The sequence below is a fragment of the Paenibacillus sp. BAC0078 genome (assembly GCF_054483875.1).
In genome coordinates, this window is the sequence record NZ_JBTLRW010000012.1 from 1 (window position 1) to 188,358 (window position 188,358).

The 188,358-nt window shown below is 52.4% G+C and carries 148 protein-coding genes, 1 pseudogene, 3 riboswitches and 1 other annotated feature; of the genes and pseudogenes, 44 read left to right on the forward strand and 105 right to left on the reverse strand.

The window, feature by feature from the left end; all coding sequences use genetic code 11:
* Positions 1-411: 411 nt before the first annotated feature.
* The 7 genes from groL to ACX1DY_RS20795 form a co-directional block, all read right to left on the reverse strand.
* Complete coding sequence (groL, locus tag ACX1DY_RS20765) at positions 412-2,043, reverse strand: chaperonin GroEL (RefSeq protein ID WP_458966108.1); 1,632 nt, start codon at positions 2,041-2,043, stop codon at positions 412-414.
* A gap of 125 nt (positions 2,044-2,168) precedes the next feature.
* Entirely contained in the window at positions 2,169-2,450 is a 282-nt protein-coding gene (gene groES, locus ACX1DY_RS20770) for a co-chaperone GroES (RefSeq protein ID WP_019913211.1), read from the reverse strand.
* Between the two features lie 286 nt (positions 2,451-2,736).
* Complete coding sequence (gene tatC, locus ACX1DY_RS20775; RefSeq protein ID WP_458966109.1) at positions 2,737-3,510, reverse strand: twin-arginine translocase subunit TatC; 774 nt, start codon at positions 3,508-3,510, stop codon at positions 2,737-2,739.
* 122 nt (positions 3,511-3,632) lie between these two features.
* Entirely contained in the window at positions 3,633-3,875 is a 243-nt protein-coding gene (tatA, locus tag ACX1DY_RS20780; protein ID WP_458966110.1) for a twin-arginine translocase TatA/TatE family subunit, read from the reverse strand.
* Positions 3,876-4,009: 134 nt separating this feature from the next.
* Positions 4,010-4,495: a MogA/MoaB family molybdenum cofactor biosynthesis protein gene (locus ACX1DY_RS20785; RefSeq protein ID WP_458966111.1), complete on the reverse strand. Its 486-nt coding sequence runs from the start codon at positions 4,493-4,495 to the stop codon at positions 4,010-4,012.
* An 87-nt stretch (positions 4,496-4,582) separates the two neighbouring features.
* On the reverse strand, positions 4,583-5,056 hold the full coding sequence (gene moaC / locus ACX1DY_RS20790; RefSeq protein WP_458966112.1) for a cyclic pyranopterin monophosphate synthase MoaC: 474 nt from the start codon (positions 5,054-5,056) through the stop codon (positions 4,583-4,585).
* Entirely contained in the window at positions 5,056-5,694 is a 639-nt protein-coding gene (locus ACX1DY_RS20795; protein ID WP_458966113.1) for a 5-formyltetrahydrofolate cyclo-ligase, read from the reverse strand. Before ACX1DY_RS20795 ends, moaC begins: the two co-directional genes overlap by 1 nt.
* 346 nt (positions 5,695-6,040) lie before the next feature.
* Between ACX1DY_RS20795 and ACX1DY_RS20800 the strand changes: the two genes are divergently transcribed.
* On the forward strand, positions 6,041-7,996 hold the full coding sequence (locus ACX1DY_RS20800) for an ABC transporter ATP-binding protein (protein ID WP_458966114.1): 1,956 nt from the start codon (positions 6,041-6,043) through the stop codon (positions 7,994-7,996).
* A gap of 545 nt (positions 7,997-8,541) precedes the next feature.
* Here ACX1DY_RS20800 and ACX1DY_RS20805 read toward each other — a convergent pair.
* The 8 genes from ACX1DY_RS20805 to ACX1DY_RS20840 all read right to left on the reverse strand — a co-directional run bounded on the left by ACX1DY_RS20805 (position 8,542) and on the right by ACX1DY_RS20840 (position 16,210).
* Positions 8,542-10,092 (reverse strand): 2-isopropylmalate synthase, encoded by a 1,551-nt coding sequence (locus tag ACX1DY_RS20805; RefSeq protein ID WP_458966115.1) that lies wholly within the window; start codon positions 10,090-10,092, stop codon positions 8,542-8,544.
* Positions 10,093-10,327: 235 nt separating this feature from the next.
* Positions 10,328-10,618: a binding site (T-box leader), on the reverse strand.
* A 435-nt stretch (positions 10,619-11,053) separates the two neighbouring features.
* Positions 11,054-12,103 (reverse strand): tRNA (adenosine(37)-N6)-threonylcarbamoyltransferase complex transferase subunit TsaD, encoded by a 1,050-nt coding sequence (gene tsaD / locus ACX1DY_RS20810; RefSeq protein WP_458966116.1) that lies wholly within the window; start codon positions 12,101-12,103, stop codon positions 11,054-11,056.
* Positions 12,100-12,624, reverse strand: coding sequence for a ribosomal protein S18-alanine N-acetyltransferase (gene rimI, locus ACX1DY_RS20815; protein WP_458966117.1), 525 nt, complete (start codon positions 12,622-12,624; stop codon positions 12,100-12,102). The genes tsaD and rimI overlap by 4 nt, the downstream gene beginning before the upstream one ends.
* Positions 12,621-13,454: a tRNA (adenosine(37)-N6)-threonylcarbamoyltransferase complex dimerization subunit type 1 TsaB gene (gene tsaB / locus ACX1DY_RS20820; protein WP_458966118.1), complete on the reverse strand. Its 834-nt coding sequence runs from the start codon at positions 13,452-13,454 to the stop codon at positions 12,621-12,623. The genes rimI and tsaB overlap by 4 nt, the downstream gene beginning before the upstream one ends.
* Entirely contained in the window at positions 13,438-13,941 is a 504-nt protein-coding gene (gene tsaE / locus ACX1DY_RS20825; protein WP_458966119.1) for a tRNA (adenosine(37)-N6)-threonylcarbamoyltransferase complex ATPase subunit type 1 TsaE, read from the reverse strand. The genes tsaB and tsaE overlap by 17 nt, the downstream gene beginning before the upstream one ends.
* Before the next feature lie 257 nt (positions 13,942-14,198).
* On the reverse strand, positions 14,199-15,194 hold the full coding sequence (locus ACX1DY_RS20830; RefSeq protein ID WP_458966243.1) for a DMT family transporter: 996 nt from the start codon (positions 15,192-15,194) through the stop codon (positions 14,199-14,201).
* Between the two features lie 462 nt (positions 15,195-15,656).
* Positions 15,657-15,842: an H-type small acid-soluble spore protein gene (locus ACX1DY_RS20835; RefSeq protein WP_019913235.1), complete on the reverse strand. Its 186-nt coding sequence runs from the start codon at positions 15,840-15,842 to the stop codon at positions 15,657-15,659.
* A gap of 194 nt (positions 15,843-16,036) precedes the next feature.
* Positions 16,037-16,210, reverse strand: coding sequence for a hypothetical protein (locus ACX1DY_RS20840; RefSeq protein WP_458966120.1), 174 nt, complete (start codon positions 16,208-16,210; stop codon positions 16,037-16,039).
* Positions 16,211-16,376: 166 nt separating this feature from the next.
* Here ACX1DY_RS20840 and ku point away from each other — a divergent pair, with 166 nt between their 5' ends.
* The 3 genes from ku (at position 16,377) to ligD (ending at position 19,523) form a co-directional block, all read left to right on the forward strand.
* Positions 16,377-17,351, forward strand: a complete 975-nt coding sequence (gene ku / locus ACX1DY_RS20845) for a non-homologous end joining protein Ku (protein ID WP_458966121.1) — start codon at positions 16,377-16,379, stop codon at positions 17,349-17,351.
* 316 nt (positions 17,352-17,667) lie between these two features.
* The gene (locus tag ACX1DY_RS20850; RefSeq protein WP_458966122.1) at positions 17,668-18,693 is read left to right on the forward strand and encodes an ATP-dependent DNA ligase; all 1,026 of its coding nucleotides are present in this window, start codon (positions 17,668-17,670) and stop codon (positions 18,691-18,693) included.
* Entirely contained in the window at positions 18,639-19,523 is an 885-nt protein-coding gene (gene ligD, locus ACX1DY_RS20855) for a non-homologous end-joining DNA ligase (RefSeq protein ID WP_458966123.1), read from the forward strand. Before ACX1DY_RS20850 ends, ligD begins: the two co-directional genes overlap by 55 nt.
* A 195-nt stretch (positions 19,524-19,718) precedes the next feature.
* Here ligD and ACX1DY_RS20860 read toward each other — a convergent pair whose 3' ends face one another.
* Positions 19,719-20,609: a YitT family protein gene (locus ACX1DY_RS20860; RefSeq protein WP_458966244.1), complete on the reverse strand. Its 891-nt coding sequence runs from the start codon at positions 20,607-20,609 to the stop codon at positions 19,719-19,721.
* A gap of 139 nt (positions 20,610-20,748) precedes the next feature.
* A complete protein-coding gene (cls, locus tag ACX1DY_RS20865) occupies positions 20,749-22,179 on the reverse strand; it encodes a cardiolipin synthase (protein WP_458966124.1) in 1,431 nt (476 codons plus the stop codon).
* A gap of 202 nt (positions 22,180-22,381) precedes the next feature.
* On the opposite strand from cls, the gene ACX1DY_RS20870 reads away from it, so the two are divergent.
* Positions 22,382-23,587 (forward strand): peptidoglycan DD-metalloendopeptidase family protein, encoded by a 1,206-nt coding sequence (locus tag ACX1DY_RS20870; RefSeq protein WP_458966125.1) that lies wholly within the window; start codon positions 22,382-22,384, stop codon positions 23,585-23,587.
* Positions 23,588-23,635: 48 nt separating this feature from the next.
* Positions 23,636-24,085 carry a bactofilin family protein gene (locus ACX1DY_RS20875; protein ID WP_458966126.1) on the forward strand — a complete coding sequence of 150 codons (450 nt, stop codon included), beginning with the start codon at positions 23,636-23,638 and terminating at the stop codon, positions 24,083-24,085.
* Between the two features lie 15 nt (positions 24,086-24,100).
* On the opposite strand, the gene ACX1DY_RS20880 is transcribed toward ACX1DY_RS20875, so the two are convergent.
* The 5 genes from ACX1DY_RS20880 to ACX1DY_RS20900 form a co-directional block, all read right to left on the reverse strand.
* Positions 24,101-24,886: an ABC transporter permease gene (locus tag ACX1DY_RS20880; RefSeq protein WP_458966127.1), complete on the reverse strand. Its 786-nt coding sequence runs from the start codon at positions 24,884-24,886 to the stop codon at positions 24,101-24,103.
* Positions 24,879-25,805, reverse strand: coding sequence for an ABC transporter ATP-binding protein (locus ACX1DY_RS20885; protein WP_458966128.1), 927 nt, complete (start codon positions 25,803-25,805; stop codon positions 24,879-24,881). The genes ACX1DY_RS20880 and ACX1DY_RS20885 overlap by 8 nt, the downstream gene beginning before the upstream one ends.
* A gap of 355 nt (positions 25,806-26,160) precedes the next feature.
* Complete coding sequence (gltB, locus tag ACX1DY_RS20890) at positions 26,161-30,756, reverse strand: glutamate synthase large subunit (protein ID WP_458966129.1); 4,596 nt, start codon at positions 30,754-30,756, stop codon at positions 26,161-26,163.
* A 382-nt stretch (positions 30,757-31,138) separates the two neighbouring features.
* Positions 31,139-33,493: a YhgE/Pip family protein gene (locus ACX1DY_RS20895; protein WP_458966130.1), complete on the reverse strand. Its 2,355-nt coding sequence runs from the start codon at positions 33,491-33,493 to the stop codon at positions 31,139-31,141.
* Between the two features lie 181 nt (positions 33,494-33,674).
* Positions 33,675-34,250 (reverse strand): TetR/AcrR family transcriptional regulator, encoded by a 576-nt coding sequence (locus ACX1DY_RS20900; protein ID WP_458966131.1) that lies wholly within the window; start codon positions 34,248-34,250, stop codon positions 33,675-33,677.
* Positions 34,251-34,508: 258 nt separating this feature from the next.
* Between ACX1DY_RS20900 and ACX1DY_RS20905 the strand changes: the two genes are divergently transcribed.
* On the forward strand, positions 34,509-35,705 hold the full coding sequence (locus ACX1DY_RS20905; RefSeq protein WP_458966132.1) for an MGDG synthase family glycosyltransferase: 1,197 nt from the start codon (positions 34,509-34,511) through the stop codon (positions 35,703-35,705).
* Between the two features lie 110 nt (positions 35,706-35,815).
* Here ACX1DY_RS20905 and ACX1DY_RS20910 read toward each other — a convergent pair whose 3' ends face one another.
* Both ACX1DY_RS20910 and thpR read right to left on the reverse strand, forming a co-directional pair.
* Complete coding sequence (locus tag ACX1DY_RS20910; protein WP_458966133.1) at positions 35,816-36,712, reverse strand: cell wall hydrolase; 897 nt, start codon at positions 36,710-36,712, stop codon at positions 35,816-35,818.
* 78 nt (positions 36,713-36,790) lie between these two features.
* Entirely contained in the window at positions 36,791-37,399 is a 609-nt protein-coding gene (gene thpR / locus ACX1DY_RS20915) for an RNA 2',3'-cyclic phosphodiesterase (RefSeq protein ID WP_458966134.1), read from the reverse strand.
* Between the two features lie 232 nt (positions 37,400-37,631).
* Between thpR and ACX1DY_RS20920 the strand changes: the two genes are divergently transcribed.
* Positions 37,632-38,591 (forward strand): D-2-hydroxyacid dehydrogenase, encoded by a 960-nt coding sequence (locus ACX1DY_RS20920; protein ID WP_458966135.1) that lies wholly within the window; start codon positions 37,632-37,634, stop codon positions 38,589-38,591.
* Positions 38,592-39,522: 931 nt separating this feature from the next.
* On the opposite strand, the gene ACX1DY_RS20925 is transcribed toward ACX1DY_RS20920, so the two are convergent.
* The 3 genes from ACX1DY_RS20925 to ACX1DY_RS20935 form a co-directional block, all read right to left on the reverse strand.
* Complete coding sequence (locus ACX1DY_RS20925) at positions 39,523-41,298, reverse strand: methyl-accepting chemotaxis protein (RefSeq protein WP_458966136.1); 1,776 nt, start codon at positions 41,296-41,298, stop codon at positions 39,523-39,525.
* 270 nt (positions 41,299-41,568) lie between these two features.
* On the reverse strand, positions 41,569-46,365 hold the full coding sequence (locus ACX1DY_RS20930; RefSeq protein ID WP_458966137.1) for a glycosyl hydrolase: 4,797 nt from the start codon (positions 46,363-46,365) through the stop codon (positions 41,569-41,571).
* A gap of 398 nt (positions 46,366-46,763) precedes the next feature.
* Positions 46,764-48,173: a deoxyguanosinetriphosphate triphosphohydrolase family protein gene (locus ACX1DY_RS20935; RefSeq protein ID WP_458966138.1), complete on the reverse strand. Its 1,410-nt coding sequence runs from the start codon at positions 48,171-48,173 to the stop codon at positions 46,764-46,766.
* Positions 48,174-48,347: 174 nt separating this feature from the next.
* On the opposite strand from ACX1DY_RS20935, the gene ACX1DY_RS20940 reads away from it, so the two are divergent.
* Positions 48,348-49,106 (forward strand): polysaccharide deacetylase family protein, encoded by a 759-nt coding sequence (locus ACX1DY_RS20940; protein WP_458966139.1) that lies wholly within the window; start codon positions 48,348-48,350, stop codon positions 49,104-49,106.
* A gap of 143 nt (positions 49,107-49,249) precedes the next feature.
* Positions 49,250-50,230: a substrate-binding domain-containing protein gene (locus tag ACX1DY_RS20945; RefSeq protein ID WP_458966140.1), complete on the forward strand. Its 981-nt coding sequence runs from the start codon at positions 49,250-49,252 to the stop codon at positions 50,228-50,230.
* Between the two features lie 104 nt (positions 50,231-50,334).
* Here the strand turns inward: ACX1DY_RS20945 and modB are convergent, their stop codons facing one another.
* The 10 genes from modB to ACX1DY_RS20995 form a co-directional block, all read right to left on the reverse strand.
* Positions 50,335-50,991: a molybdate ABC transporter permease subunit gene (modB, locus tag ACX1DY_RS20950; protein ID WP_458966245.1), complete on the reverse strand. Its 657-nt coding sequence runs from the start codon at positions 50,989-50,991 to the stop codon at positions 50,335-50,337.
* A 238-nt stretch (positions 50,992-51,229) separates the two neighbouring features.
* Positions 51,230-52,009, reverse strand: a complete 780-nt coding sequence (gene modA / locus ACX1DY_RS20955; protein ID WP_458966141.1) for a molybdate ABC transporter substrate-binding protein — start codon at positions 52,007-52,009, stop codon at positions 51,230-51,232.
* 212 nt (positions 52,010-52,221) lie between these two features.
* Positions 52,222-53,115, reverse strand: a complete 894-nt coding sequence (gene nikC, locus ACX1DY_RS20960) for a nickel transporter permease (protein WP_458966142.1) — start codon at positions 53,113-53,115, stop codon at positions 52,222-52,224.
* A gap of 11 nt (positions 53,116-53,126) precedes the next feature.
* Positions 53,127-54,131 carry an ABC transporter permease gene (locus ACX1DY_RS20965; protein ID WP_458966143.1) on the reverse strand — a complete coding sequence of 335 codons (1,005 nt, stop codon included), beginning with the start codon at positions 54,129-54,131 and terminating at the stop codon, positions 53,127-53,129.
* Between the two features lie 79 nt (positions 54,132-54,210).
* Positions 54,211-55,875: an ABC transporter substrate-binding protein gene (locus ACX1DY_RS20970; protein WP_458966144.1), complete on the reverse strand. Its 1,665-nt coding sequence runs from the start codon at positions 55,873-55,875 to the stop codon at positions 54,211-54,213.
* 121 nt (positions 55,876-55,996) lie between these two features.
* Positions 55,997-56,989, reverse strand: a complete 993-nt coding sequence (locus tag ACX1DY_RS20975) for an ABC transporter ATP-binding protein (protein WP_458966145.1) — start codon at positions 56,987-56,989, stop codon at positions 55,997-55,999.
* A complete protein-coding gene (locus ACX1DY_RS20980; protein WP_458966146.1) occupies positions 56,986-57,975 on the reverse strand; it encodes an ABC transporter ATP-binding protein in 990 nt (329 codons plus the stop codon). Before ACX1DY_RS20980 ends, ACX1DY_RS20975 begins: the two co-directional genes overlap by 4 nt.
* A gap of 251 nt (positions 57,976-58,226) precedes the next feature.
* Positions 58,227-59,192, reverse strand: coding sequence for a helix-turn-helix transcriptional regulator (locus tag ACX1DY_RS20985; protein WP_458966147.1), 966 nt, complete (start codon positions 59,190-59,192; stop codon positions 58,227-58,229).
* A gap of 228 nt (positions 59,193-59,420) precedes the next feature.
* On the reverse strand, positions 59,421-60,107 hold the full coding sequence (locus ACX1DY_RS20990; protein ID WP_458966148.1) for a hypothetical protein: 687 nt from the start codon (positions 60,105-60,107) through the stop codon (positions 59,421-59,423).
* Between the two features lie 181 nt (positions 60,108-60,288).
* Positions 60,289-60,978 carry a M50 family metallopeptidase gene (locus tag ACX1DY_RS20995; RefSeq protein WP_458966246.1) on the reverse strand — a complete coding sequence of 230 codons (690 nt, stop codon included), beginning with the start codon at positions 60,976-60,978 and terminating at the stop codon, positions 60,289-60,291.
* Positions 60,979-61,219: 241 nt separating this feature from the next.
* On the opposite strand from ACX1DY_RS20995, the gene ACX1DY_RS21000 reads away from it, so the two are divergent.
* Positions 61,220-61,705 (forward strand): hypothetical protein, encoded by a 486-nt coding sequence (locus ACX1DY_RS21000; protein ID WP_458966149.1) that lies wholly within the window; start codon positions 61,220-61,222, stop codon positions 61,703-61,705.
* 25 nt (positions 61,706-61,730) lie between these two features.
* Positions 61,731-62,435, forward strand: a complete 705-nt coding sequence (locus tag ACX1DY_RS21005) for an AIM24 family protein (protein ID WP_458966150.1) — start codon at positions 61,731-61,733, stop codon at positions 62,433-62,435.
* Positions 62,436-62,630: 195 nt separating this feature from the next.
* Here the strand turns inward: ACX1DY_RS21005 and ACX1DY_RS21010 are convergent, their stop codons facing one another.
* The 19 genes from ACX1DY_RS21010 to ACX1DY_RS21100 all read right to left on the reverse strand — a co-directional run bounded on the left by ACX1DY_RS21010 (position 62,631) and on the right by ACX1DY_RS21100 (position 87,023).
* Positions 62,631-63,086: a Dps family protein gene (locus tag ACX1DY_RS21010; RefSeq protein WP_458966151.1), complete on the reverse strand. Its 456-nt coding sequence runs from the start codon at positions 63,084-63,086 to the stop codon at positions 62,631-62,633.
* A 141-nt stretch (positions 63,087-63,227) separates the two neighbouring features.
* On the reverse strand, positions 63,228-65,801 hold the full coding sequence (locus ACX1DY_RS21015; RefSeq protein ID WP_458966152.1) for a discoidin domain-containing protein: 2,574 nt from the start codon (positions 65,799-65,801) through the stop codon (positions 63,228-63,230).
* A 183-nt stretch (positions 65,802-65,984) separates the two neighbouring features.
* A complete protein-coding gene (locus ACX1DY_RS21020) occupies positions 65,985-67,505 on the reverse strand; it encodes a glycosyl hydrolase (protein ID WP_458966153.1) in 1,521 nt (506 codons plus the stop codon).
* A gap of 194 nt (positions 67,506-67,699) precedes the next feature.
* On the reverse strand, positions 67,700-70,039 hold the full coding sequence (locus ACX1DY_RS21025) for a PA14 domain-containing protein (protein ID WP_458966154.1): 2,340 nt from the start codon (positions 70,037-70,039) through the stop codon (positions 67,700-67,702).
* 13 nt (positions 70,040-70,052) lie between these two features.
* A riboswitch (cyclic di-GMP riboswitch) is annotated at positions 70,053-70,132 on the reverse strand.
* 135 nt (positions 70,133-70,267) lie between these two features.
* Positions 70,268-71,641: a sugar phosphate nucleotidyltransferase gene (locus ACX1DY_RS21030; RefSeq protein ID WP_458966155.1), complete on the reverse strand. Its 1,374-nt coding sequence runs from the start codon at positions 71,639-71,641 to the stop codon at positions 70,268-70,270.
* A 461-nt stretch (positions 71,642-72,102) separates the two neighbouring features.
* Positions 72,103-73,443 (reverse strand): UDP-glucose dehydrogenase family protein, encoded by a 1,341-nt coding sequence (locus ACX1DY_RS21035; RefSeq protein WP_458966156.1) that lies wholly within the window; start codon positions 73,441-73,443, stop codon positions 72,103-72,105.
* 4 nt (positions 73,444-73,447) lie between these two features.
* Positions 73,448-74,548: a glycosyltransferase gene (locus ACX1DY_RS21040; RefSeq protein WP_458966157.1), complete on the reverse strand. Its 1,101-nt coding sequence runs from the start codon at positions 74,546-74,548 to the stop codon at positions 73,448-73,450.
* A gap of 48 nt (positions 74,549-74,596) precedes the next feature.
* Complete coding sequence (locus ACX1DY_RS21045; RefSeq protein WP_458966158.1) at positions 74,597-75,736, reverse strand: glycosyltransferase family 4 protein; 1,140 nt, start codon at positions 75,734-75,736, stop codon at positions 74,597-74,599.
* Complete coding sequence (locus ACX1DY_RS21050) at positions 75,730-76,923, reverse strand: glycosyltransferase family 4 protein (RefSeq protein ID WP_458966159.1); 1,194 nt, start codon at positions 76,921-76,923, stop codon at positions 75,730-75,732. Before ACX1DY_RS21050 ends, ACX1DY_RS21045 begins: the two co-directional genes overlap by 7 nt.
* A complete protein-coding gene (locus tag ACX1DY_RS21055; RefSeq protein WP_458966160.1) occupies positions 76,910-77,764 on the reverse strand; it encodes a glycosyltransferase family 2 protein in 855 nt (284 codons plus the stop codon). Before ACX1DY_RS21055 ends, ACX1DY_RS21050 begins: the two co-directional genes overlap by 14 nt.
* Before the next feature lie 248 nt (positions 77,765-78,012).
* Entirely contained in the window at positions 78,013-79,398 is a 1,386-nt protein-coding gene (locus ACX1DY_RS21060; RefSeq protein WP_458966161.1) for a lipopolysaccharide biosynthesis protein, read from the reverse strand.
* Entirely contained in the window at positions 79,364-80,830 is a 1,467-nt protein-coding gene (locus tag ACX1DY_RS21065; RefSeq protein ID WP_458966162.1) for an O-antigen ligase family protein, read from the reverse strand. Before ACX1DY_RS21065 ends, ACX1DY_RS21060 begins: the two co-directional genes overlap by 35 nt.
* A complete protein-coding gene (locus tag ACX1DY_RS21070) occupies positions 80,827-81,600 on the reverse strand; it encodes a WecB/TagA/CpsF family glycosyltransferase (protein WP_458966163.1) in 774 nt (257 codons plus the stop codon). The genes ACX1DY_RS21065 and ACX1DY_RS21070 overlap by 4 nt, the downstream gene beginning before the upstream one ends.
* Positions 81,597-82,937, reverse strand: a complete 1,341-nt coding sequence (locus ACX1DY_RS21075; protein ID WP_458966164.1) for an O-antigen ligase family protein — start codon at positions 82,935-82,937, stop codon at positions 81,597-81,599. The genes ACX1DY_RS21070 and ACX1DY_RS21075 overlap by 4 nt, the downstream gene beginning before the upstream one ends.
* An 8-nt stretch (positions 82,938-82,945) precedes the next feature.
* Positions 82,946-83,881 carry a glycosyltransferase gene (locus ACX1DY_RS21080; RefSeq protein WP_458966165.1) on the reverse strand — a complete coding sequence of 312 codons (936 nt, stop codon included), beginning with the start codon at positions 83,879-83,881 and terminating at the stop codon, positions 82,946-82,948.
* Between the two features lie 25 nt (positions 83,882-83,906).
* Positions 83,907-84,599 carry a sugar transferase gene (locus ACX1DY_RS21085; protein ID WP_458966166.1) on the reverse strand — a complete coding sequence of 231 codons (693 nt, stop codon included), beginning with the start codon at positions 84,597-84,599 and terminating at the stop codon, positions 83,907-83,909.
* A gap of 89 nt (positions 84,600-84,688) precedes the next feature.
* Positions 84,689-85,576, reverse strand: coding sequence for a UTP--glucose-1-phosphate uridylyltransferase GalU (gene galU, locus ACX1DY_RS21090; RefSeq protein ID WP_019913304.1), 888 nt, complete (start codon positions 85,574-85,576; stop codon positions 84,689-84,691).
* An 81-nt stretch (positions 85,577-85,657) separates the two neighbouring features.
* Positions 85,658-86,299 (reverse strand): CpsD/CapB family tyrosine-protein kinase, encoded by a 642-nt coding sequence (locus ACX1DY_RS21095; protein ID WP_458966167.1) that lies wholly within the window; start codon positions 86,297-86,299, stop codon positions 85,658-85,660.
* Positions 86,283-87,023, reverse strand: coding sequence for a YveK family protein (locus tag ACX1DY_RS21100; RefSeq protein WP_458966168.1), 741 nt, complete (start codon positions 87,021-87,023; stop codon positions 86,283-86,285). Before ACX1DY_RS21100 ends, ACX1DY_RS21095 begins: the two co-directional genes overlap by 17 nt.
* Positions 87,024-87,331: 308 nt before the next feature.
* Here ACX1DY_RS21100 and ACX1DY_RS21105 point away from each other — a divergent pair, with 308 nt between their 5' ends.
* A complete protein-coding gene (locus tag ACX1DY_RS21105) occupies positions 87,332-87,874 on the forward strand; it encodes a hypothetical protein (protein WP_458966169.1) in 543 nt (180 codons plus the stop codon).
* Here the strand turns inward: ACX1DY_RS21105 and ACX1DY_RS21110 are convergent.
* Complete coding sequence (locus ACX1DY_RS21110; protein WP_458966170.1) at positions 87,863-88,498, reverse strand: response regulator; 636 nt, start codon at positions 88,496-88,498, stop codon at positions 87,863-87,865. The two genes, ACX1DY_RS21105 and ACX1DY_RS21110, sit on opposite strands and share 12 nt — an antisense overlap.
* A gap of 24 nt (positions 88,499-88,522) precedes the next feature.
* Positions 88,523-90,169 carry a sensor histidine kinase gene (locus tag ACX1DY_RS21115; protein WP_458966171.1) on the reverse strand — a complete coding sequence of 549 codons (1,647 nt, stop codon included), beginning with the start codon at positions 90,167-90,169 and terminating at the stop codon, positions 88,523-88,525.
* 209 nt (positions 90,170-90,378) lie between these two features.
* On the opposite strand from ACX1DY_RS21115, the gene ACX1DY_RS21120 reads away from it, so the two are divergent.
* Complete coding sequence (locus tag ACX1DY_RS21120) at positions 90,379-90,702, forward strand: hypothetical protein (protein WP_458966172.1); 324 nt, start codon at positions 90,379-90,381, stop codon at positions 90,700-90,702.
* Positions 90,703-90,799: 97 nt separating this feature from the next.
* Here the strand turns inward: ACX1DY_RS21120 and ACX1DY_RS21125 are convergent, their stop codons facing one another.
* Entirely contained in the window at positions 90,800-91,660 is an 861-nt protein-coding gene (locus ACX1DY_RS21125) for an AraC family transcriptional regulator (RefSeq protein WP_458966173.1), read from the reverse strand.
* A gap of 85 nt (positions 91,661-91,745) precedes the next feature.
* Here ACX1DY_RS21125 and ACX1DY_RS21130 point away from each other — a divergent pair, with 85 nt between their 5' ends.
* Complete coding sequence (locus ACX1DY_RS21130; RefSeq protein WP_458966174.1) at positions 91,746-93,677, forward strand: beta-N-acetylhexosaminidase; 1,932 nt, start codon at positions 91,746-91,748, stop codon at positions 93,675-93,677.
* 110 nt (positions 93,678-93,787) lie between these two features.
* Here ACX1DY_RS21130 and ACX1DY_RS21135 read toward each other — a convergent pair whose 3' ends face one another.
* Complete coding sequence (locus ACX1DY_RS21135) at positions 93,788-94,861, reverse strand: Gfo/Idh/MocA family protein (RefSeq protein ID WP_458966175.1); 1,074 nt, start codon at positions 94,859-94,861, stop codon at positions 93,788-93,790.
* A 136-nt stretch (positions 94,862-94,997) separates the two neighbouring features.
* Between ACX1DY_RS21135 and ACX1DY_RS21140 the strand changes: the two genes are divergently transcribed.
* Positions 94,998-95,933, forward strand: a complete 936-nt coding sequence (locus tag ACX1DY_RS21140; protein ID WP_458966176.1) for a hypothetical protein — start codon at positions 94,998-95,000, stop codon at positions 95,931-95,933.
* Between the two features lie 83 nt (positions 95,934-96,016).
* Positions 96,017-96,259, forward strand: coding sequence for an NHLP leader peptide family RiPP precursor (locus tag ACX1DY_RS21145; RefSeq protein WP_458966247.1), 243 nt, complete (start codon positions 96,017-96,019; stop codon positions 96,257-96,259).
* A 20-nt stretch (positions 96,260-96,279) separates the two neighbouring features.
* On the opposite strand, the gene ACX1DY_RS21150 is transcribed toward ACX1DY_RS21145, so the two are convergent.
* Positions 96,280-98,196 carry an ATP-binding protein gene (locus ACX1DY_RS21150; RefSeq protein WP_458966177.1) on the reverse strand — a complete coding sequence of 639 codons (1,917 nt, stop codon included), beginning with the start codon at positions 98,194-98,196 and terminating at the stop codon, positions 96,280-96,282.
* A 106-nt stretch (positions 98,197-98,302) separates the two neighbouring features.
* Entirely contained in the window at positions 98,303-100,201 is a 1,899-nt protein-coding gene (locus ACX1DY_RS21155; RefSeq protein WP_458966178.1) for an ATP-binding protein, read from the reverse strand.
* Between the two features lie 236 nt (positions 100,202-100,437).
* Between ACX1DY_RS21155 and ACX1DY_RS21160 the strand changes: the two genes are divergently transcribed.
* The gene (locus tag ACX1DY_RS21160; RefSeq protein WP_458966179.1) at positions 100,438-100,917 is read left to right on the forward strand and encodes a hypothetical protein; all 480 of its coding nucleotides are present in this window, start codon (positions 100,438-100,440) and stop codon (positions 100,915-100,917) included.
* A gap of 54 nt (positions 100,918-100,971) precedes the next feature.
* A riboswitch (Fluoride riboswitch) is annotated at positions 100,972-101,034 on the forward strand.
* A gap of 73 nt (positions 101,035-101,107) precedes the next feature.
* The gene (locus tag ACX1DY_RS21165; protein ID WP_458966248.1) at positions 101,108-102,427 is read left to right on the forward strand and encodes a voltage-gated chloride channel family protein; all 1,320 of its coding nucleotides are present in this window, start codon (positions 101,108-101,110) and stop codon (positions 102,425-102,427) included.
* Positions 102,428-102,441: 14 nt separating this feature from the next.
* Here the strand turns inward: ACX1DY_RS21165 and ACX1DY_RS21170 are convergent, their stop codons facing one another.
* Positions 102,442-103,680: an MFS transporter gene (locus ACX1DY_RS21170; RefSeq protein ID WP_458966180.1), complete on the reverse strand. Its 1,239-nt coding sequence runs from the start codon at positions 103,678-103,680 to the stop codon at positions 102,442-102,444.
* Between the two features lie 122 nt (positions 103,681-103,802).
* Here ACX1DY_RS21170 and ACX1DY_RS21175 point away from each other — a divergent pair, with 122 nt between their 5' ends.
* Positions 103,803-104,594, forward strand: a complete 792-nt coding sequence (locus ACX1DY_RS21175) for a peptidylprolyl isomerase (protein WP_458966249.1) — start codon at positions 103,803-103,805, stop codon at positions 104,592-104,594.
* Between the two features lie 111 nt (positions 104,595-104,705).
* Here ACX1DY_RS21175 and ACX1DY_RS21180 read toward each other — a convergent pair whose 3' ends face one another.
* The 8 genes from ACX1DY_RS21180 to ACX1DY_RS21215 form a co-directional block, all read right to left on the reverse strand.
* The gene (locus ACX1DY_RS21180; protein WP_458966181.1) at positions 104,706-105,800 is read right to left on the reverse strand and encodes a Leu/Phe/Val dehydrogenase; all 1,095 of its coding nucleotides are present in this window, start codon (positions 105,798-105,800) and stop codon (positions 104,706-104,708) included.
* Positions 105,801-105,987: 187 nt separating this feature from the next.
* Positions 105,988-106,314 (reverse strand): hypothetical protein, encoded by a 327-nt coding sequence (locus ACX1DY_RS21185; protein WP_458966182.1) that lies wholly within the window; start codon positions 106,312-106,314, stop codon positions 105,988-105,990.
* A 33-nt stretch (positions 106,315-106,347) separates the two neighbouring features.
* Positions 106,348-107,049 (reverse strand): pirin family protein, encoded by a 702-nt coding sequence (locus ACX1DY_RS21190; protein ID WP_458966183.1) that lies wholly within the window; start codon positions 107,047-107,049, stop codon positions 106,348-106,350.
* 208 nt (positions 107,050-107,257) lie between these two features.
* A complete protein-coding gene (locus tag ACX1DY_RS21195; RefSeq protein ID WP_458966184.1) occupies positions 107,258-107,905 on the reverse strand; it encodes a nitroreductase family protein in 648 nt (215 codons plus the stop codon).
* A gap of 88 nt (positions 107,906-107,993) precedes the next feature.
* Positions 107,994-108,431: an RrF2 family transcriptional regulator gene (locus ACX1DY_RS21200; RefSeq protein WP_458966185.1), complete on the reverse strand. Its 438-nt coding sequence runs from the start codon at positions 108,429-108,431 to the stop codon at positions 107,994-107,996.
* Positions 108,432-108,501: 70 nt separating this feature from the next.
* Positions 108,502-109,074: a hypothetical protein gene (locus ACX1DY_RS21205; protein WP_458966186.1), complete on the reverse strand. Its 573-nt coding sequence runs from the start codon at positions 109,072-109,074 to the stop codon at positions 108,502-108,504.
* 176 nt (positions 109,075-109,250) lie between these two features.
* Positions 109,251-110,183, reverse strand: coding sequence for a manganese-dependent inorganic pyrophosphatase (locus ACX1DY_RS21210; RefSeq protein ID WP_458966187.1), 933 nt, complete (start codon positions 110,181-110,183; stop codon positions 109,251-109,253).
* Positions 110,184-110,301: 118 nt separating this feature from the next.
* Positions 110,302-111,108, reverse strand: a complete 807-nt coding sequence (locus tag ACX1DY_RS21215; protein ID WP_458966188.1) for an AAC(3) family N-acetyltransferase — start codon at positions 111,106-111,108, stop codon at positions 110,302-110,304.
* Between the two features lie 130 nt (positions 111,109-111,238).
* On the opposite strand from ACX1DY_RS21215, the gene ACX1DY_RS21220 reads away from it, so the two are divergent.
* Entirely contained in the window at positions 111,239-112,222 is a 984-nt protein-coding gene (locus tag ACX1DY_RS21220) for a ring-cleaving dioxygenase (RefSeq protein WP_458966189.1), read from the forward strand.
* A gap of 130 nt (positions 112,223-112,352) precedes the next feature.
* On the opposite strand, the gene ACX1DY_RS21225 is transcribed toward ACX1DY_RS21220, so the two are convergent.
* Together ACX1DY_RS21225 and ACX1DY_RS21230 are read right to left on the reverse strand one after the other, a co-directional pair.
* Positions 112,353-113,078 (reverse strand): 4'-phosphopantetheinyl transferase family protein, encoded by a 726-nt coding sequence (locus ACX1DY_RS21225; protein ID WP_458966190.1) that lies wholly within the window; start codon positions 113,076-113,078, stop codon positions 112,353-112,355.
* A 4-nt stretch (positions 113,079-113,082) separates the two neighbouring features.
* Positions 113,083-113,778 (reverse strand): YjjG family noncanonical pyrimidine nucleotidase, encoded by a 696-nt coding sequence (locus ACX1DY_RS21230; RefSeq protein WP_458966191.1) that lies wholly within the window; start codon positions 113,776-113,778, stop codon positions 113,083-113,085.
* Between the two features lie 103 nt (positions 113,779-113,881).
* On the opposite strand from ACX1DY_RS21230, the gene ACX1DY_RS21235 reads away from it, so the two are divergent.
* Positions 113,882-114,841, forward strand: a complete 960-nt coding sequence (locus ACX1DY_RS21235; protein ID WP_458966250.1) for an MraY family glycosyltransferase — start codon at positions 113,882-113,884, stop codon at positions 114,839-114,841.
* A gap of 365 nt (positions 114,842-115,206) precedes the next feature.
* Here the strand turns inward: ACX1DY_RS21235 and ACX1DY_RS21240 are convergent, their stop codons facing one another.
* The 7 genes from ACX1DY_RS21240 to ACX1DY_RS21270 form a co-directional block, all read right to left on the reverse strand.
* Positions 115,207-115,725 carry a mismatch-specific DNA-glycosylase gene (locus ACX1DY_RS21240; RefSeq protein ID WP_458966192.1) on the reverse strand — a complete coding sequence of 173 codons (519 nt, stop codon included), beginning with the start codon at positions 115,723-115,725 and terminating at the stop codon, positions 115,207-115,209.
* Positions 115,726-115,756: 31 nt separating this feature from the next.
* Positions 115,757-116,314, reverse strand: coding sequence for an RNA 2'-phosphotransferase (locus tag ACX1DY_RS21245; RefSeq protein WP_458966193.1), 558 nt, complete (start codon positions 116,312-116,314; stop codon positions 115,757-115,759).
* A gap of 73 nt (positions 116,315-116,387) precedes the next feature.
* The gene (locus ACX1DY_RS21250) at positions 116,388-117,191 is read right to left on the reverse strand and encodes a nucleotidyltransferase domain-containing protein (protein WP_458966194.1); all 804 of its coding nucleotides are present in this window, start codon (positions 117,189-117,191) and stop codon (positions 116,388-116,390) included.
* Between the two features lie 397 nt (positions 117,192-117,588).
* Complete coding sequence (locus tag ACX1DY_RS21255; RefSeq protein ID WP_458966195.1) at positions 117,589-119,613, reverse strand: hypothetical protein; 2,025 nt, start codon at positions 119,611-119,613, stop codon at positions 117,589-117,591.
* Complete coding sequence (locus ACX1DY_RS21260; protein ID WP_458966196.1) at positions 119,567-120,469, reverse strand: ABC transporter ATP-binding protein; 903 nt, start codon at positions 120,467-120,469, stop codon at positions 119,567-119,569. Before ACX1DY_RS21260 ends, ACX1DY_RS21255 begins: the two co-directional genes overlap by 47 nt.
* Positions 120,466-120,852, reverse strand: coding sequence for a GntR family transcriptional regulator (locus ACX1DY_RS21265; protein ID WP_458966197.1), 387 nt, complete (start codon positions 120,850-120,852; stop codon positions 120,466-120,468). The genes ACX1DY_RS21260 and ACX1DY_RS21265 overlap by 4 nt, the downstream gene beginning before the upstream one ends.
* A gap of 374 nt (positions 120,853-121,226) precedes the next feature.
* Complete coding sequence (locus ACX1DY_RS21270; RefSeq protein WP_458966198.1) at positions 121,227-122,924, reverse strand: MFS transporter; 1,698 nt, start codon at positions 122,922-122,924, stop codon at positions 121,227-121,229.
* A 157-nt stretch (positions 122,925-123,081) separates the two neighbouring features.
* Between ACX1DY_RS21270 and ACX1DY_RS21275 the strand changes: the two genes are divergently transcribed.
* Positions 123,082-123,699: a TetR/AcrR family transcriptional regulator gene (locus ACX1DY_RS21275; RefSeq protein WP_458966199.1), complete on the forward strand. Its 618-nt coding sequence runs from the start codon at positions 123,082-123,084 to the stop codon at positions 123,697-123,699.
* Between the two features lie 793 nt (positions 123,700-124,492).
* Here ACX1DY_RS21275 and ACX1DY_RS21280 read toward each other — a convergent pair.
* Positions 124,493-125,629 (reverse strand): polysaccharide deacetylase family protein, encoded by a 1,137-nt coding sequence (locus ACX1DY_RS21280; protein ID WP_458966200.1) that lies wholly within the window; start codon positions 125,627-125,629, stop codon positions 124,493-124,495.
* 501 nt (positions 125,630-126,130) lie between these two features.
* On the opposite strand from ACX1DY_RS21280, the gene qoxA reads away from it, so the two are divergent.
* The 5 genes from qoxA (at position 126,131) to ACX1DY_RS21305 (ending at position 131,904) form a co-directional block, all read left to right on the forward strand.
* Positions 126,131-127,141: a cytochrome aa3 quinol oxidase subunit II gene (gene qoxA / locus ACX1DY_RS21285; RefSeq protein WP_458966201.1), complete on the forward strand. Its 1,011-nt coding sequence runs from the start codon at positions 126,131-126,133 to the stop codon at positions 127,139-127,141.
* A 49-nt stretch (positions 127,142-127,190) separates the two neighbouring features.
* Entirely contained in the window at positions 127,191-129,140 is a 1,950-nt protein-coding gene (qoxB, locus tag ACX1DY_RS21290; protein ID WP_458966202.1) for a cytochrome aa3 quinol oxidase subunit I, read from the forward strand.
* Complete coding sequence (locus ACX1DY_RS21295; protein ID WP_458966203.1) at positions 129,137-129,733, forward strand: cytochrome (ubi)quinol oxidase subunit III; 597 nt, start codon at positions 129,137-129,139, stop codon at positions 129,731-129,733. The genes qoxB and ACX1DY_RS21295 overlap by 4 nt, the downstream gene beginning before the upstream one ends.
* Position 129,734: 1 nt before the next feature.
* Positions 129,735-130,028, forward strand: coding sequence for a cytochrome aa3 quinol oxidase subunit IV (gene qoxD / locus ACX1DY_RS21300; RefSeq protein WP_458966204.1), 294 nt, complete (start codon positions 129,735-129,737; stop codon positions 130,026-130,028).
* A gap of 241 nt (positions 130,029-130,269) precedes the next feature.
* Positions 130,270-131,904: a stalk domain-containing protein gene (locus ACX1DY_RS21305; protein ID WP_458966205.1), complete on the forward strand. Its 1,635-nt coding sequence runs from the start codon at positions 130,270-130,272 to the stop codon at positions 131,902-131,904.
* A gap of 678 nt (positions 131,905-132,582) precedes the next feature.
* Here ACX1DY_RS21305 and ACX1DY_RS21310 read toward each other — a convergent pair.
* The 13 genes from ACX1DY_RS21310 to ACX1DY_RS21370 all read right to left on the reverse strand — a co-directional run bounded on the left by ACX1DY_RS21310 (position 132,583) and on the right by ACX1DY_RS21370 (position 161,086).
* The gene (locus ACX1DY_RS21310) at positions 132,583-134,292 is read right to left on the reverse strand and encodes a methyl-accepting chemotaxis protein (RefSeq protein ID WP_458966206.1); all 1,710 of its coding nucleotides are present in this window, start codon (positions 134,290-134,292) and stop codon (positions 132,583-132,585) included.
* Positions 134,293-134,468: 176 nt separating this feature from the next.
* On the reverse strand, positions 134,469-135,155 hold the full coding sequence (locus ACX1DY_RS21315) for an ECF transporter S component (protein ID WP_458966207.1): 687 nt from the start codon (positions 135,153-135,155) through the stop codon (positions 134,469-134,471).
* Positions 135,128-137,020, reverse strand: a complete 1,893-nt coding sequence (locus tag ACX1DY_RS21320; protein ID WP_458966208.1) for an ABC transporter ATP-binding protein — start codon at positions 137,018-137,020, stop codon at positions 135,128-135,130. The genes ACX1DY_RS21315 and ACX1DY_RS21320 overlap by 28 nt, the downstream gene beginning before the upstream one ends.
* A complete protein-coding gene (locus tag ACX1DY_RS21325) occupies positions 136,936-137,880 on the reverse strand; it encodes an energy-coupling factor transporter transmembrane component T (RefSeq protein WP_458966209.1) in 945 nt (314 codons plus the stop codon). Before ACX1DY_RS21325 ends, ACX1DY_RS21320 begins: the two co-directional genes overlap by 85 nt.
* On the reverse strand, positions 137,877-138,776 hold the full coding sequence (locus ACX1DY_RS21330; protein WP_458966210.1) for a DUF4430 domain-containing protein: 900 nt from the start codon (positions 138,774-138,776) through the stop codon (positions 137,877-137,879). The genes ACX1DY_RS21325 and ACX1DY_RS21330 overlap by 4 nt, the downstream gene beginning before the upstream one ends.
* 102 nt (positions 138,777-138,878) lie before the next feature.
* Entirely contained in the window at positions 138,879-144,095 is a 5,217-nt protein-coding gene (locus tag ACX1DY_RS21335) for a DUF4430 domain-containing protein (protein WP_458966211.1), read from the reverse strand.
* A 177-nt stretch (positions 144,096-144,272) separates the two neighbouring features.
* Positions 144,273-144,479: riboswitch (cobalamin riboswitch) on the reverse strand.
* A 749-nt stretch (positions 144,480-145,228) separates the two neighbouring features.
* Positions 145,229-148,405, reverse strand: a complete 3,177-nt coding sequence (locus ACX1DY_RS21340) for a GAP1-N2 domain-containing protein (protein WP_458966212.1) — start codon at positions 148,403-148,405, stop codon at positions 145,229-145,231.
* On the reverse strand, positions 148,402-149,664 hold the full coding sequence (locus ACX1DY_RS21345; protein ID WP_458966213.1) for a TRAFAC clade GTPase domain-containing protein: 1,263 nt from the start codon (positions 149,662-149,664) through the stop codon (positions 148,402-148,404). Before ACX1DY_RS21345 ends, ACX1DY_RS21340 begins: the two co-directional genes overlap by 4 nt.
* 472 nt (positions 149,665-150,136) lie before the next feature.
* Positions 150,137-150,772: a beta-mannanase gene (locus ACX1DY_RS21350; RefSeq protein WP_458966214.1), complete on the reverse strand. Its 636-nt coding sequence runs from the start codon at positions 150,770-150,772 to the stop codon at positions 150,137-150,139.
* A gap of 298 nt (positions 150,773-151,070) precedes the next feature.
* Positions 151,071-152,345 carry a vWA domain-containing protein gene (locus tag ACX1DY_RS21355; RefSeq protein ID WP_458966215.1) on the reverse strand — a complete coding sequence of 425 codons (1,275 nt, stop codon included), beginning with the start codon at positions 152,343-152,345 and terminating at the stop codon, positions 151,071-151,073.
* Positions 152,346-153,468: 1,123 nt separating this feature from the next.
* On the reverse strand, positions 153,469-155,904 hold the full coding sequence (locus tag ACX1DY_RS21360) for a transcription initiation factor TFIID (RefSeq protein ID WP_458966216.1): 2,436 nt from the start codon (positions 155,902-155,904) through the stop codon (positions 153,469-153,471).
* Positions 155,905-155,908: 4 nt separating this feature from the next.
* Positions 155,909-159,298, reverse strand: a complete 3,390-nt coding sequence (locus ACX1DY_RS21365) for a tubulin-like doman-containing protein (RefSeq protein ID WP_458966217.1) — start codon at positions 159,296-159,298, stop codon at positions 155,909-155,911.
* 12 nt (positions 159,299-159,310) lie between these two features.
* Positions 159,311-161,086 carry a vWA domain-containing protein gene (locus ACX1DY_RS21370; RefSeq protein ID WP_458966251.1) on the reverse strand — a complete coding sequence of 592 codons (1,776 nt, stop codon included), beginning with the start codon at positions 161,084-161,086 and terminating at the stop codon, positions 159,311-159,313.
* Positions 161,087-161,423: 337 nt separating this feature from the next.
* Here ACX1DY_RS21370 and ACX1DY_RS21375 point away from each other — a divergent pair, with 337 nt between their 5' ends.
* The 6 genes from ACX1DY_RS21375 to ACX1DY_RS21400 all read left to right on the forward strand — a co-directional run bounded on the left by ACX1DY_RS21375 (position 161,424) and on the right by ACX1DY_RS21400 (position 166,975).
* Positions 161,424-161,576 (forward strand): hypothetical protein, encoded by a 153-nt coding sequence (locus tag ACX1DY_RS21375; RefSeq protein WP_458966218.1) that lies wholly within the window; start codon positions 161,424-161,426, stop codon positions 161,574-161,576.
* Positions 161,563-162,492 carry a hypothetical protein gene (locus tag ACX1DY_RS21380; protein ID WP_458966219.1) on the forward strand — a complete coding sequence of 310 codons (930 nt, stop codon included), beginning with the start codon at positions 161,563-161,565 and terminating at the stop codon, positions 162,490-162,492. Before ACX1DY_RS21375 ends, ACX1DY_RS21380 begins: the two co-directional genes overlap by 14 nt.
* Before the next feature lie 48 nt (positions 162,493-162,540).
* Positions 162,541-164,331, forward strand: a complete 1,791-nt coding sequence (locus ACX1DY_RS21385) for a hypothetical protein (protein ID WP_458966220.1) — start codon at positions 162,541-162,543, stop codon at positions 164,329-164,331.
* A 132-nt stretch (positions 164,332-164,463) separates the two neighbouring features.
* On the forward strand, positions 164,464-165,159 hold the full coding sequence (locus ACX1DY_RS21390) for a response regulator transcription factor (protein ID WP_458966221.1): 696 nt from the start codon (positions 164,464-164,466) through the stop codon (positions 165,157-165,159).
* Entirely contained in the window at positions 165,149-166,471 is a 1,323-nt protein-coding gene (locus ACX1DY_RS21395; protein ID WP_458966222.1) for a sensor histidine kinase, read from the forward strand. The genes ACX1DY_RS21390 and ACX1DY_RS21395 overlap by 11 nt, the downstream gene beginning before the upstream one ends.
* Positions 166,472-166,498: 27 nt before the next feature.
* Positions 166,499-166,975 (forward strand): DUF2231 domain-containing protein, encoded by a 477-nt coding sequence (locus ACX1DY_RS21400; RefSeq protein WP_458966223.1) that lies wholly within the window; start codon positions 166,499-166,501, stop codon positions 166,973-166,975.
* Here ACX1DY_RS21400 and ACX1DY_RS21405 read toward each other — a convergent pair.
* From ACX1DY_RS21405 to ACX1DY_RS21415, 3 genes are read right to left on the reverse strand one after another with little or no spacing between them, the layout of a single operon-like run.
* Positions 166,966-167,235 (reverse strand): hypothetical protein, encoded by a 270-nt coding sequence (locus ACX1DY_RS21405; RefSeq protein WP_458966224.1) that lies wholly within the window; start codon positions 167,233-167,235, stop codon positions 166,966-166,968. The genes ACX1DY_RS21400 and ACX1DY_RS21405 overlap by 10 nt on opposite strands.
* A gap of 13 nt (positions 167,236-167,248) precedes the next feature.
* Positions 167,249-168,121 carry a carbohydrate ABC transporter permease gene (locus ACX1DY_RS21410; protein WP_458966225.1) on the reverse strand — a complete coding sequence of 291 codons (873 nt, stop codon included), beginning with the start codon at positions 168,119-168,121 and terminating at the stop codon, positions 167,249-167,251.
* A 15-nt stretch (positions 168,122-168,136) separates the two neighbouring features.
* On the reverse strand, positions 168,137-169,087 hold the full coding sequence (locus tag ACX1DY_RS21415) for an ABC transporter permease (protein ID WP_458966226.1): 951 nt from the start codon (positions 169,085-169,087) through the stop codon (positions 168,137-168,139).
* Positions 169,088-169,230: 143 nt separating this feature from the next.
* Between ACX1DY_RS21415 and ACX1DY_RS21420 the strand changes: the two genes are divergently transcribed.
* From ACX1DY_RS21420 to ACX1DY_RS21430, 3 genes are all read left to right on the forward strand, one after another.
* Entirely contained in the window at positions 169,231-171,075 is a 1,845-nt protein-coding gene (locus ACX1DY_RS21420) for a sensor histidine kinase (protein WP_458966227.1), read from the forward strand.
* Positions 171,056-172,666, forward strand: coding sequence for a response regulator transcription factor (locus ACX1DY_RS21425; protein ID WP_458966228.1), 1,611 nt, complete (start codon positions 171,056-171,058; stop codon positions 172,664-172,666). Before ACX1DY_RS21420 ends, ACX1DY_RS21425 begins: the two co-directional genes overlap by 20 nt.
* Positions 172,667-172,771: 105 nt before the next feature.
* On the forward strand, positions 172,772-174,451 hold the full coding sequence (locus ACX1DY_RS21430) for an extracellular solute-binding protein (RefSeq protein WP_458966229.1): 1,680 nt from the start codon (positions 172,772-172,774) through the stop codon (positions 174,449-174,451).
* Between the two features lie 88 nt (positions 174,452-174,539).
* Here ACX1DY_RS21430 and ACX1DY_RS21435 read toward each other — a convergent pair whose 3' ends face one another.
* Positions 174,540-175,667 (reverse strand): serine hydrolase, encoded by a 1,128-nt coding sequence (locus ACX1DY_RS21435; protein WP_458966230.1) that lies wholly within the window; start codon positions 175,665-175,667, stop codon positions 174,540-174,542.
* A 229-nt stretch (positions 175,668-175,896) separates the two neighbouring features.
* Here ACX1DY_RS21435 and ACX1DY_RS21440 point away from each other — a divergent pair, with 229 nt between their 5' ends.
* The 5 genes from ACX1DY_RS21440 to ACX1DY_RS21460 all read left to right on the forward strand — a co-directional run bounded on the left by ACX1DY_RS21440 (position 175,897) and on the right by ACX1DY_RS21460 (position 180,182).
* Complete coding sequence (locus ACX1DY_RS21440) at positions 175,897-176,583, forward strand: response regulator transcription factor (protein ID WP_458966231.1); 687 nt, start codon at positions 175,897-175,899, stop codon at positions 176,581-176,583.
* Positions 176,573-177,835 (forward strand): sensor histidine kinase, encoded by a 1,263-nt coding sequence (locus ACX1DY_RS21445; protein ID WP_458966232.1) that lies wholly within the window; start codon positions 176,573-176,575, stop codon positions 177,833-177,835. Before ACX1DY_RS21440 ends, ACX1DY_RS21445 begins: the two co-directional genes overlap by 11 nt.
* A gap of 95 nt (positions 177,836-177,930) precedes the next feature.
* Positions 177,931-178,476: an FMN-binding protein gene (locus ACX1DY_RS21450; RefSeq protein ID WP_458966233.1), complete on the forward strand. Its 546-nt coding sequence runs from the start codon at positions 177,931-177,933 to the stop codon at positions 178,474-178,476.
* Between the two features lie 13 nt (positions 178,477-178,489).
* Entirely contained in the window at positions 178,490-179,386 is an 897-nt protein-coding gene (locus ACX1DY_RS21455) for an FAD:protein FMN transferase (RefSeq protein WP_458966234.1), read from the forward strand.
* Complete coding sequence (locus ACX1DY_RS21460; RefSeq protein ID WP_458966235.1) at positions 179,376-180,182, forward strand: RnfABCDGE type electron transport complex subunit D; 807 nt, start codon at positions 179,376-179,378, stop codon at positions 180,180-180,182. The genes ACX1DY_RS21455 and ACX1DY_RS21460 overlap by 11 nt, the downstream gene beginning before the upstream one ends.
* Before the next feature lie 210 nt (positions 180,183-180,392).
* Here ACX1DY_RS21460 and ACX1DY_RS21465 read toward each other — a convergent pair whose 3' ends face one another.
* The 7 genes and pseudogenes from ACX1DY_RS21465 to ACX1DY_RS21495 all read right to left on the reverse strand — a co-directional run bounded on the left by ACX1DY_RS21465 (position 180,393) and on the right by ACX1DY_RS21495 (position 185,797).
* Positions 180,393-181,565: an RNA-guided endonuclease InsQ/TnpB family protein gene (locus ACX1DY_RS21465; protein WP_458966236.1), complete on the reverse strand. Its 1,173-nt coding sequence runs from the start codon at positions 181,563-181,565 to the stop codon at positions 180,393-180,395.
* On the reverse strand, positions 181,562-181,972 hold the full coding sequence (gene tnpA, locus ACX1DY_RS21470; RefSeq protein WP_458966237.1) for an IS200/IS605 family transposase: 411 nt from the start codon (positions 181,970-181,972) through the stop codon (positions 181,562-181,564). The genes ACX1DY_RS21465 and tnpA overlap by 4 nt, the downstream gene beginning before the upstream one ends.
* A gap of 139 nt (positions 181,973-182,111) precedes the next feature.
* The gene (locus ACX1DY_RS21475; RefSeq protein ID WP_458966238.1) at positions 182,112-183,047 is read right to left on the reverse strand and encodes an ADP-ribosylglycohydrolase family protein; all 936 of its coding nucleotides are present in this window, start codon (positions 183,045-183,047) and stop codon (positions 182,112-182,114) included.
* A 70-nt stretch (positions 183,048-183,117) separates the two neighbouring features.
* Positions 183,118-184,116, reverse strand: coding sequence for a Gfo/Idh/MocA family protein (locus ACX1DY_RS21480; protein WP_458966239.1), 999 nt, complete (start codon positions 184,114-184,116; stop codon positions 183,118-183,120).
* 86 nt (positions 184,117-184,202) lie between these two features.
* Positions 184,203-184,553, reverse strand: coding sequence for a DUF1648 domain-containing protein (locus ACX1DY_RS21485; RefSeq protein WP_458966240.1), 351 nt, complete (start codon positions 184,551-184,553; stop codon positions 184,203-184,205).
* Positions 184,554-184,594: 41 nt separating this feature from the next.
* Positions 184,595-184,924: pseudogene (locus ACX1DY_RS21490) on the reverse strand (nucleoside triphosphate pyrophosphohydrolase).
* A 156-nt stretch (positions 184,925-185,080) separates the two neighbouring features.
* The gene (locus ACX1DY_RS21495; protein ID WP_458966241.1) at positions 185,081-185,797 is read right to left on the reverse strand and encodes a YceI family protein; all 717 of its coding nucleotides are present in this window, start codon (positions 185,795-185,797) and stop codon (positions 185,081-185,083) included.
* A gap of 199 nt (positions 185,798-185,996) precedes the next feature.
* Between ACX1DY_RS21495 and ACX1DY_RS21500 the strand changes: the two genes are divergently transcribed.
* The gene (locus ACX1DY_RS21500) at positions 185,997-186,677 is read left to right on the forward strand and encodes a response regulator transcription factor (RefSeq protein WP_458966252.1); all 681 of its coding nucleotides are present in this window, start codon (positions 185,997-185,999) and stop codon (positions 186,675-186,677) included.
* On the forward strand, positions 186,665-188,077 hold the full coding sequence (locus tag ACX1DY_RS21505) for a sensor histidine kinase (RefSeq protein WP_458966242.1): 1,413 nt from the start codon (positions 186,665-186,667) through the stop codon (positions 188,075-188,077). Before ACX1DY_RS21500 ends, ACX1DY_RS21505 begins: the two co-directional genes overlap by 13 nt.
* The last annotated feature ends 281 nt before the right edge of the window (positions 188,078-188,358 follow it).

Below are 188,358 nucleotides of genomic sequence, written 5' to 3' on the forward strand. Positions count from 1 at the left end.
CCTGAACATCTCAATTTTATCGGAATGGTCTTGTTGGTCAAACCCTTGATCCCTCCACCCGCATAGCGGGTGGTTTTTTGTTTCGCGCGTTTCACGCACTCAACTGGCTAAAGCCTAAATAAGAAAAAGGCTCACGTCGCTGACGTGAGCCTTTAATCAATAGAGCGAGCAGGCCTGTCTCCCTAATCTCCAGGGTCTTTCAGTTCGGCTTCCAGCTCCGCGAGCTTGTTCTTCGCTTCATCCAACGTATCCTGCAGCCCTGCAGCCTCGGCCCGCTTAATCTCTTGCTTGATAGCCTCAATCTGCTATTTCAGAAAGACTATAAGAAAAACCTCTCCAAAAGTTCATTGAACTCAGGAGAGGTTTCATTTTATTCATAAGAAGCGTTTAATGCAAAAGGCTTGCGCCTCCTTACATCATGCCGCCCATTCCACCCATACCGCCCATATCAGGCATGCCGCCTGCTTTTTCAGGCTCAGGCTTGTCAGCGATAACCGCTTCGGTGGTCAGGAACATTGCAGCTACGGAAGCTGCGTTCTGCAGCGCGTAACGGGTTACCTTGGCAGGGTCAACGATCCCTGCTTCGAACATGTTCACCCACTCATCAGTAGCAGCGTTGTAGCCGATGCCGATGGATTCTTTTTTCAGACGGTCCACGATAACGGAACCTTCTTGGCCTGCATTTGCTGCGATGGTGCGGATTGGCTCTTCCAGAGCACGCAATACGATGTTCACGCCTGTTTGCTCGTCACCGCTTACTTCTACAGCAGCAACAGCGTTATATACGTTCACAAGAGCTGTACCCCCACCGGATACGATACCTTCTTCAACCGCAGCGCGGGTTGCGTTCAGGGCGTCTTCGATGCGCAGCTTACGCTCTTTGAGTTCAGTTTCAGTTGCAGCGCCTACTTTGACAACGGCTACGCCGCCAGCAAGCTTAGCCAGACGCTCCTGCAGTTTTTCTTTGTCGAATTCGGAAGTGGTTTCTTCCAATTGGGAACGGATTTGGCTTACGCGTGCATTGATGTCCGCTTTGTCGCCGCTTCCGTCTACGATTGTAGTGTTTTCTTTAGTTACGCGCACTTGACGGGCGTTACCCAGTTGGTCGATGGAAGTGCTTTTCAGGTCCAGTCCAAGCTTCTCAGTGATCACTTGGCCGCCTGTCAGAGCAGCGATATCCTGCAGCATAGCTTCACGGCGGTCGCCGAAGCCAGGAGCTTTAACAGCAACAGCGTTGAAGGTTCCGCGCAGCTTGTTCACGATCAGCATCGCTTGAGCTTCGCCTTCGATATCTTCAGCGATGATAACGAGCGGACGCGCCTGTTGTACGATCTTCTCGAGCAGTGGCAGGATTTCCTGTGTGCTGCTGATCTTCTTGTCAGTGATCAGGATGTACGGGTTCTCCAGAACAGCTTCCATTTTGTCCGTATCGGTGATCATGTACGGGGAAATGTAGCCGCGGTCGAACTGCATGCCTTCTACCACTTCAAGCTCAGTCAGGAAGCCGCGGGATTCTTCAACGGTGATAACGCCGTCTTTGCCCACTTTTTCCATAGCTTCAGCAATCAGCTTGCCCACTTCTTCGTCAGCAGCGGAGATTGCAGCTACTTGAGCGATGGCTTGGGAATCTTCAATTGGTTTAGCGATGTTTTGCAGTTCAGTTACAGCAGCTCTAACTGCTTTGTCGATCCCTTTGCGGATAACCATTGGGTTAGCGCCTGCAGTTACGTTCTTCAGACCTTCGCGGATCATCGCTTGAGCCAGAACAGTTGCAGTTGTAGTACCGTCACCGGCTACATCGTTGGTTTTGGTTGCTACTTCTTTAACGAGCTGTGCGCCCATGTTCTCGAATGCATCTTCAAGCTCGATTTCTTTGGCGATGGTTACACCGTCGTTAGTGATCAGCGGGCTGCCGAATTTTTTCTCCAGCACCACGTTGCGGCCTTTTGGTCCAAGTGTAACTTTTACGGCGTTTGCCAAAGCATCAACCCCACGCAGCATTGCGCGGCGGGCATCTTCACTGAATTTAATTTCTTTTGCCATTGTGTAATTAACCTCCTAAAAGTTTTGTTAGCGTTGCTTCCTGAGTGACTTCGTTCAAAGCTCACTTCGAAAGCATCAGCCAATTGTGTAAGTATGTTCGTTATCACTTATGAACGGCTCTTCGATTAGTCGAGAATCGCGTGGATGTCGCTTTCTTTCATAATCAAATATTCCTTGCCTTCGTATTTGATTTCAGTTCCGGCATATTTCGAGAACAGCACACGGTCGCCTTCTTTAACTTCCAGCGGCACACGCACTCCGTCTTTCAGGGCACCGCTGCCAACAGCGATAATTTTGCCTTCTTGCGGCTTCTCTTTGGAGGAGTCCGGAAGCACAATCCCGAAAGCAGTCGTTTGCTCTTGCTCGCTTGGTTCTACCAATACGCGTTCACCTAATGGTTTGATCATGAAAAAATAGCCTCCTTTGAATATGTTGTTTACCTTGAAAACATAATTTGGATACCGCAAATTTTAACGGCTTAGCAGCGTTAGCACTCAACACTCTGTAGTGCTAACAACAATTTTTATGATACTCAACTTGAAGCCGGATTTCAAGTCCTTTTGCGTAAAATCATATTTGTTTTTGGGAAAAATCTGGTTTCCGCGCTTGTCCGCCCCATACTCTCTAACATTCTATCCACCAGAGGGCAAAATATGCCATCCTGCTGCGGCAGAAACTGCGGGAGTCTTCCCCCTACCGGGACTCCTCTGTCCTGATGTAACGCGCCTCCCGCTCATTGTCCATAGCGAGCTGCTTGCGGTAGACAAAAGCCGACAGGAACACGCTGAATTCATACAGAATCAACAGGGGAATCGTCACCAGAAAATCCGAGATGAAATCAGGCGGCGTAATAACCACGGCGATAAAGACGAGCGTGAAATAAGCATACCGGCGCATTTTACGCAAACGAAGCGGATTGAGAATTCTCAGCTTGGTCAGGAACATAACAATCAGCGGCAGCTCAAACAGCAGCGCCAGCGGAATGACGAGACTGAACATAAAGCCGAAATACTGGGCAATGCCATAGGTCTCCTCAAGTCCCATGCCCCGGGTGATCGAGATGGTGAACGACAGCGCCATAGGGAACACAATATAATAGGCAAACACAATGCCGAGTATAAAAAGGACGAACACATAAGGCACGTAACGCAGAGCGGCGCTCCGCTCAACCGGCCGCAGTCCGGGGCTGACGAATGCCCATAATTGATAGACGATAAACGGAACAGAGACCGTCAGCGATACCGCCATAGCGATTTTCATGTACATGCCGATGCCGTCCCAAAAGGAGAACGCATGCAGGACGAAGCCCTGCGCCGTATCAGCACTGATCAGATACAGATAAATGGGCTTGGCGACGAACAGTCCTCCTACCAGCCCGGCCACAAACACAATCAGCACATAGATGATCCTTCTGCGCAGCTCCGTAAGATGATCCACCACTGACATTTCTTCCGCTTCCTGAGACATGACTGACACCACCCGATGGCTTATGTAATGAGGCCCCTGAGTTAAGAGCCGTATTCTAAAAAAGAGGCGCCCCCCAGTCTGAAGCAGCACTGAGAGAACGCCCCCGCGTGAAAGGATGTAATTTATTCCGGCAGACGTCTGTCCTGCGGTGGTTCTGCTGCCACAGCCTGCGGAGCTGCCGTCACAGGCGCTTCGCTCTTCTTGGCAGTTTCCGGTTCGCTGATAATGTCACGCGCACCGTCCTTGAATTCACGGAAGGTCCGCCCGACGGCACGGCCCAGCTCAGGAAGCTTGTTCGGACCAAAGAGCAGCAGCGCCAGGATGACCAGCAAAATAATTCCGGGAGCACCGATCCCATTTAGCATATGTTATTCCTCCTTGTCACTCTGTCCGTTCATTCATGATATCGTTAACAGTAGATTAATAATACCATAACTTATGTCACACATCCATCAGAGATCGCTGACAATTCCTTGTGACATAGCGGAAAAGGAGATAACTATTGACGGTACTGGCCGGTTACCATCAGCAACGCTTCCGGCAACTGATCCATGATCGCCGCCAGATTCTCATGCACGCCCTTCGGCGTGCCGGGCAAATTCACAATCAGCGTTCTTCCGCGAATGCCGCAAATGCCGCGGAACAGCATGACCGCGCGGTTCTTCTGCATAACTGTACTCCGCATAGCCTCGGAGAGCCCGGGAACCTCCCGCTCAATCACACGCCGTGTTGCCTCTGGTGTAACATCACGGATCGCGAGCTCAGTGCCTCCGGTGGTCAGCACCAGATCCGCCTGGAAATAATCCGTCAATTCAATCAGTGCGGCAATAATCTCATCCTGCTCGTCGGGCACGATCCGGTATTCGACAATCTCGCCTCCAAGCTCCTCCTCCACCAGTTCCCGAATAACCTGGGCGCTCGTGTCTTCCCGTTCGCCCCTGGCCCCTTTGTCGCTGGCCGTCAGGATTGCTGTTCTCCACGCCATAGGTTGTCCCTCCCTCTATATGCTATGTATAGACGGCCGCACGATGCGGCCATTAAGCGCCTTCCCGCATAAAGCCTCTTGCTGCTCTCATTCCTCCAGCGCGTAATCTCCACTTTTGCCTCCGCTCTTATGCACAAGCAGCGTCGGGCCGATGATCATGTCCTTTTGCAGCGCCTTGCACATGTCATATACAGTCAGAGCAGCCGCCGAAACGGCGGTCAGCGCCTCCATCTCCACTCCGGTCTTTCCGGTCGTCTTGACGGTTGCTTCTATATATAGCTGATCTTCGCTGTTATCCCAGAAACGGATATCTATACCGGTAAGCGGCAGCGGATGGCACATCGGAATCCAGTCGGCGGTTTTTTTGGCAGCCATGATTCCGGCGACCTGAGCGACAGCAAGCACATCTCCTTTACGGATTCTTCCCGCCTTGATAGCCGCAAGTGTCCCCGGGTCCATCTCCACGCTGCTCCGCGCGGAGGCTGATCTATGGGTAACTTCCTTGTCGCTCACGTCTACCATGCGCGCCCGGCCTTGCTCATTGAAATGGCTCAACTCCATCAATTGTTCTCCTTCCGGCAGTGAAATATGCCGTCTTCCGTAATCAGCATATCCATATAAGCATCATGATCATCCATCGGCACTTCAGAAACGAGCTGCCGGCTGAACGCCAGTCCGATCCACACCGGTGACTTCTTAGACAGCGGAGTGTGCTGCTCCCATGAAGCCCGCAGACGGTCATAATAACCCCGTCCATAGCCAAGCCGGCCACCCTTGAGATCAAACGCCAGACCCGGCACAAAGACCACATCCGGCAACTGAAGATCATCCGCCGCGGATAAATCTTCTGTTAACGATGACGGTTCTAATATACCATAGGTACTCGGTGACAGCTCTTCCCAGGAACGGACCACATGAATGCTCAGCATTCCGGCTGCTGCGACCACACGGGGCAGCAGCACCTTGCGGCCTTGCGCCCAAGCCTCCGTAATCAGCGGACGGCAGTCCAGCTCGGAGCGGAAAGGCACATAGGCCTGCAGCGAAGCTGCTCCTTCCTGCTCAAGCCATTCCCTCGCATGTCTGCAGACCAGAGTAGACAAGGCAGCCCTCTCCTCTTCCGGGAGTCTGTCACGGACAGCGATTCGCTCCGCACGCAGCTCCCGCTTGAGTCCAGCTAACGGCGCAGTGTTCCCCGTCATTCGCAGCCGCCTCCTCTTCCGTTATATCCTAGCTTATCATAGTTTGTAAACTCAGTTTACCACTCTTCCCCCCGGTTCGCCAAGGTTGTATAACTAACGTTGTTATAGGAAACATATAGCTCTATTCTCCTTCTCGTAAGCGTTACAATGGCATGATAATGGCATTACAATGACGTTTTCCCGGCCTTCTATTCCGCGAAAAGTGTTCCGCTTGACTCAGACTTGGTCTCTGGCTCTTCCCCTCGCGCGGCAAACGCTTTTCATGTAAACTATAGAATAAGGTTTTTTTGTACAGCCGGGCGGTAACCGCCACGGTGAAATATGCAAGGGCGGAGGTTTCATCGGTATGCTTCTTCAAGCGACTGGAATTACAAAATCATATGGGATACAGAGTGTGCTGGACGGCATCAGCCTGCAGGTTAACGAGAAGGAACGGGTGGGCCTTGTCGGGGTCAACGGGGCTGGCAAATCCACCTTTCTGCAGATTCTCGCAGGCGAAATGTCCTATGACAGCGGACAAATTCATAAATCTAAGGAAACCACCATCGGCTACCTGGCCCAGAACAGCGGGCTGCAGTCGGACAAAACCATTCAAGAGGAGATGCTGGCCGTATTCGCGCCGCTGCTGGAAGCGGAAGCGGAGCTTCGCCAGCTTGAGGCAGATATTGCCGACCCTAAGCTGGCGGATGATGCGAAGCGTTACGAAGATCTGCTGGAGCGCTACGCCAAACGCTCGGATTGGTTCAAGGATCATGGAGGCTATGAAATGAATACCCGGATACGCAGCGTCCTGCACGGCATGGGCTTTGGCGAGTTCCCCCCGGATACGCCTATTTCCACACTGAGTGGGGGGCAGAAGACCCGGCTGGCTCTGGCCCGCATTTTGCTTCAGGCCCCCGATCTGCTCATGCTGGATGAGCCAACCAACCATCTCGACATCGAAACACTAACCTGGCTGGAGGATTATCTGCGCAGCTATGCCGGAGGCATCCTGGTGGTCTCCCATGACCGGTATTTTCTCGACCGTCTGGTCACTACAATAGTTGAAATCGAACGCCACCAGTCCCGGCGGTATACAGGCAATTACAGCCGTTATGTGGACCTGAAGGCTGCGGAATATGAAATCCGCCTGAAGCAATATGAGAAGCAGCAGGACGAGATTTCCCGGATGGAGGACTTCGTGCAGCGCAACATCGTACGGGCCTCCACGACCAAACGGGCACAGAGCCGGCGCAAGGCGCTGGACAAAATGGAGCGCATCGACAAGCCGCTGGGCGATTTGAAAAAAGCCAGCTTCTCCTTCGAGCCGGATTTCATGTCCGGCAAGGAGGTGCTGCAGGTACGGAACGTTGCGGTATCCTTCAGCGAGGACAGAGCACCGCTGTTCCAGAATGCCTCCTTTGAGCTTCGTCGGGGCGAAACGGCTGCTCTGATCGGTCCGAACGGTATCGGCAAATCGACGCTGCTGCAGTGCATGACCGGCACCCGTGAGCCTTCCGTCGGGACTGTAAACTGGGGAACGAAAGTGAAGATCGCCTACTACGATCAGGAGCAGACACGGCTCAATCCGCGCAATACGGTGCTGGAGGAGCTATGGAGCGAATATCCGATGCTGGAGGAAGCGCGAATCCGCACGATTCTGGGTAATTTCCTCTTCAGCGGCGAGGATGTTCAGAAGAAGGTTGCGGCATTAAGCGGCGGTGAAAAAGCGCGGGTTGCCCTTTCCAAGCTAATGCTGCGCGGCGCCAATATGCTTATTCTCGATGAACCTACCAACCACCTGGATCTGGTCAGCCGCGAGGTGCTGGAGTCGGCGCTGATTGATTTTGAAGGTACGCTGCTGTTCATCTCCCATGACCGTTACTTCCTGAACAAAATGGCGGAACGCGTGCTTGAGCTGCACCCCGCCGGGATTGATCAATACCTGGGCAATTACGACGACTATATCGAGAAAAAACAGGAGCTTGAGGCCATTGCTCTGGAGCAAGCCGAGCTTGCCTCTGCCAAAATCTCCAAAACTGCAGAGGTTGAGACCGCAGCGCCGGAAAAAGGCACAGCCCTCTCCTACGAAGCGGACAAACAGGCCAAACGCGAGGAGCGCAACCGCCAGCGGCGAATCTCTGAGCTTGAAGAGAGCATTGCGGGACTGGAAGAGGCCATCGCCAATATTGAGGATGAAATGACCAAACCCGAGGTTTTTCAGGATTATATCGCACTTCAAGCGCATGAAAACGATCTGAAGCTCAAAAAAGAAGAGCTTGGAAATTTATTTAGCGAATGGGAAAACCTTGCTGACGAATAATGTAAATATGTAAAATAAATATTTTTGAACTGTTCCCGATTTGTTCATATATAGTTATCCACAACTACATCCACAGTTTTCGTGTATAACTTACTGCTTAAAAAGGTCCTTGCGGCCTTTTTTTATGCGTAAAATCACGCTTTTCCATGTCAAGGACTTTTTATCCACGGAACTATCCACATTATCCACAATTCGCACAAGGAATCGTTTCTTAGTAACCCTGCGTTTCCAGGGTCTTAAAAAATGCCGTTATTGCTGATTTTACACGCTTTTTACACAACGCAGACAGAATATGTGGATAACGTTGTCCACAACTTGACAAAAGGTGCTGCTGCTAAAAATTTCTGCTTTTTTACGCAAGTGGAAACGGCTACGCCGTCCTTAAAAGGACGGTATCCGTTTCAGCGAGAAATATAAGGATAAGTTATAGCGTAAAACATATAAATTCTTATATTTTCAAAAAAACAGCACTTCTCCGAAGGCTGCAAAAAATGGCCGAGTCCTCTTCCCGTTCACCTCTGCCGGGTCGAGGACTCGCAAATTGTCTATTCTGAGACAGCCGCTGTCTCTTCAATAGAAAGCAATGCTGAATTGCAAGCCGCGATATAAGCGATGCCCGCCGCCATTACTATATCCTGATGAATGGCCGTTCCCCTGAATTTATTCCCTGCCCATTCAACCATAACCGCAGCCTCGGCCTGGGCGTTCTCGCCGCTGCCCAGCGAATGTAGCTCAAGCCCCGCAAAAGCTATCTCCTCGGCAATGCCCTGCCCAATCGCCGATATAATCGCCTCCAGCGGCCCGTCTCCGGTGCTGGTATGCGAGGTTTCTGTGCCGCTTCTCAGATGGCGCACCGTAACGGCGGCGACACGTCGCGGAGCGCTGCCCGCCAGCACCTGAACCTCGCCCAGCTCGTAGACCTGGGCTTCGCGGCCGGTCGTGCTGCTGACCATCCGCAGCAATTCATCATCGCTGACGGCCTTTTGGCGGTCGGCCAGCTCTTTGAATGATTCATACAGCGCATCCACCTCTGCGCCATTCAGGGCAATACCATACTTCGCCGCCCGGTCCCTCAGCGCATGTCTGCCGGAATGCTTGCCCAGAATGATCATGCTGCGCGGAATGCCCAGCCGCTCCGGGTCCATAATCTCATACGTGCTGCGGTCCTTCAGCAGTCCGTCCTGATGAATCCCCGATTCATGCTGGAACGCGTTCCGGCCGACAACCGGCTTGTTATAGGCAATCGGAAAATGCATCGCCCCGCTGATCATCCGCGAAGTGTCATACAGCTTATCCAGCACAATGCCCGTCTCCGCGCCCAGAGCATCCCCCCGGGTCTCCAGCGCCATCACCAGCTCTTCCAGCGCGCAGTTCCCGGTGCGCTCGCCCACGCCATTGACGGTTACTTCGATTTGGGTCGCGCCACCTTCAATAGCCGCCAGGCTGTTGGCCACGGCAAGACCCAAATCGTTGTGGCAATGAGCGCTGTAGCTCACGCTCTGGCCGCCTCTGGCTCCAAGCCGCACACGGCGGAACATCTCCCCATATTCCTGCGGGAGCGCATAGCCTACAGTATCCGGCAAATTAATGATGGATGCACCTTCCTCGATAACTGCCTCAACCATCTCGATCAGATCATCTATTCCTGTCCGTGCAGCATCCATCGCGGTGAATTCCACAACCTCGCAGAATTGCCGGGCATAGGCCGTCATCTCACGGGCAGCAGCCACCACTTCAGCCCGGCTCTTGCGCAGTTGATGGCGCAGATGGATATCAGAAGACGAGATGAACAGGTGAATGCGCCGCCGCTCCGCATCCCGGGTCGCCCGCACCGCAGCATCAATATCACCCTTGACCGCGCGGGCAAACCCGCAGATTTCCACGCCCTGCACCTTGCGGGAGATTGTCTCCACTGCGGCAAAATCCCCTGGACTGGATACCGGAAAACCCGGCTCCAGCACATCGACCCCCAGCTCGGCCAGCTTATAGGCCAGGATAATCTTTTGCTCAGGCGTCAGACTGGCACCGGGAGCCTGCTCGCCGTCACGCAGCGTCGTGTCGAAAATCTGAATACGTTTTTTCACCGGAATAATCATGTTTATACCCTCCTGAAAGATATTGTGTGTTTAGATTCTATTCACATCGTCACTTCAAGTTCCTTGCACAGCACCGCACGTCGACTTGCGGCCCTGCTGATTCCCCACCCACTGCTGCCGGCAGCAAGTAGAGAGTGAACGATCTGCAGGCTATGCAGACAGCCTTCACTCTCAACGTTTCTTCAGGTGATGCTCATGAGCATCACCTGAACAACGCAAAAACCCGCCATCTCATGAAAGAGACGGCGGGTTACCCCTCCGCGGTACCACTCTTTTTGACGCATGGCCTTCTGTAATAGCAAAGCTCCAAGCTGCGCCCAGCTCTTCCCCATGTTGCTGCACCGGTTCCAATTGAACCGCCGCGCTTCATGAGGGTCCGTTAACGGGGACATCCGTAGCAGCGTACACCTTGCATTTCCGCCGCTCCGCTCCCGGGCGAGATTCAATGCCTCCGGTGACTGCGTCGCACCACCCCGCAGCTCTCTGTTCACCTTCAGCATCTACTGCTCCCGTTCATTGCGTGTACTCTATACAAATCTACACAAAAAAGCCTGCCGTCTCATTCAAGAGACGACAGGCTGTTAACCTTCGCGGTACCACTCTTGTTGACATCACGGTTCAGCCAGCGCTTAGCTTATGCCTGGTGACATCCACTCTACAGCCATGCAAGGTATGGGAAGCAATCGCTTGTTCCTTCGCTTACGAGGCTACCCTCTTACGGAGGCAAACCGTAACGGTGTACGAAAGATCCATCCGGCTTATCCGCCGCTGGTTCACACTCCTTCAAAAGAGCATGCTGCTTCCACCGCTCCGCTCCCGGACGAGTTCAGGTCTCCTTCGACTGCGTTGCACCCACCCGCAGCTCTCTAATCCCGGAGGTTCCTTACTGCTTCCATTCATCGCGTTTGTTCAAATTATAAATAATGATTGAACTGATTATACCCGTCTTCTCCAAAAGCTGTCAATAGCCTGTTACCGACCATTTCTCCAGCGAGAACCCGGGGTCGGCAACCATATCCAGCGGTGTGCCGCCATTATACCGCCATTTCACATAAGCAGCGGCACCGATCATTGCCGCATTATCGGTGCAGTACACCGGTGGCGGAATAATCAGCTCGATGCCCTCCGCCTCGCAGCGGGCGACCAGCGCTTCGCGCAGCCCTTTGTTCGCGGCAACGCCGCCGCTGAGCAGAAGCTGCTTGGCCTTGCAGGCCTTGACCGCACGGACGGCCTTCTCGACGAGAACCTCAACAACGGATTCCTGGAAGCCGCGGGCAATTCCGGCCACATCCGGCGCGAGTCCCTTCATCTTGCTCTGGTTAACCACATTCAGCACGGCCGATTTCAGGCCGCTGAAGCTGAAATCATACGAATCCGGCTCCAGCCAAACGCGCGGAAGCGGCACAGCTTCAGCCTCTTCATGGGCCAGCCGGTCCACATGGGGACCGCCCGGATATGGAAAACCAAGCGCCCGGGCTACTTTGTCATAGGCTTCGCCCACGGCATCATCCCGGGTGCGGCCGATAATCCGGAACTCGCCTTCCCGTTCCATGTTGACCAATTCCGTGTGCCCTCCGGATACGACAAGGGTCATGCAGGGATATTGCAGCTCTTTAACCAGCCGGTTGGCATAGATATGTCCGGCAATATGATGTGTGCCGATCAGCGGCTTGCCCCAGGCCAGCGCGAGGCTTTTGGCTGCCACAACACCGACCAGCAGCGCCCCGACCAGGCCCGGCCCCTGTGTTACCGCAACCGCCGTCAGCTCCTCCGGCTGAACACCGGCCGCCTCCAGCGCCTCCTCAATCACTAGCGTAATGACCTCCACATGCTTGCGGGAAGCCACCTCCGGCACTACACCGCCGAACGCGCGATGTGTTTCGATCTGGCTGGAGATAATATTCGCGAGCACCTCACTGCCGTCTTTTACAACCGCAACCGAAGTCTCATCACAGCTCGTTTCGATAGCCAATATAAGCACAGGCTGATCTGCGCCCGTTTCTGTCTTCATTTCAAATCCACGCTTCCTTCCATCTTGCCTTGCTCCCCATACTCCGGCAGATCCGCCCACATAATAAGCGCATCCTCACGATTGTCCGAATAATAGCCCTTGCGGGTGCCTGCCGGCCGGAAGCCTTTTTTGCGGTATAAATTCTGGGCCACCTCGTTCGAGACCCGCACCTCCAGCGTAATGGACTTCATGCCCAAAAAAGCAGCCGTCCTCATCAGCTCCTCCAGCAGCCGGTCGCCCCATTTGCGTCCCCGGTACGCTGCAAGCAAAGCGATATTCGTCACATGCGCTTCGTCGACAATCGCCCACATTCCCGCATAGCCGATAATACGCCCATGCAGCTCCATCACCATATATTTGGCAAAATGATTATGCGTCAGCTCATTGCGGAAGGCTTCTTCCGTCCAAGGCATTGTGAAGGCTTCCCGCTCAATAATCAGAATTTCAGGAATATCCTCAAGCTTCATCAGGCGGAAGACAAGCTCCGCTCCCTGGTCTTTTGCAGGCTCCGATTCCATCATTTGGGGTTCAGGCTCCCTTCACTGCTGCGGCGCAGATTCGCTTCCGCTTCGGACAGCTGAGTATAGTTCGGGATCAAGGCATGCAGATCGTCGCTTCCCGCTTGCAGGCGCTCCTCACCCAGATAACCGGCCCAGCGGCCTTCCAGCTCGTAAGGCACGGACTGCACATTGCCTGCATTCATAAGCGGGCGAAGGGACTCCTCGCTGCCATGAAGCTGGGTCTCTCCGACAAACCAAATGACACGCGGCTTCATGCCCTCAGCCTCTGCCTGCTCCAGCCGTTTAGCCAGATCCGGCACCCAGTCGGCCATCAGCCGGATGGCATCGGGCGCAAGCCGCCGGGGCGCCCCTTCCCCGTCCGCAGCGAATAGCGCGGTGTAGGCTTGTCCCCGGCGCGCATCAAGCAGCGGAATAATCCAGTCCGGGCTAGGCCCGGACGTCCCAGCCACTGCCGGTAATCCGCCTGCCGCTTCCTGCGCCAGGGCGGCAGTATGACCGCCCCAGGCCAATGCGTGCAGGCTGGACACGCCGGCCACTGGCACCTTCCAGGCCCAGGCCAATGTCTTGGCCGCGGTAACGGCAATGCGTGTGCCCGTATACGATCCCGGGCCAACGCCAACGGCAATTCCGTCGATCATCGCGGGAGTAGTAGCGGTAGCCTGCAGCGCTTGCTCAATAATCGGCAGCAGGTGGACGGAATGATTCCGTTCGCCGGAAGCATTAATCTCGTGCAGCAGCTTGCCTTCTTCTGTGATGGCTACCCCAAGGACAGCCGTTGATGTATCCAGCGCCAAAAACCGCTTGCGCGGCTCTTTATTTTGATTCGTCATTATCTTTACCCCACTTCTGGATCAGAGCCCGGCATACCTCACCATAAGGCTCTCCTCTTCCGGTTACCGTAATCAGGCGTTCCTCCGGTCCGGCCGTTGCAAGCTCTATATGCAGATGCCGCTCAGGCATCAACTCCGTAATGATACTGCTCCACTCCACCAGGCAGACGCCCTGCCCGTAGAAATATTCGTCCAGCCCCAGCTCGTCCGCTTCATGAAGCGAGATGCGGTAGACATCCATATGATATAGCGGCAGACGCCCTTCATACTCCTTGATAATTGTGAATGTGGGGCTGCTGACGATCCCCTCCACCCCCAAATGACGGGCAAAGCTCTGCGAGAACGCTGTCTTCCCTGCGCCCAAATCGCCGTCCAGCCCGATAACCATGCCTGCCGCTGCGGCGGCGGCCAATTCAGCCGCGAGCAGCTCCGTATCCTGCAGGCTATATGAACGGTAAGTGAACACCGTTTCAATGTTATTGTTCAAGCTGCAACTACCACCCTTTTAGATTATTGCTTACCGGATAAACCTTACAAGGTAACAATACTTTCAATTATATCGGTATGGTACATCTACCGCAACAACTGCGCTCTACTCATCAGGGCAATCGTTTATAGATCTTCGTGGACCCATGCGTCCAATATTTCAGGAATAAATGATTTCATAAGCGATAGCCTTGTTCACCAGGAAAAAATCCACATAATTCCTCCTGAATTGACTGAATTGATATGACTTTTTCCACTTTATTCTGAAATCGACGAGACAGAGTTCGGTGTGCTTACCGGGACGGGAATTTCACCCTTGGAACGCTGTGAGAGCATGCTGTGCAGAACCATGCCAATAACAATCACAGCAATCCCAATCCATGAGAGCAGCGAAGGCACTGGTGAGGAGAGAATCAGCATTTCACCTGCCAACGCGAACAAAACCTCCAGAGATTGCGTAGCCTCCACAGCCGCAAGTCCGCCCATGCTGCTACGCACCATATCTGTAGCCCGAAAAAAAAGCACAGTAGCCACAATCCCCGAGGATAATGCAACGATAAGCGATTGCCCTACCTGAGAAGAGGACGGCAGGCCGCTGTCTGCGAGGCCGTACAGCCCCACGATCAGCCAGAATGGAAGACTTGCCAGTGTCATGCCGAGAATCCGCTGGAACACGTCCAGCCGGTCGCCGCACAGCTCCATCATTTTGCGGTTCCCAAGCGGATAAGCGAAGGATGCAAGCAGCACAGGAATAATGCCCAGCAGCACTTGACCCGGTTCAAGCTGCCGGGCATGCTCCGCCTGAAGCAGCGCCACACCGGCCAAGATGATCAGGGACAGGCCGAGGCCGTGCAGGGGGATTTTTCCACGTATGTACAGTCTTCCGTCTGGTCCGTCCATCCATTGTCCGAAGAAGGGGGCCAGCAGCGAACCGGAGATAATCGTAATCTGCCAGGTTCCTGCCGTCAGCCAGCCGGGAGCATAAGCAGCTGCAAAACACATCGGGGCATAGAACAGGCCAAAACCCACTGTTCCCCATAGCAGCCAGGAGGACGGACGCTCTTTCATAGCGGTCAATAACGGCCTCAGTCTGCCGCGTGCAGCCACTATGGCCAGCAGAAACGGCAGCGTAAACAAGTAGCGCAGCGAAGCGCTCCAGGCCCAGCTTCCACCCGCCAGCTCCATCTTCCGGTTAAGCACAAAGGTAATAGCAAAAAACAGCGCCGAACAAACGCCGAGTAATATAGGCCGCAGGAGGATCATCTCTTTTCATCATTTTCATAAGTTCAATATAGAAGGCGCACGCTGTGACCGTCAACCTCTGTGTCAGCTATGCTGGCGCCGCCGCAGGAGCGGACTCAAAAAAACCGATTGAACGGGTGCGACCCCTCAATCGGTTTTTGCATTCTGCTTCCCCGGCGCAGAGCGGTAACGCTAGTTGCACTCTGTACACTTAAATCGAGCGAATAAGGCGATAGAGTGGTTTTAATTGTAGATCATACAGTTAAAAAGTCTCGTATTCCCTCGCAGTACTTTATTACCTAAATTTAGCTGCAGCAAATACAATTAAAGTCTGATCTACGTAAAAATATCGCTTTTTAATTGCAGGAAGTGCAATTATCTACCGCTCTGTCTTCCATTGTCCGCACGGTTACACTATGTCCGTACATAATCAGCGTCAATACTCTGTTCCAGCGCCGTTCGGACAAAGACAGCTCAGCTATCCTGCTCTTCCAGCCGCTCGACTCCTACTGTGTGGGTATTGCCTGGCCGGGTGCCCACCTGTACCGTCGCCATCCCGTTGTCAGCATCCACATGCTCAATCCATACCGGCTTTCCGTCCAGATGCACGGAAATCATATCTTTGGAGGCGTAAATCGCCTTCGCACGCTGTACGTCCATTTTTTTGAGTCTCCTTAAAGTTTTGTATAGCATAAGCTTCCTTGAATAGCTTCGTACAAAACTCGCTTCGGAAGCATACGCTTAAAGTTTTGTATAGCATAAGCTTCCTTGAATAGCTTCGTACAAAACTCGCTTCGGAAGCATAGGCTTAAGTTTTGTATACATACGCTTAAGTTTTCTGGAAGCACGGTCCCCTATTCCTTTGCCGCAGGCGGCTCGCCGATGGTCGATTCGGCATCAAGCCGCCTGGAATCACCATCCAGCTCATCTTCTTCAGAGGACTTCACAATGTTCTCCCAATCCACAACCTCTGCCGGAATATCCTGTTCTGATAGGGCGTCGATCCAGTCATTCCATCCTTTTTCCATACTGCTCCTCCACTTCGCTTGTGTGCCGCTGCCGGGGATTTCGCGCAGTCTATCCTTAACACCCCGGACTTATTTTTTCCCAACCTGCGCAAAAAATGCATCAGGCTAGAATAAGCCGGGCCGTCCCATACTAAGCCAAAGCACTTAGATTCAGGAGGCGATAACCATGCATACTGTTTGGAAAGGAGCTATCAGCTTCGGGCTTGTTCATGTCCCGGTCAAAATGTTCTCCGCCACGGAGGACAAGGACATCTCGCTGCGTTACATTCACAAGGAATGCGGCAGTCCGCTGTCGTATGTGCGCAAATGTCCGGTGTGCGACAAGGAAGTGGCCTGGGAGGAGATCGGCAAGGGTTATGAGTATGAGAAGGGAAAGTTTGTCCTGTTCGACAAAGAAGAGCTGGATCAGCTCACCGAGGAGAGCAGCAAGAGCATTACAATTCTGGATTTTGTGGATTTGACGGAGATCGACCCGATTTATTTCCAAAAAACCTATTACCTGTCCCCTGATCAGGCTGGGGCAAATGCCTACCGTCTGCTGATGGAGGCCATGCGCCAGACGGGCAAGATCGGCATCGCCAAAATCTCCATCCGCTCCAAAAGCAGTCTCGCCGCCATCCGCGTGCTGGATAGCTGCCTCGCGATTGAAACGATTTTTTATCCCGACGAGGTGCGTCCGATAACCCAGGTTCCCGGTCTGCCGGAGCCGGGGATTGTGAACGACAAGGAGCTGGATATGGCCAAGCTGCTGATTTCCCAGCTATCCACACCGTTTGAGCCAGCCAAATATACTGATGACTACCGTCAGCGGATGCTTGATCTGATCTCGCATAAGATTGCCGGTGAGGAATTCCATATCGCCCCTGCGCGGCAGGAGACCAATGTGATCGACCTGATGGCCGCGCTGCAGGCCAGTATCGAGGCCGTGCAGCATATTCCATCAGATCCCGGTTCCGCCGTGTCCGGTGCTGCTGCCAAACCAGCCGCCGCTTCCCCATCCCGAAAAAAAACAGCCAAGGCCAAAAAATCTATGCCGACTGCTGACGGAAACGCGGTCATTCACGAAGACACCGGACCGATTCCGGTTATCGCGCCCAAAGCGAAACGCCGCACGGCCAAAAGCAAGGAATCCGGCGCTTAGGCAGGGCAATCGCTTACAGCCCCCTTCGGGTTACAAAAACGGCAGCTCTGCTGTTATTCTGGTCGAAGCACCCTATCTTCGTCCAAAAACAGCAGTTCTGCTGTTATTTCACCTTGAACCACCCTATGACCCATTCATTCGCCGACTCGGGATAATTCCATAGACGATACACTCCTAACAGACATAAATGAGAATCGTTATCATTATACCATTGATCACCGCTCTGCTAGTTCCCGATTTTTTAGGCTAAATAATTTATACAGATCAGGAAACCCTTATACATAGCAAAGCAAAAATACATCAGGGAGATTACTCGATGATAAAAGCGGACCTGCAACTAAAGCCCATTTTCCCGTTTGAGCCCATAAGCACATCTGTTACACCTGCGGGCGACAATTGGATCGCACAGGTAAAATGGGACGGTGTAAGAATGCTGCTATATTACGACGGCAATGAAGTAAAGCTGTTTAACCGGAAAATGAACGAGCGGACGAACCAATACCCCGAGTTTCAGGATATCGGGTCATTTTGCAGCGCGGGTTCTGTCATTCTGGACGGTGAGATTATAGCTTTTGAACACGGCAAGCCTTCATTCCATGAAGTCATGAGAAGAGACAGTCTGAGGCAGCAGCAGAGTATCAAACAATCCATACATCAGGTTCCCGTAACTTTTATGATTTTTGATATTTTGTTGTACAACGGTGAATGGGTCACGGATCGGCCTTTATTTTACAGACAGCAACTACTTGAATCTGTAATCAGTGCCCGAAACAACGTACAAATTGTACAAAATTTTCACGATGGAGCAGTTCTTTTCAGCATGATGAGGCAATATGGGATGGAAGGGGTAGTGTATAAGGATCTTTCCAGTACGTATAGTCTGAATGGCAAGGATGGGCGCTGGAAAAAACACAAGGTGATAAATGATCTGATCGCAGTTGTGGGGGGAGTAACCTTTAGAGATACAATCGTTAACTCTTTGCTGCTGGGGCTATATTCAGAAAATAAAGATTTGGTATACATCGGCCACGCAGGTGCCGGCAAGTTAACCCAGAAAGACTGGGCAGCCATAACTGAGCATGCAAAAAAAACACAAATACCCGGAAGGCCCTTCATCAATGAACCGGAACGGTCAAAAACAGCGATCTGGGTTGAGCCCAAGCTTACCGTTAAAGTCGAATACCTTGAGCTAACTCATGGGGGGACTCTTCGCCATCCAAGTATCCAAGCCGTTGTAATTAGGGATAAGAGCGAATGTACTATTGACCAGATAAAGGAGAACGCCATATGCCTCAGACCATCAAAGGCTCCATCACCGTCGAAGGACAAGAGATCACCATAACGAACCCGGAGAAGCTGCTGTGGCCCGAACGCGGCATCACCAAACGGATATATCTGCAAAAGCTGGCCGCGCTCTCCCCTTATCTGCTGCGTTACTGCCGCGACCGGCTCCTGACGGTGATCCGCTACCCGCACGGCGTTCCCGGCATGTCCTTTTATCAGAAAAATGCGCCGGAGCCGCTCCCGGACTTCGTTCGCACGGCAACGCATGAGGGCATTACCTACATTCTGCTGCAGGGCTTGCCGGAGCTGCTCTGGCTGGGCAATCTCGCGGCGCTGGAATTTCATCCTTCCCTGCATTATGCCGGGAGTGAGCTGCCCTGCGAATGGATGATTGATCTGGACCCGTCTATGGAGGTCGAGCCGCGCATTATGGAAGCAGCCGCTGTTGTCGGCGAGGTGCTGAAATCGCTGGGACTGGCCTCTGTGCCAAAGACATCGGGCGCTACCGGTGTGCAAATCATTGTTCCTGTCCGTCCGGGGGTCACCTTCGATGGCCTGCGCAAGATCGGCCACCTGGTCGGCCGGTATGTGACCGAGAAACGCCCCGACCTGTTCACCCTTGAGCGGCTGAAGAAGAACCGGGGAGACAAAATTTACTTCGACTACCTCCAGCACTATGGCGGCAAAACATTGGCGGCCCCCTATACACCGCGCGCCCGGCCGCTGGCAACCGTGTCCACTCCGCTTCTGTGGGAAGAAGTTGAGCATAACGTCTCGCCCGCCGATTTTCACCTGCTGAATATTGAACAGCGCCTGGGCCGCATGGGCGACCTCATTGCCAAAGTGCCGCCGCAGCCGGTGGAGGACATCCTCTCCAGACTGCCTTGACCCCTTTCCGCTTCCGCAAAAAGCAATAAGCCCGCAAATGCCTATTCAGGCTGCGGGCTTATCAGGCGTCCACTTTATGGACGGAAGGTATTATATATAAGAATACGGCGAGATGATCTGTAGACGCCGAATTGATTACTCTGACTTTCGTAAATATACCTTCCTTCGGTCAGCGCACCTTTCCTGCGGGTGCGGCTAATGGATAGATTTTTTCTTAAAGCGTCCGCCTTTAACATCATGGATATTGCCGATTGCGATAAATGCGTCGGAATCCCAGTCTTCCACAATGGATTTAAGCTTTGCTTCCTCCAGACGGGTAATGACCACAAAAATAACTTTTTTGTTCTCCCCGGAAAAGCCGCCTTCTCCATCCAGATAAGTAACACCGCGTCCAAGACGCTCCGTCAGCGCTTCTCCGATATCACGGTATTTGTCGCTGATAATCCATACCGATTTCGATTGATCGAGACCCTCAAGCGTAATATCAATCATTTTGAAAGCAATGTAATACGCGATTAATGAGAACATGGCATTGTTCCAGCCGAATACAAAACCTGCGCCGGTAAGAATAAACACATTGAAGAACATCACTACCTCGCCTACAGAGAACGGAAGCTTCTTGGCAATCAGGATAGCGACAATTTCCGTTCCGTCCAGCGATCCTCCATACCGTACAACCAAACCTACGCCGACACCGAGAATGACCCCCCCGAACACTGCGGCAAGCAGCGGTTCACCCGTTAGCGGGGCTACAGGATGCAGCAGTTGAGTGCCAATGGACATCAGAACTACAGCAAATAAAGTGGATAAAGCAAAGGTTTTACCGATCTGCTTATAGCCGATCACGAGAAACGGGATGTTAAGCAAGGTCAACAAGATACCAAGAGGAATGTTGAAGATGTGGGAAAACATGATGGAGATACCGGTGATTCCGCCGTCAATCAACTTGTTGGGAACGAGGAAAATTTCCAGTGCAACAGACATCATCGCTGCTCCAAGCACAATCATAACAACCCTTTGGACTAATTTTGCCCTCTTGAAAGCCTCAGATTTCTGAGGTTTCTTCTGTCCCTCGCCCGAAAAAATTTGCTGGCTTACAGTCAATAGAACTCCCCCTATAAAAAGTATAGTTTCTTCCACACCTTCATTATATCATAAAAAGAGCTTTAAAAAGGCTGGAACATGTTATAGCCTTCGAAAAACAATGTAAACATCGGATTTCCCATCATAAAAGCGGCGATAAAAGCTTACACAGGCTTTGAATCAATTTGACATATCTCCCCCGCTCCTTGAACTTAATCGGGTCAATAAACTCACTGTGCTTCAGGTCCTGCTCGAAATCGGCCGCAAGCCCGGAAATCAGCTCCGGACGGAGCAGCACCGCCGTCAGCTCAAAGTTGGAGTAGAAGCTGCGCATATCCAGGTTGGCGCTCCCCACCGTAGCCATCAGCCCATCGATAATCATGACCTTGGCATGCATGAACCCTGCGTTGTAGCGGTAAAATTTCACACCGGCATCCTGCAGGTTCTCTAAGTACGACAATGAGGCCGAATATACAAGCCAGTTGTCGGGCTTGGACGGAATGATGATTCTCACATCCACCCCGCTCAGCACAGCGTTCTTCAGCGCACGGCAAATCGCGGGATCAGGAATAAAATACGGCGAAGTGATCCAGATCCGCCGCTTCGCCGCAACGATTGCCGCAAAATACATCTCCTGCGAGGCATCCAGCGCTCCATCCGGTCCGCTTGCAACTACCAATACAGATTCCCGCTCCGTGCAATGATGCGCGGGGAAGAAACGGGGATGACTCATGCCCTCACCCGCCGCGAGCCGCCAGTCTTTCATGAAAATATACTGCAGATTATATACAGCATCTCCCTCCAGACGCAGATGGGTATCCCGCCAGTACCCCAGCTTCGGATCTTTACCCAGATAGTCATCGCCCACATTCATGCCCCCGGTGAACCCGATCAGTCCGTCGACGACCAGGATTTTGCGGTGATTGCGGTAATTGAAGCGGCGGTTCAGCAGTGAGGTCAGCGGCGGCAGGAAGAAATGGACCTCCACGCCGTTAATTTTCAGCGTACGAATGAAACTGCGGCCGAGGTTATGGCTGCCAAGGCCATCGCAGAGCAGACGCACCCTGACTCCCTGGCGGGCTTTGCGGATCATAACCTCTTGAAACTGCTTCCCTATCTCATCATCACGGAAAATATAAAACTCCAAATGGATATGCTCACGCGCGGCTTCCATCGCTTCCAACATATCGTCAAAAGCTTCCCGGCCGCTGGACAGCACCCGGCTCCGGTTCCGGCCGGTAATCGGACTCTCCGACAGCCGTGAGAGCAGATACAGCAGCGCTTTGTTATCCGCAAATTGCGGATTTCCGCTCTCGTCCGCATTTTTCACAATATGAATTTTACCCGTGACATGGGCACGAATCTCCCGGAACAACGAGAGACATCTTTTGCCTAGCTTGCGGTTCTGCCAATAGTCCCGGCCGAAGAAATAATAGAACAGCAGCCCTAAGGGCGGGCAGCAAAAGGTAACAAATACCCAGGCCAGCGCCCGTTGCGGACGGCGGAATTCAAGCAGCAGGATTGCCGCAATCTGCAGAATAAATAAGCATAGAATAAGCACGAATATTTTCATGACAGCGCTCCCCCTGAAGGTTTATAGATAATGAATTGTCCGGATTTCGCCACTACTCTCCTTTTATATTCAAGCAAACCGTTGTCATGTTCGTCACAGACGTGGAATACATAGAGTAATAGGACGATCCGGATGAGCCCAAAGAACAATCAAGCTGGATTTAACACAAAGGCGGCTGCGCAAGCCGCAGGAAGGAGAAGCTATGAAGAAACAGCCCGATCATAACCGGATTACACTGCTCGTCGTCCGTGAGGCCGGGCGTCCGGTCAGACAGCTTCAGCTATCCAAGCCGCTCGCCCTGGCCCTGCCGGCCGCAGCTGCCCTTTCTATCTCCAGTCTGGTCACCTCTATGCATTTTCATGCCTCCCGGTCCATTTCCGAGCTTGAAGCCGAAGCAGCCGCACTCTCCCTGAGCAATCTCCGCATGGAAATGAAGGTTGCCGACAAGGATCAGGCCTTGCTGCAGCTTCGCAGCCAGGTAACCGAGCTTTCAGAGGAGGCCGACAGCATCAGAGACAAGCTGAAAAGTGTTAGCGAGCTTGAGCAGCAGTTGCAGTCATTGATTGATAAACAAAACGGCTCCGCTTCCTCCGGCAAAGCGAAAACCTCTGCCTCCGGCGCCAAAACCTCTGCAGGCAAGCTGTCCGAGGCCTCTGCAACTGTAGAGACAGCCGTGTCATCCGGGACAGCAGCCTCACAGGACGCAAGCGGTCCAGTCTTTGCAGCAGCGCCAGCTCCCGCTTCCCCGCTGTCCGCTGTGAACTTCCGCTTAGGTGCGATTTCCGCGGCACTGGGCAGCACAGTCCCACCGCAGGTAGGCGGAGAATACATCGCGGTCTATCAGAATGATCCGCTGGAGCTGGTACGGGAAACGAAGGATGACTATGAGGAAATCCGCAGCATGCTTGAGGAAATGATGAACAGCATCTCTACAACAATTACAAAAGCCATCAAAGCCAACACTGCCGAGGCCAAGCTCCAGGCCAAAAAAGCGCTGGCAGAAAAAGCCCGGCTGGCCCCGGCGGTCCTCTGGCCTACCTACTCGAAAGTGATTACCTCCAGCTTCGGCTACCGCTCCGATCCCTTCAAGGGCGTATCGGCCTACCACTCGGGCATTGATATTGCCGGCAATATCGGAGACCCTGTATACGCCGCCATGGACGGCGTTATAACCGCCGCCGAGCAAATGGGTGCAAGAGGCAAATACATCATCGTTAAGCATGATAACGGGCTTGAGACCTGGTACATGCATTTGAACGCCATACTCGTCTCTCCCGGACAGGAGGTACGCAAAGGGCAGCAAATCGGCCAGCTCGGCAATACCGGGCGAAGCACAGGCCCCCATCTTCATTTTCAGGTGGTTAAGGGGAACAAGCCGGTGAATCCATTGGGTTATGTGGAGCCGTAAAGGCCACACTCAGGAATGGAACTAATACTTAAAAAGGGGGATTGTATCATGTGGAATAAAAACAAGCACCAAACATCTGTCAAGTCTACCGACTCATTGATCGGACATGGCGGCACGCTGGAGGGCAAAGTGAATTGCGACACCAATCTGCGGATTGAAGGCAATTTCAGCGGGGAAATTCACTGCCGGGGAACAGTGACTGTAGGTGAACAAGGAGCGGTTCGCTCCACCATCAAGGCACAGGAGATCATTATCGCCGGTAAGGTCTACGGTGATGTCACTGCGGACCGCAGACTTATCATGACAGGAACCGGACAACTGCATGGCAACATTCTGGCCGGTTCCCTAAGCATCATGGAAGGCAGTGTGCTGAACGGCTCTATAGCCATGACTGAAGAGCCCGCCATGGAACATGCAGGCGGACTTCAGGTAAGCGACAATACGGACAAGACAGGCAAACACGGCTCCAAGGCACAGAGCACCCTGGAAGCAGGCTAACTGCTGCTGCCGTATTTACGCTGCGACATCTCTTTTACGGAATACGAACCAGGACACCAGCATGAACAACAGGTAATAGACTGCCAGCACGGCAACGGCGAACCCGAGGCTAACCCCGCCCGGCCCTTTGTCCGTTAACAGATAACCACCCAAATTCATGTGGGGAAAAATGAGATATTTGGCCCACTCATACCGCTCCGGACTGAAGATGGCGACAAAGATATCTTTGGCAAACATAATGAAAAGCGACAGCCCGATCGCAAGTCCGCTTGCACGGAAAACGCTGGAGACCATGAAGGCAATTGCAGCCGTGAGAAACAGCTCAATATAGCTGCAAAGAATGCTCAGAAAAGTATATTTTGCCGGGCTCCATGATGATACCATGGACGCATCTGTCCCGGGTGTAGTGGAAAAAATAAGCGCGGACACATAACCGAAAACAATCAGCACAGCAGTGCTCAGCAGGCTGAACAGTAGCAAGGAAATGTATTTCGACAGCAGTATTTTGGAGCGGCTCCAAGGGCGGATCAGCAGCAGCTTAATTGTTCCCCAAGAAAATTCGCCCGCTACGGAGTCGGATGCAATAACAACGGTAAAAATGGTGTTCAGAAAAAATGCGATGCTTACGGTCATTTGAAAGCTGCTCCACAGCTCCGCCGTCGACGTATCACCACTGGTATAATAAAACAGTACAGGGAACAGCGCACTCATGACTGCCAAAATGATCAGCATAACCCATGTGCGTACCCGGCTGTAGATTTTGACATTCTCATTATGTATGAGAGCAGCGAAATTACCCAATGCCTTCACCTCCGGTGATTTCCAAGAATTGATCCTCCAGCGACCGGGACAGCGCTTTGATGCCGTAAACCTTGATTCCGCCCGCAACCAGTTTTGCATTCAGCTCGGCAATTTCCTCACGGTCCGCTGCGACCGCAAGCCCGCCGTCACTCAGCACCCCAGTCCCAAGCAGTGCAAGCGCAGCCGCAGGATCACTGACCTCGAACAACGTCTCACCGGTCGGCAGCACTTCAGTGCCTACCGCTTTGAGCTGCTTCACGTCGATCAGCTTGCCATTCTGGATGATCGCCACACTGTCACACATCAGCTCCATCTCGGACAGCAAATGGCTGGAGACGAACACTGTGGTTCCTTCCTCCTGGCACAGCCGGCGCAAATAATCGCGCAGCTCGCGGATACCTTGCGGATCAAGCCCGTTAGTGGGCTCATCCAGAATCAGCAGCTTCGGACGGTGCAGCAGTGCCTGGGCCACGCCCAGCCGCTGGCGCATCCCGAGCGAATAGGTCTTTACTTTGTCATGAATCCGCTGCCCCAGCCCAACCAGCTCCACCACTTCTTGAATCCGCTGCTTGGTCACACCAGGCACCATACGCGCATACTGAAGCAAATTCTGGTATCCGGTCAGGAATTTGTACATCTCCGGGTTCTCTACAATGGCTCCAATGCTCTTAACCGCTTCTTCAAAATGATCTTTAATGCTGCGGCCGCAGATCAGAATGTCGCCCTGGCTGATGGAGATCAGCCCCACCATCATACGGATGGTGGTTGTTTTACCTGCACCATTCGGTCCGAGAAATCCGAAGATTTGCCCCGCCGGAATATCCAGCGTTAAGTCGCTAACCAGCGTCTTTGCGCCGATTTTTTTGGTAACCCCCCTGAGGCTTGCTACGGGCGTTACCACTTCTGCCGTGTTCGGCATGGTCTCACTTCCTTTCGTCGGTGTATATAAAATGAGCTTGAGCTTCCAATTGGGGTTCTGGCCGTAACTGCGGGGAATGTTTGGACTTCCGGCCGCTGTTAGGTTTGGATTTCCTGATTGATACCGCTGTTTGCGGTAGAAATCCAAACCTAAAGGCGTACGCGTTCGCTCCTCCAGTTCCAAACTTCCCCTCCGTTACTTCACCTTCAATTTTTTATCAATTCATTTTATATAGGTTTATTCTACCACAACTTTCCTTTTCCCTGAAAACCGGGAAAAAATGCAGCAATAGTAAAAGGGACAACCTCCCTCCGGTATGGAGGAGATGTTGTCCCTTTGTGTATTGAAATGCTAGTTAGCCGCCGACACGGGCAAGCTCACGCATATTTGCTTCGAACGCAGCCATCAGGGCGGCATCACCGGTGAGACCGGTCTGCTCAACCTTGCGGATCTGCTCCATCATCCGTTTGTAATCCTTCGGAATGACACGGACGAACTTCGGCAGAGCATCTTCCCAGGCTTCGAGAACGCTTCTTCCGGCGTTGCTGTCCGTAAGCTCTGCATGACGGGTGATCATACCCTTCAGCTCGGCAATTTCCTCTGCCTCTTCCACGCGCTCCAGAAGAACCATTTCCAGATTGCAGCGTTTGATGAACGAATTGTCAGGATCGTACACGTAAGCAATACCGCCTGACATACCTGCCGCAAAGTTGCGTCCGGTTGCGCCAAGCACCACCACACGGCCGCCGGTCATATATTCACAGCCGTGGTCGCCCACGCCTTCAACAACCACATTCGCACCCGAGTTGCGGACGGCGAACCGTTCGCCGGCAATACCGCTGATATAAGCTTCACCGCTGGTAGCACCGTAGAACGCCGTGTTCCCGATGATGATATTGTCCTCGGCGGCAAAGGTTGCCTTCCGGGACGGCTTGATAATCAGCTTGCCGCCGGACAGCCCTTTACCGACGTAGTCATTGGAGTCGCCTTCGACGGTGATCGTAATCCCCTTCGGTACGAACGCACCCAAGCTCTGTCCGGCTGAACCGGTGAAATGCAGGCGGATCGTATCATCCGGCAGACCTGCCGCACCATACTTGCGTGTCAGCTCGCTGCCCAGAATGGTTCCAACCGCACGGTTGACGTTCGTGATCGGCAGAGAAGCCTCAACCACCTTACCGGATTCCAGTGCCGGTGCGGCAAGCTCCAGCAGCTTCGACACATCCAGTGTTTCTTCCAGACCATGATTCTGTCTCTGGCTGTTGAAGCGTGTGCTTCCTTCCGGCATTGCCGGAGTATGCAGCAGGCTGCTAAGATCCACGCCTTTCTTCTTCCAGTGGCTCGAAGCTTTGGCAGCATCCAGACAATCAGTGCGGCCGACCATTTCTTGAATGGTGCGGAAGCCAAGCTCTGCCATGATTTCCCGCAGATCCTCCGCCACAAAGGTCATAAAGTTAACGACATGCTGCGGATCACCCGCAAAGTTCTTGCGCAGCTCCGGGTTCTGTGTCGCTACGCCAACCGGACAGGTATCCATTTGACATACCCGCATCATAATGCAGCCTACGGCTACAAGCGGCGCAGTGGCAAATCCGTATTCTTCAGCGCCCAGCAATACGGCTACAGCCAGGTCGCGGCCGCTGAGCATTTTGCCGTCAGTTTCCAGTACAACACGGTCACGCAGATTGTTCAGCATCAGCGTCTGATGCGTTTCAGCCAGCCCAAGCTCCCACGGGAGACCGGCATGGCGAATGGAGTTCATCGGCGATGCACCGGTACCGCCATCGTAACCGCTGACCAGGATGATGTCGGCACGGCCTTTGGCAACCCCTGCGGCGATGGTTCCGACACCGACTTCAGATACGAGCTTAACGTTAATATTCGCACGCGGATTGGCGTTCTTCAGATCATAGATCAGCTCTGCCAAATCCTCGATGGAGTAAATATCATGATGCGGCGGCGGCGAGATCAGACCCACACCTGCTGTGGAGCCGCGCACTTCGGCTACCCAAGGATACACCTTACGGCCCGGAAGCTGTCCGCCTTCACCCGGCTTGGCTCCCTGTGCCATCTTGATCTGAATTTCGTCGGCGTTCACCAGATAGTTCGAGGTAACCCCGAAACGTCCAGATGCTACCTGCTTAATGGCACTGCGGCGGGAATCGCCGTTGCTGTCGGGAGTGAAGCGCGCCGGATCTTCGCCGCCTTCCCCGGTGTTGCTCTTGCCGCCAATACGGTTCATAGCGATAGCCAGTGTCTCATGGGCTTCCTTGCTGATCGAGCCGAAGGACATGGCTCCGGTCTTGAAGCGTTTCATGATGGATGCAGCCGATTCAACCTCTTCCAGCGGAATCGGCTGATTGAACGGTTTGAACTGCAGCAGGGAGCGCAATGTCTGTTGCTTCTCGCTTTCGCCCTGAACAAGCGCTGCATACTTTTTGTACATTCCATAATCTCCGCTCCGCACGGATTGCTGGAGCAGATGAATAGTCTGCGGGTTGAACAGATGCTCTTCCCCGTCGCTGCGCCATTGATATTCACCGCCGGAATCCAGCACTTTGTCGTTGCCGTCTTTGTCGGTGAAGGCACGGTTATGGTGAGCAAGAGCTTCCGCAGCCACTTCCTCAAGGCCGATGCCGCCAATGCGGGAAGGCGTCCAGGTGAAGTAACGGTCCACAAATTCCGAATTCAGACCGACAGCCTCGAAGATCTGTGCGCCGCGGTAGGATTGGATTGTCGAGATGCCCATTTTGGACAGTATTTTAACTACGCTCTTCGTCGCAGCTTTAATATAATTCTTCACGGCCTTCTCATGCGAGATGCCGCGCAGCAGCCCTTGGCCGATCATATCATCCAGACTTTCGAAAGCCAGGTACGGATTGACCGCGCTCACGCCATAGCCAAGCAGCAGCGCATAATGATGAACCTCACGCGGTTCGCCGGATTCCAGCAAAATGCTGACCTTGGTCCGGGTTCCCGAACGAATCAAATGGTGATGCAGGCTGGACACGGCGAGCAGCGCCGGAATTGCCGCGTTCTCACGGTCTACGCCACGGTCGGACAGGATAAGAATGTTATGCCCCTTAGCCATGACACGGTCAGCCGCTTCATTCATGCGCTCCAGCGCAATGCGCAGCCCTTCAGCTCCTAGCTCAGCCGGGAACAGAATCGGAAGCGACATTGATTTGAAGCCTGCACGGCGGATGTGGCGGATCTTGGCGAAATCCTCATTCGACAAAATCGGGGAGTCCAGCGAGATCTGACGACAGCTCTCAGGCTCTGGCTTGAGCAGGTTGCGCTCAGGTCCAATCGTCGTTGCCGTAGATGTAACCAGCTCTTCACGGATGGCATCAATCGGCGGATTCGTTACCTGGGCGAACATTTGTTTAAAATAGTTGTACAGACGCTGCGGACGGTCCGACAGCACCGCAAGCGGGGCGTCGTAGCCCATCGAGCCTACAGCTTCAGCACCGGTGGAAGCCATCGGCTCCAGCACCTTGCGCAGATCCTCAAAGGTATAGCCGAAGGACTGCTGAAGCTGCTGCACATTGTCATGCTTCGGATTCGGAAGCTCCGGCGCATCGGGAAGCTGATCCAGGCCGATCAGATGCTCATCCAGCCAATCACGGTAAGGCTGCTCGGAAGCAATGGCGGCTTTGACCTCTTCGTCGGAAATGATCCGGCCCTGCTTCGTATCCACCAGCAGCATGCGGCCCGGTCTCAGGCGGTCTTTATAGAGAACATTCTCCGCAGGAATATCAAGTACGCCTGCCTCGGAGGACAAAATAATCAGATCATCTTTGGTTACATAATAACGCGCAGGACGCAGTCCGTTACGGTCGAGAATCGCGCCAATCTGGACACCGTCGGTAAAGCCCATTGCGGCTGGTCCGTCCCACGGCTCCATCAGAGTGCTGTGGTATTCATAGAAAGCTTTCTTCTTCTCGTCCATGCTGTCATGGTTGCTCCAAGGCTCAGGAACCATCATCATAGCCACATGCGGCAGAGAACGTCCGCTGAGGTACAGGAATTCGAAGGTATTGTCGAACATCGCGGTGTCGGAGCCGTCCGGATTCACAACCGGCTTGATCTTGCTCAGATCTTCTCCGAACACTTCACTCTTGAACAGCGACTGGCGCGCGTGCATCCAGTTCACATTTCCCCGCAGCGTATTGATTTCACCGTTGTGGATCATGAAGCGGTACGGGTGCGCACGCTCCCAGCTTGGGAACGTGTTGGTACTGAACCGGGAGTGGAGAAGTGCGATGGCCGATTCCAGCTCTTCGTTCTGCAATTCAAGGTAGAACTGTCCCACCTGTGCAGTTGTCAGCATGCCTTTGTATACGATCTTTCGACAGGACATACTTGGCACATAGAAGGATTCGCCCTCTTCAGCGCCGCCGTAGCGGATCGCCAGCTCGGCGCGTTTGCGGATGATATACAGCTTGCGTTCAAAGGCCATTTCATCCTTGATGCCTTCGGAACGTCCGATGAACACCTGACGGACATAAGGCTTGGCCGCTTTGGCCGTCTTGCCCAGCATTTCGTCAAAGGTAGGCACATCGCGGTAGCCAAGCACCTGCTGGCCTTCCTCGGCGATAATCTCGCTGAGGAGCGATTCATGGCGGTTACGGATCTCCTCGTTGTGAGACAAAAAGATCATGCCCACGCCATAATGTCCCTGCTCCGGCAGCTCAAAGCCAAGCCTGCTGGCTTCACCGGCAAAGAAACGGTGCGGAATCTGCAGCATGATGCCGGCTCCGTCACCCGAGTTTGGTTCGCTTCCCTGGCCTCCCCGATGCTCCATGTTGATGAGCATGGTCAAAGCGTTACTTACAATATCATGGGACGGCTTGCCTTTGATATGGGCGACAAACCCCATTCCGCAGGCATCCTTTTCGAACTGGGGATCATACAGGCCCTGTTTAACGGGCAGTTCAGTGTGTCTCATCGTACGCAACCTTTCTATTATAAAGTAAACGAATTTCCAGGAAAAATTTTCAGTGCAAATTCTTAATAAATATTCAAGGCAGATTGGTTATATCATTTTATCATCGACCTGACATGAGCGCAATTTAAACTTTTTTATGAGCTTGATTAACAAATGCTTTTGCGGCGCAGCTTTAGTGAATAAAAGCGTAAAAAATCTTTGTTATGCATAAATATGCACAAATAACGAATAAGCGCTTATTCAATGAAAACGCTTCATTCATTTTCCTGACACAATCATGGCACGTTCCGTCCTGAATTAACGCTGAATAAGATAACAAAAAGAACGCCCCGGAAAAGGAGCGTTCTTTCTGTTATTCCTATGAATATTGAATAACGTTCAATTATAAACTCAAAGCCTGTTCACTCTTCATTTCTACCTGACTGCCCCGTTCACGGGTCATGAAATATGTGAAGGTCAAGGCCAGGAAGACAATTCCGTAAACAGCCAGCGTTCCGGCATCAGTCCACATTGTGCCGATTTCACCGGTGGAAATCACTGCCTTGAAGCCTCTGACACTGTAGGTCATAGGCAGCAGCGGGTTGAAGAATTTCATCCAGCTCGGAATCAGCTCAAGCGGGAAGGTTCCTGCGCTTGTAGTCAATTGGAAGATCAGAATAACGATAACCACGAACCGTCCCGACTGATCCATCCAGGTAACGATAGCCTGAATCATCCACATGAAGGCAAGGCCTGTAATGAAGGTAAAGGCGTAGAACAATGGTACATTCTCTACATTCAGTCCAAGGCCGTAAAGCACAATAAGTACAGCCATCAGAGCCTGGAACATACTCATCATCGAGAATGTAAGGGTACGGCTGACGAAGCGGTTGAAGCGGCTGGCCCCAATCACTTCAGAATCGCGCATTGGAATAACGATGGTGCAGATAAGTGCGCCTACGAACAAGCCAAGAGACAGGAAGTATGGTGCAAAACCTGTACCATAGTTAGGTACTGTAGTGTATTCTTTCTCATCAATCTGTACTGGCTGGGCGAACATTGATGCAAGGGCATCGGTTTTCTTCACGGAGCTGGTCTTCGAAGCGGCATCGCCGAGCTTCGATGCCAGCTCGCCGGAGCCGGCCTTCAGGTCATCCAGGCCATCCTTAAGCTTGCCTGCTCCATCGCTCAGCTTCTTCGAACCATCCGCTACAGAGCTGAGACCGCTGCTGAGCTTGCCTGCACCGGCCAGCAGCTTAGTGGTTCCTGCTTCCAGCGATTTACCGCCATCGGCCAGCTTCGCGCCGCCTGCCGCAGCTTCATCCAGCTTCGCGCCGAACTGCTTCATGCCTGCAGCAAGCTTGCTGCCGCCGCTTTCCAGCGATCCGGCCCCAGCGAGCAGCTGCTGCTGTCCTGCCAGAAGCTGCGTGCTGCCTGCATTCAGCTTCTGCGCGCCGTCATGCAGCTGGGTTACACCGGCATCGAGTTGCTGTGATCCATCGTGCAGTTGGTTCGCACCCTGAACCAGTTGTGTCTGACCGCTGTGCAGCGCAGAGGCGCCGTCGAGAAGCTGCTGCTGGCTTTGATCCAGCTGCGCAATGCCTTGGGCAACTGAGGTGCTTGCTGCAATCAGCTTCTGCACATCAGGGCTTGCTGCCAGTTGCGGATTCGATTTGGCCAGCTGCTGCAGGCCATCGGCTACCGCTTTGGCTCCCGCGCTAATCTTGGCGCTACCGTCCTTCGAAGCCTTCAGTCCGGCTTCCAGCTTCGCGCTGCCGTCTTCGGAGGATGTCAATCCCGCAGCCAGCTTCGCGCTGCCGTCCACAACGGACTGCGTACCAGCTTGCAGCTTGTTAGTTCCGTCTACAGCAGACTTCGTACCGGCTTGCAGTGCAGCCGCACCGGCAGCCGTCTTTTGCAGACCGGCATTCAGTTGTTTGCTGCCGTCTGCTGTCTTCGCTACGCCGTCCTGGAGCTGCTTGTGCGCCGCGGACAGTTGTTCAAGTCCTCCGGCAAGCTTGCTGCTGCCGGTCTTGAGTGCTGCAGCACCGTTGTTCAGAGCTGTCACACCTTCTGTAAGCGGCGCTGCGCCGTCCAGGAGCTTGCCGGTGCCTTCAGTCAGCACAACCAGGTTATCCTTCAGCTTAAGCGCGCCGTCGTCCAGCTTAGTGGCACCGTCCGCAATTTTGTGGGCGCCGTCTCCCGCTTCGCCAAGGCCGCTGGAGATTTCAGTGATTTTGTCAAGAACAGAGTTGGTATAAGCTTCGGTAATTTTGGCAGATACTTTAGTCTTGATATCTTTTACGGCAGTACCGCCGATCTGACCAGCCAGGAAGTTGTAGCCTTCGTTTGGCTCATAGATGATTTTGGCCGGCTGCGGATTATCATCCAGCACTGTGGTTGCATTAGCGGAGAAATCCTCCGGAACCACGATAGCCATATAATAAGTTTCGTCTTTCAGACCGGCTTCCGCCTGTGCACGGGTCACGAAATTCCATTTGAACCCGTCGGTCTTCTTAAGCTCCTCTACCAGATCGTTCCCGGCAGTAAGGCTCTTGCCTTCATAGTCGGCACCTTTGTCTTCATTAACAACGGCGACCGGCAGCTCATTCATTTTGCCATACGGGTCCCAGAATGCCTTCAAGAACAATCCGCTGTACAGCACCGGAATGAACAGGACGACAAACATCGGAATCAGCACCTTGGGATTCTTGAACGCTGCGCCCAGGTCCTTGGCAAATACGGATAAAGATTTCATTCTGGTTCTCTCCTTTAGATCATATGCTCTCTTTAAAATGCTATAAATCTTACAAATGCTAGTTTTGTGAAACTTTGCGTAATACCAGGTGACTATTTTCCCCAAGTAGTCAATCGAGAGCAAAGAAAAACTCCTGCCGGAGTCGTTTGAGGCTATCGCCAACCATCAAAACCTTATTACGCTATTGCGCCAGCCCTTCGGCCAGAAACAAATGGAAATAGCTTGTGATTTGTTCTTTCGTCAAAGGTACATGTACTCTGTTGAGCTCGGCTGTCAGCACGATATACAGTCTGAACATCACCAGCGATACTATCTTGGAGTCGCAGGGCTTAACCTCACCATGATCTATCGCATACTCCACCTCCCGCTGCAAATATTCGAGGATCACATTCTCAAGCTTATCGAGACCTTCATTAGCCTGCGGGGTTCCGAAATCACGGCTTTCCTGGGACAACTTGACGAACAGCTCATGTTCACTGCGAAATTCCAGCACGGCATCAAGAACACGGCGCAGATTATCAAAAAAAGGCCGGTCCCGCTTGATCTCACGCTCGGCGATAGACTTTATATCCATCATAACTTCACGCAGGATCTCATCAAACAACTGTTCCTTATTTGCGAAAAAGGTGTAGATCGTTCCTTTGCCGACATTTGCAATCTTGGCGACCTGATCCATTGTTGTTGCTTTGTAGCCGAATAATGAAAATGACTTGGTCGCGGCCTGAAGCACCTGTTGCCTTCGATCCACCACAGCCACCTTTACACTCCCTTTCTTCCGGAAATATCGTTACCACCGCTTATTGACCATTTTACTATTCCGGTCACTTGGTCACAACTCACTTTAACACGTTGCCACTCCGTTTGCAATACTTGGGAGAAATCTTTATTTTTTTCTTTTTGCAGTGTTTTAACTTTCTATTTACGTCTTATTTGTATAATGTGAGAAAAGAAGCAAGTTCCTTAGTATAATAGTAAAAGAAGATTGATCCTATGAAGGAAAGTAGCAGGTGAACTTATGCGAAAGAAAAGAGTACTGCTGTTTTCGGAAGGCTTCGGTACGGGCCATACAGGGGCAGCCTATGCTCTGGCCGAAGGTATAAAGCGGCTCAGTCCGGATGTGCAGTGCCGGGTCATTGAGCTGGGGAAGTTCCTTAATCCTACGGTTGCTCCCTGGATTCTTTCAGCTTACCGCAAAACAGTCAGCAGCCAGCCGAAGCTGGTCGGCATGATGTATAAGACACAATATCACAAATCACTGAACCGGTTGACCAAGATGGCGCTTCACCGGATTTTTTATACACATGCCTCACAGGTTATTGAGCAGCTTAAGCCGGATTTGATTATTTGTACGCATCCAATTCCTGCTGCCGTTATTTCCAGATTGAAGCAGCAAGGGCTGGATGTGCCGCTCTACACGCTGATTACGGATTATGACGCGCACGGAAGCTGGGTCAATGCCGAGGTCAACCGCTACCTCGTATCTACATCCCGTGTGAAGTCCATTCTGACCGGACGGGGAATCTGTCCCGAGCAGGTTATGGTCACCGGCATTCCGGTGCATCCGAAATTCTGGGAGCGTTCGAATAAAACGATGCTCCGCAAGGAGCTCGGACTCGCCAACATTCCTACGGTGCTGATTATGGGCGGCGGCTGGGGCCTGATGTTCGGTGAGGATGTCATGAACTCGCTCACGGCCCGGATGGATGAAATCCAGTTGATCTTCTGCATGGGCAGTAATGACAAGCTAGTTGCCAAAATGCGGACCAATCCGCTGCTGAACCATCCCAACGTGAAGATCCTCGGGTACACCAGTGAAATCAACAAGCTGATGGATGCCTCCGATCTGCTCATTACAAAGCCCGGCGGGATGACCTGCACGGAAGGCCAGGCCAAAGGCATCCCGATGCTTTTTTACAGCGCCATTCCCGGCCAGGAGGAGAAGAACTGCCAATATTTTGTGGAGCTGGGTCTGGCCGAAGAGCTGGATTCAGATGTAGTGAACAAATGGTTCTCGATGCTGCTTCGGGAGTACACCAGTCTTGAAGAGCTGCGCAGACGGCGGCTCGCGCCGGAGCGGCAGCAGCCGAGCCACTGCGCTTCAACCATACTGGAGCTGCTGGGCAAGCCGGCTGGCGGGACAGCAGCAGAGCTGCGTGGTGCACGCGCTGCTGCCCAGGGCCGGAATGAAGAGGCTGTGTATGTCACTCCCTAAATTCTCATATTTAAGCAAAGGGTGTCCAAAGCCATGATAAATGGCCTTAGGACACCCTTTGTTTTGCCTGCGCTTAATGGTACAGCCCTGTTGTCAGTTAACCCGCTGCTTTACTTATAAAAAGTATGATTGCCGATAGTTTTGGCGTACTTCTGGGAATGGTGCACGGTAAGGTCCTGGGCAAGCTTCAGCGACAGGAAATAATACGTATCATCGGTAACCGCCTTTATTCCAGAGAGTGCGGCATTTACAGCTCTAATACAATCCGCATTTGGCTTCACACGGTTAAGACGCCCGTTAGCAACAGGACTGAATTGTCTTTTTTGATAAATTACATCATGAATGGTGTCGGGAAAATTGGCTGACCGTAGCCGGTTCAGAACAACGTTGGCGACTGCCACCTTGCCCTGGTACGGTTCACCCTCTGCTTCTGCCATAACGATTTTTCGCAGCAGTAGCAGGTCTTCTTCGGATACAGCGTAGCTCCAGGTGGCTTGACTTCGTTGTGCCTGGCTTAGTAGCTTTGTCCGGGAGAAGAACAATTTTGTGGGGGGATGTTGCTGAATTGCCGTGTTTTTATTATTTACGGTCTGGCTCCCCTTGCCCTCCGCCTGTCTGAGCGCTTGCTGCGCAACGGGCGGGCTTGTCTTCACCACAGCGACCTTCCGCCGAGGAATATCAGTATGGGATGCTGTGCCCTTCGGCTTCAGGCTATCCGGACTGATCCATTCCACGGGTTGCCGGAATTTCTGGGCTTGTCCCAGATCGGCGGCTGTGGTGTAGAGCATGGGCCTAAATGTATTATTGCTGCTCCTCTGCGAGGATTTCGGTGTTGAAACGGGAATAAGTAAGGCTGCTGCTTGGCCGCTTGACTGAAATTTATCTGTTCGAGCCGAATTTTTCCCTTTTACGATTTCTTCGTTGCCCAGCAAGCTTATCGAAGAAAAACACACTAGAATAACGCCAACGAGCAGCGCAATGCAGCGGTTTTGTTTAAAAATTACCATTATTTACCTCCTGTTTTACGGCACATTCCTATAATATGTAACCGAAAATGGAAGCTTTGAAAACTTTATTGTCGATTTTCATCTGAAAAATGTAAATTTTTCGATCATTTCATACATAGGAATGGCATGCATCCTGGTAGCATACACCAAAAAACCGTCCACCGTCCAGTCCAGCTCCCCTGATTCAGCATCCTTTGACATCCTCTCCGAGGATAAAGATTCCAATCTTTCCATACTAAAGGGACGCTTATCCCGATATTTCCGGGCAAGTGTAAGATGGGGGTTGTACGCCCTCGCTTCGGGGGTAAATCCTAGTGGGCGAGTCGAGGAAACCACGCTCCGCTGAAGGCGGTTCAGCTTCTCCAATTCTCCGGAAACGCCCGCCCACAGCACTCTTGGGGCTTCAGGAAGGCCAAAGACTCCCCACTGCGCAAGCTGCAACTGAAACGGAGCACAAGCTGCGGATACCTTCCTCAAAGCTTCAAGGAGAGCCGGAATCTCCGGCTTGGGTGTGTCTCCCAGAAACTGCAGCGTAATATGATAATCCGCAAAATGTGTCCATTTTGCAAATTTCAGCTCTGAATACAATGCAGCGCATTCATTCCGCAGCAATTCGCATAGCCTTGCAGGCAGCTTGACCGCAATAAACAGCCGTTCGATGTCAGAACCAGGCAGGGTACGTTCCATTGCAATTTCACCTTTCCAGGCAGATTTGTTATCCTTAATCTTATACAGGTATAAGAGCTGAATTGGATTTTCCAAATTGGCTTAAATCGTGACTGTGGAGAATGTTTGGACTTCCAGACGCTTACGCTCCGTAAGTATCCAAACTTCTCCTCCATCACTTCTGCCTTTTTGTAGTTTTTTGTTTCAGCTTATATAACCAGCTCTACTAATAGTATAACGGGAGGGAATCCTCATGACGACGAAATCTATTGTTTGTCTGCATACTCTTACATCCCGGCAGCAAGAGCAGATCTGTGCCGCCGCTCCAGGTTATACCCTCTCTCTGGCAGATGCCAAATCTCCAGATTTGAAGCTGCTAGCCGAAGCGGAAATTGTTATTGGCTGGGCCAAAGGAATCAGCGACACACTGCTGAAGCCGGAGTCGCCGCTGCGCTGGCTGCAGTCCTGGTCGGCCGGAGTCGAGAAGCTTCCGCTTGAAGGCCTGGAGAAGAAGGGCATCCTGCTAACCAATGCCAGCGGCGTCCACGCCGAGCCGATTGCGGCCGTTATTTTCGGCTTCATGCTGATGTTCACCCGCAACCTGCATACCGCTGTGCGCAACCAGCAGAACCGGCATTGGCATTCGGACGGCAGCGAAAGCGAGCTGACCTTCAAAACCGCCGTTATTGCCGGAACCGGCGCCATCGCCGCTGAAACGGCAAGAATCGCCAAAGCCTTCCGGATGGAAACCATCGGTGTAAGCCGTTCCGGCAGACCGGCCAATGGCTTCGACAAGGTCTACACAACCGCACTGCTGGCGGACGCTGTAGGCCAGGGGGATTTCATTATCAACACTCTGCCGCTCACCGATGAGACGCGGCAAATATTCGATGCGGGGATCTTCTCGGCATGCAAGCAAGGCTCATATTATATTAATATTGGCCGCGGGGCCACAACCCATACAGAGGATTTGATGGCAGCCCTGAACAGCGGACATTTGGCCGGTGCGGGCCTTGATGTGTTCGAGACCGAGCCGCTTCCCAAGGAGCATCCGCTGTGGGGGATGGAGCAGGTAATCATCACTCCCCACTGCGCCGGGGCAACGGACCGTTACGCAGACAGGCTGGTTGATATTTTCACAGAAAATATGCAGTCCTACCTGCAAACGGGAGTCCCTTCGCGCAATTTGGTAGACTACAGCCGCCAATACTGATTGGCGGTAGTTCCCAAAACATTACTACACAGCACAAAACGGCTACGCCGACCTTCATGGACAACGTAGCCGCTTTAGATTTCAGTTTTGCGTTGCCTGGAGGACCCTTTATGAATCCTTTGGTAATTCCAAGTGGAAAAAGGGTCACTAATTTGCTCGAGCACCCTATTCTCCGCAGGTGAAGTGGAAAAAGGTTAACTAATTCAGCTCATTTCGCTCTTGATGAAGGAATATAACCCAATTAAGTTTCCTTTTTCCACTTAAAACTCACAATGGTTGATTTTAGAGAGAAATAAGTTCCCTTTTTCCAACTAGATAACTTGAACTTAAGAAAGTAGGTAGCTCAGAACTCGCATTCTATTGCAACTCTGCAGCAGATGACCCATAAATCATTCGAAAAACTCAATCTACTGCACTCTGTACATTAGAATCCCTTGTAAAAGCTGTTTTTAACTCTGTATTCCGAAAGTCTATTGCACGAAATACAGCAGAAGGCGGTTCGACGCAAAATAATAAGTACTCTATTGCAAGAAGTGCAGTCATGCAAAAAATCCACTATGGTTATCCAACATGAAGACTACGAATTTCAAGTTCAATCTACATAACACTGCTCACCTGCTTCTTCGCCAGCGCTAGTTGGAAAAAGGCGTTCGAATCCGACTGATTTCCACTCATTTGTGTGAATTCGCCGAATTCAAAGAGGAATCATTATCTCCTAAACAACAAAAAAACAGCCTCTGCGCTGCATTTACTATATAAGCTGAAATAAAGAACAACAAAAGGCAAAGTGACGGAGGAGAAGTTTGGATACTTACGGAGCGCTAGCGGCCGGAAGTCCAAACATTCTCTGTAGTCACGACCAATGCCGATTGGGTGTATCTATAGTTCAGTTTATATGTTTTCGTAAATGCAATCCCGAGAGGCTGTTTTCCTACACCTGAAACCGGGTCACGGACTCCTTAAGCTCGGCTAACAAAGTTCCGAGATGCTCAATACCGGCCGCAACCTCACTTATGGTGCTGACCTGTTCATTAGCAGACGCCGATGTCTCTTCCACGCCCGCCGCCGACTCCTGCGCCAGAGCCGAGATATGCTGGCTGAATTCATTCATGCTTTCGCTTGCCGCAGTCATCTGCTTCAGATCGTTGCCCATCTCCTCAATGGCACTGGCCATTCCAGACACAGACTTGTTGATTTCAGCCAAGGCCGCACCCGTCTCCATGATTTGCCGGCTGCCCTCCTCCGTTTTCTCAACGCCGCTGCGCAACTGCTGGACCATTTCCCTTGAGTCATGCTGGATGCCTTGTGTGATTCCGGTAATCTCCGATACGGTCTGCTGTACCTCCTCCGAAAGCTTGCGCACCTCCTGCGCTACTACGGCGAAGCCACGTCCGCTATCTCCGGCTCTGGCCGCTTCGATTGCCGCATTAATCGCCAGAAGATGCGTCTGCTCGGAAATATTGCGGATCGCACCCACAAGCTGGAATATCCCTTCATTCTTGCGGTTCAGCTCTTCCACCGTTGCCATCGACTGGGAAACTACTTCGGCAATCTGGCCCATTTGCGAAACTGAGCTTTGCATCAATTCCTCGCCTCTGCTGCCCTTAACCCGGACCTGCTCCGAATGGACTGACAGATCTACACCTCTGCCCGCAAAGGCTTCAATCAGCCTGTTCAGCTCCTCTACTGCTCTGGACGCATCCACGGCCGCTTCCGCCTGGCTTGCCGATGCCTTCGCCAATTCCTCCATCGTAGAAGCAATTTGACTGCCGCCCTCTTTGGTGTAGGACACACTATGCCCCAAATCCTCGCTCTGCCTGGCAATGATCTGTTCGACGCTTCTGATCTGGCTCACAATATCCAGCAGCGTCCGGTTGGTCTCATTCACTGTGCCCGCCAGCAGGCCAATCTCATCCTGATTGGAGATTATAGTATCCTCCGCCGTCAGATCGCCGCCCGATATCCGCTGCAGATGAGCAGTCACCTTCTTGAGCGGATTGATCAGCGTACGCCGGATAAGCATGTTGATCAGCCCGATCACGATCAGCACAAGCACCACAGTTACAATATTCAACGTCATTGAGGTATGAAAAATTGTAACGGACAGTTCGCCCTTGTCAGATGCTTCCTTTTGGCTGTGCGCTACAAGCTTGTCTAAATCGGTCTGCATGGAGTTGAATGCGGCAATCCCTTTTTTCGAGACCTCCAGAGCCAATTCCTCATCACCTGAGCTGCTCAGCTTGATCGCCTGGTTGTTAATGGACATAAAATCATCCCATTTGTCGCTGAGTGACTGCAGCTGCTTCTGCTGCTCTGCGTCGCTGATCACAGCCTTATAGCTCTTCACAGTTTCGGCAACCTTGCGGATATATTCATCACGCTCTTTTTCCAGCTTCGCCTTCTCCGTTCCCCCGGTATTGAGAATATGCTGCATACTGATAGACATGATATGTTCTGTGTAGTAATTAACATTATGTATTCGGTTCAATTCGGGAATCGTGCTGTTGATGATATCCCCTGTATTCTTCTGCATGCCGTTCATTTGAATGAGGGAGATTCCACCTGAAATCATAACCAATATCGCCAAAGCCACGTATCCCGACGCTATCTTAATGCCGATGCTTCTTTTCCCCTTTGCTACAGCACGCTTCATTTTTTCGCTCAGTACTCCTCCTGCAGAACCCTTTACTTCAGAATCTTTTTCCACAAGCACTCCCCCTCAATCTTTTACGAAAATATAACATTGCATTTACATTTGTTACTTTTCATTTTCATAAATTGGCACAACAACAGACTACAAGTATTATTTCGGCAAATTACACCGGAATATTTATATAGAATCCCCACAGCACGCGGCTTTGGGCGCAGGCTCCAGCCTAAGCAGAAACCGCTGTGCCGCCACCCGGCTGACCATATAAAACAGCGATACTCCCTGGGGAATACCGCTGCTTTTACTAGCTCTCTATCGAAACCTGATTTAGCGTGAAAACTTCACATCATCAATATATACGGTTGCCGTGCCCGCTGCCGAAGGAGTTACAATCTGAACCCCCAGGGCGTTGGCCTTCTTCAAATCAGCCAGGGTGAACGGCTCGCCTCCGCTGTTCACACTAATGTTATGAATTGTGGAGATATCGCTGAAATCAAGCGTGAACTCGGTAAAACCGTCACCGGAGGCCGCCTGTGCACCGGAATCCAGCCATACGGTGTACCCCCGCAGTTGAAGGAAGAGCTTAGCCTGCACATCTGGATTGTCCGAGACAATTTTCACCTTAGCGCTAAGCTTCGTGAAGGAACTCAGATCCAGATCAGCATATTTTGCAGCCGCCAAAAAGGAATCATCCGCCCACGCGAGGTCCAGCTTCAAGGATTGCTTGCCTTCGGCATACACATCCGTTGATACCGATACCGCCTCATTATTGTTCAGCGCCCAGCCGTCCGTGCCGGTCTCAAATCCGTAATGAACATCGGGAACTACAGCCGTAAGTCCAACCTCCTGCAGATACAGCTTGGCGGTTCCGCCGTCACTGGAAATGTCCTCGATCTTAATGCCGATTGTTTTTACTGCGGATAGATCCACACCTGCCCCCGCTGCGGCTGCCGGCAAAGAAATCGACAAGGTCTTATACCCGCTTGAATCAACAGCTACCGGCGTCCCGCTGTCGCTCCAGGCCCAGTCTGCCCCCGTCTTGATGAACAGCCGCGCTTTGGCGGTTCCGTTCGACAGCTTAACCTTTGCATTGATTGTATCCAGACCGGTAATATTCAGTTTTGCAGGGTCCACGGCAAGCTCGAAGGATTGTTTATAGCTGCCATCGGGATTCTGACCTGTATTCACCAGATCAAACTGTACGCCGACAGCTTGCTCCGAAGCAACGAATTCGGGAGCCTGAGCGTTGGCGCTATCTCCATTTGCCGCAATCCAGCCTTCAATATCCGCGGCACTCTGGAATTGATACAATATTCCGGGTGCATGGACGTCTGGCACTCCGTTATTGCCGCCGGACATATCGGGAAGCGACGAATCGTACACCGCTTTGATATCGTCAAAATACAACGTGCCCTCATGCGCTTTTGCATCCATCGCATTTACATAGAGATTCAGACTTTGCACTTTCGCCAGCCGCTCTTTGGTAAGCGGACCGGCTGTGCCCCAGCTCATTTCCGTCAAATTCTTGAGGCTGAGCACAAACTTTCCGTTGGTGTCAGGGCTAATGACCGGATAGGCTTCGAAGTATCCTCCGTCAATCACCAGTTGAACTACCAGCTTCAGCGGTGCTCCGGTTTGTGCATAAGAGCTATTGCCATCTGAGGCCACCCACAAACTGATTGCATTGTAATCGGACCAATCCAGGGAGCCCAGATTTTTTCCTACCCCTGTATAACCCGCATTATTGATATTATAGTGGAGCTTCATTCCATAGCTGCCGGAATACTTCCGGTCAGTACTTAGCGCTACGCTGATATCGTCTCCGCCCGCTTTGGGATATTTGGCTGCAAGCGCATCGTCGCTTGAACCGTAGGACTCAAAATCATCCACCAGCGCGTTGTCGGACACCGGTGCAGAATAGGTATTATAGAGAACGATATTGTCCACATAGATCGGCAGTACACCTTGAGATACAAAACCGCTCCCCACAATGGAAATCGCCAGTCCGGTTGCCGATGCTGACTTCGCCGCATTATCCAGATCCACAGCAACATCAAACTTGTAGTACTGTGCTCCGTCCACCGTTACTTTCTCCAGAGCGGACAATGCTTTATAGCTGGAATCCATCCCATACTTCGTATTCCAATCATCCGGGAGCTGCACAACTCCCCGTACTGAGGCATTGCCGGCCTCATTTTGCGCAGCCTCCGGGATCAGCACCGTAAATTTCACCCGGTTGACCTTGGCGAGATTTACGTCCTTTAGCGCCGCAGGCGTAAGCTGCAGCTTCAATTCCTGCCAGGTGTCCGCGGCGGACAGCCCTTCCGTAATCTTGACCGCCAGCTTGCCGTCTCCAGCCAGAACCGCATGCCCGAAGTCAGTCTTGATCGTCTCCCCGTTTCCGGCCAGCCCGGACCAGGTTCCATTATTCTGGATTTGCTCCAGATCGGCCGCTGTGTCAAAGGTGATCTCCTTGAGCGGAACCTCGCTGATCTTCACAAAGACCGAGACACTTTGCGTGAGCAGCGTATCTCCCGGTCCATACGCTTTCACCGTAATATTGGCAGAAGTGCCGTTCAGGCTGGCGTCAGGCTTCCAAGCTGCGGCATAGTAGCCATCTGCACCAAGCGTCATTTCCGTCTCAACTGCGGAGTCCCCTACCTTATACGTCACTTTGGAAGGCACAGTATTGGCTACCTTGGCCCGGATAACCGTCGCTGCCTCACTTACCGTTCCAACATTATTCGGAGTAACAATGTGCAGGAACGGTTCTTTGGCCGCTGCGTTTACGGTGAGGCCGTACTTGTTGTCATTCTTTACATCTCCGGCAAAAGCGGAATAAGGATCATTATAGAAATTAACGAAGTCTGGAAGCAGCTCATGATCCGCTTTCTTAGGGACATTCTTGTATGGAACGTAAAGGTTATTCCCTTCACCAAAGTTGGCCCAGGTCAGCATGTAGGAGATTTTTGCCGCATCCGGGTCAGCCTTGATTGCATTTAGTACCTTAGTGAACCACTTCAGCTCATTATTACCGGTGGTCTTCATGCCGGCAGCGCTGTAGCCGTATTCCGACAGGGTAACAATCTTGCCCTTCGCCTGGGCCAGACCGGAAATCATCTTCAGATCCTTAACAAGGCCGCTCAGGAAATCGTCCGAACCGGCATTGTCCTTGTTGTCATACTGGTCCATACCGAGAATATCCACGTACTGGTCGCCCGGATAGGTCGTCAGATATTCACTTTCATTGCCGTTAAAGGAGCCGTTCGGAGAAAACACGTACAAGAAATTGTGGACTCCCTTAACATCGCGCAAATACTCAACGGTGTATCTGTACAGCTCGGCATATTCGCTCTTGGTGGTTGTTGCTGCGCCCCACCAGAACCATCCCCCGTTCTGCTCATGGAAAGGACGGAACAGCACCGGAATCAGGTTGCCGTTATCATCCTTCAGATTGTTCGCAAATTTGGCAATCCGGTCGAGATAGGCGTTGAAGGCAGCGTTCTTGTCCCCGCCCGGCAGAACACGCGCGGCCACTGATGCTGTAGTGCCTTTGGTGTTGCTGGTATCGTTGAAGCTGCCGCCAGTGGCAAAATTATATGGATGCGTGCTCAGTGTAACGATGCCGCCCAGCTCATGCGCCTGCTTCATGGCAGCAGTCAGGCCCAGCCGGCTGGCCTCATAGTCTCCGCTGACCCCCGGCGGCGCTTCATAGCCGTCCAGGCTGAGAGTATCCCAGCCAAATACCGCCGGATAATCTCCGGTAGCGCTGTACACATCGGAAATCACCTTGCCCGCTTCATCTTTGCCGGCAAAAGATACGGTTGTATCATGCTGGTGCCCGAACATGACTTCTTTGCCGCTCTTCTCACCCAGGTAGGCGAACAGCGATTTCGTTGCCGCTGTAGCGGCAGTGTCAACGATTCGGACCGTAGTCACCGTCCCGGTTCCAGTTCCTCCGCTTCCGCCAGAGCTGCCGGAATTGTTAGTGACCGCAGCCGTTCCTCCGCCAGCCGTTACGGGCACTCCATCCTTCACCGAGGTAGTCCCTATGCCTAAAGGCTGACCGTTCAGTGTGACTGAATCGCCGCGAACGTCAAGCTTGCTGATCGTTCCCTTTCCCGTGACGGCAGTACCGGCGGCGGTGCTGCCGATCACAGCCTCTGAAATCACCGTGCCCGAACCTACGTCGATAATAGAAGCGCTTTCAACTGTAAGCTGTTTGATCGTTGTCGAGCCTTCGGCAGCGAGGCGTACCTTGCCGTCCGGCCGGTTCACGATAACGGATGTTAGCTTGGAATCCTTGACATGAATCGAATTCTCTCCGCCTCCGGCAACATATACAGCTCCCTGCACGGTTACGTTCTCCAGAGATGCATCACCGTTGCCGATTCCGGGGGCTAAATACAAATTGCCCGAAATCACACTGTCCTTAAGGGTGACGCCGGTGTGGTTGACCAGCACATTGCCCTCTACGGCGCCGCCGGTGACGGTTCCGGCTGTGTTATAGTAGCGGCTGACCAGTCTGTCGATGATGCTGACGGTCTCAGCTCTTGTGATCAGATTGTCCGGGCGGAAGCTGCCGTCAGGATAACCGTTCAGCATCCCCTTCATCGCCTGGACAGCTTCCTTGGCATAGCTGCTGATTGCAGCGCCGTCCGTAAAGGAAACGGCAGCCGCGCCAACGCTTGGCTTCAGCGAGAATACCTCAGCAAGCAGCGTTGCCGCATCCTGGCGGGATAGCTGTGTATCCGCTTTCGCTTTGTTGTCCGGGAAGCCTTTATAATAACCGGCCTGTCTGGCAATCGACAGATCCTTGGCATACCATGCTCCGGCTGGGACATCTCCAAATGACGTTTCCGCCGCCGCACTGAATCCGAAAAGCTTGTTGATGATGCTGACCAGCTCAGCACGTGTAACCTTGTTGTCCGGCTTAAAGGAACCATCGGGATACCCCTGAATCACACCATTCCCCTGCCATTTTGCAATGCTTTCTTTGGCCCAGTGCGTCCCGGAACTCCCAAGATTCTCGTCCGCTTTGCCGCTCGCCAGGGCGGGTGCAGCCATCGAGACAAGCATGATGCCTGTCAGGAGCAGCGGGAATCCTTTTTTAAACATCTTCATCCATTCATCCTCCTCCTTCTTCTGTAAGGGCTTTCAGTTTTGCAAAAACATAATAACTACACTGGAAATATTAGCACCTTAACAATAAATAAACAATAACAAAATAATATTAATGTTTAAAACTTTATAATCCACTGATTTCCTAAAAGGTACAAAAATCATCATAATTCGCAATATACCCATATGAAACAAGGGCTACATTGATATTTTTTTACGCAAAAATCCATTTAGAAATCAGCATAGCTCCAAGAAATAAAACTAACAAAATAATAACAAAATAGAGCAAATGAAGACCAGAATTCAAAATCAAAGACCATAATTCAAAAAACAAGACTAGAATACACAGAAAAAAACCGTACCTTCAGCAGATACGGTTTGCTCGTAACAGAATAGCGTTTCTAATCCAGATCGTAAATTGAGCCGACCTTCAGTCCATACAGCTCATTATATATTTTCTCGGCAAAAGCATCCGTCATTCCGGCGATATAATCAATGACCATATGCTCCCAGGTCCAGATTGGCTTAGCCTGCCGCTGATCCTTCTCATACCGCTGCAGCCAGTCGCTGGGAATGATTGCCCGCGATGTCTCCGGGTCCAGGAACGCCTCCCATAGCCGCCGCAGAATCCACTCGCTCCGCTTCTGCAGCCGCTGCACGCGCAAATCGCGGATCATCGTGACCCAGGCGAAGCTTTTCAGCACACTTACAGTCCGCAGCATGTCCTCATCCTCCTGGCCATCCTTAATGAAGGTGACCTTCTTCCAGTCCCCGTCTTCAATGACGCCAAGACTGGCGACGAAGGTGCTGACCCAGTAGGCTTTGACCTCGCGGCGTGTGCGGGAGTAATCATTCTCGCAGGTCGGCATCTTCTCCTTCCATACCCGCAGGAACGAACTCAGCACCTCTTCAACCTTGGTGTGAATGGCTGCTTCCCTCCACCCGATCCAGAAGGCATCCTCCAGCGTCGTTATTTTCTCCACAATCAGCCGCTGGATATAGTCGTCAAACATAAAGTGCTCATGAACCTCGATTTTGCCGGCTTTAATGCCATCCTCCAGATCATGTGCGGAATATGCGATATCGTCGCAGAGGTCCATTAGTTGGGCTTCGAGCGTCTTCTTCCCTTCAGGGATTCCCCACTCGCTGCGGATTTCCGAGATGTAATTCCACTCATTCAGATACATGCCCTTCTTAAGCACTGTGCCGGGAAAAGGATATTTGTTAATCCCCAGCAGCACGGCGTCCGAGAGATTCAGACCGTCGATATTCTCGCGTTTCTCCAGGAACATGATCAGCCGGAAATTATGGGCATTGCCCTCAAAATGCTCATACTGCCGCCGCATATTCTCGCGGATCGTCTGCTGCTGCACCGGACCTGCGCCGGATTTCCGCACCGCTTCCGCTGTTTTCCTCTCCACCAGCTTCTCCAGAATGCCGTCGAGCACCTCTTCCCCCTTGTGGCCGAACGGCGGATGGCCGAAATCATGGGCGATAGCCGCACATTCCACCACCTCAGGATCAATCACAAGCCCCGGATTTTCAGCTTGTCCCGTTTCTACCCCGGGGTAGGAGCGCAGCAGGCTTTTGGCTGCTTCCCGGGCAATTTGCGCCACCTCAAGCGAGTGAGTCAGGCGTGTCCGGTAATAATCTCCGGTGCCTGCGCCGAACACCTGTGATTTGCCTTGCAGCCGGCGGAAGGTCGGCGAATGAATCAATCGCGAATAATCGCGCTCATAGGCGGCTCTCGATGTTTCCAGGCGGGTAATCTCCGGATATTGCCGATGTTCTCTTTTCTCAATTAGTGTCATATCCCCTGCCCCTATTCCTTGATCTGTATTTAGTTATACATTATAAGTCATTTTGCCCGGAACTTTCACTCATAAATACAAATAGGCTCAGCGCTTCCGCCCGGGATGAATATTCTGTCAGGGTCCTGGCGCATTCTATTATGTACATGAATACAGTGGAGTGGATCTGAACCAATGAAAACAGGCTGGAAAAAAATCACCGCCGCAGCAATTGCAGCGTGTACACTTCTACTGGGCTCGCCAGACACCGTGCTGGGCAGCCCTGGTGTCAAGAACCGTTACTATTACGAGCAGAGGGGCGATATGATCTGGGAAGTGCACACCAACCAGAAGGTGATTGCCCTGACCTTCGACGATGGGCCTGACCCTTCAGAGACCGATCTGATTCTCGATGTGCTGCATAAGTACAATGCCAAGTGCACCTTTTTTGCCATCGGCAAACGGATCGCCGCCTATCCCGAGGTAGCCCGCAGGGTAATCTCCGAGGGCCATGAATTGGCCAACCATACCTACAATCACGTCTATTTCAAGAAGCCGATCTCCGCGCAGCAGATTCAGGACGAGCTGGAGCGGACGGAGAATGAAATCGTTAAGATATCCGGCAAGCACAGCAGCCTGTTCAGACCGCCCGGAGGCATGTACGACGAGACCTTGGTTGATGTCTCTAACAGCATGGGGCTGAAGCCGGTGCTGTGGTCCTGGCATCAGGATACCCGCGACTGGAAGCGCCCCGGGGTGTACAGCATCTCGAGCAGGGTGATCCGGGGTGCGCACAGTGGAGATATTGTACTGTTCCACGACCATGTTCACGGACAATCGCAAACCCGGGCGGCGCTGAAAATTATTCTGCCTGAGCTCGAGAAGCAGGGTTTCCGTTTTGTTACTGTCTCCGAGCTGATCCGGTTATCTGACACGCAGCAGGCTAAAAAATAGCAGGCATTGAATTAATTAAGCAGTTTTACGCCTCCGCTCCGGCCAAGTTCTTTAATTGCGCCGAAACTCAAAATAAGGTAGTCTTGAGCTATTATGGCTTAATTTTGAGAGCTGCCGCAGTTCATTCTTAGGAGGCTTTATCCATGTCCGAGAATACTTCCTACACAACCGAGGAAATCGCCAGGTTATTGAAAATATCCAAGCTCAAGGTCTATGATCTGATTAAAAAGGGCGAGCTGCCCTCTTACCGTGTCGGCAAGCAGATGCGTGTCGATCATTCTGATCTGGAGGCATATAAGCAGCATTCCCGCAGCGGAGCCTCCCCCGTTCTGCCGCCGGGAGCCGGCGCGGCTGAACCAGTATCGCCTCCGCCGCTTCAGTTCACCCAATTGCCGTCATATACAGGTAAGGCAGCAGGAGTTAATGTAGTGATTACCGGACAGGATATATCGCTGGACATTCTGGCTACCCATCTGGAGCGCAGCGAATCTCCTGTCCGCCCGCTCCGTTCCTACGCCGGCAGTCTGGACAGCCTGATTGCGATGTATCACGGAGAATCCGACATTGTCAGCACCCATCTGCTGGACGGCGATTCGGGAGAATATAATCTTCCCTACATCCGCAGACTGCTGGTCGGCTTTTCTTATGTTGTGATACATATGCTGACGCGCAGTGCGGGCTTTTATGTGCAAAAGGGCAACCCGAAAGACATCCGCGATTGGTCCGACCTGCAGAAGAACGGGATTAGACTGATCAATCGCGAGCGCGGGGCAGGTGCAAGAGTGCTGCTCGACGAGCAGCTACGCCTGCATGGCATACACTCCGCTCAAATCAGCGGATACACTGCCGAAGAGAACAGCCATTTTGCTGTAGCCGGCAAAGTGGCCCGGGGAGAGGCCGATGTCGGCGTCGGCACGGAAAAAGCCGCCAAAATTATTGACGGCGTTGATTTTATTCCGCTAATTCAAGAACGGTACGATCTGGTGATACTCAAGAAACCCGAGCACGAGGCGCTAATCAGGGCAGTTCTGGATATTCTGCGCTCACCCGCCTTTCAGAGTGAGCTTAGCTCCATTCATCCTTACGACCTTAGTGAGTCGGGAACCGTCATTTACGAGACCTGACGGACTGGAATAATTGGATCTCATACTATGCCGTACCTTCAATATTTGCATAGCAAAAAGCAGGCCCTGGCAGCTCATGCCTGAGACCTGCTTTTTTACTGTGCTCAAGAACGGCGGTTGACAAACATCAGCATGAGGGCGGAGATCACAATGATAGATAACACCCACATCCAGGCCAGCGTCATATTGCCGCCATCAACGGCCACATATATTGCGGTAGGCACTGTCTGCGTCCGGCCGGGGATATTTCCCGCCACCATGATTGTCGCCCCGAATTCTCCGAGTCCCCGGGCAAATCCGAGCACATACCCGGCAGCCAGCGAACGGCTGGCTAAGGGAAGCGTCACAAACGTAAGCACTTGAAGCTCACTTGCTCCCTGCGCGCGTGCGGCGTCCTCCAGATCCTTCTCCACCCCTTCAAACCCGGCCTTCACCGTACGGTATACGAGAGGAAAAGCAACCACCACCGCAGCAATGACCGCCGCTCCCCAGGTGAACAGAATCGTATGCTCTGTGAACTGCTCATACAGCTTGCCAATCCAGCTCCGCCGGCCCAGAATCACCAAAAGCACAAATCCAACCACGGTTGGCGGCAGTACCAGCGGAAGCAGCAGCACCGTTTCAACCAGGCTATAGCCGGGAAACCTCCGGCCCGCCATTGCCTTCGCTGCAATTGTCGCCAGCAGGAACACGATGATGCTGGTTATGACTGAAATCTTGACGGAGAGCCAGACCGGGGCGAAAAAATCAGTCCAATTGATCTCCAACTCTCTTCACTCCGTTTGTTCGGGCTAGTACGTAACTGCGGGGAATGTTTGGACTTCCGGCCGCTGTTGTCGTAAGAATTTCTTGATTTATACTGCTTGCAGCAGTTGAAATCCGGAGACAGCCTATGCTTACGATGCCAGCTTTCCTACGGAAAGCTCTTAGGCGGACGCTATCGCTCCTCCAGTTCCAAACTTCCCCTCCGTTACTTCCGCCCTTTTTATTTACTTTTTATTATTGAGCAAGCTTGAAGCCGTAGCTTGTAAAGACATCGCTTGCCACCTTGGTTTTAACATAGCTGTAAAAAGCCTTGGCTTCGGTCAGATGCTTGGAATCCTTAACGATGCCTACCGGATAATTGATCGCTTTATGCACGTGAGGCCCTACAGTAAGAGCAATCTTCACTTTATTGGAAGTGAGGGCATCCGTCTTGTAGACGAATCCGGCATCGGCGTTCCCTGTTTCCACATAAGAGAGCACCTGGCGGACATCCTTGGCAAATACCAGCTTGCTTTGCAGCGTATCCCATACCTTCTTCGCTGTCAATGACTGCTGGGCATATTGTCCGGCCGGAACCGATTCAGGCTGTCCGACAGCTACTTTCTTGAAAGCTTTATCTGTAAGCTGTGTAATCGTTGAAATGGAGGTTTTGGAATTCGAAGGCACAACCAGCACGAGCTGATTCTTCAAAAGCTCCGAATTGTCGGAGATAAGGCCGCCATCGACCAGAGCCTTCATTTGCTTATCGCCGGCCGAGAAGAACAGGTCCGCCGGAGCGCCTTGCTCAATTTGCTTCTGCAGGGTGCCAGACGCACCATAGTTAAAAACAAGATCAATATCCGGATGCTGCTTCTCATACAGAACAGCAATCTTATCAAGACTGTCCTGCAGACTCGCTGCGGCAGAGACGATAATCTCGGTTTTGCCCGCCGCCTGCACCTGCTTATCCGGTACCGCCGACAAGCTGAGTGCCAGTACCGCAGTCATGACAACCACTGCTAATTTCTTGAACATTTTCATTCCTCCCATTTTTCTATCATGTATTATTTAGATGCTATTCTAGCATATCTTTTTTTGTTTTTCTATTATTTTTAGTTATGTTTGTTTATAATTAGTTATGAATGGTTAATGTCAGTAGTTAATATATGTTTATGCTTCTAAAATACAAAAAGCCCTTTAAGCATAAAATGAACGCCTAAAGGACTTTAAGAACTTTATTGAAGAAATCAATTTTTCATCCGGGGATCAAGCACATCGCGCAGGCCGTCTCCCATGAGGTTGAAGCCCAGCACCGTCAGCATAATCGATAGCCCCGGGAACACGACCGTCCAGGGAGCCTTCTGGATGAATTGCCGCGAATCGGAGAGCATCTTGCCCCACTCCGGGTCAGGCGGTTGAGCGCCAAGACCAAGGAAGCCAAGCGCAGCCGCTTCGATAATCGCCGTAGCAATGCCGAGCGTCCCCTGCACAATAATCGGCGTCAAGCTGTTCGGCAGAATATGGGTGAGCAGAATACGGGTATTGGTCATCCCAATCGCTCTTGCCGCGGTAATATACTCCTCCGATTTCAAAGAGAGCACCTTCGCCCGCACAAGCCGGCCATATGTAGGAATATTTACGATGGCGATTGCGTACAGCGCATTTTGCAAGGAGGGTCCAAGAATAGCCACAATAGCAATAGCGAGCAGGATGCTTGGGAAGGCGAGCAGAATATCGAACAGGCGGGAAATCAGCATATCAATCCATTTGCCGTAGAAGCCGGCCAGAATGCCCAGAATTGTTCCTGCTATTATAGAGCCGATAACCGCAAAGAAACCCACCCAGAGCGAGATCCGTGCGCCATATATAATACGGGTGAACATATCTCTTCCAAGATCATCCGTGCCAAACCAATGCTCGGCGGACGGCGCTTTCAGCCGGTTGATAAGCTCCTGGTCCTTAAAACCATAAGGTGCAATGAACGGGGCCAGCAAAGCTACCAGCACAAAAAATACGATGATAGATAGCCCGAGCATGGCTGACTTATTCTTGCGGAAAGCCCTCCACGCATCACGCCAGGGGCCGGATACCCTTTCGGCAGGTGCAGCAGGAGGTGTTGCATTAATGGATGCCTGTCCCATAGGTTCTCCCCTCACTTGTAATTGATGCGCGGATCTATGGCGGCATAGAGCAGATCCACAAGCAGATTAATTAGAACGAAGATAAAGGCGATAATCAGAATCCCCGTCTGGATCACGGGATAGTCCCGGGAGCTGATCGCCTCAAATATATACCTTCCCACACCCGGCCAGGCAAAGATCGTCTCTGTCAGTACCGCACCGCCAAGAAGGGCACCTGTCTGAAGACCCACTACAGTCAGTACAGGAATCAGCGCGTTCTTCAGCGCATGCTTGTACACGACAAGGAATTGCGACATGCCTTTGGCTTTTGCCGTGCGGATATAATCCGAATTCATAACCTCCAGCATGCTTGAACGGGTCATCCGGGCAATAATCGCCATCGGAATGGTTCCGAGCGCTATGCTCGGGAGGATCAAGTGCTTGATAACCGTCCACAGCTGCCCCCACTGTCCGGCGATTATCGTGTCAATGGCATAAAGATTGGTGATGCTCTCCACCGGATTACGCTGGTCCATCCTCCCTATGGAAGGAAGCCAATGCAGCTTGAGCGCGAATAGCAGCTGCTCCATCAGTCCGAGCCAGAAGATCGGCATGGATACCCCAATGAGCGCAATAATCATCGCGATATAGTCAAACCATGAATTTTGCCGCCATGCGCTTAGAATCCCCGCATTGACGCCTATAAAAGTCGCAAACAGCATGCTGGCAGCCGTAAGCTCCAGGGTAGCCGCGAGATAAGGCATAATTTCCTGGGCGATAGGCGTTTTGGTGCGGATCGAGGTTCCCAGATCTCCTTGCAGCAAATCTCCGATATAGTTGAAATACTGCTGCAGCCACGGCTTGTCCAGACCGAGCTGTTCCCGCAGCGCCTGTTTGGACTGCTCCGTTGCTTTTTGACCAAGGATCGTCTCTGCCGGATCACCCGGAATGGCATGGATAATGGAGAAAACGATGATCGTCATCCCGAGCAGAACAGGGATCAATACTGCAACACGTTTTAATAGGTAGGAATTCAAAGTCGGATCACCTTCCAGAGTTCCATAAGCCTTCCTGCCGCCGCAGGCAGCAGCGGCAAGATCAGGCTTATGAAGCATACTATTCGAAGTAAATTTCGCTGTAATATTCCGTACCGGTCGGACCTGGAACAAAACCCTTCAAATTGGCTTTGGCAGCCAGCAGCGGCGTAGTATGCACCAGCGGAATCCAAGGCGCATCCGCTTTGATGATCTCCTGGGCCTTCTTGTACAGATCGGAGCGTTTGGTCTGATCCGTCTCCTTCTGCGCGTTGATCAGAAGCGTATGCAGCTCTTCATTTACATAGAACGTACGGTTGTTGCCTGGAATGGCATCCTTATCCAAAAGCGTGTAGAGGAAGTTATCCGGGTCTCCATTATCGCCTGTCCAGCCGAGCATGTAGATATCATCTTTTTCTCCGGCTTTGGTGTCATCAAGGTAGGTCGCCCATTCAGGGGATTCAATGACGGTTTTTACGCCGATTTTTTCCCAGTCCGCTTGAATGGCTTCGGCAACCTTCTTACCATCAGGCATATAAGGACGGGATACAGGCATAGCGTACAGCGTCACTGAGTCAGGCAGACCCTTCGGATATCCGGCTTCGGCCAGCAGCGCCTTGGCTTTGTCCAGATTATATTCATAATCCTTCACAGCGTCGTTATAGCCCCACAGGGATGGAGGCATCGGGTTGACTGCCGCAGTAGCCTGGCCCGAGAAGAAGGCATCAATAATAGCTTGCTTGTTCACCGCGTAGTTCAGGGCTTGTCTTACTTTTACGTTGTCAAAAGGCTTCTTCTTGAAGTTAAAGCCGAGGTAAGCGACATTGAAAGGCGGACGTTCAATCTTCTGCAGCTCCGTGTTGCCTTCAAGTGCGGACAAATCATCCGGGCTTAAATCCTCCATCAGATCAATCTCTCCGTTCTGCAGAGCAGTGAAACGCGCCGAGTTATCCGGAATCGAGCGAACGATGACCTTATTCAGCTTGGGAAGTCCTTCTTTCCAATAGTTGGGGTTCTTGTCCAGGGTGATGGAATCGTTATGCTTCCATTCCTTGAAGATAAAAGGCCCGGTACCTACAGGCTCATTCTTGAAGTTTGCTTTTTTCTCTTTGATTGCTGAAGGGCTGGCAATTCCGAAGGAAGTCATCGCGAGGTTTTGCAGGAAAGGTGCCTGCGGCTGGCTCAGTGTAAATTGTACGGTCGTGGCATCAACAGCCTTCACTTCTTTGATGACACGGCTGCCTTCCGGACCGAACATGGAATCGTAGTAGTCAAAAGAGTCGCCTTCAAATTTGAATTCACTTGCCGGATCGCTCCAGCGTGTGAAGTTGAACACTACAGCTTCAGCGTTAAAATCCGTTCCATCATGGAACTTCACACCCGGATGCAGCTTGAAGGTGTAAGTCAGGCCATCAGCAGATACCTCCCAGCTATCCGCAAGGGAAGGCTCAACTTCAGAGGTTCCCGGCTTGTACTCCAGCAGGGAGTCAAATACTTGATGCCCAATCTTCAAGGATTCACCATCGGTGACAATCGCCGGGTCCAGCGAAGCGGAATCGCCGCCGCGTCCCAGAATCAAGGTATCCTGCGCTGCCGAAGCTTCAGGCGAGCTCTCCGGCGCAGCGGTCGCTGCTGCATTTGAGCTGACAGCCCCTTCTGTACCGGCATTGTTCTTGCCTCCGCAGCCGCTCAGTGTTAGAACCGCCCCCAGGGTTACCGCCAGTGCAAGACTACTCCATTTCTTCATTTCAATAAACACTCCCTTTCTTCATTAAAAGTATTAAAACGTTTATATGGAACTGCGCTAAAGCGCCGCCATATACCAAATCCGCTCCTTGCTTGGCAGTATTAATCCCGGGTTGTGAGCATTAGGCAAGCTGGGGATGGGCTTCCCCGTCATACAGATGACAGGCGGTTAAATGTCCGGACCCGTTCTCCATAAGCGGGGGTCTTGCCTTACGGCAGACATCCATCACCCGTGGACACCGGGTATGAAACGCACAGCCTGCCGGCGCATCCGCCGGGCTTGGCACTTCACCCTGCAGAATGATCCGCTCCTTGCGGATATCAGGGTCCGGTTCAGGGACTGCCGACAGCAGCGCCTGTGTATACGGATGCTGCGGCCCGGCATAAAGCTTGTTCTTATCGGTTATTTCCACAATTCGTCCCAGATACATAACTGCGACGCTGTCGCAGATATGCTTCACCACACTGAGATCATGGGCAATAAATATGTACGTAAGCCCGAATTCCTGTTGCAAATCCTGCATAAGGTTGATCACCTGCGACTGGATGGATACGTCAAGCGCAGACACAGGCTCATCGGCGATGATCAGCTTGGGCTGCAGCGCGAGCGCTCTGGCAATCCCGATCCGCTGGCGCTGGCCGCCGGAAAATTGATGCGGATAACGCTGCAGGTGCGCCTTGGCCAGACCAACGACATCTGCCAGCCTTTCGACTGCGGCCCGCCGCTGCCCGGCGTCGCCTGTTCCGTGCACAATCATCGGCTCTTCCAGAATGCGCTGCACGGTGTTGCGCGGGTCCAGCGAAGAGAAGGGGTCCTGAAAAACAATCTGCATCTCCCGCCGGCGCTTGCGCATTTCTTCCATAGACAGCTTGGTGATATCCTGGCCTTCGAACCAAATTTCACCCGCCGTCGGCTCAATCAGACGAAGCAGCGCCCGGCCGGTGGTCGATTTGCCGCAGCCGCTCTCCCCTACGAGGCCAAAGGTCTCCCCTTTGCTTACGCTGAAGGAAATATCATCTACCGCTTTGACCAAACCCTGGGCTGATCTGAGGAATCCCTTATGGATCGGATAATACTTTTTAAGGCCCTTGACCTCAAGCAGGCTTTTACTCATACCGCATCCTCCTGTTGATCATCATGCAGCCAGCATCTGCAGCCGTGGCGTTCTTCCTGCAGTGTGAGCTGCGGAAGCGACTGCCGGCATATCTCCATAACATTCGGACAACGCGGCGCGAACCGGCAGCCCTGCATGTCCTTGCTCAGGATAGGCACGTTGCCGGGGATCGAATATAGGCGCTCCCGGGTTTCGCCCATTCTTGGCACAGACTCTATCAATCCCCGTGTATACGGGTGCAGCGGGTTCTTGAAAATATCGCGCACACCGCCCTCCTCCACAACCTTGCCCGCATACATCACGGCAACCCGGTGGCACATCTCCGCGATAACACCGAGATCATGGGTGATCAGCATGACTGCGGTTCCCTGCTCTTCATTCAGCCTGCGGATCAGATCGAGAATCTGCGCCTGTATCGTTACATCGAGTGCTGTAGTCGGCTCGTCGGCAATCAGCAGCCCCGGGCTGCAGGAGATCGACATCGCGATCATGACCCGCTGGCGCATACCTCCCGACAATTGGTGGGGATACTCATCAATAATCGCCTCCGCCCGCGGAATCCCTACCTTGCGAAGCATGTCTACCGCGTGCTCCCGCGCGTCCCTCTTGGACAGGCCGCTATGCAGACGCACGGCTTCAATGATCTGCTGGCCCACGGTAAACAGCGGGTTCAGCGAAGTCATCGGCTCCTGAAAAATCATGGACACAGAATTGCCGCGGATCTTCCGCATCTCTTTTTCTTTTAGCGGGACGATATCCTGACCCTTGAGCAATATACGCCCGCCCACAATTTTACCCGGCGGATCCGGAACAAGCTTCAGGATGGACAGCGAAGTGACGCTTTTGCCGCAGCCCGATTCCCCTACTACCCCCAGAACCTCCCCGGGATTAATGTAGAGATCCACTCCGTCCACCGCAGGAACTTCACCATGGTCAGTGAAAAAATGGGTGTGCAAATCCTCAATTTTCAGAATTGGCTGGATCAAGACGATCCCTCTCTTCTATTAAAAAATTGAACACAGGTCAAATGACAGGAAGAAAAACGCCCGTTTAGGAGAGATAGAATAACCCATACCTGACATTACGCGGCAGTAATTTAGGTCCAAACCGACATTAATGTTATATAATGTATAACACTACTATATAAATCCATAGTAGACAAGGAGAATTTGCCAGAATAAGTAACCCTAGTTGTTTTTGCGAGAATAATGTATGCCTGAATAAAAGAAAAACTGTGCTATTTATATAGCGACAGCCATTTCTCCAGCTGAATTCTCAGCATATCCCGATAGTAGGGCGGCTCCAGAATTTCCGCTTCCTCTTCAAATTTTAAAATCCAACGGACAAAACCGATATCCTGCTCCACAGCTACCTTAAAGTGAAGACAGCGGCCCTGACGGTCTACTTTGCTGGGCTTCACAAACATATCTTCGTTCATGATCCGGTCCATCAGCCGGTCCGAAAATCTGACCTTGAACTCCACCTGCAGGCTGTCCTGATCCAGAGACCATTTCTGCTCCATAAAGGACTGAAGATCAAACTGCTCCTTGGAAAACCAGAAATTCGTAGGCTTTACACTAGAGAAGCCGTTGATATGAAAGGTGCGGATGATCTCGAACCGATGACAAAAGCCGATTAAATGATAACGATTTTCCAAGGGAACAAGGCAGTAAGGGTCGATTTGGATTCCTTTTTCTTCATAAGCATTTTCACTGTAATCTGCCTGAATGCTGGTCTGCTTCATAACGGCTGCCAGAATTTCTGTCAAAAAAGGCGTCGGCTCACCTTGGGAACCACTCCTCTCCATCCATAACTGTCCGGCTTCTTTGTTTGCAGTTTCCATCTTTTCTTCCCTTTCCGCCTTCTGCTTGTATTCCGCAGCCATTACCTTCTCGTAGGCACCTTCAAAGCTTGGAGGCAGCATGTGCCTGATATCCTTCATAATATCCCGCAGCTTAGAAAAAGCGGCTGATTCTTCGTCCGACCAATCCAGAGGATACAAGGCAAAATTCCCGATAAAAGCATATCCTTTCCCATGCCCCAGATGGGTAATAGGAATATGCATGGCACTGAGCGCATCCATATCCCGGTATATCGTTCTCTCACTGTTGCCGCAGCGTTCCGCCAGTTCACGGGCCAGAATCCCTGGTTTTGCTTGCACTAGCGTAATAATGCGCATCAGCCGGATTAATCGGTCTGTCATATTCAGTTCCCCTTGATTTATGGTAAAATAGACCCATTATTTTTAAATAAATTAGTTATATATATCTATAACCAGGGATTTAATAACCGAGATAAAAAAATATAATAGAACTATTTTACTATATTACCACATTTATAATTTGCACTAACTACAACTAATTCATTGTTTGTCTGTGAAAGATTACAGATATGTATGCACCGCAAAAGACACGCTGGTGTTCTATGCCCTCTATCTTGTAGCCGTTGTCTTCCACCACATCTGGCCCGCTGCATCAAGCTGTTTATACACCGATTCCGCTTCTTTCACAAGCTGCATATCTCCGGACCGGGCGGCGAGCAGCAGCAGCTTGTCTGCTTGCCGGCGCAGCTTCTCGCTGACCGTTTGAGCCTGGCTTCCTGTCCTCTGTTCCGCCGCTTCTTCCAGCATTTTTTGCATTTTCAGCAGCTCCAGATGCTTCTCTACATAGAAGCAGCAACCCGCAGAGAGCACATCCGTATGATGCGTATATTCCAGTCCAAGCTTTTTCAAAGGAAGCTCGCGGATACGTTCCACCGGAGGCTGTTTGTATTGCCATTGCAGCCAGAGCGCTTCATGAATTCCCGCCGGCTTCGCCGCCATCGTAAACTCCAGTGCGACATATCTGCGGGTGCCGGATACTATTTTGCCAAGCTTAAGCAGTATGGACCGCCCTTCCCCGGCCTCCGCAATGCAGCCATAACATCCTGTCACCGTTACATGCCCCTCAAGCCAAACTCTCAGCTCGATCTCGCGGGCCACCACTTTGTGTCTTCGTTTGCGGTTCTCCTCACTTTGCGAGCCACCCTTCCATTCGATAAGTAGAACTATATTTCGGGCTCCTCCTGCAAAAATCCGTTCCTGGCTCCATGTAAACATAGGCTGTATACTTGCTTGCATATTTCCACCTCTTTCTTTTTCTGGGTCTTCTATTAATGTACCAATATTGGCGGACAACTCCTTGTCATGGAATATATGTTCGGTCCTATAATATCGACAAAAAAAGAGCCACTCTACTAAAAACGTAGATTGCCTCTTTATGAAAGGTAGCACTTTGTCAAAATCTGACGAAATTTTTCCATTATTTATAACTTGTCGTATGTTGTCGCCCCCGCTCTCCCTTGAAAAAAAATCCCAGCGCCCACTTGGCACACAGCAGCGCAAACAGGAAAAACAGCAATGCCCATACAATAGCCGGCAGCGGTGTGAGCCTCGCCAGATTTGCCGCATCTCCGGCCATGGAAGGCGTAAACGCTGCAGCCTTTACTAGAAAAAGCGCCCCCATAACCGACTCCTCCAGGGTCAAAAAGGCCAGAAACAGGTAATAATACTTACCCGCCTTGGGCCAGACAAACATCATAACGATGTTCAGGGCAATAAAGCCGCTGAGCCAAATCATCCCGAAGCCGCCCCGCACATACAGCAGCAGCATAACCAGCGCTACGCCGGTAGCAAGCATTAGGCCCCAGGCATACCGGCCTTTGGAATATAAATAGAACAGCAGCAGTGAAAATAAGGAAGCCAGCAGGTAACCTGCCAGCGAGACCAGAATTGCTCTTCCTCCTGCCGCTATTGCTGAATAGGTCACTCCGCTATGATCGGCGTACAGTTCAATGCGCAGCACACTTCCTGAGAGCAGCAGCGTTACCAGCGCATGACCGAATTCGTGGAACATCGTATCCAGATTACGGAACAAGGAAGAGAACGGGATCAATCGGGTCAATAAGGCGGAACCCGCCAGAAACAGCAGTGTTGAGAGCCATTTATTTATAGCATTCAGCCCCTTTCCGTTCAAAGTATACGTTAATTTAGAGTGAAATAGTAGAGAAACAGAAACCTTCAGGGGTTTTGTACTGTATTACACTTAGTTTATAGTTGCTGACGCTGCTTCCCGAAAAATATATTGCAATTCGCCAAATTGCGACAATGGAGTGTGTCGTTGGCCGTCCTAATAGCTGGTGTGCTATGCTAAAATAAGAAGGAAAACTAGCCTATACCTGGTGGTGATATAAATGAAGCAAAAAATGATAATGAAACAAAAAGTTAAACGCACCTGCGTAAAGCTGATCGCTTCGGCTCTGCTGCTCCTTGGGTTGTCCGCGATTCTTCCCGCCCCTGCGGCAAAGGCCAACTATCTCAATGATATATATAATGGATTGCAAAATTTCTCGGAGCTGCCCGGTGAAGTCACCAAGCTGCAGGAGAGCTACCAGAAAACAACGGAGGAGCTTCAGCAGACTAAGGAAGAGCTGGGGCAGACATTGCAGCAGATGCAGAATTACCAGGCTCAGAACGCGGCGCTGCAGGAGCAGAACCGCCAGCTCAGCCAGGTGGTCGATGAACTGAAGAATGACCGGACAGCGCGGGAGAAATATTATAATCGCATCAAAATTACCGTAATTACCGGGCTTGCCCTAATATTAGGTTACTTCCTGCTGATCCGGCTGCTGCGCTTCGGGATGCGCCACCGTTCCAGAAGGGGCGACCGTCTGCATTAAGTATGTACGTTAGGGGGAGTGAACTATGAACGTTGATATTCAGGATGAAGGGGACAGCGGCAGCGGACAGGCCATTGCGTTCACCGTTGAAGAGAATGAAGAGATTCATGTGCTGCACCCGCAGCAAATTATCGCCTATCAGGGGCCTTCCTCAGGCCGGGCGGACCGGCTGATGGATGTCAAAGGAATGTACCGCAAGCGCAAGCTGATCCGCTCGGACATGACAGGCCCCTGCCGCTTCGTCGCCGCGCTGCCTCCCGGCTACCGGGTCAAGACACTGCATCTCGACGGAAAAAGCGATCTGCTCTATGATTTCAGACATCTTTTCTTCTACAGCAAAGGAATTACAATGCAGACCAGAGTGCTCAGCATGAAGAACATGCTGGTAACACGTGACATCGTTAAGGTCAAATTCTCCGGGCCAGGCAGCATTGGCATTCTGACCGAAGGAACGGTATGCGAAGCCGAGCTTCATCCCTTCGATCCGCTCTATGTGGATGCCGGCAGCATTATTGCCTATCCCGAAAATGCCAAGCTTGAGCTCACCGTCTATGGCAACCATTTGGCCAGCCAGCATATGAGCTATCATTGGAAAATGACCGGTCATGGTCCCGTGATGTTCCAGGCCGGCCGCCAGAGCAGGCGCTTTGAGCGCGACAACAATGACGACGGCATTATCAAACGGTTCCTGCGCGAAGTTCTCCCGTTCGGCGGGGTATTCATTAAGTAGCTGTGAAGCGCACAAGTGGAAACGGCTACGCCGTCCTTAAAAGGACGGTATCCGTTTCAGCGAGAAATAGAAGGATAATTTATAGCGTGAAACATATAAATTCTTATATTTGCAAAAAAGAGCGCCCGCGATTCCCCGCACGGCGCTCTCTTTAAGTTAAGCTATAGCTCTAATTAAGGTGCATCGCACTCTGCATTAAGCAAGATAGGCATTCAACATCCAGGCATGCTTCTCTACACTGGTTCTGATTCCAATAAGCAGGTCGGCAGTAGGCTGATCACTCAGTTCTTCAGCGGCTGTGATCGTAGCTTTCAGTTCTTCGGCCACAACAGCAAAATCCTTAACCAGCTCTGCAACCATCTCCCGGGCTGTTTCGCCTCCGGTGGCTTCCTGAAGGCTTGAGAGGGCCAAATATTGCTTCATGGTCGAAGCCGGTTGTCCGCCGATTGCGAGCAGGCGTTCAGCCAGATCATCCACATAAGCAGCAGCTTCGTTATACAGCTCTTCAAATTTGGCATGCAGTGTGAAGAATTGTGTTCCGCTCACATACCAGTGATAGTGATGCAGCTTCACTCCCAGCAGGGTCCAGTTTGCGGTCTGGCGGTTCAAAGCAGCGTGCAAATCAGTCTGGTTCTTTACTTGTGTACTCATTCAAAAAACCTCCTATAGTTAATAATTTTTTATATTTAGACTCGTTCTAAATCTATATTTAATTTAACACATTTCCACGGGTTTTGCAACAGCAAAAACCTCAGCAGCACTATACACCCGCTGAGGTTTTTTCGGCAATCCCTAATCTCTTGAATACACTTGCAGTTCATGAATGGACCAGTAGTTGCCTCCTGCGCCGGTCTGCATAATTCTGATATACCGTGTTTTGACCGGCGGGAATTCAATCCGGGTCATTTCCAGCTTTCCTTTGCCGGAAACAACCTGCTTCCAGTTGCTTGCATCATTCGAAACATACAGCTCATATCCCCGAGGATAATCATAGGCGGATAAGGTATTGTTCAGTTCGACAGCTTCAACAGAGTACTCCTTTCCTAAGTCAATTTGGAAGTATTCACCTGAGGCCTGATGTTTGCCGGTATCCCAACGCGTGCGCCGGTCTCCGTCAATGGCACTCAGAGGATTGGAGGCTTCCGTATTCACATTGGACGTTACCTTCCATTCCGCACGGTCCAGCGGAACAAGTCCGGTGGCTGTAATCTGTGTCTTCTCTGACATTACGCCAGAGCCTGACACTCTAACCGCATAAGTATACAGTGTGCCTTCCTGCAAATTCCGGTCGATGTACTCGGTCCCCCGCACACCTGTTGCGACAACCTTCAGGCTGCTGCCCGGGCCATCGGCACGAAGTACTTCATAGCTTGCTCCCGGAGCCTCCAGCCAGCCCAGCTTAACGGCTAAACCTTTGACTGCGGCGGCTGTGAGACCTTTTGGCGCTATATCCGCCACCTCCGAGGAAGGCTGCAGAATATATTGTACCGCCTCACCGGGTGCCAAGGTTTCTGTGAATTCGAGTGCAGGCGTGGCATTTTTCCCCGTAATATAGCTGCGGGCCGCTTCGTACGTATCGCCGCTGCCGAAACGCTCACCCTCATACACTGTTTTTTCCGGCATATTGACCTTTACACTGACGGTTTGCGGTGTTTTCTCGAAGTTGACGAAATTAACCAGCACCTTGTTCGAGGTTGCCCCGCTTCCTGCCAATGGTTTAAGTGTAGAGGTATCTACCGCACGGACGTAGACCAGCTTGTCTGCCAGAGCATCCTTATTGGTAAATTGATACGTTAGCGGCGCGCCGTGTGTGGCATAGGCCAGATCCAGCCGTCTCATAATGCTGACGCGCGAATCCTCGCCTTGTTTGGTGTAATAGATCTCTGTTTTCGCCGGATCATGCTCTTCCAGGTTGAATCCGTATTTGAACAGGCTGAAATTTTTGAAAAAAGCGGCATGCTGCACGAACATATCCACATAGCCGATGTGAGCGCGCATAATCCGGTCGAACACCGCCGCCGTGCGCTCGGAAGCGCCGTATTGGTAGGCATCCACATGCGAGTCGGAGGTTCCGAATTCAGTGGTCAGCATTTTTTTGCCAAGTCCGTCTGCTGCCCCGCCGAAGGTTCTCAGATTCTCCGTAAAGCTGCCTCCGTTGCTGAAAATATAAGAATCACCGTAGGAATGCCCGTTGGTCAAATCGGTCACTTCCTCCAGCTCATCCCGCTGCTTGGGATCGCGTTCCCAGCCGTCGGGGTCGCCGCACTGGCGCACAGTGCCCGTCTGATTGCCGCAGGAATCCTTGCTGTAATCCGGCCAATAGGCCCAGCCCGGGGCTACGGTCTTCAGATGGGGGGCGATGGACTTGCCCTTGGTGTTCAGCCAGTCGGCGATCGCCAGATTCACTGCCTTGGAACGGTTGAACAGGCCCGGCTCGTTGTCTACCTCGTAATATTGGAAGTACGGGCTGTACTGCTCGAAGTAATCGGTCAGCTTCTTCTCCGCAACATCCGGCAGTGAGCCGTCCTCCTTCAGCTTGATGTCACCGGTATACAAATACAAGGCCACCGCCTGCATGTTGTAATCCTTCAGCACCTTGTAATAATCTCCCATGTTGGAGCAGGAGCGTCCGACATCACTCGCGCAGCTTGTGCGCATAATATTGCCGCTGTAGGCTACACCGAGCCATTTCATGATATAAGGCAAATGCGTAACCGCACCTTCGTCAAAATAAAACTGCTTATTGTTCACCATAGTTCCGGTCAGCACATAGCTGCCGTGAATAGGCTCTTTGATCGGACTTTGCAGCTCTTCCAGGCTAAGGTCATCCCAGGTCCACCAATTGTATTTATCCTCCATATCGGAAGAATAGATGCCCCGGGCGGTCTGCAGCTTCAGCTCATTGGTACCGACCAGCAGCTGCTCCTTCGGAATGTACAGCTCATAGGTTTTGCGGAATTTGTACTTGCTGTCCGTCCCGGAGACACCGGCGATTTGAATAATGCCTGACAGCTGCCGGTTCGAGAATACGCTCATTTGCGGAACGGATTTGTAGGCATCCAGGATGCTTACGCGAAACAAAACTCCGTTCACCGGGAGCTTATCCAGCTTGTAATTAATCCGAAGTTCAGGATTCGTGTCGCCTCTGAGCCCCGAAGGGATGCTCTGAAGCGTTGCCGCCTTCAGCGTGGAAGAAGCGACATTAATAACCTCCTTCGCTCCCGAAGAGCTGGCGTCCGTAAATTCCGCATCTGAGCCGTCATGCTGTCCGAGCTGCCATAATATTGTCCCCTTCGGCAGCTCAGGCCCAGTATCACCCGCTGCAGACAATTTGGACATGTCTACCTCCACTTCGCCCTGTTTCATCCCGTCATCTCCGAAGAATGAGACGGACAACAGAAGCAAGATGGTTAGTGCTGCAAATCTAAGTACTAGCCGAAGAGGCTTTCGGATGTTTGGCTTTGTCCTAGTCGTCATTCCCATGTCCTCACTTTCTTCCGGGGTGTCTGTTCTCTGGCTCTGCAAAAGCCTCACTGCTGCTTCGATTGTTCATGGAAAGGTTAGTGCGTTCTGGGGAATGACCGCCAGCTTCTGGCTCGGACTCTTCCACATTAGGCGGATGTTTGCATCACCACGGTTCTCGTAATACTCAACCTTAATATCATACGAGGTTCCTGCTGCAAGCAGGATGTCTCCCTCACGGCTGATGCCGCTTTGCTTCCTCCAGCTGTCGATGATCAGCCTGCCGCCGATCCAGACGCGGACACCGTCATCCGAAGAAGCAATGAAGGTATACTTTTCACTGTAGACCGGCTTGATTTTGCCCGTCCAGCGAACGGAGAAGGAATCTTTGCCGATGCCTGCCGCCGGAGAGTCTCCGTGCCAATTGAAATCAATCTTCTTGTCATTACGGGTCAGCACCGCAGGCCCTGCCAGGCCCGCGTTGTTGAAATACTGTCCGGTTAAGCCGTTTTTTAAGATCGGAGGTGTATTGATTGGTGTGCTGACGGGTTTGCCTTGGGTTTCGATATAGTCGGCTCTGGACACGGTGCGTGTATTGCTCATGAAGCTTTTAATAGTCTGCAGATTATTGTTTTCGGTCAGCATTTTCCCCCATGTCATCATATATACCCATTTGCTCTGGGTTTGAGACAATGTAACAGGGTCTGGAAGCTCCCCGCTCTCGCCGATGCCGATGGGTTTGCCGTTCGCCAGCGTAAGCAAGCTTTCATAATAAGACTGCTTGAAATCATTGTTATAAATATCCGCTGCCAGCACGTCAACCTTACCCGCCCCGGGATAGTAGGGTTCATAGGAGTCTGCCCATTCATTGGGCGCATTCGGGTTCCATACCCACAGCAGGTTGTTCAGCTTATGCTTGTTCACCAAACGGTCGTAGGCTATATTCCAAAGCTCGGCGAAATTATCCTTCTGCCCCCACCAGAACCAGTTCCCGTTCATTTCATGGTAAGGCCGCCATAGAACCGGAACTCCGGCATCGCGCAACTCCCCCAGGTAGAAGGCAACTTCATCAAGCTCAGCTATCAGACTCTTGTACTGCGGGGTTCCCGGCGTAACATATGCGTCAAACTTCTCCTGGCTCAGGTTCATACGCACATTGGCCCACTCGGGTGAGGTTCCGGGGAGACTCTGGTGGAAGGTCATCGCCACGATGCCGCCGCCTTTATACCATCTAATCGCACTGTCTACAACAGCCTGGCGCTGCCGGGCAATGGTTCCAGCAGGCTGGTTGTTAACGGCCCCAAACTCATAGCCATGGAGTACCGCATACTCCCCGCTGATGTTTTTAAGCGCGTTACTATACTCATCAGGACTCTCCAGATAATCATGCTGGCCGGAAACGATGCCTTTGCCGCTAAGCTTGGCGAGATAATCCAGAAGACTTACGGCTTCCTTGGAAGCCGCAGAATTAACAGGTGCGATGGCCTCTGCGGAAACCAGCTCATTCCCGGATACAGGGAGACTTCGGGCCTCTGTCCAAGGCACTAAAGAAAGACTAAGGATAACAATAATAATCGTAAATAACCGGTACTTGCGAAAAGTGTTCAATGTAATCTCCTTTCTCCAGCCGCATCTGCCATGAAAGCTCTCCTGGTGCAGGCGATACTTCCTGCGGCAAATGCCGGCTATAGCTTAGTAGCCCTGCTGGTGAGCAGGGCCACTAAGAGTGGGCTTTATAGGATTTAATATTGTAACGACTTAACCAGTATCGGCGTTCGGTGATGAATTAAGCAGTAATTCACTTAGGAAGCGGAAGGAAGAAAAAGTGCGTTCGCCGGGACCGTCCCTTTAACCTGACTCGGACTTTCCCACATCAGCCGTGCTTTTGCATCCCCTTGATTCTCGTAATACTCCACTTTGAGTTCATATAGCTGCCCGGCTTGCAGGCTTATGCTTCCTGTACGTTCGGTTCCGCTCTGCTTCGTCCAACTGTCAATCACAAGGGTTCCATTGACCCAAACGCGTACACCATCATCTGTTGTCGTGTAAAAAGAATAAGTCTCACTGTACAGCGGCTTGATCTTCCCGCTCCAGCGAACAGAGAAGAAATCATTGCTGATTGCAGCGTCCGGCGAGCCCAGACGCCAGTTGAAATCAAGCACCGCATCGTTGCGCACCAATGCCGGAGTACCCGACAGCTGCATATTATTGAAGTATTCCGCCTGCAGTCCGTTCGCAGCCGGAGCTGGCGCACTGAGGACGGGCGGCGTTGGGGTTGGCGCTGCTGTCGGAGCCGGTACTGTAGTTGGTGCTGGCGCTGCTGTTGGTGTCGATACTGGTGTTGCTGTTGCTGTCGGTACTGGTGTTGGCGTTGCTGTTGGTACTGGTGTTGATATTACCGTTGGTGTCGATACTGGTGTTGGTACTGCTGTCGTTGCCGGTACTGGTGCTGCCGGTGCCTCCGCACCCATCTCCGATGAAGATGTGCTTTCACTGGCAGCCGGCGTATTTACAAACAAGGCACTGGCCGGAACCGTTACCTTCGCCTGGCTTGGGCTTTGCCACATCAGGCGGATATTGGCATCGCCCGCGTTCTCGTAATATTCAACCTTGATATCGTATAGTTGACCCGCCTTTAAGGCGATGCTTCCGGTCCGTTCGGTTCCGCTCTGCTTCATCCAACTGTCGATTACGGGTGTGCCGTCAATATAGACACGGATACCATCATCCGAGGTGGTATAGAATTGATAAGTCTCACTGTAAGAAGGCTTGATCTTGCCGGTCCAGCGGATGGAGAAGGCATCCACACCGAGCGCCGGGTCAGGTGCAGCCTGACGCCAGTTAAAGTTGACCGCAGCATCGTTGCGTACCAGGACAGGCGTACCTGAAAGTGTCATGTTCTTGAAGTACTCACCCTGAAGACCATTCAAGACTGGCGTTGGCGCTTGTGCCGCATCATCGCTGTACGGCGTTGGCGTCGGCGTCGGCGTTGCTGCTGTTGGCCTCGGTGTTGCCGTTGGCGTCGGCTTTGCCGTAGGTGCTGGCGTTGCCGTTGGTGTCGGCGTCGGCGTTGCTGTAGGTGTCGGTGTCGGTGCTGGCGACAGTGTCAGTCCCGCTTTGTACTTGTCACGGGTCAATGTATATTTGTCATTCATGAAGCTTTTAATTGTATCGGTACTGTTGTTCTCGTAGAGCATTTTGCCCCAGCTCATCATGTATACCCAGTTTTTCTGGGATAGCTGCAGCTTTGCCGTGCTTGGCATTTGACCATTTTCACCGATGGCAATAGGTTTGCCGTTAGCAAGGCTCAGCAGGCTGTCATGATAAATATTCATAAAATCATTGTCATATATGTCTGCCGCAAGAACGTCTACCTTGTCAGCGCCCGGATAAGTCAGGGCATACGGATCGGCCCAACCATTCGGGGCATTCGGGTTCCATACCCACAGCAGGTTGTTTAATTTATGAACGCCCACAAAGCGGTCATACATAATATTCCACAATTTAGGGAAGTTGTTTTTCTTACCCCACCAGAACCAGTTACCGTTCATTTCATGATAAGGTCTCCAGAGTACTGGAACCCCTGCATCCCGCAAGCTTTTGAGCGAGACCGCTACTTTGTCCAGATCGGCGATCAGGCTGTTGTATTGAGTGGTTCCCGGTGTTACATACTTATCGAAGTCCGCTTGGCTCAAAGTCTTCTGGACGTTGGCCCATTGATACGAAGTGCCGGGCAATTGCTCATGGAAGGTCATAGCGACGATTCCGCCATTTTTATACCAGTTGATCGCGCTGTTCACTACATTCCGGCGCTGCGTGGCTGCAGTGCTCTCCGATTGGCCGCTGATCACGCCCAGCTCATAGCCGTGAAGGGCAGCGTATTGTCCGCTTGTTCCTTTAAGCTTGTTACTGAATTCATCGGGACTCTCCAGGTAGTCATGCTGTCCGGTGATGATGCCTTTTCCTGTAATGGAATAGAGATCGCTAAGCAGCTTGACCGCCCCCGGGGAGGCGTCGGGATTGACCGGAGCTGAAGGACTTGCGGCAGCCTTCGCGGATAAAGGCGCAATCCCTAATGCAGTCATAAACAGGGCAATGGACAAAACAGCACTCAAAAAACGAAAATTACGGTAAGTTGTCATCATTCTTCTTCCTTTCGGTAGCCAGGCTGCCACTCTTTCGAAGGCCCTATAGCTTTGCGTCCCTACCTTTCGATAGGTTTGCCTTTATCGTTTTGAAGGAATAATCCCTCTTACCGTAAGTATCGTCGCGAATAGTTTATAGTTTAGAGTAAAAATGAAATTTTCTTAATAAATGGTTCTTAATACCTGTTTTGGATTTGTAACAATTGGGTAAATAGATTAATTCGCCTATGAAATGAACTGATGCAGGGCGATATCTTCCCAGTCCAGAGTAATGCGAATATTGTCCTCCTCCACCAGCTCCGAGCCGGTCTGGACTTCAATAAACTCCACATCCGTCAGAGCCAGAATCGCATGTTTGGTGCCTTCCGGTATGCGGACTACGTCCCCTGCTTTCACATTATGCTTCTGCTCATTCAGCACAATGCTTGCCTCACCGCTGACGATGGTCCAGATTTCACTGCGCTTGTGGTGGAGCTGATAGCTGATATTTTTACCCTTGGATATGAAAATCCGCTTGGTCAGCACCTCATTGCCCTCATCATATTTCACGTAATCAATGACCTTGTAGTGGCCCCAGCGGCGTTCCTCATACATCGGTCTTTGTTCAAAAGATTTCAGCACTTCCTTAATGCGCGGGCTTTCCGCTTTATGGGTTACCAGGATGCCATCCGGGCTGGCAGCGACAATCAGGTCCTTGGCTCCAATTACAGTAATTGGAATATCAAGCTCATTGATCAGGCTGGTTCCTTCGGAATCGGCGGTCACAAAACCTTTGCCCACATGGTTGCTGCTCATTTCTTCGGTCAGTGTATTCCAGGTGCCCAGGTCCTTCCAGAATCCGGCGTAGGGCTGTACAACAATATTCTCTTCCTTCTCTACCACTTCGTAATCAAAGCTGATGGAAGCCAGCAATTTATACTGCTTCTGCAACTCCTCATAGTTCAGAGGCAACCCTTTCCGCTGCAAAATATCAAGCAGATATCCGAGCCGGAAGGCGAATACGCCGCAGTTCCACAGTGCGCCGCGGCTGATCAGCTCCTCAGCCAGTACACGGTCTGGCTTCTCCTGGAAGTGGCTCACCTGCATATAACCGCTTGCCCCCGCCTGATCGCCGGTAGGAATGATATAGCCGTATTTCTCTGAAGCAAGCTCAGGGACAACGCCCATCAGCGCCAGATTCGCGCCGCTCTCCTGCATGGTGGCCTCAAGCTGGATTACTGTATCAAAAAATGAAGTCTCCACATACGGATCAACCGGAAGAATAGCCACAGTCTCACTTGGAGACACCCCGCTCATCGAATACAGATAAGCAGCCGTCAGGGCGATGGCCGGAAAGGTGTCGCGGCGTTCAGGCTCCACAATGATTGGTACCTCTGCGCCGAGCTGGCTCTGAATCATCTCCACCTGGCTGCGGCCGGTAGCCAGGTAGGAGGATTCCGCCATTCCTGTCTCCTGCAGTTGTCTCCATACACGCTGTACCATAGATTCCGGTTCACCGGCCGGGCTTTCCAGTACCTTCAGAAATTGCTTCGAACGTGAATCGTTGGACAAAGGCCAGAGCCGTTTACCAGAACCGCCTGATAGAAGTACCAGTTTCATGAGTGAACCCTCCCATTTATATGTTGTCGCGAAAATATTGGATTGTTATTGTGGGCTTCGATGTGTGAAGAAGCTTAAAACCGGGCTGTTGCGGGAGTCACTGCAAGGAATGTTTGGACTTTCGGCCGGCTGTTGTCTCCAGATTTCCTGATTTAAACCGCTGATAGCGGTAGAAATCCGGAGACAGCATATGCTTCCGAAGCGAGCTTTCCTGCGGAAAGCTTTTAGGCGGACGCTACGCTCCTACAGTTCCAAAATTCCTCTCCGTTCCTTCCCTTAACAGCCTATTTGCTTGCTTCACCCGGAGGCGAAGCGCACTGCTAAAGATCCGAGCATTGCCGCTTGCTGAGCGGCAGGTTTGGGCTTTCGGCCGCTGATAGCGGTAAAAAGCCAGAGACAGCGTATGCTTACGAAGCTGTTAAGAACGCTTGTTGTACTAAGCGCCCTGTATGCATCAAACCCTAGACCGCGCCGGCTACACTGGGGGAGTAGCCGCTCAGGCCACCCATTTGCGGGCGGCCGACGGAGTGGTACTCGAGGCCCGTGCCTTCGATCTGCTCCTTGGAGTAGACGTTGCGGCCGTCGATCAGCACCTGGCGGCGCATGCTCTCCGCGAGCCGGTGCAGATCAATTTCCTTGAACATGCTCCAGTCGGTCAGCAGGCAGACGGCATCGCTGCCTTCGGCTGCTTCTTCGGGAAGCCCGCACCAGCGGAGCTGCGGATGATCGTATTGCTGTCTGAAGTTATCAGCAGCAATCGGATCATACAGCTTCACCGTAGCGCCTTCGCCCACCAGCACCTCAATGATTTCGCGGGCCGGAGCCTCGCGGACATCATCGGTATTCGGCTTGAAGGCCAGCCCCCAGATGCCGATAACCGCCCCCCGCAGGCTGCCAAGGGATTCATGCAGCTTCGAGATAATCATGAAGCGCTGGTCTTTGTTCACCTCGACTACCGATTTCAGCAGCTTGAACTCGTAATCCACGTTGCCGGCGATCTGGATCAGCGCATTGGTGTCCTTCGGGAAACAGGAGCCTCCATAACCGATGCCGGCCTGCAGGAAGGATGAGCCGATTCTGCGGTCCATTCCCATGCCTTCCGCTACCTTGGTTACATCGGCTCCCACTTTTTCGCAAATGTTGGCAATCTCATTAATGAAGGAAATCTTCGTCGCCAGAAAGGCGTTGGAAGCATATTTGATCATTTCCGCACTGCGGATATCCGTTACGAACACATTTTCCGTGAAGCCCTGGTGAAGCTGGCGCATGGTTGGCTCAAGCTGCGGATTATCCAGTCCGATGACAATCCGGTCGGGATGAAGCGTATCGCGGATGGCCGAGCCCTCGCGGAGGAATTCCGGAGCGGAGACGATATCGAAGGGATGGTTCGTGTGGGAAGCGATAATGCTGCGGATTTTCTCATTTGTGCCAACGGGAACCGTCGACTTGGTCATGATGATTTTGTAGCCTTCCATCGCTTGTGCGATTTCTATCGCTGCACCTTCGATATAGCTTAAATTTGCTTCACCGCTCGGAAGAGATGGCGTGCCTACCGCCAGGATGACGATATCGGAGTTTCGGACCGATTCCTGAAGATCGGAGGAGAAGCTCAGCCTTCCTTCACGCAGGTTCATTTCAATCAGCGCTTCAATTCCCGGCTCATAGATGGGAGATTCCATTCGTTTCAGCTTGCTGATCTTCTCCTCATCCTTATCCACGCAAATCACATGATTCCCATTCAGTGTAAAACATACGCCAGATACAAGACCGACATAGCCGGTACCGATTACTGTCAGCTTCATACAATCATTCTCCCTTTAGAAAATTGACGTAGGCCTGTTCCACGTACTGCTTGAACTGAACCATAAACGCCTGTTCATCGAATTTACGCGCATGTTCCATAATCTGCCCAATGTCCCACGCATAGGACTCCACTTCATTTATGGCCGTAAGCAAATCATCAACTTCCTGACGCTGGAAAAATACGCCGTTGACGTAAGGTACGATGGTATCCAGCGCCCCTCCGGCCTGATAAGCGATGACCGGTCTTCCAGCGGCATTCGCCTCCAGCGGCGTGATGCCGAAATCCTCTTCTCCCGGAAAAATAAACGCCCGGCACTGCGACATCAGCCCTGTAACCTCCGCATCCCCCAGCCGGCCCAGAAACGATACATTATCTTTGGCCATGCCCTCCAGACGCTTGCGGTCCGGCCCGTCACCGACGATGTACAGCTTCAGTCCGTTCCTGTTGAAGGCTTCTACTGCCAGGTCAATCCGTTTGTAGGAGACAAGCCGGGAGACGATCAGGTAGTAGTCACCGATGGAGGATGAACTGCTGAAGCGGGCCGTATTGATCGGCGGGAAAATCACATCCGCATCCCGGTGGTAATAGTTCTGAATCCGCGTCTTCACGACGGAGGAGTTCGCGACGAACTGGTTAACATTTTTGGAAGTCCGCTGGTCCCAGGTCTTAAGCCGCTGCATGTAGACCTTGAGCAGCCTTTTGAACAGCCCGGAATTCGATTGCCGCTCCATGTACGTGTCATAATCCCAGGCGAACCGCATCGGCGTATGACAGTAGCACAGATGAAATGTAGATTCAGGCACCTGTATGCTTTTCATAAAAGCACTGCTGGAGCTCAGGACGATATCGTACCCGCGAAAGTCCAAATCACGGATGGCCATGGGATAAAGCGGCAGCACCCCTTTAAAGTTGGTCTTCACTCCCGGAATTTTTTGCAGCCAGGAGGCCCGGATATCCGCATCTTTGAGGTTCTCAGTCAGGCCGCTTCCGTTAAAAACCGTCGTGAAGATCGGAGCTTCCGGGTACATGTGGTGGAATACCTCCACTACCCTTTCCGCCCCACCCATCTGGATTAAATAATCGTGCGCTATCGCAATTTTCATGTGAATCATCCTCAAAGTTTTATGGAGCAGATCAGTCCCCGAAGAATCTCAGGTCGCCGCCAGCAAGCCTTTGTAGTAATCGACGATGTCCTTGACTGTATTCTCGATGACAAAATGCTCTTTCACCCGTTTCATTCCACTGTCCGCCATCCGTCTGCGCTCTTCGGGATGGTTCAGCATCCAGGTGATGGAATCTGCAAGTATGGCAGCATCCCCAGGCTGGATAAGCAGCCCCGTTTCTCCGGGAACCACAATCTCTACCGGCCCGCCTTCATTGGAGGCGATCACCGGAAGTCCGGCCGCCATGCCCTCGACGATGACCTGGCCGAACGGCTCAGGGGTAATCGACGTATGAATCAGCAGGTCCGCTTTGCTCATGAGCCCTTGTATATCATCCACATGACCCAGCAGGCTGACATTATTCAGCTCATCCTGCCGCATCTGTTGAATTAATTGGTTCTTGTATTCCTCTTCCCCGAACAGGGCATCTCCGGCCAGCCAGAATTTCACCCGGCTGTCGTTCTTAAAAGCTTTGGCGGCTTCCAGCACGACATGCTGTCCTTTCCAGTGTGCGAGCCGGCCCACCAGCAGGACGTTGAAATCCTTCTGGTCCCGCTTCACAATACCTTCGCCGATGGCTTTGGCAAAAGCGGAGTAGACAACCAGCGTCTTCTTCGTACGGGGCAGCTCCAGCGCCTTCAGGGTGGAATGGGAATTGGCGATGACGCCGTTCGGGAGCAGGCGTGACAGCAGCCGGATCGCCTTGGCGACCACTGGCTTCAGGTACGGGGCGCCGATGTGATCCCGGATATGCCAGATCAGCGGCACGCCGGCCTTCTTGGCGGCAACGGCTCCATAAAATGCCGACTTCAGGGAGTTGGTGTGTACGCAGTCCACCTTCTCCTCCTTGAGCAGCGGAGCCAGCTTGCGCCCGTAAGCCAGCAGCCCTAGCGCGGCGGCCGGAGCGCCGAGATTGACGGCATTCCGTCCGCGGCTGCGGATGCTCTCATCCAGCGGAATAATGCGGACATCAATACCTTTCTCCCGCAGGCGGTCGGCAAGTGCACCTTCCTCAGCGAGGATCACGAGCGGCTTAATCTGTTCACCAATATTGGTAAGAATGTTGAACAGGGCTACTTCTCCGCCGCTCCATTTGGCGGTGTGATCAATATAAGCAACTTTTAGCATCCTGAGGCCACACCCTTTCCCAAGGTTTCAAGGAATACGGATTCCACCTGTTCACCGACATGCTGCCAGGTGTATTTCTCAAGCACATGGTTTCTGCATTCATCCCGGCCCGGCAGCAGCTTGCGGTTGCTCAGCATGTGAATCATGCCTTCAGCCATATCATCGCTGGATGAGCCCTTGAACAGCAGCTCCGGGCGGAAGCCCTGGAGAATTTCTTTATTGCCGCCGACCGGAGTAGCCATTACCGGAAGTCCGGAGGCAAGCGCCTCAACGGTGATCAGTCCGAAGCCTTCCAGTGCCTGCGACGGAACCACGAACATATCCGCTGCCTGATAATAAGAGGCCAGCTCATGATCGGGAATATAACCAAGCAGTCTTACCTTGTTGCCGAGGCCGTAGTCGGCAATCTTCTCTTCCAGTTCTCCGCGCAGCGGACCTTTGCCCCCGATGAGCAGAATCGCATTCGGGAAACGCTCGGACACTTGCTTCCAAGCCTCCAGAAGCTGCAGCAGCCCCATCCGGTTCATCAGGCGCCGAACCGTCAGCACTGTCGTTGCCCCTTCAGGCAAATTGAGTATCCGCCGGACTGCCAGCCGGTTTGCGGCAGGCACGAACCGGTCCACATTGGCTGCTCCCGGGATTACAATGATCTTGTGCAGCGGCACCCCGTGCAGGCTGTGCAGCATATCGCGGAAGTATTCGCTGAGCACGATGAATTTGTCAGCGAGCTTGTAGGCTTTATGTTCAATGGACTTGGCAATCGCCGTTTTGACGCGGTGCTTGATGCCTTGACCTTCGATCTTCATCTCTTCATTCCACGGTCCGTGAAAGGTCGTAATTACCGGAATTCCGCGTTTCTTGGCTTCTATCGCCGGGCCTACGCCGTAAGGCGCAAAGTGGGAATAGAGGATATCAATCCGTCCGCTGCCATTTCCCATCAAATCCGCCGCCTTACGTTGAAAAGCATCCCTGCGCTTCCAGATCGTCTGCTTCGGATCGCCGGCGTTATGAATGATCAGTTCCTTTGGAGTAGAAGGCGTCTCCTGACTGCAGATCAGTGCATGCACCCGGTTGCGGGAGGAAAGCTGCTCACACACGGATTTAAAATAGGTGTTAAGCCCGCCCGGCTGTAAGGAAGGCCAGCTAAGGCCGGTCGTCATAATGTTCAAGCCATCACTGTACGGCATAGCTTCTCTCCCCTTTCTTCTCCTTCTCGGCTTGGCCCAGTGCATTATGCCGGGCCAGCTTGCCGGAGCTGTTCAACTCGTAAAGCTTGAAGCCAACCATGAATTCGTACATCACCCAGAATACAGATACCGCAAAACCTGAAATGCCTTTCTTGAACAGGCCGTGCAGAAAATATTTCTGCAGGAAACGCGCCGGCGGGCGGAGCAGCAAACGGCTGATCTTAAAAGGCTTGCCGCTGGCATAAGCGCTTTGCGCTTCCAGATCGGTGTATTTGTTGAAGCGGGCCACATGGTCGTTGATGCTGCGGAAGCCCTGATGCCAGAGGATTCCGTTCAGGCGGACCGTCTTCTCCTCCTCCACCTCGGGCATTTCATGCACCAGGCTGTTGCGGATGCCATACTGCTTGCGGTTATAGAGGCGCACCAGATATTCACCCTTATCCAGCCATCTGCCCAGAAAATCACCGATCCGGTACAGCGAGTAAGCTACAGCGCTGTCTGTCAGACCCGGCTTGCGTTCAAGAATGTCCTTCGCCAGCTCGTCGCTGACAACTTCGTCGGTATCAATCAGAAAGACCCAATCATGGACGGCGCGTTCCACTCCGAATTCTCTTTGCTTCGCGTATCCGGGCCAGGGGTTGACGTACACCCGGCAGTCCAAGCTTTCGGCAAGCTGCACCGTCCCGTCTTTGCTCCCTCCGTCGATTACAACCACCTCATCGGCGAATAGTCGGCAGGACTGAATTGCTTTGGATATTCGAACTTCGTCATCCTGAGCAATGATGACAGCCGAGATCGGGTAGCTGCCCGGTCTGCCAAGCACGCTTGTCACTGAATCCATGAAGGTATCCTCCTTTTTCTGTCCGGTGCTCGTCGTCGTTCCCAGGAATGTTTGGGCTTCCGATCGCTGTTGTCTTCCGATTTCTTTGATTAGAACCGCAATTTGCGGTTGAAATCGGAAGACAAAGGCGAACGCTAACGCTTCTACAGCTCCAAACTTCCTTTCCACTCCTCTGACACCGTCCATTTGTCTTTTAAGCAAAACCTTAGCTCGCGAGTTGCACTGCTCGCTTAACCGCTATAATTGCTTTAACTGCTTGTATCCATAGGTTTTTTGCGGATGTAGGAATTCATCGTTGTCTTCATCCACTGAATGTCCTCCCCGTTAATGAACAGGCGGGGCAGCTTGACCTTCAGGTTGAATCTGATATTAAGAATAATGAACAGGAAGCGCAGCACCCCCGAGGAGAGCATCGCCACCCCTGCTCCAAGCAATCCGAACTTCGGCACCAGCAGGAAGAGCAGCGGAATTACCAGCAGCAGCCCCACACCCTGAAGGATAGAGACAAATTTCGGTTTGCCGAGCGCCATGAACACCTGGGCCAGAATCATTGTGCCTCCGCTGATCGTCACTTCCAGCAGCAGCAGGCGGAACACCGTCAGAGCGGTGTTGAAATCCTTGCCGTACAGCAGCGGAATTACGAACGGCGCCACCAGCATCAGGAACAGCGAGCCCAGCAGGGTGCAGGTTGTGCTGATCCGAAAGGCTTTGAAGGTAAGGGCAACCGCCTGATCCTTGGACAGCTCGGAGGCTTTTGGGAAGAGCACCACAGTGATCGAGTTCGAGAAAAAGTTGACCATCCGCGAGAGGCTCACCGCCACCGCATACAGCCCCAGATCCGCCGGCCGCAGCAGGCCGGCGATGATAATCTGGTCGATATAGTAGGAGAACTGTCCGAGCAGATCGTTTCCGTAGGAGCCCAGCCCGTAGGTGAACAGTCTTTTGAAATTCAGGTATGCGTCCTTCATCTTCACCTTGTAGGTGCGGAGCAGCGAAATCGTCATCCAGATGAAGAGCGGCACCGACGGCGCCAGATAAGCCAATGCCGTTGTAAAAGGATTCATCGAATGGGTAAGGATTAGAATTCCGATGAACGCCAGTGTCAACAGCGGAATCAGATACCGCAGCCAGTTGAAGGTTTTGTAATCGCCTCTGAACTGAAAAGCGGCATTGTTGACCTGTGACACCACGATCAGCGGACACAGGATCATCGACCATTGCGCGAACAGGACCACACTCGGGCTGAAGGATTTCAGCCAGTACGGAAGGACCACAATCCCGACGACCATAGCCGCGATTCCGAATCCAAGTGCGATCAGCAGGGCTACCCGGTAGAGTACTCCTGCTTCGTCTGGGTTCTTTTTGGCGTTGTAGATCAGCGCCGAAGGAATGCCGAAGCTCATGCTGAACGCCAGAAACTGCGACCAGTTCACCATAGCTGTCTGCTCCCCGCGTCCGGTTGGCCCCAGATAGCGGGCGGTCAGAACACCGGTCAGCATATTAACCAGCAGGATCAGCACGCTGACGAACATGGTTTTTACTGCGGCTGAACTGTTGTCCTTACTCTTCGTAAATCTTCGCAGCGAGGACCAGACGTTGCTAGTGGGAAGTGATTTCGCGTTCGATGGCTGCATGTGGTGTTCCCTTCTTTCTGCTCTCAATAATCTCTTTAGCGCCAAGGCCGAGGCCAATCAGCATCCAGACCAGGTAACCCTTAAGACCGGGAAACCCATTGTCCGATACCAGACTGGCTACGGCTCCCATCCAGGCCGCCAGCGACAGCCGGGCATAAGGCTGGAGGCTGTCTTTGCTGGTGACCCGAACTACAATCTGCTTAATCACTGCACCCAGGGCGCCGAAGAAGAACAACGCGCCCAGAACTCCGAAGGTCAGCAGCAATGCAATAAAACCATTGTCCATATTGCCGTATTCTCCAAGCTCACCGCCATTGCCGAGCTTCGTGCCCTGGCCGACGCTGCCGATTCCCTGGCCGACCGGATTCGCGGCGACCATCGGCAGCATGTTCTGCCAGAGATTCAGGCGCTCATTATAGGAATGGTCTTCCTCTACGGAGGTCAATGTCTCCATCCGGGCCACCAGCCCTTCCGCACCGGGCAGCTTAGGGACGATCCAGAAGAGCGCAGCAGCGACAAAAACAAGCTGGAGCAGCGTCTTCCATTTGCCCTTGGACGGCGAGGAGGCGATGTATACGAGCAGCATCACCAGCATAACCAGCCAAGCGGAACGGACCAGGGTGGTGAGGAGGCAAATGACTACGAGCAGTACGCCGATCCAGCGCAGCGTTCCCTGCCATTTTTTCTCCAGAATCATCGGCACCAGGGCAAAGACCAGAAAGGTCGCGGCCGGTCCCGGAGAGTTCAGGGTGGAGAATACCCGAATCTCCAGCGGATAAGGTGTTCCGATGGACATCATATCTGCATTCTTCATCCAGAAGGCATCCCATGGCGGAACGGTCAGGTATTGGATGATGCCGTACACGGCGACAAGGACCGCGATGTTCGCAAAAGCATACAGCAGCCGGTCTATATCCTTCGGCTTAAAGCGCGTTACGGCGAAGAACGGAATCAGCAGCAGCGGCACGATGTAATTCGCCAGGTCGTATACGGAGCCGATGCCGTTCTTGGCCAGCCCGATCAGCGATCCGTAAGCCAGCGCTACCGCGAACAGCATAATAATCCGGGTGGAGGATTTGCGGATGCGGTGAATCTCCTTCAGTACCGGTATCGCCAGCGCAGCTCCCGTGAGCAGCGGCGCCAGACTGAGCAGTGATACGGAATGATAGACCCCTTCCGCCCAATCGGCGATTCGCCGCAGCTCCGGGGCAACCGCCCAGACCAGCAAGGTGTAGGCGATTAGCAGCCGCGGCTTCAGCAGCGCCAGCAGGAAGGCCGGGAACAGAATTCCCGCCAGGATAATCCCCTGCAAACTGTTGGAAGCACTGAGCTTCGCACTGGCAAATCCGATCATCAGCGGAAGGCCAAGACATATACCGCAGATTAACATCATCGCCCCTACTGATTTCATGGACGGAAGACTTACATTCATTCCAGCCTGCCTCCCTTTGCTTTATCCCGCTTGCGCAGCTCCTTGAGCAGCAGCACCAGGAATTGGGCGTCATCGACAAGATATCTTTTCCATAGCCGCCCCGGTTCCTGACTGAGCCGCCAGAACCATTCCAAGCCTGTTCTCTGCATAAAATTCGGCGCCCGTTTCACCGAGCCTGACAGAAAGTCAAAGGTGGCTCCTACGCCAATGGAAATCGGCGCCCGATAAGTGTTGTAATGCCGGTAAATCCACTTCTCCTGCTTCGGCGCTCCCACGCCTACGAACACAATATCCGGCTGACTTTCGGTCAGCATTTCAATAATGCGCTTGTTCTCTTCATCGTTGTGCTCAAAGCCGTAGGAAGGAGAATAGCAGCCGACAATGTTCATGCCCGGATAGGCCGCCTTAAGGTTCTTGGTCGCCCGTTCCGGCACGCCCTCTGCCGAGCCCAGGAAGAACAACCGGTACTTCCTTTGCTCGAAGGCATTGCCTAGGCGGCTGAAGAGATCAGCTCCCGATACCTTTTGCTTCAGCGGCTTGCCCAGCATCTTCGAAGCCCAGATCAGCGGCATACCATCTGCCACTACGGCGCCTGCTTCGGAATAGACCGTCCTGAACTCTTTGTCCTTGCGAAGCTTGATTACGTGATCGACGTTGCAGGTCAGGATGTAGGATTGCGTCCGTTCCTGAATCGTTTTGTCAATGTAATCAAGCAAATCCATGAAATCATAGTTATCGAAATTGACATCGAACATGTTCACTTGGTTCATCGTATCACTTCTTTTTGTGGGGAATCGGTGGACTGTGAAGAACGATACAGGCAGTTCAGGTACCAACAGAACGGAATGATGGATTGGACCGTCGACAGCGTGTTATCGGAAAAAGAATAAATCAGAAACGCTGCTAAAAAGAGCAGGTAATAAGGTCTGACCGGCGGTGCCAAAGCTCTGTACACCAGCAGAAATACGGCAAGTAGAGAAATCAGCAGCAGTATGGCTCCGATATACCCGCCATCATAGTAAAAGCGGATATACTCATTATGCGGAACTACAAACCCTTTATAGAGCGTCCCGTCATTCGCCACCGTAACAGCTCCAAGTCCTCTGCCCGACCACGGAGAATCCGCCGCCTTGTTCAGGAAATACTCCCAGGCTTCCGCCCGGCCCGACAGGTCAACGCCCGTCTCCGTCGAGCGTTCGAAGGAACGCTTCTTGATGTTATCGAGCTGCAGATACACGGCTGAGAAGATCAGGATAACCGAGCACAGGAGCGGAATCAGATATTGTGTTCTGCCTTTCAAGTACTGCCGCGAAATATCGTAAAAATAATAAAGGACCATCAAGATTAGCGCGAGTATCGGTCCCCGTGTCCCTGTTCCAATGAGAATCAGGAAATTCAGTGCGAGCATGATGTAGAAAAAGCGGATATGCTGCGGACTTCGCTTAATCTCGATAAATGCAATCCCTACGCCCATAAAAGCCAGCATTGCCAGATGCGCCGGAATATTCGCTCCCTGAATCCGCACCGCTCCGGTGAACTCGACATCCAGAAAATTGTGCAGATGCGCCACCTGCAGCATAATCCCGGCCACCACACTCACCAGCGGCAGCATGGTGATAATGCGGATTTGCCGCTCGGCCACTTCCTTCTTCCAGTTGATCAAGAGGAAAACGAAGGGCAGGGAGAGCCCGATAAAAGCTTTGATGGCAATAGATCCGCTCATCTCCGGCAGCCAGATGGAGAAGCCGAAGGTGATAAAGACCAGCGCCACCATTGCCCACAGGGGCGGGCTGAGACGGAACTTCAGTCCGTTCACCAGGATACAAGGAACCAGCAGCATCAGGATTACCAGCTTGTAGAACGATAGAATTTCAATGCCGAACATGCTGCCGTCATACAGAAAGTTGATGGAAACCGCCGTCGTCAGCAGAACGAAATAGCTGATGAGCTCAGGACGCGAGATCGAGACCACCAGCAAAAGTATCAGAAATACGGCAGCTACCGCTAGCATCGGCTGGTAGATGACCGCCGTTCCCAGGAGCAATGCGGACAAGAGGTAGAGCATTCCGTATGGTAATATTTTGGAGCCCCACGCAAAATTCGTCATTGTCACCCTCACCCCGCTGCAGATTCCCTCTTCCGGTTCCAGATCATATGAAGAGTTCCGCGAATACTCTCCAGCCGGCATTTGTTCAGGAGCTTTCTTCCCTGGCTTCTGGAGAGGATGGAATCTGCCAGTATATACATGACTTTAGCCGCCGTCTTCCCCAGCAGGAGCAGATTCCCCTTCACACCTTCGCTTTTCATGGCGTTGGATATGCCCTGGCTGTAATATCTTTTCATAATCCAATCTTCAGTCAACCGGTTAGCCGGCACGAAATGATCGACAGCCATCTGCGGATGATAGAGGATTGAATGTCCTTCACTTTCTAATTGATTGAACAGCCAGGTCTCTTCGCCGGAGAGAAGTGAATCCCCTTTTCTTCCCAGCTCCAGAGGAAACAGGCTGATGTCGAAGGCTACCTTGCGCATTGCCATGTTGGCGCCGCAGGGATGAAGCCGCTTCGGATATTCCTTGATCCGGTTGCCCAGATCCACAATCGTATAAGGAAGCTCGAAGGGCTTAATCAGCCATTCCGGGCGTTTGCTTTCGAAGATCGGAGCAATTTTACCGCCCATTGCCATAACCTCAGGTCTTTGTTCAAAGGTGCTTACAATTGTTGTAATCCAATTCCGGCAAGGAATCGCATCATCATCGAGAAAAGCGATAAGCGGCGATTTGGAAGCCAGAATTCCTGAATTCCGGGCGGCCGATAGTCCCTGTATCGGCTCCAGAAGGTAACGGATATCCATATCTGCACCGTGATCATCTATGAACCGCCTGATAGCGGCCGCCGTATCATCCTTGGAGCGGTTATCCACCACAATGACTTCGGCCTGATCCAGATTCTCCAGCGGCAACAGCGACTGCAGCGTCTTAACCAGCAAAGCCGATCTGTTGTAGGTACAGATGATTATGGAAATCTTAGGAACGTCTCCGTATACAAGCATCGACTTTCACCCAATTTCCATTTTATTAATACGCATCTTTGGACCCGAGCAGCATCAGTCCGGTTTTGGCAATAATTTTGAGATCCAGCATCGTGCTCCGGATATGAATGTACGTCAGATCGAGCTGCACCATTTCGTCAAAGCCGACGCTGTTTCTGGCATTGACCTGCCAGTAGCCGGTGCAGCCCGGAGTGACCATAAGCCGCTGCTTGTCATATTCCGTATACTGCGCCACCTCTTCCACCAGCGGAGGACGGGGGCCGACCAGGCTCATATTGCCAACCAATACATTCCAGAGCTGAGGCAGCTCATCAATACTCGTCTTGCGCAGGAATCTTCCGATACGTGTGATGCGCGGATCATTTTTGATCTTGAACATCGCGCCGCTGACCTCGTTGTAGGCCATCAGATTCGCTTTCAGCTCCTCGGCATTGGAGACCATGGATCTGAATTTATACATTGGAAACAGCTTCTCACCCTTGCCAACCCGGGTCTGGCGGAAGAACACCTTTCCTTTCGGGTCTTCCAGCTTGATCAGGATAGCAACCACCGCGAACAGCGGCAGCAGCACGAGAAGGCCAAGAGCGGAGAAAAAAATGTCGATAATCCGCTTCATCACCAGATAGGAATCCATTTCTTTGCTTCCTTCATTGGCATGTAGCATGTAAAGTTTCGGCAGGACGGCCTCATAGTCTTCCGGCAGTTTTTGCATGCTCATTTCTTCTCAGTCCTCCTAAAAGTTTTGTGAGCATAAGCTCCCAAGAATCACATCGAGCAAAACTTGCTTCGAAAGCATACGCTTAAGTTTTAGCTATTCAGAGTTAGTCCCTCTTTGCTGAGCCAGTCCGCCATTGCGTCCATTACCTGGTACTTAAGATCCTCGCTTTGCAGCGCAAATTCCAGTGTGGTCAAAATATAGCCAAGGCGTTCGCCAACATCATATCTCGTACCGTCAAAGTTATAAGCGTATACCCGCTCGCTTTGGTTCAGCTTCTGGATCGCATCGGTAAGCTGAATCTCGCCGCCTGCGCCTTTTTCCTGAAGATCCAGGTACTTGAAAATCTTCGGAGTGAACACGTACCGTCCCATAATCGCCAGGTTCGAAGGAGCGGTTCCCAGCGGAGGTTTTTCGACAAAATTATTAACCCGGTAGAGCCGTCCGTCCTGCAGATCCGGTTCGATAATGCCGTAACGGTTGGTGAATTCATCGGGAATTTCCTGTACGCCGATCACTGAATTCTGTGTGTCCTCGTACTGGTCGATCAACTGCTTCAGGCACGGAACCTTGCCGGTTACGATGTCGTCACCGAGCATAACGCCGAAGGGCTCGTCTCCGATAAAACGTCTGGCGCACCATACCGCATGGCCGAGGCCCTTGGGTTCTTTTTGCCGGATGTAGTGAATTTCGACCTTGGAGGAACGCTGAACCTCCTTCAGCAGCTCCAGCTTACCGTCTTCCAGCAGTCTGGATTCCAGCTCAAACGCATTGTCAAAATGATCTTCAATCGCCCGCTTGCCTTTACCTGTAACGATGATAATATCCTCAATGCCGGAAGCGATCGCTTCCTCCACGATATATTGAATGGTGGGTTTGTTGATGATTGGAAGCATTTCCTTAGGCATTGCTTTCGTCGCGGGAAGGAAGCGCGTTCCTAGTCCAGCAGCAGGGATAATCACCTTTTTAACCTTCTTCATCGCACTTACCTCCTAAAAAAGTTTTGTGAGCCTATATGCTCCACTCGAATCTCTTCGTACAAAACTTGCTTTTCGGAAGCACTATTTGGTCTGATTCATGGCAATGCCCAGAATCTTGACACCCGTCTGCTCCATTAGCCCTTTAAGCTTTTTCAGTGACTCGCGTTTCGTTTTTCCGTGTCTCGCAACGATGATCAGACCGTCTGCCAGCGGAGCCAGAATGCGCGCATCGCTATATTCTACCGCTTGGGGCGAATCCAGAAGAATCAAGTCGAAGCTTGCTTTCAGTTCCTTCAGCAGAGCAGCCATTTTGTCGCTGCCCAGCAGATCCGGCGGACTGACATTAGTAATTCCGGCCGGGATTACGGCAAGATTCGCAAGATTTCCGTAAACGGCGATATCCTTGGCCTCTTCCAAGCCGCCGAGGTATGCAGCTAGACCGTGGCTGCCCTCTACCTCGAACACGGTATGCAGTCCCGGATGCCTCAGGTTGCAGTCCACAACGGCTACCTTCTTGCCATCCTGAACAAAGGAAACCGCAAGATTAGACAAAATCGTTGTTTTTCCTTCTCCGCCTTCAGATGAAGTGAAGAGCAGCACCTGCCCCCCGCTTCCCTTCAGCAATCCCAACTGGCGAATGTAGGTACGCAGTGAGCGGAAGGATTCGGAGATATGCGAGGATGGATTCAGGTCTGTGATCAGACTTTTATTCAGCCGTAACATAAGCGCCCTCCCCTACTCTTGCTTTGGCATTTGCCGCCTTGCCCAGATCGCGCTTGCGGATCGAAGGAATGCTGGCAATAACGGGCAGCCCCAGATCGAATTCCGCTTCCTTCTCCGTCCGGAGTGTGCCGTTGAGGGTTTCCAGCAGCAGGATGATTCCCACGGCCGCCATCAGCGAGACTACAAAGCTGATGATGATGTTCATCGTGGAACCGCCGTTTACCGGCTGGGGAACATCGGCCGGATCAGCCGGTGTCAGGAACGTCACATTGTCCAGATTCATCAGCGCCGGGAGGCTGCGGATGAACGTCTGCGAAACTGCGTTTACTATAGTTGCCGCTTTCGTGTAGTTCTCGTCCTGTACGCTCAGGTTGATGACCTGGCTTTTGTCCGAAGACTTGATCTGCAGCTTGGCTGCGAGTTGCTGCTCCGTCAGGTTGAACTCCGGATGCTCTGCTACTACGCGTTTCATAATCGTCGGGGACTTCATGATTTCCTTGTAGCTCTCGATGAGGTTGAGACTGAAGTTCAGATTATTCAGGTTATTGCTCTCGGGGACATTTGCGGCGTTGTTGACGAGCAGTTGTCCGGAGGCTGAGTAGACAGGTACGACGAAGTTTTTGCTGACGTAGAAGGTGGTAGCGCAGGAGATTAATACAAACACCGTGATTAGCCATAACCTCTTCTTTATCAGGTTAATGTAGTCCAAAATCGTCTTTTCCACAGTAACCCTCCTTCCGCATTAGTTGCATTCTGAAAGCAATCATGAAAATTTCAGATATCTTGCTTTTATTCTAGCAATCCGATGGATTTCCCACATGGGTCATACCATCACTTTAAGCTTCACTTTCGAGTGAGGCGTTTTGGTCCATACGAGGGGGGCGATGGTATACTTTAGTACCATATAGCTGTAAAAAAATAGCTATTCGTGTCACGAATAGCTACGTTTGGTGTCATTTCAACGCGTTTTTCTTGTTCAGATAATGTTCAGATTACTCTGCTAGTCTGATCTCAATTCGCGGTTTCGGCTATTTGGGGCGACGTAAAACCGGCCGCCAGAGACGAAACAACGGCATTTTTGCCGTTGGTTCTGGGCAGCCTGCCGCCTGCGGCTCCAACAACGGCATTTTTACCGTTGTTTCCGGGCGAACCGGCCGCCGGGGCTCCAACAACGGCATTTCTGCCGTTGGTTCTGGGCAGCCTACCGCCTGCGGCTCCAACAACGGCACTTCTGCCGTTGTTGCCGGGCAGCCTGCCCCCGGCGGACCCAACAACGGCATTTTTACCGTTGTTTCCGGGCGAACCGGCCGCCGGGGCTCCAACAACGGCATTTCTGCCGTTGGTTCTGGGCAGCCTGCCGCCTGCGGCTCCAACAACGGCACTTCTGCCGTTATTTCCGGGCAGCCCGCCGCCGACGGCTCCAACAACGGCATTTCTGCCGGTGTTCCCGGGCAATCCGCCGCCCGCGGCTTCTACAACAGCATTTCTGCCGTTGCTCCCGAAACACAAAAAAACACGGACAGCCGTGTCCGTGTTCCCAGATATATTTTTCAAAAAATATTATCAGTCAAATGACATTTCATACTTCGTAAGCCCGACTGCATTGGCATAGAGTGCCGCCTGCGTCCGGTCTGCGACCTGAAGCTTCGCCAGTATCTGGCTGACATGCTTCTTCACGGTAAATTCGCTGATGAACAGACGTGAGGCGATTTCCCGGTTGCATGCCCCCTGCCCAAGCTCAATCAGCACTTCCTTCTCCTTAGGTGTCAATTCGTCGGTAGGACTGTTGCCACTCATCCGCATCTTGTCTTCCATCAGCCCGGGATCATAATACTTTCTGCCCTTATGTACCAGCTGAATGGCAAACAGCAGTTCCTCCGGCAGTGCTTCCTTCAGCACATAACCATCAACCAGCACTTCCTCCGCCTTCAAAAAATCCTCTCTGCTCGCCGAGGAGGTCAACAGGATAAACTTGCTTATCAGCCCGCGCGAACGCGCTGCCTTGATGACATCCAGCCCTGATTCATCAGCCAGCTTCAGATCAATCAGCACCAGATCAGGCTGCGTCTCCTCAATGACCAGGAGCGCTTCTTGACCATTTGTTGCTTCACCGGCAAACTGCAGATTGGACTGCATGGAAATGACCGCTGCAAGCCCTCTTCTCACCAATGGGTGATCATCAACAATGACGATTTTCACTAGATCGACCTCCTTGCCTAAAGTTTATGCATTTTTTAATTCAGCTACGCCGACAGGTATCGTAATTAAAATTCTTGTGCCTGAATGTTCACTGCTGGACAACTGAAAGTCTCCGCCTAAAGATTGTGCCAAATATTGCATATTCTTCATGCCTAATCCTCCGGTGTTATCCTCGGATTCGGTCCAGAGCAGATCAGTATCGAACCCGACGCCATCGTCGATGATCGAAAGTCTGATCCATTTCGGCTTGAGTGACAGTTCGACGTCCACCCGGCTGGCCGCGCCATGACGTATGGCATTGCCTGTCGCCTCCGAGATAATCCGGAAGAGCGCCTTATGGTAAGGGTAAGGGAGACTGAAATCATCCCCCGTTATTTTTAGCTCAATTTCCACATCGTTCAGCCTGGACAAGCTTTTCAAATGCGACCGGACCATGCCCAGCCAGGTGGGCCCGCCGCTTTTTTTGGAGCTGAGGCTGTAGATGGTAATCCGCAGCTCCTTGGCAACCTTGGTGGCCGAGTCATGAATCAGCTCGATTTGCTCCTCCAGCTCAGGTTCGGACATCTTCCGCCACGTCTGCTTCAGCGAATGGGTCGCATATACAATCCCGAACAGGCTTTGTGATACACTGTCATGCATTTCATCGGCGATCCGGTTCTGCTCATTGGTGATGATCAGCCGGTTCTCGATGACGCCCAGCTCGTGGCGCTCAAGAATGATCGCACTCAGCTCGGAGAGAAACATCAGCTGCTGAATGTACCATCTGCGCCCTTCCAGCCCTTCCGTGGCTTCCAGCTTTACGCCGATCATGCCGACAAAACGCGTGCTCATCCTTACAGGCATAAGCAGAAAATCTCCAAGCCCGGGCAGGCTCTTGAATACCGGCTCACGCTGCAGTCTCCATTCGTGCTCGTGCTTCTCCAGCTCCCCGAAAATAAAACGTTCTTCCTCGTGCTGCCAGCCGGTCTGCCGGCTCTGCGGAGCAGGCTCGCCGCTCTTCTTGGCGAACCAGAACAGCGCTTTGTCCAGCTTCGTCAGCTTCACCACATAATCCGTGATCACCTGGCCAATGTTCATGAAGTCATGCTGGCTTGAGGTTTCCACGATATGATACAGCGATTTAATATGCTCCATGGTTTCGTTCGTCCGTGCGTTTGCTGCCTCCCTCTGCCGCTTAATCCGGTTAACCATTTGCATAATTATAACCGTAAGTACCAGGGCTAGAAACAGGTTGCCGTTTTCAAGCACAACTTCTGAGAAGGTTCTGCCGGCAGAATTCAGGAAAAAATAGCAGCTAACAGCCACTATAGCGATATAACTCAGGAGTAGACTCCAGCCAAAATAAAATGACAATGATCCTGCCGCAATCAGCACAGGATTAAGCACATACATTTTGAATGAGCTGTCATACCCTCCAGTAAATAACATCAATGCAATGATTCCAGCCATTTCTATGCTTACAGCAAGCATTAGATAACGCGGCCATTTACGCAGCCTCCGGTACACGATTGTGAATACTTGGGCAAATAAGAATAGTGCCATGATTAATAGGGATTTATAGATGACGGAAGGCCCCGTATGGTCCAGGAGGTACATGAGTGATGTGAGGGACAAAGAAAAAATTCTGTAAAAAGAAATCATTCTGTCTTCCGCGGTTGACTTAATTTTCATCCCACCACCCAATTCTCCAGTTTGTGGAAAATGCGAGCTTATTTTAAGCTTTGTTTAACAGCATCATACATGAGAAAAATCACAATAACAAGTTCCCTTTTTTGCTGACAACGTTTTCATTTCAGAGGAATTTTATATTTTCGGGCTTTTTTTTTCGATTTTTTATAAAAAGCCATCCACCCCTGCAAATGATAGCGAATTCATAAATTTTGGGTATTTTCAAAGCACATAAAGCAGCCTGCCCACAAAAAAATGGACAGGCTGCTATGGCTGCTATATCTGTGATTGTCCTAGTCATTCCAGTCGTTCGCAGTCTATTCAGCTACCGCTGGCAAATCTTTAGGCAACTTGGATGGATTGCAAATGCAAATCTGATAGCGCTGTTCGCCAACGATATGATACCCGGTGGACAAAATCCGCACATTATTGTTTCGCGTGTCCACCTTATGGAGACTGCAGCAACTGATGCAGTAAAATTCCCTCATGGCTTCATCTCCGGCATAGTCTTTAAGAACTATCGTAAAAACTGCTAATATTAGCTAAATAATAGCACCACATTTTTGCAAGTGTCAATAAAAAACCCCATATTCCGACATTCTTCTGTTGGACAAAGTAGAATTATGTCGATAACTATAGGTTCCTGCGGCAAATCAGCGGAGAGACTCCCATATATTTCTTGAATAACCTTGAGAAGTAAAAAGAATCGCTGTAATGAAGCATCCCGGAGATTTCTTTGACCTGCAGGGAAGTATTGAGCAGCAGATGTTTTGCTTCCGCCATTCTGAGCCGGTGGACATATTCATGCAGCGGGTAGCCGCTGCTGCGGCGTACAAGGCGGCGAAGCGTCGACATTGAGATATGGTGTTTGGCGGCAATCTCCGAAAGGTCCAGCGTCCCATAAATGCAGGAGTTCAAATCCTCGCGAATTTGCGGCATGAGCGTTGTCTGTGAGGTGCGCTGATTGTCCCGGGTGATGGGCGAACATTCCAGCAGCATGCTCTCCAGCACCAGGGCCGCCCGGTCGGCATCTGCGGGAACACCGCCATCCATCAGCTCCAGCACCTGCTCGAACAAGGCCGAAAGACCCTGCACCGCATTGTTATTGTTCTGAAAAACAGTTCCCCCCGCTATTAGTCCTGCCTCCAGCCATTCCGCAACCCGGCTGCCGCTAAAATTAATATAATATTCGTCCCAGCTTCCGCCTGGCGGGGGACCAAAGCTATAGGTATAACCCGGACGAAAGAAAAACAGGCTGCCGCCGCGAACCTGCTGAAGCTTGCCATTGTTCTCCGTGTAAGTGCCGTTCCCGGATACAATATAGACAAGTGCCCAATGCCCGAATACTACACTAGAACGAAACAGGGTTCTTCCCGGCAGATGCCCCGCTTGCCCAATCTGAATCGACCTCAGCCTAAGCTTGGAGGATTCCACCTTGGGATCAATAATCCTTATGGGGTATGGACTGATCATATAATCCATGACCTTGGACATACATTGTATTCCTCCCTCTGTTTGAGAGTGATATGGTTGATTCTTAAGATGATCATATTCTACATGAATAAGAGGTGTCCACGCTATGTCTGAGCAACACAACCTGCAGCTTCTCCCTCACCCGCGGTCAATGGTTTGGTCCGAGGGCCAGTTCCATCTCCCGGCCAAAGGCAGTATCGTTCTTGGCGGTGAGGAGGACCGTGCCGTAATCCCCGCTGCCCGCAAACTTCAGCTTGTACTATCACAGACTCTTCAGTTGAATGTGCCGCTATCTGTAGGCACACGTCCATCCGTTCGTCCTATCTACTACTTTAGTTATAGTCCTCTGCTGCCTCAGCAAGGCTATGAACTCCATGTAGGGGAGAGCGGAATCTCCGTAACCTACAGCTCACCGGAAGGAGCCTTTTATGCTGTAGCCACATTGAAACAGATTATTCGGCAATGCGGCAGAGAAGTGCCTTTTCTGCAGATCAGCGATCAACCGGATTTTCACGCGAGAGGACTTATGATTGACATCAGCCGCAACAAAATTCCCAAGCTGGAAACCTTGTACCGGATCATAGATTTCATGGCCGATTTGAAGCTGAATCAGTTGCAGTTATATATAGAAGGTTCTCCATTCGCCTATGAGTCTTTCCCTCAGGTCTGGGAGCTGGAAACCCCTATTACCGGTGAAGAAATTCTGCTGCTGGATGCTTACTGCCGCGAGCGTTATATTGAGCTTGTTCCGAATCAAAACAGCTTTGGACACATGGAGGGCTGGCTGACCCGCCCCGAGTTCAATGACCTGGCTGAAATTCCCGAAGGCTTCATGTTCCCGAAACATATGTACGATAACGATATGTACCCGGAGGGGCTGTTCATGCACCCGGGAACATTTCATACCGAAAATCCTGAAGTGCTTGAACTACTGGGCACAATGTATGACGACCTGCTTCCTTACTTCACCTCGAAGCTGTTCAATGTCGGCTGTGATGAGACGTATGAGCTTGGGCTTGGCAAGAGCAAAGCCACGGCAGATTCGCAGGGCAAAGGCCAGCTATATTTGTCTTTTCTTCAGAAGATTCATGGTCTTGTTCTGGAACGCGGCAAAACTATGCAATTCTGGGGCGATATTATTCTCCAGCACCCCGAGCTGATCCCCCAGCTTCCCAAGGATGTTATTGCTATGGAATGGGGTTATGGCGCAGAGCACCCGTTCGAGGCGGAAACGCTGAAATTCCGGGAAGCGGGAGTTCCTTTCTATGTCTGTCCGGGGACCAGCTCCTGGAATTCTCTCACGGGACGCAGCGACAATATGCTGGCCAATCTGCGGAGCGCCGCGATTCACGGCAAAAATAATGGTGCCATCGGCTACCTTATTACCGATTGGGGGGACTTCGGACACTGGCAGCACCTGCCGGTCAGCTATGCCGGATTTGTATATGGTGCGGCGGTAGCATGGAATGTCGAGAATAATCTTGAAGCGGATGTTGCCGAATATCTGAATACCTCCGTGTTCTATGACCGTTCAGGGAAGATTGGCCAATTGCTGCTCGATCTCGGGAACTACTATAAGCTTGAGTCCGGGATCTCCCGTCCGAACGATACCGAGCTGTCGATGCTGCTGCGCACCCTGCTGCACAATGTGGGGCTTGCCTTGAAGCTTACAACCGGACATTTCGATCGTTTGGAGCAGTATATCAGCGAAATGGAGGATCGGCTTGAGGATCTAACGCTGGAATGCGAAGATGCCGCTCTAGTTATGGAAGAGCTGCAGAGCGGCATTCATTTTGTAAAACATGCGGTACAGCTTGGCCGGATTAAATTGCTGCTGGCCTCAGAGCCGGAAAAACTGAATGCAACCCTGATCCACCGGCAGATCAGGGACCTCGATATTCTGCTGCATCACTACCGGCAGCTATGGCTTCAGCGCAACCGGCTCGGCGGTCTGGAGCAGAGTGTCTCGCGGCTTGTCCGGCTCCGCGCCGAATACAGCAAGCTGGCGGCAGAGCTGGCTGAACCCAAGGCGTTGTAACACTTATTCTTCTATAGTAGAAGTCCGGCATACGGACAAAAGGCTGCTGTATCCGCAAACCTATCTGCGAATACAGCAGCCTTCAATTTATTCAGCGGCATTTCTGCCGTTCATTCCGCCCAGGGCTGGCTCTGTGAAACTACCGTTTCCCCGCTTGATGCCGCCTGCTCCAGAAGCAATGCCAGGTATTGGTCCTGGCTGCCTTCAGCCAGACTGTAGAACGAAGGCCCGCCCTGGATATGCTGCTGCATCCGGACAAGGCACTCCGCAATGGCAAGCTCCTCATCTGAGAGCCGGGCCGGAGCAAAGGGATTGCGGTACAGCCACTCACCGTCGGCCATAATACCTTTGAGGTAAAAGCCCTCCAGATTGCCGCCATGTCCGGCGTCGATCCGCCGCAGCTTGCTGTACAGCGGTGTATCATAGCTTTGCAGCCAGGATACATCCTCATTCGAAAGCTCACCGCGTTCCCCGCGCACCAGAACCCGGCTTCGGCGAATCCATGAGAAATACTGGTCACGGGTAAAATCGAACACTCCCAGCTTGTCTCCAAAGTCCAAAGTGGCAAGCAGCTGTACGCTCTCCACCGTTTCTTCGGCTGACGGCAGCACGCTGCGCTCCGGTCCCTTTATAATAGAAGAACGAAAATTGTGCGCCCGGATGCTGACGTTCTCGAAGCCGATGTCCAGCAGATGCCGGATCAGACTGATTCCGTGATAGCCGTGTGCAGCCGACACCTGAGCCTGGCTGATGGCCCCAAGCCGTCCCGAAGCAGCCAGCGCAATTCTTGCCGCATGCATGGGCTGGAACAAATACTGCTCGGAAATTTGAATGGTGGCGGAGCGGCCTGCCCGGTTCCACAGCTCTATCAGTTGCCCCAAATTCGGCGCAGGAGGCGTTTCAGCCAGCACCGGAATTCCGGCTTCGGCCAGCCTGATCACGTATTCTGTGCTGACCTCCTTTTTCAAGCTGACTACGGTGAAGGAATAGGCTCCCGCCGCAATAAACTCCTCAAATGTGGTGTATACCCGGACTCCCCAGGTTCTGCTCAACGCTTCGGCTTTGTCCCGATTACGGACGAACATTGCGCCTACGGTGAATCGCTCCGGCAGCTCTCTAGCGATCCGCAAATAAAATTCTGCACGCCAGCCCCCGCCTACCAGCCCAAATACAATCTTCTCCATATCCGTTCTCCCTTCTCCCGTTCATTCTTTGCCTAAAACTCGCAAATTCTGATTGAAATCGCCTATCTGGAAGACTATAATCATGACGAATACCCACTTTTTTCCTAAATATTACAAAATGACAGGGGACAAAGCTATGGATTGGCTGCACGATTACGAAGAAGAGCTCCGCTTGGTGTTTCTGGACTGCAGCGCCATCATCTCCGAATTTCCAGAACCGCTTCAGGCTCAAGGGTTGATCTATCTCGATCAATTCAACGTGTTTGGCGCAGGAAGCCACAAGAATTACATCTGTTATCTTCTCCCGTTTTGGTTCAGGGACGGATATGGCCTTACCCGGGAGGAGACCCGCCAAATGTCAGTGGGCAACATCTTTGCCATGCTGTATTTCTTCATTCAGGATGATCTGATGGACAGCAATGAATCCACACCTGCTAAGATGCTGCCGCTGGCCAATCTGTTCTATGCCGAATTCCTGAATAACTACAGACCGCTTTTCCCGGCGGATTCCCCCTTCTGGCCGTGCTTCAACCGTTATATTACCGAATGGGCGGTCAGCGTGGCCGGGGAGACGGGCGGTGATTATTATCAGAATGACGTAATCAAAATTGCCCATAAAGCCAGTCCCCTGAAGCTCTCCAGCACCGCCGTCCTGCTGCACACAGGCAATGCCAACCTCATTAAGGAAGCCGAGGATATGATCCACATAGTTCTGCTGACCCTGCAAATGCTCGACGATTATGAGGATTGGGCGCAGGATCTTGCCGAGGGCAGTTATAACTGTCTGCTGTCACTGGTGCGCCGTCATCTTGGACCTGGCAGTGAACCGCTTACCAAGGGACAGGTGAAGGATTATATTTTCACGACAGGAGGACTTGCGGCTTATGCCGAAGCAGCCATTGCCAACCACAGGAGCCTGGAAGATTACCATTTGAATGTGCCTCATCTGGTCTCATTCCATCAGGTGCTTGTGAAGAATTTGCAGCATATCGCCGCAGCGATTGAAGCAGAGAAGCAGCTTTTGCAGGGCGGAGGTCTCAGCTACTGGTTATCCAAAAATATGAACGCTTAAAAACTAGGAAATTAGAGGTAGAATAATAGAATGGCCTATGCTATACTGATCAGGAAAATATAACCATTTTGGGAAGGGTGATTATTGTGTCAGAAGCAATTCTCAGAAATCAAGTGATTCAGAAGGCATGGGAAGATCCGGGGTTCAAGCAAAGATTACTCACAGATCCAAAGGCAGCCCTCAAAGAAGCGCTAGGCATCAATCTTCCCGATCATATTACTCTCAAAACGGTCGAGGAAGGCTCGAATGAGTTCTACCTGGTCATTCCCCCCAGTCCAGCTTCAGGCGTAGTGAAAACAGACATCAAACCACAAGGTACCTGGTAAGATATAATTTAGCTTAGGTCTCATAGGGAGCCAGCACCATCCGGAGCTTCTGCCAATGGCAGAGTAGTAATGGATTCGGTACCGGCTCCTTTTCTGCTGATAAACCGGACCTCGCCTCCCATCGCCTCAATAATCCGAAACGTAACCATAAGTCCGAGTCCCGTTCCCTTCGTTTTGTTGGAGGAGAAATACGGCTCACCCAGCCTGCTCAGAACACCCGGTTCCATGCCTGACCCGTTGTCTTTGATATGAATAAATACTTTATCCCCTCTGGCATAGGCCATCATAGAGATCAGCCCTTCATCCCCCAGCGACTCAATGCTGTTCTTGATCATATTGATGAAGGCCTGCTTGAATTTGGAGGAATTGCCCTTCACCCACAAATCTTCTCCAACCTCCAGCACCATCTTGCCCCCATTCAAATGACACAGCGGCAGCAAAATGCTCTCGATATGCTTGCATTCATCGTAGACGCTCAGCAGAGAGACTTGCTCAAACTCCGGTTTGGCGAAGGTAAGAAAATCCGTAATAATATTGGCCGCACGGTCCAGCTCGCTAAGGGCCATGAACAAATATCTCCGCTCATCGCCGGCCGATTTCTCACTAAGAAGCTGCAGAAATCCCCTGGTCACCTGCAGCGGATTGCGTACCTCATGCGCTACAGAGGCGGCCAATTCGCTGATGATCTCCATTTTCTCCGAGCGCTGCAGCTCGTTGTTGAACAGCTCCAGCTCCCGTGAATACTTGACAACCTGCTGATGGTTCAAGGCCAGCCTGCGGCCCAAAATAACGATCAGCGAGAGAATGAACACTACCAGCGCCCACTTCCAGTAGACCAGATCATAATTCCCGCCACGGATATAATACCAGACCAGCTCGGCCACCCCGGTACAAGCAGCGGTTCCGAAGCCAATGGCAAAGGTGATCGCATCCTTGTTGCCCCGCAGCGAGAACAGAATGACACAGGCAACCAGCAGAATGAACTGCACAATCATGATCACTCCAACAATAGTGGTGGAGATAAAATAATAAAATTCCACAAAACGGTTGCCCGACAGGGCATTAATGACCAGAAAAGATAAGCAGAACAAGGAGTAGGTTACCTGGAATTTACGGAACCTCCGGATGATGCCGAGCTTGCCGCTGCCGAATATTTTCTCAAACAGAAAGGTCAGTGACGGCAACAGCGACAGCAGCGCCAGATCGAAAAAGACGACGCTAACGGGACCTAAATAACTATAGAAGGTATACGTAAAAGGTGAATACGTAATCGCTAGAACCCCAGTGGAGGCTATCACTATAGACAAGGAAGAAGCTACAGAGAAATACTCCCTGTTCAGATAAAATGCGCATACGAACAAGACCAGCGCCACGAACAGGAATGCGCCGCCCAAGATGATATCGACGAGTCCATTTTTAGTATAATCCTTAATCAAATCGCTATGCTCGCCAAGTACAGCCCGCTCTTTAATCCCGATCCGCTCCTGCAGCGTCTCTGTCCATATGTACAAGGTAGTGCCGTTAGTTGCATCACTAAGCGGGATAAGCAGTGAATAATTATCATGAATATAGCTGCGGTCACCCTCGAAGATCAGCTTCTGCTGCTGATACACCTTAACATGCAGCGCATACAGCGTATTAATATATATCGAAGGTGCGGCGTACTCATATTTCGGCAGTTCAATCCGCGTCCATGCGGAGGACACTCCAGCCGGCAGCTCCGGCGTTCCCAGAGCGGCATTGATGTTCATCCAGCCTTGATGATCCAGCACAGGAACCTCACGGCCGGTATCGCCGTCTTCTCCCCATTTCATTTGCCAGCTTGTGATTTCTTTGGAGGCGTAGCGGCTGTCTGCCGTTACCAGGAGCGAACCGCAGGTCATCAGAAGCAAGATCAACACCGCTGTCAGGTGGATAACTCTAGCAAACAAGCGCATGCAAGCACCTCAGAAGAAAGTTTCAGAAGCAACGTTCTGTTATTGTACTATTTCGCTTCATCCACAGCCCATCCCTTTAAAAATACGGAATTTTTCAAAAAAACTCCTAAATTTTTACGGATGATGGCAATTTGACGATAACCTCTGTGCCTTCCCCTTTTTTGCTCTGAAAATGAATCGAGCCGTTCATGGCTTCAATAATCCGGAAAGTAACCATGAGCCCGAGCCCTGTTCCCTTGGTTTTGTTGGAATAATAGGGTTCGCCCAGCCGGGCTAATTCACTGACCTTCATGCCTTCTCCGTTATCCCGCACACTGATCATAACATGCTCGCCTGATCTCCATGCGGCAATGGTAATCAGCCCATTCTCCTGCAAGGATTCAATCGCATTTTTGATCAGATTAATAAAAGCCTGCTTGAATTTGGATGTGCTGCCCAGCACTTGAAGACCGCTCTGCAGCTTAAGCTCTATCGTTCCGCCCTGCAGATTCGCCAGCGGCACCAGCATGCCGGAGACATGCTCCAGCTCCCGTGATACCTCAAAGTTATCCAGCGTATCCATCCCGGGTTTGGCAAAGGTCAGAAAGTCCGTAATGATTACCGAAGCTCTATCCAGCTCCTCCAGAGCCATGTGCAGGTACTCTTTCTCCTTCTCGGCAGAGCGTTCTCCAAGAATCTGCAGAAAACCGCGGGTAATCTGAAGCGGATTGCGAACCTCATGGGCTACCGAAGCGGCAAGCTCGCTGATAATCTCCATTTTCTCCGAATGCTGCAGATCATTATTGAACTTCTCCAGCTCCTGGGAATAATTCACAGCCCGTTCATAGTTGCTTGCAAACCTTCTTCCCAGAATGACGATCAGCGAAAGAATGAATACCACCACACCCCACTTCCAGCAAAAGAGATGATATCTCTCACTAGAGGCATAGTACAGGATCAGCTCGCTGAGCGACATTACCGCAAAAATAACGAAGCCAATCGAGAAAATAACCGCATCCCGGTTGCCTTTGAGGGCAGCATGAATAGCTACATACATCAGAAATAGAAACTGCAAAATCATCATTACGCCCAGAATGTCCACAGTTGTAAACCTGTACACACCGTCCAGCCGGAAAGACAGCAAAGCATTCAATATTAGAAATCCCAGACAGAATAGCGAAAAACCTAGCTGAAATTTACGCAGCCGGATGATCCAGCCGTGCTTGCCAGGTCCGAAAATTTGCTCAAAATAAAACGTAAAAGCCGGCAGCAGCGTAAATAGAGCCAAGTCGAAGCAGATTTCAATCAGCCGGCCCCCGTTGCCCATAATTAACGGCAGAAACGGCGAGTAGGTGATCAGCAGTATTCCGAAGGACAGGATCACCAGCACAAGCAAGAATCCGCCCTTGAAAAAATCCAGCCGAAGAAATAACAGGCATACCATGAGTGCCACTCCCATAAACAGAAGCGCTGCACCGATTACAATATCCACTAAATCCTCTTTTACGTAAAAAGCCAGCAGCTTGCCGTAGCTTCCCGCCGTGATGCTTCCCTCTACACCAAAACCCTTATCGCCCCCGCTGCTCCACAGGTAGAGCTGGGACTTCCCCTCTTTACCGGACAGCGGAATCAGCGCCTTGCTTCCATTATAATTAATGATCTCCCGGGAATCGTAGATAAGCTTGTTGTTCATATAAGCCTTGACGGTATTTCCGTATATTTTATTAATCAGCAGTGCTGAGTTCTCTTCCGCCTGTGGCAAAGAAAACCGCAGCCAGGCAGCCGTGACGCCTGCCGGAGGCAGCGGTCTGGCAGCCCCCGAAGCAACCTTGACCCATTCGTCATCGGGAATGCCCGCCGCTTCTCCGGGACTATGAATGTCTCCATAGTCCCATTTCAGCTCCCATTCCGGTAAAGGCTGACCTGTCTGTCCTCCCCATTGTATAGCGATACTTATAGGTACTATAGCAATCAGCAGCAGCAGCATGACAATTGCTGCCGCTGCCTTTGTTGATGGAAACTTCATTATGCACCTCAGTGAATCATTAGTTGGATTTATATAGTTCTTATGATACCTGTTTTCGACAACCTTCGCACCATCCCTGCCTGATCCTGCAAAAAAACATCGAAACAAGCAGAAACGTCTGCACCGTCCTTTTAAAGCGTCAACACCGTTTTCTTGGCCTGACGGTTAATGTGGCGGAATATTGAATATATTAAGGACAAGCCTGCTATTCATCATGCAAAGGGAGCTGACCGGCGATGGGAAATGAGTTTAATAAGACTGAAGCCGACTTTGAATATGAGCGTTACACAAAGATGGGCGGGGTCCATGAAACTCCTATTGATCTGGACGGAGTAGTGGATGATGCTGCCGATCCAGCCTTGGTAGGAGATAATATACTCGCCGCCGATATTGGCCTGAATGCGCCTGAACCTATGCCGGAGCTGCGGGCGGACCGCAATATAAGCATGACCTCTCCCCCTCCGCCCGGGCGGGATGAGCTGCTGGAATCCGATGCGCTCTTTGCCGCCGGTGCGGCGGGGCTGACCGGCAGCGCGCTTCGCTATGCTGAAGCGGAGGGGGCTGCGGCAGAGGCCGAAGAAGAGGAGCCTCCGCTGGAGGATATTCCCGATGCCGACGAGCTTCAGCCGGAAACCTCTGTCGATCCGGCTGCTCCGCCGGTGGATGTCATGCCGGGGATTGACATCCTGAACGGCTCAACCGGAGAGGAAGATTAGTTTTGTTATTTTTCGCATTGACTTTTCGGCGCTGCATCCTTAATATTGGGTGTAATTCAATACGGCGATGGAGTTCGCCATAACCGTCCCTTAGTGACTAATGACTCCTACCAGTGGGCATTTTGCTGGTAGGAGTCTGTTTTATTATGGGGAGATCATGATGTAATCGGGGGCTAAAAGAATGAAAGCTATGTATGCGCACTGGCAGAAATGGGTTGAAAGGAGAAGTGATCTGGCGCTTTGGAGCACCTTTATCAAATGGATTGTGCTGGGCAGCGTTGTGGGTATCCTGTCGGGAACGGCCTCGGCTTTCTTCCTAAAAAGTCTTGATGCCGTTACGGAGCTACGTATGAGTCATGCCTGGCTGCTGTTCCTGCTTCCGCTGGGCGGAGCATTGGTGAGTTATCTGTACATGCGTTACGGCAAAAACAGCTCCAAGGGAAACAACCTGATTCTTGAACAAATCCACGATGGCAATGAGACGATTCCGCTGCGGATGGCGCCGCTTGTGCTGTTCGGAACTCTGGTTACCCATTTATTCGGCGGCTCGGCGGGGCGGGAAGGAACGGCGGTGCAAATGGGCGGCAGTCTGGCCGAAGGTTTCGGCAAGCTGATCCGCATCAACCCGCTCGACCGTAAAATTCTGCTCATGTGCGGAATCAGCGGCGGCTTCGGCTCCATCTTCGGAACCCCTTTGGCCGGAACGATATTTGGCCTGGAGGTCATTGCGATTGGCCTGATCAGCCATAAAGCGCTGCTTCCCTGTTTTACAGCCAGCTTTGTCGGCGATATAGTCGCTACCCGTGTGTGGGGCGTGAAGCATATCCATTATCAGGTTGATGTTTTTCCTGCACTGGGAGTTGTTGTTCTGCTGAAGGTGATCCTTGCCTCCATATTATTTGGGCTTGCTAGCATCCTGTTCAGTGAGCTTACCCATTATCTGAAAAGAACCTTCACAGCACTTGTGAAAAATCCTATGCTCAAAAGTGCGCTCGGCGGCTGCATCATTATAGCCTTGGTCTATATTGTCGGCTCCAGAGATTACCTGGGCTTGGGCATCCCTTTGATCCAGGATTCCTTCACGACCGACGTTGCGCCCTTCGCCTTCTTATGGAAGCTCCTCTTCACCTCGTTCACTTTGGGAACCGGGTTTCAGGGAGGAGAAGTAACCCCCTTATTCGCTATAGGGGCTACTATGGGCAACAGTCTGGCCGGCATCCTTCATCTATATGCGCCATTTCTGGCTTCGCTTGGATTTATCGCCGTCTTCTGCGGTGCTACCAACACGCCTATCGCCTGCTTCATTATGGGCATTGAGCTGTTCGGCTCCGGCGGAGCGGTCTATATGTTCATTGCCTGCCTGGTCAGCTTCCTGTTCTCAGGGCATACAGGCATCTATACGTCTCAGCAGATCGGGATATCCAAGAGCCAGTGGATTCGTATCCCTGAAGGCACTACACTTGCTACCGTCAAGCAGCGGCGTAAAAGTAAACCGGAGGCGGACCGCTGAACGGCTCAGGAGCACTATTTCTCCAATATTGCCGTTTGTCCCGAGGCGTGTCCCGAGGTGTGGGCCGCTTCGACCTTCGCCTCCAATTTCCGGGTCTTCACAAGCACTGCTGCCATAAGCAGAATCGCCCCGTTAATGACGAACACCCAGCGAATCGGTAAGAACGCGCCGAGCATACCGCCAATGATCGGTCCGGCCATCGTTGCGAGCTGGGTAGCCGCCTGATTCAGACCAAATGCGCGCCCACGGAAGCCCGGATCAATCACTTGGACAATCATGGCATTTACCGCAGGCAGCACTCCGGCATAGAACAAGCCGTAAGCAAAACGCAGGATAGCAAATTCTACATAACCGGAGACAAAAAACTGCAGGATATTCCCGATGCCTCCACCCAGCAGGCCAATGAAAAGAACGATTCCAAAGCCTTTACGGCTGCCGATTCTCCCCCACTGCGGGGCCATAATAACCGTGGCTATCCCTACAGCGGAGAACACAATACCTGAACTAAGTGAAGCACTGTTCCGCGAAATCCCCATATCCAGCAAATAGATAGGCAGCAGTGGCTCCAGAATCATTACGGAAAAAGTAGCCAGGCCCGCAAGGAGCAGCAGCGTAATAAAGGCACGGTTACTCCTGGCCTCACGGATATCATCGCTGACATGCGATCTCGGGGCCGAGCGGTCATAATTCTCTTCCTTGGCGAAAAAGGTAGCAATCAGCGCCGACACCAGCACGATCCCCGCCGAGAACAGAAACGCGCTGCGGTTGCTGGAATAATAGCTGACTACACCGCCAATCAGCGGACCGAGGATGCTCCCCGTAGCCCCGGCTGTGGACATGATGCTGAGCGCATACCCTGTCTTGTCCTCTGGAGTGTTGGTAGCCACCATAGCGATAGCCGCCGGAACAAAACCTGCCAAAAGCCCCTGAAAAATACGTACAATAATAAAAACATACGGATCATGCACAAAGTAATTGATCAGATAGAGCGCCGCCAGGCTGAATCCCGAACGGATCAGCATGGGCTTGCGCCCGTATTTATCGGCAAGCGACCCCCAGTAAGGGGAAATCAGCGCACTGGCCAGAAAGGTGATTCCAAAGCTGACGCCTGACCAGATTTCCAGATGATTGGTAACTCCTAGCTGGTCACTTAAAAAAATTGAAAGGAACGGGATCGAGATAGAATACGCGGTACTGCAAAAAAACACGCCTATCCAAAGCACGATCAGGTTCCGCTTCCATGAAAAGCGCATACTGCACACTCCTGTCTGTTTATTCTTGGAAGTACCTACTCATTCTACTCCGCTTTAGGGAATGTGCCAATCCCGGGTGCCACTCTATATTTTGCAAGGGAGAGGATAAAGGTTGTATGATGATGGATGTGGACAACCGATATTCAAAGATTAAAGGAGCGATTGAGAACGTGAAGCGTACAAGAAAAACCCCGGTCATCCTTCTGGTAATGATGACACTCCTGCTGGTCATTGCCGCAGGCTGCGGCAACAAGCCGGCAAACAACAATGCGGCGGCAGGCAACGGCAGCAGCAACGCAGCGGGCAATACCGCAAATACCGCAGGCAGCGAAGCCAGTCCGGCCCCGCAGGAGAGCGCTGCAGCAGCTACTGAAGGTGTGCCTTCAGCAACAGCCAGCCATCCGGTTGTTACTATAGAAATGGACAACGGCGGCATTATCAAGGCCGAGCTGTACCCCGAGGTCGCTCCCAACACCGTGAACAACTTCATTTCCCTGATCCAAAAGGGCTTCTATGACGGAACGATTTTCCATCGTGTCATTCCCGGCTTCATGATTCAGGGCGGCGATCCCGACGGAACAGGCACAGGCGGACCAGGCTATAGCATCGCCGGTGAATTCACCGCGAACGGCTTCACCAACAACCTGCTGCATACCCAGGGTGTGCTGTCTATGGCCAGAACCCAGGAGATGAATTCCGCCGGCTCGCAGTTCTTCATTATGGCCGCCGATTCTCCTAGCCTGGACGGACAATATGCGGCATTCGGCAAGGTTACGGAAGGACAGGATGTCGTGGACGCCATCGTCAACCTGCCGCGCGACAGCTCGGACCGGCCAGATCAACCGCCGGTTATGAAAAAGGTTACGGTGGATACGCTTGGCGTTACTTACCCCGAACCGCAAAAGGTGCAGTAATCGTTAGATCATATTTCAAAATAGCCCGGCCCCTTCACCGCTGAAGCAAGTGAAGGGGCCGGGCTGTATGCAGCGTCAGCAGCGATGACCAAGCTGCTGACTTCTGCAGGGTTATCTTCTGCTCAAGACGTGGTGGCTGTCACGCAGGAAGGTGCTGCGGCTGTTCCGCAGCAGGGAAATCCGCTCCTGCGCAAGATGATCTGCCGCAGCGTAGGTTGGAATTCCGCTTGTACGGGAAATTTCCAGTACGCGGGTGATGCTGTCATAGATTTTGGCAATTTGCTTGAACGCCCGTTCCTTGTTATAGCCGTTCAGCTCATCGGCCACATTGATTACGCCGCCTGCATTGATAACATAGTCGGGAGCATATACAATCCCCATTTCATGCAGGGCATCGCCGTGGCGCGGCTCCTTGAGCTGATTGTTGGCCGAACCTGCGACAACCTTCGCCTGCAGGAGCGGCAGCGAGTTGTCATTGATCGTTGCGCCAAGTGCGCAAGGAGCATAGATATCGCTTTTGACAGAAATAATGTCCGCAGGATCAACCGCTTTGGCGCCGTAAGCCTCTACCGCCCGGTTCACCGCTTCCTTATTGATATCTGTTACGATAAGCTGCGCGCCTTCCTCATGAAGATATTTGCAGAGCGTGAAGGAGACATTACCCACACCTTGAACTGCAACAGTCTTACCTTCCAGCGAGTCGCTGCCAAAAGCCGCCTTAGCCGCCGCCTTCATGCCTTGATATACCCCGAAGGCCGTCGCTGGCGAAGGATTGCCCGAAGAGCCGTAAGTAGCCGAAATCCCGGTAACGTAATCCGTTTCCTGATGAATGATATCCATATCCGCTTCCGTGGTACCTACGTCCTCGGCTGTAATGTAGCGGCCGTTCAAACCCTGTATGTATCTGCCGAAGGCACGGAACATCGCCTCGTTTTTATCCTTTTTGGGGTCCCCGATGATTACTGTCTTGCCGCCGCCCAGGTTCAGCCCGGCAACGGCATTCTTGTAGGTCATACCTTTGGACAGCCGGAGCGCATCCACAACCGCATCTTCTTCTGATGCATACGTCCACATTCTTGTTCCACCTAGTGCGGGACCCAGTGTCGTGTCATGAATGGCGATAATAGCTTTTAACCCTGATGCCTTATCCTGACAAAACAACAGCTCTTCGTAATCGTCCCGCTCCATTGCTGCAAACAATTCCATTGGTCTCATTTCTCCTGTCTCTGCTATTCTTTGCGTTATGTTTCATAACAAAATTAGTACTTCCAGAGCGTATTGTCAATGCCATTTGTCCGCACCCGGTGGATTTTATTCTATATTCCGTTCGAAATCGACATCAACTTAACTCTTGATGTTATGCACATGTAAGACTTGAGCAAATCTTGTTAATCTACTCCCAGTACTCATCCGGCCGGTATTCAATTTCCGACTGTACCGCTATCGTCAGACATTCGGAAGAACTGTCGTAGTTCACCGGGTTGTCGCCGACATAATACCAGTGCTTGACCATCCGGCCGCCTGCCGGCTCCTCGAAACGAAAAACGTTCAGCTCAGCCTTGAGCGCAACTACTGCCGCCCCCTTATCTGCCGGTACGCCGCATAAGGTTATCAAAGTCAGACCGCCCTCATGATCAAAGGTATAGGTCAGGCCGTCCGTGCTGCTGAGGAGCATGCGCCCTGTTACGGCATGCTTAACCAGTACTCTCTCCTGTGCCATGATATCTTCCTCCTTGTACGTATGAATGGACTGTTACGGCAGATCAATCAGCATTACGAAGATGTCTTCGCCAGCGGCAAGATTCAGCTCGCTAATGTCTTCGATCCGTGCGGAATCCCCCCGATGCAGCAGCTTATCTCCGTTCAGCTTGAGCTGACCCTCTATTAAATGTATATAAATCCGCCGTCCCGGCTGCTGCCGATAATTCAGTTGTTCACCGGCTTGCAGGCGGCCAAGATAAATCGTCATATCCTGGGCAATATCAACAACCTCATCCGCAGGATTGGCAGAAACTACAGGCAGCAGTGCGCCATTAAGCTTCGCCGGATCAAACCGGCCTGTGGTATAGGAAGGTGAGGTGCCGCGGGTACGCGGCATGAACCATAGCTGCAGCAGACGCACCGGCTCGGTATCCGAAGGATTATGCTCAGTATGAATGACCCCTGTCCCTGCCGACATCCGCTGAATGCCGCCGAAGTCCGTCTCGGCCACATTCCCCAGGTTGTCTTCATGACGGAGCCTTCCGGACAATACGATGGAGACAATCTCCATATCGCTGTGCGGATGGGCGCCAAAACCTCTCCCCGGAGCGATAATATCATCATTGCAGACGCGCATCGGCCCAAAAGCCGTATTGCCGGGATCATAGTACTCACCAAACGAAAAGCTATGTGTCCCTTTCAGCCAGCCGTGGTCAAAATGATGGGCGGATTCCGCCGGATATACTTGAATCATGTGATCCCCTCCTAAATGTGGCTCGTGCAGGCATGTTCAGAGCATGGCGAAGCCGCCCGCTAACCATAGTTTAGCAGAAAGCGGCGAAAACCAAAAATATGCAGCCCGCCCGTTTCAGCAAAAAAAGCCGGCTGCATCCATCCCCTTGAGAATAGCGCCAGCCGGCTGCGTGAACTTATATAGAGTATTATCAGAGAGCGGGTACTGATTAAGCCTGGAATCCGTTCCAATGTACTACCGCTTCCAGCGGTAAACGTCCTGTAGGCCGTCCTTCAACTGCAGCCTTGCCCAGCGCGATCAGCATCACCGGCACATAACGCCCGGAAATCTGGAACAGCTCCTTGAGCCCGGCAGGGTCGAAACCGCCCATTGGCACTGTGTCATAACCTCTGGCTTTGGCTGCCAGCATCAGTTGCATGGATACCAGTCCACCGTCAACCAGAGCGATGTCCTCCAGCTTCTCCAGCGGCAAGCTGGAATAGCCTTCACGGCTCCGTTTGGCCATTGATGTCGCAACATCCTCAGGCATAAGCCCCGTAGCGCTGGCATGCCCATAGATCGTGTCTGCATTGCTGTAAGCTTCAGTATCGCCCAGCACAGCAATCACCGCCGATGCCTCTGTCACTTGCGCCTGATTGAACGCGATCGGCAGCAGCTTCTCCTTTACTTCCTGATCCGTAATAACAATGAACCGCCAAGGCTGAAGATTGGAGGAAGATGGCGCAAGTGTAGCTTCTGTAAGAAGCTCCTTGATCTCCTCATCGGAAATTTTCCAGGAGGGATCGTATTTCCGCACCGAACGCCGTTCCCGGATCACCTTGCTAAATTCCTGTTCCACTTTCAGTTCTGCTGCCATAATTTAATCCTCCTCTTCCCTATCCATTATTTGGTGTTTTTTAACTGTGACTTAACAAGCACAGTATAATTCATAAAAAAGCCCCGTGTCAACAGCCCGCTCTCCGTACGATATCAGCCAGGGTGTGCTTCTCCAGAACTCCCAGCACGCTTTGCTCCATCTCCTCCAAAATATCGCCGCAAGCGTCCTTCATTTGTGCACCGAACGGGTTCGTGCACATCGTATCGTTAACCGCATTACTGCGGGATTCGCCTACCTCCATCGCCCGGTAAATGTCCGCCAGTGTCAGCTCCTCCGGCGACCGGTTGAGCATATAGCCGCCATCCCGCCCTTCCCGGGTCACAAGGATCTGCTCGCGGGTCAGCTTGGCCAGAGCTTTTCTTAACACCGTCGGCTCCGAAGATAAATGCACGGCGATTTCACAACTGGAACAGGTATTGCCTTTTTGAGCCATGATCACAAGAGCCTGCAAGACCAGAGCAAACGATTTATATTGGAGAGTCCCGCTGTTTCGTGTTTTTGCCATGTTTCCCGCTCCTTCCAGCACGTATACATCATTAAGTATAGAGCGCAGAGCCTCTTTTGGCAAAATACATCTATATCGTAGATATTTGCATTTCAGAAACGATAAACCAGCTTTTGGATGTGCTGTCCTTGATATATACCTGGATTGAATAGTTCCCTTTTTCAGTAAAAGTATAGGTATATTCCGCCGACTTGAACCAAAAGCTATCCTTCTTCTCCTTAATTTGCTGATTATCGACCGTATCAATTTTGCCCAGGGGATTGGTGATCGTTATTTTCAGATCCGAAATTTCTGTTTTCAAATGATCTACCTGCACCAGAACCGAAAAAGTACTGCTGGCCGCGCTTCTCACCTTGCCGAAGATTTTCCCCTGGTCATCCAGCAAAACCATGTTTACATTCGGCTTATAGATGCGAACCTCTTTCCCGGACTCATCCCAGGACAATACCGCGTGCAGGTTCTCCGGCAACTGTTCAATGGAGAGGTACGCGTCCCCTTCCGACAGCAGACCTGAATGCTTCTGCAGCACATTGTTCACATAAACCGCAATGTCCGATTTACCCGCTGCGGCGTACAGCAAGGTCCCTCCTGTAATCATCATCAGGATCACCGTCGAAAAGATCAGCTTTTTCAAGTTCCGCATCCGTTCTCCCCCTCATGATTGGCCATGCTGATTATACCTTCGAAATGGAAATAAGTTGCTCTTATACACAAAAAAACGGCTGTGCACCTCCCGTTAAAGGACGGCGCACAGCCGGTAGTTATTGGCATCTATATAGCTTTTCAAAATGGAATAACTGTCATGCTCCGGGGCTGCTTTTACAGCTTGGCGATGGTTTCAGTCAGCACCGGCACGATTTGCGATTTGCGGGAGACGACGCCCTTCAGAAGCGCTTTGTTATCGTTCAGCTTCACGTTATAAGCCTGCTCTACTGCACCTGCCACACGGCCCAGGGCCAGTCCGACGGAATCATTGTTCAGGATATCCGTCACCACGAACAGGAACAGATCGAGACCCTTGTCATTAATGATAGCGGTAAGGGCTGTTTCCAGCTCAGCTTGCTTGGAGAGCACATCATTCACATCTACGGCGTTAACCTGGGCAATCTCCACTTTGTGTTCACCCATTTTGAATTCCTTGGCATCCAGGGAGATCAATTGGGCAATAGTTTTATCGCTAAGATCGGCCCCTGCCTTGAGCATGGCAAGACCGTAGCTGTCAGCATCCACACCGGCGATTGCCGCCAGCTCGCGTGCAGCCGCTACATCCTGCTCGGTGCAGGTCGGGGATTTGAACAACAGGGAGTCGGAAATGATTGCGGACAGCATCAGGCCGGCGATTTCCTTTGGAATGGCAACTCCGTTTTCTTTGTACAGCTTGTTGAGGATAGTAGCTGTGCAGCCAACCGGTTCAGCACGGTAGTACAGCGGATGAGCCGTTTCAAAATTGGCGATCCGGTGGTGGTCGATAACCTCGACAACACGAACCTGATCAATATCATTCGCGCTTTGCTGGCGTTCATTATGGTCAACCAGAATCACCTGCCCAGCTTCACCTGCCACATTCTCAACCAAGCGTGGCGCCTGCACCCCAAAGTAATCCAGCGCATATTTGGTTTCGCCGCTGACTTCTCCCAGTCGGACCGGCTCGGCATCCCAGCCCAGTTCCTTCTTGAGTGCCGCATAAGCGATTGCCGAGCAGATGGTATCCGTATCCGGATTTTTGTGTCCAAAGATCAAAGTTTTTTCCATTTCCAATCTCCTTACTTTGTTTTTTGTGAGAATAATATACCATACATTGATAGGAGCCCGCCAGATTGGGGGGACGGAACCTGAGTTTCATCCTCATCTTTCATGAACCAAAATAAAGCTATATTCCCCGCTTTGTCTTGGGCAGCGGCTCAGGCTTCTCTCCTCCGTCCAGCGGCTCATTGTCCGAGAACAAATCAGGATCAGCGGTCAGCATCCGGCTTAGAATCTCTGTCGTTTCCACTGTCCCGCAGAGCATGACAGCCGCATCCCCGAAGCTGCCCTTGCGCAAAGCACCGCCCTCCTCAAGCACCTTCTCAACCTTCCAGAAATGCTGCGACCAGGAGAGCCCGCAGTGTCTGCGCGAAGGGACAAGCAACTCCTTCGCTCCGGGCGTTACGGTGTAGAGCTGTTCATGGTCATTCGTCATTCTGCCGGGAATGTCCAGCCATTCCTCAATCCCGTGAATGAATGTGTTCCGGCGCAAATCTACCCCGAGCAGCATAATATCCGCCCTGCGGTCCAGCAGCTTGCCATATACCGATCCCCGGGCACAGGGCGTATCCCACCGCTCATCGCCGGAAGTGAACTCCGCCGCATCTTCACCCAGCGCAGCCACGGAATGGGTTGGATGCCAGGAGCGGATTACACCCGGGCGCTTCCGGAACAATTCCGGTAGAATCCCGACACAGGAAGGCGACTCCAGCACCGAGAACCGCGGATTGTCTGCGTTGATATACGACCAGGTATGCGTAGGCAGAACAAGCAGCCCCTCCTTCATATACTCGGACAGAACATCCAGCACCGTATCCGCGCCTCCCTGAACTTCACCGATGCTTTTTAACGACGAATGGACAAGCAGTGTTCCCTGCGGATCAATCCCCAGAACTTTGAGCTGCTCCATTAAGCTTGCTGATGTATGTATCATATCGCTCTCCTTTGTGGAAAATGAAGTTCATACTTGCAAATTTCAAGGTTTACTATTAAAATGTAAGTAACTTAAAATTATTCATTTAAATAACCATTTTATTATACACACACTATTAGGAGGGACTACCATGAGTTTAACATTAAAAGGACTTCACCATGTATCCGCCTTAACGGCCAAAGCCCCGGAAAATTTCAAATTCTATACCCAGGTGCTCGGACTCCGGCTGATTAAAAAGACTGTGAACCAGGATGATGTCTCCGTCTATCATCTGTTCTATGGCGACGAAGTGGGCAACCCCGGAACTGAGGTTACCTTCTTCGAGATTCCGAACGCAGGGCGCAACCGTGACGGCAATAACAGCATTTCCGCGCTGTCGCTGCGGGTGCCGGATGACAAGGCGCTGGACTACTGGGCAAACCGATTTACGGAATTCCAGGTGGAGCATGACGAGATTACAGATCGCGGCGGACGTAAGACCTTAGCCTTCCGGGACCATGAGGGCCAACGGCTGATTCTTGTCTCCGACGAGCATAATCAGGGGGTCGCCGGCGGCAAGCCGTGGGACAAAAGCCCGGTTCCGGCGGAATACGGCATTGTCGGACTTGGGCCGGTTCATTTAACCGTTGAGACGGCAGAGCATACCGTACAGGTGCTTGTGGATCTGCTCGGCTTCCGCCGCAAAGGCAGCTATCCGTCTCCGGTTGCCGGACAGCCGGATGTAATAGTATTCGAAACCGGCGAAGGCGGCTCCGGCACGGAGATTCACCTGGAGGAACGGAAGGATCTGCCGCAGGAGCGGCTTGGACGCGGCGGTGTGCATCATGTGGCCTTCCGTGTCGATAACGAAGAAGAGCTGAAGCTGTGGATCGAGCAAATCCGCAGCGCCGGGCGGCCCAACTCGGGTTTCGTTGACCGCTTCTACTTCCGTTCACTGTATTTCCGTGAACCGAACGGAATCCTGTTCGAGCTAGCGACGGACGGTCCCGGCTTTGCCACTGATGAGCATACCGATCATCTCGGCGAATCCCTCGCCCTGCCGCCTTTCCTCGAAGCAAAACGCGAGCAGATCGAGGCTCATCTGAAGCCGCTGGATACACGCCAGCAGGCTTGAGCTTAACGATTTCCGGCCGTATTGGCAAGAATAAGTTTAGAGAACCCCTTCATGCCGAAACTCAAAAAGGCCACATAGTATCATGTGGCCAGGGAGAGCGTGAAGGGGATTTTTGCCGGATCGGGGGGACTTAACGTGTTGTATAACTCTCTCCTGACCTTTCCCTGAACTCTCTGAGCAATTCGTAGCAATCTATGCTCTGAATCTCCTTCGGATGATTAGGACTTTCCGAGCAGAGTGTGACCTTATAGTCAGAGGAAAGATGGAATGGCTTGAAGTAGCACTCTACCTGGGCTACCGGAGAGTCTCCCTGTTCAACAAGCTCTATACGTCCGCCGGAAATTTGCAGGGAAAAAGAATTGAGCGGCATGGACAATCCGGTCCCTCTGAATTTGATATAGCTCTCCTTGGCGGTCCACAATTGATAGAAATGATCCAAGCGCCTGTCTTCTGGCATCCTCTCAATCTCTTGACTCTCCCCGGGGGCGAAAAAGCGGCTGGCAATGGACAAATCTATAGGCTTAATCTCTTCTACATCAATACCTAATGGCTTCTGGTCGATAGCACACAGCACGTAGTCCCCCGCATGGGTGAGATTGAACTGGCATCCTGGCAAATCAGCAAGATAAGGCTTCCCGTATTGGTTAACGGCGAATCGGAGAGAGCGGTTGTCCATGTTATGCTCCTTGATAAGCAGTGTGCGAATCAGAGCTTCAGCAAGTACGCTTCGGATACGGTCCTCTTCTCTCCGGTACCGAAGTGTCCTCTCTCTCCGTTCTTCCGACAAAAGATCCAGCACTTCCTGAACATTCACAGTGGAGGCTTCGGGAATTTTGACGCTGAAAATCCGGACCATTTTCTCAACTCCGCCCTAGTAGGGCAATTGCCAGAAGCTCAGACAGCGCCCGAATCTCATAGGTCGGCCGGATGCCCGGATCGCCCGTTTTTCCCAGCGGATTGAACCAGCAGGTGTCGATACCGTAATTGATTCCGCCCTGGATATCGGAGGTCAGCGAATCGCCTACGATCAGCACTTTGCTTTTATCGGAAAGCCCTAATTTGGCAAAAGCATAATCAAAAATTCCCGTCTCCGGCTTCTGACAGCCCGCCTCCTCGGAAATAATGATCTGCTCAAAAACACCGCTCAGCGGCGAGCCCTGGATTCTGGACCGCTGCACATCCTTGATTCCATTGGTGATGATAGCCAGCCTGCAGCCGGACAGCTCTCCGCACAGCTCCACAGCCCCTTCAATCAGGAACGTCCCTTCGCCCAAAAAACGCAAGTAAGCTTCGCTGAATGCTTCAGGACTCAGCTCAAGCTTGTGTGCGGCAAACAGCCGGTTGAACCGTTCAACCCGCAGTACAGCCGAGGAAATCCGCCCTTGCTCCAGATCCTTCCACAGCGCCCGGTTGATTTCCTGATAGCTGGCCGCATACTCCTCCGCGCCTGTCGGCAGTCCAAAATGAGCAAACGCATTGTACAGCGCTCTGCTCTCCGCCATCCCATAATCAAACAGCGTATCATCAGCATCAAACAAAATGACCTCATATTTCATTCTCCAAAATCCCCCTCAAGTTTCATGTCTCGTCGACAAGAGCTTACTTTCTGCGATATAATTCAGACAGGCTTATTAAAAATAACTTACGGCGGTGATTGTCATTTTTTACGTTCTAGCGTTTCTGGTCTCCTTCTCGATCGTCTACTTGCTGATTCCTCCGCTTGGCAGGCTCGCTTTCCGGCTCGATTTTGTGGACAAGCCCAGGCAGGATGTGGAACGCAAAATACACAGGGAGCCCATTCCGCTGACAGCCAGTTATGCTATATTCATCGGATTTTTCATCACTTATCTGCTGTTTACCCATGAATTTTCGCTGGAGACTCTCGCCCTCTTCATTGGCGGCGTGCTCCTGCTAACCATAGGCACCATTGATGACTGGTACAAAACCAAAGGCAAGGACTTTCCGGCGCTGCCGAAGTTTATCGTTCAGATCGCTGCGGCGATTCTGGTCTTTCTGTCCGGCAATGCCTTCACCGGGTTCATTAATCCTTTCTCCGGCGATTATATCTCGCTGCCGGTGATCCTGCAATTTGTGCTTACAATCCTTTGGATTTTCGGCGTAACCACAGTGATCAATTTCTCTGACGGTATGGACGGCTTGGCCGGCGGGCTGACGGCAATTTCTGCAATGACGCTGTTCGTCGTCGCTTTGGCCAAAGGACAATCCATCTCTGCCATGATGGCTATAACGCTAGTGGGCGTCACCATTGCCTATCTGCGCTACAACAAAGCTCCGGCCAAAATCTTCATGGGCGATGCCGGCGCCACCTTTCTTGGCTATATTCTCGCCGTGATCGCGCTGGATGGTGCTTTCAAGCAGGCGACAGTGCTGTCGCTATTCATCCCGATTCTGGCGCTCGGCCTGCCGATCTTCGACAATCTGTTTGTCATCACCAAACGTTTCCTTCAAGGCAAATCCATTTATCAGGCTGACGCGACCCAGGTGCACTACCGCCTGCTCAAAGCCGGTCTGAACCAGAAGCAGGTCGTTGCTGTCCTCTATCTTATCAGCATCTGCCTGTCGCTGTCCTCGATTATTCTGCTGCTGATCGAGATCTGACGCGAAGCGTGGCAGCTGACAACTTCGGCAGTGCAAAAAACACCCTTCTTTCAAGGGTGTTTTTTGCTGCGTCTGAGCCTGTGGTGAGAGCAGCGTTGCTCATAACATTCCGGCTGCACACTTATGCTCCAAACTGTAACTGTATTTCGTACAACTAAACTGCGCCGTTTGGAGGTCAATACAGCTTTAATTGTAGTCTGTACAATTAAATAGTTGTCATCTCAGGAAAAATGGACTTTCCGTCATTTTTAATTGTACCGAATACATTTATCTCTAAAAAAACGGCATAACGCAACCTTTTAACTGCAGCAAATACAATTATCCAGTCACAGCGCATGTTCGCAAGGTTCGCGGAAGCACGTTCGTCAGCGGCTTTCCTGAATGTATTCGTAGAGCCTGCGGTAAATGCCTACTATCTCCGGCAGCGGCATGCGAACCAGACCGCTGGATGAGGGAGCTACGAACTCGCGCACACCGTCCACAACGGGGGGCTGTTCGTCCTGAAAGCCCCAGTCCGCCTTGGCTCTGCGGCTGAATTCCGTGTAGACTCCCTTGCCAACAAAGCAGGCGATCTCCGGACGGTAGCGGGCCAGCTTGCCGCGAAGAAGCTCCCGCCCCTCGGCGTATTCCTCCCGCGTGATGTCCTCTGCCCCGCGTGTCGGGCGGGCAACGATATTCGTGAAGCCCAGCCCAAGCCGGAGCAGCTCCCCATCCTCCGAAGCATCATAGAGGCGCGGCGTCAGACCGGAGCGTTCCAGAATGCGCCAGAAGTTATTACGCGGATTCGCATAGTGATGCCCCAGCTCCCCGGAGCGGAGGCTGGGGTTGAAGCCGATGAAGACAATCTGCAGGCCGTGGTCCAGATGATCCGGCACTTCATTCATGGGGAATTCCTCCTAATGGGACAGTTCTGATCTACGGCTCCTCCCGCCGTGCAATACAAGCAGGCGGAATCGGCTCCGCCAGCCACACTTCATTACCCGCATAATAGAAGGTTACGCCGTGCTGAGCAGCTTTAACCGTATCGACCGTCAGCAGAACCAGCTTGCCTCTACGGCTTCCGGCCAAGCTGGCGAAATGAAGCCCTTCCGATAAATGCACATATTGCCGTCCCATTGGCTGAAGCCCCTCCTTCAGAATGGCGGGCAGCGCATTTTGATGAGTTCCATGATACAGTACAAGCGGCGGTGTCCCCGGCTCATATTCAAGCTTGGCATGACTGTGCCCATACCGTGCTTTAATGCGTTCTCCTTCGATTGCGAAGCGCTGCTTCTCACAATTGGCAACAACCTGACGGATGTCCACCTCATTGATCCCTGACCATCTTGGAGTCTTGCTGATAACACCCAGCAGATCCTCCAGCAGACAAGAGCCGTCCTCAGGGTCCAGGATCAAGCCGTATGCCTCCGGGGTATGCCGGAGCAGCATGGTCATAAATTTGCTGAGTGAAACCTCAGCAGCTTGATTCAACATTTTTTACACCTCAATTACTTTTTGCATTACCTAACTAAACTTACATAAGATTAGCCTGTGAACTATTGTCCCCCTACGAAGTCCAGCGGCTGTCTCCACCCCAGACCTCCAGCAGTGCGGAGCGGAACAGCTCATTCAGCGCTTCAACCGATACGCTGCTCCCCTGTCCAAACTGGGCGGCCACCGCTTCATAATGGCTGATTCTCTGCTCCAGATAATCGTTGATGACCTCAAGACGCGGCTCCAGATTCAGCTCATCGCCTGACATTTTGCGGACCAGCAGTTCTTCGACCGTTTCTCTCAGCTCTGTGCCCTCTGGAATCAGGTCGGCTACCAGCGTGGTGAATTCCAACGGCGGCACCTCCTGATATTTCTCAATCCAGGCGCAGGCCAGCAGGGGCCGGAGGACGTAAAAGTACTTCTTGATCTTCACCTCGCTGCCCTGCAGATAAGTGCGGTAGTTCCCCCGGGCCATATGAAGATAGTGATAGACACAGGATTTTGGCGAGAAACCAAGCGGTGATAAGCTGCGTATGCGCTCAGCCACTGTATAGTTCTCTTCATACTGGATCGGTGATTGCAGCCACTCCAGGAGCGGAGGGTTGGATTTGAGGAACAACTGAAGCCCTTTCTTCAAATCCCAGCCGTTAATATCCAGCATTTCGCTGATCGGACGCTCGATAACATCCCTCTGCTCGAAGATCGACAGATACGCTTCCGGGCGGCGCACGTACAGGAACCGGACATCGTAATCACTGTCTTTGGACGGAAATCCCCAGGCCCGGCTGCCGGATTCGCAGGCATAGAGGATGCGGACATCCTCCTCCGACTCAATGGCGCGGAGCTGGCGCCTTATCAATTCATGTATTTCAGTCATAGGTTAATTCCCCTTTCTTAGCCAAAAAGAATACAAAAAGGCCATGGACTCCATCGTCCATGGCCAGGCTGCCGCCTAATGCAAATTCAGGCACATTATTGCCGGTTAGCTTGCTGCCGGAAATAAATGAGCCGCTGCAAAGGCTGACCTGCCGAACGAGGCGGACAGATGGAATGGAAGCATGTAGACATTATTCGAGCGCAAATTATTACCTTGTTCCTTCATCTGTCCTGACCTCCTGAAAGTTTTGTTAGCATCTACTTCATTGAGTTACTTCGTACAAAACTCGCTTCGAAAGCATATGCTTAGTTTTGTACTTCATTTAATTTCCAAAAGCATAAGCCACCATTCCAGGTTCTGTCAACCTGTATCTGCCATTTGAGCAATCTGCTCCGGGCTACGGAAGCAGCGATTTCAGGGCTGGCGGCATGTCCTGCTCTTGGAGAGAAATATAATTTATGTCTCCATCTTTATACTCTACCCTTACTACATACGCTCCGTTTTTCCCCGTATAATCACGCTGGTATTTCAGAATTTCCGCAATCCGCGCCTTATCCCGGGTAACCACCGAACGGTTTTCGCTGCGGGACAGAGACATATGCTTTTCCAGGTTATAGACTTCTTCCTGAGGCAGCTTGCCCTTGTAATCATCTTTGATCATTTCGGCAGATTTAACGTCCTCGGGGCGGGTCCCAACCTTGTCTGCAAAGCCTTTTTGCTCCAGCCAGTTCCCCAGCTCCTTATAGGAGGGCAGCCAATTGTAGCTGTGAATGTAGTACATGGTCCCTTCCTTGGTCTCCTCCGGTGGGAGGACAGGCTGGATATACGCGCGAGGCAATTGACCGCCAGTCTGATCTTCATAGGACATGTTCAAGATTTCTTTTACCAGAATAGCTTTAAATTCCTGTACGTCCTCCGGCTCCGTGATACTCACCGCCCGATTCCGGCTGGTCAATCTGAAGCTTTCAATTCCCTTATCCAGCCCCTGAAGATTATACTCCCTGCGCTTGAAATCCGGATTCTCCATGACAGTCTTCAGTTCAGGCTCGAACCCTTGGGCCGGAATCATGTACTCGCGCACCAGCTTCCGCCCATTCTCCAGCTGATAAAATATAGTGAACTTTTCGCTGCCGCTCACATAGCGGCCGGACGAAGTCTGCGTCTCCTCCGGACGTGCAATGACAAGCGCCTGATGCAGCTTGCGGACCGCCTCAATGTAGGATTTATCCTTTGAAAAAATCTTGCTGCCCAAGGGATACGAATTATCGTTATACATCCGGTAATTGCTTCCCGCATACACACTGCTGATTCGATCAGCAGAAGGAACACGGCTCTCATAACCTGTTAGCCTCGACACCGGAATGTAGACCAGCAGACCCAGGAGTATTCCATACACGGCAAATTCCAGAGGCGTTTTGCGGGTTATAATCTGCCAGGTTTTGCGGATGATCATTTCCGCTGCGATGTAGCCAAACAGCGCCCCAACAATATGGCTGCAAATGATCCAGCCAAGCTGATTAGGCTTAAGCGAGGAAAAATAAGTTCCCGATAGCAGCATGGCGCAGAGCATGACCCCTGCTTTGAACAACGGGTTGAAATAGGTGAAGGCGATCGCCTGTCCTGCCTTTTCACTTTGACGTTTGCGGTACAGCACAAAGGATAACGCCAGAAAGACCGCGGATAAAGCGGCGTAAACCCATAGCTCTCCCCTGCTAAAAGGATTAACCGCAAAATCCATCAAACGCAGCAGCGGTGACCAGCTTTCCAAGCGGTTGCTCATCACATACCAATCAGGGTATCCATAGAGGTACGTGCTGAAGTGCTGATTAACAAACTGCAGCAGAACAGCAGGCAGAATTAAGAGAATATAGATGACAATTCCCTGAAGCACCGTTTGTCCCGTACATATGCCTACAAACACACTGAAAACAAATAAAAACAGTGTAAGAATACTCACGATAAGTCCCCATTGCCAAATATCTGCTCCCGGGTAAATATACATATTGCCGCTAAGCGGCGTTACGATTGCGGTAACCCCCGCCGTCAGCCAGACTGGAATCAGCAGCAGGCCAATACCGCTCGCCATATGGGCTGCAAGCAAATGCTCCCGGCGGAGCGGAAGACTGTGCCACAGATCCGAGGGCATTTTGGACTGTAAATAACGGAACAGGAACAGCCCGGCAGCAACCGGAAGCGAGATGATGAACAGTATCTGAATGTTCCCGCCGACACGGAACAGATTCTCGATTTTTTGGGGCTGGGCACCAGGATAGCTGCTCATGAACAGCTGCAGCGGAAGCGAGAACAACAGCCCTAGTGTATATATGATTCCAATCCAGCCGTGCTGGCGCACATTCTGGCGGATAATGCCGCTGTTAAAGAAGAATCGGCTGCGCATCATATCCGGCATCCCCCATTTCATAAATAAAGATTTCCTCCAGCGTCAAGGGAAGCAGATCAAATACATATGGCTCGTAGACATGAAAAGCTTGCGAAATCCGCTCACGGTCACCTTTTACGATATACAGATTCACGCTTCCCCGCTGCTCCTGATGCAGAATCTGCAGCTTCGCTGTCAAGGCTGACGCATGCCGTTCATCCCGGAAGGCCACCTGAATTTTGTGCGTGTCCGCCTTCAGATCATCCAGATCCTTCTCCACCAGCATCCGGCCGCCGTGCATAATGCCGACATGATCACACAGATCCTCAATCTCCCGCAGATTATGTGAGGAAATAAGCACGGTAAGTCCACGCTCCGCCACCTCCTGGAACAGCAGGTTTTTGATCTGCTTCCGCATGACCGGATCAAGCCCGTCAATCGGCTCATCCATGATAAGCACATCGGGCGTACAACTGAGCGCGAGCCAGAAGGCTGCCTGACGCTGCATCCCTTTGGAGAAGCGGCTCAGCTTGCGGCCTGTATCCAGCCGGAACATAACGCCCAGCTCCTCAAAGCGTTTCCCGCTCCAGCCCGGATAAATCGAACGATAGAAGGCCGCCATACTTTTGATTGTCGCCTGCGGGAAGAAGTACGGACTGTCGGGCATAAAAATAAGCCTCTGTTTCACCGCCGGACTCTCGAAAACGGACTCTCCGCCAACCTTAACCGTCCCTTCCTCGGGCCTGTAGATACCGGCGAGTGTCTTTAGCAGTGTCGTTTTCCCTGCTCCATTTGAGCCCAGCAGACCGTAAATGGCCCCTTTATGTACCGTGAGGGACAGGCTGTCTACAGCCTTCTCGCCCTGAAAGCTTTTGCTGACTCCACGGATCTCAATCATGGTTTCGCCCCCTTCTCTCTCTGCTCCAGTACCTGACGGTACAGTGCGCCTATTTCGCTCTCGGTAAATCCAAGGTACACCGCTTCCGCCATCAGGCGCAGCAGCTCCTCCCGAAGCTCCGCTCTTTGACTCTCACTCTGCCCCTGCTGAAGTGAAGCCACAAAGCTCCCCTTGCCCTGCAAGGAATAAATATAGCCTTCCCGCTCAAGCTCCCGGTAGGCTTTCTGAATCGTATTGGGGTTCACTGTAAGCTGCGAGGATAAGATTCTTACTGACGGAAGCTGCTCATCGGCCTGCAAAATCCCGTGCATAATCAGCTCCTTGACCTTATCGGTCAACTGCTCGTAAATCGGCTTGCGGCTGCGGACATCCAATTCGAACATGACCGTCCTCCTTTCCCGTGCTGCATTCTGACGATGATGATGTAATTGGAGCTTATCATACAAGTGTATTAACTGTACTACTATTATTAATACAGTTTAAAATTGATGTCAATCAAGTAGAAACGGCTACGCCGTCCATAAAAGAAGCATATGCTTCCGAAGCAGCGATACTCCGTATCGCTTTCAGGTATCCGTTTCAGCGAGAAATATAAGAATAAAGGATATTGTGAAACTTATACTTTCTTATATTTGCAAAAAAGCGGTCCTTGCAGGACCGCCCCGAGCTTGATTTATATAGCCGTGTCCCTTCCTCTGCGGGCTTGCGGCGGCACGAACATGTCTCACCTATGCGGCTTCGCCTCGATGGCTCTCTGTTAGTGTTCCAACGCGGCAGGCTCGGCAAGTACTTCCGATTCTTGCGGTTTCGGGCGTTTATCGCTTAACAGCGCGAACAGTAAGCCTGGAAGCAGCAGCAGACTGGCAAAAGCAAAGGTACGGCTGAACGCCTGCACCGCAGCCTCCCGCATGCCGCTTCCCGCCCCCGACAGCACCAGCTTCGCTTCGCGGTACTGGTTGCCGCTATCCGCCGCAAAAGCCTTCTGCTCCGCAGGCGGCAGCTTGGCGGCGGCAAGCTCCACAGCATGAACCACGGCGGCGGCAGTGTCCGCTCCCCCGGCGCTTCCACCCGCTTGCGAACCCGCTCCCTTGCCGAGCGAACCTACGGCTTCGACAAGGACATTTTTGACGAACGGCTGCAGCACCGTATCCGTCTGAATAGCCTGGGCCGTGCGGTTATCCGCCTTGCGCAGCTCGCTGTCCGTGTTGTGCTGCAGCACGGTTACGATGATAGCCACCCCGATGACACTCCCGAGCGCCTTAGCCATATTCGTGACCCCTGAAGAGATGCCTACTTTGTCCTCCGGCACATTGCGGACGGAGGAAGACATCACCGGGGCCATTGTGAGCCCCACGCCGACACCGGCCACAAACAGGCGAATCACCACTTCGCTAGTCGCCGAGTCAGCATGCAGTCCGCTCAAGGAATACATCGCTCCACCCGTCACCAAAATGCCGGCGGCGGCGAACAGATGGCTGCCATATTTTGCAGACAGCGGCCCGGAAATCGCCGAGCTTATAATCGAGCCTACCGCAACCATCGAGAGCACAAGCCCAGCCCTCAGCTCGGTCATCCCCATCATCCGCGTCAGGAAGAAGGAGGTCAGCAGCGAGAGATTCATCAGTGCCGCGCCAACGAACAGCATGGTCAGGGAAGCACTGTTAAATGTCCGTATCCGCAGCAGCGACAGGGGCAGCATTGGTTCTTTTCCTTTCCACTGTGTCAAGAAGAACACCGCCAGGAGTACCAGACCTGTGCCCAGCAGCGCAAACACAACCCCCGAATTCCAGCCATAGTCCTGCACCTTGATTAGCGCATACGTAATACAGAACATAGCGCCGGTAATTCCGAGTGTTCCGCCATAATCAATTGACCTGCTTGCTGAGTTATCGCGGGATTCCTTAATGAAGATGGCCGTAAGCACAATGCTAAGCACACCAAGCGGCACGTTGACAAAAAAGATCCACTCCCAGCTCAGCTTCTGCGTAATAATTCCGCCCAAGGCCGGACCACTCGCTGCCGCCACGCCCGACACAGCTCCCCATATGCCGATGATCAGGCCATGCATTTCTTTTGGAAAGGTGGTCGTAGTCAGCGGGATTGTAACCGGGACAATGATCGCTCCCGCGAGGCCCTGGATAACCCGCAGCAGAATCAGCATCCCAAGTGAGGTAGCAAACCCGGCCAGCAGCGAGGTTAATGTAAACAAAGCAACACCGATTATAAATACTTTCTTGCGGCCAAACTGATCCGCCAGCCGTGAAGCTGTCAGAATAAAAACGGCAAAAGCCAGGTTATACCCGTTCATCACCCATGAAATTTGCGATACACTTCCGCCGAAATGGCGCGTCATCTCCGGCAGGGCAATATTAATAATCGTCGTATCCAGCAGCGCCATGAAAAATCCCAATACAATCGCCGTAAAAGATAAAGCCCTGCGCGTTCTTATACTCATCTCTCTCACTCCTCAAAATATGAACTACAGTTCATGTTCAGATTATATGAACCAAAGTTCATATTTGTCAATGAAAATAATTGAACTCTAGTTCATGTTTTGTTGACAGCCCCAAGCCGCTCCTCTACAATCGGTAATACAAGGGGGAGCTTCGGACATGAGTGACATTGGAGATAAGATCAGAACACCAAGGCAGGACCGCAGCATCAAAACCAAAGAAGCCATCGTCCAGGCGGCTATGAAGCTGTTCTCGGACAAAGGCTTCCATCAGACTAATACCAAGCAAATCGCAGCTGCGGCCGGGGTATCGACCGGCAGCTTTTATTCCTATTTTGCCGATAAAAGAGCTGTATTCATTGATGTTCTTCATGTCTACGGGGAACAGCTAATGGCCCAAATTGAGGCTTCGATGGCGGAGATCAACTTCGATACCATCCACCGGGCCGATCTGATTGCGCATCTAGTAGACACCCTGCTGATCTCCCATAAAGCCTTTATTGGCTACCATAAAGAACTGACCATCATGTACCATAGCGATGAAGAGATCAGACAGCTGATGGATGCACAGTATGAAGTGGGCCGGCGCAGAACCCTGCAGTATCTGCAGATGGGGCAGGATGAGCTTAAAACCGAAGACCTGGAGGCTACCTCCATTATCGTATTCGAAGCGATGAGCGCCATCGTTGACGTCATCTCCTTCTCCCCGCAGAGAATCTCCACCGAGCGGCTGAAGTCAGAGCTGGTCAATATGATTATCAATTATCTGTACAAGTGATAGTGCGAACAGCTTCTTGTTAGCGTAAAAAGCGGCCATTCTGGCCGGGAGGGAGCGGCCCGGCGTGCCGGGGCTGCGTTGGGGATGCGTCGGGGCGTGGAAACAACGGCAGTTTTGCCGTTGTTGGGGCCGGGACGCCCACGGTGCGCCTAACAACGGCATTTTTACCGTTGTTTGAGCCGATCCAGCGTCGGGGCGTGGAAACAACGGCAGTTTTGCCGTTGTTGGGGCCGGGACGCCCACGGTGCGCCTAACAACGGCATTTTTACCGTTGTTTGAGCCGATCCAGCGTCGGGGCGTGGAAACAACGGCAGTTTTGCCGTTGTTGGGGCCGGGACGCCCACGGTGCGCCTAACAACGGCATTTTTACCGTTGTTTGAGCCGATCCAGCGTCGGGGCGTGGAAACAACGGCAGTTTTGCCGTTGTTGGGGCCGGGGACGCCCATGGTGCGCCTAACAACGGCACTTTTACCGTTGTTTAAGCCGATCCCGCGTCGAGCCGCGGAATTAACGGCATTTCTGCCGTTGTTGGGGCCGGGACGCCCACGGTGCGCCTAACAACGGCACTTTTACCGTTGTTTAAGCCGATCCCGCGTCGAGCCGCGGAATTAACGGCAGTTCTGCCGTTATTCGTACCTAGGCCGCGCAGCAACGCGCCCACGGGCGGCCTTGCGTGGGCCAGACACGCAACCAAGCAAAAAAAGAGTAAGCTCCAAGGCCAAAAGCCTCGGAAAACTTACTCTTTTTTTATACAAATCATATTCCCCACAGGATACCCTGTCGTGACCAAATGTTAGCGGTGGTCCTTCCAGAAGTTCTGCGGCTGAAGATCCTTCGTAATGATTTCGAAGGTGTAGCCCTCTTTCTTCAACGACTCAAGCAGGCGTGGAAGAACTTTGAGGGTGGCTTTCTGATCATGCATCAGAACAACCGGGTTGGTTTTGGATTTTTGCAGCCCGTGCACCTGGTTCATCACTGTGTTATAGATTTTGGCACTGTTCTCCTTGTACTTCCAGTCATCCGAGTCCACATTCCAGTCCCACAGATGGTAGCCCTGGACCAGCACCTTGTCTCTGAAGCTCTTGGTAAAATAAGGCTTGCTGCCGTAAGGCGGACGGATCAGCGTTGTGCCTGTGCCGGCAATCTTTTGCAGCACCGCGTTATCTCCATTCATTTCAGCCAGTGCGGCGGATGGTGAAGCATAAAATTTGTCCTTGCGGTGCGTCATGCCATGCAGCCCCAGTCCGTTCCCCTCTTTCATAATCCGCTTCACCTCAGCAGGGTAGCGGTTCATATTCGGCCCAAGCATGAAGAATGTAGCTTTTACCTCATACTTATTCAGAATATCCAGCAGCTCCGAGGTCGTGGCGGAAGGCCCGTCGTCAAAGGTCATATACAGGGTCTTGCCCGGCTTGCCAGCAGGTGTCTGCGCAGGTTTATCAGGAACAGACGGCGGGGTAAGCTCACTCTTATATCGGCTCAGGAACCCCGCATCATCCAGCGAGGCCGAAGCATCCCGAACTCTCAGTAAATATTTATCCGGCTGAAAGGATATTATATACCCAAGGTAGGCGCTGATCTTCAGTTGGACCATCAAGGCTCCATTCTTCACGAACGTGTTCATCGGCGCAACATTTCCGTCTTGAAGCTGAGCACCTCCATCACCCTTGAGCAGCAGCAGCTTGCGTCCTCCGCCATCAACCTGAATTCCGTCAGGAAGGCCGGTAATCGTCCACTTCAATTCCTCAGCCAAAGCGCGGAGCGGGACATAATAGCTGCCTTTTACGGAAACGGCTGTAATGCCGCTCAGTTTATCGTTCACTCCAAGCTTCAGCTCAGCGTTCGCGCCAGTAGCGTTTGCCGTCGTCTGCACGACACCAAGACACAGGAATAATGAAAAGAATAACAGCATTGCTTTTTTAATAGTCACCAGATGCAGTCTCCAATCTATGTATATTTATCTATTACTTTATCATAGATATATATAACGTAATTTGAGAGATTGTAACCCGAAGCAGAAAAAACTGTAACACTTTTGTTGTGACAAATGACATATCGCATTCTTTTTCAGAAAGAAATCGAAAATCGTTGAATGCTGTCATATCAAGCAAAAAACGCTAAAATAGCGCTATTTTCATTTAAATTAATTGTGACGAAAATAGTAACATTTGTGAAATTGTGAACAAAATTTGAACTTCCTTAAAATAACCTTAAGACGCACCGTTACAGTGATCTTTATCATACGTAAAGATAGTTGTAACAATTTGATCACATATATTTAACTAAATGGACATTTTTGAGGACGATTATAGCTTTTTATCCAGAATATGTATTTTGCATTATGGGTAAGTAGTTCTTACTATAGATACAGGTTAATGTTTGCCCGCAATGTTCGGCGAATGAAAAGAACTATTGAAGGAAGGAGTTCTATATGACAAAAAAGGGACCGTTATACGCTTTGTTTCTCAGCCTCATCCTCCTCCTGCCGGGATGCAGTTCACTCACCGTTCTGAATCCTAAGGGGCCTTCTGCACGAACTTTATCTGACACCATCATCCTTTCTATTATAGTGATGCTCGGTGTTCTGGCAGTTGTCTACATCTTATATATCTTCGTGCTGGTGAAGTACCGGGCTAAAAAAAGCAACGAAGGCTACATTCCGGAGCACGAGGAGGGCAACAAGGTGCTCGAAGCGATCTGGATTATCATCCCGATCATTATCGTGGCCTTCCTGTCCGTCGTGACGGTCAAGACAACCAATGCCGTTGAAAATGTCGCTACAGAATACAAAGATCAGAAGCCTCTGGTCATCTACGCAGCCTCTTCCAACTGGAAATGGCATTTCAGCTACCCGGAGGAAGGCATTGAAACCGTGAACTACCTCAATATCCCCGTTCACCGGGCGGTAGAGTTCCGGATGTACTCTTTTGGCCCCATCACCAGTCTGTGGATTCCACAGCTCGCCGGGCAAAAGTACGCCATGAGCGACATGCTCACAACGCTTCACCTTTCCGCTGATACGGAAGGCTCATATCTCGGCAGAAATGCCAACTTTAACGGCAAGGGCTTTGCCCAAATGGAATTTGAAACGCTCGTTATGAGCAGCAAGGATTACGACAAATGGGTTAAAGAGGTTAAAGAAACCGCTCCCAAGCTGACGGAGAAGGAATTCAAAGGCCTGCTTGCCGCCGACTTTATCGGACGCAAAACCTATTCCACGACCCATCTGGAGTTCAGTCCTCCTCCGGGAGATCACGGCCAGCATATGAGCGGTGACGGCAAAGAGATGGATATGGACAACGGAAGTATGGAGCACCAGGACAACAAGGACGTTCATCCTTCACCGGCAACGACTGAAGAAACCGAGTTCAACACTAAAACGGACCCGGAACTGGAGCAGCCCGTGCCTAGCTCACCTGTGGATGAACATACTCACAAATAGCAGCTTGTAATAAACCGCTCGATGAAACAACCTGAAAGGAGCCACCCTAATGGATTTAGAAAAATTTAAGGTTCCAGGCGAACCCTTAATCTATGGAGCCATGGCCAGTATCGCACTCGCTACCATAGGGATTATCGTCGGGCTAACCTATTTTAAAAAATGGGGCTACCTCTGGCGCGAATGGCTGACCACGGTCGACCATAAGAAGATCGGCGTCATGTATATCCTGGCCGCGCTGCTCATGCTGTTCCGCGGTGGTGTGGACGCGATCATGATGCGTCTGCAGACGGCAGCGCCGGAAATGAAGTTTCTCAACGCACAGCACTACAATGAGGTATTCACCACTCACGGCCTGATCATGATTCTCTTCATGGCTATGCCGTTTATCATCGGTCTGATGAACGTTATCGTGCCGCTGCAGATCGGCGCCAGAGACGTGGCTTTCCCCCGCCTCAACGCCGTCAGCTTCTGGCTCTTCTTCTTCGGAGCCATGCTGCTGAACATTTCCTTCGTCATCGGCGGATCGCCGGATGCCGGATGGTCGGCTTACTTCCCGCTGGCGGGTCTGGAGTTCAGTCCGACGGTCGGCAACAACTACTACTCTCTGGCGCTGCAGATTTCCGGTATCGGGACTCTGATCACAGGCGTCAACTTTATCGTAACAATCCTGAAAATGCGCGCACCAGGCATGAAGCTGATGAAGATGCCGATGTTCACCTGGTCCGTATTGATTACTAACATCATTATCGTCTTCGCTTTCCCGGTGCTGACCGTGGCGCTGGCGCTGATGATGTTCGACCGCCTGTTCGGCTCGCAATTCTTCACGATGGCGAACGGCGGGATGGATATGCTCTGGGCCAACCTGTTCTGGGTATGGGGCCATCCGGAGGTCTATATCGTTATTTTGCCGGCCTTCGGTATTTATAGCGAAATTATCGCCACCTTCTCCAAAAAGAACCTGTATGGATATAAATCAATGGTATTCAGTATGGTGGTTATCTCGCTCTTGTCCTTCCTGGTATGGGCTCACCATTTCTACACGATGGGTCAAGGCGCGATGGTCAACAGCTTCTTCTCGATTACCACTATGGCTATTGCCGTACCGACAGGGGTTAAAATATTCAACTGGCTGTTCACCCTGCGCAAAGGGCGAATCACCTTTACTACACCGATGCTCTACACGCTGGCCTTTATCCCGATCTTCACCATCGGTGGGGTTACCGGCGTCATGCTGGCAATGGCCAGTGCCGACTACCAGTACCATAACACCATGTTCCTGGTCGCGCATTTCCACTACGTGCTGATTCCGGGCGCTGTCTTCGCCGTTATTGCCGGGTTCCACTACTGGTTCCCGAAAGTATTCGGCTTCCGCCTGAACGAGCGGCTGGGCAAGCATTCCTTCTGGTGGATCGTGATTTCTTTTAACGTTACCTTCTTCCCGCTGTTCTTCCTCGGTCTGATGGGGATGACCCGGCGGATGTACACCTATTCCAAGGAAACAGGCTTTGGTCCGCTCAATATGCTGAGCTTCGTGGGCGCGATAGGTCTGGCAATTGGCTTCGTGCTTCTGGTCTACAACATCTACTGGAGCACACGCTACATGCCTAGAGACACTACAAGCGATCCTTGGGATGGACGCACACTGGAATGGGCTACGCATAGTCCAATGCCGGTCTATAACTTTGCGGTTGTGCCAAAGGTTCAGACTATGGATGCCTTCTGGGAAGCCAAGCAGAACAAAAAAATGCCGCTGTTCGAGGATAAAATCACCAAAATTCACATGCCAAGCAATACCGGCAAGCCGTTTATACTGGGTGTTATCTTCTTTTTCCTCGGCTTCTTCCTGGTCTTCAGCATGTGGATTCCGGCCATTGTCGCCGGGGTTGGTGTCCTGATTATGCTCGCAGCCATGTCCTTTGACCGTGATCACGGCTACTATATTTCGGCTGAAGAGGTTATTGCTACAGAAAAGAAATTGATGCGGGGTGAGACTGTATGAAAATAGATGCGTCTAAGCCGCTGGAATACTCTACAGAAGAGAACAGCAATAAAATTTTCGGGTTTTGGGTGTTTCTCGGAGCTGAAATTCCGTTGTTCGCCACCTTGTTCACCGTATACTTTGTAATGGTGAACCGTTTTGCCAGCGGCCCTAGCGGAAGTGAGCTGTTCGAAATCGGCCCGGTGCTGATCGAAACCTTCCTGCTGCTGACCAGCTCGTTCACGATCGGTCTTGCCGTTCATGCCATGCGTCTTGGCTACAAGAAAGCGATGATGGTCTTCATGGCCATCACGCTACTGATGGGTCTTGGCTTTATCGGGATTGAAATTACGGAGTTCTTCACCTATGTGCATGAAGGAGCGACGCTGCAGACCAGCGGCTTCCTCTCCAGCCTCTTCGTTCTGCTGGGAACGCACGGTGCCCACGTCAGCTTCGGCTTCCTGTGGGGAACGGCCATTATGATTCAATTGTGGCGTCAAGGCATCAATCCGGCTACCGCCAACAAGACATTTATCTTCTCACTGTTCTGGCACTTCCTGGACGTTGTCTGGATCTTTATCTTCAGCTTCGTCTACCTGAAAGGACTGATGTGACATGATGAAGCAACTGTTTCCAATTCGCCATGTGATGGGTTATCTGGCCTCTCTGGTCCTTTCTGCCGCAGCGTTAATCGTGATCTATGGTGATCTGTCCAAGGGCGCCAATATGGCCATTTTGCTGGTCACAGCGATTATCCAAGCTTCCCTGCAATTGTTCGTGTTCATGCATATCGGGGAATCGGCGGATACCAAAAAAGAGCTGTACATCAATATCGCCTACGCGCTGTTTGTCGGTCTGGTTACCATCTACGGTACCTTGTACATCTTCGTATGGGGCTGGTACGCTTAAAGAACGGATCAACTGTATATTTCGGATTTGCATGAGCGGTCCTCTCCGGTTTTCTGCCGGGGCGGGCCGCTTTTTTGCGTGCCCATGATTTTCAACAAACATTCAGCGTACCTTCAACAAACATTCAGCGCAATCTCATATGACTTTCAGTTAGCGGTCCTACAATGTAGACATGCAGCAGCACAGGGCAACATGCTCTACATATGCAGGATCAATCTAATGGCAAAGGATGAGGATGACCATGGGCAAAAGAAATGGAATGAAGGGTTTTGTAGCCGGCGTTGCCGTAACCGCTTCGGTAGCAATGTCCGTCTCGGCTTATGCCGACTCGATTCAAAAACAAATCGCTGTCACCTATGACAACATTATCGTGAAGCTGAACGGACAGGAAGCCGCGCTTAAAGACGCCACCGGAGCAACGGTAAAGCCCTTTATCTATAATGGCACTGTCTATCTCCCGGCAAGAGCCATCTCGGAAGCGGTCGGTCTGACGGCAAGCTACGACAAAACTACAAAGACCGTCAGCCTGACATCAGAAGGCAGCACGGCTGGTGCAGCGGGGACAGCAGGGACAGCGAGTGCGGATGATGGAAAAACAGGTACACCGCCTGAAGGCACACCGCCCACCGGAACCCCTCCAGAGGGCACTGGCGGCAGTACGGACAGCACCGTGGATGCCAGCACACTCGGCAGCGCCACCTACTCACTGAACGGCGGCACAGCCAGCAAAACGCTGGAGACTTTTACTGCAGCTGCAGCCGATGCTTCAGCAGTAAAAGTTACGAATGGCGGCGTACTTACGCTTACCGGCGTAACGCTCAGCAAAACCGGCGATACCTCCTCCGAGGACAACAGCAACTTCTATGGCCTTAACGCTGCTTTGGCAGCGACAGCAGGCAGTACGGTGACGCTGAATGATTCGACGGTTACAACTGACGCGGACGGCGCCAACGCCGTTTTTGCCACCGGCGCAGGCTCAACCATTAATGTATCCGGCGTTACGATCAACACCACCGCCAATTCCTCGCGCGGCCTGGATGCCACCTACACAGGAACTGTGAACGCGACCAATGTTAATATCACAACTGCAGGCACACACTCAGCAAGCATTGCTACAGACCGTGGCAACGGAACTGTTAATGTCAGCGGGGGCACAATGAATACCTCCGGCACCGATTCGCCGGGAATCTACTCGACAGGAAGTATTTTCGTCAGTGGAGCTACCCTTACCGCAAGCGCCTCTGAAGCAGCCGTGATTGAAGGCAAAAACTCCATCACCTTGAACGACACCTACCTGTCCGGCGCCGCTAAAAGCGGTGTGATGCTCTACCAGAGCTTCTCCGGTGACGCCGAAGTCGGCACCAGCACCTTTACGATGAACGGTGGAACGCTTACCGCCTATGCCGGACCGCTGTTCTACTCCACCAATACGAATGCCGTCATTAATCTGAAGGAAGCGGGACTGACTGCCTCCTCCGGCATTCTGCTTCACGCTGCCGCCGATAAGTGGGGCAAGACAGACGCAAATGGCGCAAACGTTACCCTAAACGCTGACGGTCAGGTGCTGAGTGGAGAAGTGACCGCTGACGCCATCAGCTCCGTTGCGCTTGTCCTGAGCAATGGCAGCTCGCTGAGCGGAGCTATAGATAATGCCAATACAGCCAAGGCAGCATCGCTTAGCCTGGATGCCAGCAGCTCATGGAATGTCACCGGCGACTCCTACTTAAGCACCTTCACTGACAGCAACACTACCTTCAGCAACATCACAGACAACGGCCACACCATCTATTATGACGCCACCGCCAGCGCTAACAGTTGGTTGAACGGTAAAACCATCTACCTCAGCGGCGGCGGTATGCTGACCCCGGCAAGCTGAGGGCTTGGCAGCAATTTATGCTGGTAATGTCAGCGGTGGCAGTTGGTTGTAAGGCAAAGCCATCTGCCTTAGCGGCGGTATGCTGAACTTAAGGTAAAGGCTTGGCTGCAGAATTTATGAGCCCTCCGCCAGCGCAAGCAGTCGGTTGAACGGCAAAACCATCTGCCTCAACAGCGGTATGCTGACCCCGGCAAGCTGTAGGCTTGGCTGCAAAAAAACAAGCCCCGGAGCTTTCATGAGCTTCGGGGACTTGTTTTTTGTTGACCTTAGGTTGATCTTGCGTTTTTTGCGGCTAACTCTGTTCCTGTTCAGATAACCAGTGAGCTTGTTGCGGATTAAATGGAATTTGTACCACTATTCGGCCTCTCCTTGCCGCCGTTTACGTGTTAAGTGGAATTAGTCCCACTAATTTGGAGCCTAGAGCCCAAGAACAGCATATATAACAAAATTAAGTGGACAAATTCCCACTAACAGCCAAGATTCAAAATTTCGTGGCATATTAAGTGACTTTTTTCCACCTAATCTGCCGGGAGGAGTTGCAGGGATACGGGAAGATGGAGGTGAGTAGGTTCCCCCTCTAACATTCCAGCGCAAAAAACCAGGAATTATTGCACCATCTTTTCTAAGAAGCGCTTCCCGATCTCCCGCTGAGATAAATCTGCTATTCTCCTTGCTGCACTAGAGCTTGAAACGGGCAAGCTCCTTCTGCAAGCTCTCGGCAAGGGTCGCCAGGTACTGGGCCGACAGTGACATTTCTCCCATTGCGGTCAATTGCTCCTCGCTGGCTGCGCTTGTGTTCTGCACATCCTCCGCACCTTTGCGCGAGACTTCGCTTGCCTGCTCCATCGCCTGCGATACACTTAATGCCTCCAGCGAGACATTGCGGACAGCCAATCTGATCTCTTCCGTCTGCCGCGCGGCATTTTGGATTGAGGCCTGTATCTCCGAAAAAGCCCGGGCGACAACCTCACTCTGGGTCACACCGTGTGCAACCAGCTCCGACCCAAGCTCCATAGACTGCACCGCGCTTCCGGTTTCCCGCTGAATATGTGTGATGATGTCTGTAACCTGCAGTGAGCTTCTCCCCGTCGCTTCCGCCAGCTTGCGGATTTCTTCAGCGACAACCGCAAAGCCCTGCCCATGCTCCCCGGCTCTGGCCGCTTCAATAGAAGCATTCAGCGACAAAAGATTCGTCTGGGTAGCAATCTCGTTAATCGTTGTAATAATTGTATTGATCTCACCCGATAAGCTACCTAGCTTGCTTACGATTTCCCGGCTGGACAACACGCTGGAGTTGATTTCCTGCATCTGCGTTAAGATAACCTCGACAGCGCCAGCGCCGTTATCTGTTGAAGCCGCAGCCTGGTCCATCAGCCCGGACATTTCATTACTGCTGCGCTCGACAGCGGCAATATCCTCCACCATCCCCTGCACAGATTGGGCTGTACGGTCAATGGTCTCCGCCTGCACACCGAATGAGGCGGTGATTTCGCCGGAGGTGTCGGCAATCATCTGCGAAGCGCGTGCAGTCTGTTCTGCACTGGCGCTCATTTCCTGCGAGGAAGCCGACAGCATCTCGGAGCTTTCCGATACTCCCTGCATCATGCTCTTCAGGCTGCCCAGCATGGTATTGAAGGAGTTGTTGATTTGACCGATTTCGTCTTTGGATTCATAGGATGCCATCGCAGTAAGGTCTCCTGCTTCTGCGCGTTTCATAAGCTTCTGCAAATCTCTCAGCGGCTTCGCAATTAATCGTGCGATGTAGAAGCCAATCCCTACCGAAAGCAGCCAGGCGGCAATAATGAGTAGAACACTTGTGGTGGTGGAGCTTTTGACGCTGTCCAGCGTAGCCTCGTGATGCTTCTCGGCATCCTTAACCAGCAAAGCGGCTGCATCCTCAAGCAGATTCACCATCGTATTCCGCGCTTCACTGAAGCCGCTTGCTGAGAAAATCTGATAGCCTTCGCTGGTGAGATTTTTATCCGCAAGCTGGATGATGCTGTCACGCTGCGACCGATAATCCGGCAGCAGCGACAGGTATTCATTGATCTTGTTCGCAATCGCTTTATCGCTGAATGGAATAGCCTTTAGCCGGGCCAGAAGATCATTGTTTTTCTCGATATTGTCCTTGATGGCCGCTGTAAGCTCTTTGCTCTTGGCTTCATCCTTAGTAATCAGATCCTCCAGGAGGAAAGACTCAATCGCCCGGTTGTTCCCGCGTATTTCCGTAACGAGATAAATCGGCTGCAGATTCTGGTCATAGGTTTCCTTGGATCTGTCAGCCATTTGCCTGGTGGTGATAATGCCAGCCGCTCCGATAGCAAACAGCATGCACACAAAAATCGTCACCAGCAATATCATTTTATATCTAACCTTGAGATTTCTCATTCCCTGTTCCCGCCTCTTTCATATCCTGCTGTACCTATATTCATCGGAGAAAAAGGTCGAAAGTATGATATGTAGAGTGAAAATAATGTCGAAAAAGAAAAGATAATAGTATATTTTGTGACTTATTGACTAAAAAAGTAGAAACGAAAGGATGAGGATACAGTAAAACAGTGATTTCACTCCTGCAATAGCCCGTATTTTTTGCGGAACCGCATCAGGACTTTGGTCCAGCCTCCGGCCAGGATCGCCAGGAAAAAGACATTGGACAGCGCATGCGCCAGATCCAGATAAAAGCTCGAAGCATAAGCGGCAGCCACAAGTCCCCAACTGAATGCATCAGGAAGGCTGATCAGATACCAGATATTCATGATCCAGCCGAACAGAAAACCCCAAACGAAGCCGAATACAAGCATTCCGCCCCTTTTTTTCATCCACCAGGTATTCCGCAGCCAGCCGGCAGTCAGACCCACCATGCCCCAGGCGAACATTTGCCAGGGCGTCCAGGGCCCCTGTCCGAAGTAGATATTCGACACAAGGGCGGCTACCGCTCCGATAATGAAGCCCGCCTCCGCCCCGAAGACATAAGCCGAAAGAATCACAATGGCTGAAACAGGCTTCACACTGGGCAAGGCGGCAAAAGGAATCCGGCTGACTGCCGCGAGAGCGGACAGCACCGCCAGCAGCACCAGCTCCCGCGATTCAAGCGGACGCCGCTCCAGACGGATGAATAGCGGCAGCAGCGTCACGATCAGCAGCACCAGGCTAAGCAGCATATAATGGCGGTCTTTCAGCGCTGCCGTGAGCGCCAGGCCAGCCACAAACAAACCTAAAGCAATCAGGAGCGGGAAGCGAAAGCGGGCCACGTGTTCATCACATCCTCTATCGTCAAGGCTTGCGGCAGCAGGTCCCGTACCATCCGGTTGACCACTGTCGTATAGAAATAGTTGCTGCTGAAAAATTCGGCCGGAGTCCCCTCCGACGTAATGCCGCCGTCAAACAGCATAGCACAGCGGGTGGCATATCTCGCCGCAAACTCGATATCATGGGTTACAAGAATGATGCTGACCCCTTGCCCGCGCAAATGCTTGAGCAGGGCGGCCAGCCTTTCTTTGGCTCCGGGGTCGAGGCCCTTGGTCGGCTCATCCAGCAGCAGGATACCTGGGGACAGCAGCATTACCATCGCAAGCGCCAGCTTCTGCTGCTGTCCGCCGCTGATATCCTGCGGATGGCTCTCTAGTATGTCCTGCAGCTGAAAGCTCTCCACCAGCTTGGCAATTTCCTGCCCGGCGTCCTCCTTGGACAATCCGGCATACTCCGCCATGTGCCGCAGCTCCTCCTGGGCCGTGTCGTAGCTGAAATAGAGCAGCGGGTTCTGGGCCAGGAACCCGGTTGTAATGCCTTTAGCCAGTGTTACTTTGCCGCGCTGAGGCTTAAGCAGTCCGTTCAGAACATGCAGCAGGGTGGATTTCCCCGCACCGTTCCCGCCCATAACCGCAAGCAGCTCTCCCCGGTACAGTGATAGCGACAGCTTCTTCAGAACCTCCGCTCCGTCCTTCTCGTAGCGGAAGGTGACTTCACGGCAGCTCAGCAGCGACTCGGATGAGGGAGCTGCTGAGCTGCCGTGAAAATCTCTGGCGGGCTGTGAAGCTGCTGACGCAGCGTTCAAAGAAACGGGAGGCTGCGGCTTTCGGGTGGAGCCAGATAAAGGGGATTGCGGTGAAGTTACAGCGGAAGCAGCGGCGGAACCCGCTAAGTCATGGATACCGGAGCCGTCCTCAACAATGGCGGTGCTCGCTAAGCCGTGTATACCGGAGGCGCTCTCAGCAGCACTGCCGGAGTCTCCTTGGGCTGCGAAGCCAGCGGCGCTTACCGCAGCCTTCCCGGCCAGGGAATGCAGCCAGCGCTTGCCTTCACGGACGGTCAGCGGAGCGGACTCCCGCGCTGCGGACACAACATCCGGCGCAAGCGCAAGGTGCAGGCGCGAGGCGGTTGGCAAATACGCCTGGTACGCAGACTGCAGTTCCTTGCCAGCTTCACGCACCAAATCCCGGGGCGGCCCCTGGAAGCGCAGCCCGCCATCTTCCAGCAGCAGCACCCGGTCAGCCAGCGGCAGCACCTCCTCCAGACGGTGCTCGCTGATGATCACCGTCATGGACATTTCCTCATTCAGGCGGTGCAGCGTCTGGATGAACTCCCGCGCCGCGACCGGATCAAGCTGCGAGGTCGGCTCGTCCAGCAGCAGCAGCTTCGGCTGAAGCAGCAGGACGGAGGCCAGGTTAAGCAGCTGCTTTTGCCCGCCGGAAAGCTCATGCACCGGTTTGTACAGCAGCGGCTCCAGCCCGAACAGGCCGCAGATCTCGGCGAGTCTGCTGCGCATGACGGCGGGCGGAAAGCCCATATTTTCCATCGAAAAAGCCAGCTCATGCCACACTGTATCCATTACGATCTGTGCGTCAGGGTTCTGGAACACCATTCCAATCTCTCCGGCAGCAAGATCGGCAGGCAGATCCGCCAAAAGCTGGCCCTTGTACGCGATAGTCCCGCTAACCTTGCCCACTGGTGCAAGCTCGCGCTTCAGATGGCGCAAGAGCGTCGTTTTTCCGCAGCCGGAAGGGCCGCAGAGCACGACGAACTCGCCCTCTTTTACCGTAAATGAGAGCTCATGAAGCGAGTCTCTGTCTTCCTCGGGATAGCTGAAGGATAAACGTTCCGCCGCGAGGATCTCCATAACCATTTCTCCTTTCCTTCCAGCGCCAGCGGCGTCAGCACGAACAAGCAGAAGCTTACATACATTGCCGTATCGCCCCAGCCAAAATGCATCGGCTTCATGCGCGGATAAATTTCCAGCATTCCATAGCCCTGCATCCAGAACAACAGCGGAATTAGTCCGCTGACCGCCAGCAGCAGCAATACGGCTTTATCCAGCAGGTCGAGCCTATAAGCTCCATATACACTGCGTTTCCGAACACCATAGCCACGTGCTTTCATGGAATCAGCCGTTTGCAGCGCCTCCTCCAGCGACCAGGCTAGCAGCACTTTGAGCAGGGTCATGCCGTCTTTCATTCTTTTGCGCAGACCACCCGTGCGAATGTCTACTCCCCGTGTCCGCTGAATCAGGGTGATCTGCCGCAGACGCCGCTGAAACAAGGGTACAAAACGCAGAGCCATCAGCGTCAGCAGTGTCGTCCGTGGCACAGCCGCTGCGAACAGGTACATGAATTTATCTGCCGTCACCGTGTAGTTGTAGGAGATAAACAGAACAAAAAGGGTCAGCAGCACAGCCGACATCATCAGCCCGTACAAAACGGCCTCCAGCGTAATCGGCTGATCCATAAAATAAAACAGGATATGCGCGCCCCGGTGTGAGAATAACGGATTCAGCACAGTCACAGAGCCGGCCATCAGCAGATAAAAAGGCAAGCCGCGCAGTAGTTGACGCCCCTGTCCCTGCAATAGCAGCAGGACCGCCAGCCCGGCAATCTCCGTTGCCAGGAAAAGCGGATGAAACACCAGAACGGCGAACAGCAGCAGTCCTGCGTAATACACCAGCGCTACCGAAGGATGCATGGAGCGGAAGCCGCTGTTCATTGCACGTCAGCCCCCACATCCTTGCCAAGATCAAGCGTGTACAGCCACTCGACGGTATCGCCAGGGTTCAGCGTATAGCTGCCCGCGCCTTTGCCCGGAACTTTTCCGTTGACCTTGTAGATCCAGCCGCTCTCCGGGCCGTGGTCAAATTCATATAGATTATCAATGCCTTCTACATAGGCGAAGCTTTTGGCTCCCTGGTATTCCATTTGGATTTTTTGGCTGCGGGTGATGCGCTTGAGCAGGTCAAGCACACTCTCCCCCTTACGGATTTCAACGGCGGCTGCCGGTAAAATCGTCCCGTGCTCGCTGTCTCCGACAATAGAGAGCGTGACGGTGTTGACAGCTTCGGCGGGCTTCGCCGGAGCTGCTGTTGGAGAGGCAGACGGCTTCGCGGCTGCCGTAGGGCTTGCCGGGGCAGCGGCCTTGGACGTTGCCTTCGGCTTCGCGCCGGCGGACGGCTTCGCGGACGCGGCGGGTTTGGCAGCCGCTGCGGGCTTGGCCGCAGCAGCTTTGGCGGGCGCCGCGCTTGCGGAGGCCGCGCCGGGTGTTGCCGCGCCAGGTGCCTCCGGCGCGGCAGTGCCGCCCGTAACGGGAGCCTGCTCCGTTACGGTGGAAGCGGGCGGCGCGGAAGCAGCCGCCCGAACAGGCGTCCCGGCGGATTCTGCGCCGCCGGGCAGTGAAGCCGCCGTGCCGTCCGCTGTGGCGGAAGGCACGGGGCTTGCTGTTGCGTCCCCGGTTGCCGGGGACGCGGTGCTCGCGGGCTGCGGGCTCTGCACCGCAGCCTTGCTTGCGGCGGGGCTCTGCTCCCCGCCGGAGCCGCAGCCGAATAGCAGCAGCGCGGCGGCCAGAAGCAGCAGCGGATAGATTAGCCATTGCTGGATGGACTTCGACATGAATTTGGACACCTCCGATAAAAAAGGGAAAGGAACGAGGGCAGTCAGACTGCTCCCCCGTTCCGTTTCTTTTGACAATATATTATGCGCCGGGCTTGCAAATTAAGGCAATCTTACGGCTACAACCGCAGCCATTTCCCGGGTCACAGCCGCCGCGGGATCAAAGGCTCCGCCGAATCCGGTCATATAACCCAGCTCCGTTACGGAACGGACGGCAGATACAGCATAGCTGCTGATCCGGCTTTCATCGGAGAATTTCCTGGCCTTAGCCGCTGCTCCTGCAGTCTCCAGCTTGAACGCTCTGGATATCATAACCGCCATATCCTGGCGGGAAATGATCCCGCCAGGGTTAAAGGTTGTCTCCGTAACCCCATCGACAATGCCAAGCGTTTTCACTTTGGCCACCACTCCATAATACCATGCTCCGGGCTTCACGTCGCTGAATACCGAAGCTGTACCCGCCGCAGCCGGTTCATTACCGGTAAGTCTCAGCAGCAGGGCCGCAAATTCCGCGCGGGTAATTTTCTGCTTCGGCGCAAAAATCAGGCTGTTCGCACTGACGCCTTCCATCAGCTTCTTGTCGTAGGCTTTGCGCACCGCGTCCAACGCCCAGGCTGAAATCTGGCTTTCATCGGTAAAGACTGCACCAACAGATACACCAGACGGTGAAATACTGAACAGCTTGGCTTCTCCCGTTAAATAACGCTCATAGGCGGTCAGTGCAAGCAAAGCCTGCTCCGTAGCCACACTGTTCGCGGGTTGACCCGCTGTGTGGGCATATCCGCCGTCCGCCTGGCGGAAGGAAGCCAGATGGCTGAGCAGTCCGCCTTTGGCTTTTACAAACCGGGAATCATTCGGACCAACACCCGCCGCGCTCAAAGCAATGATGACCTGCGCCGTGCTCTCGCTGTTCTCTACACCAGCCTGCTTGTAGCCGCCGTCTTCCTGCTGCTGCTGCGACAGCCAGGTAATCGCTTTGTTCATTGCTGCTGCAGCCGCCGTCTGATTCGTGTGAGACGAAAGCGCAGTAACCGCCATTGCAGTAATATCCGGATCAGCGGCTCCGCCTGCCGTCAGCGGGAAGCCGCCTTCCTTGCTTTGCATAGCCAGAAGAGACTCGATCAGCCGCTCTTTGGTCCACTGCGCACCAGACGGCACACTGTAGTTTCCGCTGTCCAGCGCAATCAGCGCAAAAATCAGCCCGTTGCTGCCCTGGTTCAACATATTGCTGTTGTTGTAGATTTTCTCAATCAGATTATAGCCGCCGAACTTCTGCGGATCTGCACCCGCAGCCGCCAGACCCAGCACCAGGCGCTCATAGTCTGTCACCTTGCGGAACTGTCCGTTGCTGTCAGCAAGCTGTGCCTTCACTCCCGCAAGGTAAGCAGCAGGCACTGTATGACCCGAACGGGCCAGGCCCACCGCCTGCCAATCGCTAAGCTCAGCGGTGGCTGCAACTCCCTTGGCGGTAGCAGCGATATCAGTCCCCAGCTTCTCCTGCTGCGGCTCCCACTTGCTGCGGTCAACTACGGCATAATCCGTGAAATGGCTGATCTTGCCGGTAATGACTCCAGTCTTGACATCCAGTACGGATGGAACCGGAATCCAGTATCCTGTAGCCGGATTCAGCCAAGCCAAGGCCAGATTAGCAGGGTTGTATACCGCTACTGGCACTGTAATGGACAAATCAACCGGCTTCACGAACTTCGTGCCATCCGGGCCAAACGTATACAGTCCCGACACCAGCTCCTTGCGGCTGGAGTTTGTCTCCTTCATGCTGATCTTCACCGTACCGGATACCGCCCCGGCCGGAACGAGCAGTTGTACTTCACCGCCGCCGTCCTTCAAGGCTGCTGCCGAACCCGGAGTTACCTCCTGCTCGAAGGATGCTGTGTTCGCGGTTAATTTTTGACCCAGAGCCACTGCTTCTGCCGCCGTCATTGGAGCGCCCTGGTTCGTAACGGCTGTAGTCTGTCCCACCTGATTCAGCGGAAGCGTATTGTCTGCCGTAATATCTACGGTTCCGATACTTCCCGGAAGGCCGCCTGCAGCTGGGTCAACAGTGTAATCTGTCGTGTAGAACCAGACCAGAGCATCGCCATTGCTTAATTTGTAGTCGCCGGCACTGTAGCCTGGCTCTGTACCATTTACGGAGTACTTCCATCCACTGTTCGGCCCACGGTCGAACTCCTTCAGGCCGTCGATTGAAGTGACATAGGGACTTCCACCGGAGGTTGTGCTTGCCACTCTGCTTCCCAATTGGCGGACCAGCAGGCTGTATGCCGTTTCGCCAGCATTCAGAACCACTTGAGTGCTGGGCAAAATCGTTCCCTTGGCGCTGTCGCCAATAACCGAAATCGTTGCTGCTGCCGGCTGAGGCACCACTACCGGATCAATAACGGTCAGCGGCTGCGTATAGCGGGCAATGCTCGGCGTGCTGTCCGCAACATATCCGGTTACAGCGAGTGTGTAAGCACCCGCAGGCACACCTTTTTCAAAGGTAGCAATACCTTGCTTATCTGTAGTTGCGGTTGTGCCGCCAATCGTGACTTGTACGCCTGCTGCCGGTGTAACCACCGGGTCAGAGGTAAAGGTGGTATTATTCCATACCCACTGCTTCTGCGCAACCGTAACGGTGAACTTTTCACCAGACTTCGGCTGTGCCGGAGAAACCGTGAGTGAATTTACAACATGAGTGTTGTCACCGGTATAGTAGACCAGCACCTTGTCGGACTGCTGTAATACAAAATCATTCAGCCCTACCTCGGGATAGATCCACTCCCCGCCGCGCGATACTGCAAACCCCCAATAAGCTTGCTTGCCATAAGTTCCATTCTCTATTCCGTCAATACTCCATACAAAGATGCCGAAGGAAGATTCCGTAATCTTCAGCGGAATATTCCCGGATGTAGCTAGCTGCTGCAATGCGTCAAACGCATTGTACGCTTCCAGTGTGCCGCTTGCCACCGGTCCCTGCGGTCCTTCAATGGATAGATAAGCTGTCACATCGGCCTGGGCTACTTTGAGGGATTGCATATGGCGGGCAATCTTCGGCGTACTATCCGGAACGTAGCCGGTCACCGCTAGCGTGTATATTTTAGCGGACAGGCCATCCTTAAAGATAGCTGTACCTTGACCATCCGTAGTAACAGTTGTGCCGCCAATCGTTACCTGCACCCCTGCTGCCGGGGAAGTCACCGGATCATTGCTGAATGTGGTATTATTCCATACCCATTTCTTTTGTGTAACTGTAACGGTAAAGGCTTCTCCCGGCTTTGGCTGTGCTGGAGCAACCTGCACCGTATTGACCACCTGGGTATCCCCGCCGGCATAATAGACCAGCACCCGGTCAGAGGCTTCCAGAACAAAATCGCCCATCCCGACAGTCGGGTAGATCCATTCGCCGCCGCGCTGCACTGCAAAGCTCCAATAACCTTTATACGTTCCACTCTCTATTCCATTAATCCCTGAAACATAGCTGCCAAAAGAGGACTCTGTAATTTTCAGCGGAATATTGCCGGACGCAGTAAGACTCTTCAGTGCCTCCAGCGCAGTATACGCCTTAAGCGTGCCGTCAATAACCGGACCCTGCGGTCCTTCAACCGACAGAGTGGCTGTTACATTTCGTGCGGTAACCTTTAAGTCTTGCGAATATTTGGCGACACTCGGAGCATTCCCCGGAATGTAGCCGGTCACGCTCAGTGTGTAATCTCCCTCAGGAAGACCCTCTGCAAAAACAGCCTTGCCATCCTTGTCCGTAGTTACCGTCTTATTCCCAATCGTCACCTGCACACCGGCGGCATTGGCCGTTACCGGGCTGGAGGTGGATGTGGCATTGTCCCATACCCATGTTTTTTTGGTGACATTGACGGAAAAAGCTTCCCCTTCTCTCGGCTGCGCCTTGGAAAGGGTAACCTTATCTACCAGCTGCGTATCGCTTCCCGCATAATAGACCAGCAGCCGGTCCGAATCCTTCAGCTTGAAGTCTTTCATTCCGACATCAGGATTCACCCATTCGCCGCCGCGGGATACTGCGTACATCCAGCCGTCATAGCCGCCATAGGTTCCGGCTGAAATGCCGCCGATGCCCGTAACATAACTGCCGGAAGGATTCGTGAGCTTGAGCCCCTTCGCCAAAGCTACCTTCTCAAGCGCGTCAAGAGCATTGCTGGCATAGGCTTTGCCTTCGCCCAGTGTTTGTTCCGGTCCTTCGATCACCAGCGGCACATAGACTAGCGGATTCTGCGCTACCGGTTTGGAAAAATCATACAGCTTGCCGTTTGCCCCGCCGCTGAACAGGTTATAAGCCACCAGCGCCTGAAAGGCCTGCTCGGTAGCCAGCGCGTTGGCGCTACCGCCCTGCGTATGGGCGAAGGCTCCGCTTGCGAGACGGAAGCTTAGCAGTCTGCCTACAAGCTCCGTTCCATTTTTGGTGAACTCTGCACTGGCAGGGTCCACGCCGTAAGAAGACAGGCCGATAATGGCCTGGGCTACACTTTCGCTGCTATCTCCGTAGCCACCGTTGCTGCCCTGCTTGGCAGACAGCCAGGCTACTGCTTTTTGCCCTGCTGCTCCTGCAGCGGGATCATTTTTATGCGCAGCCAGCGCCGCCAGCACGATCGCGGTCATATCCGGGTCGCTCGCTCCCGGCAACAGTGCAAAGCCGCCGTCGCTGTTCTGTTTGGACAGAATTTCGCTCAGCAATTTTGCCTGATTCCATTTGGCATCGGCTGGAGGCGTATAGCTGCCCGAATCCAGCGCAAGCAGCGCGTATACCGGAGCATTCAGCGTCTGGCCGCTGATTTTGTCGCTGTTATAGATGCGCTCTAGCAGATTATAGCCCGCTGCCGAGCCGCTGCCCGCAAAGTTCGTGGGGTCGCCGCCAATCGCCCGCACCGCGAGCACTATCCGCGCATAGTCCGTAGCGTTCGGGAAACTGCCCCCCTCCGCCTGCACCTTCTGCACGAGCGCCTGAGCATAACTCTCCGGCACACGGTAACCCGCTTGGGCCAGACCTATAGCCTGCCATTCGGATGTCACACCGCCGCCCAAAATATACTCGGCAGCTGTATATGTAGCTTGCGAGACAGTAACCTCTCCACCGGATGCCACCGCACCAGCTGCAGCTAAGGATTCCTTAGTTGCAGAAGCATCTGCCGCATATACGGCTTCCGTAACACTGCTAACTCCCGTAGTTGCGGAGGACTCTGCTGCGGCAAAAGCCTCTCCCGCCGGAACAACAGCGTTCCCTGTAATCGAAAGCACCAGCAATAAGACCAGACCAAGCGTAAAGGACTTGGCAGATAAAAATGTCTTCATTTTCAACCTCTTTTCTATAAAATGGATTGCACCGTGCAGCAGTAAAATAACCGCTGCAACATAAAAGACCGCCCTCGTAAAGGGCGGCCCGGGAAGAATACAAATTAAGGCTGCGGTGCTCAAAGCTCCGTACGCAGTCCATCTGCAATGTTCCCCATTCTCACCCCACGAAGAATAGAAACAGTTAAGAAAAAGGCAGGTCTCCTGGCTTATGCCTCATCGCTGCTCTTGGCCTTCCCATCCTTCTATCCGGACAGTGGCCGCTCTAAGAGCCGCTCCGCATTTACAGTGGCGGGACCGCGCCGGACTTGCACCGGCCTTCCCTTTTAAGCTGATTCTATTGTTTTCACGAATAGAACCCGCACCTTTTTCAATAGCTTATAAAATTTTAATATTCTTAATCATATCTAGTATTCCCGTGTATGTCTATAGAAAAGCTGTTTCATCGCCGCGGCGGGATGGGAGTGGTGGTAAGTGGCGCGGGGAGTAACGGGGGTAGCTGGACTAGCGGGAATAGCGGGGGTTGCGGGGTAGCGGGAATAGCGGGAGTTGCGGGAGTTGCGGGGGTTGCGGATCGGGGCATAATGGGCAGCGGCACGTGCAGGGCGATAGGCAAGCGGCTCGGCCGGCAGAAATAGGTGGAAAAAAGTACACTAATTCCTCCAGCACTGTCTCCAGGGGGAAAATAGGTGGAAAAAGTATCACTAAAACAGCGCTTCTCCCCACCAGAGGACGAAATATGCCCGATTAGTTTACTTTTTTCCACTTAATACTGAAATATCTTTGTTGTTACTTGAATTAGTGGGAGAAAATCCACTTAGCGCTCATGAGCTGCATTCGAAAATTAGCAAAGATGCGCTGGAGCCGGAAATTGAGCTGAGTTGAGCCTCTGCTAGTATTTGTGGAAGTCGATCTACTGTGGGTAAGGTAAGCGTTCGTTGGTGGATGAGTGGTGATGGGAGGCAGGTCGCACTTGGCAGGAGAGCTATAGCTGCTGTTGAGCTGGGGTACGCTACTTCTGGCGGCTGGTTACCGGAATACATGCAAAAAATCCTGAACAACACGTGCCGCTAACCCGGCTTACCGTGCTGTTCAGGATCATGTGCTCAGCGCTTATCCCAAGCTGCTGCGCTTTATTTGGCTTTCTTACCCGGACTTGGGCTCGCCGTGGGCGAAGGTTCGGCGGCTGGAGAAGCATCCGCCCCGGCGCTCGGTGTGCTGTCTGTTACAGCACCCAATGCCGGCTGCAGGGTTAGCGTGTACTCCCCTGCCTTGATCACGTCGCCGGCGGCCAGCTTCGCGCCGGCCTCCAGCTGCACCGTCACCTCGTATGCGGATGCCTCCGGCACCGCTCCCGAGGCTCCCGGGCTTCCCTGCGCGGTGTCACCCGCCGCAGGTGAAGGCGTGGCCGCGCCGGCGTTCCCGCCCGCGGCCTCTTCGTTCACGGCGCCTTCGTTCGCGCCGTCAGCACCTGCGGATGCGGCAGCGGCATCCGCGCCTTTGGCAGGCGCGCTCGCTTGCGCGCCGCCCTTGGACCCGGCGACCGCTCCTGCGGCGCCGTCAACCCCTGCGGATGCAGCACCGGCATCCGCACCTTTGGCAGGCGCGCTCGCTTGCGCGCCGCCCTTGGACCCGGCGCCCGCTCCTGCGGCGCCGTCACCCCCTGCGGCTGCATCACCAGCAGCCGCCTCCGGCGAGGCGACCTGGCAGCTGCCAGTCGTCGCCTTGACCTTGTAGTCCTCCGTCACATTGCCGGAGGACACTACGCTGATCTCCGCCGGATGGAAGGCGGAGCAGTCGGCGGCAGCGGCAAAGGTGAACACCAGGCTGCCGCCGTTTGCCCCGCTGCCAAGCCGGACGGTGGCGGGAGGCAGCCCGCCGGCCCCGTTCGTGGCGCTTGGCAGCGCGCTGTTCGCCGGCAGGGCAGTGTCCGGGCTGTCCGGCCGGAGCATGCTGATTGTGATGATCGCAGCAATCAGCAGGACACCTATGACGCAGCCAGAGATCAGGATTTGAAATCGGCTGCGGCTGACCCACCGCGCCAGCGGCGAAGCCAACTGGGAGCGCGCTTCGTTATAGACATTTTGCAGCGCCGGACCTGCGGCGGAGACATAGCTTTTGCGGAAATCCCGGTTTTTGAACGCCTCGCGGTCACTGCTCGTGAAATATTTCAGAATTGCCCGCCGGTAGCCCGGCCATAGCTTCTTACTCGATATAGAAAATAGAGGATTGCCCTGTGACCAGGCCAGAAAACGGTACACCTTCTCTTTGTCATTCCCCGCCTTGCGCTTCACCAGCTCCAAAAGCGTGTCATAATCCAGCGGCCCGTCCTTACGGTCACTGCTGTGATAAAAAGCCAGCGGCAGACGTTCGAACGGCTCGATGCTGCGCGACTCCTTCAGCCAGCGCCGTCCGAGCAGCTGCACATCATCCAGCTCCCGGGGTGACAGTCCGGCAAAAATCTCCTCAGTCGGGTTCTCCTCCCCAAACCAGCGGTAAGCGGCCCGGAGGGCGCCCATCTTTTGCCGGGTAATTGAATCCAGAGGCGGCTGCCAATCAGCAATGTCCCGATAGCGTAAAAAAGAAATCTCCAGCAGCTGCTCCTGTGTCAGCTCGTCCAAAGACACCCGGCTCAGCAGGAAGCGGTCCGCCGCCGTTTCCAGCTCCTCGAGCAAGAGCATAGCTTCGGGATAGAGCCCGCTGCCTCTGCGGCGCTCTTTTTCGGCCTTGTCCACCGACTCGTGGATCGCCGCCACCGCCGCCACCGGATCACTCTCCTGCCGCAGCTTCTCCAGCAGGTAATCCTTTACGGTATCGCGGACAAACGACTGCTGCAGCGCCTCCGGTAGAAATCTGCCCCAATGAGCCACAAACCGCAGAACCTCAGCCGACTTTGCCGCCGCCGACAGCCGAAGCTCCATATAAGGCTCCAGCAGCGCTTTGCGGAAGTATGTCTGGGCCAGCACTCTTTTGAAGAAGGACGCGCTTAACTCATCATTGCTCTCGATAATGCCGTAAGCCGCTGACAGTGCATCTTCACGGCCTGCAGCCTGGGCATTCAGCATCCCGTTGATGAAATAATCGACAATTTTGACCCGGTAATTATGGCCCCTCAGCGTAAAATACTCCACAAACTGCTCCAGAATCTCCGGCACCGGAATGCCTTTCTGGCGGATCAGATCATATTCGCGGTCGAAGCGCTCCAGGAACATATCGTTCAGCCGCACACGGGACGTAAGCGCCCCCTCCGGCTTCAGGTAGGACAACAGTCCGCCCAGCACTGCCTGCTTATTCTCTGTGTACAGGCTCTCATTGCCCTGCTCAATCTCATAAAATACCGCCAGCTCGTTGTACACGGCAAGCGACAGCTTGCGGTCCAGGCCCTCGTCGGTCAACAGCGAATCAGCGAATCTGGCGAAATCCTCAAGGCCGCGTCCCGGCTGCTGCAGTGCCTTCCAGGCCAGCTCGGCATACGGCTGACGCGAGTCGCCAAAGTCCGTGTTCAGGACCCGGCCCGAAGCCAGATCGAACACAAAATCCTTCTCGATGCTGCGGTCGCTAGGACGGATTGAGCCTTTTTCGACAAAGGTCAAATGGATATATTTGCGGCTTTTCGGCTCATTAGCGTAAGTAATTACACCCAGCCTGCGGCGGAAATCGTAAGGCAAAGCTGCGAAAAGAACCTCCGTCAGTTCCACCGCACTCCGGGACAGCTCCGTTACCGGTACATCCAGTGATACATATATTTTTTTCTTGCCTGCCACCGAAGACATCGCCGCTTGTAGCAGTGCCTTGAACAAGTCTTCCGTAAATCCGAGCGTACGCAGGGTTCTTTGCGGATCAGCATTCTGCCCCTGCTCTACTGTAGGGATATCCGCTAACTCAGGCAGAGTTCCGCCCAGCTCTCCAGCATAGTTTTCAGCAAAATCAGCATGCAGATAGGCCCGGTAGCTCTCCAGAATCTCCTCCGAACGAATTGGCGGCACTACAAAGTTATGGGCAAAAAAAGCGCTGCGCTGCCCCGTGAAATCCGCCGCCAGATAACGGCTCTGTCCAAGCACCGTCTCGCCCGATTCCGTATGGAACAGATGCAGCGCGGCAGGATACAGCTCCTCATTCTTCTCTCCGCGCGCCGTAAGCTCTGCCGGAGCATCGTAAAGACAGAACGGATGCAGAATTTTTTTGACAAAATTATTGTCCAGACTCTCCGACTTCGCTACAGTATCGAAGCCTTCTGTCCCCCGATACACGCCACGGCGCTCCCGGGTATACATCTGCTGGGTAATCTTGGACCCTGAAAATCTGTTCACGGCCCGTCGCTCCCCTCAATATAGCTCAGCTTGTGCAGCAGCCAGATGAAAGGCTCGTCCACACGGATCGGGCTGACTACGCCCTCTATCCGCTGATTCACCGGATTGCTGCCCAGCGCGGAAACGGCAAAATACCCCGTGTTCGCAAAATACACATCCATCGTATCCTTGAACGGACGGTCCACCTTCTCAATAAAACGGCGGATTTCGCCGTCGATATTATGGAACTCGTCCAGATTAAGCGTGTTGCGGTGCACATAGTTGTTGAACACATTGCTGTTGGACTTGATGTAATCGCCGTCCTCATCCTTGAGCGAATGCAGCATATCGCTTTTGGTCAGCACAACTGCCGTTGGAATCTCGGTTTTGCTCTTCTCCTGGTAGGCGATGAAATCGCCGAACAGGGTCAGCACCACGTCGCGCGGCTCGTCATACTGCGAGACCCATTCACCCGGACGGTCACCGATATTAATGCGGATTTTCTCGCGGATCGAGCGGATCTGCAGCGGATCGACCATGAACAGGATACCCGCGGAGTTCTGGATATGCTGGCCGTGCAGCCCGAGGTAGTCCTGATCGACCATTCCCTCACCGGCCACATCGAAGAACACCAGTGTCAACGGCGGCTTGGACTCATCCTTGAACACAAATTGAAAAATAAACGGCTCCTGCATCTTCTCCTTCTGCGTCGAGGCCAGCAGATCCCCCCGCTCGAACAGCGGTTCTTCGTACAGCGTGCGGAACTTGCGGCTGATCTCGGCATTCAGCGGCATGCAGGCTGCGTCAAAATGCCCCGCCGTCGTATGCTGCAGCGTATGAATCAGCGAGGTCATATACACCGACTTCCCGACCTGGGAAGCGCCGATGATCGAGATAATATTGCTCGGAACCTTGCCCGCGGTCACGGGCAGCTCGTTATGGCAGGACGGACAGAGCCGTCTGCGCGTAAGCACACCATAGCGGTCGGTAAGTCCGGTCAGCACGTGATCCGTATAATGGTGGTACTCCTCCGGAATATCCGCCGGATTCAGTATGGCTTCCATATCGTCAACCGTATCCAGGCCGAAGCGCTCACGGTATTTGTTCAGCGCATCGTCTTCGCCCAGCGCATAATTCTCATCATCCTCACGGCTGTGCATGGCCCGAAAGACCACATCGTCAGGCCCGAACCGGGTGAAGCAGTACGGACAGACAATATCGTAAAAAAGCGGCCGCGGCTGCGCCTGATTCTTCTTCATAAACCGGCTAAAAAAAGACATCTCTTGTCCTCCTGAAAGTTTTGTGTGAGCGTCTGCTCCCTTGAATTTGCTTCGAACAAAACTCGCCTCGGAAGCATTCGCTAAGTTTTGCGGAAGATCCGCTTCTGCGAATTCATATTTGTGCTGAACACTCCGTCGGCCTCATGCCGTCCTGTTCCTGCGTCCAGCCCGCTGCATAGCTATAACTGCACTTTGTACAGCTATATTAACGCTCCTGCTTGCCGCCGCCCGCTTAACTGTATTTCCTGCAGCTAACTAGGGGCAAAACGGCTAATTTGGGGTCAATTCCAAAATATAGATGTACAAAGTACAATTAAAGGTTAGTTTTGGATAAATCGGCCACTTTTAGCTGTATGAAGTGCAGTTAAGTCCGTCAGCTCCTTAGATGGCAACGTGCATTAACTGAGCCAACCAGCACGGCCACCCGTTACGTTCCCCTGTCACACCAGCGCAGCATTGCCCCGATGACCGGTCACTCCGGCACCAGTTCATAATATAATCCGTACTTGCGGCCGTCGGTGAAAAAGATCCGCACCGAATCCTCCTTGCCGATTTCAATCGGCGGCAGGACATTGCGTCCGGCAGCAAAATCCTGAACGAACGGAAAAAGCACGCCATCCTCCTTGGACGCCGGATGACCGCCCCGTTTTTTCACGTAGCACAGTACCTCCTTCGATACCGGCACTTCGGCCGTGATCGTCATATGTACTGTTTTTTGTTTGCCGAACAGCCCTTTTTTCTGCTGGACCGAATAATAAATTCTTGCCTTGCCCGCGCTGACCAGCGTCCGGTTCGCACCATCAAGCTGGCGTACCAGCACCGTCTCCCCGTTATCGGCAAGCCGGGCATATACCGTATACTCCACCAAACCGATGTCATCCAGCCGATCACGGTACCCGTTATTCGCTTTGTACTCCTCGCGGGTATAGAGCTTCATGCCGGAAGGCGGAAGTTCTCCGCTATCCGGCGCTTCTGCGGAAGCTTTGTGAATGCATACCGCCTGCACGCCATCCGGCCAGCGCCATCGTAGCGTACAGAACCGGTCCTCCACCCGGGAGACTACCTCCGTAATTGCCGGTGCGGAAGGATCAACCTCGGCGTACCTCATGACTGCATGCTCCTTTCGCTTTCTGCTTCACTTTCATTTTTGCCTTAACTTCACGGTCGGCTATATTAAGTTAAACTATAAATTTCCACATTGGGGTCTGGTCGTAACTACGGGGAATGTTTGGACTTCCGACCGCTGTTGTCTGCAGATTTCCCGATTTATACCGCTCTTCGCGGTGGAAATCCGCTGACAAAGGCGGACGCATTCGCTCCGTAAGTATCCAAACTTCCCCTCCGTCGCTTCTGCCCTTTTTATATTTTCTTTAGTTCAACTGATATAGCTTCAAAGCCATTCAGCTTCAAAATCCTTTACTGCCACGGTTTCTGCGCGGGGATTGGAATCCCTCAGATGACACGGACACGTCTGCGTTTCTTCCTCTTTTGCGGGAAAGACGCCCTTCTCCCACCGGCACCACAAAAGTAAACAAGGAGATAATGGCCGCCAGCACAAGCAGTGCCAGCAGACGGGTCATCGCGTCCCCGAAGGAATGGCCGTCCAGGCCAAACTCGAGAATCAGTCCGGCGAACAGGCCGGAAACCGCGCCACCGATGCCAAAGCTCCGGGCCAGATGGCGGTTGTCAAACACAATGCCCAGTCCAATACCAAGCGCAGTACCGACTAGCAGCAGCGCCAAAATCCGCACTCCCGCATAATACGGGCTATCCGCCGTTGAATCGCTGCGCACAGTAAGCAAGCTGCGGTCGCCCAAGCGGTCATAAATTTGCTGGAAGACAACTCCAAGACGGTTCGCATCCGTCACATCATAATACTGTCCGCCGGTTGTAGCCGCGATATCCCGCAGCAAAGTGGAGCCCGACGGATCATCCAGCGCAAGGCCGATGGTGTTCACAGCAATTCCACGGTTCACATACTCCGTCAATTCCTTTGAAGTATCAAATTCACTGAAGCCGTCAGACAGCAGGATTACCATTGCTCCCCGCCCGGCCTTGTTGTCACTGTTAATTACACCCATAGCTTCGGTAAGCGCTCCGCTGATGTTTGTACCGCCTTCGGTTGTTTGCAAGCTGCGGATTACAGACAGCACCTTCTCGCGGTTAGCGGAGCTTGAGAGCGAAACCAGCGGCTGGACTACCGTTGCGTCATGGTTGAAGGTAACCACAGCCGTCTGATTGTCTTCATCCATCCGCTGGACCAGCGCTTCCGCAGCCGTATATCGGCTGTTGCCCGGATCGCTCTGCTTCATGCTGCCGGAGTCATCAATGACCATTACAACATCTTTTACCGGTCTTGCCCCGCCGAAATTGAGCTCATACACGAACTCCATCAGTGTGCCAACCGCGAACAGCATTACCAGCATCAGGGGCAGCAGCTTCCACGACCACCCCAAATAACGCTGCTTCCACGACCACCCGTTCAGTCTTGGGGAGATCATCTCCGCCAGCAGGCAGCCAAGCCCAACTCCAAGCGCCACAATGGCAAAATAAATGCCCACCAGCACAATCGACGGCAGATCATAAGGCCTTTGGTCCAGCAGCAGCTCGCCGAGAACAAAAGCAACTCCGCCGCCCAATAGACTGAAGATGAGCAGGAGCAGATTAATTTTTCGCTGCATCGGTATTCATCCTTTCCGGGAGAAATTTATTTAAAATGGGCCTATTATCCGAAGCACGCAGCTGGTGAGGCCCACTTTTCATCCATTCGGTCAAGGCAGGCAGCAAGTTTAGTGAATGTAATTCGTTCATGTGGCCACCAGGTTAGCCAAGCCCTATACTTGGCGGAAAGCTGTCTGCAGAATCCAATTCTGAGAATGGTGCTCTCGGATCAGCTAATCCACTTGCCATCTTTACTCAATAGGTTGAACTAGAAAAGCTCTAGTGCTGCTAGCCGCCATTTTCACGCCGAAATTTGCCTGGGTAGTTATTGCAAATAGTGCAGTTACGGCATCGGTGCAGCGGTTACGGTGGCTCCAGTGTTAAAAGCAGCACAATAACACCGAACGCAGCCCCAGTGTCATTCTGTTGTATTTCATACATTAGACAGCCATGCCGCTCTTTCGCGGCACTTCAGACGATGAAATTTCATAGAAGGCCCTCAATTTGGCTTCGCCAAATTCGAGGCTTCCATAACAATGTCCTCTGTTCGGACATCGTTATTTCAGGATAGATTGGCTTCAAAAAGCGATCTATTTCTATTCTATTGCACTTCCTGTCAGCAGAATAAATCATAAAAGCCACATTCCCGACAATCTGCCGAATTCTGCTGTACAAAATGCAGCAGATTGCCGGGGCGAAGCAATATTGTCGTGTTCTATTGTACTTTTTACAGCAGAATGAAATTTTGCAGCAGTATTGTCGCGTTCTGTTGTACTTTTTACAGCAGAATGTACTTTTGTAGCAGTATTGTCTCGTTCTATTGTACTTTTTACAGCAGAATGCAATTTTGCAGCAGTATTGTCTCATTCTATTGTACTTTTTACAGCAGAATGTACTTTTTGCAGCAGTATTGTCTCATTCTATTGTACTTTTTACAGCAGAATGTAATTTCGCAGCAGTATCATCTCGTTCTATTGTGCTTTTTACAACAGAATGCGATTTTGCAGCAGTATTGTCTCGTTCTGTTGTACTTTTTACAGTAGAATGCCAGCTTGCGGCAATCGGGGGCCGCTGTCGCAGCAGCAGAGTGCCACAGCCAACTGCCCTTCTGCGGCATTCCAGCTCCGCCCGCCGCTTCCGCGGCTACCCCAGCTTCGGCAGCTGCTCCTCGGCTACGCCGTGCAGCCGATAGCCGCTGGCGGCATAGGTCTCATAGTAGACCTTGCCGTTGCGGTAATAGAGCAGATCCTCCAGATGGAAGCCGCCCATCAGGTTCAGCTTCTCGACCCCGCTTCTACGCTGCTCGTGCACGAAGCCGAGCCGGTAGATGCGCGTTGTCTCATCCGCGCCGAGAGCATAGCGCAGGAATTCGGAGTTGCTGTCGCCGAAGAAATATTTCTCCTCATGGCGGTGCTCCTGTGTGTATTCGAGCAGGCGGACGTTGATGCTCGCCTCCTCCTCCAGACTGCGGTATAGCCGCTTGAACAGCTCCTCCTTGGAGAGGATTTCGCGGTTCTCGTAAGCAGCCGCAACATTCGCGCGCCGCAGCAGCTCCTCCTCGAAGGGCAGCGCGAATGCCTCTGCCGTAAGCAGCTCACGGCGGCAAAGCTCAATCAGGCGTTCGACTGCCGCCGGGCCGCCCTGCCGGAGCAGCTCCGAGGCGCTGCCCAGGAAGCGGTCGCTGAAGAAGATGCCTGGGCCGCGCCGGGCTTCTATATCCCGCATGACCTCTTCCGTAACGGTCCGGTAGTACTCCATAATGTTCTGGTCCACCGTCCCGCTTGCGCGTCCAATGCCGGCAAGCGCCAGGCGCTGAAGCTCCTGCTCCAGCTCCTCCATCATCTGCACCTTGGCTTTGCTCTCAATGTGCAGCTGCTCCAGCGCCGCATCGTAGCGCTGGCATAATGCCAGCTCACTCTCCAGGCGCAGCAGCTCGTATTTCTTGCCATATACAGCCTCGAACAAATAATGAATGAAATTGCGCACCGTCCGTTTGTCCAGCAACGGCACACGCTGGAACGGCTGGCGCTCCACGCTCTCCGCGTAGAGCTGCTCCAGCTCCTCCTGCGCGGTGAGAATGGCCGAGCGCAGCCCGGCCATATGCTGGCGCAGCGCATGCAGCACACTTCCCCCGCCTGCCTGCTCGGCGGTCCATTCCGCCAGCTGATAGAACGTCAGCGGCGGAACCGCCTTCTCCTGAGCCGCCAGCACAGCGGCCCACTCGCGGGCAGGATGAACCTCCGCAGCCCGCCCTGCGGATACATCCGCGAAATTGCTGCGGAAATAGGCCTGCCCGCCGTCACCGAAGAGCAGCTCCTCCGCTTCGCGCAGCGACAGCGGCTTCAGCTCGTTAAAGGAAGGACGGCCGTGGCTCATCAGCCCGGTCATCTCCGCAATTCCCGCTTCATCCGGCAGCAGGGCAGCCGCCCGGTCACGCAGAGACTCCGGCGCAAGGCCAAACAGCGCCTGCCGTTCGCGCAGACTAATTCCTCCGCCCGCTTGCAGCTCAGCGGCCAAATAATGAAAAGCATGGTACAGCACCGCCAGCGCGATTTGCCGGTTCGGTCTGCGCACCGCCGAGAATCCGGCGGAAGCGTAACCCTGCCTTCCGGTGCTGCCCCGGATGCCGCTTTTGAAGGTCATATTGTTATAGCCGCCATGTCCCGTAGCCGTATCAGTGACTGGACGGACACGGTTCTTAAGCAGGCTGATGTGGGCGATAATCTCATAGTTATCGTCCATGCCATGAGCGGACATCATGCCCCGTTCGTTCTTGTCCGAGAGCAAATAGACAAGATCGAACAGCGTGGAAGGGCCATGCGACACCGGAATGGACAGCCCATCCTCCGTCACCAGCAGCGGGGCGCTGAAGGTATACTCCGACTGCTGCATCCCGTCCAACTCACGCAGAAAAGCTAGCCCTACCGAGCTGGAATACCCGAAGTTGTCCCCCTGCTCACGCTCGTTAATCAGCGCGTACAGGTCGGTCTGCACCGACTTGAACGACTGGCTGAGCACGGCGCGGGCAAGCAGGGCAACCTCCGGCAGCAGCACATTAAGCGGGTCATCGACCCGCGTAATGATGGAGAGATGGATCACATCGAAGGAGGAATACAGCCGTCCATAATCCGCTATGCTGTTGCCGAGCCGCCGCAGGCTCCGGTTCATTCCGGCCAGAAAGCGGCTATCTTCATGAAACTCGCGGTAGACATCCTGGCGGACTGTACGGGGATCGCGCCCCGCCGTTACCGGCAGGTCCATGCCCATGACCCGCTCTCTTCGGCCTTCGGACTGCCCCCGGCTCAAGTCACCAGCATTTCCAGCCTGAGTCTGGCTTTCGCCGCCAGCATGGCCCGTTCCGGCGAGCGGGGCAGCATGCAGTGCCATTACACCGCCGGCGTTATCCCATTTCCGCTCGCAGCACTCCAGCACCGGACCGATGGCCGGGGCCACCTTCTCACCAAGGAACAGGAACAGCGCCGGGTAATGGATGCTGCTGCGGCCATCACCCTTGCTGCGCTGCGCTTCTTCCTGCACCGCAAATTGTTCTGCATAATGTAACGCCTGTGCCTTGATCATCGGATTACTTCAGCTTTCTGCGGATGCTGCCGAGTTTGCCGGTCAGGCTCTTGTAGAAGCTGTACATTTCATCGCCGTCCGCATGCTCCACCCGCTCATATTCCAGGCTGTCGCGCGCTTCCAGGAAGGAGACATAAAGTCCTTCCAGCTTATACAGCAGCGGAGTGACATCCTCGGCAGCGGTCATTTCCCCGGCCCGGCGGGCCGCCTTGCGCAGCAAGAGGCTGCGGCTTTTCTCATCCAGCCCGCGGAAATGGCGGTAGACAGCAAACTCTACATAGCTGCGTTCCTTCATTAAATTGGCAAAAGGCTCCCAGGCATCCTCGTCCTCGTCACGGTCATAGACGTAGAGCGCACCCTTTTTGGTGATGGTATCGGTGTACAGCGCCTCAATAAACTGGTCGAGCCACTTGTCTTCGTCCAGGTATTGATGCAGAAGTCCCTCAAGCTCAGTTGCCTTGGCACTTAGGGCATCGTATTTAGCCAGCTCCTCACGGACGCGTGTAATCAGTTGCGGCGAACGGATCAGATTTTCCTGGGCCAGGTCCTTGTTAATGCTGCCAAAGATATCTTTAACTCCTTCGCGCTCCAGTCCGTTTGTCCGCAGCGACTTCAGCTCATCGGCGGCTTTTTTCACTTCCCCGAGATTTGGACGCGGCATGCCGAGCTGCAGATCATAGCCGCTGAGCATTTTGTCCACATCGAACGGCTTCGTGAAGACAACCGAGAACCGGCTGCTCGTATTTTCATCGACGCCCTTCTCGACAATGACTCCGCTCTCCAGCGCTCTGGCAAAATCCGCCCGCACTCTGGCATTGTACTCACGGACACGGGGGTTAACATAGGTATCGCCCCAGGATTTCTCAGGAATCGGAGACGGCAGGTACGTCCAGTTGTCCTTGTCGGTCATCACCAGATGGCGGCCAATTCCTTCCTTGTCCAGAATGGTCCGTTCATAATTCTCCTCGAACACGCGAAGCGGCGTGTACACGAACAACGGCACACCGTTGCGCGTATTGAGCCAGAAAATCCGGTTCTTCACTTCGCTCTCCTTAATGGTGAACTGGGATTTGCCCAGCGCGTTGTTCTGGTAATTGCGGATTCCCTTCAGGATGCCCGGCGCTTTGACCGGCACGGAAACGAAGCCCCAGGACGGGAAGTGCAGACTGCCAGAGCTGTTGCTTAAGTGGAAAATCGGCACTGCATCCTCATCCAGCCGTCCGGCGATAATCCGCTCCACGAACTTGTCCAGCGGCTCCTCGCGGCCGTATTTCATGACCAGGAACTCCTCCATGGAACGGGTAATCAGATCGCCGAACTTGTCGCTCAGGAATTCGGAGATCGAGCGTACAATGTCAATCTCCTGCTCTCTGACCCAGCGCCCGGAATGCTTCAGCATCTCCCGGGTGAAATCACGGATCAGGTCATCGCCATCCTTCTGGTCCATCACCTTGGAGATGGTGGAGGCAATATCCGGCACATTGACAATGTTCCAGTAATAGGTTTTGTTGCCTTTATGGTCAGCCTGCTCCTCGCCATTGATCAGAATATCGCCATTCTTCTCGAAAATTGTGCTGAGCGCGCTGAGAATCTCCGTAAATACGCCGTAAATCCGGCTGTTCTCTTCGTTCAGCAGCTCGAACAAATCCTCATAGAATTCGATCATCTGCTCTGTGCGTTCCACATCGGCATGCAGCCAGTATTCATTAATCTTGGCTTCAATGTAGGCATTCTTCTTCTTCTCTTTGGAGACAAAAGCGCTCCGCGCATCGCCCAGCTTCTCCTGTGCGCTGTCCTGCGCCGCCTCGATGTCGCGCGGCAGACGCAGCAGGCTCTCGCGCAGCGCCTCGATGTAAGACTGGATCAGCTTCAGGATACAGAAGCCTTTCTCGGTATAGAGCAGCCGCGACACATAGAACGGCCCCTGCTCGGGATGAAGGAAGATGCGCTCCAGTTCTTCACCGAAGCGGCCCGTAATCTCACCGGGCAATTGCTTCTTGGACTTGATGTATTCCTCACGCGCTCGAGCCAGAAAGTTCTGCTCCAGCTCCGTATCCATGTCCACCACCTGATGCTTGATGACATTGCCGTGGTTCAGGCGCTCGCTGTTCTCATAGCCGGGCAGCGGCTCCGGTACGCGGGCTTCAAAGGTCTTGATCATGCTGTCGAGATCAATGCCGAGCTTGCGCGCCAGCTTTTCCACATCCTCCTGCCCCGGAGCCTGCCGGAACATCTTATCCATCTTGTCGAACAGGCGGAACGCCAGATAAGTAGTCATTTCCTCAATCGGCAGCACTGCCGACGAAGCACCGATAATGTTGTATTCATAATTGGCAGGATACGTCTTGTTCATCTGCGCAATGTTGGTGCGGATGTTGCTGATATAGTCATGAATGGCGAATTCCTCGCCCGACTGCTTTTCCTCGCTGGCCATGAAGTTCGTGATGTTCTCCGCCGTCACATTCATGCAGTAGTCATAGGCGCTCTCCAGCAGCTTGCCTTCGGTATTGGTCGCAGAGATCAGATGGCACAGATTGAACGGAGGCAGAGGCGAATTGACAGTCAAAATATTGCCATACTGCTGGCGGAAACGCTCGCCCCGGCTGTCCACATTCATCCAGTAATCCAGCTCTTTAAGTGCTGCGTACCCGTTCTTGCGGATATATTCGCGGGTATGCTCGCTGAGGCTCTTGTTCGCCAGATTCACATCCGGCGTGAACAGATAACCGAGTGTGTTCACGCGGTCGATACCGGCTGAGCCGTAGTCCCGTTCAATAATCCCGCGCACAATATATGCGATATCCAGAAAAGTACCGCTGCCCGTTCCGCCCGACAGGCCGGTAAGCAGGAACACCATCAGCTTCTTGCTGGTTCCGACAGACAGCGTCTTAATTTTCTTATCGATGGCTGCTACGACTTGGTTGATCTTCGTGAACAGCAGCAGACGACCGGCCTGGCGCACCCCGGCGGCTCCGTTCATGCCATCCGTAATGCTCAGCTCCGGCGACAACCATTCCGTGATATAAGGGTCGAGAATGCTGCGGTTCTGCAGCAGTCCTCCGATCTCGGCGTTGGCCAGCAGCACGAATTCATTCTGCGGGTCGAGGCCGATGCCTTTGTATTTTTTGCCGCGGTCCTGTTCATTGGTCTCGAACGCCAGAAATTCCACGTTGTCCGGCTTATCCCGCTTCTTCTTGGACAGCGGGTCTTCAGGCAGCTTGAAGCGGCGGTTAATCTGGTATTTCAGACGCAGCAGGGCGTCGATACCTGTGCCGCCAAGGCCGATGATGAGGATCGGGTTGTCAATAGTGTCTACTCTGATTTTGTCGCTGACGATTCCTCCGCCAAGCGATACGTCGAGCTGCTGAATATGCTCTCTTACTACCGGTTTCATAAGTGCTCCCCCTTATATCAAATACTCCAATAGAATCGTCTTATCTACGGTTCCCAGCGCCACGGAAATACGGTCGCCGCTCTTCAGCTCCAGGCCGCGCGAGGTATCGGCAGTACGTCCGGATCTCTCAACTGAGAGCCCCTCGCCTCCGCGCAGCAGCAGCCGGTCGTTGTTGCCCGGAGTGAATACAAGCTTCTCGCTTTCCTTCAGCTCCGGCGCGAGCTGCAGCAGTTGATGAAGCGTGAACTTGCCACGGAAGGCCGAGAGCTTCTTGTACTGTGGATAGGTCTTCTCGCCGGTGTTGCCGTCAAGCACCTCCACCACCATTTGCCCTACAAAGCCGCGGTTTGATTTCTGGCGCATCAGCCACAGCACCACACCCGCCGCCAGCACCAGCACGATACCACCAATAATATAGTAGAGCGTATTGGAGGCAGGCTGCTCTAGCGCAGGCTCAGTGCCGCTCGTTCCCGAAGCCGGGCTTGTGGCCACCGCTCCCGTCTTGGCATTGATCTTGAGCACATCGCTCTCACGGTAAAAGCTGCTCTCCTCCGCACGCACCTTCAGCTCATAATTATGGCTCTCTGCAATCTTGAAAGAGCCCTTGAACTCCGCGCCGGAGTTATCCATCGGAAGCTCCTGCACCTTCCCCGTATCCACATCCGTAGCCAGCAGCACCGCCTTCATATCTTGATACAAATTGCTGAGCGTTACCTGAGCTCCATTGCTGAACAGGTGTGAGGAGATGTCTATGGTATCACCCTTCTTGTAGGTCTTGGACGGTAAGGCATCAAGCTTAAGCTCCAGATCATAGTTAAATACGAGATTGATATCAATCTTGTCTTTCGGCACGCCCTTCACCTGAAGCTTCCAGTCCCCCTGCGCTGGCGACAGCAGCTTGATCAGGCTGTAGGTGCTGGATTTGGAGAGCAGGACATTGCTTGATGGAATAGCCACTTCTTTGCCGGAGGGGTCAGTCAGCTTGGCGGTAACAGGCTTTGCGGACATGATCGAGATATTAGCCTCCAGCACGCTGCTGTTGGGAACATTTACCGTAACGTCCTGATAGCTTCCGTTCGCCGTAATGGACTGCACTGGCACAATCTTCAGCTTCAAATGGCTGGCAAAAATCTCGCTGAGAATCTGCGGCAGATCATCCGCTGAATCCGTTACGAAGGTCTTGCCTCCGGTCTTGTCAGACAGCCCGGCCAGAATCTCTTTGTTCAGCTTGCCGTCGGCGTTGAGTCCTATCGTATAGACCGGATAACCCTTCTGCTTGGCGGTGTTCACCGCAGCGTCCAGCTCCTGATCGGACTGGCTCTGGGTGCGGCCGCTTGCTTCATTGAGGTCATTGTTGCCGTCCGCCAGCATGACGATCATCGGCTCATGGGTCTTATCACTGCCGTTCTCCAGCACCTTCACGGCCTCTTCCATGCCGACGGCAATGTCCGTATACGCTCCACGGTCAAGGCCGTCAATGAAATCCTTCAAATCCTGCTTGTCGCTCGCAGAGCCGATCTGCAGCAGTGCCTTCTCCCGCTGCACCTTGTCGGTATAGGCAACAATGCCGACCTTATCTCCTTGCGCGGACAGCATATCTATGAACATTTTCATCGCTTCATTCGCGATCTTGTTCTTATCACTCTTATTCATGGAGTTGCTGACATCAATCAGCAGTACAGCATCAATGTGGGATGGCGCCGGTGATGCCGCGCTGGCTCTTCCGGCCGCAAACGGGGCGGCGGTGATGCACAGCATCAGCAGCAGCGGCAGAATACGCCGCAGCATGTTCTTGGATGTACTTGAAATACGAAGCTGTGTACGAAGCATAAATAGGGCTCCTCTTGTATTAAATTCGGCTCCTGTGACAGGGCCGGCAGCATAGCTAAATTCTGTCAATAGCATGCCATTATGATATAATTAAACCTTGTAAACTTCAACTTTAGGACCGCAGGACCGGGACCGGAACGATGACATGGACATTCTAGCACGCGTTCATCAATTAAGTATAAGCCGCGTTTCTGAACGTTCGGTAAAAAAAGCGCCGACTGATTGCAGCCAAAAGCTTCCGGCGTTTGTCCGGCATCCCGGTAGGCCATGCTTCCAAGAAGAAAGGAAGAGTTCCATGATTTCATACGTCATTCTCGGGATTACGTTTCTCTATGCCGTCATTCAGATTCTCATTTATGCTTCACGCAGGCGCAAGCCGCTTACCCGTGATGACATCGACGAGCGGCTGCTGGCCGCACTGAACGGAGGAGACCATGCCCGTAAATAAGAAGAAGCCCGTTACCTTCCGGCCCTTCAAGGCCCCGCGTTATGTCACTGACAAGCTGCGCATCTGCCGCCGCTGCGGCCGTTATACCGCGCTCGGTGAAGAACGGTGCGGCAAATGCGGCAGCGCCTCGCTGATTCCGGTAGAGAAGCAGGCCGCATCCCTTGCCGGACGCAAAATGCAGACCCGGCTCCTGTTCATCCTTCTGCTCACCCTGGGCTCGGTCTATTTCGGCCAAAGCCTGGAGCAGATGGTGCTGTGCGGCGCCGGCGGCATTGTGCTGGCCGGATTGTTCTACTATACGCAGCGCAAAGTGCGGCAGAACGAAAATCTGTACGCGCTGAACGAGCTGCTTGGCAAGAGCATCGACAGAATCTGGGATGGGCTGGAGATCAACCGCCAGGAGGCAGTCTCCGTACTCCGTGAAAATGATGTGCTGGCTTATGAGAAGCTGCGCGAAATCTCCGTCCTGCTGCGCGGCGACCGGATCGCCCGCCAGCGTGTTGCCCTGCTGCACGGCTTTCAGCTCCGCAAGGACATGTACCTGGAGCTTGAGCAGCTGCTGCTCAAGGATTTCGAGCCGCTGCTCGCTGAATATATCGGCGAGATTGCCAAGGTGCGGCCCGACCTTATCAAGGACCGCACACTGCGCTATGTCAAAGCCTACGAGGTGCAAATTCTCGAGATGAACAACGGCGTTGCCATTCTGGCCGGCGTCGCCGGAGCGGCTGTACGTCTGAAGCGTTACGCGCTGCTCTATTCCGGTATGATCGGAAGATACCTGGAGGAACTGCCCAGGGACCGTTTTCTGCGCTTATCCAAAATGATCACCGCCAGTCCCTACGAGGCCTGGAACGGACTTGATCTTAGGGTGGCGGAGGTCCGTGAGGTCAAATACCGCTGGGACCCGGATTTTTAACTATTGTATGGAAAGCAGCCTAATATTGAACGAAGGGGCTATTATAATATGACGTTCAAACAAGCCATATCCCTGCGCAATATTATGATCATTCTGTGTACAGTAATGCTGGTGCTTCTGGGGCAGAAGGTTCTGCGGCTCGACAGCAAGATTGCAGCTGTCCGGGAGGCTGAGCGGCTGTACGCCGCCGGAGACCTGATTGCCGCCGAGAAACAGTTCCGCCTGGCAGGCGCGAATTCTTCCATTATGTACAAGGAAGATGTGATTGCCTCAAGGCTGCAGGAGCTGGCTCCGATCACAACTATTCGCAGCAGGCTGGACACATTGGTATTAATGATAGAGGATCAGTTGACCACTAACAATTTCACCGGATTTATGGAGAGCTACGCCTCCCTGTTCAGCCTGAAAAGCCAATATATGATATCAGGCGGACCCTATGAGTCCTATTATCGCCGCTTATCGGCTGATTCAGGCATTTCAGACCGGCTAACCGCAGGATTCCAGCAGTTCAAGGCACAGTTTCTTGCCGGGCTTGCGGCGAGCCAGAGCGGAGCAAGCAGCGGCAGTACCGATGCCGATAGCGACAGCTTCAAATGGAACCTGCTGCGGATTCCCGATACATATTATGGAAGTGCGAAGAATAAAGAAGAACTGCTCGCCGCAAAGTTCAAGGCCCATGATACCGCCAGGCTCACAGCTCTGGCGGCAGCCGGCAGCTTCAGTCTCCTGCTGGACAATGCCTTGTCTCTGACGGAAGCGTACAGCAGCCACAGCTACAATGCGCCTTGGGTGAGACAGCAGGCAGAGGATAGCGCGAAGACAATCCTCCACAAGGATGTCGACGCTGAGCGTATTGCCGCCTTCTCCGGGCATGCCGTGGCTTACCGTAAATACGCCGCGTCGGCTGGCCTGGCCTCCTCCAAGGTGCTGTCCCTGATTGACAGCAGCACCGCGAAGCTGCTCCGAAGCGCTGCGCGGATGGTCCGGGGCGGTCAATACGCGGAAGCGATCCGGCTCTACGGGGACCTGTCCCCGCTTCAGAATACGGCGGCGGAAATAGCCGCCGCACAGGCCGCTTGGAACACCGCCGAGCCGGTCCGTCTGCTTCCCGGCGGCGAGGAGCCGGGCAAATATACGCATGTAGTCTCCGTCAGCGGACGTTACGGCGCGAAGCTTGCCGTGGCCGGAACAGACAGCAGCGGACGCCTGTATTATGCGGATATGAAGGGTGATGGTACGGTCTCCACACGGACCGGAGATATTATTCCAGGCTATGAAGCTCTTAGCAGATTTGCTTTTGATGACTCGTTGTCCGCCTACTTCAAGTTCCCGGTTGTGGTGGCTCAAGGCAGCCGCGAAGATGGGCGGACCGCTTTTAACGCCTATACGATCAAGCCTGAAGGCATATCCCCGCTCTTCTCCTTTGCCGGCAGCGGGTACGAGCTGCAGGCAGGCGACGGTTCTATCCGCGTAATGAATGCCGATACAGGCGATGGCGTTAACGGACAGACAGCGGTGTACCGCCAGACGAACGGCAGCTACCAATTCTCCGAAATCTACCAGGAGTATCCGGTGATTGAAGCCGCTGATCTGGAGCTTCACCCCTTTGAAAAGGTCTCCTTGAAGCTCGATATTTATATCGATTCCGCCGGAAGAGCCGTGTCCAATTCAGGCGGGCGTTATATTGTGCTTCAGGGTAATGTCGGCCAGACAACCGGCCTGGCGCTGGCCACCGGACAGTTCCAGAATGGCTACGACTACGCGGAGACTGACGCCGGAGAGCAATACGTGCCTGTTTTTGTCGTAGAGACAGTGGGGAGTCTGAGTCTAACCCCTTAAGACCAAGCAGTAATAGGAAATGGCAGCGGAGTGATGCACCCGCTGCCTTTTTTTGTCTGCCGTAATGATTTCATTATTTTTTCATTTTTACGGGCTATAATGAGCCATATAAGCACTGCAGAGGAGGCAAATATGCGGATTCTATTGGTCGAGGACGACACCAAGCTTGGATATATGATCCAGTACAAGCTGCAGCTTGCGGGGCACTTGACGGAATGGGCACGCAATTCGGATGAAGCGGAGCTGTTCTTTTCCACTGCGGAATTCGATCTGTACATCCTGGATTGGATGCTTCCCGGCAAAACGGGCCTTGAGCTATGCAGCCAGCGGCGGCGCCATAACGACAACACAGCCATCCTGATGCTGACCGCACGCGGCGAGGTAGAAGACCGTGTCAGCGGGCTGCTGACGGGGGCCGACGATTATATGATCAAGCCTTTCGCCTTTGAAGAATTGTTGGCCCGCATCACCTCACTGGACCGCAGAAAGCCAATCCGGGGCTATGTGGAAACGTATGAGGTCAGCGGCCTGCGGCTGAGTCCGGCCACGCAGGAGGCAGAACGTGAAGGCGTCTCCTGCCTGCTGACCAATCGCGAGTTTCAGCTTTTGGAGTTCTTGGCCCGGCATCCGGATGAGGTGCTCTCCCGGGAGCGGATTCTTAATTATGTGTGGGGCAATGATGCCGATGTGACCTTGAATGCGGTGGATGCCGTGATCAAGCTGCTGCGGAAAAAAATAGACGACCCCTTCCCTGTGAAGCTGATCCGAAGTGTGCACGGAAGAGGCTACCGTCTGGTGGATACCGGAGTTGAGCAGGATGATTCCTAATACCCGCAAGCAATTAACCGTCTTTTACAGCACCATGATTGGGTTAATTCTGCTCATCATGGCAGTTTCCTTCTACTGGGTATTATCGGATGTGGTTCACAGGGATGAGCGCCACAATCTTGAATCAGCCGGACAAAAGGCCGTGGCCGAATGGCTTAATCAATCCCCCCATCCCCAGGATGCGGAGGAAGTCCGGGAGCAGCACCAGGCGAATAGCCGCCGAATGGAATGGGAGTATCTGCAGAGTGACCAATTTGTTGTCATTGCCGGCCCCGCTTGGACAATCTCGGCTCATTCGTCTGAGGGCGCCAACCCGCTGCTCATGCCTTCCTTTCAGCAGCAACTGGATGCCTATAGCGATAAAAGCTACCTTCATTTAAGCAGTACATCCGGCAACAATCAGACGGTTTATGCGGTACTGCGGGTCGCGACCGGCGATGCAAGCAGTCACACGCTGCTTATCGGGGAAGATGTTACCAAGCAGGAGCATTTATTGAAAGAGATGAAGCTACTCCTCATCGCAATCACCGTTCTTCTGCTGGCGGCGGCTACAGTCCTCGGGTATGTGCTGGCCGGTCATGCCATGCTTCCCGTCAATCATGCATTTACGAGGCAGCAAAAATTCACGGCTTTCGCCTCACATGAGCTAAGGACACCCTTAAGCGTCCTTCAACTGTCCGTGGACATTCTGGAAGAAGAGCGGCACAAGCTGTCGCCGGTCCATCAGACCGTGCTTCAGGATATGAAGGAAGAAATAGCGCGCATGACCACTTTGACCGGACAATTGCTTACGCTGGCCAGAAATGATTCACCTCTACAGTCCATGAGACAGGAGGCCTTCGACCTGCAGCGCAGTCTTTCATTCGCTGCCGCGCGAATGCAATTAATGGCAAATGAGAAAAACATACATCTGCAGTTGAACCTGGGGAACCCGTTAGAAGCCTTTACCTGTATGGGGGACAGCGAGCAGATTGACCAGGTGCTGTATATTCTTTTGGATAATGCGATTAAATACTCGGCAGAAGGGGGGACAGTTACGCTGGGGATCACCCGGAATGATAACGATACCCTGAGCCTATCCGTTCAGGATACGGGCTGCGGAATTCCCGAAGAGGATATTCCCCATTTGTTCGAACGGTTCTACCGTGTAGACCAGGCCCGTACAAGAGAGCATGGCGGCACCGGACTGGGACTTGCCATTGCTTCTGAAATTGTCGGCAGGCACGGCGGCAGAATTATGGTAACAAGCGTTCTTCAGCAGGGAAGCACCTTTACCGTCATCCTCCCTGAAGCCAAACGCACACTTAGATAACCACTTTGACCATTAGGAGGTTTTGCTATGCTTACTGAAGTCTTTAAACACATCCATCCCATTGTCGTGCATTTCCCAATCGCCCTGATCCTTGTCGCGTTTTGCTATGATGCAGTGGTCGCCGTGAAGAAACGTTCTTTGCAGCCTGCGGCGGGACTGTGGATGTGGCTTCTTGCCGCTGTAGGAGCTTGGATCGCAATCGCGACCGGACCGGAGGATGATGCCCGCGGAGTAACTTCTTTCTTTGAGGCTCATGACACGCTTGCAACACTAACCGCCTGGGCAGTCTCCCTGCTCGTTGTATGGAGATTGTTGATGTACTGGAAAGGCAAACGGGCTTTCGTAAAAGCTCCGCTGGTGCTGTATTTGGTCGTTGCCCTTGCCTCCTGCGGACTTGTGCTCGGAACCGGATATTACGGCGGCAAAATGGTATACACAGACGGCGTAGGCGTATCAGCCCACGGCGCTGCGGTCAATCCTCCTGTGCAGGGGGATCATAAGTAAGTAGAACTGCACGGCGCAGCCCTAACAACGGCATTTCTGCCGTTGTTTCCAGCCAAATCGCCGGGCGTAGCTCCAACAACGGCATTTCTGCCGTTGTTTCCAGCCAAACCGCCGGGCGCAGCTCCAACAACGGCATTTCTGCCGTTGTTTCCAGCCAAACGCCCAGCCTTCGGCCGATACCGGCCGTATAACAAAGAAGCCGATGCGCCCCTGTGAAGGGGAACATCGGCTTCTTTATGCGTGCCTTCAGCGGCAGACACTGCCGCAGATCGCCTACTCTTTTACCGCCCCCACAACAATCCCGGTTACGAAATACCGCTGCAAGAACGGATACACCAGCAAAATCGGCAGAGCGCTTATGAAAATCTGCGACGCCCGGATGGTGCGCTGCGACAGATTGGCTACAGCGGCCGGATCAAGCTTCGACATATCTGCCTGCACGATGATCGTCTGCATAAAGGTCGCCAGCGGGAGTTTTGAAGCATCCTTGATATAGATAATCCCGTCGAAATACGAGTTCCAATGTCCGACCATAATGAACAAGGATACCGTGGCCAGTACCGGCAAGGACACCGGCAAATATACGCTGTAGAAGGTGCGGAACTGCCCCGCCCCGTCAATAAAGGCCGCTTCTTCGAGATCTTTAGGCACTGTGCGGAAGAAATTCAGCAGCAGGATGATATTGAAGACAGCCACCAGACCCGGAAGGATCAGCGCCATCAGGGAATCCATTAGTCCAAGCTTCAGAATCAGAAGGTAGCCGGGAATCAGACCGCCGCTGAACAGCATGGTAACGACAAAGTACCACAGATAAATATTACGTGCCCGAAACACATGGGATTCCTTAGAGAGCGCGTATGCAGCAATGGTATTCACCACCAAGGCCATCGCCGTTCCCAGCACCGTCCGCTCGATAGACACCCACAAGGCGGAGAGAAAGTTGGCGTTGTCAAACGTCTTGGCATAGGCCTCAAAGGTGAACCCGATGGGCCAAAAGGTCACCAGCCCGGCATTGGCCGGGGCGGATGCACTGAGCGATACCATCAGCAGATGATACAGCGGAAGCAGACAGAGCACGGAAATCACCGTAAGGAAGACATTATTGATAACGCTGAATATGCGGTAAGGTACTGTTTTGTGATACATAAGCGGTCATCCCTTCTAAAAGATTCTGTATCCGGCAAACCGGTAAGCCAGTCTGTAGGAGATCACGATCAAGATTAGGCTTATCGCCGATTTGAACAGATTCACCGCTGTAGCAAAGCTGAACTGCCCGCTGAGGAGCCCCTCTCTGTATACGAACGTGTCAATAATATCGCCCTGCTGATAGATCAAAGGACTGTACAGGTTGAACACCTGGTCAAAGTTCGCGTTCAGCACATTGCCCAGCGCCAGCGTTGCAACAACGATCGCAATCGGGATCAGGGCCGGAATGGTAATGTAGATCGTCTGCTTCCAGCGCCCTGCCCCATCCACCTCCGCCGCTTCATACAGCGCGGGATTAATGCCGGAAAGCGCCGCCAGGAAGATGATCATGTTGAAGCCGAATTCCTTCCACACATCGCTCGCAATAATCGTGAACCGGAACCAGTTGCCGTCGCCCAGGAAGAAAATCGGCTTAATGCCGAACACACTGGAGATGAACTGGTTGATAAGCCCTGTCTGGGCAAGCATATCAATCAGGATTCCCGAAAGGGTAACCCAGGATAAAAAGTGCGGCAGATAGACAAGCGTCTGGATCGTTCTTTTGAGCGCCATTTTTCTGACCTCATTCAGCAGTAAAGCGAAGAAGAACGGGATAATCAGGTTCATCACCATTTTGGAGCAGGCGAAGAACAGCGTATTCCACGTAATTTGCAGGAAATAATCATTCTGCCACATATATTCGAAATGTTTGAGCCCCACCCAAGGAGAATCTACGAATCCGAGCGCCGGCTTATAATCCTGAAAGGCCATAATAATTCCGCCCATAGGAATATAAGAAAATATAAACACCATAACTGCCGCCGGCAGCACCATAAAGTGAAGCATCCACGGCTGCTTATACCCTTTTTTCCCCGATGTACGCGGCTTCTTCCCAGGATTCACCTGCTGTATAGTGTTAGCTTCCATCGCTTCTCCCGCTTTCAAAAAAAAATTTTGTGTGTTGTATGAATCTCTGTTATAAATAGTAGCAAGCATTTTTGAGGTTTTATATATTACTTTGTTAGGCTCGCATAGGGATTTATTAGGGGCATCGTCTGGGGGGGACAAGGATGGGTCTAAGAAAAGCTTACACGTTTGTCACAGAAAAGGCCTGGACCAGGTGGAGCAGGTTTAGTTTGTTTGCCAAAATGAACAGTCTTATTATTGTGCTGTTCGTGCCGATCATCATCCTGTATACGTATTCAAATGACGTTACCTTTGATGTGGTAAGTAAAGAGCTGCAGGAGTCCAATACGAAACAGCTCACTTTTTTGTCCAGTCAGATTGATTCGCGGATCAACCAGATGATGGATTTCAGCCTGGTGTTCTCGAAAGATCCGAATGTCCGTAAATTCAACGGCCTCAACATGTGGGAGGACCGTTACGACCATATGCAGACCCGTTATGTCATTCAGGAAAAAATGATGCTCCAGTCCGGGGTGACGGATATCTGGCCGGCCAGGTACGCTGTATACTCCCAGTTGAACAAGGATGTCATCTCCAATTACGACAAACCGACTGGATACGATGAAAACTATTTGAAAAAAAATATGAGCGGCAAATGGACATACAGCGACGGCGGGGACGGGACTTCCGGCCAATCCAAGGCTTTTTACTGGTTCTATACCGATTCTATTGCCCCGCAGGGGACATTTACGGGAAGCGACTTGGTAGTTGAAGCCAGCTTCAGCTATCAGAATATCCAGAACATGCTGGACACTTACAAGTCAGGGGGGCAAGGCGACCCGTTTTTTTATCATAAAGGCGATGTGCCGATTCTGAACCGCAGTGCGGACCAGCAGCTAACCGGAGAACTGATCACTTATCTGGATGAGCATTCGCCGGACAGCAGCACGCAGCATGTGGTTAATCTGGAGAATAAAAATTATCTGGTCAGCTCGGTCAAATCCTCTTATCTGGACTGGTATCTGGTTGACATTGTTCCGCTGGACCGCATTCTCGGGCCGATCTCGGTTAGCCGCGATCTATTCTATGTATCCATGCTGCTGCTGTTTGTCGTGGGAATCTCCGCATCCATTCTGCTGTACCGGAACGTTCAACGGCCAATCATGAAGCTGATCAAAGGACTGCGGCGTGTACAGCGGGGCGACTATTCCGTACGTCTTCACACCCGGGATCAGAACGAGTTCTCGTTCCTCTTCCACCGGTTCAATGATATGTCCCATCAGATTCAGGACCTGATCGAGAATGTCTTCAACGAAAAAATCCGCGCCCGGGAAGCTACCCTGAAGCAGCTTCAGGCGCAGATCAATCCGCATTTCCTCTACAATTGCCTTGGTTATATTATCAATATGGCCCAAATGAAGGATGAGGAAGCCGTTGTGTCAATGGCCTACAATTTAAGCGCTTACTACCGTTACACTACCCGGATGGAACGGGATACGGCCACCTTGGACGATGAAGTGAAGCTGCTCGTCAATTATCTGGATATTCAGAAGCTGCGCAACGGACGAATTGAATATCACATTGATATCCCCAAGGAGATGCTGAAGCAGTCCATACCACGCCTTTTGCTGCAGCCGATTGTGGAGAACTCCGTGATTCATGGGGTCGGAAAGTCTTACACCTCAGGTGAAATCAGGATCAGCGGCGAAATCTCCGGCGGCTGCTGCCGGGTATATGTTGACGACGATGGTCCGGGCCTCAGCCCGGAGCAGCAGGAAGCGTTAAACCGCAAAATGCGGGAGCCGCTGCGGGAAGAAATGGGCTGCGGCCTCTGGAATACGAATCAGCGGATCATGCACCAGTTCGGTAATAACTCCTCTCTGCATTTCAAGGAATCACCGCTGGGAGGATTTCGGACAGAGATTATCTGGGAAATTCCGGCCGAAGAGGATCATCAGTTCAATACCAACCTACAAGGAGACCTGCAGCATGCAATTGATCATAGTTGACGATGAAGCTCACTGGGTGGATAACCTGTCCATGACCAAACCCTGGCACACGCTGGGAATCGAACAAGTACACAAGGCTTATTCCGCCTCCGAGGCGCTGCAGATCATCGAAACGAACCCGATTGATATTGTGATCTCTGATATTCAGATGCCGGAAATGACGGGTCTTGAGCTGATCGAACGGATACGAAGACGGGATAAGAAAATCAAATGCATTATTTTAACCGGGCATTCGGACTTTGAGTTCGCCAAAACCGCAATCCAGCACAGCGCTGTGGACTATCTGCTTAAGCCGCCGACAGACAAGGAATTGCTGGGTGCCGTCCAGACCGCGATTGAACAAATTAACGCGGAGTGGGAGCTGATCAGCTCTCTGGAGCGGACCCGATATACCCTGCGGGAGAACCTGCCGCTGCTGCGCGGCCAACTGCTCCTGGATGCCTTGCAGGGTCACCGGATGCCGGCCGACGAGTGGGAGCGCAAGCTTGGCAATTACGGCCTGCCGTTCAGCAGTGGAGACTGCGCCTTGATGCTTGTCCGGCTGGAGGAGGAATTTGGCCAATATAAGAACAACGGCCAGCCGCTCATTGAATATGCGGTCATCAATATGGCTGAAGAGATTTTTGGCGAATTTATGGAGGTCTGGGGCGTCAAGGAAGAGCATGGCTACCTTGTATTTCTGCTTCAGCTGAAGGAACAAGCCGCCGACCTGGGGCGAGAAAAGCTTCTGGAACAGCTCTCTGTGCAGCTTCAGTATAAGGTGCGGCAATTTCTGAAAGGCTCCCTTTCCATCGTCATTACAGAGTGGTTCGGGTTCCCCGGGCAACTGCATGACCGGTTCCGCCAGGCTGCGGCCTATTTCCGCCAGATTGTCGGGGATGAGCGGGAATTCGTTATGCGGGTCAGCGACTCCCATGAGCAGGCGGAGCAAGGGCCGCTGGACGCTCTGTACACCCCGCCTTCCTTAATTAATCTACTGGAATCCGGGCATTGGGAGGCAGCGGAAGCCAAACTGCTCGCCGTATGCGCAGAGCTGGACGAGAAATGGCCCGAATCCTGGGAGCACTGCATGGAGGCCGGATTCCTGATCTCCGCCGCTTTTTCCAATCTGGCACACCGTAATGGCCATACGCTGGCTAAGCTGTTGGGTACGGACATTGAAGCGCTGCAGAGCGGGGAAGCCTTCTCCTCCATCAACAAGCTCAGAATGTGGTCGCTAAGCGTGCTTGGCAAGCTCAAAGAGGGAACCTCAAGTGAAATCAAAGACATCCGTTCCCTGTACGTGAAAAAAATTCAAGAATTTATGGATAAAAATCTGCATCTCGATGTTTCCCTGCGGGTTCTGGCGGACCATGTCAATCTGCATCCAACGCATTTATCCAAAATTTATAAGATCGAAACGGGTGAAGGCATCAGCGACTACATCTCACGCCTGCGCATGGAGCGCGCCTGCCATATGCTGAAGAATACCGGCAAAAAGGTGTATGAAATCAGCACGGAGATTGGATACATGGACCCCGCCTATTTTATCAAAGTGTTTAAACGCCAATTCGGGGTCACGCCGCAGGAATACAGAGACGGGAAGAAATAGCATGATAGAGTCCTATCGAAACTAAGAAACTCATATAGATGCCCTCCCCAAAAAGTTGGTACAGTTACACATGTAAGGATCATACACAGTAGGGGGACATGATGAATGGTTAAGTTCAACAAGCTAGGCTCGCTTCTCGTAGTCACGGCTCTCGTCACACTGACAGCCTGCAGCGGAACGTCGAATGACAACGCATCAAAAGGCAATGCCGCTTCCAATAGCGCCACTACTTCTGAAGCCGATGCCGCCTTCGCCAAAGGCAAATACGATCCGCCGATTGAGATCAGCGCCGTATTGATGCCGAAGAAGTATGTCCAGGGCGACACGAAGGAAAATAACGTACACGACCGTTGGATGCTGGAGACACTGGGGATCAAACATAAAGATACGTGGTACCCGGCCAATGACGACCAATATAGACAAAAGCTTCAGCTTGCGATTTCCTCCGGCGAGAAGCTGCCTGATTTCGTATCGGTGCCTACCAATCCGGTATTGACCAATCAATTGATTGATTCCGGGCAGTTCATTGCGATTGATGAGCTGTTCGACAAATACGCCAACAAAATTCTTAAGGACCATGCGGCAGCACACCCTGAGCTCTGGTATCCATTCATGAGAGACGGCAAGAAATACAATGTGCCGATCATGGAATACACCGACAATGACGATACCCTGCTGTGGCTCCGCGAGGATTGGATGGAGAAGCTGAATCTTCAGGCTCCCAAGACCATTGCCGATTTAGAGAACATTATGGACAAATTCAAGAACCAGAATCCTGATGGTCTGGCTCCCAAAGATGTGTATCCGCTGGCAATTTCACTCAAAAATAATACAAACACCTGGATGGGCTCGCTCGACTGGCTGTTTGGAGCTTACGGCACCATTGAGGAGCAATGGAACAAGGATGCGAATGGCAATCTGGAGTATGGTTCCATCAACCCAGGCGCCAAGCAGGCTCTTGCGAAGCTGAAGGAATGGATGGACAAAGGTTATATTCATGCCGATTCCGCTCTGTGGGATGAAGCCAAATCCGCCGAGAGCTGGACCAAAGGCACGGCAGGCATTCTGCCAGGAGCCAACTGGGTACCGGACTGGCCTGCTCCCGACCTGCTCAAGAATGTTAAAGGCTCCAAATACAAAGCCTATCCAATTCCGGCAGGACCGGACGGCAAGATCGGCACCAAATGGCAGAATTCCGGCGTCAACTCCAGTATCATGATCAATAAGGATGCCAAGCACCCGGAAGCTATCTTCCTGTATTACAACTATTTGCTTGATAACGTCGCTAACCCCGCCGCAGGCAGCAAATATGAATATGGCTTCGCCAAAGGCTACGACTGGGATATCATTGACGGCCAGCCAACCAGCGATAAAGACAAGATCAAAGACTTCTCCAATGAGTTCCCGTTCTTGACCGGTCCGGCCCGTATTCCTGATCTGTACATGAAAACACTTGTTAAGCTTGCAGACGGCCAAAAGCCGGAAACACCTTATGAAAAACAAATGGCTGAGTTCCGCAAGCCGGAGAACTGGGCTGCTGCCAAGATCGTTATGTCGCAGAAGGACATCCGCAAGCAAAACTATTTCACCGGTGCGGCAACACCAACTATGGTCTCCAAATGGAACCTGCTGCGCCAGTCCGAAATGGAAACCTTCAACAAAATCATCTACGGCAAGCTGCCGGTCGATGCGTTTGACGAATTCGTCACCAACTGGAAAGCCAACGGCGGCGACCAGATCACGAAGGAAGTCAACGATTGGTACAAATCCGTATCGGCAAAATAATTGGGTGACAAGCGTGTAAGCAATATAAAAAGAAGTGCCGGCAGTCATTAGTGCTGCTGACACTTCTTTTTTGTTGCGGATGAAATAACTATGGGCTTTTTTCCATATCGTAAGATAATCTCCTGCTTACCTCATCCTGAAATTCGGCATTCTTTAATAATTTGGATAAAAACAAATCCAGCTTCTCTTTAAGCCAGATATGATCCAGGCCAGATTCTTCGTGAATAAAAATAGCTAGTTGAGTATCGTTGCCTTCCAGATCCGTGCAGTATAAGGCCTCTGTCAGAACAGAAATGGTAGAGCCGCCTTTGTTGCCAAGCTCTTTTAACTTGGAAGGGTCTACTTGCCGCTGAATTAACCGTTTCATAACTGGATTTATTGTAGAAGGAGTCAACTCCTCCTTGTGGATGAGCTTCATGAGGTGAGCATATTCTTTAGTGGTTGAGCGGGAAAGCTTTCGTGATTCCAGCAATTGCAGCTTTCGCGCATAATTTTGCTTGGTGTTCCATTTCTGAATACATGCTGTCCCCTGGCTACTGTTCAGCAGCTGATGGATTTCTATGGATTTTTGCATATATTCCTCATAGCTCATCTCCCCTATTTTTTGCATCGACTCTTTGAATCCTATGTTTTCTGTCTCTTGAAGATAAGATGACATTAATCCTGCAGACGAAAAAGGAAAAAGCTTGTCATGTGCTGAAAGTGAGAGTGCCGTTACATTCTCATTTATCTTCTCCAAACCCAATTTCGCTATAAGAAATTCCGTATTGGCATTGGAACTGTGTGATAACATACCGTGAGCGACTTCAAATAACGTTGTTTTTCCATTAACCTCTGTATCACCTGACTGGATCGACTTGATCCAGCTTGGATGAGCGTTGCCATCAGAACCAGGAATATAAAATTTATTTAATTCCTCTAGAGAGACAAGCTCATGTTCGTCTAATGTTTTGGCGGCTGCCTGGCGGGCAAACTCAATTGCAATGATCACTTTCGCAGTGCTGGCAAGGGGCATTTTTAATTCTGCGTTGTAACTGATTGTCTCCACACCATTTTTGATCATATACAAAGAGGCTTTATCCGGATTTTCCAATAAAAAGTTCAGTACGTCCATTTCTGTTTTCTTGTTATTTTGGCGTTTCGCAAGTAAGACAAGTAGCAGACCTATCAAAACAAACATTAAAACTATAGCCAAAATAATTAAAATGATCTTCATAGCCCCTCATCCTCAGTTTTAGTCAGTTTGGCTCCAGCGGACGAAACGATTTCAGATAATCGTGCACCTCTTCATCAGTATGCACCAGATCAATGTCTTTGGCAAAAAGAGACAGCGACAGCCAAAATAACAATGATCTCAAATACAAGGTCAAGCTGATCTTGGCTTTAATAAAAAATTAATCCGCAACTGATACTATGGAAACAGAATGAAATCAGAGGTGATTCGGATGAAAATACTAATTGTTGAAGACGATCTTCCATTGCTCGAAGCCATTCTTGAAATCTATGAAAATGAATCCTTTGATGCAACAGGAGCTTCGACCGGGGATGAAGGCTTCTACCTGGCAGAGAACGGGAGCTTCGATCTTATTGTGCTTGATATCATGCTGCCGGGAATGAACGGTCTTCAAATCGTCAAGCGGCTGCGGGAGAATCAGGTGGCAACGCCGATCATTATGCTCACGGCAAAGGACAGCGTCGAGGACTCTGTGAAGGGACTGGATGCCGGAGCGGATGATTATGTGACCAAGCCCTTTGCTGCCACCCTGCTGCTGGCCAGAACAAGAGCCGTGTTAAGACGCCGGGGAACCGTTAATCTGGAGGGCAATATGACATGCGGGGAGATCCAATTGGTCTCCTCTTTAAGAGACGCCTTTGCCCGCGAAGAAGCTCTGAAGCTTACCCCCAAAGAGTATGAGCTGCTGGAATTTTTGCTGTGCAACAAGGATCAGATTTTATCGCGGGAGCAAATTTTTGAACGGATATGGGGTTTCGATTCGGAATCGGCTTCCTCTGCCGTGGATGTCTACGTCCACCATTTGCGCAAGAAGCTGGCTCCCTATGGAGGCGACCTCTATCTGAAGACTATCCGCGGAGTGGGGTATTTGCTGAAGGGAGAAGACCATGTTCAGTAAAACCCGCCGCCAGCTGGTACTGCTGAACTCGGCAGTCCTTGTATTGATTTTACTTGTATCGGGCTTCGCCTTGTATATTCATCTCCGCTACCGGTTATTTCATGAAGCAGATGAAGCTATCCTGAATACAGCCAAAACTATGCAAAGCGCTTCCATCGACCAGATGCTTCAAGAAGATCATCCCGAGCCTGATGCCGACCGGAGAACCTCCTATTTCTTCTGGGACGGGCAAGGAAAGCTGATCATTCAATATCCGAAGCATGGCTTCACAAGTGAAGAGGCCCAGAGAATCAAGGATGCTGCCGCTGGGGGGGCACCCCGGACTGTAGTGACCGGCGACAACGGGGAATATCTGACTTTGGGTTTTGCCAATACCACTAGAGGAACGACCGGCTTCTCCGCAGACTCTCATGTCGCTTATGTGGTTGTGGTCAGAAATCTGGAAGAGGAGAACAAAATGCTGGACACACTCCGTATGGACCTCGCCATAGGCTGCGCTGTAGGTGTACTCTTTTCGATACTCATCGGCTTCTTCCTGGCGGGACATGCCCTTGTGCCGATTCGCCGGTCGTGGAACAAGCAGCAGCAGTTTGTTGCGGACGCCTCCCATGAACTGCGCACGCCAACTGCCGTGATTCAGACCCGTACCGAGCTGTTGTTCCGTCATCCGCAGCATACCATTGAAGAGGAGAGCCAGAACATTGCGCTGATCCTAAAAGAAAGCAAACGCATGGGCCGGCTGATTGACGATCTGCTGACCCTGGCTAGAACCGATTCCAACCAGCTCCAGATTCACGCCGCCCCGGTTCCGCTGCATCTTCTTCTCCAAGAGATCACCGAGCAGTTTGAGCTTCTGGCCGAAACGAAGTCCATTCAGATCCATTCCCAGCTCCAGCCTGCCGAAATTGAGGGTGACGACAACCGCCTGCGGCAATTATTCATTATTTTATTGGATAATGCGCTGAAGTTCACTCCGCCGGACGGCTCCATCAAGCTGAGCTGCCACAATTCCCCCCACTCTGTCCGCGTCCTTGTGAAAGACAGCGGCTGCGGAATCAGCCCGGACGATCTTCCACATGTGTTCGAACGCTTTTATCGCGGGGATAAAAGCCGGTCCCGCACCGAGGGCGGAACAGGTCTTGGCCTGTCTATCGCCGAATGGATCGTGCTTGCCCATAAAGGGACGATTCGTGTCGCCTCCCAGGAGGGGAGCGGGACAGAATTCCAGCTCATTTTCCCCAAGAAGCTGTAGCTTGTTCTCCGGCTCGCTCATTTTAAGAAAATTTCAATAATCCCTTCCTATACTTAAATTATTCACACAAGCATTCTATTGGAGGGATTAATCATATGGCAAAGATGAACAGTAAGTGGGTCATCCTGTGTTCCGCAGCGATTGGAGCGATCTACACTGCAGGCTATTTCTCAACCGACACGCTGGCGGCTATTCAGCAGCCCGTACCCTACAGTCAGGTAAGCGGCTCATCCAGCAATCAGGGCAGCAAGCTGGATAGCCAACCGGCTGGCAGTCAGGTCAGCGTTAAAGTAAGCAAGCCAACCAGCAAACCGGCCAGCACTAAGGTTAAGCCCAAAACTGCAACAGCCACCCCCGCTCCCGCGGTCAAAAGCAAATATAAAAACGGAACCTTCTACGGCGCAGGAAACAACCGGCGCGGATCTATTCAGGTAGCAGTAAGCATTAAGAACGATAAAATTACAGGAGTAGAAGTCAGTAATTACAGAATGCGTTACTCTCAAGACTATATAGCCGGCTTACCCCAAGAAATTATACAGAATCAAAGCGCTAAGGTGCACAACGTATCAGGCGCAACCTATAGCACCAGGGCGTTTAGGGACGCTATCCAAAATGCGCTTGACCAAGCGTTGAACGCTTAACGGAGGGGAGATCATGAAGAGGATAAAACTGTTTATGGATACCACCGTGGAGATCCAGGTTATTACCGGCAGATCACAGGATAAAGCCGCTGAGGCGGCCCTGGATCGGGCCTTCGAAGCCTTTCGCAAGGTCGAGCAGGCCTGCAGCCGGTTTAGCCCGGATAGTGAGCTGATGCAGGCTACGCGGCAGATTCAGACCCCTATACCGGTTAGCCCGTTTTTGTTTGAGCCGTTGAAGTTTGCCCTGAAGGTGGCTGAGTTGACCGAAGGCTCATTTGATCCCACGGTGGGGCAAGCACTGGAGAACTTGGGTTTCAATGAGCATTATTTAACTCAGCAAGCAATTCACAGCTCTACCTCAGCTTCCGCCTCCTACCGGGATATTGTCCTGGACGAGGAGAAGCATACGCTGTATTTACAGAAGCCGCTGGTCATTGATCTAGGGGCGGTTGCCAAAGGCTTTGCCATTGATTTAGCCGCACATGAGCTGCAAGCCTTCGAGGGTTTTGTCGTCAATGCCGGCGGCGACCTGTATGCCGGAGGCTTGGATGAAACCGGGAGCAAGTGGAGGATCGGCATTCAGCATCCTGTGCATCAGGAACAAATCCTCCACACACTTGAGCTTTCAAACGAGGCCATCTGCACTTCCGGAAGCTATGAACGCAAAAGCTCCATACACCCGGAAACTCATCATATTATCGACCCAAGCAGCAAACAATCGCCGCATGAAATGGTTAGCTGCAGTGTAATTGCCCCTTATGCCATGATGGCGGACGCCTTCTCGACAGCCAGCTTCTTGTCTGGTGTGGAGCACGGGGCAGCGTTTATTGAGCAGGTGAATCTCAAGGGAATCTTTATCACTTCCGATTTAACAACAGTTACGCTTGGAGGGATACACATTGAAAGTTAAACAATGGCTCAAAACACCAAAAGGGTACGTCATCCTGTGCATGCTTGCCTATGTACTGCTGGCTTCAGCCGGATCAATGGATATCAAAGGCATCATCAACACAGGCATTGCCGTCAGTGTATCCGTAGCCGCTGACATGCTATGCACCTCTCTTGTCAAAAAGAAACGAACCCCGCCCTATAGTGCCGTCATTACAGGACTTATCGTCGCTCTGATCTTAAGCACAAGCGCTTCATGGCTCGTTGTCGCTGCGACTTCTCTGCTCGCTATTGTGCCGAAATATGTGTTTGTGAATAAGAAAAAGGCCATTTTCAATCCGGCGGCTCTCGGCCTGCTCTTATCCAGCCTGCTCTTTCAAACCGGACAGAGCTGGTGGGGGGCCTTCGGCGACCTTCCGGCCTGGACCTTGATTTTCCCCGTGATCGGCGGTTATCTGGTAACGAACCGTGTGAATAAATTCCCTTTGGTCTTTTCCTTTCTCGGCACCTATTTCGTCCTGCTGCTGATCATGGGAATATTCCAGTTTGGCGACGCTACTGATGCCCTGCGGATTCCTTATATCAATGCCAGCCTGTTCTTTGCCCTGTTTATGCTTACGGACCCGCCTACCTCACCAGCCAAATATAAAGATCAAGTCATTTTCGGTATCCTAAGCGCTGTTGTGGGAGCTATGGTGTATGCATACTTCGGCGGTCTGATCTACTTATTTGTAGGGCTGCTTGCCGGTAACCTCTATCACTATGCAAGAATAAGACCTTCTTATCATACACGGGCCTCGAGAGCTTCGTTATCGTGATCTATATTCTATTGAACTTTAGGCGATGAACCTCCCCTACTTACGCTTCGCATAGAAGTAGGGGTTTCTTACCAGGCATACCGTTACTTTCTGCAAACAAATAGGTTGGCTACTTGCTTTCGCTGCCAGAAGCGGAAATCTAACGGTATGGTTCAGTAAGCAACACTTTTGCAGTGGGTGGGAACTCACCATCTACTACTTTTCGCTAAACTAAGCGATCCGTAGATACTTGATCGATTTCGTTTCGCCCAAATATCGGATTTCTCCATACAGATACTTGGACAAAATTCCTTTGCTTCCATGAACATCCCGATGTTCTTTATAGCCGCACGAACATGTATACTTTCTTGTAGAAGTCTTTTTTCTTCTACCGCAACAAGGACATTGTTGACTCGTGTAGCTTTCATCTATCGACTTCACGCTTGTTCCATGTTTTTCAAGTTTGTATTTGAGTTGTTTCCGAATCTTACCGAAGCTCCAATTGGATAACTTTTGCGAAACGATTTTCCTTTTCTTCTTTTTCGTATGACGCTCTACGCCTTCCACTTGGCCAATCACAACTTCTCTGACGTCATTTTCCGCACACCACTGCACAAATTGTTTGGTTGTTTTATGAATGACATCATGGAGTTGGCGTTCGCTTTTGCTGAGTATGTAGGTTTTGGCTCCCTTGTACTTTTTCCATTGCCGACTGCCTTTTTGGCATTTGCTCATAAGCTTCTGGATCTCTCCCAGCTTCTTGTTTCGAAACCGATGAATGCTTCTTGCTTTTCTTCCCGTGATAATGATCGACTGGTTTGCGGTGGTCGTTGCCGCGATCGAGTGGATTTCACCCAGATCCACTCCTGCAACCTCGCTGCTCTCGTTTACCTTTGCCACATTCCCATCCTCATAGCAAATCGAAACCATGAGTTTTCGGTCATACACCAGTTCGATTTCTTTGATCTCGTCGGCACCCGGCAACTTGGCAACGATGATCTGAATCGGTCGCTGGCGCTTGCCGTTTTGGATACCCAGACTTAATTGTATCGTGTTGCCCTCTATTTTGAACGATTTGCCTACCCATTTCGTGTTGAAATTCGTCTTGTTTTTGTAGGGGTATTTGGTACTCAGGCCCTGGTGTTTAGCTTGTTTTGCGCTATCTCTGGCAAATAGATATTTATGACAAACAGCCTGTACAGACTGTGAATGCAGGGAGAACTGATTTTTTAGGGCGGCTTGAAGTTCTGTTTTTCCAATCCATTTCCCATCATGCAGCAGGGAATAGTTCTTTGCGATAGACAGACACTGGTTCCAGATTTCGGCTGAGATCCGGTTACACGCAAACAATCTGTCCAGGTCAGTTTTGGAAGTTTGAAACGCTGTTTTGACACATCGGATCACTCCGCTTTCACCTCCTTCCCTTGATTCTCAATATAGGTTTTCAATACTTCCAGAGGTGCGCCGCCTACGGTAATCAGACAGTAGCTTTGCGACCAGAAATATTCTTTCCACAATTTCTTTTTTACAACGGGGAAATCTTTCTTGATCAGACGAGAACTGGCACTTTTATAGGCGTTGATAAATTTGGATAGTTCCGTGTTTGGATGCGCCTTGAAAAGCACATGAATATGATCGTGGTCGTGATTCCATTCACTTATCGTAATACGATAGTTTGCTCCTATACGTTCAAAAACGCTTTTTGCATACTCGGAAATCTCATCCGTTAGCACCTTTCTGCGATATTTGATACAAAGTATGAGATGGTAGTTTAAGGAGAACACTGAATGATTATTTGAGTCTAACTTCATCAATACACCAACCTTATATCTAACTAAGACTGATTATATCAAATTACCATAAACCAGAGCAATCAGAGCTTCCAGGCTTCACCTGGCCGATATTCACCCCCTCCCTATATAGAGGAAGGGGACTTCTCTCGGAAGGCCGTTAAAAAGGGGCTCCAGCAGCCCGCTCCGAGAATAGCCGTTCCGCATAATCGCTAATCAGCCCTTGCATGGCGAGCTTTGCGGACCATTCGGCAGGAATGCCGTTCAGTCCGTAGTAAGCACCGGCAATTTGCCCGTAAACTGCGCCTGTGGTATCGGCATCATTGCCCAAATTAACGGCGAGCAGTGCGCCTTCAGCAAAGCTGGAGGATCTGTGAAATGCCCAAAGCGCGGCTTCCAGTGATTGCACCACATAACCCGAGCCTTGAATTTCCGGCGGTTCTTTATGCTTGTATGACCCGCGCATAATGTCCCGGATGCTGCGCTGCAGCTTCTCCTCCTGCAGCCAGCCCTCGAAGGCCTCAGGGTCCAGCACCTCCTGCTTGCTCCAGCCGTGCAGCCCGGCGAGGATATAAGCCGCCATCAGGCGGCAGGCATCCACGCATTCGGCAGCCGCATGTGTCGTCCGCGAGCTTCGCGCCGCATACTCTATAGCGTTTGCCGGGTCCTCCGAGTAATACATGACGACGGGCGCCAGACGCATGATCGAGCCGTTTCCGGCGGCATGCGGGTCTTCCGAGCCGCTGTAGCCTTCGCCGCTGGCTTCGAAATGCAGCAATGCGGAGCGCGTGGCATTCCCGATGTCGAAGCACTCGCCCGTGCTGCTCAGAAAGCCCTCGCGGAACCACCTGACATACCGCCGCATCTGATCGGCGGGGTCAAAGCCCCGGACCGCAAGCAGGCTGTCCGCCAGACATAACGCCATTGAGGTATCGTCTGTCCACTGCCCCGGCTGGAGCTTGAACACACCGCCCCCGATAATGTCGACAAGCGGCGCAAACGTGCCAGGCGCCTTAAATTCGGCGGTGGTCCCTAAGGCATCCCCCGCCGCCAGCCCTTGCAGGCAGCCTTGATACCGGTCGCTGCTCAGTGTCATTTTTGCACCTCCTGTATAGGGTCTTCCGAACATTGACGAACGTTGTTAAGTCTACAAGTCCATCCGGCGTTTACTCCCCGGGATAAGCAAGTCCCCACTGGGCACGGACCTGATCCAGCAGCTTCAGGATCGCCAGGGATTCATCCAGCGTCAGCACCGGGCTCTCTGTAAGCCCCGCCTGCAGGCAGCGGCCCACTTCCTCTGCTTCGAAGGCGTACCCGACGGAGGTCCGGTCATCCTCAAAGGTCTCCGCCAGCTCGCCATCAACATACAATTCGGCCGATTTCGGATTCACAAGGGTACCTTTAACAATGATATGGCCTTGCGTTCCGAACACTTTGGCCTCCTGCAGCATATTCAGGCGGACTCCGCCGCTCAAGACTGCTGTTTTGCCACCGCCGTAGGACAGCAGCAGCGAGAAATGCTCATCTACACCCGTTTCACCGATATGCACCGTGCTGGCGATACTCTCAGGATGCGGCCCAAAAATCATGGAAGCAAAAGAAATCGGATAAATGCCGACATCCAGCAGCGCCCCGCCGCCCAGCGCCGGATTCAGCAGACGGCTCTGCGGATTCCATTCTGCACGGAAGCCGAGATCGGCCTGGACCAGCCGGACTTCTCCGATCCGCTCTGCGGCAATCCATTCTCTGACCTTGGCATTGGCCGGAATATAGCGGCTCCACATCGCTTCCATCAGGAACAGCTTATGCTCACGGGCATAAGCCACAACCTCTTCAAGCTCGCCGCTGTTCACGGTAAAAGGCTTCTCGCAGAGAACAGCCTTCCCGGCACGCAGCGCAAGCAGTGCATTGTCTTTATGGAAAGGATGCGGCGTCCCGATATAGATCGCATCCACCTCAGGATCATTTACCAAATCCTCATATGTGGCATAGGCAACGGGAATACCGTGATTGCGGGCGAATTCATCGGCGCTTTCCTGGTTGCGCGAGCCGACAGCATAAGCAATCCCATTGCTGGCATGAGCCAGATCTGTCGCGAACTGGTGCGCGATCCAGCCGGTGCTGAGAATTCCCCATTTCACCCTGTAAGCGTTGTCTTTTATCACAAAAAATCAATCCTCCTTGTATTTGGACCTGATCCCCTTGATTCTACCAAACTATATTTAGCGTATACAAGCGTCGCCATAGTCTGTCACACCATAGCGAGCAACGCGTATACGCTAATTATGGAAAAACCTATCGTCACAAGCAGCGTTGCCGCATTCCAGATCCGGCTGATGAGTGCAAGATTCTGGATGTAGCTTTTCAGGAACATTTTCCGCAGCAGCAGATGAAGCAGCCGGATAAAAATAAAGCCGAACCAGCCAAACAGGCAGATCAGGAGCAACTCCGTACTCCATTTATTCACAAACCGGTCAGCCGTCGCCCCATCATAATGAATCGGCACAAAATCCGGCATCTTGGGGTAGAGATAGATATACAGCAACACAGGGATCATCGCAGCAACACTGCTTATGATCATCGTCAGCTTGCTTTTGAACATAAATTATCGTCCTCCTATACTGGGATCATCCGAGGGTACGGCTAACTGCTCTCGTCTACTCCCAGCAAAAAAATCCGTTCCTGGAATCCGCCGTGGCGCTCTGCTTTTTCTGCGCGGATCTGCTCGGGGTAATTCAGGGCTCCCCCCGTGAATCGCCGTCAGCGCCCGGATGACCTCCAGCAGATCCGCCAGCTCTTCAAGCGCCAGCCTGTCATTATCTTCGCGGAAGTACTCCTCCGCTTCCTCACGCAATTTCATCGCAGCTCATATATGTATTCTTCATGCTCCAGTATTCTGGTTGTACAGGTCCGCCCCCCGGCAGCAATCAGCTCCGGAATTCTGTCACGCACTAGCTTATGGTACTCAGGCAACTTAAGCAGCTCCTTCCATTATATATTCTCTATCGTCATCCTGCCCGGGATTGCTTTGACTGCTGCAGCAATTTGTTCACAGCAAAAAACTCTTCCCGAAAACCGCAGGCGGCAGCCGGGAAGAGTTTTTTAACTTATCTGATTGGAACAGTCCTGTTATTTCGCCAGTACAAGCTCCAGACGGACATCAAGATTATTCTCTGTATCCAGTACAATCGAGTGCGGGTTGGTCATGCCGAAGTCCGCAAAGGTTACAGTTGTTTTGCCTGACAGCTTAAGCTGTCCGCCGCTGTATACGGCTTGGGAATCAAAGGTAACGTCCTTCGCAATGCCTTTGACGGTCAACGTTCCCTGCAATTGAACAGGTACCGCTGTGCCCTCGGTCCATTCAGCCGGCAGCTCGGAGAACGACTTCACAACAAAGGTGGACTGTGGAAATTCTGCTGCCGAGAGGTAATCCGCACTCTTCACATGCTCGTCTCTCTGGCTGTTGCCGGAATCCAGCGCGCTCATCTCCACCGAGCCTTCGCCGGTCATCGCACTGGCATTGTCCAGATTCACGTTCCAGGTTCCTGTAACGGAAGGGTCCACGAAATTAACCGTTTCCTGGGAGGTCGTTACCGACCAGTATACTTTCGAAGTGTCGGCTATTTTCCACGTACCGTTTAATTGTTCCGCTGTAACGGCTGCTCCCGCCGAAGGTGCTGCTCCATTTGTAGAATTCGTTCCGTTTGCTGCTCCTTGCGTCTGTGCCGGAATTACGGACTCGATTTCAACATTATTGCCCAAGCTGTTTCTTAATAAGGTAAAAGCCGTGATGGCTCCTATAACAACGACTCCTGCGGCGACTACGGCGATTGTTTTTTTCTTCATCCTATTTTCCTCCATCCATGTTTTTTGTATGTTCTCTATGGCTTGGCTCCCATTCTAACAAAGCAATATGTCGGGAATAAGTCAAAGCGCCGTACCCTGCACCTGTGTTAAAATTGTCTTAATTTTTACTAAATCCATGGCCGCTGTCCCGGGAACCGTTCGATCCTGCCGGACTTGTTAAGGAGGCTTGCTGTATATGATGAAATCCATTCTGATTGTTGAAGATGAAGAAGCGATTGCCAGGGTGCTTAGCGCCTATCTGAAAAAAGCGGGCTTCCAGGTCACCCGCGCCGCCGACGGGCGCACTGCGCTGGAAGCCTTCGAGGCTGCGCCGCCCTCCCTGATCCTGCTCGACATCATGCTGCCGAATATGGACGGCTTCGAGCTGCTTGGCCTGATCCGCGAGAAAAGCAGCTGTCCCGTAATTATGCTGACGGCGAAGGACGGCATAGCAGACCGGCTGGCCGGACTGGACGGCGGGGCCGATGATTATATGTCCAAGCCCTTCATTCCCGAGGAGGTAGTGGCGCGTGTAAACGCGGTGCTGCGCCGCCCGTCCCAGTGGTCTGACGGCAGCCGCAAACGCCATTTCGGCAGTCTGTTTATTGATTTCGGCGCCCGCAGTGTATTCCTGAACGGAGCTGAAGTATCCCTAAGCCCGCGCGATATGTCGGTGCTGCTGTTCCTTGCAGAGCGCCCGAATCAGATCTGCACGAGGGACCAGTTGCTTGAGCATGTATGGGAAATGGATTATGAGGGGAGCGACCGGGCGGTGGATCTGTCGATCAAAAGGCTGCGTCAGGCGCTTTCGCACTGGCCTCCCGCTGAAGGGGAGATCCGCACACTGCGCGGAACGGGGTATCAATTATGGACCACCTGAAGAAGCGGAGAAAACACACCTCCATCCTCTCCTACTGGACGATCCGCTATCTGCTGATCATCAGCATCGGGCTGCTGCTCACCGCGCTGGTCACCTTCTGGTGGATTCAGCAGGAAGCAATGAACAACCGCATGCAGACCACCGGGATGCTTGCCCAGGAGATTGCCGACCGCAGCATCAATGCGGACGGCAATCTGAATATCACCCCCAATCTGAGTGTGCTGATTGAGGACCGCAAGCGCTTCTTCCAATTAACAGCGGAGATGTGTGTGATCATCACGGACCCCAAGGGAGAGATTCTGTTCACACTGCCGCAGATGACCGTAGAGGAGATCAAGCGCTACAATATTAACTACAGCCTAAACAAGTCTCTCAGTTCGGAATACAAGACTGCCACCGCCAGTATTCAGGTAAACGGCAAAACGCTGGGACATGTGATGGTGCTGCAGGCCAAATCCACGCTTAAGTATATCCCCCGGGAGGAGATCACCTTTTTTTTCATTATTGTGCTCTTCCTTATTATCTTAAGCTGGCTGACCATCTACCTCTTGTCCATCAAGCTGGCCCAGCCGATTCAGCGGGTAGCCGCCGCCGCCTCGCAGATCAGCGGCGGCGAATATAATATCATTCTGGGGACGGAAGCTAAGGAGCGGGAAATCCATGAGCTGCTCCTATCCTTTCAGGAGATGGCCGGCAAGCTGCAGCAATTCGAGCAGTCCAGGGCGGTCATGCTGGCCGGAGTCTCCCATGAGCTGAAGACGCCGGTCACGTCGATCAAGGGACTGGTCCATGCGGTACGCGAAGGCATTGTCGAGGATGAGGAAGCGGACGAGTTCCTAGATATCGCCTTGCTGGAGGCGGAAAGACTGCAGCGCATGGTTGCTGATCTTCTGGATTACAATGCCCTGACCGCAGGCATCGTCGCTATCCGTCATGACCGGCTGGATGCCGTTCCGCTGCTGGAGGAAATCGTCTACCAGTGGAAGCTCACACAGAACGAGAATGTCCTGGAGCCTGAGCTCCAGCTTCCGGCCAAACCGCTGCTGCTGCGGGGAGATCCGCTGCGCGTCCAGCAGATCATCGTCAATCTGCTCAACAACAGCGTGCAGGCCCAGCGGGAGGGGCAGCAGCTTCAGTTGAACATCTCCCTTGCGCAGTCCCCGCAGGGCAATGCGGAAATCACCGTTACTGATAACGGAAAAGGCATTGAGCCGGACAATCGCGAGCTAATCTTCGAGGCCTTCTTCCGCAGCAGCGACAAGCAAAGCACACTTCGCGGACTGGGCCTCGGCCTTACCTTCAGCCGCCTACTCGCAGAGGCGATGGGCGGAAGTCTACAGCTTGGCGACAAGCCGGAGCAAGGCTGCTCATTTGTGGTAACCCTGCCGCTGTGGGATTAGTTCTGTCAGGATTAAATGATTTCGTACGTAAGCGATTGCCTATCTATCAGGTAACTGAGGTGGAATTTCTCCACTTCATCCCGCTGAGTGACCTCCCCCGGGATGGTTAGCGGGAAAAACTCAGACTGTTGAGAAACCCAATAATTCAATACGACATCGCATTCATTTGGTATAATATAGGTAACTTTGTAAGAAAGTGCGGTGTCTCATGTTAAACGAGAAGGATCAAGGGAATAGCGGGAAATATCAAATGGAGCTTGTCTGTTTGGATCAGTTGGTTC

Coding starts and splice junctions, on each gene's coding strand:
- groL (WP_458966108.1), bottom strand. CDS start 2,043: ATGGCAAAAGAAATTAAATTCAGTGAAGATGCCCGCCGCGCAATGCTG.
- groES (WP_019913211.1), bottom strand. CDS start 2,450: ATGATCAAACCATTAGGTGAACGCGTATTGGTAGAACCAAGCGAGCAA.
- tatC (WP_458966109.1), bottom strand. CDS start 3,510: ATGTCTCAGGAAGCGGAAGAAATGTCAGTGGTGGATCATCTTACGGAG.
- tatA (WP_458966110.1), bottom strand. CDS start 3,875: ATGCTAAATGGGATCGGTGCTCCCGGAATTATTTTGCTGGTCATCCTG.
- ACX1DY_RS20785 (WP_458966111.1), bottom strand. CDS start 4,495: ATGGCGTGGAGAACAGCAATCCTGACGGCCAGCGACAAAGGGGCCAGG.
- moaC (WP_458966112.1), bottom strand. CDS start 5,056: ATGGAGTTGAGCCATTTCAATGAGCAAGGCCGGGCGCGCATGGTAGAC.
- ACX1DY_RS20795 (WP_458966113.1), bottom strand. CDS start 5,694: ATGACGGGGAACACTGCGCCGTTAGCTGGACTCAAGCGGGAGCTGCGT.
- ACX1DY_RS20800 (WP_458966114.1), top strand. CDS start 6,041: ATGCTTCTTCAAGCGACTGGAATTACAAAATCATATGGGATACAGAGT.
- ACX1DY_RS20805 (WP_458966115.1), bottom strand. CDS start 10,092: ATGATTATTCCGGTGAAAAAACGTATTCAGATTTTCGACACGACGCTG.
- tsaD (WP_458966116.1), bottom strand. CDS start 12,103: ATGAAGACAGAAACGGGCGCAGATCAGCCTGTGCTTATATTGGCTATC.
- rimI (WP_458966117.1), bottom strand. CDS start 12,624: ATGATGGAATCGGAGCCTGCAAAAGACCAGGGAGCGGAGCTTGTCTTC.
- tsaB (WP_458966118.1), bottom strand. CDS start 13,454: ATGACGAATCAAAATAAAGAGCCGCGCAAGCGGTTTTTGGCGCTGGAT.
- ACX1DY_RS20835 (WP_019913235.1), bottom strand. CDS start 15,842: ATGGACGTACAGCGTGCGAAGGCGATTTACGCCTCCAAAGATATGATT.
- ACX1DY_RS20840 (WP_458966120.1), bottom strand. CDS start 16,210: ATGGAAAAAGGATGGAATGACTGGATCGACGCCCTATCAGAACAGGAT.
- ku (WP_458966121.1), top strand. CDS start 16,377: ATGCATACTGTTTGGAAAGGAGCTATCAGCTTCGGGCTTGTTCATGTC.
- ACX1DY_RS20850 (WP_458966122.1), top strand. CDS start 17,668: ATGATAAAAGCGGACCTGCAACTAAAGCCCATTTTCCCGTTTGAGCCC.
- ligD (WP_458966123.1), top strand. CDS start 18,639: ATGCCTCAGACCATCAAAGGCTCCATCACCGTCGAAGGACAAGAGATC.
- cls (WP_458966124.1), bottom strand. CDS start 22,179: ATGAAAATATTCGTGCTTATTCTATGCTTATTTATTCTGCAGATTGCG.
- ACX1DY_RS20870 (WP_458966125.1), top strand. CDS start 22,382: ATGAAGAAACAGCCCGATCATAACCGGATTACACTGCTCGTCGTCCGT.
- ACX1DY_RS20875 (WP_458966126.1), top strand. CDS start 23,636: ATGTGGAATAAAAACAAGCACCAAACATCTGTCAAGTCTACCGACTCA.
- ACX1DY_RS20885 (WP_458966128.1), bottom strand. CDS start 25,805: ATGCCGAACACGGCAGAAGTGGTAACGCCCGTAGCAAGCCTCAGGGGG.
- gltB (WP_458966129.1), bottom strand. CDS start 30,756: ATGAGACACACTGAACTGCCCGTTAAACAGGGCCTGTATGATCCCCAG.
- ACX1DY_RS20895 (WP_458966130.1), bottom strand. CDS start 33,493: ATGAAATCTTTATCCGTATTTGCCAAGGACCTGGGCGCAGCGTTCAAG.
- ACX1DY_RS20905 (WP_458966132.1), top strand. CDS start 34,509: ATGCGAAAGAAAAGAGTACTGCTGTTTTCGGAAGGCTTCGGTACGGGC.
- ACX1DY_RS20910 (WP_458966133.1), bottom strand. CDS start 36,712: ATGGTAATTTTTAAACAAAACCGCTGCATTGCGCTGCTCGTTGGCGTT.
- thpR (WP_458966134.1), bottom strand. CDS start 37,399: ATGGAACGTACCCTGCCTGGTTCTGACATCGAACGGCTGTTTATTGCG.
- ACX1DY_RS20920 (WP_458966135.1), top strand. CDS start 37,632: ATGACGACGAAATCTATTGTTTGTCTGCATACTCTTACATCCCGGCAG.
- ACX1DY_RS20930 (WP_458966137.1), bottom strand. CDS start 46,365: ATGAAGATGTTTAAAAAAGGATTCCCGCTGCTCCTGACAGGCATCATG.
- ACX1DY_RS20935 (WP_458966138.1), bottom strand. CDS start 48,173: ATGACACTAATTGAGAAAAGAGAACATCGGCAATATCCGGAGATTACC.
- ACX1DY_RS20940 (WP_458966139.1), top strand. CDS start 48,348: ATGAAAACAGGCTGGAAAAAAATCACCGCCGCAGCAATTGCAGCGTGT.
- ACX1DY_RS20945 (WP_458966140.1), top strand. CDS start 49,250: ATGTCCGAGAATACTTCCTACACAACCGAGGAAATCGCCAGGTTATTG.
- modA (WP_458966141.1), bottom strand. CDS start 52,009: ATGTTCAAGAAATTAGCAGTGGTTGTCATGACTGCGGTACTGGCACTC.
- nikC (WP_458966142.1), bottom strand. CDS start 53,115: ATGGGACAGGCATCCATTAATGCAACACCTCCTGCTGCACCTGCCGAA.
- ACX1DY_RS20970 (WP_458966144.1), bottom strand. CDS start 55,875: ATGAAGAAATGGAGTAGTCTTGCACTGGCGGTAACCCTGGGGGCGGTT.
- ACX1DY_RS20975 (WP_458966145.1), bottom strand. CDS start 56,989: ATGAGTAAAAGCCTGCTTGAGGTCAAGGGCCTTAAAAAGTATTATCCG.
- ACX1DY_RS20985 (WP_458966147.1), bottom strand. CDS start 59,192: ATGACAGACCGATTAATCCGGCTGATGCGCATTATTACGCTAGTGCAA.
- ACX1DY_RS20990 (WP_458966148.1), bottom strand. CDS start 60,107: ATGCAAGCAAGTATACAGCCTATGTTTACATGGAGCCAGGAACGGATT.
- ACX1DY_RS21000 (WP_458966149.1), top strand. CDS start 61,220: ATGAAGCAAAAAATGATAATGAAACAAAAAGTTAAACGCACCTGCGTA.
- ACX1DY_RS21005 (WP_458966150.1), top strand. CDS start 61,731: ATGAACGTTGATATTCAGGATGAAGGGGACAGCGGCAGCGGACAGGCC.
- ACX1DY_RS21010 (WP_458966151.1), bottom strand. CDS start 63,086: ATGAGTACACAAGTAAAGAACCAGACTGATTTGCACGCTGCTTTGAAC.
- ACX1DY_RS21015 (WP_458966152.1), bottom strand. CDS start 65,801: ATGAAACAGGGCGAAGTGGAGGTAGACATGTCCAAATTGTCTGCAGCG.
- ACX1DY_RS21025 (WP_458966154.1), bottom strand. CDS start 70,039: ATGACAACTTACCGTAATTTTCGTTTTTTGAGTGCTGTTTTGTCCATT.
- ACX1DY_RS21030 (WP_458966155.1), bottom strand. CDS start 71,641: ATGAAACTGGTACTTCTATCAGGCGGTTCTGGTAAACGGCTCTGGCCT.
- ACX1DY_RS21035 (WP_458966156.1), bottom strand. CDS start 73,443: ATGAAGCTGACAGTAATCGGTACCGGCTATGTCGGTCTTGTATCTGGC.
- ACX1DY_RS21040 (WP_458966157.1), bottom strand. CDS start 74,548: ATGAAAATTGCGATAGCGCACGATTATTTAATCCAGATGGGTGGGGCG.
- ACX1DY_RS21045 (WP_458966158.1), bottom strand. CDS start 75,736: ATGCTAAAAGTTGCTTATATTGATCACACCGCCAAATGGAGCGGCGGA.
- ACX1DY_RS21050 (WP_458966159.1), bottom strand. CDS start 76,923: ATGCCGTACAGTGATGGCTTGAACATTATGACGACCGGCCTTAGCTGG.
- ACX1DY_RS21055 (WP_458966160.1), bottom strand. CDS start 77,764: ATGGATTCAGTGACAAGCGTGCTTGGCAGACCGGGCAGCTACCCGATC.
- ACX1DY_RS21060 (WP_458966161.1), bottom strand. CDS start 79,398: ATGCAGCCATCGAACGCGAAATCACTTCCCACTAGCAACGTCTGGTCC.
- ACX1DY_RS21065 (WP_458966162.1), bottom strand. CDS start 80,830: ATGAATGTAAGTCTTCCGTCCATGAAATCAGTAGGGGCGATGATGTTA.
- ACX1DY_RS21070 (WP_458966163.1), bottom strand. CDS start 81,600: ATGAACCAAGTGAACATGTTCGATGTCAATTTCGATAACTATGATTTC.
- ACX1DY_RS21075 (WP_458966164.1), bottom strand. CDS start 82,937: ATGACGAATTTTGCGTGGGGCTCCAAAATATTACCATACGGAATGCTC.
- ACX1DY_RS21080 (WP_458966165.1), bottom strand. CDS start 83,881: ATGCTTGTATACGGAGACGTTCCTAAGATTTCCATAATCATCTGTACC.
- ACX1DY_RS21085 (WP_458966166.1), bottom strand. CDS start 84,599: ATGAGCATGCAAAAACTGCCGGAAGACTATGAGGCCGTCCTGCCGAAA.
- galU (WP_019913304.1), bottom strand. CDS start 85,576: ATGAAGAAGGTTAAAAAGGTGATTATCCCTGCTGCTGGACTAGGAACG.
- ACX1DY_RS21095 (WP_458966167.1), bottom strand. CDS start 86,299: ATGTTACGGCTGAATAAAAGTCTGATCACAGACCTGAATCCATCCTCG.
- ACX1DY_RS21115 (WP_458966171.1), bottom strand. CDS start 90,169: ATGAAAATTAAGTCAACCGCGGAAGACAGAATGATTTCTTTTTACAGA.
- ACX1DY_RS21125 (WP_458966173.1), bottom strand. CDS start 91,660: ATGTCCAAGGTCATGGATTATATGATCAGTCCATACCCCATAAGGATT.
- ACX1DY_RS21130 (WP_458966174.1), top strand. CDS start 91,746: ATGTCTGAGCAACACAACCTGCAGCTTCTCCCTCACCCGCGGTCAATG.
- ACX1DY_RS21135 (WP_458966175.1), bottom strand. CDS start 94,861: ATGGAGAAGATTGTATTTGGGCTGGTAGGCGGGGGCTGGCGTGCAGAA.
- ACX1DY_RS21140 (WP_458966176.1), top strand. CDS start 94,998: ATGGATTGGCTGCACGATTACGAAGAAGAGCTCCGCTTGGTGTTTCTG.
- ACX1DY_RS21150 (WP_458966177.1), bottom strand. CDS start 98,196: ATGCGCTTGTTTGCTAGAGTTATCCACCTGACAGCGGTGTTGATCTTG.
- ACX1DY_RS21155 (WP_458966178.1), bottom strand. CDS start 100,201: ATGAAGTTTCCATCAACAAAGGCAGCGGCAGCAATTGTCATGCTGCTG.
- ACX1DY_RS21160 (WP_458966179.1), top strand. CDS start 100,438: ATGGGAAATGAGTTTAATAAGACTGAAGCCGACTTTGAATATGAGCGT.
- ACX1DY_RS21165 (WP_458966248.1), top strand. CDS start 101,108: ATGTATGCGCACTGGCAGAAATGGGTTGAAAGGAGAAGTGATCTGGCG.
- ACX1DY_RS21170 (WP_458966180.1), bottom strand. CDS start 103,680: ATGCGCTTTTCATGGAAGCGGAACCTGATCGTGCTTTGGATAGGCGTG.
- ACX1DY_RS21175 (WP_458966249.1), top strand. CDS start 103,803: ATGGATGTGGACAACCGATATTCAAAGATTAAAGGAGCGATTGAGAAC.
- ACX1DY_RS21180 (WP_458966181.1), bottom strand. CDS start 105,800: ATGGAATTGTTTGCAGCAATGGAGCGGGACGATTACGAAGAGCTGTTG.
- ACX1DY_RS21185 (WP_458966182.1), bottom strand. CDS start 106,314: ATGGCACAGGAGAGAGTACTGGTTAAGCATGCCGTAACAGGGCGCATG.
- ACX1DY_RS21190 (WP_458966183.1), bottom strand. CDS start 107,049: ATGATTCAAGTATATCCGGCGGAATCCGCCCATCATTTTGACCACGGC.
- ACX1DY_RS21195 (WP_458966184.1), bottom strand. CDS start 107,905: ATGGCAGCAGAACTGAAAGTGGAACAGGAATTTAGCAAGGTGATCCGG.
- ACX1DY_RS21200 (WP_458966185.1), bottom strand. CDS start 108,431: ATGGCAAAAACACGAAACAGCGGGACTCTCCAATATAAATCGTTTGCT.
- ACX1DY_RS21205 (WP_458966186.1), bottom strand. CDS start 109,074: ATGCGGAACTTGAAAAAGCTGATCTTTTCGACGGTGATCCTGATGATG.
- ACX1DY_RS21210 (WP_458966187.1), bottom strand. CDS start 110,183: ATGGAAAAAACTTTGATCTTTGGACACAAAAATCCGGATACGGATACC.
- ACX1DY_RS21215 (WP_458966188.1), bottom strand. CDS start 111,108: ATGATACATACATCAGCAAGCTTAATGGAGCAGCTCAAAGTTCTGGGG.
- ACX1DY_RS21220 (WP_458966189.1), top strand. CDS start 111,239: ATGAGTTTAACATTAAAAGGACTTCACCATGTATCCGCCTTAACGGCC.
- ACX1DY_RS21225 (WP_458966190.1), bottom strand. CDS start 113,078: ATGGTCCGGATTTTCAGCGTCAAAATTCCCGAAGCCTCCACTGTGAAT.
- ACX1DY_RS21230 (WP_458966191.1), bottom strand. CDS start 113,778: ATGAAATATGAGGTCATTTTGTTTGATGCTGATGATACGCTGTTTGAT.
- ACX1DY_RS21240 (WP_458966192.1), bottom strand. CDS start 115,725: ATGAATGAAGTGCCGGATCATCTGGACCACGGCCTGCAGATTGTCTTC.
- ACX1DY_RS21245 (WP_458966193.1), bottom strand. CDS start 116,314: ATGTTGAATCAAGCTGCTGAGGTTTCACTCAGCAAATTTATGACCATG.
- ACX1DY_RS21250 (WP_458966194.1), bottom strand. CDS start 117,191: ATGACTGAAATACATGAATTGATAAGGCGCCAGCTCCGCGCCATTGAG.
- ACX1DY_RS21255 (WP_458966195.1), bottom strand. CDS start 119,613: ATGAAATGGGGGATGCCGGATATGATGCGCAGCCGATTCTTCTTTAAC.
- ACX1DY_RS21260 (WP_458966196.1), bottom strand. CDS start 120,469: ATGATTGAGATCCGTGGAGTCAGCAAAAGCTTTCAGGGCGAGAAGGCT.
- ACX1DY_RS21265 (WP_458966197.1), bottom strand. CDS start 120,852: ATGTTCGAATTGGATGTCCGCAGCCGCAAGCCGATTTACGAGCAGTTG.
- ACX1DY_RS21270 (WP_458966198.1), bottom strand. CDS start 122,924: ATGAGTATAAGAACGCGCAGGGCTTTATCTTTTACGGCGATTGTATTG.
- ACX1DY_RS21275 (WP_458966199.1), top strand. CDS start 123,082: ATGAGTGACATTGGAGATAAGATCAGAACACCAAGGCAGGACCGCAGC.
- qoxA (WP_458966201.1), top strand. CDS start 126,131: ATGACAAAAAAGGGACCGTTATACGCTTTGTTTCTCAGCCTCATCCTC.
- qoxB (WP_458966202.1), top strand. CDS start 127,191: ATGGATTTAGAAAAATTTAAGGTTCCAGGCGAACCCTTAATCTATGGA.
- ACX1DY_RS21295 (WP_458966203.1), top strand. CDS start 129,137: ATGAAAATAGATGCGTCTAAGCCGCTGGAATACTCTACAGAAGAGAAC.
- qoxD (WP_458966204.1), top strand. CDS start 129,735: ATGATGAAGCAACTGTTTCCAATTCGCCATGTGATGGGTTATCTGGCC.
- ACX1DY_RS21305 (WP_458966205.1), top strand. CDS start 130,270: ATGGGCAAAAGAAATGGAATGAAGGGTTTTGTAGCCGGCGTTGCCGTA.
- ACX1DY_RS21310 (WP_458966206.1), bottom strand. CDS start 134,292: ATGAGAAATCTCAAGGTTAGATATAAAATGATATTGCTGGTGACGATT.
- ACX1DY_RS21320 (WP_458966208.1), bottom strand. CDS start 137,020: ATGGAGATCCTCGCGGCGGAACGTTTATCCTTCAGCTATCCCGAGGAA.
- ACX1DY_RS21325 (WP_458966209.1), bottom strand. CDS start 137,880: ATGAACAGCGGCTTCCGCTCCATGCATCCTTCGGTAGCGCTGGTGTAT.
- ACX1DY_RS21330 (WP_458966210.1), bottom strand. CDS start 138,776: ATGTCGAAGTCCATCCAGCAATGGCTAATCTATCCGCTGCTGCTTCTG.
- ACX1DY_RS21335 (WP_458966211.1), bottom strand. CDS start 144,095: ATGAAGACATTTTTATCTGCCAAGTCCTTTACGCTTGGTCTGGTCTTA.
- ACX1DY_RS21345 (WP_458966213.1), bottom strand. CDS start 149,664: ATGTCTTTTTTTAGCCGGTTTATGAAGAAGAATCAGGCGCAGCCGCGG.
- ACX1DY_RS21350 (WP_458966214.1), bottom strand. CDS start 150,772: ATGAGGTACGCCGAGGTTGATCCTTCCGCACCGGCAATTACGGAGGTA.
- ACX1DY_RS21355 (WP_458966215.1), bottom strand. CDS start 152,345: ATGCAGCGAAAAATTAATCTGCTCCTGCTCATCTTCAGTCTATTGGGC.
- ACX1DY_RS21360 (WP_458966216.1), bottom strand. CDS start 155,904: ATGATCAAGGCACAGGCGTTACATTATGCAGAACAATTTGCGGTGCAG.
- ACX1DY_RS21365 (WP_458966217.1), bottom strand. CDS start 159,298: ATGAAACCGGTAGTAAGAGAGCATATTCAGCAGCTCGACGTATCGCTT.
- ACX1DY_RS21370 (WP_458966251.1), bottom strand. CDS start 161,086: ATGCTGCGGCGTATTCTGCCGCTGCTGCTGATGCTGTGCATCACCGCC.
- ACX1DY_RS21375 (WP_458966218.1), top strand. CDS start 161,424: ATGATTTCATACGTCATTCTCGGGATTACGTTTCTCTATGCCGTCATT.
- ACX1DY_RS21380 (WP_458966219.1), top strand. CDS start 161,563: ATGCCCGTAAATAAGAAGAAGCCCGTTACCTTCCGGCCCTTCAAGGCC.
- ACX1DY_RS21385 (WP_458966220.1), top strand. CDS start 162,541: ATGACGTTCAAACAAGCCATATCCCTGCGCAATATTATGATCATTCTG.
- ACX1DY_RS21390 (WP_458966221.1), top strand. CDS start 164,464: ATGCGGATTCTATTGGTCGAGGACGACACCAAGCTTGGATATATGATC.
- ACX1DY_RS21395 (WP_458966222.1), top strand. CDS start 165,149: ATGATTCCTAATACCCGCAAGCAATTAACCGTCTTTTACAGCACCATG.
- ACX1DY_RS21400 (WP_458966223.1), top strand. CDS start 166,499: ATGCTTACTGAAGTCTTTAAACACATCCATCCCATTGTCGTGCATTTC.
- ACX1DY_RS21410 (WP_458966225.1), bottom strand. CDS start 168,121: ATGTATCACAAAACAGTACCTTACCGCATATTCAGCGTTATCAATAAT.
- ACX1DY_RS21415 (WP_458966226.1), bottom strand. CDS start 169,087: ATGGAAGCTAACACTATACAGCAGGTGAATCCTGGGAAGAAGCCGCGT.
- ACX1DY_RS21420 (WP_458966227.1), top strand. CDS start 169,231: ATGGGTCTAAGAAAAGCTTACACGTTTGTCACAGAAAAGGCCTGGACC.
- ACX1DY_RS21425 (WP_458966228.1), top strand. CDS start 171,056: ATGCAATTGATCATAGTTGACGATGAAGCTCACTGGGTGGATAACCTG.
- ACX1DY_RS21430 (WP_458966229.1), top strand. CDS start 172,772: ATGGTTAAGTTCAACAAGCTAGGCTCGCTTCTCGTAGTCACGGCTCTC.
- ACX1DY_RS21435 (WP_458966230.1), bottom strand. CDS start 175,667: ATGAAGATCATTTTAATTATTTTGGCTATAGTTTTAATGTTTGTTTTG.
- ACX1DY_RS21440 (WP_458966231.1), top strand. CDS start 175,897: ATGAAAATACTAATTGTTGAAGACGATCTTCCATTGCTCGAAGCCATT.
- ACX1DY_RS21445 (WP_458966232.1), top strand. CDS start 176,573: ATGTTCAGTAAAACCCGCCGCCAGCTGGTACTGCTGAACTCGGCAGTC.
- ACX1DY_RS21450 (WP_458966233.1), top strand. CDS start 177,931: ATGGCAAAGATGAACAGTAAGTGGGTCATCCTGTGTTCCGCAGCGATT.
- ACX1DY_RS21455 (WP_458966234.1), top strand. CDS start 178,490: ATGAAGAGGATAAAACTGTTTATGGATACCACCGTGGAGATCCAGGTT.
- tnpA (WP_458966237.1), bottom strand. CDS start 181,972: ATGAAGTTAGACTCAAATAATCATTCAGTGTTCTCCTTAAACTACCAT.
- ACX1DY_RS21475 (WP_458966238.1), bottom strand. CDS start 183,047: ATGACACTGAGCAGCGACCGGTATCAAGGCTGCCTGCAAGGGCTGGCG.
- ACX1DY_RS21485 (WP_458966240.1), bottom strand. CDS start 184,553: ATGTTCAAAAGCAAGCTGACGATGATCATAAGCAGTGTTGCTGCGATG.
- ACX1DY_RS21495 (WP_458966241.1), bottom strand. CDS start 185,797: ATGAAGAAAAAAACAATCGCCGTAGTCGCCGCAGGAGTCGTTGTTATA.
- ACX1DY_RS21500 (WP_458966252.1), top strand. CDS start 185,997: ATGAAATCCATTCTGATTGTTGAAGATGAAGAAGCGATTGCCAGGGTG.
- ACX1DY_RS21505 (WP_458966242.1), top strand. CDS start 186,665: ATGGACCACCTGAAGAAGCGGAGAAAACACACCTCCATCCTCTCCTAC.